This window comes from Streptomyces sp. NPDC001381 (assembly GCF_042895685.1).
Lineage (GTDB): Bacteria > Actinomycetota > Actinomycetes > Streptomycetales > Streptomycetaceae > Streptomyces.
This window is the reverse complement of the sequence record NZ_JBIAWO010000003.1, coordinates 1-230,686: the sequence shown is the minus strand read 5'-3', so window position 1 is coordinate 230,686 and position 230,686 is coordinate 1. Positions and strand designations below refer to the sequence as shown.

Here is a 230,686-nt window from a genome sequence, read left to right as displayed (position 1 = left end):
GATCTGGGGCGCGGTCCCCTTCGTGGTCATCACCCTCAGCGCCGGTCTCACCCAGGTCCCGGCCGAACTGGAGGAGGCCGCCCGCCTCGACGGCGCCGGCTCCTGGGGCGTCTTCCGGTACGTCACCCTGCCCATCCTCAAGCCGATCATCGTGATGCTCACGACCCTGTCGGTCATCTGGGACATGGGCGTCTTCCCCCAGGTCTTCGTGATGCGCGGCGGGCACCCGGAGCCCGAGTTCCAGCTCCTGACGACGTACTCCTACGACCGCGCCTTCGTCGTCAACGACTACGGGCAGGGCTCGGCGATCGCCCTGATCACCGTGCTGCTCCTGCTGGGAGTGGTCGCCGTCTACATGCGCCAGATGCTGAAGATCGGAGACGTCGAATGAGCAGCGTGAGCGGCGTGAGCGGTAAGGGCGCGCTCGCCGAGCCGCGCCGGAAGCCGAAGCTCGGCTGGAACCTCCTCGGCCTGCTCGTCTTCGCCGTCGCCGGTTTCCCCGTCTACTGGATGCTCAACACCGCGTTCAAACCGGCGAAGGACGCGATCGACCCGGACCCGAGCCTGCTGCCGACGGGCATCACGTTCTCCAACTTCAGCCGGGCGCTGGACATCGCCGACTTCTGGGGCCCGGTCGGCCGCAGCCTGATCGTCTCCCTGGCGGTCGTCACGATCGGCATCGTGGTCGGCATGCTGGCCGCCCTCGCCATCTCCCGGTTCGCCTTCCGCGGCCGCAAGATCGTGATCGTGGGCGTCCTCGCGGTCCAGATGGTCCCGCTGGTCGCCATGATCATCCCGGTCTTCCTGCTCCTGAACGACCTGGACCAGTACGACAGGCTCTCGGGCCTGATCATCACGTACCTGACCTTCATCCTGCCCTTCACGGTGTGGACCCTGCGCGGCTTCATCGTCAACATCCCGAAGGAACTGGAGGAGGCGGCGATGGTCGACGGCTGCAGCCGCACCGGCGCCTTCGTCCGGGTCGTCTTCCCGCTGCTGGCCCCCGGCATGGTCGCCACCTCGGTCTACGGCTTCATCCAGGCCTGGAACGAGTACCTGTACGCCCTGATGCTGCTCAGCCAGAAGAACCAGACCGCGACCGTGTGGCTCGGCAACTTCACCACCAAGCACGGCACCGAGTACGCCCCGATGATGGCCGGCGCCACCATGATGGCTCTCCCCATCGTCGCCCTCTTCCTCCTCGTCCAGCGCAGGATGGCCGCGGGTCTGACCGCGGGCGCCGTGAAGGGATGACGCCCCCGATGACGACAATCGCCCCCGGCACCGACACGCTGACCCGTGACGCGCTGACGGTCCTGCAGCCCGGCTTCACCGGCGTCACGGCCCCCGACTGGCTGCTGCGCCGCCTCGGTGAGGGCCTGGCCTCGGTCGGCCTCTTCGGCCGCAACATCACCTCCCCGGAACAGCTCTCGGCCCTGACCGCCCAGTTGCGCGCGGAACGGGACGACGTCCTGGTCGCCATCGACGAGGAGGGCGGGGACGTCACCCGCCTGGAGGTGCGCACCGGCTCCAGCTTCCCCGGCAACCACGCGCTGGGCGCGGTGGACGACGTGGAGCTCACCCGGGACGTGGCGTACGCACTGGGCCGCCGGCTCGCGGAGTGCGGGGTCAACCTGAACTGGGCCCCGTCGGCGGACGTCAACTCCAACCCGGCGAACCCGGTGATCGGCGTCCGCTCCTTCGGCGCCGACCCCCACCTGGTCGCACGGCACACCGCCGCCTACGTCACCGGCCTCCAGGCGGCGGGCGTGGCGGCCTGCACCAAGCACTTCCCGGGCCACGGCGACACGGCCGTCGACTCCCACCACGCGCTCCCGCGCATCGACGTGCCGGCCGAGGCCCTGGCGGAACGCGAACTGGTCCCCTTCCTCGCGGCCATCGGCGCCGGCACCCGGGCGATCATGAGCGCGCACATCCTGGTGCCCGCCCTGGACCCGGTCCGCCCGGCAACGTTGTCCCGCCCCGTCCTGACGGACCTCCTCCGCCGCGACCTCGGCTACGAGGGCCTGATCGTCACCGACGGCATGGAGATGCAGGCCGTCGCCGCGACGTACGGCATCGAGCGGGGCAGCGTCCTCGCGATCGCCGCCGGCGCCGACGCCATCTGCGTGGGCGGCGGACTGTCCGACGACGCGACGGTACGACGCCTGCGCGACGCGCTGATCACCGCCGTCCGCACGGGCGAGCTCCCCGAGGAACGACTGGCGGACGCGGCGCAGCGGGTGCGCGCCCTGGCCCGCTGGACCGGCTCGGCTCCCGGGAGCACCGCCGAGCCCCGGCCGGACGTGGGCCTGCTGGCCGCCCGCCGCGCCCTGCGGGTCACCGGCGCGGACCCCTTCACCCCCCTCACCGACCCCCCTTACGTCGCCGCCCTCACCCCGGTGGCCAACATCGCCGTCGGCGACGAGACGCCGTGGGGTGTGGCGGCGGAGCTGGCGCGGCTGCTGCCCGGGACGCGGACGGGCAGCTTCAGCGGCGCGGACGCGGGGCGGGCGGCGCTGCTCGCGGCGGGGGAGCGGCGGATCGTCGCCGTGGTCCGCGACGAGCACCGGCACCCCTGGATGGCGGCGGCCCTCGACACGCTCCTGGCGGCCCGCCCCGACACCCTCGTGGTCGAGATGGGCGTCCCCCGGGCGGTGCCACGCGGAGCCCTGCACATCGCGACGCAGGGCGCGGCCCGCGTGTGCGGCCGGGCGGCGGCGGAGGTCGTCGCGGGCAGGTAGCGCCCAGGACACGCAAGGCGCCGGCCCCTTTCCAAGGGGCCGGCGCCTTGCTGATGTTGAGGGGTGCGGGGCTGTACCGCTGTGCGGCTGCGCCGCGTGGGCGCGGCCGGCCCACCACGGCCCGCAGCCCGCGAAAGCCAGAACCCCGCAGACGAGACCGCTTAAATCCCCTGCCACGCCGGCTTGTTGGCGAACGTGTGCCGGAAGTAGTCCGCGAGCTTCAGCTTGGACGCCGCTCCCTCGTCGACCACGACCGTCGCATGCGGATGCAACTGCAGCGCCGAGGCGGGGCACACCGCCGCGACGGGCCCCTCCACGGTCGCCGCCACCGCGTCCGCCTTGCCCTCCCCGGTGGCGAGCAGCACCAGATGGCGCGCCTCCAGGATGGTCCCGATCCCCTGAGTGATGACGTGATGCGGCACCTGCTCGATGTCTCCGCCGAAGAACCGCGCGTTGTCCACCCGGGTCTGCTCGGTCAACGTCTTGATCCGGGTGCGCGAGCGCAGCGACGAGCACGGCTCGTTGAAGCCGATGTGCCCGTCGGTGCCGATCCCGAGCAGCTGGAGGTCCACCCCGCCGGCGGCGGCCAGCGCCGCGTCGTACGCCGCGCACGCCGCCTGGACGTCCTCGGCCGTGCCGTCGGGCCCGAGGAAGGCACCCATGCCGATGCCCAGCGGTTCGAGGACCTCGCGCCGCAGCACCGAGCGGTAGGACTCGGGGTGCTCGGCGGGCAGTCCCACGTACTCGTCGAGCTGGGCGATCCGCGCCCGCGAGGTGTCCGCCTCACCGGCGCGCACCTTGGCCGCGAGCGCCTGGTAGACGGGCAGCGGGGTGGAGCCGGTGGCCACACCGAGCAGGGCGTCGGGCTTGCGTCGCAGGAGTGCCGCCATGGCCTCGGCGATCAGTTCGCCGCCCGAGCTGGCGTCCGGAACGATGACAACTTCCACGCTGGCCTGCCGTTCTGAGCTGAGTGGTTTAGACCAATCTAGCAGAGCTCCCCGAAATTGCCCCCCGCATCTCGGTCCGTGGAGGAACTCGCACAGGCTAGGCTGCGTCATGGACGGTGGGGCATGGACACACCTAGTGGTCTAGTCCACAATGGACCGTGAGAGAACAGCACGCGAAATCTTCCGTCTTCCCCGCACAGGAAGGCGGACCGAGGGTCCGGAGCTCTCTGCCCTGACTGCCCCGGCTCCTCACCTTCGGTCGACGGGACCGCACACCCCGCGGCCGATACAGCTCCGGGCTGCGGTGCCGGGAGGGTTGAGGGTCCCTCCCAGGCGCCGCGGCCCGCGGGTGTTTTTCGGACACTTCCCGCACCCCGGGTACGCTCGCAGACGTGCCCTCCATGAACGAACTCGTACGCCAGCACACCGCCCTCGACGACTCCGACCTCGAGTGGCTCCACCTGCTGGTCTCGGAGTGGCAGCTGCTCTCCGACCTCTCCTTCGCCGACCTGGTCCTGTGGGTGCCCACCAGCGACGGCACCCGCTATGTCTCGGTGGCCCAGATGCGGCCCAACACCGGCCCGACCTCCTACCAGGACGACATGGTCGGCCACCTGGTGCCGCGCGGCCGCCGCCCCCTGCTCGACGCCGCGCTCGACGAGGGCCGGATCGTGCGCGAGGGCGATCCGGAATGGCGTGAAGAGGTCCCCGTACGCGTCGAGTCCATCCCCGTACGACGGGACGGCCGCGTCCTCGGAGTCATCGCCCGCAACACCAACCTGCTGACCGTGCGCACCCCGAGCCGCCTGGAGCTGACCTACCTCCAGAGCGCCTCCGACCTCGCGCAGATGATCGCGGCCGGCTCCTTCCCCTTCCCCAACCAGCAGATGGACATGGACGCCGCCCCGCGCGTGGGCGACGGCCTGATCCGGGTCGACGGCGACGGCATCGTCCAGTACGCCTCCCCGAACGCGCTCTCCGCCTACCACCGCCTCGGCCTCGCCTCCGACCTGGTCGGCCATCACCTCGGCGACACCACCGCCGAACTCGCCCCCACCCGGGGGCCGGTGGACGAGGCGCTGGCCAAGGTCGCCAGCGGCTGGGCGCCCCGTGAGTTCGAGATCGAGGCCAAGGACGGGGTCATCCAGTTCCGCACGATCCCGCTCAAGCCCAAGGGCACCCGCATCGGTTCGCTCGTCCTGCTCCGGGACGTCACCGAACTGCGCCGCCGCGAACGCGAATTGATCACCAAGGACGCCACCATCCGGGAGATCCACCACCGGGTGAAGAACAACCTCCAGACGGTCGCCGCCCTGCTGCGCCTGCAGGCCCGCCGCATCGAGTCCGAACGCGGCCGGGAGGCCCTGGAGGAGGCGGTCCGCCGGGTCGGCTCGATCGCCATCGTGCACGAGACGCTGTCCCAGAACCTCGACGAGCGCGTGGAGTTCGACGAGATCGCCGACCGGGTGCTCGCGATGGTCGCGGAGATCTCGCCGGGCAAGGTGACCGGCCGGCGCAGCGGGCGCTTCGGCATCCTGGACGCGGAGGTCGCCACCCCGCTGTCCATGGTGCTCACCGAGATCCTCCAGAACGCCCTGGAGCACGGCTTCCGCGAGGGCGACACCGGTACGGTCGAGGTCTCGGCCGTCCGTGGCGGTACGACGAAGGAGGCCCGCCTCCTGGTCACCGTCCAGGACGACGGCGTGGGCCTGCCCGAGGGCTTCGACCCGCACACCTCGGGCAACCTCGGCCTGCAGATCGTCCGGACGCTGGTGGAGGGCGAGTTGGGCGGCACCTTCGACATGGTCCCGGCGCCGGAGCGCGGTACGCAGGTGATCCTGGACATCCCGGTGCGGGCCCAGAAGTAGGGCGGCACCCTCCCCCGGGGCCCGCACAGCAAGAAGCCCCGGACCGGTCAGGGGTCCGGGGCTCTGATGCTCGTTGCCAGCGATTAGCTGCGCATCGGGGGTACTGCGCGCTGCGGCTCGGGGGCGGGAGATGCGTACTCGCTGTACGCGCCGCCAAGCTCAGGCTGTGTGCGGGGCGGGTGTTGTCAGGCGGAGGCCTGACGGGCCCGGTTGCGGGCGGCGCGACGCTTCATGGCACGGCGCTCGTCCTCGCTGAGACCACCCCAGACGCCGGAGTCCTGGCCGGACTCGAGCGCCCACTGCAGACACTGCTCCATAACCGGGCAGCGACGGCAGACGGCCTTGGCTTCCTCGATCTGCAGCAGCGCAGGACCGGTGTTGCCGATGGGGAAGAACAGCTCGGGGTCTTCCTCGCGGCAAACGGCGTTGTGACGCCAGTCCATGGCTGCTACCTCTCCTTGGTATTACGTGCAGGTTGCTTGTGAATGTGAACGCTTTCACGAATCCCTCAACAAGTGAAGGGCCAACCCGCCAGGTTCGCTGGCGTGGTCCTGTGGATTGAAGAGGGGTTCTGGTGATCAGTGGAGGCCGGTGTTGCGGGCCGTCCCGATCGCCACGTAGAGACTCGCAAACCTCAGCGGCGGATACAACCCCTTCCGGAAAGTTTTTTTTGATTCCTCGGTGTCGACTAGGTCACAGCCGTACTTCCATGGGGTGGATCCTGGCCTAAACGTTCGAGTGAAAGGACTTCAGCCCTTTCTGCTCACACAATCACACGCAGTGCACGGCGTACGCCTGTGAACGTCACGCTCGTTCGCAGCCCCAGGTGGTCGCCGTCCATCTGGAGGGGCAGAGGGACCTTCGAATGCAAGGTGAACCGGTCCAGGTCGTGGAATGAGTGGGCATGCCTGCCATGCGGTCCCCGCTCGGGGGACGAAGTGAGCAACTGGGTGCCATACCGGGCAACCGAGGCGGTGGACAGACGGCTGAGACCGAGTACGTCGAGCCCGGTATCGAACGAGGCCTTAGGTGACGCGTACACCGGGCGATTGCCCAGATAGGTCCACGGAGCCGTGTTGCAGACTATGGACAGCACCAAATCGGTCACCGGGTCGGCGTCCGGCTGCTCCAGTGTGATCGAACCGCGCCGGCGGTCCGGCTCGCCCAGCAGCTGACGCACGGCCTGCATGAGATAGAGGGCGTGGGTGGATTTCCTGCCCCGCTCGCGCTGCTGTTCGACCCGCCCCACGACCCCCGCGTCGAATCCGAGGCCGGCGTTGAAGGTGAACCAGCGCGAGGGCACCGCCTCGTCCTCCGTGCCCGGGGTGCCGGAGGCCATGCCCAGGCCCACCGTGCGCTCGCGCTCCTCGCGCAGCGCGTCCAGCAGGGCGCCGGTGGCCTCCACCGGATCGTTGGGCAGACCCAGGGCCCGGGCGAAGACATTGGTGGAGCCGCCGGGGACCACCGCGAGGCCGGGCAGCCGCTCCGGGTCGGGGCCCGCGTGCAGCAGGCCGTTGACCACCTCGTTGACCGTGCCGTCGCCGCCGAGGGCCACCACCAGGTCGGTGTTCCCGCTCTCCGCGGCCTGCCGGCCGAGGTCGCGTGCGTGCCCCCGGTACTCGGTGGTGACCGCCTCCAGCTTCATCTCGCTGGCGAGCGCGTGGATGAGGACGTCGCGCGTCCGTGCACTCGTAGTGGTTGCTGCCGGGTTGACCACGAGAAGTGCACGCATGGGTTGCAGCGTACCTACTGGGTGGTACCCGGGCACAGGCCGAGGTGGGGATCCGGTAAGAGAGCGCGGGTGAGCCTCGACACGAGCCCCCGCAGGTGCGGGGCTACCCTTCAGGGGTGAGCAGTGAGCAGAGCCCCCTCGCCCCGGAGACCGCCCCGGACACCGCTGGTCCGCGCCCGCGCCGGGTGACGTATGCCGCCGCGCTGGCCGGTCTGGAGGGGCTGGCGCTCGTGGCCGGCGGGGTGTGGATCCTCGTGCTGGGCCTCGCCGGTGACCCGGACGACCGTCAGCAGGCCGTCACCGGGGGCGTGACCCTGATCGTGCTCGCCCTGCTGCCGCTGCTCGCCGCGCGCGGTCTGCTCGGCCTGCGCAGCTGGAGCCGGGGTCCCGCCGTGATCACGCAGATCATGGCCTTGCCGGTGGCCTACAACCTGCTGCAGGCCGACAGCATGGCCATCCCGGCCGGCATCGCCCTCGCGGTGGTCGCCGTCGCCGCGCTCGTGCTGCTCGTCAACGGGGAGACGACCCGGGCCCTCGGGATCCGCGGGCCCGGCAACGAGGCGAAGTAGCCCGAGGGGTCACTCCTCGACCAGCAGCTTCTCCCGCAGCTGAGCCAGTGTCCGCGCCAGCAGCCGGGACACGTGCATCTGTGAGATGCCGACCTCCTGCGCGATCTGCGACTGGGTCATGTTGCCGAAGAACCGCAGCAGCAGGATCCGCTTCTCGCGCGGCGGGAGATCCTCCAGGAGCGGCTTGAGCGACTCCCGGTACTCGACGCCCTCCAGCGCCTCGTCCTCCGCGCCGAGGGTGTCGGCGACGGCCGGGGACTCGTCGTCGGTGTCGGGGACGTCCAGCGACAGGGTGGAGTACGCGTTGGCGGACTCCAGGCCCTCCAGGACCTCCTCCTCCGAGATGGCGAGCTTCTCGGCCAGCTCGTGGACGGTGGGGGAGCGGCCGTGCTGCTGCGACAGCTCCGCCGTCGCCGTGGTCAGCGCGAGGCGCAGCTCCTGGAGCCTGCGCGGGACGCGCACCGCCCAGCCCTTGTCGCGGAAGTGCCGCTTGATCTCGCCGACCACCGTCGGGGTCGCGTACGTCGAGAACTCCACGCCGCGGTCCGGGTCGAAGCGGTCGACCGACTTGATCAGGCCGATGGTGGCGACCTGGGTGAGGTCGTCCAGCGGCTCGCCGCGGTTGCGGAAGCGCCGCGCCAGGTGCTCGACGAGCGGCAGGTGCATACGGACCAGCTGATTGCGCAGCTCCGCGTACTCGGGGCTGCCGTCCTTCAGGCGGCGCAGCTCGACGAACATCGCCCGTGCCCCGCTGCGGTCCCCTTCGTCACGGGATCCGTGCTGGGTACGGGGTTCTTGCCGCGTGCCCGGCACGCCCTGTTCGTCGTCTCGCTCGTGCTCGCTCATCGTCCCGCCCGTCGCCCTCTGTCGAGCCCTGTCCTCAGCCCGGCCGGGGGAGCCCCCGATCCGCCCCTCGCGGGGCGGGTCCTGCACGGCACCCGGATCCCGGCGCCCGGTGTCGTCCTCCGGATGAGGCCGGGCCTGCTCGGGAATGCCGTCGATGCCGTCCGCCGTCATGCGTCGGGAACCGCCCGGAGAGACTGGATCGTTCTCGGCCGGCAGCTCCCGTGTGCCGCGCTCTTCGTCCCGCACCGGCCCGTCCCCGTTCCTCACGCCGGCCCGGGTCCCGCGCCGCGCTGTTTGTAGAGGCTGATCGAAACGGTCTTGTCCTCGTCGACGGCCGAGGAGACCTTGCCCGCCAGGGCGGACAGCACGGTCCAGGCGAAGGTGTCCCGCGAGGGGGCGTGGCCGTCGGTGGTCGGCGCCGAGACGGTGACCTCGAGCGAGTCGTCGACGAGCCGGAACACACAACTGAGCACCGAGCCGGGCACGGCCTGCTGAAGCAGGATCGCGCAGGCCTCGTCCACCGCGATGCGCAGGTCCTCGATCTCGTCCAGGGTGAAGTCCAAACGGGCCGCGAGGCCGGCCGTGGCCGTCCGCAGCACCGACAGGTAGGCACCCGCAGCCGGCAGCCGGACTTCCACGAAGTCCTGGGTCGCGGGCTCGCCTGCGATCTGGGACACCCTCACCTCCAAGGTGGTACAAGCTTTTCGGGGCCGAGGGTCGCCCCCCGGGGTAACGCGTGGGTGGTGCAGCGGTGACGCTATCGCGCTCCCAAGTTTCCTGTCCCCGGGACCCCAACCCCCTGGCGTCACTCACAGTAAACCTGTGAACACGCTCCGTGTCTAGGGGTCTGCGGACCCAAAAGGGAAGAGGGCGCGCCGGGTTGACGTACCCAGGCGTCAGATGGTCGAACCGTACCCGCCGGACGGCAGGACCGTCTCGGAAGTACAACGGCCGGACCTCCTCAGAAGTTCACCTCCTGACCGCCTCCGATGCTCAAACGAGGACATGATCGACGAAGCACCAGCGCCAGTTCTCCCCGGGCTCGAAGGTCCGCATCACGGGATGGCCGGTCTCCTTGTGGTGCTCCGACGCGTGCCGGCTGGGCGAGGAGTCGCAGCAGCCGACGTGGCCGCACGTCAGGCACAGCCTCAACTGCACCGGGTGGGTGCCGTCCCGCAGGCACTCCGGACACGTCTCGCCGAGCGGGACGGGTTCGGGGTGGGGCAGCGCGTCGGCGTGCGTGCACTGTTTCATGATTGCCAGATTACGACGCTCGCGCGGACGACCGCGCGGAAAAACGAGGCGGGCGAGACATGGACGTGATGCCACTGCTGTTGCTGGTGGCGGGCAGCGCGGCGGTCGCGGCGGCGGCCCGGCGCACCCCGGTGCCGGCGCCCCTGCTGCTGGTCGCGGTCGGACTGGCGGTGTCGTACGTGCCCGGGGTCCCGGACTACACCCTGGACCCGGACGTCGTCCTCCCGCTGCTCCTGCCCCCGCTGCTGTACACCTCGGCCACCGACAGCTCCTACCTCGACCTGCGCGCCCAGCTGCGGCCGGTGGCGCTGCTGTCGGTCGGATACGTGCTGTTCGCGACGGTCGCCGTCGGCTGGGCCGCCTACCTGCTCGTCCCCGGGCTGCCGCTGACCGCGGCGCTGGTGCTGGGCGCGGTCGTGGCGCCGCCGGACGCGGTCGCGGCGACGGCGGTGGCGCGCCGGGTCGGCCTGCCGTCGAGGATCACCACGATCCTCCAGGGCGAGTCCCTGCTGAACGACGCCACCGCCATCACCGCCTACAAGGTGGCCCTCGCGGTCGTGGTCGGCGAGGGCGCGTCCTGGGCGGGCGGCATCGAGGAGTTCCTGGTGGCGGCGTTGGGCGGAGTCGCCGCGGGGCTGATCCTCATGGCTCCGCTGCACTGGCTGCGCACCCACCTGAAGGAACCCCTCCTGCAGAACACGCTCTCCCTGCTCATCCCGTTCGTCGCGTACGCGTCCGCCGAGCAGTTCCACGCCTCCGGCGTCCTCGCCGTGGTCGTCGTCGCGCTCTACCTGGGTCACCGGGCCTGGGAGGTCGACTTCGCCACCCGCCTCCAGGAGGACGCGGTGTGGAAGATGGTCGCCTTCGTCCTGGAGTCGGCGGTCTTCGCGCTGATCGGCCTGCAGCTGCCGGTGGTCCTCAGGGGCCTCGGCTCGTACGAGGGCCTGGACGCCGCCTGGTACGCGTTCGCCCTGTTCCTCGTGGTCGTCGCGGCCCGCTTCCTGTGGGTCTACCCGGCCACCTTCCTGCCCCGGGCGCTCTCGGCACGCATCCGCGCACGGGAGGAGAACCCGACCTGGCGGGGCCCCTTCGTCATCGCCTGGGCCGGCATGCGGGGCGTGGTCTCGCTGGCCATCGCCTTCTCCATCCCCCTCACCGTGGAGCACGGCGAGTCCTTCCCGCACCGCAACCTGATCCTGTTCCTGACGTTCACCACGGTCATCGGCACCCTGGTGGTGCAGGGCCTGACCCTGCCCCCGCTGATCCGCGTGCTGAAGTTCCCCGCGCCCGACGCGCAGGCCGCCACGCTCGCCGAGGCCAACGCCCAGGCCCAGGCCTCCCGGGTCGCCGAGGAGCGCCTGGACGCCCTGCTCGCCGACGAGCGCAACGCCCTGCCCCCGCCGCTCGCCGACCGCCTGCGCGACGTCCTCGAGCGCCGCCGCAACGCCGTCTGGGAGCGCCTCGGCCAGGTCAACCCGGTCACCGGGGAGACCGTCGACGACACCTACCGGCGGCTGTCCCGCGAGATGATCAGCGCCGAGCGCGCGATGTTCGTACGGCTGCGCGACGGCCGCCACATCGACGACGAGATGCTGCGGACGCTGCTGCGCCGGCTGGACCTGGAGGAGGCGGCGGCCTACCGGGAGACGGCCTGACGGCGGTCACGGAAAGCCGCGGTCGCGGAACGCGGCGGTCATGGAAAGGGGCGTCCCGTGACGACCGCCGCCACCGTCGTCCCGCGCGGGAAGGCACCCTCCTCGGCGAGGGCGACGAGTCCGTAGAGCAATTTGGCGACATAGAGACGTTCGACCGGTACGCCGTGCCGTCGCTCGAAATCCTCCGCGAAGGCGTCGAGTTCCGGGGTGATCCGGCCGTAGCCGCCGAAGTGGAAGCGCTCGTCGAGCCGCCACGCGCCCGTGGGAGCGCCGAGGGCCTCGGTCTGCAGCGCCCGCACGGCGTCCCCCAGGAACCCGCCCTTGAGGACCGGTACGCCCAGGGCCCGCTGCCCCGGGCCGAGCCCCGCCGCCAGGCCCGCGAGGGTGCCGCCGGTGCCGCAGGCGAGGGCGGCCACGTCGACTCCGCCGTGGTCGCGCAGTTCCTCGCCGAGGGCCCGGCAGCCGCGGACCGCGAGCGCGTTGCTGCCGCCCTCCGGGACGACGTACGCGTCACCGGCGCCGGCCGCCGCCGAGAGCTCGCGCAGCACGTCCGGCTCGGCCTTGCGGCGGTAGGCGGAGCGGTCCACGAAGTGCAGGCGCATGCCGTCGGCGACGCACCGGGCGAGGGAGGGGTTCAGGGGGCGGCCGGCCAGCTCGTCCCCGCGCACCACGCCCACCGTGGCCAGCCCCAGGAGCCGGCCGGCCGCGGCCGTGGCGCGCAGGTGGTTGGAGTAGGCGCCGCCGAAGGTGAGGACCGTCCGCCCGGCCGCCGCCTCCAGGTTGGGCACCAGCTTGCGCCACTTGTTGCCGGTCAGCTCCGGGTGGATCAGGTCGTCCCGCTTCAGCAGCAGCCGTACGCCGTGCCGCTCGAACCGGTCGTCGGCCGCCTCCTGGAGAGGGGAGGGCAGGCGGGGGCGCAGGTCGTTCACCCGCCCATTGTCGAACACCGTTCCGGATGCGTCCCGCTTCCCAGGGCCACGATGATCCATTCCCGCTCTTTCGTGTAATAGCACGAGCACACACCGTGATGGAAGGCTGGTCCGCGTACCAGTGCACCGGCGGTTCGGCGCCCGTGCATGATTTGGGAGGGCATCACTCATGTCGGTAGGCGAAGAGGTCCGCACCGAGTCGGGCAAGCCGCAGCAGAGTCTCGGCACCGCGGCCGCGCGGAACCTGGCCACCACGACCAAGTCCGCACCGCAGATGCAGGAGATCAGCTCCCGCTGGCTGCTGCGGAACCTGCCCTGGGTGGACGTGCAGGGCGGTACGTACCGGGTCAACAGGCGGCTGACGTACGCGGTGGGCGACGGCCGCATCACGTTCGTCAAGACCGGCGACCGTGTCGAGGTGATCCCGGCCGAGCTGGGCGAACTGCCCGCGCTGCGCGGTTACGAGGACGAGGAGGTGCTGTCGGAGCTCGCCCAGCGCTGCCGGCAGCGGGAGTTCGGCCCCGGCCAGGTCATCGCCTCCTTCGGCAACCAGACCGACGAGGTCTACCTGCTGGCGCACGGCCGCGTCGAGAAGGTCGGCACCGGACCCTACGGCGACGACCAGGTGCTCGGCGTCCTCGCGGACGGCGCCTACTTCGGCGACCAGGCACTGCTCGACGCCGACGCCATCTGGGAGTACACCGCCCGCGCCGACACCACCTGCACCGTGCTGATCCTGGCCCGCCAGGACCTCGAACAGGTCGCGGAGCGGGCCGGCTCCCTGCGCGCCCACCTCCAGCGGCTGCGCGCGATCCCCGAGCAGCGCACCAACAAGTACGGCGAGAAGGCCGTCGACCTGGCCGCCGGCCACGCCGGTGAGCCGGACATCCCGCACACGTTCGTGGACTACGACGCCTCCCCGCGCGAGTACGAACTGAGCATCGCCCAGACCGTCCTGCGCATCCACACGCGTGTGGCCGACCTCTACAACCAGCCCATGAACCAGACCGAGCAGCAGTTGCGGCTGACGGTCGAGGCGATCAAGGAGCGCCAGGAGCACGAGCTGGTCAACAACCGCGAGTTCGGCCTGCTCCACAACTGCGAGTACGACCAGCGGCTCCAGCCGCACGACGGCGTGCCCGGCCCCGACGACCTGGACGAACTGCTCAGCAGGCGGCGCGGCACGAAGATGCTGCTCGCCCATCCGCGCGCGATCTCCGCGATCGGCCGCGAGCTGAACAAGCGCGGGCTGGTGCCCGAGACGATCGACGTCGGCGGCAACCGGATCCCCACCTGGCGCGGGGTGCCGATCTACCCCTGCAACAAGATCCCGGTCACGGAGGCCCGGACCAGCTCGATCATCGCGATGCGTCTCGGCGAGCAGGACCAGGGGGTCATCGGCCTGCGCCAGTCCGGCATCCCGGACGAGATCGAGCCGAGCCTGTCGGTGCGGTTCATGGGCATCAACGAACAGGCGATCATCAAGTACCTGGTGACGGCCTACTACTCGGCCGCGGTTCTGGTGCCGGACGCGCTGGGCGTGCTGGAGAACGTCGAGATCGGCCGCTGGCGGTGACCTCCGCCACCAGGCCGAACGGGACGCGCGAAGGGCGAAGGCCGATCGGGAGGCAGGCGGACAGCCCGCGGGAGAGCCTCGGGGAGAGCCCGGGGGAGAGCGGGGGGCGGACCGGGCCGGCGGCCTCCGACGAGCAGGAGGCGACGGCGATCCTGGAGCGGGCCAGGGCGGCGGTCGATCCGGAACTGCGCGCGGCCGTGGACTCGTTGCCCCGCTCGATGCGCCGGATCACCCGCTACCACTTCGGCTGGGAACACGCCGACGGCACCCCGGCCGCGGGGAACGCCGGCAAGGCGATCCGTCCCGCGCTCGTCCTCGCCGCGGCCGCCGCACTCGGCGGTCCGGCGGCCCGGGCGGCGGCCGTCCGGGCCGCCGCGGCGGTCGAACTGGTCCACAACTTCACGCTGTTGCACGACGACGTGATGGACCGGGACGCCACCCGCAGGCACCGCCCCACCGCCTGGACCGTGTTCGGTGACGCCGACGCGATCCTCGCCGGGGACGCCCTGCAGGCACGGGCCCTCGGCATGCTCGCCGAGGACCCGCACCCGGCGGCCGCGGCGGCCGCCGCCCGGCTCGCGGCCTGTGTGGTGGAGCTCTGTGAGGGCCAGCAGGCGGACACGGCCCTGGAGCGGCGCGGCCCCACCGAGGTCACCCTGGAGGAGGTGCTCGCCATGGCCGAGGCCAAGACGGGCGCGCTGATCGGGTGCGCCTGCGCGGTGGGCGCGCTGTACGCGGGGGCGGCGCGGGAGGACGTGGACGCGCTGGACGCGTTCGGCCGTGAGGCCGGGCTCGCCTTCCAGCTCATCGACGACGTCATCGGCATATGGGGCGATCCGCGGCACACCGGCAAGCCGGTCGGTGCGGATCTCGCCGCCCGCAAGAAGTCCCTGCCGGTGGTCGCCGCCCTGGTCTCGGGCACCCCGGCCGCCGGGGAACTGGCCGAGCTGTACGCGCGGCCCGCCCTGCCCGAGGACCTGGACCGCACCGCGCAGGCGGTGGAGCGGGCCGGCGGCCGCGCCTGGGCCCAGGAACAGGCGGCCGACCGGATGTCCCGCGCGATGGACGAACTGGCCCGGGCGATCCCGGACCCGGAGTCCGCGGGCGGCCTGCTGTCCCTGGCGGAGTTCGTGACCCGGCGCAGCGCCTAGTGCGGTGACCGGAAGGGTGCACCGGCTCGCGGCGCCCGCCACGGCACCTCGCCGCGTTGTCGCATCACCCCAGTACGTCCAGTACGCGGGCGATGCTCCGCCTCGCGATGCTCCTCCACAGCCCGAAAGGCGTGGGAGGTGCCCCCGGCACCGGACGCCGCGAGCTATCCGGCAGACCTTCTCCGGTCACAGCACCGGACGGCGCCGGTCCGGCGGATCACGCCGGAGACGCGCGGGGGCCCCGCCCGCCGCGCACCAGGAGACCCCGGTGGGCCCCGCACCTCCCCACGGCGTGCGGGGTCCACCGGTGTGCGAGAGCCGGCCGGTGGCGCCGTCAGGAATCCTCCGGCACCACCGTCGCCACGATCCGTTCCACCAGGCCCTCCGGGACCCCCACCCCCGGCAGCGCGCCGTCCAGGACGCCCGGCAGCGTCAGATGCTCCAGGATCAGGCCGAGCATGGCGAGGTACAGCACGACGACGGTCTCGTCGCCGCCGGGCAGCCCGGCCGCCCGGTGGAACTCCATGCCCTGGTCGAGGTCGCCGCGCACCGAGGTGGTGAACGACGCACGCAGCTCGGGCCGCCGGGTCGCTTCGAGGCGCATCTCCAGCAGGGCCAGATAGCCGGCCCGGTCGCCGGTCGCGCGGCTCATCAGGTCGTGCATGAACGCCGTGACCAGGGAGCGGTCGCGGGGCCTGCGCAACAGCGCGGCGAGCACCTCGGGGTCGGGGGCCAGCCGGACGTGCAGCCGGGCGTCGATCTGCCGCAGCAGGTCGTCGCGCCCGGTGAAGTAGTTGGAGGCGGTGCCCGTGGGCACGCCCGCCGCGGTGTCCACCGCCCGGAACGTCAGACCGCGCGCCCCCTCCCGGGCGAGCACCTCGATGCCCGCGTCCACCAGGGCCGCACGGCGCTCCGGATTGCCGGCCATGCGGAACCTCCTCTCCCACTTGTGCCTGTCTCCGGGCAGCGCCGGATATCCCCTTGCAACCACTACATCTGAAGTACTACAACTGGAGTGGTTCGGATCCCAGCCTACGGAAAGAGGCCCACGTGCGAAAGCTCACCTACTTCGTCGCCTGTTCGCTCGACGGCTTCATCGGGGACGAGTCCGGCGACGCCACCGCGCTCATGACGTACGTCGACGAGGAGCTCCTCGGCTTCCTCACCACGGAGTACCCGGAGACCCTGCCCACCCACGGCCGTCGGGCGCTCGGCCTCGGCGACCCGGAGAACCGGCGGTTCGACACGATCGTCCAGGGCCGGGCCAGCTACGACCTCGCGCTGAAGGAGGGCGTCACCAGTCCCTACGCCCATCTGCGCCAGTACGTCGCCTCGCGCACCCTCGCCGAGTCGCCGGACCCGGACGTCGAGATCATCGCGGACGGTCTGCTCGACAGGGTCCGCGCCCTGAAGGCGGAGGACGGCGAGTTCGGCATCTACCTGTGCGGCGGTTCCCGGCTCGCGGGCGAGCTGTTCGACGAGATCGACGAGCTCGTGATCAAGACGTACCCGATCGTCTACGGCAGCGGTATGCCCATGTTCGCCACCGGGGTCCCCGTCACCGGCTTCGGCCTGGAGTCCGTCCGCACCCTCACCAACGGAGTCCTCGTCCGCACCTACGCACGCAGGCGGTGACGGCCCTACCCTGAGGGCATGGACAGAGAACAACGCGTCTGTCCGGTCTGCGGGCAGCCCGTACAGTCCGTCGTCCGGCGGCACAAGACCCTGGGTGCCTGGGTCCCGCGCTGGGGACCCGGCCCGTGCCACAACCCCGAGTGCGAGGCGTACGTCGAGGAGGGCACCCACTTCCGTCACCCGGAGGAGGAGCCCGACGCCCCGGCCGAACAGACCGGCTAGCTTGACCCGTATGACCGAACCCGTTCCGTACGTCCTCCACCTCACCGAACGCGCGCTCTGGGCGGCGGCCCGCGCAGAGGGCGCCTACACGTGGTCCACCCGTGGCCGCACCCTCGCGGAGGAGGGCTTCATCCACTGCTCCACCCGCGCCCAGCTCCCCGCGGTCGCCGCCTTCCTCTACGGCTCCTACGACGGCCCCGACGAGCTGGTGGTGCTGGTCGTGGACCCGGCCCGACTGGACGTCCCGCTGAGGTACGAGGCCCCGGAACCCGGCGGTGAGGAGTTCCCGCACGTGTACGGGCCGATACCGGTGGACGCGGTGGTGGACGTGGAGCCGTGGACGTGACCGCGCCCGCCTGAGCGACGGCGTCCGGACACCCGGCCGCTCAGGAGGCGGCCGGCGGCAGACCGCCCGTCTCCGGGTCGCGGCCCGTCAGGCAGTACAGGCCGCCCGTCGGGTCGCGCATCACCGTCCAGTGGGACGCGGGAGCGACGAGCGAGGCGCCGAGCCGCTCGTGCCGGGCGCGTACGGCGTCGACGGCGGAGCCGCAGGCCAGGTCGAGATGGGCGGAGACGGGCCGTTCGGCTCCGAGGCGCTGGAGCAGGATGCGGACGGGCAGGCCCGCCGGGGGCGCGACCACATGGAACTCGGGGAGGGATCCCGGCCGGGACGACCAGTCGGGCAGCAGGGCGCTCCAGAACGCGACTTCGGCGTCGTAGGCGGACGGCGGGACGTCCACGCACACCTGGTCCAGACGGCTGCCCCCGAACGCCGGCGGCCGGACCGACTCACCCTGCCAGGGCACCGCGCAGAACAACTGCCCGGCCGGGGAGCGCAGTACGGCCCACCCGTCGTGCGCGGCGACCGTCCGCGCCCCGGACTCCAGCGCCGCCGCCACGAAGGCGGACACGTCCTCGACGGCGAAGTCGGGATGCGCGCCGCCGTCCCCGTCCGCGACCCCCTGGACCTTCACCCACGCGTCGCCGCCGCCGTTGGGCAGCAGGGTGGTGAACTCGTCCTGCTCACCGCGGAGTTCGGACGGCGAGGTGTCCGTGACGGCGGTCCAGAAGGCACAGGCCTCCGGAAACTGCTCGGCGGGCCGGTCGACGAAGACGTACGTCCAGCGAACCGGGGTGCGGGTACGGGAACTCATGCGGCGATCGTAGATCGGCCCCGCACGGCCCTGCCGGGATGTCCACAGTCACCGGGACGCACAGCAGACCGCACCCGAAGCCGTCGGGGACGCCGTGGTCGGCGGCCGACGGCCCGGGTGCGGCCATGGAGACGCTGCGACAGGAAAACGCAGGTCGGAAAGGCGTGATCGAGGATCAGGCCTTCTTGGTCTCCCAGAAGATCTTGTCGATCTCGGCGATCAGCTCCAGGGCCTTCTCACCGGTCTTCGGGTCCGTCGACGCCTTGGCGGCCGACAGGGCCTTCAGGGTGTCGTTGACCAGCGTGTGCAGCTGCGGGTACTTCTCGAAGTGCGGGGGCTTGAAGTAGTCGCTCCACAGCACGGAGACGTGGTGCTTCGCGAGCTCGGCACGCTGCTCCTTGATGACGGTGGCGCGCGCCTGGAAGTGCGGGTCGTCGTTGGCGGCCATCTTCTCCTGCACGGCCTTCACGGACTCCGCCTCGATGCGGGCCTGGGCCGGGTCGTACACGCCGCAGGGCAGGTCGCAGTGCGCGCTGACCTTGACCTTGGGGGCAAACAGGCGGGAAAGCATGGAGCGTTCCTTCCTCGTGATCGTCTTCTCAGGTGGGACATTACTCCCTGCAAGACGGGTTTTCGCGAGTGCCCCCATGGGCTTAGGACAAAAGTCCGGGGTGAGACTGAGACTGGTGGAGGAACGGACCGGGGAGGTGCCGGGGATGCCGGAACCGTCGCAGGAGACCGAGCGGGGGAGGGCGGCCGCGCCGCCCTTCGGGCTGGCCGAGGTGACCGGGCCCTCCATGGTGCCCACCCTGTACCACGGCGACCAGCTGGTGGTGCAGTACGGGGCGCGGGTGCGGGCCGGGGACGTGGTCGTGCTGCGGCATCCCTTCCAGCAGGACCTGCTCGTCGTGAAGCGGGCCGTCGAGCGGCGGGACGGCGGGTGGTGGGTGCTCGGGGACAACGCGTACGCCGGGGGCGACAGCACCGACTACGGGACCGTGCCGGACGAGCTGATCCTGGGCAAGGTGCGGCTGCGCTACCGGCCGCGGAAGCCGGATCAGCGCTCGCCGCTGGCGGTGGTGCGCTGGGCGCTGTCGGCGGCCAGGCCGGTGCTGGCGGTCCGGTCCGCCTCCAGGCGCTTGCGGGCGCGGTAGGCGGCCACGTTGGCGCGGGTCGCGCAGCGGTCGGAGCAGTAGCGGCGGGAGCGGTTGGTCGAGGTGTCGAGGTAGGCGTTGCGGCAGGGGGATGCCTCGCACAGGCCGAGCCGGTCGACGCCGTACTCGGTCAGGTGGAACGCCAGGCCCATCGCCGCGATGGCCGCGTAGCCCGCCGTCGCGTTCGACGGATGGTCCGCCAGATGCATGTGCCACAGCGGACGGCCGTCGTCGTCGCGGAAGTCGTGGCCGGAGATCTGCGGGCTCACCGGGAACTCCAGCAGCAGCGAGTTGAGCAGGTCGACGGCGAGGGTCTCGTCGCCGTGGTCGGCCGCCTCGAAGACCGCGCGCAGGCGGGCCCGGACCGAGCGGAAGCGGGTGACGTCCGCGTCGGTGGCGCGCCGGGCGGCCGACTGGTTGCCGCCGAAGAGATCGCGGACGGCCTCGACCGAGGTCAGGCTGTCCTTGCCCCGGGCCGGTTCCTCGCTGTTGACGAGACGCACGGCGTAGTCCGAGTAATAGGCCAGTTCCACTTGTAGTCCTTACAGAGGGGCTCTATGGTCGTGGGGTGCGGTCGGTAACGGCTGATCGTGCTTTCAGGGTATTACGCATCGGGTGACGAGGGGGCTTCCATGACCACCACCGGTACCGGAACCGACTGGCAGGCCTGGCAGAAGAGCTGGGACCGTCAGCAGGAGTGGTACATGCCCGACCGGGAGGACCGCTTCCGGATCATGCTCGACATGGTCGAGGCCTTCGTGGGGCGTGAGCCCCGGGTGCTCGACCTCGCCTGCGGCACCGGCACCATCACCGCGCGGCTGCTGGCCCGCTTCCCCGGCGCCACCAGCACCGGCGTGGACCTCGACCCGGCCCTCCTCACCATCGCCGAGGGCACCTTCGCGGGTGACGACCGGGTGACCCTGGTGACCGCCGACCTCAAGGACCCGGGCTGGCGGGCGCGGCTGCCGTACGACTCGTACGACGCCGTCCTGACCGCCACGGCCCTGCACTGGCTGCACAGCGAACCCCTCGCGGCCCTCTACGGTCAGGTCGCGGAACTCGTCCGCGACGGCGGTGTCTTCATGAACGCGGATCACATGATCGACGACACGACGCCCCGGATCAACGCGGCGGAGCGCGTGCTGCGCCACGCGCGCATGGACCGGGCCCGGACCGAGGGCGTCCTCGACTGGGCCGAGTGGTGGCGGCTCGCCGCGCAGGACCCGGTCCTGGCCGGACCCACCGCCCGCCGCTTCGAGATCTACGGCGAGCACGCCGACGGCGACATGCCCTCCAGCCGCCGGCACGCCCAGGAGTTGCTGGCGCGCGGCTTCGGCGAGGCGCGGGCGGTGTGGTGCTCGCCCTCGGACACGCTGTTGCTGGCGTTGAAGTGACCGTCCGGGGGCTGCTGTCCCCCGGGCCGCGCGTACGCGAAGGGGCGGTACGGAGATTCCGTACCGCCCCTTCGACGTCGTACCGGCTACAGCACCTTGGACAGGAACGCCTTCGTCCGCTCGTGCTGCGGGGAGGTCAGGACGTCGCGCGGGTTGCCGGACTCGACCACCACACCGCCGTCCATGAAGACCAGGCTGTCGCCGACCTCGCGGGCGAAGCCCATCTCGTGGGTGACGACGACCATCGTCATGCCGGACTCGGCCAGGTCGCGCATGACGTCGAGGACGTCACCGACCAGCTCCGGGTCCAGGGCCGAGGTCGGCTCGTCGAACAGCATCAGCTTCGGGTCCATGGCCAGCGCCCGGGCGATGGCCACACGCTGCTGCTGACCGCCGGAGAGCTGCGCGGGGTAGTTCCCGGCCTTGTCGGCCAGGCCCACGCGCTCCAGGAGCTGCATCGCTCGCTCCTTGGCCTGGGACTTGTTGACGCCCTTGACCTGGACCGGGGCCTCGATGACGTTCTCCACCGCCGTCATGTGCGGGAACAGGTTGAACCGCTGGAACACCATGCCGATGTCCCGGCGCTTCAGCGCGACCTCGCTGTCCTTGAGCTCGTACAGCTTGTCGCCCTTCTGGCGGTAGCCCACCAGCTCGCCGTCGACGTACAGACGGCCGGCGTTGATCTTCTCCAGGTGGTTGATGCACCTGAGGAACGTGCTCTTGCCGGAGCCGGAGGGGCCGATGAGGCAGAACACCTCACCGGTGTTGACCTCCAGGTCGATGCCTTTGAGGACCTCGACCAGGCCGAAGGACTTGTGGACGCCCTCCGCCTTCACCATCGCGGTCATGCCGCACTCCTTTCGCGGCCGATCGAGAGAAGGTTCGCCTTGATCTTCTGGAAGGGCGTCGCCGGCAGCTGACGCAGGGACCCGCGGGCGTAGTACCTCTCGAGGTAGTACTGGCCGACGCTGAAGATCGAGGTCAGCACCAGGTACCAGGCCGCGGCGAGGAACAGCATCTCGGCCGGGGCGCCGGAGGTCTGGCCGATGTCCTGGGCGACGCGGAGGAGTTCCGAGTACTGGACCACGGACACCAGCGAGGTCGTCTTCAGCATGTTGATGACCTCGTTGCCCGTGGGCGGCACGATCACGCGCATCGCCTGGGGGACGACGATCCGGCGCAGCGTCTTGCCGTGGCTCATGCCCAGCGCGTGGGATGCCTCGGTCTGGCCCTCGTCGACCGAGAGCAGGCCGGCCCGGCAGATTTCCGCCATGTACGCGGCCTCGTTGAGGCCGAGGCCGAGCAGGGCCGTCAGGAACGGGGTCATGAAGTCCGACCACTCGTTCTTGTAGATCGGCCCGAGGTTGATGTACTCGAAGACCAGGCCCAGGTTGAACCAGACGATGAGCTGGACCAGGACCGGGGTGCCGCGGAAGAACCAGATGTAGAACCAGGCGACGGACGAGGTGACCGGGTTCTTCGAGAGGCGCATCACCGCCAGCACGATGCCGCCGACCACGCCGATCAGCATGCACAGCACGGTGAGCAGGAGCGTCTTGCCCACACCGCTGAGGATGCGGTCGTTGAAGAAGTAGTCCGGGATCGCCCCCCAGTTGATCCTGCCCTGGGAGAAGGCGTAGACGATGCCGACCAGCACCGCGAGGGCGACCACGGCGGACACGTACCGCCCGTAGTGCCGGACGGGGATGGCCTTGATGGCCTGCGGGCCGGCCGGCGGGGTGTCCGCCGGGCCGTCCGTCTTGTCGATGTCAACAGTCACGGGTGTTGCCTTTCAGCGGCCGCAGCTCGCGCGGTCACTTGCCGCCGTTGATGGTGACTTCCTTGACGGCGCCGTCGGCGACGCCCCACTTCGAGATGATCTTCTCGTACTCGCCGTTCGCGATGATCGCTTCCAGCGCCGCCTGCAGGGCGTCCCGAAGCTGGGTGTCGTCCTTGGCGACCGCGATGCCGTACGGGGCGGCCTCGACCTGCTCGCCGACCAGCTGGAAGTCGTTGCCGCCGCCGGAGGTCTTCACGGCGTACGCGGCCACCGGGAAGTCGGAGGAGCCGGCGTCGGCGCCGCCCGCGCGCAGGCGGGTCTGGGCCTGCTGGTCGTTGTCGAAGGCCTGGATCGAGATCGTCTTGCCACCGGCGCACTTCTTGGCCTCGGCCTTGGCGAGGTCCTCGGAGACCGTACCGCGCTGCACGACGATCTTCTTGCCGCACAGGTCGGACCAGGTCTTGATGCCCTGGTCGTCACCCTTCTTGGTGTAGATCGAGACACCGGCGGTGAAGTAGTCCACGAAGTCGACGCCCTCGCCGACCTTCTTGCCGGTGTCGGAGTCGATGCCTTCCTGGCGGTCCTTGGTGTCGGTCATGGCGGACATGGCGATGTCGTACCGGTTGGAGCGCAGGCCGGTGATGAGGGTGTCGAAGGTGCCGTTCTGGAAGTCGAAGGTCACACCGAGCTGCTTGCCCATCGCGGCGGCGAGGTCCGGGTCGATACCCACGGTCTTGCCGGAGGAGTCCTTGAACTCGACCGGCGCGTAGGCGATGTCGGAGCCGACCTTGATGACGCCCGCGTCACGGATCGCCTTCGGCAGCTTGTCGGCCAGCGGGGCCGAACTCGTGGAGGCGGAGCCACTGCTCTGCGAGCCGCTGTTCTCGGTCTGGTCGCCACACGCGGTGAGCAGCAAGGCGCCGGCGACCGCGAGGGATCCGACCGCTGCCAGGCGGGTGCGCGCGGCGGTGGTACGTCGGGTGATGCTTGCGGTCATGGTGCGTTTCCTCCGGCGGATGGATGGAAGCCGATGGGGCGGCAGTGCCGACGAGTCGACAGTGCCGATGGGTCGACGAGAACACACACCTTCGGGTGTCGCGACCTCGTGTGATTACGGCATCTTGCCATTCGGACTGCGCCAATCAGGGGGCCAGCCATGTCAAAATCGGATAACGGGCGATCCCCGAAGCGCACAGTCCGGTCCATCACGGCCGGATGACGCCGGACCATCTGCGGGAATCCGCTCCTCCGGCCGGAGGATCTTCGGTTGATCTCAACATGTGATCGCCCACCGTGCGACCCGTACGTCGACTTGAGTCCGTGTCAAGGGTTCACCGGCGCTTGGCCGGTCTTCGCACATGACTCTCGTCACTCGTGATCGTCTCTGTCGAAGGTCCACAGGCCGAGGGATGTGAGCTTGCACGGATTGGACTCGTCGGCTGCGGTCTCCGTCCGGTAAGAAGGTTCTTTACACCCCTCATCCGGGGCTCAGGGCGCGTGTGCGGCGCGCCCGACGCGCAGGCGCCCGTACGCATCACCTCTGGGGCCGGCGCGATGCCCGCCCGCTCCTCACCCGGAGCGGCCACCCTCAAACCAGAACACCTAAGGGGTACAACACAGTGGCAGCGGAGATCGTCAATCCTCGCAGCGAGAGCGCGGACCAAACGGGCCAGGAGGGCGGTGCGGAACCCCTCGACTCGTTCGATCCGGTGTTCGCGCTGCACCGGGGCGGAAAGATGGCCGTGCAGGCCACCGTCCCGGTCCGCGACAAGGACGACCTGTCCCTCGCTTACACGCCCGGCGTCGCTCGCGTGTGCACCGCGATCGCGGAACAGCCGGACCTGGTGAACGACTACACGTGGAAGTCGTCCGTCGTCGCCGTCGTGACCGACGGCACGGCCGTTCTCGGCCTCGGCGACATCGGGCCGGAGGCCTCCCTCCCGGTCATGGAGGGCAAGGCCATCCTCTTCAAGCAGTTCGGCGGTGTGGACGCGGTTCCGATCGCGCTCGCCTGCACGGACGTCGACGAGATCGTCGAGACGGTGGTGCGCCTCGCTCCCTCGTTCGGCGGAGTGAACCTGGAGGACATCTCGGCGCCGCGGTGCTTCGAGATCGAGCGCCGCCTCCAGGACGCGCTCGACATCCCGGTCTTCCACGACGACCAGCACGGCACGGCGATCGTGACGCTGGCGGCGCTGCGCAACGCGGCGCGGCTGAGCGGACGGGCCGTCGGTGAGCTGCGGGCCGTCATCTCGGGCGCCGGCGCGGCCGGTGTCGCCATCGCGAAGATGCTGGTCGAGGCCGGTATCGGGGACGTCGCGGTCGCCGACCGCAAGGGCATCGTCTCCGCCGACCGGGCGGACCTCACCGACGTCAAGCGCGAGCTGGCGTCCTTCACCAACAAGGCCGGGCTCAGCGGCTCGCTGGAGGACGCGCTGAACGGCGCGGACGTCTTCATCGGCGTCTCCGGCGGCACGGTCGCGGAGGAGGCGGTGGCCTCCATGGCCGAGGGCGCGTTCGTCTTCGCCATGGCCAACCCGAACCCCGAGGTGCACCCCGAGGTCGCCCACAAGTACGCGGCGGTCGTCGCCACCGGGCGGTCGGACTTCCCGAACCAGATCAACAACGTGCTGGCGTTCCCCGGGATCTTCGCGGGGGCGCTGCAGGTGCGGGCCTCCCGGATCACCGAGGGCATGAAGCTCGCGGCGGCCGAGGCGCTGGCCGGAGTCGTCGGTGACGATCTCGCCGCCGACTACGTGATCCCGTCGCCGTTCGACGAGCGGGTCGCTCCCGCGGTGACCGCGGCGGTCGCCGCGGCCGCGCGGGCCGAGGGCGTCGCCCGCCGCTGAGGTACCCCGAATGGCTCCGTCCGTGCGGGCGGGGCCATTTCTTTGCCCGCTCGCCCGCCCGATCGGGTGGTCGTGCGGCGACCGTCCTCCTCAAACGCCGGACGGACCGATTGGCAAGAGGGCGTGTCTCACAGTGAGCCCCGGTTTCGCCGGTCCCTCCCGCCCCCTATCGTCAGGTGCATGTTCGCCGTCTACGCCGCCAGAATCGACCGCGACCAGCCGCTTTCCGGACTGGAGTCGGGGGAGCGACCGGCCCCCGAGGCCCGGCCCGGCTGGAGTACCGTCACCGTGCGGGCCGCCTCCCTCAACCACCACGACCTCTGGTCCCTGCGCGGCGTCGGCCTCGCCGAGGACAAGCTGCCGATGATCCTCGGCTGTGACGCCGCCGGTGTCGACGCGGACGGCAACGAGGTCGTCCTGCACTCCGTCATCGGCCAGTCCGGGCACGGCGTCGGACCGAAGGAGCCCCGCTCCATCCTCACCGAGCGCTACCAGGGCACCTTCGCCGAGCAGGTCGCCGTGCCGACCTGGAACATCCTGCCCAAGCCCAGGGAGCTGTCCTTCGAGGAGGCGGCCTGTCTGCCCACCGCCTGGCTGACGGCCTACCGGATGCTCTTCACCAACGCGGGCGTCCGGCCCGGCGACTCGGTGCTCGTCCAGGGTGCCGGCGGGGGTGTCGCCACCGCCGCGATCGTCCTCGGCAGGGCCGCGGGGCTGCGGGTCTTCGCGACCAGCCGGGACGAGGCCAAGCGGAAGCGGGCGCTGGAACTGGGCGCCGTCGAGGCGGTGGAGCCGGGTGCGCGGCTGCCGCAGCGCGTGGACGCCGTCATCGAGACCGTCGGCGCCGCCACCTGGTCCCACTCGGTGAAGTCGCTGCGGCCCGGCGGCACGCTCGTCATCTCCGGCGCGACGAGCGGCGACCGGCCCTCGCACGCCGAACTCACCCGGATCTTCTTCCTGGAGCTGAAGGTCGTGGGCTCCACCATGGGGACCAAGGACGAGCTGGAGGACCTGCTCTCCTTCTGCGCCGCCACCGGTGTCCGTCCCGTGATCGACGAGGTGCTCCCGCTGGACAGGGCCCGCGAGGGCTTCGAACGGCTCTCGTCCGGTGACCAGTTCGGCAAGATCGTGCTCACCAGCGGCTGAGCCGCCGTCGGCCGCTCCTGTGGCGGGTCCGGGGATCCCGGGCCCGCCTTTTGCGCACCGCGACTGTCAACTCGGGTTGACATGAGCGCGCATGTCAACTTAAGTTGACGTCATGACCGAAGCAACGGATCTCGCCGAGCGTGCCGGCGACCGCGATCCACGGGTCGGACTGCGCGCCGTCGCGGCACTGCGCCGGCTGCTGGAGCAGCTGGAGACGGTGCAGGTGCGCAGTGCGCGCAACCAGGGCTGGTCGTGGCAGGAGATCGCCGCGGAGCTCGGAGTCAGCAGGCAGGCCGTGCACAAGAAGTACGGGAGGCAGTGATGTTCGAGCGGTTCACGAAGGACGCCCGCGCCGTGGTGCGCGGAGCGGTCGAGCGCTGCGAGGGGGCGGGGGTCCGGACCGTCGGCGGCGAGCATCTGCTGCTCGCGCTGCTGGACCGGGAGGGGAGCCGTGCGTCCTTCGCGCTGGCCGCTCTCGGACTCGCCGAACGAAAGGACTCGGTACGGGAGGCGCTGGACGAGACGCGCAGGCGGGCCGGCCTGTCGCGCGCCGAGACCGACGCCCTCGCCGGGCTGGGCATCGACGTCTCGGAGATCGTCTCCCGGGTCGAGGAGGTGCACGGTGTCGGCGCGATGTCCGGCGACGGCGCGCCCGACGGGGCGAAGGGCGGGGACCGGCGGACGGGACGGCCGGCCTTCGGGCGGGGCGCCAAGCGGATCCTGGAGCAGTCCCTGCGCATGGCGCTGGCCCACCGCGACCGGCACATCGGCGACGAGCACATCCTGCTCGCCCTGACCGTCCACCCCGGCCCGGCCGCCGAGGTCCTCGCCGACCACGGCGTGACTCACACGTCCGTGACCCGGGTGCTGTACGGCGGGGGAGAGGCCAAGGCGGGCTGAGCCGGCCCCGTCTCTCCGGAGCCCTCTCCGCGCCCTCCGCTCCGCCCCCGCTGCCCGGGGCCTCAGACCTTCGGCACCCGCAGTATCGCCCCGATGTGTGCCGCCGCCGCCGACAGGTGGCGGCGGGTGTCGCGCAGCTGGTCGGCGGTGACGCCGTGGTCCCGGGCGGCGTCGCGGATGTCGTCCCGGAAGCGGTCGAGCAGGCGGTCCAGATCGCGGGCCGGGTCGCCGCTGGCGTCCTCGTGGGCCCAGGCCGGCTCGTAGCCGGCGGGGAAGTCCTCCGGGGTACGGGAGTACTCCGGGCGGGCGGTCGGCGTCGAGGGCGCCGCCGTCTCCGTACCGCCCGCGGGCCGGCCGAAACCGAGGTCCTTGCCGAACTCCTTACCGAAGTCCTTGCCGAACTCGCCGAACTCCCTGGCCAGTTCGGTCAGGCCCTCGCGGACGCCGGTCGGCCAGTCGCCGCGCGCGAAGTGGTCCTGGACCTGCTCCTGGACCCGCCGCGCGATGCGCTGCATCTCCTCCTGCGCCTGGGCCCGGGCGTGGTCCTGCGCCTCCTTGGCCTGGCGGCGGGCCCGCTGGGCCTCCTCACGGGCCCGGCGGCTCTCGTCCTTGGCCCGCCGCGCCTGTTCCTTCCACTCCTGCTTGACGCGGCGCATCTCCTCCTTGGCGAGGCGCCAGGACTCCTTGTCCCCGTACTCCGGCTCGGAGCCGGGAGCGGTCCGGTCGCCCTGCCGGGCCTCGGAGGCCGCCGCCCGCATCTCGCGCCGCAGATCGCCCGCCGCACCCCGCACATCGGCGCGGATCTCCGCGGCCAGTTCGGCGACCGACTCGCGGATCTCCAGCTCCAGGTCGGCCAGTTCACCGCTGCGGTCGGCCAGTTCGGCCCGGCCCGCGTCGGTGATCGCGTACACCTTGCGGCCGCCCTCGGTGGTGTGGGTGACCAGGCCCTCGGCCTCCAGCTTGGCCAGCCGCGGGTAGACGGTGCCCGCCGACGGCGCGTACAGCCCCTGGAAACGCTCCTCCAGGAGGCGGATCACCTCGTAGCCGTGGCGCGGGGCCTCGTCCAGCAGCTTCAGCAGGTAGAGACGGAGGCGGCCGTGAGCGAAGACGGGAGGCATGTCAGAGCACCTTCTTGTCGGTCGTGCTGTCGGCCGGGTCGTCGGAGGAGGGGGCGACGCCGGGGCCGGAGACGGCATTGTCTCCCGTGCCGGGGGCCGGGGCGTCCGGGGCCGGGTCGCCGGCGTCGCTCGCGGGCGGCTCGCCCGCGTCGCCCGTGGACGGTTCGTCCTCCGCCGGTGGGCGGCGCAGCAGGGCGATCGAGCCGGAGACCGTCGTCGCCTTCAGCCTGCCGTTGCCCGCGCCGAGGCGGCCGGTGATCCGCTTGGCGCCCCACTGGCCGCTGACCCGGAGGTCCTCGAAGGCGTTGGAGACCGAGCCGCTCGCGGTGTTCGCCTCCACCTCGGCGTCCGCCGGATGGGGCAGCCGGATCGCGATCTCGCCGGAGACGCTGGCCAGGCTGATGTCGGTCGGACGGCTCGTCGGATCCAGGTCGACGATCATCGACCCGCTCACCGCGTCGGCCTTCACGGAGGACCCCGCCTCGACCACGGTCAGGTCCCCGGACACGGAGTTGAACCGCAGGTCACCGGTGAGCGCCTGGGCCTCCACGCTCCCCGAGACGGTGTCCGCGCGGACCGGGCCCGCCAGGCCCACCAGCGCCGTCTCCCCGCTCACGCTCCTGACCTCGGCGCGGCCGTCGATCCCGGAGACCACCGCGCCGGCGCTCACCACGCCCACCTCCACGCGGGTGCCCGCCGGCACCGCCAGCGAGACCACGGCGTTGCGCCGCCACCCCTTGCGGTCGAGCCACTTGAGGAAGCCCTTCCAGGGGAGGTCCTCGTACGCCACCGTCAGCGTGCCGTCGCGATGGCTCACCGCGAGGGGTGGTCCGTCTATGCGGGACACCTCCAGCCGGGCGGGGCCCTCGTCCGTGCCCACGACGTTGACCGTGCCGCCGACGATGCGGACCTGCAGGTCGCTGACGGGCTCGTCGAAGGTGAGCTTCCCCGGCTCGGCGACGGACCATTCGGACATGGTGCGGACCTCCTCCACGACACGACACGCCATATCGCGTCTTCCTCGATTCACGATATATCGCGGCGAGGGAAAGTCAAGGCACCCGATACGGTGACCGGCCCTCCCCGGGGTGACGCACGCGGGCATGAAAAAGGGGCGCCCGAAGGCGCCCCGACGCGCGAACCGCCGTCCGCGGCTCTACTCGTCGTCCTCGTCGTCCAGCCGCGCCAGCCACGTCGCCAGCCGCTCCACCGGCACCTCGAAGTCCGGGTTCAGGTCGACGAAGGTCCGCAGCTGCTCGGCGAGCCACTCGAAGGTGACCTCCTCCTCGCCGCGCCGCTTCTCCAGCTCTTCGATGCCACGGTCCGTGAAGTACATGGCTCAAGGATAAGTGCGCGGAAACGGCCGGGCCGCACCCCCGGAAAGAGGGTGCGGCCCGGCCGCGTACGGCTGTGCGCGAGAGCGGTTACGCCTCGAACACCTCGCGCACCAGCTGCTCCTGCTCCGCCTGGTGGCGCTTGGCCGAGCCGACGGCCGGGGACGAGCTGTGCGGCCGCGAGATGCGGCGCAGGCGCTCGCCGTGCGGGACGTCGGCGCCGACCGCCAGGTCCAGGTGGTCGATCAGGTTCAGGGCGATGAACGGCCAGGCACCCTGGTTGGCCGGCTCCTCCTGGACCCACAGGTACTTCTCGGCGTTCGGGTACTTGTTGACCTCGGCCTGGACCTCGGCACCCGGCAGCGGGTACAGCCGCTCGAGGCGGATGATCGCCGTCTCCGTGTCACCGCGCTTCTGACGCTCGGCGTCCAGGTCGTAGTAGACCTTGCCGGCGCAGAAGACGACCTTCTTGACGGCGGCCGGGTCCGTGATCGACGCGTCGCCGATGACCGGGCGGAACTGGCCCGTGGTGAACTCCTCCGCCTTCGAGGCCGCGGCCTTCAGACGCAGCATCGACTTCGGCGTGAAGACGACCAGCGGCTTGTGGTGCGGGTTGTGCACCTGCCACCGCAGGAGGTGGAAGTAGTTCGACGGGAGGGTCGGCATCGCGACCGTCATGTTGTTCTGGGCGCAGATCTGCAGGAACCGCTCCGGGCGGGCGGACGAGTGGTCCGGTCCCTGGCCCTCGTAGCCGTGCGGGAGGAGCAGCACTACGCCGCTCGTCTGGCCCCACTTCTGCTCCGCGGACGAGATGAACTCGTCCACGACCGTCTGCGCGCCGTTGACGAAGTCGCCGAACTGCGCCTCCCACATCACCAGCGCGTCCGGGCGGGCCAGCGAGTAGCCGTACTCGAAGCCCATCGCCGCGTACTCGGAGAGCAGCGAGTTGTAGACGTTCAGCCGGGACTGGTCCTCGGAGAGGTACAGCAGCGGGGTGAAGTCCTCGCCCGTCTCACGGTCGATGATCACCGCGTGGCGCTGGCCGAACGTACCGCGCTGGGAGTCCTGGCCCGCCAGACGGACCGGGACGCCCTCCAGGAGCAGCGAGCCGACGGCGAGGGTCTCGCCCATGCCCCAGTCGATCGTGCCGTCCTCGACCATCGCCGCCCGGCGCTGCAGCTGCGGCAGCAGACGCGGGTGGACGGTGATGTGGTCGGGGATGTTGACCTGGGACTCGGCGATGCGCTTCACGACCTCCGTGGAGACCGCGGTCGCGACGGCGACCGGGAAGCCGTCCTGCGGCTCCTGGACGTCGCCGCCGACGGGCTGCGCGGTGGCCTCGCGGACCTCCGTGAAGACCTTCTCCAGCTGGCCCTGGTAGTCCTGCAGCGCCTGCTCGGCCTCTTCCAGGGTGATGTCGCCGCGACCGATCAGGGACTCGGTGTACAGCTTGCGCACCGAGCGCTTCTTGTCGATCAGGTCGTACATCAGCGGCTGGGTGAAGGCCGGGTTGTCCGACTCGTTGTGACCGCGGCGGCGGTAGCAGATGAGGTCGATCACCACGTCCTTGTTGAACGCCTGGCGGAACTCGAAGGCCAGCCGCGCCACGCGGACCACGGCCTCCGGGTCGTCGCCGTTCACGTGGAAGATCGGGGCCTCGATCATCCTCGCCACGTCCGTCGCGTACATCGACGAGCGCGAGGACTCGGGGGCCGCGGTGAAGCCGACCTGGTTGTTGATGACGATGTGGACCGTGCCGCCGGTGCGGTAGCCGCGCAGCTGCGACATGTTCAGGGTCTCGGCCACCACGCCCTGGCCCGCGAAGGCCGCGTCGCCGTGCAGGGCCACCGGCAGGACGGTGAAGTCCGTGCCGCCCTTGTTGATGATGTCCTGCTTGGCGCGCGCGACGCCCTCCAGGACCGGGTCCACGGCCTCCAGGTGCGAGGGGTTCGCGACCAGGCTGACCTTGATCTGCTCGCCGTCCAGGCCGGTGAAGGTGCCCTCGGCGCCCAGGTGGTACTTCACGTCGCCGGAGCCGTGCATCGACTTCGGGTCGAGGTTGCCCTCGAACTCGCGGAAGATCTGCGCGTACGACTTGCCGACGATGTTCGCCAGGACGTTCAGGCGGCCGCGGTGGGCCATGCCGATGACGACCTCGTCCAGGCGGGACTCGGCCGCGCTGTCCAGCACCGCGTCCAGCAGCGGGATGACGGACTCGCCGCCCTCCAGGGAGAAGCGCTTCTGGCCGACGTACTTCGTCTGCAGGAAGGTCTCGAAGGCCTCCGCGGCGTTCAGCCGGCGCAGGATGCGCAGCTGCTCCTCACGCTCCGGCTTGGTGTGCGGGCGCTCGATGCGGTCCTGGATCCACTTGCGCTGCTTGGGGTCCTGGATGTGCATGAACTCGACGCCGGTGGTGCGGCAGTACGAGTCGCGCAGCACGCCGAGGATGTCGCGCAGCTTCATCAGGGACTTGCCGGCGAAGCCGCCGACGGCGAACTCGCGCTCCAGGTCCCACAGGGTGAGGCCGTGCTCGGTGATGTCCAGGTCGGGGTGCTTGCGCTGGCGGTACTCCAGCGGGTCGGTGTCGGCCATGACGTGGCCGCGGACCCGGTAGGAGTGGATCAGCTCGAAGACCCGGGCGGCCTTGGTGACGTCGTCGTCGTGGCTGGCGTCGATGTCCTTGAGCCAGCGGACCGGCTCGTAGGGGATGCGCAGCGCCTCGAAGATGTCGTCGTAGAAGCCCTGCTCGCCGAGGAGGAGGTTCGCGACGATCCGCAGGAACTCGCCGGAGGCGGCGCCCTGGATGACCCGGTGGTCGTAGGTCGACGTGAGCGTCATGACCTTCGAGATGCCGAGCTTGTTCAGGGTGTCCTGGCTGGTGCCCTGGAACTCCGCCGGGTAGTCCATGGAGCCGACGCCCATGATCACCGACTGGCCGGGCATCAGGCGCGGCACGGAGTGGACGGTGCCCAGACCGCCGGGGTTGGTCAGGGAGACCGTGACACCGGTGAAGTCGTCCATCGTCAGCTTGCCGTCGCGGGCGCGGCGGACGATGTCCTCGTAGGCCTGCCAGAACTCGAAGAAGTTCAGCGTCTCGGCCTTCTTGATGCCGGCGACGACGAGCTGGCGGTCGCCGTTGGGCTTCACCAGGTCGATGGCCAGGCCGAAGTTGACGTGCGGCGGCTTGACGAGGGTGGGCTTCCCGTCCTTCTCCGCGTAGTGCCAGTTCATCGACGGCATGGCCTTGATGGCCTGCACCATCGCGAAGCCGATCAGGTGCGTGAAGGAGATCTTCCCGCCCCGGGCCCGCTTGAGGTGGTTGTTGATGACGATGCGGTTGTCGAACAGCAGCTTCACCGGGACCGCGCGGACCGAGGTGGCGGTCGGCAGCTCCAGGGAGGCGTTCATGTTCTTGGCGACCGCGGCGGCGGGACCGCGCAGCGTGATCAGCTCCGGGCCCTCGGGGGCCGCGGCGGCGGGCGCGGCCTTCGCGGCGGCGGCCGGCTTCGCGGGGGCCGGGGCGGCCTTCGCCGGAGCGGGAGCGGCCGGGGCGGGCGCGGCGGCCTTCGGGGCGGCGGCCGGGGCCGGGGCCGGTACGGAGGCGGCCGGGGCGGCGGGCGCCGGGCTCGTGGTGGTGGTCCCTGCGGCCCCCGCGGCCGCAGTACCCGCCGGAGCCGAGGGAGTGGCCGCCCCCGGCTTGTAGTCGGCGAAGAAGTCCCACCAGGCACGGTCTACGGAATTCGGGTCCTGGAGGTACTGCTGATAGATCTCGTCGACGAGCCACTCGTTCGGACCGAACGCGGCTGCGGGGTTCTTGCCCGCTTGGTCTGCGTCGGTCGAGATGCTCGAGTTACTGGGGGACTGTGGCGACACGGCGGCAACCGCCCTCTTCCGCTTCACAAGGTGATGGACAGCGGGAATAAAGGCTACGCCTCCAAGACCGTGAAGGTCAGGTCGGGCCGGTCCATCGTCGCGTAAGTCACATCGGAATGCGTGTTTCGGGGGTGGAAATGGCGGGAAACAAGCGCGGTTGCGCTCTGAAAAAGGGTGCGTTGACGCAGGTCGCGCACGCCTGGCGTGCGGACCCGTGCGAACCCGTGCCGACCTGCACCGGTCCCGTGCCTGATCACACGTGTCCGGCAGCGCGGACACCTGGTGGATCTTGTGGCTCCGGTTCGCACTTTACGTCAACTTGGCAGAGATGACTCTCCCGGAAGAGTGACAAGAATCCGGCAACCCCGCTCGGATTCGGCCACTCCGATCCGGCCGCCGTGCAGATCCACCGCCCAGCGGGCGATCGCCAGGCCCAGACCCGTACCGCCGTCGCTGCCCGGACCGTGCGGCCGGCGGACCGCTCCGCGGTTGAACCGCTCGAACACGCGGTGCCACTCCGAACGCGGAATGCCGGGGCCCTCGTCCAGGACCTCCAGCTCCAGCGACTCCGGCAGCGCGCCGCGCCGCGCCTTGACCGTCACCCGGCCGTGCGGCGGACTGTGCTTGACCGCGTTGTCGATCAGGTTCGCCACGACCTGGTGGATGCGCTCCGGGTCCGCGTGCGCGGTCAGCTCCGGCGGGGTGACGTCCAGATGCAGATGGACGTCCGTACGCGTGTGAGCGCCGCCCGAGCCCATCGTCGCGCGCGCCGAGGCGACCATGTTGGCCTCCTTCAGCACGCCCGACAGGTACGGCCACACCTCGAAACGGCGTTTGCGCAGCGGAACGACGCCGTTGTCGAGGCGGGACAGGTCCAGCAGCGTCTCCACCAGCCGCCCGAGCCGCTCCGTCTGCTTCAGCGCCGTACGCATCGTCTCGGGGTCGGCCTCGGCGATGCCGTCGACCACGTTCTCCAGGACGGCACGCAGGCCCGCGATGGGCGTGCGCAGCTCGTGCGAGACGTTCGCCACCAGCTCCTTGCGCTGACGGTCCTGCGCCTCCAGCTCGTCCGCCATGACGTTGATCGTCTGGGCCAGGTCGCCCAGCTCGTCACGACGGTTCTCGAGCACCCGGCGGGTGTAGTCGCCGTGCGAGATGGAACGGGCGACCGCGTTCATCTCGTCCAGCGGCGCGGTGAGCGAATGGGCCACGAACTGCGTGATCAGCAGTGTGGCGATCATCGAGAAGACCGTGATGAAGCGCAGCTCCGTCTTGGTGTGCACCGCGATCATCGAAAGACCCGTGGTGATCAGCACCGAGATGACGACGAGCGCACCCAGCTTGGTCTTGATCGAGAACGGGCGTACGCCGCCCCAGGGCTCCCCCTGTCCGGAGCCGGGGCTTCTCGGTCCGTCCGCGCCGCTCATGCCGTCGGGGTCTCCAGCGCGTAGCCCACGCCGTGCACCGTGCGGATCCGCTCGGCGCCGATCTTCCGGCGCAGCGCCTTGATGTGGCTGTCGACCGTGCGGGTGCCGGAGGCGTCCGCCCAGTCCCAGACCTCGGCGAGGAGCTGCTCGCGGGAGAGCACCGCGCGCGGCGTGTTCGCCAGGCAGACCAGCAGGTCGAACTCGGTGGGCGTGAGGTGCACGTCCTCCGAGCGCACCCGCACCCGGCGCTGCGCGTGGTCGATCTCCAGCTCGCCCAGGCGCAGGATCCCGCTGCGCGGCGTGGTGGCCGCGATCGCGGCCCGCTCCACCCGGCGCAGCAGCACGTGCACGCGTGCCGCGAGCTCCCGCATCGAGAACGGCTTGGTCATGTAGTCGTCGGCGCCCACGCCGAGCCCGACCAGCATGTCGGTCTCGTCGTCGCGCGCGGTGAGCATGAGCACCGGCACCGGACGGGCGGCCTGCACGCGGCGGCAGACCTCCAGACCGTCGAAGCCGGGCAGCATGATGTCGAGGATCAGCAGATCGGGCTGCCAGGCCTCGGCGGTGTCGACGGCCGCCGGACCGTCGCCCGCCGTTTGCACGAGGAATCCCTCGGCGCGCAGGCGGGCCGCGATGGCGTCGACGATGGTCGGGTCGTCCTCGACCACCAGAACGCGTCGCTGCGCGCCCGGGGTCGCCGTCGTCGTGCCGTTGTGCGAGGTGTGTGTCTGCTCCATCGCCCGCCCCTGAGTGTGCTTTCCGGAATCAGTGGGGTGATCCCTTGTCTGCGCATGACTGCGGTTGACGCGTAAATGATCGGCGTCAGGCATGCAACGTACCCGGAGTCACCTCGCCATTGCTATCCAGGTCCGACGGCGGGGCGGACGGCGAGGTGGACGACGTCCGGCACGCCTCGGGCAACGGGGATCTCTTCGGTACGCACCTGTTGGAACCCGGCATTCCCCAAGGTTCCCTCGAATTCCGGAGAGGGCTGCGCGGACCAGACGGCCAGGACGCCACCGGGTGTCAACACCCTTGCACAGCCCGCGAGTCCGGCCGGGGAGTACAGGCTGTCGTTGCCCTCGGTGACGGTCCAGCCGGGCCCGTTGTCGATGTCCAGGCACACCGCGTCGAACGTGTCGGATGTCTCATTGACGTAATCCAGCAGGTCCGCTTCCACGATCTTCGTGCGCGGATCGGCGAAAGCCCGCGCGGACACGGCGGACAACGGGCCGTCCCGGTGCCAGTCGACGACGGCCCGCTCGCGCTCCACGACGGTGACCGATCCCCAGCGCGGGTCGGCGGCGGCGTGTGCGAGCGAGAACCCGACACCCAGGCCGCCGAGCAGCAGGGCGGGTGCCGGACGGACGTCGTCCTCCTTCCCCAGCGCGGCCAGCGCGGCGTCCACGAGCAGCCGCTCCGAGCGGCCGTCGGAGGTGTCCATCAGGAAGCAGCCGTTGGCGATGATCTGGAGCAGCTCGCCGTGCCGGCGTAACACGATCTCGCCGTGCGGCCCCTCGCGACGGTCGAGCACTTCGGGCAGGTCGTTGATGTCGTACGAGGTGGACATCGGCCCATCCTGGCACTCCCCTGACGGTTCGTTGACGCATTCCGCGGACGGCCGGTCGGACGGGGGTGAGGGGCGGGTGTGACGCTGACGAACTCCTGTGCGCTGAACGTCGTGGAACCTCGGGAAGTCTCAGAGCTTCCTGTGAATCGGCTGCCACGTGGCGCCGGTCACAGACACGGCGCGGGCCGGGCACGAAGGGTGGGGTGAAACGGAAGGAGCGCCTCACAGTGGAACCCACGGTGGCCCGTACGAGCCCGCCCCTTCCCGGTGCCCGCGGACTCCTGGACGGCATCCCCGGCCAGCGCGCACCGCGACCGGCCGAGCCGCCCATCGCCGCCCCCGCCGATGTGCCCACCGGCCCTCCCGCCGGGGCGCCCGCTGACCCGCGCCCGGGCCTCCGGCACCGGCTCCCCCGCGTCCCCGTCCCCTTCACCCTGTCCTACGCCGCCGTCCTCGCCGTCACCTCCTACGTCACCGCCCACGCCGACCCCGCCCTCGTGCACGCCCTCCACCAGGGCTCCAGCACCGACGTGGCCCATCTGCTGCGCGCCCCGGTCCCGGTGCTGGTGGCCAGCGCGCTGTGGGTGGCCGGCGGTTTCGCCTCCCCCTTCACGCTCGGTTTCCTGGTCGTCCTCAGCGCGCTGGAACGACGTGTCGGCGGTGCCCGGACGGCCGTCGTCTTCCTGCTCGGCCACGTCCTGGCCACCCTCGCGACCGAGGCCCCCGTCGGCCTGGCCGTCCTGGTCGGCCATCTGCCCGACAGCTCGCTGCACCGCCTCGACTACGGCATCAGCTTCGGCGTCGCCGCGAGCGTGGGCGCCCTGGCCGGGCTGCTGCCGCCCTGGCTGCGGTGGCCGCTGCTCGCCGCGTTCGGCGGCATGCTGCTCCAGGACCTGATCGCCTTCAGCGACCCCCTGACCAACTGGGGCCATCTGATCGCCCTGGTGACAGGGGTGGGGACGTGGCCGTGGGTGCGGCGGTGGCGGCGCGAGGCGACCGGCCGCGGCGCAGCCGCAGCCGCCTGACGGCCGTCAGACCCCTCGCGCCGCCGCGAGCTCCCGGGCCAGCCCGGGGATCCCCCACCGCCGCTCCTGCGCCGCGGTCGCCCCGTGCAGCAGGTTGGCCAGCTGGTACGGATCCGCGCGCAGGTCGTAGTACTCGCGGAAGAGGACCTCGCCGGAACCCCGCGGGCGGCCGTCGGCGTCCAGGCGGCCCCGGTGGTACTCGGTGTACTGCTCGCTCTTGCCCACCCACGAGGCCCAGCTGTGGATCGGCACCTTGTCCTGCCGGTTCCACCACCACTCGGCGAGGACGTGGTGACGGTCGTTGCGGGGGTCGAGGAGGGAGTGGCCGTCGTGCGGGGTGTCGGGGGTGACGCCGGCCGCGGCCAGGAAGGTGGGCGCGATGTCGACGTGGCAGGTGAGGCGGTCGTCCGTGCCGCCCCCGGCCAGGCCGCCGGCCGGCCACGACATCAGGAACGGCACCTCCAGGCTCGGCCGGTACGGCACCGACTTGCGCAGCCAGCCGTGGTCGCCCCAGCACAGGCCGTGGTCGCTCGTGAACAGCACCAGCGTGTTCTCCAGCTGTCCCAGCTCACGCAGCTTGTCGCGGAAGTCGCGCATCGCGTCGTCCACGGAGAGCAGGGTGCGCATCTGGCGGGCGCGCAGGGCCCTGCCCTCGTCGAAGGAGTGGTGCGCGGCGCGCAGGAACGGGGGCTTGTCGGCCTTGTCGGCCCGGGCGGTCTCGAAGACCGAGGGGCGTCCGTCCCAGGCGGGCACGCGCGTGTGGGCGTACTTCCTGTCCGGGACGTTCACCTCGTGCGCCGCGCGCGGGGCGACGTACGCGAACCAGGGGCGTTCGTCCGTACGGGACTTCTCGATGAAGGCGAGGGCGCGGTCCTTGATGACGGTGGTGTCGTACCCGGGGATGGTCCGGACGGTGCCGCCGTCGTTGTAGTGGCCGTCGGTGTAGGCGACCGGTTCCTGGAGGAGCCACTCGTCGAAGTGGGGCGGGTCGTCGGCGGGACGCCAGTAGTTGAGGTACTTGCCGAACAGACCGGTGCGGTAGCCGGCCTCCCGCAACTGACGCTGGACGGTGGTGTGCTGGTCCAGGTGGGCGGGGTGGCGGGTGTCGAGGACCCCGTGGTGGTGGGCGTACCGCCCGGACATGATCGACGCCCTGGACGGCGCGCACAGCGGGGTGTTGGCGTGCGCGCGCTCGAAGGTGACGCCGTCGCGGCCCAGCCAGTCGAGGGTCTGCCGCAGCGCCCAGTCGGTGCCCTTGGGCTGGTCGTCGGTGAGGACGAAGAGGATGTTCGGACGGCGGTCGGAACGGGCGCGCGGGCCGGCGGTGGGCGTGGGGGAGGGGGAGGGCGCCGGGGTCGCGCTTCTGCGCACGGCCGGGGCGGGGGTGGCCGCGGCCCGGGCCGACACGTCGCCGGCGGAGCGGCTCTCGCGTACATCCAGGGTGGCGGTGACCGCCGCGGCCGCGATCGCGGTGGCTCCGGCGACGAGGGTGCGGCGCCTCGGCCGGCGCGCGTCGCCCGTCTCGGAAGTGTCGTTCATGTCGTCCCCCTGGCCCCGTTGTGCCCGTGTTCCGGGTGGCTTGCTCACTGTGAACCGGCTGGCAGTGTGCGTGAGTTGCCTGTGAATTCTGTTGCGGGGATGCGGCGGAGGCCTTGCGAGGGTATGGCGGCCCGGCGGGCGGTTCAGTCTTCGTGGCGGACGGTGCCGTCCTCGCGCAGGGTCGGGTGGATCTTCGTCGGGCCGTACTCGTCGACGTCCGACGGACGGGGCGGCTCGGGGCCGTCGGGGCCCATACGGACCATGCGCTCGACGCGGCAGACCCGGAACAGCCGGTCCTCCACCCTCGCCTCGTCGGCCCGGCCGGCCGCCCGGAACTCCTCGGCGGCGCGTGCGTAACGGGCCTTCTTCCGGGCGTCGTAGCGGTACAGCATCGCCCAGACCCGGGACATCCCGTCGTAGAGCGCGCGGCGCGCGTCGTGCGGGGTCGGGTGCAGGGAACCGCACGGCGTCCAGCCGGTGTCGCCGCGCTCGGCCACCGCGAAGCCGACGGGCAGCCGCACCACGTCCGGATGCGTGGCGACCGCCCGCGCGGAGTCCGCGAGCACGTCGGCGGGGAAGCGGGTGTCCGTGTACACGAAGTCGCGCAGCCCCAGGCGCAGGGCGCCCGCCATCGGGCCCTCGTCCCGGCCGGCATCCAGGGCGAAGCCCACGTCCGGGGACGGGACGACGGCCCGCTCCTCCCACAGCCCGGACACGGGCTCCGGATCGGTGGGCCGGGGCGGCTCCAGGCCGTCGTCGCCGGTCCGGGCGAACTCGTCCCCGCGTACGACGCGGTAGCGCACCCCCAGCGCCTCCACCTCGTCGGCCGGGGCGTGCTCCAGCACCGACACCGCCGCGAGCAGCGCGCGCCGAGCGGCCGGGTCGTCGGTGCCGTCCTTCGCCGTGAACCACAGGTGCGAGTTCAGCCCGTCCCTGGCCTGCTGGGGCATGCCGTCCACCACCGGCTTCAGCACCCGCCAGCGCGGGTCGGCGCCCGCGGGGTCCCGGACGGCGACACCGAAGACGGGCCCGCGCAGGGCGATGTGCGGGTAGCGCCGGGTGGCCTCCACGGCGTCCGCCTCCATCACCCAGGCGACGGGGTCGTCCCGGAGCACCAACTCCGCGTGCAGCGCGTCGAGTCGTCGCTTCCAGTCATCGGTCATACGCGCATTGTGGTCGCGGGGCGCAACCACTTCGGCCCGAATGCCGGAACTGAAAGACCCCCAAAAGGAAAGCCAGGAGCGAAGCAGGCGCACACCGCCCCGAACCCCCTTCGAACGCGCCCCCGAGCGCCCCACCCCCGCACCCGCCTCCCGACCGGCCGCGAACACCCCCGCCCCGCGCCCCGGCCGCTCACCCCGCCCCGGGCACCCCGCCCGGCCTGCACCGGCTGTCGCTGCCCCGGGCGCTCCGCCCGGTTTCCCGGGCCACGCCGGGACCTGGAACGCCTCCGTCCCGTGCCCCGGCCGTTCATCCCGCCCCGAGTGCCCCACCCTGCCTGCTCCCGCAGTGGCCGCCCCGATTGCTTCGGGGTCGGCCTGTTCGGGAGGCTGTCGCCCCGAGTGTTCCAGCCCGTAGACATCCTCGCTCGGGAGATCAGGCTCGCGCGTCCCCACTCCTCGCCCGAGTCGTCCCAGCCGCTCGCTCGGGCCGTCCGGCCGCCCTTCAGTGCCTGGCCCCGGACACCCGACCCGCGCCCCGGCCCGGGATGGCGACCGAGTGTTCCGCCCCGGCCCGCCTCCGTCCCGCGCCGGGAGTCCGGTGCCGCTCCGCTCACCTGCCCCGGGCTGCCCGCACCTGTCTTCCCCGGCGGCTCCCCGAGCCGCGCCCGCCCCCGTTGCGCCCGCCGCCTCTCAGTCCTCCGCCCCCATGAACCGCGCGCTCGTCAGAGGGGCCTCCGCCCGCCAGCCCAGGGACTCGTACAGGGTGCGTCCCTCCGGTGTGGCGCCCAGGATGCCGGTGCGGGCGCCCTGGGCGACGGCCGCTCGGTGCAGGGTGCGCATGACGAGGGTGCCGAGGCCGCGGCGGCGGTGGGCGGGGGACGTCTCGATCTGGTCGACGACCGCCGTCGCGCCGGTCGGTGCGATCTGCCCGCGCGCGGCCAGGGAGCCGTCCGGCGCGACGATCATCGTGCGGGTCACGCCACCGATCGACCAGGTGCGCTGCCGGTGGCCGGCCGGGAGAGGGCCCGGCGGGGTGTCCGTCAGCGTGGCGGTCATCAGGTGGCCCGGCTCGGGGTCGATCCACCAGCGCGCCCCCAGCCGGCCGCCGACGACCGCGGGGTCGGCGAACACCTTCATCCAGACCCCCGCGCCGGTCACGGCCCCGGCCACCTTCCGCACGGTCGCCTCCTCGACGGCGTCGTTCGTCGCGCCGAGGACGTGCCGGGTGACGTGATGCGTTCCCGTTCCCACGTCGACGGTCCAGCCCCACGGCTCGGTCACGGGCGGCGCCGCCCCGCGCGAGACGACCCAGCCGTCCACCCAAGCCTCGACGAAACGGTTCATTTCCACCTCTTGGTAATGGATGGGATAGCATCTCGGTTATTACAGAGGACCGTAAGCGACCCCACGCTTCCCGGCCGTCGTGATCGCCCACAGCGAACGGGCGGCGGTGCGGGGAACATTCCAAGGCTCATGTGCATTGAGTCGGCAAAGCTCAACTTGACTGCCGAAGGGGAGATCATGGCATCGACGTCCGCATCGCTCACCCTGCCCGTACTGCCGCTCGACGACGAGGTCGTGCTCCCCGGCATGGTGGTTCCGCTGGACCTCAACGACACCGACGTACGCGCCGCGGTGGAGGCCGCCCAGGCCGCCGCCCGCTCGGAGCCGGGGAAGCCGAAGGTGCTCCTCGTGCCCCGCATCGACGGGGCGTACGCGGGCACGGGTGTGCTGGGCACCGTCGAGCAGGTCGGCCGGCTGGCCGACGGCGACCCGGGCGCGCTGATCCGCGGCCGCGGCCGCGTGCGGATCGGCGCCGGCACCACCGGCCCCGGCGCCGCCCTGTGGGTCGAGGCCACGACGATCGACCAGAGCGTGCCCGAGCCCCTGCCCGGTCACGTCGCCGAGCTGGTCAAGGAGTACAAGGCGCTCGCCACCGCCTGGCTGCGCAAGCGCGGCGCCTGGCAGGTCGTCGACCGCGTCCAGGCCATCGACGACGTCTCCGCGCTCGCCGACAACTCCGGCTACTCGCCGTTCCTCACCACCGAGCAGAAGGTGGAGCTCCTGGAGACCACCGACCCGGTGGCCCGCCTGAAGCTCGCCACCCAGCAACTGCGCGACCACCTCGCCGAGCAGGAGGTCGCCGAGACCATCGCCAAGGACGTCCAGGAAGGCGTCGACAAGCAGCAGCGCGAGTTCCTGTTGCGCCGCCAGCTCGAAGCCGTCCGCAAGGAACTGCGCGAGCTCAACGGCGAGCAGGAGGGCGAGGAGTCCGACGACTACCGCGCCCGCGTCGAGGCCGCCGACCTGCCCGGGAAGGTCCGCGAGGCCGCCCTCAAGGAGGTCGACAAGCTGGAGCGGTCCAGCGACCAGTCGCCCGAGGGCTCATGGATCCGCACCTGGCTGGACACCGTCCTCGAACTGCCGTGGAACGAACGGACCGAGGACCGGTACGACATCCAGGGCGCCAAGGCCGTCCTCGACGCCGAGCACGCGGGCCTGGAGGACGTGAAGGAGCGCATCACCGAGTACCTGGCCGTGCGCAAGCGCCGCAGCGAGCGTGGCCTCGGTGTCGTCGGCGGCCGGCGCGGCGGTGCCGTCCTGGCGCTCGTCGGCCCGCCCGGCGTCGGCAAGACCAGCCTCGGCGAGTCCGTCGCGCACGCCATGGGCCGCAAGTTCGTCCGCGTCGCCCTCGGCGGCGTCCGCGACGAGGCCGAGATCCGCGGTCACCGCCGTACGTACGTCGGCGCGCTGCCCGGCCGGATCGTCCGCGCCATCAAGGAGGCCGGGTCCATGAACCCGGTGGTCCTGCTGGACGAGATCGACAAGGTGGGCTCCGACTTCCGGGGCGACCCGGCGGCCGCCCTGCTGGAGGTCCTCGACCCCGCGCAGAACCACACCTTCCGGGACCACTACCTGGAGGTGGAGCTGGACCTGTCGGACGTGGTCTTCCTGGCCACCGCCAACGTCCTGGAGGCCATCCCGGAGGCCCTGCTCGACCGTATGGAGCTGGTCCGCCTCGACGGCTACACCGAGGACGAGAAGGTCGTCATCGCCCGCGACCACCTGCTCCCGCGCCAGCTGGAGCGGGCGGGCCTGGCCGAGGACGAGGTCGTCCTCGACGAGAGCGCCCTGCGCAAGCTGGCCGGCGAGTACACCCGCGAGGCGGGCGTGCGCACCCTGGAGCGGACCGTCGCCCGGCTGCTGCGCAAGGTCGCCGCCCAGCACGAACTGGGCGAACGGGAGCTGCCCTTCACCATCACGGACGCCGACCTGCGCGCGCTGATCGGCCGGCCGCACCACGTGCCCGAGTCCGCCCAGGACCCGGCCGAGCGCCGCACGGCCGTGCCCGGCGTGGCGACGGGACTCGCGGTCACCGGCGCGGGCGGTGACGTCCTCTACGTCGAGGCCTCCCTGGCCGACCCGGAGACGGGCGCGGCGGGCCTGACCCTGACCGGTCAGCTCGGGGACGTGATGAAGGAGTCGGCGCAGATCGCGCTGAGCTTCCTGCGGTCGCACGGCGCCGAGCTGGAGCTGCCCGTCGGCGACCTCAAGGACCGGGGTGTGCACATCCACTTCCCGGCGGGCGCGGTCCCCAAGGACGGCCCGAGCGCCGGCATCACGATGACGACGGCCCTCGCGTCCCTGCTCTCAGGGCGGCTGGTCCGCACGGACGTGGCGATGACCGGCGAGGTCTCCCTGACCGGACGGGTCCTGCCGATCGGCGGCGTCAAGCAGAAGCTGCTCGCCGCCCACCGCGCGGGAGTGAAGACGGTCGTCATCCCCAAGCGCAACGAACCCGACCTGGACGACGTCCCGGCGGAGGTCCTGGACAAGCTCGACGTCCACGCCGTCACCGACGTCCGCCAGGTCCTGGAACTGGCGCTCGCGCCCGCCGCGAACGGCGCGACGCCGGAGGTTCCGGTCGCGGCGTGACGGACGTGACCGGATGAAGGCGAGGCCCGGGTTCTTCGTGAGGGAGATCCGGGCCTTCGCCGTCCCCCGGACGGCCCATGGAAGGCTACGCCCGTAGACACGCAGGTGGGGGTGTTCCCGGGAACCGCCATCGGTCCGTGCCTGCGAAATACTTGAAGAGCCGCGGCCATGACGGGAACCGGCGGAAACAGGAGTGTGCTGACGTGCACGAGGAAGCGAACGGCGACGCGTCGCCGCGCGGGGTGGACCAGGACGACCGGGAGTTCCTCTCCCTGGAGCGGGAGCTCACCGTGCTGTTCCGCCGCGCCCGCGCCAACCAGGGCGAGATGGCCCGCGAAGTCCACCCCGACCTGGAGTCCGCCGCGTACGGCCTCCTCGTCCGGCTGGAGGAGTGCGGCCGCCAGCGCGCCACCGAGCTGGCCGCCTACATCGGCGTCGGCAAGGCCACCATGTCCCGCCAGCTGCGCGCCCTGGAGCAGCTCGGTCTGATCGCCCGCGAACCCGACCCGGCGGACGGCCGCGCCTGGCTGGTCGACCTCACGGAGGAGGGCCGCAGCCGGGTGAGCAGGGTCCGCGAGGCCCGCCGCGAGCGGTACGTCAGCCACTTCTCGCACTGGGACCGGCGGGAGGTCGCGGAGCTGGCCCGCCTGCTCCACCAGCTGAACCGGGGCATGGAGAAATAGCCGACGGCCTCCCCCCTGCCCTGGCCAGCGCCCCGCCGGCCGGACCGTGCGACCGGAAGCAGCGCGACGACCGGGACCGGGACGCGGGAGAGCATCCCGGCGCCCCGCGTCCGGGCCGGGAGGAGCAGCCCGACGACCGGGACGCCCGTGGACCGGCGCTTCCGTCTACCGGCGCGTGGGAGAGCATCCCGGCGCCCCGTGTCCGGGCCTGGGGGAGCAGCCCGACGGCTGGGACGCCCGTGGACCGGCGCTTCCGTCTACCGGCGCGTGGGAAGGCAGCCGGTCGGCCCGCATCCGGGTCTGGAGAAGCCGCCGGTACGACCTGAATCGGCGCGTGGAAGAGCAGGCCGACGGCCGGGACCGGCGCGTGGGGAGAGCAGCCCGGCGCCCCACATCCGGGCCGGGGGAGCGGCTCGACGCCCGGGACGCCCGCGGACCGGCACCACCTCGCACCGGGCGCGGGGGAGAGCAGCCGAGGGTCGGAAGCGGGCAGGGAGAAGGGGACCGAGGGTCGGAAGCGGGCGCGGAGAAGGGGACCGAGGGTCGGAAGCGGGCAGGGAGAAGGGGATCGAGGGCTGGAACCGGGGCGCCATGAAGCAGGCGGCGGCTTCATGGCTCCACGAGCACCACCGTCGCGTCGTCGTGCGTCTTCGCGCGCCCCAGGAACAGCCGCTCGGCGCCGTCCGCCCGCTCCAGCTCCCGTACGCGGTCCACCAGCGCCCGCGCCCCCTTCCCCCGCACGAGGGTGAACAGGTCCGCCCAGTCACCCTCGCGGAAGGTCTCCGCCCAGCGGGCCGCCCCGTCCGACAGGGCGGCCAGGGCGCCGGCCGCGGCGCGCGGCACGCTTCCGGTCACCGCCCGCCCGGCCACGGCAGGGTCCGCGGCGGCCGTGAAGAAGCCGCCCTCCCGGTTGCGCAGCGTGCCGTCGACGAACTCCGCGCTCCTGAGCAGCTCGCGCGGCAGCCGGGCCAGCCGGTCGTCGAGGACCGGGGTGACCCCGCCGTCGGGGGAGGCCAGCAACAGCGTCGCGTCGGACAGCACCAGGTACTCCACTGACTCGGGTGACCAGCGCGCGAGGGCCACCGTCGCCTGCGGGGTACGCGGGTGAGAAAGGTCACAGGTTGCCGCGTGCGCCTCGGCGGTACGCGCAATCCCGAGGGAGAGGGCCTCGGCCAGCGGAACATCCGGGAGCGAAACGGTCAGTTCGGTCAGGGCTCCACCCAGCCGTGCCGTGAACCAGGGGACCGAATGCAGACAGCCCGCGCCACCCGGCGGCGGAGTCACTCCGTCCAGGACGACGAGCGAACCGCCCTGTCCGCAGGCGGAAAGTCCGACGCTCGCGAAGTCCTCGTTGGGGCGGGCCGGATCGCCGGGCTCCGACACAAGTTCCGTACGCATTCGGCCAGTCTGCACGACCCCTTCACACCCTCCCCGAAAGGCTTGCATCGCTCCCCGAACGGGCCTGGCACCGCAGGTCAGACGCCTGTTTTGGGAGGTAATGCTGGGGTCGGGGAAGGTGTGGCGGCGAATCCTGCCAAAGCGCGCCGCCCACGTCCAACCGGCCTGCCGCGCAAGGGCACTGCACACGCCAGCGGAACTTGCCCGCCAACTCCCCTCCGATGTTCACTCCTTCGGGTGGCGGGGTCGGCGATGCACGGCCCCCGCCCACCGGCACTGGGAGGGTCGGGGACCGAACCGGACGTACGCGCCAGTTGACGGAGCGTCATATCCGGCCCATGGGTACACGAGTCAGGAATGCGAGCACCGGTGCAGAAGACGCGGCCTCGGCGCACAGGCAGGCAGACGGCCTCCGAGGGGGGCGCGGAGCGCACCCCTGTCGGCAAGGGCCGTCCCACCCACGTACGCAACCGGCTGATCGTCGCCGTGGCCGTGGTGGCCGCCGCCATCGCCGGCGCGGGCGCCCCCGCCGTCCTCACCGCCTCCGGGCAGTTGAAGGACTCCCAGGACCTGGTCACCCTGGCCGAGCAGACCCAGGACGCCCTCGTTCTCGCCCAGGCCCTCGCGGACGAGCGCGACGAGGTCACCACGTACGTCGCGGCCGGCCGCCCCAGGTCCAAGGCGCCCTCCGCCGACAGCAGCGCCCGGGTGGACCGGCAGGCGCGCGAGCTGGAGCAGACGGAGATCTCCGCCTCGCTGCGCGCGGCCCTCGACTCCCTGGTGTCCGTGCGCCAGTCGGCGCTCACCGGCAAGAGCACGGCCCTGGCGGCGCACGAGGCGTACTCCGAGGTGATCACCGCGCTGCACGGCCTCGCCGACCGGCTCGCGGAGGACATGCCGCCCCGCGCGGGCTCCGGCGCCTACGCCCTCGCCGAACTCGACACCGCCGTACAGCAGGCCTCCGCCGCTCGCGGACTGCTGCTCGCCGCGCTGAACGTGCCGACGACGAGCCAGTCCGTCATCGACCCCACCACCGGCATCGCGACGACCGAGAAGGTCTCCTCCGAGGCCGACAGCAAGGTGCGCGACGCGCTCACCGCCGCCGCCCAGCAGGCCCGGGTGCGCTCCGACGCCGCCCTCGCCGACTTCCGCGAGGGCGCCCCCGAGGACGCGGTGGACTCCTACGACTCCACGGTCACCGGCGGCCAGGTCGACACCGCCGAGAAGTACCTCACCGACCTCACCGACCAGCCCGCGCTGGACGACGACGAACTCGGCACCAGCACCAAGAAGCTGGACGCCGCGCTCTCCGCCCGCGTCGACCTGATGCGCGGCGTCGAGTCCTCGTTCTACGACCACCGCACCAAGGACCTCGCCCAGCTCCGCGACGACGACGTCACCGCGCTGGAGATCCGCGTCGCCCTGATCGGCGCCCTGATGCTGCTGGCGGTCGTCGTCAGCACCGGCATGGCCCGCAGCCTCACCTTCCCGCTGTCCGTGCTGCGCCGCGGCTCGGCCCGGCTCGCCGAGTCCGAGAACCCCGCCGCGGAGGAGCCGGTCGCGTTCACCGGGCGCAACGACGAGTTCGCCCAGGTCGTCCGCTCGGTCAACGCCCTGCACGGGCACGCCGTCGCCCTCCACGAGCGCGTCGCCACCCTGGAGTCCGACCGCAAGCACCTCGTCGGACAGCGCCAGAAGATGGCCGACGCCCGCGAGGAGCTGCGCGCCGAACTCGCCGACTCCGCGGCCCAGCTGGAGCGGCTGCGCGGTGCCATCGGCGGCACCTTCGTCAACCTCGCCCTGCGCACCCTCGGCCTCGTCGAACGGCAGCTCGCCGTCATCGAGAGCCTGGAGGAGCGCGAGCACGACCCCGACCGGCTGTCGACCCTCTTCAAGCTCGACCACTTCGCCACCGTCATGCGCCGCCACAGCGAGAACCTCCTCGTCCTGGCCGGCACCGAGCACGTCCAGCAGCACGCGGGCCCGATCCCGCTGGTGGACGTCGTCCGGGCGGCGGTCAGCGAGATCGAGCGCTACGAGCGGGTCCGCATCGCCGCGCTGCCCCCGCACGCGCACGTGGCGGGCTTCGCCGCCGACGACCTGAGTCACCTGCTGGCCGAACTCATGGAGAACGCCACCGCGTTCTCCCCGCCGGACCTGCCCGTGGAGATCTCCGGCTGGCTGCTGGAGAACGGCGAGGTCATGCTCTCCGTCCAGGACGAGGGCATCGGCATGGACGGGGAGCGGCTCACCCGCCTCAACTCCCGCCTCGCCGAGTTCGACCCGGAGACGCCGTACGACCAGGAGGGCGAGGACGGTCTCGGCCTCGGGCTGTACGTCGTGGCCCGGCTCGCCCACCGCCACGGGGTGCGGGTGCAGTTGCGCGAGCAGAAGCAGGGCGGGACGGCGGCCGTCGTCGTCCTGCCGACCGCGCTGCTGGCCGCCGCGCCGGCCGCCGCCGTCCCCTCGGCCGCCCCGGCGTCGTCCGCCACCCAGGTCTTCTCCCTGCCGGGCGCGGACGCGGAGGCCAACTCCAACGTGCTGCCCGGCCGTTCCCAGGGCGCCGAGGACCCGCTGGTCGCACTGGCCGAGAAGGCCGTGGACCAGGCCGAGCGCGAACCGGCGGCGGAGTCCGCGCCCGAGCCCCTGACCGGCGCCGACCCCGCAACCGCCGCTCCGGCCACCGACGTTCCCGCCACCGCCGCTCCGGCGGGCGCCGATCCCGTCACCGAGACTCCCGCCACGGCCGCTCCGGTCACCGACGGTCCCACCCCCGCCACTCCGGCCCCCGAGAGGCAGGCGCCCCGGACCCCGGCCCCCGAGACCCCGGCCGAGACGACCATGGAGCTCCTGCTGCCGATCCCGCAGGGGGAGGCGGACGGCGAGCACGACACCGCGCCCGGACCCGACGGCGCCGACGACCACGGCGCGGAACACAGCCGGGTACCGGACGCCCCGGAAGAACTCGTCGCCGACGAAGAGCTCGTCACGGACAAGGGCCTGCCCAAGCGCACCCCCAAGATCACCACACCCGCACCCGCCCCGCGCCAGCGGACGGGCTCGGTCGACGCCGAGGCCCTCCGCCGCCGCCTGGGCGGCTTCCGCCGGGGGGCGGAGGCGGGCTACCGCGAGGTGGAAGCGGAGATCGCCGAGAAGACGGGCCAGAACAAGGTCCCGTCACCTCAAGAAGCACACGCACATGCCGAAGAAGACACGGGGGGCACAGTCGAGGAGGCAAGCAGTTGACCGCGCCCAGTACCTTCGGACTGAGCAGTGAAGCCCGTAACCTGCACTGGCTGTTGACCAACCTCGTGGAGGAAGTGCCCGGGATCCAGTCCGTCGCGGTCGTCTCCTCCGACGGCCTGCTCCTGCTCTCCTCCGACCCCGGCCGCAACGACGCCGCGCGGCAGTCCAGGGGAGACAAACCCACCGGCCCGCGCGGCTCCTCCGCCGACCTCGCCACCATCGTCTCCGGCATCGGCAGCCTCACCATCGGCGCCGCCAAGCTCATGGACTCCGGCGGGGTGAAGCACACCATGATCGCCATGGAGCAGGGCAGCCTCTTCGTGATGTCGATCAGCGACGGCTCGCTGCTCGGCGTCCACGGCTCCGCCGACTGCGACATGAGCGTGGTGGCCTACCACATGGCCCTCTTCGTGGGCCGCGCCGGCCATGTCCTGACCCCCGAACTGCGCAGCGAGCTAAGGCAGTCCCTGGAGTCGGCGGGGAGCGGCCGATGAGCACCGGCCCGGGCAACAGGAAGCTCCCCGTCCGCGGCGGCGACCGCAAGCCGGCCCGCGTCCGCCCCTACTCGCTCACCGGCGGCCGGACCCGCTTCGGCCACGTCCTGCTGGTGGAGACCTTCGTGGCGGCCCTGGAGGCGCCCGAAGAGCGCAAGGAACTGACGAACGGCTCACTCAAGTCCACGGTCATGCCGGAGCTTCGGGCCATCGTCGAACTGTGCCGCCGTATGCGCACGGTGGCCGAGATCGCCGCGCTGCTGAGGATGCCGCTCGGCGTGGTCCGGGTGCTGCTCAGCGACCTCGCGGACCAGGGAAAGATCCGTGTGTACGGCACCGGTACCGCTCACGGTACGGGCCGTCCCGACCGCGCTCTGCTGGAAAGGGTGCTGAGTGGACTCCGTCGTCTCTGACGCCTCCTCCTTTGGCGTCGCCCCGCTCGTCGAACCCGACGAGACCCTGCAGCCCTGGCAGACGGACCGCACCCGTGCCCCCATCGCCACGAAGATCGTGGTGGCGGGCGGCTTCGGCGTCGGCAAGACCACCCTCGTCGGCACCGTCTCGGAGATCGAGCCCCTCCAGACCGAGGCGCTGATGACCGAGGCCAGCGCCGGCACCGACGACCTGACCGGGACGCCCGAGAAGACCACCACCACGGTGGCCATGGACTACGGCCGCATCACGCTCGACGACGACCTGGTGCTCTACCTGTTCGGCACGCCGGGCCAGCAGCGGTTCTGGTTCATGTGGGACGACCTGGTGCGCGGCGCGATCGGCGCGGTCGTCCTCGCCGACACCCGCCGTCTGAAGGACTCCTTCCCCGCGCTGGACTACTTCGAGAGCTGCGGACTGCCGTACGTCGTCGCGGTGAACCACTTCGACGGCAGCGAGCTGTTCGAACCGGAGGACGTGCGGGAGGCGCTGACGATCCCGGCGCACATACCTGTCATGATCATGGATGCGCGGCGCCGGATCTCGGTGATCGAGACCCTCCTGGCCCTGGTGGGCCACGCGCTGGACGAAACCCCCGAGTAGGAGACGTTCCCCGCATGCGGAAGATACTCGTCGTCGGAGCCGGCCAGTCCGGTCTCCAGCTCGCCCTCGGCCTCCAGTCGCACGGGTACGAGGTCACCCTGATGTCGAACCGGACGGCGGACGAGATCCGCTCCGGCCGGGTCATGTCGACGCAGTGCATGTTCCACACGGCCCTGCAGCACGAGCGCGACCTCCAGCTGAACTTCTGGGAGTCCCAGGCCCCGAAGATCGCCGGACTCGGCGTCTCGGTCGCGGCGCCCGGCTCGCACGACCCGGGCCCGACCCAGCGCGCGATCGACTGGGTGGGCCGGCTGGACGGGTTCGCCCAGTCCGTGGACCAGCGGGTGAAGATGGCCGGCTGGATGGAGATCTTCGCCCAGCGCGGCGGTCAGCTCGTCATCCACGGCGCGGCCGTCTCCGACCTCGACTACTTCTCCCGCGCCTACGACCTCGTCCTGGTCTCGGCGGGCAAGGGCGAACTGGTGTCCATGTTCGCCCGGGACCCCGAGCGCTCCCCCTACGCCGAGCCGCAGCGTGCCCTCGCCGTCTCCTACGTCCACGGCGTGGGCCCCCGCCCCGAGCACCCGGACATGGAAGCGGTCCGCTGCAACCTGGTCCCCGGCGTCGGCGAGCTGTTCATCATGCCGACGTTCACCCTCTCGGGGCGTGCCGACATCCTCTTCTGGGAGGGCGTACCCGGCGGCCCGCTCGACGTGTTCAACGGCGTCAAGGACCCCGCGGAGCACCTCTCCCTGACCCTCGAACTCATGGAGAAGTTCACGCCCTGGGAGTACGCGCGGGCGACGAAGGTCGAGCTCACGGACGCGGGCGGCACACTGGCCGGCCGCTACGCGCCCACCGTCCGCAACCCCGTCGGCCGGCTCCCCGGCGGCGGCCTGGTCCTCGGCGTCGCGGACGTCGTCGTCGCCAACGACCCGATCACCGGCCAGGGCTCCAACTCCGCGTCCAAGTGCGCGGCGGCGTACCTCGCGTCGATCCTCGAGCACGGCGAGAAGGAGTTCGACGAGGAGTGGATGCAGGCCACCTTCGACCGGTACTGGGACACCGCCCAGCACGTCACCAAGTGGACCAACGCCATGCTGGCCCCGCCGCCGGAGCACATCGTCAACCTCCTGGGCGCAGCCGGCCAGCTCCAGCCGGTGGCCGATCGTTTCGCCAACGCCTTCAACGACCCGGCCGACTTCGAGAACTTCTTCTACGAGCCGGAGAAGACGGCGGCGTACCTGGCCTCGGTCACCGGAGCCTGAGAGCCCTTTGACCTGGGCTCCGGCCGTCGTCGTCTGTCGTTGTCGGTCAGCGTCGGCCGCCCTCGCACGGCCCACAGACGGCCCCGGAGACAGCCTCTCCGGGGCCGCTGGTGTTCTTGGCGTTGAGTCTGGTTGCCCGACGGCGGACACCTTCGGCCGGCCAAACCTCAGCCGACGACAGCCAGCCACGATGGCGGGTGCGCCGACCGAGGTACGCACGCGTATGCCTCGCCGCACCCCCACCGACCCCAGCCACGCTGCAATGCCGTCGACCAGAGCAAGTCACGACGGCCGGTCCGTGACCACGGTGTCGCAGCCCTCAGCTTGGGAAGCTGCGGGCATTTGGCGCGGGTAGGGCTGCTGAACTGGGCGTTTGCCTGACACCAGATCTCATTGCCCTTGATCGCTTTCACCGTGGTTCCCCGCGGTTCCCCGCTCTATCTGGTGCGCTTGTGGTGCGTCGGTCGTGTCCTGGCCTGGCGCCGTCGATTCGCTGGCTCCGCTGTGCAGGTTGGCGCGGAGACGCGCCTTGGCTGATTCGAGCCGCGGACGGTACTCGGGCATGAAGATCTCGCAAGGCATTGGTGGAAGTAACACAAGCTGGCCTTGCTGGGGCTGCCAGTGCCGTCCTCAACCCGGGGCCGCACTAGTGGTGCCCGGCAGCCCGGTGCGGAGAGCGTGCGGGAGGGCAGAATGACGTTCACAAGTCGCGAGCGAAGGAGCGTTGCGAAGTGAGGCCGGGAAAGCGGCAGGAGCTGGCCGAGGACACGGGTGAGGCGCATGCTGTGGACGGGGCACTCGCGAACAGCGGCGTCCTGAAGATCGCCGGGGATCTGGTCCTGGGGCAGGGCCGCCCCGTCTTGTCCTCGGGCTATCTGCATGAGGTCGCCCAGCTCGCGGCCGTCCGGTTCGAGGGTCGAGCCGCCGAATTGGCGGCCATGGCCGCGTTCTCCACCGCACCCGACGGTGTCCAGGAGGCCCAGGGAGGCGATGCGGGCACGGCCTACTGGCGGTGGCTGGCGCCAGCGTGGTCAGGAAAAACCGCGCTTATGGCGCAGTTTGCACTGCACCCTCCGCAGGGCGTGGACGTGCTGGCCTTCTTCATCACCGCACGTGCCGCCGGGCGCTCGGACCGGACCGCTTTCCTGGCCGCCCTGCAGGGGCAGTTGCGGGAGTTCCTGTGCGACGCCGACGTGGACTGCGCCTCCCAGGGCCAGTTCCTCGACGCCCTCGAACGTGCCGCAGACAGGGCCACGGCCGAAGGCCGAAGGCTGGTCCTGCTTGTCGACGGACTCGACGAGGACACCGGCGTCGAGTCGGCCAGCAGCGGTTACAGCATTGCCGCGCTACTGCCGCGCGTGCCGCCTCCGGGCCTGCGAATCGTCGTGGCCGGCCGCCCAAATCCGCCCATCCCCAGCGATGTACTAGAGAACCACCCGCTGCACAGTGCGCACGTTGACCACCTGCTGGCACCGTCACCCGCGGCTCAGGCGCTACGGAAGGCCGCGGAGCGCGACCTTCACGCCCTGCTGACGGGTGGTGGGTCCGGGCGGGAGGTGGCGTGCCTGATCGCCGCCGCCAACGGTGGCCTGAGCGCCCAAGACCTGGCCGACCTCATGGGCGAGGTGAGTGCCTGGGAGGTCGAAGAGGTCCTCGGCGGATCATTGGGCCGGTCCTTCCAACCCCGGCCCGCCCAATGGCAGGCCACAGGCCAACAACCGGAACAACTGTTCTCCTTCGCCCACGAAGAGCTGCAACAGGGCGCTCTGAAGCGGATCTCCACGGCGGCGCTTGAAGGTTATCGTGCGCGGGTGCACGCCTTCACCGACGCCTGGCGCCAGGCTGGCTGGCCAGCCGACACGCCGGAATATGCTCTTGTCGGCTACCCGCAGTTGTTACGCAATCTGGCGGACACCACTCGTCTCACCGTACTGGCGACCGATGCGGTGCGGCACGAGAGACTGTGGGAGACCACCGGCTCCGACACAGAGGCGCTGGCCGAGATCGCCGACGCCATCGGTCTCCACCGGGCCGCAAGCAATCCCAATCTGCGGGCGTGCGTGCGGCTGGCTGAGCGCCGCGACGAGATCCGCGGGCATGTCACCAGTATTCCTGACGATGTCATCGAGACTTGGGCGATCGTGGGGCACGTACGACGTGCCCTCACCCTGGCCCAGGTGGCGCACGGTTCGAGGCGGATACCCGACCTCGTCAGGCGGCTCCTCTTTGCGGGGAGAGCCGACCACAACACCGCGTCGCTCGTAGCGTCGGTGGCCCGTCAGCTCCTGAGCCCCGTCCAGGACGCCTGGGAACTACGGGACGTCGCCGATGCCCTCTGCGGCGCCGGGCACCCCCAACAAGCCGCCGACCTCGCCCGCAGCATCGCCAGGCCCGACCGGCGCGACGACGCCCTCGCCACTGTCGTCGGCGCGATGGCCAGGAGCGGAGACCCTCAACAGGCCGCCGAACTCGGCCGAGGCATCACCGACCCCGACCGGCAGGCTGGAGTTCTCGCCTCCGCTGCCAGGGCACTGGCCCGGTCGGGGCGTCAAGAGCAAGCCGTGGAGCTCGCCCGAAGCATCGCCGACCCCCAGCGGCGGAACGGAGTGCTGGGCTCGCTGTCCGCCGCTGCCTCCGAAGCCGCGGACGATGAGCCGGCCAGCGCATACCCCTCTTCTCCTTACGCGTTCGGCCGGCAAGCCCGGATCCCGGCCGAGCCCGTCGAGCACGCCAATTTCGCGAAGGACCAAGAGCGAGCAGCCGAACGTGCCCGCGGCATCTCCGACCCGGACCGACAGGCCAAGGCTCTGGGCGCCATAGCCAAGGAGTTGGCCCTGAGTGGATTCCACCGGCAGGCCACCGAACTCGCTGACGAAGCCGCTCGCCTCGCTCGCGGCATCGTTAACCAAGACGAACGGGACGGGGCGCTCACGGTCGCTGCTCGGGCCGTGGCCCGCAAGGGGCACCACGCCTTGGCCGCCGAACTCGCCCGCGCCGTGATCGACACCGACCGGCGCGCGGACACCCTGGCGGCTGTGGCCGTGCTCATTGCCCGCGCGGGTGCTCGTCAGCAGGCAGCCGAACTCGCGGACGAGGCGGCAGAGCTCGCCCGTGGCGGCACTGCCCTCGGGCCGAAGGCCGCGCTGCTGGCAGTGGTCGCCGAGGCCATGACACTCACGGGACGTCACGAGCAGGCAGCCGAACTCGCCCACATAGCAGCCAATCTCGCCCACGATGCCAAAGGGTCCGGTCGACGTGCGATGGCCCTCACGCTCGCCGCGAGGGCCATCGCACGTACCGGACGCCATCGACAAGCGATCGACATCGCACGAATGGTCACCGAGCCCGACTTGCTGGAGGGGGCGTACGGGGCCGTGGCCGTGGTTATCGCCCACGCGGGGCACCCCGGAGAAGCGATCGAACTCACACGAAGAATCGACGACCCCGACCGGAAGGCGAAGGCACTAGCAGCCGTCGCCACGGCCCTGGCTCACGCGGGACGTCACCGACAAGCGGCTGACCTCGCCTTGAGTATCAGCCGGCAGACCAGCCGGGTCAGGGCCCTGACCCTCATAATCAGGACAATGGTCCGAACAGGTCACCGACAAGAGGCCGTTGAACTCTCCCGGACAGCTGTCAACCTCGCCCACGAGGCCGGGGACGCGAACTGGCACGCCAGAACGTTGGCGACCGCCGCCGAAGTGCTGGCCCACGACGGGCACCACGAGCAGGCCGTCGGTTTCGCCCAAGCGGCTGCCAAGTTCGCCCGAACACTCAAGGACCCCGGCCGACGCGCGGCGGCACTTGCGGGCGCCGCCCGTGCCTTGACCAGCACGGGGTGTCGGGGACAGGCCGAAAGCGTAGGGCGACAGGCCGTCAATGCGGCCCGCACCATCAAGGACCCCGGGCAGCGGGTCAAGACGCTGACGTCCGTGGCGAAAAAGTGCCCGGATATTCTCAACGGGCGTGTGCTCCTGGCCGAGGCACTCGACATCGGCCCCTTGCAGCAGGTGGTCGAGTGCCTGCCCGACATCGCACCAGAGACCCTGGAACTGCTGGCTCGACTGATGACCACCAAACGTCCGGAGACAGACCATGGACGAACGGCCCGAGCGGGGACATCGGCAGGACACTTGCTCGGGTAGGACGACCAGGAAGGGATGGGCCGATGAGCGGACGGCAGCGAGCGGTGGCCGGGCTAACAGGGCTGGCGGTGGCGGTACTGGCCGGGGTCTTCTGCTTTCTGAGCTGGGACCGGGCCAACCAGGTCGCCGGGGTCGTCTCGGCGCTGGTGGGCGTCGTAGCCCTGGGGACTGGGGTCCTGGCCCTGATGTCGGGCCGTGACGGGTCGGTGCGGGTCGTGAATACTGGGCCGGCCACTGCGGTCGGTGCGGGCTCGCACGCCAACACCGGTCTGACCGCTCAGGGGGGCGTGCGCGGAGGCATGGAAGTCGACGGGACCGCAGAGGCACGAGCCGAGGACGGCGGCCGCTCGAACACTGGCTACGACCAACTCTGACGCGTCAGCGAACTGCGCCGACCGTCCGGGGAGAGGAAGAGGCGGGGCGGCAGCTGGCTTCGTTGCCGCCCCGTAGGTGAGACACCGGGCCCAGTGTCCAGCCCGCCCCTGTAACCGGTGCTGGACATCCGTGCTCCGCCAAGGACGGCGAGAAAGAAATGGATGGCTGCGCTGTCCTTTGACGGGATCCTGCATTCGCTCAGCGTCTTGTCCAGCGTTTCGGAGATCGCGTAGATCGGTGACCAGACGGCTCGGTCCTGCACGATCCCCTCAAGGTCCCCGGACTGGAACATGACTTGGTGGAGCCAGTCCGACAGCACGAACGCTTGATCGTGCGTGAGCCTAATGGTGATCGCTTCCTCGTCCACACCCTCAACCTAGCTCCATCGACTGGCGGTGTCGTAGGTACGAGCTCCCGTGGGGACCAACACGCTTTCCAACTGTGGTGGTGGGCTCGGGGGCATCGGACGGGACCGTTCACCTGCGTTCATGGGCGGCCGGTCGTGTGAGCTGCTTCCGAGCTCGGTCTCATATGAACGGCTGTGAACGGCGCTGAATGAGACGGAAACTGAGACGGCCCCGCCGTTGCCGAGCCGCCTCGTGGGTGGCGTGACCAGGGCGGCCAGGTCGTGGCCGTCGAACGCGGCGACAGGAATCCGCTTGTGCCAGCGTTCACTGGCCTACTCGTCAACACACCGGCGGCCGTAACGTGCGGCCGCCGAAACGATCAACGCCCTGACCAGGAATGCAGGCCGCGACGGCGCTCGCTCAACTGCTCAGGCCGAAGTCTTCGGGCGAGTCGCCACCCCGGGAGTGCGGCGGCCGCCAGGTCTTTCCGGCAGGCAGGTCGCCCCCAACATCGCGGCGGTAGTTCTCCTGGGCTTTCGCGCTGGCCTGACGATCGCCGATGTCTACTAGCGCCCCCCTTACCGAATGCGGCTCGAGGCCTCCGCGCTTCGGCTTCTCGTCTGCGGCGGGCTCGGGGGCGGGAAGCGGCGGGTCGATCTCGCTGCTCTCTTGGGCGGCCTCCTCCTCGTCGGCATGGAGGGCCAGAGCGGCCCATACGGCGAGGACCGCGCCGCCGACAACGAGCATCTTCGGCCCGTTCTTCTTGAAGAAGTCCTTCACCTTCCCGCCCACGGGAGAGGTCTGGCCGTCCTCGGGGGTGGCCTGGTCGTTGACCTCAGGGGTCTCGTCGGAGGCGTTCACCTGCACAGACCTACCGGACCCAACTCTCGGCTGTCAGGCGATTACCGACATCGCCCGGTCAAGTTCAGTAGCCTCCTCGGGGTCGAGGAGGTGCCATGGCACTGGTTCGCAAGGGATCGCGACGGATCGTCGTCGTCGGGACGGTGTACCGCTGGCGGCTGCGGGGCAGGCCGACGTACGACCAAGGCTTGGCCCAGTCGCGGTGCACGTTCGCGGTCGAGCACGCGGACACCCCTGGGACAACGCTTGTGGTCACCACCAACGAGCCGCATCCGAGCAACTGGTTCGGCCGTGCGGCTGAGCCGGTCCTCCGCTCCACAGTTGCCGCGGCTGTCCGGCTTGCCTTGTCTGAGGGGTGGGCTCCGAAGGCTCCGGGCTCCGCGTTCCACCTCGACCAGTCCGCCGGCTTCATGCCCTCGCCCTGAACGGAGCCGGCTAATCGTCGGTGCTCGTACCTCAGCCGAAGACAGTCCGCCACGATGGCGGGTGCGCCGACCGACCACGCACGCGTGTGCCTCGCCGCACCCCCACCGGCCTCAGCCACGCTGCTATGCCGTCGACCAGAGCAAGTCACGCCGTCGGAAGCGTGGTGGTGAGACCTTGGGTGAGGACCGCTTCGTCCCGAAGCAACTTAGGCGGGGGTGCTGCCTTGGGCTGATGTGCCTCTCACCTGCGCTGATGGTCCGCAGACGTTCGCGCTTGTCCGCCGTTGTTCGTGGGCGTTGTCACGCAGTTAGACACTCACTGGTGCTGCGTCCTGCTGGTGCCTGTGGCAGAAGACCACCTGGTCCGTAGATCTAACCCGATCGGTCAGCGACGGTCATACCGCCCGCTCCGAGGCACCGGAGGGACGCTACCGGACGGGGTCGGTCGTTGGGGTTGCGGTACGGAGTTGCTGTACAGCGACCGGGCAGGAAGCCTGTCCCGCCGGCTCCTTCATCGACCGCAAGCAGCCGCACCTTCCGGTCCGTCTGCGGCGCGCCGGGCCGTCACCAGATAGCCCACGAAGCTAACGTCCGGCCTGGCCTTCGCCCACCCGTCCGCCTCCTTGGCCGGAACCAGCACGGTCGTGCCCGGAACGGGGTGGTTCACATTATCCGTGGCGCCCGGAGGTACCTCGTAACGACAGTGCACCTCGGCGATCGACACCACCTCTACCGAGGTGGGTGCGTGCCCCTCCCCTTGGCCGTGATGCTCCTCGCGGAAGTCGATCTCATCCGCACGTTCGCTGCCAACGACGTCGGCGTAATCCTCCGGATCGATCTCCAGCAGTGTCCAGGAGACAACATCCCCTGGCGCGAAGCTCTGTCCGCAGCACTGGATCTGCCAGTCATCGACCCAAATAGTCAACGTCATGCCGCCATTGTCCGCCGAGCGACCGGGGCTCATCAGGGGCCTCGCCCATGATCTACGACACCCGCTTTAGGAGAGAGGCGGGGGGATCGTGCCGCTGAGCTGGGGTTTCAATACCTGGTCAGGCTGCCGGGAACTCGACCGCGAGACACCCCCGTTGACTGCGGCGGACCCCTGCATCTGGCACGGCAGTGGCACGAACCTCAGCCGACGACAGTCAGCCACGACGGCGGGTGCGCCGGCCGACCACGCACGCGTATGCCTCGCTGCACCCCCACCGGCCTCAACCACGCTACCGGCTTGTGCCGTCGACCAGAGCGAGCCAAGACGGCGGACGCGTGGTGACGAGAGCTTGAGGCCGTGACTTCTTCGTCCCGAAGCAACTTGGGTGTGAGCCCTGCCTTGGGAGGGTGTGCCCTTCACGTGCAGTGATGGTCCGCAGACGTCCGAGCTTGTCCGCCGTTGTTCGTCGGCGTTGTCACGCAGTTTGACACTCGCCCGGTGTGGCTCCCGGCGCGTGGGATCAGCGCACGTCAGCTCAGTTCTCCGGGTGCAGGCATAACCCTTCCAGTGTGGCAGATCAACAGCGGTTGCCCAGGCCAGAACGGGGTGGGGGTGGTCACCTGTGGGTGCCGACTGTCAGCGTTGGTCGGCTTCGGACGGCCCAGGGACGGCCCAAGAGACGCCCGGTTGCCGCCACCGCTAGTTAGATGGTGCCAGGGGGCGTCACCACTGTGACCGACTGAGGGGCGCACAGCGCCCGGGTGTGAACCGGAGGCAACAGCACGCGCGCCATACCTCGGAACTCGACGGCCCTTCGCCCAAACCGGGAGTAATCCACCATTCGCGACGAACTGGCGCGGCTTGTTGGTAACTAGCAGGAACGCCAGCCCGTCCCCGGCGACAGGGAGCAGCTCAAATTGGCACACGTCCAAAGGTTTGCTCCCCAGCGACACCAGAGCGAATCATCGGAACGGGACCAGTACATTTACACTTAGTAATTCCAAGCCTGAGGGTCGGCCTTCCGGCCCACTCGTCGAATATCCGCAGACAGCTTTTCGCTAGTGTCCGACCAGCGCCAAGGCAATCCGGAATCTTTCACCTTCGACCACTGCCTGTCGAGATAAAGGCGAAAATACTCGCTTCGAGTAACCCTCTCCGGCAAGGTATGGTCATCCTTAATTAGATTCCTGTACTGCTCGTCAACAATCGGCGTGTCAACGAGCATCGCGTCAACATACGCAAAATAGGCGAGGAGAACCCGAGTCGTGTATGCACCCACGGTAGTAATCCTATAGTGGAGTCGCGGAATTTCCCCCGAGTGGCGTGGAGCAGTGTCAAGAAGCCTTTTTTCCACTGCATAGTCGAGCGCGTTTGTCACTTGCTCAACATCAAAGCCTAGGTTCTGAGCGAACTCGAAGAGAGCCTCCGCCGAAACGTACCCTTCGTCTCCGACTCGCTCCCCCAAAATCTGAGTCTGACTAAGAATCAGCGGCAGCAGGAAGTGCTCTCGACCGTCCGGCCGCGTGATTCGGAAAAGATTCGCGATAGGGGAAGATTGCGGTTCGTAGTAGACTCCATCACCGAACAACAGGGCCCGAAGAAACTCATGCAGCGGTACGGTATACCGCCCGCTCTCTTGAAAAATTCGGATCATCTTGGCTGTGTCAATGTGCCCGCTTCCGATAAACCCTGTAACGAAGCTCAGCGCCATGCGCATATTGCCCCCAGCAAGATTATCGATAAGCGCAAGCAGGTTATCGTTCGATCGGAAATTCTCTGCGAGAATCTCAAGAAAGACTTCAAGGCTTTCGCTGTCGACAGTCACGTTTGCTGGAAACGAACCCAAGCGTCCCGTTGCACGCAGTTGCCCCAAAGCAAAATCGACTCGCCGTTGCAACATCACGTCTGCTCGCGGTGGAGCAATAGTGAAAACGCGCGCTTGATATCCAGAAAGAGTGCCGCTTCGACTCGAACGATAGAAAGTCTCTGGCCTCAACGTCACAAACACCGTGGCTGGCCACGTTTGCGCGAGCTCATTCGCGATGAGGAATACCTGCTCCTGATCCTCGCTGCTGCGCTGGTCGATATTATCCAAGAAGATTACCAGTTGTCTGCGCCAGTTGGATCGCAGGTGCTCCAGGCTGGCCTTCAAGTGCCCGGCACGATCCTCCACGGCCCGCCGCAGAAGATTGATCTTTTCCTTCTCGTAAGCGATAGGATCGATTTCCTTGAGGCGCCCAATTACACCTCGTTCGAACCGGTTCAACGCACCGTGGTGCACCGCTTCCACGAAAGATGCATCTTCGATGTCGGCATCATAGTTCTCGCGCAATTGCCGAATGGACTCTTCAACTACGTGCGAGTCAATCCGGGTGAGCGTTGTAGATGAGCCAAAATCGATGTAGAGACTGATGGCTTTGTCGAACAACTCCTCAGCATCGACATGCACTAGCCTTTGAATGAAGGTTGTCTTACCCACCCCAACATCACCCAGCAGCACGATCGGCCTCCGCGCCGCAGCGGCTGCCAGCATGTCTTGCGTCAGGTTCTGATTGAGACCCTTCTTACCCTCAATAGGAGATACATCTGGCCCGTCTTCTTCGCTCAGCAAGGCGTAACGCGTTCGGAGGATTTGCTTACTTACCTCAGCATACTGAGACAGTGCACCACTCGATGCGTAGCACTCCCGCAAGAAATCCTTGCGCAGCTCTTCGAGACGAGTGACATCTTCCAGGAAAAGTTCACCCAAAATGTCAAGCCCAGATTGCAGACTATTTCTCCGCTTCGATCCTGGGTAGTTGACCAAGTGCATAGAAAGAGGCTCGGGGGGAGGTGCTTCCAGCAAGCTCACTGTACTGTGAAGAACTTTTGCATCGACGCCACTGGCCGAAGCGTTATCCCACAAGAGCCGAAAATCTGCTCGCATATCGGCAAGGCTGGGGAACACCAAAGCTCTACCCTTTAGAGGTGGCACCCCATCCATCCGAACGGCGATAAACAGAACAAGCTGATGCCCATTGGTTACACCTGCAGGCGCTACACCATTGCGCGCGGCATACTGCGCAACCTGCGTCAGGGCCTCCTTGAGAGCCTTCCCTTTATCTCCAATGATGAGATTTTCGATCTTATGAATGCCAGTGCTGACCCCTGCTGGCAGGTCGAAATGAATCCCTTCGCGCTTGGCCTCGATAATAAGCTGTGTGGCCGGAGACCCTAGGGCATAGTCGATCCAACCTGTGCCAGCCTGCTCCTCTGCCTTGATACTGGCTCTTGACCAGCGTAGAACATCAATGAGGAGTTTGTCGATCAGGTGGAGCCGAGTGGTTGCCTCGTTGCGCTTATCGCCGACTGCATTAGCTTCAGCCCACTCAATGAGGTCATCAAGAGCAGATTTACCCGAATCATAAATGCTCGACAACTTTTACCGGCCCTGACTATGGAGGGATGGATGCTGGCTGTACAAGCCTATCGGTTGTCAAGGACGCCAACCACAACAGATCAGCTGATGAGAACGATCTTGAACCTGTTGCGAGGCCGACGCTGCTTGTGGCACCAACGAGGTCGGCGGAGCGGGGAGGTGGCTAAAGCCGTGGAGCCGACCGCCCCAGCCACAGAGGGTTCTCCCACTTCGTACCCGCAGCTCGCGAGCGCGCCGCCGGGCGCGGCCAGCCGGGGCGCAGACAGGAGGCAGGCCGCGCCGCAGAGGCGGCGCGCGCCCGCGCCGTGCGCGGGCCTTGATGAGGTAGGGAAACCTGTAACAGGTGATCATGATGGGGCGTCGTCGGATGGTCGTCGCCGTTCAGGCTTCTGGGCTCTGCTGTCCCGTGGTGTAGAACCCTCGTTATGGGGAGTGAGCGGCAAGATCGGATGAAGGTGCTTGGTGCGCGCCTTCGTGGGCTTCGTGCTGAGGCTGGTCTGACCGGTGCCGTGCTGGCGCAGCGGGCCGGGGTCGGTCAACCGACCGTGTCGAAAGTGGAGACTGGCCGGATGGTTCCCAGCGTCGACGTCTTGGGCCGGCTGTCTCGTGCTCTCGACCTCGACGAGTCGACCACTCAGGAAGTCCGTGAGCTCCTGGTCGCCGTGGAAGCCGCGCCGGTTGCTGTCGAGACCCCCAGGGCTGAGGCGCCCCTCGGGTCAAGCCTCGACGAGGTGGTGCGGTCCGCTCGGCTCGTCCGTTCCTTCCAATGTGTCGTCCTGCCGGCCATGCTCCAGAGCGCTGAGTACGCCCGGCATGTCTTCGAGAGTGCGCCGGACTCCACTCCTGAAGGTGTCGGTCGTGCGGTGGCCGCTCGTGTGGAGCGGCAGTCTCTCTTGTACGAGCCCGGGCGTGAGTCGGTGTTCGTGCTGACGGAGGGTGTCTTGCGCACCTGGCCGGGCAGTCCTGCGCTGATGCTCGCCCAGCTTGACCGGCTGCTGGCCGTCGAGAGCCTGAGCACGGTCCGACTCGGCGTCATCCCCTGGCGGCAAGCCGTACCCGTCGTGCCTGGTCACGGGTTCACCCTGTGCGATCGGACGGCGGTGGTCGTCGAGACCTTCCGCGGTGAGCGTGTGCTGGACGACTCCGCTGAAGTCGCCGCGTACGAGGACACGTTCAGCCGCTTCGAAGGAGCCGCGACCTTCGGCTCTGAGGTGCGGGAACTGCTTCTCCAAGTGATGAAGGACTTCCGAGAGCTGGACGGCTCCGCCACTCGATAGAGGAATAATTCCTCAAGATGCCTGGCTGGCCAGTCGGGCGTAGGAATACTCTGCTCATTGCATCGTCTAGCCCCCTAGACGCGGAGGAGTGTTCCCGCATGCCCAAAGAGTGGTCCCGCATCTTCCCCGGCCAAGCCTGGCAAGTCGCTGAAGCTCGTCACTTCGTCGCCGCCATGCTTGAGGGCGAGGCGTCAGGCCTCGTTGATGACGCCGTCCTGGTCGTCGGCGAACTGGCGGCCAACGCCGTACGGCACACGCGGAGCGGCTGGTACCGGGGATGGTTCCTGGTGGTCGTCGGCTTCACCGACGACTTCGTGCGGATTCAGGTCGTCGACCAGGGCGGCGACGACGAGCCCATGGTGCGGAGTGTGAACGCTCCGTTGGATCAGGGCGGCCGCGGGCTGATGCTCGTCTCGGCCTGCGCGAAAGACTGGGGCGTGAAGGACCGGCCCGCTGGTGGGCGCTGTGTCTGGGCGGACCTGGCGCGGGTGGGTGCGTGATGGTGAGCCGTGCGATAGCGGCCCGCGCCTGCCTCGCGGGCGGCAGAGGGTGAGCCCCAAGGGTGTGCCTCGACGTAGGGCCGCGTTCTACGTGATTGGTGTCCGATCGGGACGGCGTCTCGCGCCCGTTCTGTCTAGGGCCCTAGACTCCTGGGTACTGCTAGGAGGTGAAGTCATGTCGGACGAGTTGCAGCGCATCATGGCTATCGAAGATCCGTACCTGCTCCTGAGGGAGGTCACGACCCGTTTGGCCGACGCTCAGCAGGAGGTGACCGAACTCGCCCGGCTTCGTCGCCGAGTGGTTCAAGATCTCCATGCGCAAGGGCTGTCGTACGCGCAGATCGCTACGAAAGCTGGCCTGAGCCGCGGGCGAATCCACCAGATCCGCCACACCGGGCCGGCGCCGGAAGGTGCCTTCTTCGGGCGGGGTGCGGTCATCATCGCGACTCCGCTGCGGCGGGACGATGAGCGCGGGCGCACGGTCGTCGCCGTTGATGACGTCAGCTCCGGCAAGGGCCTGGAAGACCTCGCGCGGTCGTACGGTCTCGACGTCACCTCTGAGCACGTGCCGGTGAGCGGTGAGATCGACCTCAACCGTGACGGCCTGGTCGTCGTCTGCGGTCCGCGCATGTCTCAGCAGATGTGGGACACGTACGCCCAGGATCCCGTACTGCACTGGGAGCAGGCGGAAGACGGGCCCTGGACCCTTGCCGACCGGCGAACCGGCACCCTGTACCGGTCGGGACAGGACAGCGACCCGGCCCGGTCGTACGACGTCGGATACGTCGGTCGGCTGCCCCGACCCGATGGCAAGGGCTCGTTGCTTGCCATCGCCGGTATCCACACGCAAGGTTCGCTCGGCGTCGTGCAGTTGCTCGCCTCCGACCTGAACACGCTGTGGGGACAGGTGGGTGAGCATCGGTTCTCCACCCTGGTCGGCGTCGAGTACGACCCCGAGACCAGCGAGCCGCGATCCGTCGAACTGCTCACCCCCCTCTACCGGCACGACGAGGAGTCGACGGCGTGAGGGTCGCCCTCGACTCACAGCCCGCAGAACCGGGCCGGGAGAACGAGGACTTCGCCGCCGCCGCTCCCGGAGCCGCTGTGCTCTTGGACGGCGCGGGCGTGGCCGGCGGGGAAACCGGGTGCTCGCATGGCGTCGCCTGGTTCTCCTCAACGCTGGGCGGGTTGCTGCTGCGTGCGATCACAACGCATGCTGCCCGGCCCCTGCCTGAGTGCCTGGCCGAATCGATCCGCGCTGTTCGGTCTCTGCACGAGAACAGTTGCGACCTGGTCCACCGGGCTAGTCCAACCAGCACGGTCATCGCCGTACGCGCCCGTGGTGAAGCCTTGGAGTACCTCGTCCTCGGGGACTCGTCCCTCGTGCTGGTCGGCAAGGGGGAAGAAACCACCGTCGTCACTGATCAGCGGCTGGACGAGGTCGGCAAGCGGCTGCGCGGATCGGTCGACGCGTTGCCCACGGGCTCACCCGAACATGCTGCCGCGCTGGCCGAGTATCGCGACGCCCTGACGGAGCTCCGGAACCGGCCGGGCGGCTTCTGGATTGCCGGACCCGACCCGCGAGCCGCCGACCATGCCGATACGGGGACGGTGCCTATGGGCTCGCTGGCCTCCGTAACGCTGCTGAGCGACGGCGCAACGCGGCTCGTCGATCGCTTCGAACTCGCCACCTGGAAAGAGGCGTTGGCAGTCCTCAGCGCTTCTGGCCCTGCTGAGTTGATCCGCCGTGTGCGAGAAGCGGAGGCCGGCGACTTCGACGGGCGGCGCTGGCCTCGTGGCAAGGCGCGCGACGACGCCACTGTCCTCCACTGGACGCTGTCGTAGCTCGTTCCCGTCGCGAGACTCGCTCGTATACCCCCCTAGACAGTTGATGGGGCGTCGGTTTACTGTTGTCGTCAACCCCCCTAGACAGTTAGGGCGGGCCACTCCCTTTGCTGTCTAGGGGGGTATCCAATCGAGCGGGGCCCAGCAGGGTGCCGACAACAGTGAGGTTCAAGAAATGCGTGTCATCCCCGTAGACGTCTCGGCCGCAACGCTGCTCGTCACCAAGCTCCCCGAGGTCAAGGTGAAGGACCGTCAGACCGGTGAGGTTGCCGTGGACCCGGTGACCAACCAGCGGCTCATGGTCCTGGAGCTGGTGTTCATCGCTCAGGGCGGTTCGGACATGATCAAGGTCACCGTCCCGGAGGCGGGTATCGGTGAGGGCCTGGTGATGGGTGCGCCGGTCATCCTGTCCGGCCTCGTCGCCCGTCCCTGGGAGAGCGAGTTCGGCGGGCGGATGCGTCACGGCATCGCCTACCGGGCGGACGCCGTCATGGTCAACGCTCCCGCGCCGGTGAAGGGCTGAGCGCCATGACCGACACCGTTTGGATCCTGGCGTTGTGCCTGGTAGCGCTCGCCGCGCTGCTGGTGCTGCGTCGTCGTATGCCGGTCGCGTTCTGGTGGCTCGTCGGATACCCGCTGGTTGCGCTCCGCGTGGTCACCACCTACCGGGCCACGATGGATGCCTGCGGCCTGACGGTCCCTGCCTCCGCCGTCCGTCGGGCCACGGCTCGGCTCGTCGGGCGGGAAGCCGCTCCCGTACCGCCCCGTCGGTCGTTCCCGCGGCCGACCGGGTCCGGACTTGTCATGCGGCTGCGGATGGCCGCCGGGCAGGCTCCGGAGGACTTCATCGCCTCGGCCGACCGGTTGAGGCACGCGTGGGCAGCCCATGCGGTCCATATCCGCCCGACGAAGCCTGGATGGCTCGAACTGCAGCTGATCGGCTGGGATGTGCTCGCGGACGTGCGGCGGCCTCTGCGGCGGCTGAAGGGCGGGGGCCTGCTCACCCTGCCGCTGGCGCTGCGGGATGACGGGCGCTGGCACGTCCGGGACTTCCGCGCCGTGCCGCATGAACTCATCCTCGGCGCAACGCAGTCCGGCAAGTCCGTCTACCTGCGCAACCTGCTCTGCGGCCTCGCCCGGCAACCGGTCGTGCTCGTCGGAATCGACTGCAAGTGGGGTGTCGAACTCGCACCGTTCGCGCCTCGCCTGTCGGCGCTCGCTGACTCCCCGGACCGGGCGAACGAGCTCCTTGACGCCCTGCTGGAAGAGATGGAGGCACGGTTCCGGCTGATCGGCCTCAGCTCCACCGTCGGGCCGGACGCCGTCCTCACCTCGGACGTGTGGGGGCTGCCCGAGAAGGTACGGCCAGTGCCGGTCGTGGTCGTCGTAGACGAGGTGGCGGAACTCTTCCTCGCCGCGAGCCGGGAGGACGAGAAGCGGCGCGACGCAATGGTCACCAAGCTCATCCGAATCGCCCAGCTCGGCCGGGCGGCCGGCATCTACCTGGAGGTGTGCGGACAGCGCTTCGGCTCCGAGCTCGGCAAGGGCGCCACCATGCTCCGGGCCCAGCTCACCGGCCGTATCTGCCATCGAGTCAACGACGAGACGTCGGCGAACATGGCGCTCGGCGACATCTCTCCTGAAGCGGCGCTCGCCGCCACCTCCATCCCGGCCGAACGGCCCGGCGTCGCGATCGTCGGTGACTCCTCCGGCGGCTGGTCCCGCGCCCGGTCACCACACATCACCCTCGACGAAGCTGCGGCCGTCTGCCGCGCCACCTCCACGCTCGTTCCGGAACTTCCCCGCCTCGACGCCTTCCGGCCGGCCGTCGCTGTCGAGCCTGCCGGTCCGACATCTCTCGCCACCCCCGCGCCGACCGTGCGCCCGGTGACCGAGTAGCCACCTCCCCTTCCCACGGTCGGCGTGACCGCCTCGCGCCAAGTCCCTACCCCTCCCATGCCTCGAACCGGAAGGAAGACGAGCCGATGCGTGCCCACCTCGCCCGCGTGGACGCCGTGATCGTCCAAGCCGTCATCGCGGGTGCCCTGTCCTTCGCCCATCTGCACGACCTCGCGGAGGCGGCAGGACAGGGCGGCTGGAAGGCGTGGGCCTACCCGGTGAGCGTTGACCTGCTGCTGGTCGCCGCCTGGCGCCGGATGCGCGCACAGCAGAGTGCCGGACGACCGGCCGGGGGAGCGCGGTTGTGGTTCCTGGTCGCCTTGTCCGCGTCCCTCGGCGCCAACGTCGCCACGGCCGGCCTCCTCGACCTGGACCACGTACCCGCGTCGCTTCGCGTCGTGGTGGCCGGGTGGCCGGCCGTCGCCTTCTTCGGCGGAACGCTCCTCGCCCATGAGCCTCGAACCCCTGAGAAGTCTTCGGCCTCGGTGTCCCCGAACCTGGATGCCGAACGGCACTCAGCGTCGCCCGCGGTCGACGAGTCCCACCGTGACGCCCTCCCGGCCTCGCCACCCGATACCGCCCCCGACCTGGTCACCGCCTCGCCGCCTGCTCCTGTCGTTGCTCTGCCGCCCGCCCTCGTCGACCGTGTCCGGGCTCTCGCAGAAGAGCACCTGGTCGCCACCGGTCGCCCCGCCGACCCCGACGCCGTCCGCGCCCGGCTCGGTCTGCCTCTGTCCATGACGCCTGCCGTCGCCGCCCACCTCTGACAAGGGAGAGGAACGCCATGCGCCCCGCCATCCGCTCGGCCCTGGAGCACGCCGCAGAACTGACCCGCCGTAACCGGCTCGTCGATGCCTTCGCCCTCGGTGAAGCCGCGATCAACCAGGCCACCGACGAAGAACAGCCCGAGATCCGCCAGTGGCTCGCCGACCACGTCCGCGACTTCACCGGAGAGGACACCCACTGATGACCGGCCCCAGGTTCCGCAACGTCCGCCGTTTCGGCCCCGTACAGGTCGCCTCGTTCCTCGCCCGTGGCCGTCACCGCCACCTGGCCGCCTGCACCGCGCCCCGCTGCGACTTCTCCGCCGAGTACGACAGCCGCGCCGCTGCCGAACTCGCCGCCCGCATCCACCGCTGCAAGGCCTGACAGGAGGTCACCGCCATGGACGTCCCGCTCTGGTTCGCCGTGCTCGTCGTCGCCGTCCTCGGCGTCCAGCTCGCCCGCCCGCCGTGGTGGCTGGTCGCCCTGCTGCTCCTCGGGGGCTACCTCGTCGCGAACAGCGTCCTCGCCCCCGCCGTCGCCGCGCTCCTCGACTGACCGCCCGCAGAAGGGATCACCAACGTGTTCACCCCGAAGTACCCGCCGCAGGACACCGCTCCGGCGACTCCGACCGTCCACAGCCCGGTGCCCTACGTCCCTGCCCACACCCCGGTTTCGCCCGCCCCGTCCGCCAACCGGCCGACCGTTCAGCTCACCGCTGGAAGCACCCTCGCCCTGGTCACTGGCGGTGGCGCCGTAGTCCTGGTCGTGGGCGCGGTCCTGGTCTCCATGCTCCTCGCGGTCGCCATCACCGCCGCCTCTGTGGCGGTCTGCGCGGTCGTCATCCGCTCGATCCTCAAGGAGAACAAGGCGTGACCGACTCCGCCGTCATGGCGGGCCTGGACCCGGCCACCCTCGCCGACGTGCTGAGGCTGGCCGGGTCTCCCGGCTTCGACCGAGTGCAGGACCAGATTCGTCGTACGGGCGGTTGCTCCAACCCGATCCACCTTCAGGGCTCCACGGTCATCCGTGACCGAGCTTCCGGCCGGGTCCTGCACAGCTACAGCACCGACAGCGAGCCCGGAAGCCGTCTCCGCGTCGCCTGCGGTAACCGCCGTGCCTCCCGGTGCCCGGCCTGCGCCTGGACCTACGCGGGGGACACGTACCACCTGATCCGCGCGGGCCTGGTCGGTGATCCCGCCAAGGGCACCCCGGACACCGTTCGCGATCACCCTCGGGTGTTCGCGACCCTGACTGCCCCGTCGTTCGGGCCGGTCCACAACCGGCCGGGCAATCGGCCCTGCCGCTGCGGCGTCCGCCATGCCGAGGACGCGCGGGAGCTGGGCACCCCGCTCGACCCGGACACGTACGACTACGCGGGCTCTGTCCTGTGGAACAACCACGCTTCGGAGCTCTGGCGGTACTTCACGATCTACCTGCGTCGGGAGATCGCCAAGCGGGCCGGGCTCACGCAGAAAGAGGCCTACGCAACATCGCGCGTCGCCTTCGGAAAGGTCGCCGAGTACCAGAAGCGCGGGGCCGTGCACTTCCATGCCGTCATTCGGTTCGACGGACCCGACGGGCCGGACTCCCCGCCCCCGGCCTGGGCCACGCTCGACCTCCTCACCAACGCGATCAAGGCTGCGGCCGCCCGCGTCGCGTTCGACGTCGACCCGGCCGGTGACCAGCCCGCCCGCACACTGCGTTGGGGCACGCAGCTCGACGTACAGCGCATCGGAGCCTTCGGCCACGGCGAGGAGATCACCGAACAGGCCGTCGCCTCCTATGTCGCCAAGTACGCCACCAAAGCCGCCGAGACCACCGGCACCGTAGACCGCCGCGTCGGCAACAAAGAGGCCTTGGTCCTGCTCGACGTCCCCGAGCACGCTCGCCGACTGATTGAAGCCTGCCTCGACCTCCACGCGCTCTACCCGGACCGCAAGCTCCGGGACTGGGCTCACATGCTCGGCTTTCGCGGCCACTTCTCCACCAAGTCCCGGCGCTACTCCACCACTCTCGGCGCGCTGCGCCAGACCCGCGCCGACTACCGGGCGCAGCAGCAGCGCGAAGCCCTCGGCCTGCCGGATACCGACGACGAGGAAGCGACCACGCTCACCCTCGCCCACTGGACGTACGCCGGCCACGGCCACACCCCCGGCGAATCCTGGCTCGCCGCCAGCATCCGCCGCGACATCCAGCTGAACCGCGAAACCGCCCGCGAAGAGGTGCTCTACCTGCTCGCTGACGAGAAAGGAACTGTTAACCATGGCCTCAGAGCTGCCAAGCCGGTTCCTGACCCCTGAGGACCTGGTCGAGATGTTCGAGCTACCCAGCGTCGAGACGGTCTACCAGTGGCGCCGGAAGCGCACCGGCCCCCGCGGCTTCCGGGTCGGCCGGCACCTGCGCTTCGATCCGCGCGACGTGCGGGTCTGGGTGGACTCCCAGATGGCGGAGGTTGCCTGATGGCCGGGCACATCCAAGACCGCTGGTACAAGACCGAGACTGGGCCGAACGGCAGGCCTGTCAAGGTCAAGACCGAGCGCTACGGCACCGGCCTGCGCTACCGGGCTCGCTACGTCGGTCCCGACGGCACCGAAAAGTCGAAGAGCTTCCCCGATCGCAAGAAGCGGGAGGCTGAACGCTGGCTTGACCGCATCGAAGCGGACATGGCAACTGGTCACTACGTCGACCCGGGTGCGGCCAAGGTGACCTTCCAGGAGTACACGGAGAAGTGGCTCACGACCCTCGGGGCCGACCCGAACACGATCGAGTCCATGAACTCTCAACTGCGGCTTCACGCCTTCCCGTATATCGGGACGCGCCCGCTCGGATCGTTCAAGCCGGAACACATCCGGGAATGGGTGGCAACACTCGAAGCCAGCGTGCCCGGCTCGTACGGCCGCATCATCTACGCGAACGTGCGAGCGGCCCTGAGCGCTGCTGTTGATGACGGGTACCTGAGCCGCAACCCGGTCTCCGCTCGATCCGTTAAGCCGCCGGTGCTGGAGCCCAAGCGGGTGGTGCCCTGGTCGGTTGAGCGGGTGTTCGCTGTACAGGCAGCGATGCCGGAGCGGTACCGGGCCATGGTCGACCTGGGCGCGGGGTGCGGCATGCGCCAGGGGGAGATCCTGGGAATCGCAGTGGATGCGATCGACTTCGAGTCCGACACGCTGCACGTGGTGCAGCAGCTCAAGCTCAGTCGGAGTAAGCCCGTGTTCGCGCTGCCCAAGGGCGGCAAGACCAGGGACGTACCGCTTCCCGGTCCCGTGGCCGACGCGCTCAGGGCTCACACGAAGCAGTTCCCGCCGGTTGAGATCACGCTGCCCTGGAAGACACCGGACGGGCCGAAGGTGACACGGCGTCTCATCTTCATGGCGCCTGGGGGCAACCACGTGTGGCGCACCTCCCTGAACGAGGAGGCGTGGAAGCCTGCTCTCGTCGCGGCCGGCGTCATCCCGGAGCGGGAGACCAGGGCGGCCGGTTACGCGGCGGCGCGAGAGCACGGCATGCATGCGCTGAGGCACTTCTACGCGTCCGCGCTCCTGGACGGCGGGGAGAGCATCAAGGCGGTCAGCGAGTACCTCGGGCACAGCAACGCCGCCCTGACGCTACGGATCTACGCGCACCTCATGCCGAGCAGCCAGGAGCGAACCCGGACGGCAATCGCGACGGTCTATGCCAAGGCGCAATGTCCTGTCTGACGGCCCACAGACGGCCCACGGCCCCGTAAAGGCTGACCAGTTCGGTGGAAACCGCTGGTAGATGCCTTGCGGGGCCGTCGGCTTGTCTTCTCCGAGCCGGAGAAGACGGCGGCCTACCTGGCGGAGGTCACGGGGGCGTAGGACCTGGCCGGTGCGATCCGTCCGGCAGGCCTAGGTCGTGTCCGCAAAGTCCCGCCGTTCGCCCGCAGGGCGGGCCTCGCGGCGTCGTGGGGGCCCCTCCCGCGCGAGCGAAGCCGAGCGTGGGGGAGCGTGCTCTCGGCGTGCCGGGCGGAAGGCCTCGTACTGGGTGTACTCGGGCTTTCGCCCGGTGCGGCGAGAGCACGTGCCGGGCGTCGCGAGGCAGGCGGGACTTTGCGGACACGACCTAGAGGCTCGTGGGCGGCTGGTCGGGGCGGACGGCGCCGAGGATCGGGTGGGACGCGATCGGGGAGACCTTGACCTTCTCCCCGGTGCGCGGGGCCTGCACGACCATGCCGCCCCCGAGGTACATCGCCACGTGCGTGGCCTCGGGGAAGTAGATCACCAGGTCGCCGGGGCGCAGCTCCGCGAGGGGGATTCTCGGCAGCCGCGCCCACTGCTCCTGGCTGGTGCGCGGGATCGGCGTCCCGGCCTCGCCCCAGGCCTGGGACGTCAGGCCCGAGCAGTCGTACGACGCGGGGCCCTCGGCGCCCCACTCGTACGGCTTCCCGAGCTGCTGTACGGCGTACCGCACGGCCTTCTCACCCTCCTGAGACGGCTTGTGGTCGTCGCCCAGCGTGCCGGACGCCATGAGATCGTCCTGCGCCCGGGCGACCCCGTCCTTCTCCAGTTCGGTGATCGCGGCGAGCTGTGCGGCGGTGAGGGAGGCGAGGAGTCTCTCCACGTCGTCGAGGCGCCGCCGGACGGCGTCGCGTTCCTTCTTCTTCCGCTCGGTGAGGGTGAGCTGGGCGTCCAGGGCGGCGCGGGCCCTGCGGGCCAGGTCGCCGGCCCTGCGTTCGCTGCCCTCCAGGCGCCCCACCGTCTCGGCCCGCTCGCGCGCCAACTGGCCGATCACATGGTTCTGGTCGAGCGCGTGCTGCGGATCGCGGGCGAGCAGCAGCCGTACGTAGGGGGAGATGTCGGTGGTGTTCTGGTACTGCTGGCGGGCCAGCCGGCCGGCCGCGCCCCGGCTCTCGTGCAGGGTCAGCCGGGCCTCGGCCAGTTCGGCGTCCAGCCGGTCGGTCTCGGCCCGCCGTTTCCCGAGCGCCTCCTCGGTGGCGTTGTAGGCCTCGGTGGCCTTCTCGGCCTCCCGGTACAGCCGCTGAAGTTCCGTCAGCAGTTCGCCCACGGCCCGCTCGCCGGACGGCGCCGGGCTCACCGGCGCGGGAACCGCCCGTTCGCCGGGCGCGGGCGGCTCCGGTACGGCGACGGCGGTGCCGCCGGCCAGGACGGCCTGGGCGGCCAGGGCCGCCGTCGAGACCGCACAGGCCAGGCGCAGCAGCCTTCCTGACACGTCATCACCTCCGCTGCGGGGAGGCACCCGGGTGGCCCCTCCGTCCCGCAGGGCGAGCATGGGGCGCGCCGGTGGGGGCCGCGCGGCGAGCTGCTCGGTTCGGCGCAACGGGGTCACCCGTCGGCGTCGTCCCGGCGGGTGTCCGGCGTGGCGGGTTCCGGTTTCGACCAGGGCCACTTCAGGCGGCCGCCCGCGTCGCCCTGGGGGTCGTAGGCGTACTTCCACCCCTGCTGAAGCCCCAGCCTCCTGCTGTGTCCGAGCGGCACCCGCCGGTAGACCAGGACGGTCGGCGGGCCGCCCGCCGCGTCGGGGACGGGGATGCGGTACGTCTTCGGCGGGTGCCCGGTCATGCCCAGCAGGACGGGCAGCACCCGGCCGTCCATCGGGCCGCCCTCGAAGGGGGTGTCTTGGCTCTTCACGGCACCAGTGTCGATCAGGTCTCCGCGGCCAGCGCGCCCCGGACCAGTTCCGCGGTCTGCGGGTCGCGTCCCGCGGTCACCGTGAGGAGCGCGACGAACTGCTCGACCAGCCAGTCCCGCAGCTCCTCGGCGGGCGGCTCCTTGTCCTCGTCCAGCCAGATGAGCGAGGCCGCCTCGACCGCGGTGATCCACATCCGGACGGTCATCCGGAGCCGGGGGCCGGGGTCGTCGACCCCGAGATGGCTGTAGATGCGCTCGGCGGCGGACCGTCGTACGCCGTCCACGATCGCCGTCGTACGGGAGGTCTCCGCCACGCTGCCGCCCTGGAGCAGGGCGCTGAAGCCGGCGTCGTGGCGGCCGACGAAGCCGAGGTAGCGGTCCAGGGCGCGGGCCAGGCGGGGGAGGAGGGGGCCGTCGTGGGGTTCGTCGAAACAGTGCCGCAGCTCCTCGGCGGCGGAGCGCAGCGCGGCCTCGTACAACTGCTGCTTCCCGCCGGGGAAGTACCGGTACACCAGCGGCCGGGACACCCCGGCGGCCTCCGCCACGTCGTCCAGCGAGACGTCCTCGGGGAGCCGGTGCGCGAAGAGCGACAGCGCGGCGTCGAGGAGCTGACTGCGCCGCTCCTCGACACTGAGGCGACGGTAGGCGGGGGCGGCGGGCGTCATGAGTGCAGCGTAATCGCCGCAGGCCGCGGGACGCCGCCCGTCCGCCGGTCACGCGCGCTGCGAGCGGGCCTGTGGAGGCGTGGGTCCGTCGTCCGGGCGCGGGAGCGTCGTGGCCGGGCGCGCAGTTCCCCGCGCCCCCGGGGGCGGGCGGGCCGACCCGCCCCCCCCGCCCCGCCCGGCCCGGCACCTACGCCAGCAACCCCGACGACTTCCACAGCCGTCGGCCGACACCCCGCAGCACGCCGATGTCGTCCAGGAAGTCCGTCAGCCGCTTCGACCCGGTCTGCATGACCTCCCGGCGATGCCCGCTGGCCTTCACCTGCGCGAGCGCCTCCCGTTTGTCCAGGCCCACGTTCGTGTACACCTCGGGATTCACGAACGCCACCGAGAACACCCGGGCGAACTCCCCGGACGTGACCCGCGTGAACTCCTGCGACCACCTCGGCGCGGTCACCATCTGCCGCCGCAGCTCCTCGCGCGCGTACCGCACATGCCGCGCCTCCTCCACCACATGGATCCGCGTGACCCCCCGGACCAGCGGCTGGACCCGCTCGTCCGGGAAGGTCAGCCGCTGCATCCAGTCGAGCACCTCCTCGCCGAGCAGCGTCGCGGTGAAGGACCCGGGGGTGGTGGAGATCGTCTTGAACAGGCGCCCCAGGTTCTGGTGCGCCCGGCTCACCGGGTACCAGGGCGTCCCTCCGGCGGTGATCAGCCGGGCGAACATCTTCGAGTGCCGGCACTCGTCCTCGATCTCGGTGAGCGCGTACCGCACATGCGCGCTCGTCGCCGCCTTGTCGTAGATGTGCCGCACGAGCAGCTGCATCAGGATGATCTCGAACCAGATGCCCAGCGAGGCCAGCGCCGCCGCCTCGTGCTGGGACAGCAGCAGCCGCTGCTCCTCGCCCATCCGTTTCCACAGGGGCGTGTCGTACAGCGACACCAGCTCCGGCGGCCAGAACCACTTGCCCTCCTCGAAGGGCGTGTCCCAGTCGAGCTCCTTGTCGGGGTCGAAGGAGTGCTTGGCGGAGGACGCCAGCAGCCGCTCGGCCACCTGCTCCCGGTCCTTGAGCAAGCCCAGCGCGTCCCGCAGTCCGTCCAGCGCGTCGGCTTCCGTGAGGGTCGTCATGGCTCTTATGAGACTGCTTGTCAGCAAGGCCGTCAATCCCCCGGGCGTGACTTCTCCCTCCACTTGTTGACCCGCTGTCCACCCCGTGTGAGCCTGCGGGGCATGCCCACACATGACCTGTACGCCATGGATCCGGGCGACCGGCACTGGCAGGTGCCGGCGACCGGCGCCGCCCGCTTCACCTGGGAGTACGACGACGGGCGCGACCGTCTCCTGGCCCTCTACCAGAAGGGCAAGGACAAGCAGTGGGACGGGCTGACGCGCATCGATTGGGACCTGGAAGTCGATCCGCACGACCCCCTCGGCACCCCCGACGAGGCCATGTCCCTGTACGGCACCCGGCACTGGGCGAAGCTCACCGACAAGGACAAGGGCGAGCTGCGCCGGCACTACGCCTCGTGGCAGTTCAGCCAGTTCCTGCACGGCGAGCAGGGGGCGATGATCTGCGCCGCCCGGATCGTCGAGTCCGTGCCCGACCTGGACGCGAAGTTCTACTCGGCGACCCAGACCATGGACGAGGCCCGCCACGCCGAGATCTACGGCCGCTTCCTGCACGACAAGATCGGGATGCTCTACCCGATCAACGACAACCTCCGGTCCCTGCTCGACGACACCCTGAGCGACAGCCGCTGGGACATGCCGTACCTCGGGATGCAGGTGCTCATCGAGGGCCTGGCCCTGGCCGCCTTCGGCATGATCAGGGACACCACCGACAAGCCCCTCCCGAAGCAGATCCTGGCCTACGTCATGCAGGACGAGGCCCGGCACGTGGCCTTCGGCCGCATGGCGCTGCGGGACTACTACCGGCAGCTCACCGACGCCGAACTGCGCGAGCGCGAGGAGTTCGTCATCGAGGGCTGCTACCTGATGCGCGACCGGCTGCGCGGCACCGAGGTCCTGGAGAACTTCGGCATTCCCCGGGCGGAGGCACAGGAGTACAGCGAACGCTCCGAGTTCCTCGCTCTCTTCCGCAGACTGCTCTTCTCCCGGATCGTCCCCTGCGTCAAGGACATCGGCCTGTGGGGCCGTCGGCTCCAGGAGGCGTACGTCGACATGGGCGTCTTCGAGATGGGGGACGCCAACCTCGACCTCCTCATGACGCAGGACGAGGAGATCGCGGAGCGGCTGGACGCCGAACGGTTCGCGGCGGAGGAGCGGGAGCGGGTCGCGGAGGTGGCGGCGGCCGTCGAGGCGGGGGCCACCGGGGACTGAGGCCGTCACCCCCATGGAGTAGCGTGCTGACGTGTCCACGCCTCCGCCGCCGCAGAACCCCTACGGCCCGCCGGTCCCCCCGGGACCCCACGACAGCCCCCAGAACCCGTACGGCCGGCAGCCCGCGCAGCCCCCGCAGGGCCCGTACGCCGCCGGCCCCTACGGGCAGCCCGGGCCCCCGCCCCCGCAGCCGTACGGCCCGCAGCCCGGTCAGCAGCCGTACGGCGCCCCGTACCCTCCGCCGCCCTACGGGTGGGCCCCGCCGCCGCCGAAGAGCCGGACCGGGCTGATCCTCGGGATCGTGGGCGGCGTCGTCGGGCTGGTCGTGCTGGGGGTGGTGGGGCTCGTGCTGATCGGCGTGACGGTCGAGAACGGCTTCCCCGACGCCGAGTACCGGCTGAACCTGCCCAAGACCCTCCTCGACGGCCGCTACGAGCTCACCCAGGACCTCTCCGACACCGAGGGGCAGGAGATCGAGAACGCGATGGACGGCGCCTGGGACGCCAAGGTCACCGACTCCGCGGTCGGCGAGTACGGCCGGGGAGGCGACGACACCCAGGGCGCGCTGCTCGTGTCGGGCATGTACGGCCGGTTCCAGGACACGGACGACAACCGCGACGAGATGCTGAAGGGCGTCGGCGAGGCCGACGGCCTCACGGTGGTCGGCACGCCGAAGGACTTCCGCCCCGCCGGTTCGGACACCACGGTCACCTGCGAGGTGGTCACCCAGACGGAGGCCGGTACGACCCTGACGTATCCGGTCTGCGCCTGGGCGGACGGCAACACGGCGGCGGTGGTCGCCGAGATCACCGAGGAGAACATCGCACAGGACGCCTCCGACATCGACCTGGAGGCGGCCGCCGAGACCACCCTCAAGGTCCGCTCCGAGACCCGCGAACACCTTTAACCCTTCGGGTTGCTGGGCCGCCGGGTCGCCGGTCGCCGGGCTCCCGGGCTGCTGGGCTGCCGGGCTGCCGGGCTGCCGGGCTGCCGGGGTGCCGGGCTCCCGGGTCGCCGGTCGCCGGGCTCCCTCCCGGGTCGCCGGTCGCCGGTCGCCGGGCTCCCGGGCGGCTGGGCCGCTGGGCTGCCGGGGTGCCGGGCTGCTGGGGTCCCGGGTCGCTGGGTCGCCGGGCTCCCGGGTCGCCGGCCGCTGGGCTGCCGGGGTGCTGGGGTGCCGGGCTGCTGGGCTGCTGGGGCGCCGGGCTCCCGGGTCGCTGGGGCGCCGGGCTCCCGGGTCGCCGGGTCGCCGGGCTCCCGGGTCGCTGGGTCGCCGGGCTCCCGGATCGCCGTGCCCCGGGTTGCCGGGCCGCAGGCCCCCGGGGCGCCGGGCGCCAGGCCGCTGGGCCAACGGGCCGCTGCCTTCCGGGCCGCCGGGCCCCGCGGGGCCCGGTCCAGAGGCCAGGGGGCCGGGGGACGGTGTCCCGCTGGCCTGGGCCCGGTGTCCCGGGGACGGGCCCGGTGGGCAGGCGTGCCGGGCCGGGGCCCGGTGGGGCCGGTGTCTCAGGGGTGCGGCGGCCCGGAGGCCCGGGGTCCGCTCAGACCGAGCAGCCCAGACCCTCGGGCACCGCGAAGCTCACCGGTTCCGCGCCCTGCGCCGGGAACGACGTGCGCAGGGTGAAGGCGTACGGCGTCGGACCGTGGGCCCGCAGATGCAGCAGCCGGGCCTCCGCCTCCGCGACCGTGGGGCGGTGGCCCGCCGGAACCCACCACAGGGTCGTCATCGCCTCCCGCACCCGCTCGAACCACTCACGCCGGCGGGAGAGCATCTCGCGGTGACGGCCCTGGTACATGTACGCGGACAGGCTGTCGGTGTCCCGCCACACCGACATGTTGACGATCAGCCATGCGTCGCCGAAGACCTGGATGCCGGTCGCGTCGCCGTCGTCGTCCTGGAGGCGCCAGACGAAGCCGGCGGCCGCGTCCGCGTCCGCGTTCACGGGGTCGAGGGCGTCGACGAAGTCCTTCAGCTCCGGTGAGTCCAGCGGGAACCTGAGACGGGCGAGGTTGACCTGGGCGAGTTCGAAGGCGGCGGTTTCCGGGGTCGCTTCAGCGGCGGCGTCAGTCATGAGCGAACCGTAGGACGGACCTGTCCGGTACCGGAAGCCCCCGTCTCACGGACCGAGCACCGCCTCCATCACCGCCCGCGCGATCGGCGCCGCCATCCCGCCGCCGGTGATCTCCCCCCGGTCCGCCGACCCGTCCTCCACGACCACCGCCACCGCGACACTCGGCTCCATGTCCCGCTCGCCCTGCGCCCAGGACACGAACCAGGCGTACGGGATCCCGGCGTTGCCGATGCCGTGCTGCGCGGTGCCCGTCTTGCCGCCGACCCGCGCGCCCGGGATCGCCGCGTTCTTCCCGGTGCCCTCGCGCACCACGTCCATCATCAGCTTCCGCAGCCGTACGGCGGTCGCCGGGTACATCGCCTGCCGCACGGGACGCGGACCCGCCGTGGCCACCGTGGCCCCGCCCCGCCGCGTCGTCCGCTCCACCAGATACGGCTCGCGCACCAGGCCCCCGTTCGCCACCGCCGCCGACACCATCGCCATCTGCAGCGGAGTCGCCCGGGTGTTGTACTGCCCGATGGACGACAGCGCGAGCTGCGCCTTGTCCAGCGAGGTGTCGAAGGTGCTGGTGGCGACCGAGAACGGGATCCGCACGTCCGCGTCGTTGAAGCCGAACGCCTGAGCCGTGCGCGACATCCGCGCCAGCCCCACGTCCACGCCCAGCTTCGCGAACACCGTGTTGCACGACCACATGAACGCCTCCCGCAGCGGAGCGTCCTCGCAGCCGTCGCCCTCGTTCGTCAGGCTCGTCGTCGTCCCCGGCAGCCGGTACGGCACGGGGGAGTCGGTCGCCTCGTCCAGGTCCGTGACCACGCCCGCGTCCAGCGCCGCCGCCGCGGTCACCACCTTGAACGTCGACCCCGGCGGATACGTCTGGCGCACCGCCCGGTTCAGCATCGGCTTGTCGGGATCGCCGTTCAGCCGCGCCCAGGCGCGCTCGGCCCCCGCGTCGTTCCCGGACAGCTCCGAGGGGTCGTACGACGGACTCGACACCAGCGCGAGCACCCGGCCCGTCGCCGGCTCGACCGCCGCCACGGCGCCCTTGCGGCCGTCCAGCCCCTCGTACGCCGCCTGCTGGGCGCGGCGGTCGAGGGTGGTGACGACGTTCCCGCCGGGCGGGCGGCCGCGCGTCACGTCGTTCCACAGGGGGAACGGCGAGAGCATCGGGTCCACCCCGGACAGGAGGCCGTCCTCGGCGTGCTCCAGGAACGTCGTCCCGTACTCCTGCGAGGCGAAGCCGGTCACCGGCGCGTACAACGGCCCGTCGCGGTACGTCCGTTCGTAGCGCAACTGCTCGCCCGTGTCCCGGGAGCCGGTGACCGGCGCGCCGGCGACCAGGATGTCGCCGCGCGGCTGGCCGTAACGGGCGATGGCCCCCCGGCGGTTGGCCGGGTTGTCGTCGTAGGCGGCGGACCGGACCACCTGGACGCGCAGGGCGTTGGCCAGGAGCGCGGCCAGGAGCAGGGCGCAGAAGGCGGCGGCATGCCGGATGTGCCGGCTCACCGCGTCTCCTCACTGATCACGGTGCCGCCTTTCCGTCGTACTGCCGCCGCGCCGAGTCGCTCACCCGGATCAGCAGCGCCACGATCGCCCAGTTGGTGACCACCGACGAGCCGCCCTGCGCCAGGAACGGCATCGCCATGCCGGTCAGCGGGATCAGCCCGGTCACCCCGCCCGCGATCACGAACACCTGCAGCGCCACGATCGAGGCGAGACCGACGGCCAGGAGCCGCCCGAAGGGGTCGCGCAGGGCCAGTCCGGCCCGGTAGCCGCGCTGCACCAGCAGGCCGTAGAGGAGGAAGAGCGCCGACAGACCCGCCAGTCCCAGTTCCTCGCCCGCCGTCGCCAGGATGAAGTCAGACTTCGCGGCGAAGCCGATGAGGACGGAGTGGCCGAGACCCAGCCCGGTGCCGAGCACGCCCCCCGCGGCGAACGAGAAAAGGGACTGGGCCAGTTGGTTGGGCCCCAGGCCCGCCTCGATCGACGCGAACGGATGCAGCCAGTCCTCGATCCTGCTGTGGACGTGCGGCTCCAGCCGGCCGACGGCCACCGCGCCGACCGCCGCGAGCAGCAGCCCCACCGCGATCCAGCCGGTGCGGCCGGTGGCCACGTACAGCATGATCACGAAGAGGCCGAAGAACAGGAGGGACGTGCCGAGGTCCCGCTCCAGGACCAGCACGCCCACGCTCAGCAGCCAGATCGCGACGATCGGACCGAGCACCCGGCCGGTCGGCAGCTGTATGAACCAGATCTTGCGGCCCGCGAACGCCAGCGCCGTGCGGTTGGCCGCCAGATACGCGGCGAAGAACACGGCGAGCAGCACCTTCGCGAACTCGCCCGGCTGGATGGAGAAGCCGGCGATCCGGATCCAGATCCGGGCGCCGTTCACGGCGGGGAAGAAGATCGGCAGCGTCAGCAGGGCGAGCGCGGCGACCACGCTGACGTACGCGTACCGCTGGAGCACGCGATGGTCGCGCAGGGCGGCCACCACCACGATGAACAGACCGATGCCGAGGGTCGACCACACCAGCTGCGTGGGCGCCGCCCGGTCGCCCGGCGTCTCCAGGTCCAGCCGGTAGATCAGCACCAGTCCGATGCCGTTGAGCAGCACGCCGATCGGGAGCGGAAGCGGGTCGGCGTAGGGGGCGCGCAGGCGCACGGCGAGGTGCGCCAGCAGGGCGAGCACGCCGAGCCCGGCGCCGTAACCCGCGGCGCCGGGCGGCAGGGTGCCCTGCCGGGCGATGCCGACCGCGCAGTAGCCGTACACCGAGAGCAGGACGGCCACGACGATGAGGGCGAGTTCGATGCCGCGGCGCCGGGGGAGGCGTACGGCGGGGGCGGGTGCGTCGGCCGCGGCGATCGCGGTCGCGGCTCCGACTCCGGCTCTCGTCATGTCCGGAACCTACCCAAACAGGGCTCCTTGTGAGCCTTGGGTGCCGCTCGTGTCAGCACCAGCGCGGCGCCTCGCCGATGTTGTCGATGTAGCGCGCCGCGCCCCAGGCCCAGGTCCCGTCCGTGAGGAGGTACCAGAGGGGGTTGCCCTGGACGTTCTGGCCGGGGGTCTTGCAGAAGATCGAGACGATCTGTCCCCGGTGGACGGAGCGGATCACCTGGCTGGCCCGGGTGGGCTTGCTGCGCAGGAGAAGCCGGTTCGCGGTGACGCGGCCGCGGTACAGGCGCTGGGTGCCGTTGTGGCCGCCCTGGTTCCACTGGCCGCCGCCGTCACCGCCCTGGCCGCCGCCTTGGCTCCACTCGTTGCCGCCGCCGTCGCCGCCTTGGCCGCCGCCCTGGTTCCACTGGCCGGCGTTGCCGTTGCCGCCCTGTCCGCCGTCGCCGCCCTGCCCTCCCTGGTCCCAGCTGCCGGAGCCGGTGCCGCTGCCGGTGCCGCCGCCGTTCCAGTCGTCGTCGGCGGTGGCGGGGGTGACGGCGGCCGCGGTGACCAGTGCGCCGACGGCGGTCGCCAGGGCGAGGCGGGTGAGGGCTGAGCGGCGCAGGGACATGGCGATACCTCCACGAAGAGGGTGAAGCTGACTTATCGCCACATTAGGAGTGGTTCATGCGTGCCGCCCGTCACGCTGCGCCATCGGGGAGACCGGCTCCGCCGGGTGGCGTCTGAGGGAGCGTCAGCGTGGCCACCGCCCCGCCCTCCGGCGCGTTGGCGAAGGCCAGCACCGCCCCCAGGACCTCCGCCTGGCCGACCGCGATGGTCAGCCCCAGCCCGTGCCCCTTCGAGCCGCCCTCCGTACGGAAGCGCTGCGGCCCGTGCGCGACGAGGTACTCCGGATAGCCGTCCCCGTGGTCCCGCACGGTGACCACCGGCCCGTCCACGGTGAGGACGACGGGCGCCCGCCCGTGCCGGTGCGCGTTGGCGACCAGGTTGCCCAGCACCCGTTCGAGGCGCCGCCGGTCCGTCCACACCCGCGCGTCCCGTACGACCGTGATCCCGGTGTCGGTCCCCGACGCCCGCACGACCCGCCCGGCGAGCGCGCCCAGTTCCTCGGCGTCCAGCTCCAGCCGCTCGCGCCCGGTGTCGAGGCGGGAGATCTCCAGCAGGTCCTCGGTGAGCGTGCGCAGCGCGGCCACCCGGTCGCGCACCAGCTCCGTGGGCCGGCCCGGCGGCAGCAGCTCGGCCGCCGCGTGCAGCCCGGTCAGCGGGGTGCGCAGCTCGTGCGCCACGTCGGCGGTGAAGCGCTGCTCGCTCAGCAGCTTGCCCTGGAGGGTGGCAGCCATCGTGTCGAGCGCGGCGGCCACGGCGGCCACCTCGTCCTGCGGCCGGCCCGGCTCCTTGGTCCGGGGATCGTCGACCCGTGCGTCCAGATCGCCGGCGCTGATCCGACGGGCCACCTGCGCGGTGGTGTGCAGCCGCCGGGTCACCCGGGTCACCGCGAAGGCGCCGACCAGCAGCGTCGCCCCGATCGCCAGCCCCGACGACCACAGGATCGCGGAGTCGAGCCCCTCGATGGTGCGGGCGCTCTGCGCGTAGTCGACCCGGACGGCGAGAGCCCGCCGGCCGTCGGCGGGACCGGCCGCCCACATCGTGGGACGCCCCTGGAGGTCGGCGACCATGGTGCCGCGCTCCCCGGCCAGCGCCAGCGCGCGCAGCGAGGCGGGCAGACCCGGCGGGTCGACGCCCGCGCCCCAGCCGAGGGTGTCACCGGCCTCGAAGGCCGCCGTCGCGTCCTCCAGCCGGGTCAACGCCAGCTCACGGGCCTGACCGACGGTCTGGTTCGTCACCGACACATGCACGAGGACGCCGAGCAGGGCGGCCAGCGCACAGCACATCACCGTGATGAACACGGCGGCCTTCACGGCGAGCGTGCCGGCCCACCGGGGGAGCGCGCGCCTCATCGGCCGCTCGCGGAGGAGGAAGGGGCGGGACTGGAGGAAGGGGTGGGGCCCGGGGAGGTGCCGGGAGAGGCGCCGGGGCTTCGCCTCGGGCTGCCGGTGCGCAGCATCTCGTCATGGGTCAGCAGCATCGCGTGCTGCTGCTGGTCCCAGGTCCACTGCAGGCGGTACTCGTAGCCGGCGACCTCGGAGGGGGAGCGGATGATCACCGACCGGCCGGCCAGCTCGACCCCGCTGACGGCGTCCTCGTAGGCCATGACCTGCACGAGGCGGTGTCCGCGGACGGTGTACACGCGCACGGCCGTGAGGTTGCCGGGCAACTGCCGGAACCCGAGCGTCATGTCGTCGTGCCCGTCGCCGGTCAGATCGCGGTAGTACGCCTTCAGGACGGGGCACTCGCGCCCCGCCGCCCCGCTCCTGCCGCAGCCGGCCATCCGCCGGGCGGTCCCGTCGTACGCCCCGGCGCCGTAGTCGCCCGGGTTCGCGGCGATCTCCGCGCGGACGACGGCGACCGGATCGACGTCGTGGATGTCCCCGCCGGGCACGGTGACGCCCTTCACCGTGGTGGTGTCCACCTCGCCGATCTCGAAGGCGGGGCTGGAGGCGGGGGTCAGATCCGGCCAGAGCCGGTCCGGGCTGACCGCGGTCGGTGTGGCGCCGGCCCCCTGCAGCCCGCCGGCGTCACCGCAGGCCGCGGTGGCCGAGGCCAGCAGGACGGCTGCGGCGACGGCGAGGGCGGTGCGGGTGGGGCGGCTGGATGGCACGGGACTCCTGAGGTGCATGGTGATGCGAGGCCCCGTACACCTTATTCATGGGGAAGTCCTATTTGCGTACCGGGTGAGGGCGGGTGGTGCGGGGTGACACGGACGGCGCGGGTGACGAGGAGGGAGCGGAAACGATTGTGCATGGTCATTCGGCCAGCTCCTCCAGCAGCCTGGCCGTCGGCAGCCCCGCCCGCAGGTACTCCACGAACAGCTCGTTGTGCAGGGCCCACGGCGAGCGCCGCGACCGTATCAGCCGGATCGCCTCGTCGGCCGTGTGCCCCCGGCGCATCAGCGCGTGGGCGACGACCAGCCCCGAGCGGTTGTATCCGCTGTAACAGCGGACGAGGACACGCCGCCCGTCGTCCAGGGCCTCACCCGCGGCCTGCGCCAGCCGGATCACTCCCGCGAGCTGGGTGCCGTCCAGCGGACCGTCCGGAATCGGCCACACATGGTGGACGACGCCCGGGTCGGGCCCGTGCCCGGACCGGGCCGAGGTCAGCGTCTGCACGAGGTCGAACTCGTCGCGCACCACGGCGAGCGCGGGCTGCCCCGAGGGCGCCCGGTACTCGTGCCCTCCCATCCACAGCCCCGGCACGATCTCGTCCCACGGACGGTCCGGAGCCGGTACGTCGGGTTGCTTCCTGCGGGTCCGCAACGGCGCCTCCCCACGCGCGCTCCCTGAGCCCTATGACCTGCCCAACTCCTCTCCAAAGTAACCGCCTTCTTGCCCTCGCAGCACCCCGCCTGTTCCCATGGTCGTGGGGTGATGGTGCATGACCGGACTGCGCGTCGTACCGACCTGGCGGCACGGCCGGGAACGGCTCTACGTCTGTCTCACGGACGGCAGGAACATCGCCTGGTACGACCGTGAGGCAGCCAGGATCAACCTGCTCGCCGACGACCGCAGGGAGGACGTGCTCGAGGCCCTGGGCCCCTTCCTCACCGGCTCGGTCACCGTCGGGCCGCCCCCGGTGCCGACCCCGGCGGAACTGGCCCGCCTCACCCTCCATCCGGACGACGACCTCGCCCCCAACCGTCCCGGCGAGGCCCTCCTGATCGCCCTTGACCGCGACCCCGGCCCCGCCCACCGCCTGCGGCCCGACCCGCGCCGCCACGCGCTGACCGCCGAACAGACGGTGGGCGCGGCCCTGGACCGTCTCGACGGCGCCGGCTGGCACACCCTCCACTCGCTCACCCTCCCCGGCGGCGACCGCGTCCACCACCTGGCCATCGGCCCCGGCGGTCTGTTCTCGATCCACACCCTCCACGCCCGCAAGCAGCGGGTACGGATCGCCGACCCCCTCGTCACCCTGGGCCGGCGCGCCCCGGAACCGCTGCTCCGCCGCATCCGCGCCGACGCCGGCCGCGTCTCCCACGCTCTCACCGCCGAGGTCCGCCCCGTCCTGGCCCTCGTCGGCCCCACGGACGTGACCTTCACGACGGCACCCCGCGAGGTGCGCGTCCTCACGGACTCCGAGATCGAGGGCTTCGCCCGCCTCGGCGGCGTCCTGAAGCCGGCGGACGTGGAGGCCCTCCACGCGATGGCCCGCGACCGCAAAACCTGGACCCACCTCTGACCCACCCCGCTCGGGCGAGGGCCGAAGGGGGGCGGCGGCGCGAAAACCCACCCCCACCCACCCCCGCTCACGGCAGTGATCCCGCCCGCCCGGCATCGAAAAGCGGCGCCAGCAGATCCCCCCACTCCCGCACCCGCCCCACCACATCCTCCGCCCGCAGCGCCAACCGCTCAGCCACCCGGACCTCCACGACCTCCGCCACCTCCTCCCACCTCACCGGCGCCGACACGAACGGCTCCTCCCGGGCCCGCAGCGTGTACGGCGCCGCCGTCGTCTTCCGTGCCGCGTTCTGACTCCAGTCCACGAACACCTTCCCGGGCCGAAGACTCCGCGTCATCCGGTGCAGCACCCGTTCGGGCATCGCCCGCTCCGCCTCCACGGCCAGCCGTTTGGCGTACTCGCTGACCTGTTCGGAGGACGCACCCCGCACCGCCGCCAGCAGATGCAGCCCCTTGGACCCGGAGGTCTTCGCGAACGCCTCGATCCCGTCCGCCGCCAGCCGCTCCCGCAGCCACAACGCGACCTCGCAGCACTCGACCACACTCGCCGGCGCTCCCGGATCCAGGTCGAAGACCAGCCGGTCGGCCTGCTCGGGATCCTGGACCACCCACTGGGGCGTATGGAACTCGGTCACGAGATTCGCCGCCCACACCAGGCTCGCCAGATCCTGCACGACCACCATCCGGGCCGGCCCCTCCGACCGCGGAACCTGGGCGGTGGTGACCCACTCGGGCGTCCCCGGCGGCACGTTCTTGGCGAAGAACACCTGCCCGTCCGGCCCGTCCGGATAGCGCAGGAAGGACAGCGCCCGGTCGCGCAGATGGGGGAGCAGGGCGTCGGCGACCGTGACGTAGTAGTGCAGCATCTCGCCCTTGGTGAAGCCGGTGGCCGGATAGAGCACCTTCTCCAGATTGCTGAGCGCGAGCCTCCGCCCCTCCACCTCTGTGATCGGCGTCATACGATGAGAATCACATGAAATCGGCACAAAACGCCTACGCGTACATGCCGGCCATGAAGGTTCAGCCGACCACGAAGGTCCAGCCGGACACGAAGGTCCAGCCCGACAGGACGCTCCAGTCCGACACGACGGTTCAGGAGGACGCTGCCCGTGCGATCCATTTGGAACGGCGCCATCTCCTTCGGCCTCGTCAGCATCCCGATCAAGCTGGTGAACGCCACCGAGAGCCACTCGATCTCCTTCCGCCAGATCCACACCGAGGACGGCGGCCGCATCCGCTACCGCAAGGTGTGCGAGCTGGAGGACCGCGAGGTGAGCTCCGCGGAGATCGGGAAGGGGTACGAGGACGCGGACGGCACCATCATCCCGATCACCGACGAGGACCTGTCCCACCTGCCGATCCCGACCGCGAAGACGATCGAGATCGTCGCCTTCGTGCCGGGCGACCGGATCGACCCCCTCCAGATGGACGCCGCGTACTACCTCCAGGCGGGCGGCGCCCCCGCGGCGAAGCCGTACACCCTCCTGCGGGAGGCGCTGAAGCGCAGCAACAAGGTCGCCATCGCCAAGTACGCCCTCCGCGGCCGCGAACGCCTCGGCATGCTCCGCGTGGTCGGCGACGCCATCGCCATGCACGGCCTGCTCTGGCCGGACGAGGTCCGCGCCCCCGAGGGCGTCGCCCCGGACACCGACGTCACCGTCCGCGACAAGGAGCTCGATCTCGCGGACGCCTTGATGGACACCCTCGGCGAGGTCGACCTGGACGACCTGCACGACGAGTACCGCGAGGCCGTCGAGGAGGTGGTCGCCGCGAAGGCGGCCGGCGAGACACCCCCCGAGGCCCCCTCCGCACCGTCCGGCGGCAAGGTCCTGGACCTGATGGCGGCCCTGGAGAAGAGCGTGCGCGCGGCGAAGGAGTCGCGCGGCGAGGCGACGGAGGCCCCGGACGAGGCGGACGTCAGACCCCTCCCGGAGCGCAAGACGGCGGGTGCGTCCCCCAAACAGACGGGCGGCAAGAAGTCGACGTCCACGGCGAAGAAGGCGACGGCGGCGTCCGGCTCCGCGAGGAAGTCGACGGCGAAGACGGCGAAGACCGCGAAATCGGCCCAGACCGCGAAGAAGGCGACGCAGTCGCAGTCCAGGAGCACGGCGGCGAAGAAGACCACCACCACGAAGAAGACCGCCGCGAAGAAGACGGCGGCGAAGAAGACGACGGCCCGCAAACGCACGGCCTGACCCCTGGGGCCACCCAGGAGGCGGCGGACGCCGCAACCGCGCTCAACCCGACACCCCAAGGCCCCGCAGCCCCGGCTTCCCCCTCCACGCGAGCCCCCGGCCTTCCCTCACACAGCCCCTCTCCGCCCTCCCCGAAGCCCCTCCTTCCCCTCCCCAGCTCCCTGCCTCCCCTCAAGCGGCCTCCCCTCAAGCGGCCTCCTCCAAGACCCCCTGCACTCCGACCGCCCCACCCCCGTCCCTCCGCCGCGGAAACATCACCAGCCCCGTCCCCAGCGCCAGCCCCACCGCGGCGGCGAGCGGGAAGCGGCCCCCGTACGCGAAGCCGTGCCCGGCGAAGTAGGTCAACGCCCACACGCTCACCCCGATCCCGCCCCACAGCCGCCAGGCCGCCACTCCCCGGAGCCCGGCTTCGGGCCGCACCCGCGCTCCCAGCACCGCCAGCACCCGCTCCAGCGGCCGCAGCGCGGCCACGACGCACCCCAGAACGCCCCCGAGCACCAGCAGCCACGGCACCCGCAACCCCCACCACCCCGGCGAGCCGTACGCGGGCTGCGGCGCCAGGCCGGTCAGATAGAAGGCGGCGGCGACCACCAGCACCGGCAGCATGTGCCACAGATAGAGCGTCATGCTCGCGGCCCCCAGCCCCCGCACCCACCGCCACACCGCCGCGCCCTCCAGCATCCGCCGCACGCCCGGCGCGACGAGCAGGCACACCCCGACCTGCGCCACCGCCCACGCCAGCATGGCCACCGACGGCGGGTCGGTGTTGCTCGGATCCTGCCCGGTCACCAGGATCAGACTCACGGGAAAGGGCCCGAGCCCGACGAGCAGCGCGAACCCGGCCCCGCCCCCCACCGCCATGACGCCGGCCACCCGCCACGCGCCCCGCACGCCGCTCCCGCCCCTGACGCCCTCCACGCCGCTCCCGTCCCCCACGCCGCTCCCGCCCAGCAGCCCGTCCCGCCAGCAGAACCCGAGCTGGTAGACCACCCCCCACACCAGCAGGTAGTTCAGCGCCCCCAGAGCCTCGACGGCCCCCGCATACCGCCCGTCACCACCTCCGGCCACCGCCGCACCCACCGCGAGAGCCACCACCCCCATCGCCAAGGGAACCCGTGGCCCCCACCGCCGATGCAGTGCGTGCAGCGCCGGAGTCAGGGCGCTGAGCAGCAGGTACACCGGCAGGAACCAGAACTGCATCGCCATCGCCCACCCCACCAGCGCGAGCGTGCCCGGATCCACGCCGGCCGCCGAGCAGACACCCGCCGCCAGCAGCACGAGACAGCAGTACGCGGCCACGGGCAGCAGCAACCGCACCGCCCGCTGTCCCACCCACCCCGCAGCCGTCCCGCCGCCGGCCCGCGCCCGCACCCAGGAACCGCCCGCCGCATGTCCTCCGGCGAGGAAGAACAGCGGCATGATCTGGAAGCCCAGCGTCAGCCACTGCGTCCAGGGCACGGTCGCCAGCAGCTCCGGCGCCGTGATCCGCCCGTCCGGATGCCGGACCAGTCCCGTGATCAGCCAGTGCCCCAGCACGACCAGCACGATGGCCCACGCCCGCAGGAAATCGACGTACCGGTCCCGATCGCTGCCCATGCCCACACATGCTCCCGTCCCGCCAACTCCCGGACACCGCAGAACTCTTGTCGCAACCAACCCGTGCCCGGCCCGACACCACCGGCGGCCTCCCACACCACCGCGCCTGCCTCCCTGCACCACGGCGCCGGCCTCCCCGGCGCTACGCGTCGCGCGCCGAGCCCCGGGACCGAACGAAGCGGAGGACGGCCATCGGTTCACCGGGTTCCGGAGGCCGGGTCCAGGACCGGGTGGTGAGGGTGTACGCCCGCCCCCGGGTCAGGGCGAACCGGGGGAGTCCGACCCCGAACTCACCGGCGACGGCGTCCAGCAGCCCCGCCTCGCCCGTGCCGCCCCTCCCGAAGAAGCGGTCCGGATCGAGCGGCTCGGGTACGGCTCCGCGCCGCTCGGTCGTCTCCCCGCCCCGCACGGTGAAGGCGTACCGCTCCTCGCCGCCCCGCGCGACGGAGAGATGAAACACCCCCGGCCGCCCCGGACGCGCCGCGGGCGAACTCCACACCACCACCGCCCGACGCCCGCCCCTGCCGCCCGCAACGGCGCCCCCGCCCCCGACAGAGGCTGACCCCTCGTCAAAGGCGCCCCCGGAGGCGACCACAGCAGGCGACACGAACCGTTGCGCGTTGAACGGCTGCGGCCGCCCGTCGAACACGAAGCTCCAGCCCTCCCCGGCCAGACCGACCGCCGCCGCGACCGCCCGATCCTCCCAGTGGCCGGCCTCGGTGGCCTCGGACGCCTCAGCTGCCCCCGGCCCGGCCCCACGTCCCGCCCGGAAGAGCGCCTCGAACCGGCTCTGCGGCCCCCGCAGCCCGGACACACCCTCGGCCCCCAGGAGCTCGGGCAGCTCGTCCGGCCGAACGCCTTCGACGAGCACGAACCGGTAGCCCGCCCCCAGTTCGCCGTCGTCCGCGTCGGCCAGCCACGCCAGCCCCGGCGGATCGACGTCGGCCGCGGGCACGGGCACGTCCCCCGTCTCCCCGGCCCGCGGCGTGGCGAGCAACTCCCGCCCCCGCTCGGGGATGCCGCACACCTGACCGAGGAACGGATCGGCGAGCAGCCCCACCGGCGCCAGATGCTCCGGCCCCAGCGGCCGCCACAGCGGCAGCGCCGCCCGCAGAATGCGCCACGCCTCGTCCGTCCGTCCCCAGCGGGCCTGCTCCCGCGCCTCCTCCACGGCCCGCCCGAACGGCCCCTCGGCGGTGTACCGGTACGTACCGTCCCGCACCTGACCGAGCAGTGACCCACCCAGCTCCCGCACCGCCTCACCCGCGCCCCGGAAGAGTCCGGTCCAGGCCGCGTCGTCCTTCCAGCTGTCGCGCACATGGTCGGCCGCGAGTACGGCCAGCAACTCGGGCGCGTACACCGGATCGAAGGCGAGCCGATCGAAGTCGGCCGCGTAGGTGTGCCCCGTCAGCCGCCGGATCTGGTCGTACAGCCCCCTCGCCCGTGGTCTGCCGTACGCCAGGGCCTCCTCCAGCGCGGCCTCCGCCCGCTCGTACCGCCCGCTGAGCGCCGCCAGCCGGGCCTCCTCCACGGCGGCGTCCTGCTCCCGCGTCGTGTCGTTGACGAACGAAGCGCCCGAGCGGCCCGACTCCAGACAGTGGAACTCCCGGTGCATCGCCTCCATGAACTCCCGGAAGGACCCGTACCGCTCGGGCGGAGCCGCCCGCCAGCCCGCCCACACGTACACGGCCCACTCACCGGCCGCGTCGACGTCGTCCGGGCCCATCACCACATACGTCGCGTCCGACTCCACATCCAGCCGCAGGGCCCGCTCCCACACCGCCGCGGCGAGCACCTCCTCCCGAGGGGAGTCCTCGTCCAACTCCTCCCGCAACGCCTGCCCGAGTCCGGCCACGTCCTCGGACCAACGGATCTCCCCGGTCCCGGCCAGCACGGACACGAACCCCCCGGCATGCCGCCACCCGTCGCTGACCTCGAGGAACGCCCGGTACGAAGGCGGCAGCCGGCACCCGAGCCGCTCCTCGACGGCGGCCATCCGCGCTTCGTCCGCCCCGGGCGACCCCAACCACCGCTCCCGCAGCGCCTCCCGGTCCCGCTCCCCGGGCGACTGCTCCGGATCCCAGGCGTCGGCCCACTCCGCACTCCACCGCTCCAGAAAGCCCCGCCACGCCACCTCGCCCACGCGAACTCCCCCCGCGTCGAACCCACCCGTTCCGACCATGCCCCCATGCTGACAGCCACCACTGACAACGCCCCGTGACCAGCGGCCGGACGACTCGCCGGACGCGCGGAGCCCTCACCAACCACCCGCCGCGACCGACGCACACCACCTTGACGCGACCGATGTTACCGGTAACATCGACGCTCGTCCGGAGCATCACAGCCCTGCCCACACCGCCGTGGGCCGTCCGCCCCTGGAGCCCGCGTGACCGACCACTCCACGCAGCACCGGCCCACCCCACCGCAGACGGCCGGCCCGGACGCACCCACCTCTCCCGTCTTCACCACCCCGGCCGTCGCCGCCTCCTGCGCCGGCTTCGTCCTGATCGGCGCACTCCAGGCCTTCTACGGCCCCGCGATCCCCGCCCTCCGCGAGGAGTTCGCCCTCGCCCCCTCCCTCGCCGGACTGGCCCTGAGCGCCCACTTCGTCGGCGGCGTGGCCGGAGTCCTCCTCTTCGACCGCCTCTACGGCCGCACCGGCAACCGCCGGCTCCTGGGCGCCTCGTACCTCCTGATGGCCCTGGGCGCGGCGGCCTTCGCCCTCGCCCCGACCTGGCCCCTGGCCCTCACCGCCGCCCTCCTCGCAGGCCTCGGCTTCGGCGGCATCGACTACGGCCTCAACCAGCTCTTCGCCGTCGGCTTCGGCCACCGCTCCACCGCGATGCTCAACATCCTCAACGCCCACTTCGGCATCGGCGCGATCCTCGGCCCAGCCCTGATCGGCGCCGCGGGCGCCGACCACTACCCGACCGTCTTCCTGGCCTTCGCCCTGGCCACCCTCCCCCTCCTCCTCTGCCTACGAGGAGTACGCGAAAGAGCCCCCCACCCCACCCCCCACTCCGGCACCCCCACCACCCACACCGCCCTGCGCTCCGTACTGACGGTCTTCGTCACCCTCTACGTCCTGCACGTGGGCATCGAGGCCGGCGTCGGCGGCTGGGAACCCACCCACCTGGAGGCCGCCGGCTACGGCGCCGCCCTGGCCGCCACCGCCACCTCCGTCTACTGGCTGATGATGACCGTCGGCCGCTTCCTGGTGGCCCCCCTGGCCCTCCGCTTCTCCCCTCAAGCCATCATCACGGTCTCCTGCGCAGGCATGACGGCCTCCCTGCTCCTGGCGGCCCTGCCGCCCCTCGCCCCCTACGCCTACGCAGCCGTAGGCCTCTTCATCGCCCCGATCTTCCCCACCGGCCTCCCGTGGCTCCACCGGGCCGCCCCCCAGGCCCGCCGCGCCGGCGCCCTGGTCATAGCCGCCTCGATGGCCGGCGGCGTCGCGGCGGGCCCAGCCCTCGGCAAGGTCATCGAGTGGTCGGACGTCAACGCCGTACCCCTCCTCCTGGCGGCGGTCTCCGCCACATGCCTGACAGCCACCCTCTGGCTGACCCGCACGACAGCCCCCTGACGCCACGACACCACCAGGCCCGCGCACCGCCGCCCCCGCCTTCCCGCACCCGCCCGACGACGGGAGCGGGTCGTGGCGGTGCGGCGCAGCCCGTCGCTTACTTCGTCTCTGCCACGTCCCACTGGGGCAGCGGGCAGCAGTACGCCCGACTGCGACGGGCTCGCCGCACCGCCACGACCCCGACCCACCTCTGACGCGAGGCACCTCTGACGCGAGGCACCCCGACGCGAGGCACCCCGAAGCGAGTTACCCCCGACGCGAGGCACCTCAGACCCACCCCCCCCCCGACGCGAGGCCCCCCGGCGCCGAGCGCCCGCAAGACAACCCCGGCGCCACACACGCAAGACCTGGGCGCCAGCCGCTCGGCAGCCCCCGCCCCGCACCCCCCGGCGCCAGACCAAGAGACCCGCAAGCGACACACCCCAAGCCCCCGCAGAAGCCCCCAAGGAAGGGAAGACCCCATGCCGGCCCTCACCACCACCCCCCACGGCTTCCTCCTCCACGGCGAACCGTTCCGCATCCTCTCCGGCGCCCTCCACTACTTCCGCGTCCACCCCGACCAGTGGACCGACCGCCTCCGCAAGGCCCGCCTCATGGGCCTGAACACGGTGGAGACGTACATCCCCTGGAACCTCCACGAGCCCACCCCCGGCACCCTCGCCCTGGACGGCCTCCTCGACCTCCCCCGCTTCCTCCGCCTGGCCCAGGCGGAAGGACTCCACGTCCTCCTCCGCCCCGGCCCGTTCATCTGCGCCGAGTGGGACGGCGGCGGCCTCCCCTTCTGGCTGACCACCGACCCCGACATCCGCCTCCGCACCAGCGACCCCCGCTTCACCGACGCCGTCGACCGCTACCTCGACCTCCTCCTCCCCCCGCTCCTGCCGTACATGGCCGCGTCGGGCGGCCCGGTCATCGCCGTACAGGTGGAGAACGAGTACGGCGCCTACGGCGACGACACCGCCTACCTCAAGCATCTGGAGAGCAGCCTCCGCTCCCGCGGCATCGAGGAACTCCTCTTCACCTGCGACCAGGCCGACGGCGACCACCTCACCCGCGGCACCCTCCCCGGCGTCCTCGCCACCGCCACCTTCGGCAGCCGCGTCGACCACCACCTGGCCCGCCTCCGGGAGGCCCAGCCCGAGGGCCCCCTGATGTGCGCGGAGTTCTGGATCGGCTGGTTCGACCACTGGGGCGGCCCGCACCACGGCCGGGACGCGGCCGACGCCGCCGCGGACCTCGACCGGCTCCTCTCCGCGGGCGCCTCCGTCAACATCTACATGTTCCACGGCGGCACCAACTTCGGCTTCACCAACGGCGCCAACCACCACCACGCCTACGCCCCGACCATCACCTCGTACGACTACGACGCCCCCCTCACGGAGAGCGGCGACCCGGGCCCGAAGTACCACGCATTCCGCGAGGTGATAGCCCGGCACGCCCCGATGCCGTCCGACCCGGCCCCGTCCCCCGCACCCAAACTCCGCCCCACCACAGTGGAGTTGACGCACAAAGCCCCACTCCTGGCCCACCTCGGCCACCTTGCCCACCTCGGTCCCGCGGTCCACGCCCCCGACCCGCTCACCGCGGACGAGCTGGGCCACCGAGCCGGATACATCCACTACCGCACCACCGTCCCCCACCCCGGACCCGGCCTGCTGCACTTCGAGGGCGGGGTGGGCGACAGGGCGCAGGTCTTCCTGGACGGCGCCCCCGCAGGCGTCCTCGAACGCGAGCGCTTCGACGAGACGCTGCCCGTCCACGTCCCCCGCGCCGGCGCCGTCCTCGACGTACTCGTCGAGAACATGGGCCGGGTCAACTACGGCCCCCGTATCGGCGTCCCGAAGGGCCTGCTGGGCCCGGTCACCCTCGACGGCGAGCCCCTGCGCGGCTGGGACTGCCACCCGCTCCCCCTGAACGAGGCACCACTCCCCACAACCTTCGCCCCCACCCCCACCCCCACCTCCGCCGAACCGGCCTTCCACTACGGCACATTCGACATCTCCACCCCCGCCGACACCTTCCTCTCCCTCCCCGGATGGACCAAGGGCCAGGCCTGGATCAACGGCTTCCACCTCGGCCGCTACTGGAACCGCGGCCCCCAGCGCACCCTCTACGTCCCGGCCCCCGTCCTGCGCCCCGGCACCAACGACCTGGTCCTCCTGGAACTCCACGGCACCACGACCACAAGCGCCCACCTCACCGACGAGCCCGACCTCGGCCCGAAGCCCTCCTGACGCGTACGGCACAGCACTCCGCCCCGCCGCCCACCTCGCCCGGAGACCTCCTGATGCCGCACCACCACATCCGCGTCCCCACCCCCTCCGCACCCCCGCTCCGAGGCCACCTCCCGTTCTCCGGCCCCTCCACCGACCCAACCGCCGCGAGCGCCCCCAGCGGGACCTCCACCAGGCGCCCCGCCGCGAGCACCCCCACCGCCCCCATCGAGGTGACAAGCCGCTGGCTCACCCGCGGCGGCCGGCCGTGGTTCCCGGTCTCGGGCGAGTTCCACTACTCCCGCTACCCGGCCCGGGAATGGGAGGAGGAACTGCTGAAGATGAAGGCGGGCGGCGTGACGGCCGTCGCCTCCTACCTCATCTGGATCCACCACGAGGAGACCCAAGGCCACATCCGCTTCGACGACAACCGCGACCTGCGCCGCTTCGCGCACCTCTGCGCCCGCCACGGCCTGGACTTCATCCCGCGCATCGGCCCCTGGTCCCACGCGGAGGTCCGCAACGGCGGCCTCCCCGACTGGGTACTGGCCCGCACCACCGCCCCGCGTACGGACGACCCCGCCTACCTGACGGCCGTACGACCGTGGTTCGAGGCGATCGCCGGGCAACTCACCGGCCTGGACCGGGCGTCCGGCGGCCCGATCATCGCGATCCAGATCGAGAACGAGCTCTACGACCGCCCCGGCCACCTCCTGACCCTGAAGCGCATGGCCCAGGAAGCCGGTCTCGGCGCGCCCCTGTGGACCTCGACGGCCTGGGGCGGGGTCCAGCTCCCCGGCGACGAACTGCTCCCGCTCTACGGCGGCTACACCGAGGCGTTCTGGACGGAGGCCGACGGCGGCTGGCCCGACACCTGCCGCAAGCACTTCTTCTTCACCCACCAGCGCGACGACGAGGGCATCGGCGCCGACCTGCGCCCGACGACCGTACGCGGCACGGACCCGGCGGGGTACGCCGACCGGTTTCCCTGGGTCACCTGCGAACTGGGCGGCGGCATGGCGGTCGCCTACCACCGCCGCCCGCACGTCGACGCCGCCGACATCGGTGCCCTCGGCCTCACCAAGATCGGCTGCGGCTCGGTCTGGCAGGGCTACTACATGTTCCACGGCGGCACGAACCCCCCGGGTGAGCGCACGACCCTCCAGGAATCCCACGCCACCGCCTACCCCAACGACCTCCCGGTCCTCACGTACGACTTCCAGGCCCCGCTCGGTGAGTACGGCCAGTACCGCCCGTCGTACGACGAACTCCGCCTGCAGCACCTGCTGCTGGCGGACTTCGGGGAGACGATCGCCCCCATGGAGTCCGCGCTGCCTGCGGACGGCCCGCACGGCCAGCACGACCACGACAGCCTCCGCTGGGCGGTCCGCACCGACGGCCGCTCCTCCGGCTTCCTCTTCGTCAACAACCACCAGCCGCACGAGCCGTTGCCGGACCACCCGGGGACGACGTTCGAGGTGGAGTTCCCCGAGGGCGAGCCGCTGAGCCTGCCCGCCACCCCCGTCACCGTCCCCTCCGGCGCCTACTTCTGCTGGCCCCTGCGCCTGGAGGTGGCCGGCCTCCGCCTGGACTGGGCCACGGCCCAGCCGATCTGCACGGTCACCGACGACGACGGCCGTACGGTACTGGTCCTGGCGGCGACGGACGGCATCGAGCCCGAACTCGCCCTGGACGCAAGGACGGTCGGCAGGATCACCGGACCCGGACCCGGACTGGGTCCCGGCCCCGTACCCGGACCCGGCCCCGTACGCGGAACCGTGCACCGGACCGCGGACCGCGTCCTGATCACCGGCCTGCGCCCCGGTACCGACGCCCTTGTCGAGACGGAGACGGCCGACGGCGCCCGGGTGGCCCTGCTGGTCCTGGACGCGAGGACCGCCCGCACGGCCTACCGGGGCGAGGCATGGGGTGCCCCCCGTCTCATCCTGTGCACGGACGGCGTGGTCTTCGACGAGACGCGCAACGAGGTACGCCTCCACACCCGCACCCCCGCCTCCCCCTCCACCCCGCCGGCCTCCTTCGCGGTCCTGCCCGCCCCGCAGCACCCCCCGACCGTCTCCGGGGCCACGCTGCACCAGACCAGGGACGGAGCCCTGACCCGCTACACCTTCGTCCCGAACCCGAACCCGAACCCGAACCTGAACCCGAACCCGAACCCGGACCCGAACCCGGACCCGAACCCGAACCCGAACCTGAACCCGGACCCGATCCAGACCCCGATCCCGAACCAGACCCCGGACGCGGGCCGGAACCCGTCCTCCGAAACCACCCCACCCCTCGAAACGAGCACACCCCCCGAAGCCACCTTCCTCCCCGACCCCTCCCTCACTCTCCTCCGCCCGCCGGGCCCGCCACCCTCACCCCAGACCGGTGTCCTGGGCCGCGCGAGCGCCCCGGCCGACGAGCACTACGACGCCGTAGCGGCGGTGTACCGGGTGGACATCCCGCGCGAGCTCCCCGAGGGCACCCTGCTGCGCCTGCACTGGACGGGTGACGTGGCGCGTGCGTACGTGGGGGAGCGGCTGGTGGCCGACCAGTTCTTCGCCGGCCGCCCGTGGGACCTGGCCCCGGACCGGCTGCCGCCCGCGGAGCCCGTGTTCCTGAAGCTGCTGCCGCCGGCCGCGGGGGCGAAGGTGTACGCGCCGGGGGAGGCCCCGGTGGGCGTGGCGGAGGTGCGGCGCGCGGAGTGGGTGACGCGCCGCCGCTGGACGCTCCGACAGACCTGACCCGGGTCCGTCCACCCCGCCCGGCCTATCCTGTGGGTCAGCCGGGCGGGGCAGGCCCGGCGGATCCGCGGCCGTCACCCGGCACGCCCGCGGAGCAGCCCAGGCCGAAGGAAGCAGAGCACCCACCATGACGCCAAGCGCCGCCGACGGCCCGGCGACCAGGGGACGCAGCCGCCGCAACTTCGCCGGCGCGCGCCCCGTGATGGACGACGTGGCGAAACTGGCCGGTGTGTCCAAGCAGACGGTCTCGCGGGTGCTCAACGACAACCCGGCCGTACGCGCCGAGACCCGCGAGGCCGTGCGGGCGGCGATGCGCACCCTCGGTTACCGCCCCAGCCGCAGCGCCCGTTCGCTGGCCAGCGGCCGCACCCGCATGCTCGGCGTGATCTCCTTCGACGCCGCCCGCTACGGCCCCGCCTCCACCCTGACCGCGATCAACACGGCCGCGCAGGAGGCCGGTTACCTGGTGAGCTCGATCGCGCTGGACACGGCCGACAAGGCAACCGTGGTGCAGGCCGCGGACCGTCTCTCGGCGGAGGGCGCGGACGGCGTGATCGCGATCGCCCCCCAGCTGTGGGTGGCCCGAGCCCTGGCCGAGGCCCGCCTGGACACTCCTCTGGTGGTCATGGACAACGACCTGGGCGACGGCACCCCCATGGTCACCTCGGACGCCCGCACCGGCGCCCGCAAGGCCACCGAGCACCTGCTCGCGCTCGGCCACCCGACCGTCCGGCACGTGGCGGGCCCGACGGGCTGGACGTCGGCCGACCGCCGGGCGGACAGCTGGCGGGACACCCTGAAGGCGGCCGGCGCCGAGATCCACCCGCCCCTCATCGGCGACTGGAGCGCCGACTCCGGCTACGACCTGGGCCGCGAACTCGCCAGGGACCCGTCCGTCACCGCGATCTTCGTCTCGAACGACCAGATGGCCCTGGGCGTCCTGCGCGCCCTCCACGAGGCCGGCCGCCGCGTTCCCGAGGACGTCAGCGTGGTCGGCTACGACGACATCCCCGAGGCCGCCCACTTCCTCCCCCCGCTCACCACCATCCGCACGGACTTCACGGACATCGGCACCATCTCGCTGCGCATCCTCCTGACCCGCATCGACGCCTCCACCGCCCCGGACACCGCGGTGCCCCCTCTGACCCTCGTCCCCGTGGAACTGCGCGCCCGCGCCAGCACCCGCCGCGTCCCCGTCTGACGAGCGCGGCATCGTACGGAACCGCGAACGCCACGTCCGATGTCGTGTCAGATCGTGCACACAGCCAACCCGAGATCCGACTCCTGTCTCCCCTGGGCGGGCTCCGCGGTGTTCGGAGCCGCCACGGGCTACGCCGTCTGGTCGCTGACCGTCTGGGCACGCGCGTACTGCGACGCGGGCTACGACGCCGGCGGACGTCTCGAACTCAACGTCCTGCTCCCCCTGGTGGTGGGGGCCGAGGCGCTCCTCGCCCTCGCGGCGCTGGCCCTCGCCCGCCGCCTGTCCCGGCACGCGCCGACGGCGATCCGCGCCACACTCCCGACCCTCCTGGTCGTCGCCGTGACGATCGGGCCCGCATGGTGGCTCTTCGCCACCCGGGGAACCCTGGCCGGCTACCCCGGCGACTCCGGCCTCTGCCCCGTGAGCAACGTCCCCCCGCAGTGGCCCGACTGGATCCCCGTCTGATCCCTCGACGAGCTCGGCGATTCCAACGGCACCACGGACCTCGTCGGCCCCCTCACCACGCACGAAGCCCCCGGCCCACCACCGACTCGGCCGGGGGCGGCCAGAACAGACCTCCCCGGCGCCGCCGGTCCGCCCGCGCACCGGCCCCGGGAAGGCGGGCGGCCGACCGCCGACGGGACCGACCCAGCCGCCGAACCAGCCCGGCAGACCGCCGCCGAACCGGCCCGGCAGACCGCCGCCGAACCGGCCCGGCAGACCGCCGCCGAACCGGCCCGGCCGACTGCCGACGGGATCGACCCAGCCGCCGAAACCGGCCCGGCACATGGCCGAACTCACCCCCGGCGCAAGCGCGGTCTGCTGGGCCGTGCCGCACTTCCGCAGCGGCACCTCCGAACGGCGTACCCGGCATGCACGCCCGAGTCGCCCTTGGTGCAGGGCGTCCTTATGGTCGTGTCACAGCCAGATTGTCCCAGGCCTGCCGTGACGTGCGGAGGAGACGCGATGCACACCGGTCCCTCCCCGCACCCCGGCGATCCCGGCGAACCCGGCGATCCCGACGCCCGGAGCGGGACCGACACCACCCGTCCGGGACCGCTGGGCCGCCTCGGTGCGTGGGCCGCGACCCACTTCAGGCTGGTGGTGCTGGTGTGGGCCGTGGTGGTGATCGGGCTGGGTGCCTTCGCCCCGCAGGTCAACGCCGCGCTGTCCGGGGCCGGATGGCAGGCCGACGGCTCGGAGTCGGTCACCGTCCGGGAGATCGCCCAGAAGCACTTCGGCGGCAACGCCTCGTCCGCCCTGCAGGTGGTGGTCGCCGCGGACCGGCCCGTCACCGACCCGTCCGTCCAGAAGGTCATCGACCGGGCCACCGCCGTCCTCGAGGACGACGACCGCATCGACACGGTGATCCCGCCGCGGCCCGGCGCCACCATCAGCGCCGACGGGCGCACCGCCATCGTGCTCGGCGGCGCGGGAGCGGACACCAATGACATGGTCGAGGTCGCCGACGACCTGAAGGAGCGGCTGACCGATCTGTCCGGCGACGGTGTCACCGTGCACGCCACCGGCTCCTCGGTCCTGTGGAGCGACTTCAACATCGCCAACCACGACGCGATGATCCGCTCGGAGGTGCTGTCCTGGCCGGTGACGCTGGCCATCATGGTCCTGGCCTTCGGCTCGTTGGTCGCCGCCGGACTGCCGCTGCTGCTGACCCTGGCCGGACTGGTCGCCTCCGCCGGCACGCTGGTGCTGCTCACCGAGCTGACGCCGATCTCGATCTGGGCGATGAACTTCGCGCTGATGTTCGCCCTGGCCCTGGGCATCGATTACGCGCTCTTCCTGGTGATGCGCTTCCGCGGCGCCCGAGCCCGCGCGCACACCGTCGTGCAGGCCGTCACCGAGACCATGGACACCGCGGGCAAGGCCGTGCTGCTCTCCGGCGTCACCATGCTGGTCAGCCTCTCGGCGGTCATGCTCGTGCCGTCCCCGGCCTTCCGCTCCGTGACGGGCGGCATCATGCTCGCCGTCCTGTTCGTCCTGGCCGCCACACTCACCCTCCTGCCCGCCGTACTGGGCAGGCTGGGGCGGCGGGTCGACGCGGTCGCCCTGCCCTGGGCCCGCGTCGGAGAGCACCGCTCGCCCCGCTTCGCCGCGTGGGGTGAACGTCTGTGGCGCCGCCCCGTCCTGTACGGCGCCGCGGCGCTCGCCGTCCTGGTCGCCCTGGCCGTTCCCGTGATCGGACTGCGTACGGCGATGCCCTCCATCATCGTGCTGCCCGAGGACGCCTCCGCCCGTGTCGCCTACGGACTCGTACAGGACGCCTTCGGCCCCGGAGCCCCCGGCGCCCTGCAGATCGTCACCCCCACCGGACAGGCCGCCGCCGTCACCGCCGAGGTGCAGGACACCCGGGGCATCGCCGGCGTGCTGCCCGCCCAGCAGGCCGCCGACGGCTCGGGCTGGTCCCTGATCCAGGCCGTCCCCGACGTCGACCCCTCCGATCCCGCCCTGGGCGCCACCGTCAACCGGCTCCGTGCCGAACTGCCCGACGACGCCCTGGTCGGCGGCGCCGCCGCCGACAACCTCGACCTCCAGCGGCTGCTGACCGACAGGACCCCCCTGGTCATCGGCGTCGTCCTCGTCCTGGGACTGGTCCTGCTGCTGGTGGCACTCCAGGCTCCGCTGATCGCCGCCCTCGGGGTGCTCACCAGCCTGCTGTCCACGGGCGCCGCGTTCGGCGCGGGCCGCCTGATCTTCCAGGAGGGCCACGGAGCGGACCTGCTCGGATTCACCTCGCAGGGCTTCCTCGACGGCTGGGCCCCGGTGTTCTTCTTCGCGATGATCTTCGCCATCGCCATGGACTACACCGTCTTCCTGCTCTCCTCGGCCAAGGAACACTACGAACGCAGCGGTGACCCCCGCGAGGCACTCGTCGGCTCCCTGGCCCACTCCGGCCGGGTCATCTTCGCGGCCGCCGCCGTCATGGTCGCCGTGTTCTTCACCTTCGCCCTCTCCGGCCCCCTGCCACCCAAGGAGATGGGCATCATCCTCGGCATCGCCGTCCTGCTCGACGCCCTGCTGGTCCGCCTGGTGCTGCTGCCGGCCCTGCTGCGCCTGACCGGACACGCCGCCTGGTGGAGCCCGGCATGGCTGCGCCGCGTGCTGCCCGACGTCCGCTTCTCCCACGACTGAGGCCCACCGCCACCCGCGTCGACGGGAACCAAGGCATCTCCTCGCCGTCCACCGGAGTAGCCCCTCGGTCCGCAAGGAGTGCACCGACCCGGGGGAGACCGAATGCGGGAGTCGACCCCACGGAGGTCGCCGTGCGGGCCGGCAACCGCATCGAGGTCCTGCGCCTGCCGCCTGCTGCGACGGTCCGCACAGTCCGCTGTCGTCCACCGCCGCCCGCCGCCCGCCGCCCGCCGCCCGCCGCCCGCCGCCCGCCGCCCGCCGCCCGCCGCCTGCGTCGGCGTTGTCACGCAGTCGGCCAAGGCCTCACGGGTTCCAGCCGCAACCGCCGGGTCGGCCAGGGCGGTGGCTCGGCCGGACCGAACCAGACGCGGACGTCGTCTCCGGCACGGACGGGCAGGAGGGGGTAGTCGTTCTCAGCGTGCTCGGTGCGGTGCAGCGCGTGGCCCGGACCCAGATGCCGGGCGGCATAAGCGTCGAAGGCGGCGGCGTCGGCGGGGTGGCAGACGGTTGCGAGCACTTCACGGGCGCCGCGCGGAGGGGTGAAGCCCGGCCCGCGCAGCAGCAGGACGTCGTCGCTGTCGACCATGGTGGCGTTGGCCGCGTCGCGGTGCTTCCGCCAGACCGGACCGGTGTAGAACGCCTCCAACGCACGCCGGCGGTGCGCCATGTCGGGGAACGAGCGCAGCCAGACGAAGCGGTCCGGGTCGTCCAGGTCACGGAAGCGGCCGCCGACGGTGATGCCGACCGCCCGCTGACCGATCACGAACTCCCGCTCGAAGAGCTCGATCAGCGTCTCCCGGGTGCCGGGGTGCAGGCTGTACTGCCGGAGTTCGACGACGCTCATGCGCCGGCCTGCCCGGTGCGGGTGAGGTGCATGGTCCAGTTGAGCTCCCATGTGCGGCCTTCGTCCGCGGAGAACTCCTGCTCCCAGCGGGCGGTGTCCGGGCCGAGGCGGTACCAGGTGAAGTGCACGCGGATCGGGCGGCCGCCATGGATGTCCTGGCCGTGGAAGTCACCGCGGTCGCCGGTGAAGGCGCCGACCACCGGGGGATCCAGCCGGCCTGTCCGGCTGTCGGACCAGTAGATCGACCACTGCTTCGTCTCGTGGTCGAAGAGCCGCAGGGTCACGCCCTGACGGCCGAGGGTGGGGAAGGTGACCTCGTCGATGTTGCCCGCGCCCCCGAACAGCGGCCGGATCACCGAGTGGCCGGGAAACTCCACCCAGGTGTCGGGGCCCGAGGAGAGCGGTGTGGTGAGACGGCGATTGGCCACGTCCCAGAAGCCGTGCAGGAAGTCGAAGTCGTTCATGCGCCGCAGGCTAGGGGCGCTCCACTGACATCTCCTGTCAGTGGATACTGGGCGCCATGCGCGCCAGCCGACTGGTCACCCTGCTTCTGCTGCTCCAGAACCGGGGCCGGATGACGGCCTGCCGGCTGGCCGAGGAACTGGAGGTCTCCGTCCGTACGGTCTACCGGGACGTAGAGGCGCTCGCCGCCGCGGGGATCCCGCTGTACGGTCAGGCCGGACACGCGGGCGGCTACCAGCTGGTCGACGGCTATCGGACCCGGCTCACCGGACTGACCGCGGACGAGGCCCAGGCCGCGTTCCTGACGGCGCTCCCGGGCGCCGCCGCCCAGCTCGGCTTCGGCGACGCGCTCACCACCGCCCAGCTCAAACTGCGGGCCGCCCTGCCGGCGGAGCTGCGTGAGCAGGCCGAGCGGATCCGGACGAGCTTCCTGCTCGACGCCCCCGGCTGGTACGGCGAGGTCGACCGCGCGCCTCACCTGCCGGCGGTCGCCACCGCGATGTGGGCGCGGCGGGCGGTGGTCCTGCGATACCTGCGCTGGCGGGCACCTGAGGAGATCGAGCGGCGGGTGGAGCCGTACGGACTCGTACTCAAGGCCGGCCGCTGGTACCTGGTCGCCGGCGGGCCGTCCGGGATCCGCACCTACCGGGTCGACCAGATCCTCGAAGTCCACACGCTGGACGAGGAGTTCGTCATCCCGGACGGATTCGACCTGGCCGCCCACTGGAGCGGCTACCTGGTCGACTTCCGGTCCCGGCTGCACACCGGGGAGGCCCTGGTACGTCTCACCCCGGAGGGCGCCCGCCGCCTCGGTGTGACACCCGCGGGTGACGGATGGACCCAGACCCGGGTGCCCATCGAATCGATCGACCAGGCCCACCAGGAGTTTCTACGGCTCGGCACCGACGTCGAGGTCATGGCACCGGCCGAACTCCGCGACCGCATCGCCGAGACGGTACGAACGCTCGCCACCCGCTACGAAGGGCGACCCCGGACAGAGGTTTCCCCGGACCTGGCCACCGGCCACCCACACCCGGGCAACGCCCCCGACAGCCGCACACGCGTGGAGGACCCGCCATGAGTCTTCACCTGAGATGTGCAGCCTGCCGGGGACGACAAGAGTCCGGACAAGTCGCACCGATCCAGGTGACCCGCACTCTCACGCCTTTGATCCCATGCCAGACGGTCACGCTCACCAGGTGAGAAGCTCATCCTGTCGACGACGGACTGATCGCGAGTTCCGCTGACCCCGCGCCGCCCAAGGACGGCCCGGACGCACGTTGCACCGGACCGTCACCAGGAGTCACTCATGCGGCCGCAGCCGGCACTTTGACCACTCACAGGCGTGTTCAGCACCCCAGCCCCTTTCACGCCCCCGATGACGTAGACGTTCTGCGCGTGACCGGGGAGAGTCACTGCGGCAAGCGGCGGAGGGACAAAGAGGTTCTGGCCGTTAAAGATCAGTGAATCTCACGGCCTCGCGGAGCGAAGCGGCTGCACCGTCCAGGTCGGCCAACCGGGCCGCGAGTGTTGCTTCGGCAAGACGCGGTGGGAGGGCTGCATTGAACTTCAGTCCGGCCAGCGCACGGGGGTCCACCGCCGGGAGGCACAGGTGGCGGACGGCGTCCGCGGTTGCCTTCTTCCATTCTTGGGACGTGATGTCCTCGCGCAGCCGCACGTAGGTGTCGGTGGGGCGCTGAAGCGGATCGGCGATGGTGGAGAGGGTGGCGGCCAGGGTGGCGTTGGTGCGATAGCCGGCCCAGGTCCACCACCGCACATTCGTGTCGCGGCCTCCCCGCATGATGACGGTGCCGTCGCGGTACACGAACTCGGCGCTCTCGTCGCGCACGCGAACGAGGGCACTTTCGGCACGGCGGGTGAGCCTGACCGGAGGGGTCGCGCCGAGCAGGATGTCGCGGGCCGCCCGTGTCAGCTCGTACGACGAGGTACGGGTCAGGCCGACGCCTCCCCATCGAGCCCGCCCGCCACTTTCCACGGGCTCGACGAAGCAGCGGCGGCGCGACCAGTCGATGTACGTCACCTGCCAGCTGCGCCCGGCGAGCAGAAGTCGGCGAGGGCCGACGACCTCGTCCGTGAGCAGCACGGGATCTGTGGTGCCGATCTCGGTGCGGCCCGACAGTACAGTGAACTCGGGGGCGGCGGTGAAGACCGCGGTGAGATCCATGAAGTGCCGGTAGCCGAACCGCTTTTCGGCCTCTGGGCCGATGAACAACAGTTCGCCGTCCCGGTCCAGGTAGCCCTCCTCGACCAGGTGGCGCACGATCGGCTCGGCGGAAGGGCCGAACGGACCGAGGCCTCCCCACCACTCCTGCCACAGCCGGTCACCGACCCGGTGCTCCTGGAGGCAGAGCGCCAGCACCTGTTGCGCGGCGATGTGCCGGGGCTCCGCAGGAGCGATGACCGGCTCCACCCAGCCGCGCGACCAGAGCAGCAGAAGTGCCGCCGCGGACAGGAGGCCGGCGTCGTCGGTGGCGAGGAACAGGCAGTTGCGGCTGGATCCGGGCCGTCGACCGGTGCGGCCCAGCCGCTGCAGGAACGAGGCCACGGTGCTCGGCGCATCGATCTGGACGACCCGGTCGAGGTCGCCGACATCGATGCCCAGTTCCAGAGTGCTGGTGGAGACGATCACGCAGTCGCGAGCCTCCGCGAAGGCTTCCTCAGCCCGACGCCGCTCGTCTGCGGACAGCGACGCATGGGACAGGAATGTGGTCAGGCCCTTCGCCCGCAGTGCCGCGCCGAGTTCCTCGACCTGCTTGCGCGACTCGCAGAAGACCAGTCGCTTCTCGCCCCGGTGCAGTGCCGCGATCACTGTCGCCGCATTGGCCAAGGACCCCACATAGTCGAGCTGGACATCCCCGGTCGGGGGCAGTTTCTGTACCTTCTCCTTCAGGTGCGGGGCGACGACCTGTGCCGTGCGTCGCCCGGCCCTTGCTCCCTGCAACCAGGTGAGCAGCTCCTCCGGGTTACCCACGGTCGCGGACAGGCCGACCCTCTGCACCGGGCGCCCGGCCACCCGCTCCAGACGTTCCAGCACAGCCAGTAGATGCCACCCCCGGTCGTCGCCCGCGAAAGCGTGCACCTCGTCGACGACGATCGCCCGCAGCCCGGAGAAGAACGCCCGGTGGTCGACGTTGGCGCTGACCAGCATGGCCTCCAGGGACTCGGGAGTGGTCAGCAGCACATCCGGCCGTTCGCGCAGGATGCGCTTGCGGCGGGAGTGTGTGACATCGCCGTGCCAGAGCGCGGCTGTGCGCCCCAGCCAGGAGGTGTACGTCTCCAGCCGGGGCAGCAGGTTGTTGAGCAGCGCCTTCAGCGGACATACGTAGAGGACCGAGGTGCCGTCCCATTTCTCCTGCGCCATCCGTGACAGCAACGGGAAGCATGCGGCCTCGGTCTTCCCGCCTGCGGTGGGGGCGATCAGCACGGCGTCCGCCCCGTCCGTCAGAGGGGTGATCGACTCCTCCTGGAGGGTCCGCAGACGGGGCCAGCCCAGGGTGTTCACGACATGGTGGACCAGCCCCGGGTGAAGCAGGTCCATCGGGTCGGGCGCCACGTCGCTCACGGGAGGTCCAGTTCGACATCGTCGGCGCTGTCGACCGCCGCGGCGTTGCGCTCGACCTCGGTCAGCTCAGAGGCGTTCACCGTGAGCGCGTAGTGTTTGCGCGGATCGAAATCCTCGAACTGGTCCACACGGTCGAGGACGTCGCCGACGAGCTTCTTGAGGAACAGGCGAGGCGCTACCCCCACCTTGCCCCCCAGCGCCCCGCCGACGGCCTCGGCCAGGTCGGCGACATACGTGTCGTCTGCGATCTCCTTGACTCGCTCAGCTGCCGATGACCCGGATGCATACAGGTCCCGGATGGTCAGCCCTAGACCGATCAGTGACTCCAGGGTGAAGCCCGGAAGCCTGAGCTGCACGGCACGCGGGTTGTCGAAGCGCGGATCGGTGGTGAAGTCGGTGGCCAGCCGCTGGGCCAGCGGAGCCAGACGCTGCACGCCCTGTCGGCCGTCGTAGAACGCCGGCGTGCCGGTGATCAGCAGATAGAGACCGGGGAAGCGTCCGGAGTGCACCTCGTCGATGAGCTGGCGCAGCGCGTTCAGCGCCTTGTCACGGGCATCGGAGCGGACCCGCTGCAGGGTCTCCACCTCGTCCAGCACGACGAACAGGCCCGCGTGCCCGGAGTCGCGCAGCACGGTGAGCAGCCCCTGCAGGAACCCCAGGGCGCCGAAATGGTCGAGGTCGCCGCGCACCCCGGCCGACCTGCGGGCTGCCGCGGCCACGTGTGGTTGTCCGCCCAGCCACGCCATGACGGCCGAGGCGGTGGCCTCGTCGCCCGACTCGAGCGCCGTACGGTAACCCCGCAACGCCGTCGCGAACGACGGGGCGTGCCGGGACACCTCGGTGAGCCGGGCGGTCATCAGCCGTTCCACCTCTGCGGGCAAGTCTTCCTCGGACGCACCTGCGGCGAGGGCGTCCTCTTCAAGGGCGTAGAACCAGGCGTCCACGACCGGCCGGAGCGCGCTCGGCGGGAATCCCGGCGTGGCCAGCCGCTCGGTGAGGCGGCGGTAGACGGTCTCCAGCTTGTGCAGCGGGGTCTCGGTCTCCGAGACCTGGATCTCGGTGACGGCGAAGTTGCGCCGCTTGGCCCGCTCCCCGAGCCACCTCGCGAAGAAGGTCTTGCCTGACCCGTACTCGCCGCGTACGGCCTTGAACACCGATGCACCTGACGCCACGGCGTCGAGCTCGGCGTCCAGGGCACTCTGGAACCGGTCCAGGCCGGTGGCCAGCAGGTCGAGCCCGCTCTCCGGAACGGCCCCCCTGCGCAGCGCGTCGATCACGTCACGGCGCCGGGCGGCGCTGACGGGTCCGTTTCGGCCAGGGCTGTCTGTACTCACGCCGACAGTCTCCCATCGACCGGAGATCGGGTGGTGGCACAGCGAAGCGGACGGCCCCGGAGCAGGCGTACCCCGGCAGCGCAGACAGACCGTCGGCCGACCCGGGTGCTCGGTACCGGCGCATCATACCGGCACCCGTGAACGCCCTTGACTGCCGCCAACTGCATTGATGCAATGGCATGTTCACCGCTGTGAAGGGCGGTGACGCAGCGTTCGGTCCGAGACGGAAAGACACAGCGTGGCACTCGACAGTCTGAAACTCAGCGACGCCCTTGCGGACGTCGCATCCGGCGCCTTACAGCTCCCGGACTTCCAGCGTGAGTGGAAGTGGGACGACGAGCGCATCAGGGCGCTCATCGCGACCGTGACACTCGACTATCCGCTCGGGGTGGTGATGGCGCTGCAGACCAATGGCACCTCACTGTTCCGCACCCGGACACTCAAGGGCGCCGAGGACGCGGAGGGCCGGGTGCCCGACCTCCTGCTCCTCGACGGCCAGCAAAGGTTGACCTCCCTCTTCCAGGCCCTGCACCGGGATCGCCCGGTGGAGACGGTGGATGCTCGCGGCAAGGAGTTGAGGCGCTGGTACTACGTCGACATCGCCAAGGCCATCGGGCCACCGGCCGAACGCGACGAGGCCATCGTGTCCGTGCCTGAGGACAAGATCCTCAAGACTGGCTTCAACCGCAGGGACCTCATCGACCTGAGCACCGTCGAAGGTGAGTGCGCGGCCGGTTACTTCCCGCTCCACTTCGTGTTCGACACCGAGCGAGTGAATGCCTGGCACCAGGAGTACGTGAAGGTCGACGTCACGAACTGGGGGTATTGGGGCCAGTTCCAGATGCACGTGCTCAACCGCATGCAGTCGTTCCAGGTCCCGATGATCAAGCTCGCGGCCTCCACAACCATGGACGCGGTCTGTGCCGTGTTCGAGCGGGTGAACACCGGTGGTGTGCCGCTCAACGTTTTCGAGCTGCTGACGGCCACCTACGCGGGCAACCAGGAGTACGTGGCCGAGCACGGCGACTACTACAAGCTCCCCGACGTCTGGCTGGACATCAAGAAGGGGCTGACCGCGTCATACCCCGTGTTCGGGCGCATGGAGGCCGGCGTCGAGGACGGGCTCAGCAGCAGTGATTTCCTCCAGGCCGTGGCGCTCGTCCGAACCTGGGAGCGCAAGCGCCAGGAGCCGCGTGCCGCGGTCTCCTGCAAGCGCCGTGACCTGCTGGAACTGCCGCTCGCCGACTTCAGCCTGCTCGCCCCGCGGGTAGCGGAGGCCTTCGAGTGGGTGGGGTCTTTCCTGGAGCAGCAGTGCATCGTGCGCGCTCCCGACCTGCCGTACCGAACCCAGCTCGTACCGCTGGCCGCCGTACGGACGATTCTCGGCGAGGAGACCGAGACGGCGGCGGCCGACGAACTGCTCACTCAGTGGTACTGGTGCGGTGTGCTCGGCGAGATGTACGGCGGTTCGACGGAAAGCCGCTTCACCCGTGACGTGGAACAACTCGTCGAACGACTCCGGGGCAACACGGAACTGGTCCCCGACACCATCGCCGAGGCGGCCTTCCTGGACGACCGGCTGGACACCCTCAGCACACGCAACAGCGCTGCGTACAAGGGGGTTTACGCCCTTCTGGTCAAGCAGGGCGCGGTGGACTGGTACTTCACCGAAGCACCCCTGAACGCCGCTCGCCTGGCCGAGTACAGCGTTGAGGTGCGCCAGATCTTCCCGAAGGCGTGGATCGACAAGAACCACCGGGCCTACAGCAACAGGGCGAACTCGATCATCAACAAGACACCCCTGTCGCTGCGGGCCAGCAAAAGCATGACCGGATCACCCGCCGGCTACCTCAAGACGCTCGCGCTCGAATCGGGAATGCGCCCCGAGTGGTTCGACGACGTCATCGGCACCCACCTCATCGACCCCGCCGCGCTGCGCGCGGGAGATTTCGAGCAGTTCTACGAGAACAGATCCAAGCAGCTGCTGGAGCTGGTCATGTCGGCCATGGGCAAACGCACCGTCTTCCGCGACGCGAAGGCCGGGTGACGCGGCCATGCTCCGGACACCCTCCGACGAAGAACTGCTGGCGCTCAAGGGCCGGCGCATACCTCTCGTTGAGCTCCTGACCTGTTTCAACACCCGGTTCCGCAACGACCAGGCCATCCTGCACATCGAGCAGAAGCTGAAGGACGTCGGTCTCGCGACCCTGCCGTACTTCGCCACCTGCAGCAGCCAGTCCGAGATCCACATCGTTGCCCAGGGCTCCGCAGCGACGGGCGACGGGAACGACGCGGACGAGGAGCAGGAGGACGAGGCCGGGCTGCTGCCCGGTGCGCTGCCGCAGCAGCCCTTTCGCATCGGTGACCTTCCGAGTGCCCACGCCGGGGTCGACTCGGTCACCTCTGCCTCGGATCTCACCGAGGCGACCTACATCATGCACACGAAGAATTACTCCCAGGTCCCGGTCCTGGAGGACCAGTACACGGTGACGGGCGTCGTCACCTGGCGCTCGGTGGCCAAGATGTACGGCACAGGGGCGACCGTGGCGTTGGCCAACGCGATTGTGGAGGACCCGCCGGTCGCGCATGCCCACGACGACTTCTTCGCCATGCTCCCCAATGTCTGCGAGCACGGATATGTGCTGGTCAGAGCCAACAATGGGCGAATCAGCGGCATCGTCACGGCTACGGACATCACTCAGCGCTTCGACGCCACGGCGTGGCCGTTCTTCGTCGTGGGCGAGATCGAACTCCGGTTGCGTAAGTGCCTTGGCGCGAAGATGAGCGAGGACGCCATCCGTGGGGTCCAGCGGAATGACAAGAAAACAGGGAAAATCGCAGACCTCACATTCGGCCAGTACGTGATGCTGCTCGACGGCGACCAGCGGAACAAGCAGGGACAGCGGCTGGAAGCTAAGTGCGCTGCGGCGGACCAGAACTGGCAGACTCTCGGCTGGTCCGGGGTGAACCAGGTCCAGTTCGTGCACCAGCTCAACCGGGTGCGCAACATTCGCAACCAGATCGCGCACTTCGACGCGGAGCCGCTGTCGCCACAGCGGAGCGAGGAGTTGCGTCAGTTCGTGGGACTGCTGCGCCAGCTCACCTGACGAACGGTGAGCCGGTCCTGGGCGGTACCTCCAGGACCGGTTCACGGTCCTCGGCTCAGCTCAACTCGAACTGGTCCCGAAGCAGTCCGGTGTGCAGCCGCAAGGTCCGCCCGTCCGGAAGCGTCTCCAGTACCTGGACACCGTCGTGGTTGAGCAACTGCCGGAGCACGGCCGCGAAGCCGTCGGCCGGCCGGTTCGCGGGCAGCCCGACGCGCTGTGCCAGAGCGGTCATCGGCAGCGTGCCGCCGGCGTCCAGCAGGGCATGTACGGCCTTCTCCACCCGCGCGAGATCCGGTTTGCGGGCAAGCAACTGCACCTGTGCCGTGAAGACCTCGGACTGGAGGAGGGCATCGACCAGTGCATCACTTGGGGACACGGGAGCCGCGGAGAGCAAGGCTCCGCCCTCGGACTCCGCGGGGACGAGGGCCACATCGAACAGAGCCTCATGGCTCCTGGCGAGTTCCGCCTCGTTCTTGCTCCGCTTGGCGGGCTTCTTCGGTGCCGGTGCCGGAATTGCGGCTGCCTGAGCACGCGGCGGCTGCTCCTGTGCCTGCGGGGTCAGCGACCACCAGCTCGGCTGCTGGTTCCCCAGCTCCCGCCAGCCGCTCGGCGGCTTCGCACCGAAGGGCAGGAAAGCCAGTACCGGGATGGCGAACTCGGCCAGGGACGCGCCGCCGTGATAGCCGGCCTTGCGAGACGTGTAGCGGGTGTCGGCGTCCCAGAGGGCGACGATCTCGCTCTCCGGTGCCGGGTCGAGAACCCGGGGGCCCGTCAGCGCGATTTCCTGCTCGACGAGCGGACCTCCGGGGCCGCGGTGCCGCGCGGACCGCACATCCTCGGCGTCCACCCGCGCCGACCGTCGATCGACGACATGGCCGTGGTCGCTGGTGAGGATCACCGCCCGGCCCTGGTCCGCGGCAGCCCGAAGCAGCGCTCGCAGCCCTCCTATGTCGGACAGTCGCCAGGCACCGTCACCGAGTTTCTGTTCGGAGGCCAGCCGGTCGTCCACCGTGTTGAGGACCACCGCCACATGCGTACGGTCGCCGACGAGCGCCTCGTGCAGTTCGGGCCCGAACGGCTCACCACTGGTCTCGGCGCGCAGGTCGTCCTTGTGGAAGACCGCCACGTCCTCCCCGCCCCAGAAGCGGTGAGCGGGGAACAGCCTCTTCTCGTCGGCCTGCGTGCCCTTCATCAGCCGTGCTGCGAAGAGCGAGGTCCGCGACACAGAGGTGACCGTGGGGAGCGCGGCCGCCATCGCGCGGCGCCGCGGAGTGTCCTTCGCTCCGGGCAGCGGGTCGTACTCGGCCCAGTGGTCGCGCAGTTGCTCGCCGAGCTCGGCGGCGATCGCTGCGCTCATCCCGTCGAGCACGAGGAGCAGCACTCTGCGCTCTCCGGCCTTCACGACCGGGGCGACGACCTCGGGGAGGAACGTCTCCACGGCCGGCATCGAGCCGGGACCGCGGTCGGTCGCCGCCCGGGCGGCGAGCACCTGGGCGAAGTGCCGGTCGATCTCGCGTCGGCGGTCGCGCGCCGAGGCGCACAGAGCGTCGTACGCGGACCGGAGCGCCGGATCGGGATCGCCCCCGGACTCGATGTGCTCCAGCGCCAGGTCCACCCAGCCCGTCTCGGTGACGTGACGGGCGATGGCATCCGCCACCGTGCGGGTCTCTACCGGCGGGTCGGTCGCGAGCCAACGTGCCAGCCGCTGCGCCATGCGCGCCCGCTCGATACGGACGCTGTAGTCGGGATCCCGGGCGAGCCGGTGTCGGCTGAGGGCCTTCACCGCGGCTGTGATCCGTTCGGTGCCGCCGCTCGACAGTGCCTCGCCGACAGCGGTGAAGCGTGCTTCAAGTCCTGCCGCCAGTATGGGACTTGTCCCTGCCGCCCGTTCCGCCCCGAACTGGCGCGCAAGGGCGGCCGCCCGGTCGAGAACGAACCCGGTCAGCCGCCGGGCCTCCGCCGCCGTTTCGTCACTGTCCGACCGTCCCGTCAGCAGCAGGGCGGAGACGAACTCCTCGCAGGACCGTCCGAAGGCCGCAGCGAGGGCGTCCAGATGCTCACCCTCGGCGGGCGGCTCCTCTCCGAACCAGCGCTCGGCCCGCCCCCGGGCCCGGTAGTCCTCCGCGTCCGCCACGGCGTCGGCGGGCCCCCACAGCGCCGCGCAGACCAGCCCGAACGCGACGGCGTCCGGCCCGTGTTCGGCCGTCACGAGGGCGAGCAGGGCCTGTCCCGCGCGCCCGGCCTGCTCCTCTTCGCCGAGGAACTGTACGAGCCCGGCTCGCTCGGGCGCTCGCAGCGCCAGGAGCCGTTCCGGGCCGCCAGGTACGAGAGACCATCGCAGCAGGGTGTGGATGTCCAGTTCGTCACCGGCTCCCGCCGCGGAGCGGGAGATTTCGGCGTCCGGGTCGTAGCGGCCGATTCCCAGCCGGCGCAGGGCGAGCGAGGTCAGTGCCTCGCGCCGCGACAGGACACCGCCCGCCAGTTTCGGCCATCCGCCGTGCGGCGGAGCGGCGTCCAGGAGTGCCTCGGCAGCCCAGTTCTCCTCGAACAGCCGGTGGTCGGAGGCGCCGGCACCGAAAGCCTCCCGTACGACGTCCCAGGTGTCGACGGCGTTGACCCGCTGCCGGTGCACCTTGGCCAGCAGGTCGGGCCCGAGTTCCGCCTCCTCGCGGTCGGTGAGTATCACCAGCACGTCGGGCCCGGTGGCCGACGGCTTCTGGTGTACCAGGAGCAGCTCGTACACGCCGAGGGGAGAGGGCGCCGCCGCGACCGTGGCCCGCCGCTGCTCACCCCACGGCAGCTCGTCGGGGCCGTCCCAGGAGGGCGCGGCCCGCAGCAGCACGACCCTGCGCTTGTCCGGCTTGAGGCCGGGCTGCGACGCCAGGTACTGGGTGATGGTCGCGGCGTTGAGCCGTACCGCGCTGGTGGTGGTCACGGCCGCCGTACTCACTGTTGCCACACCCTCTCCGCCTGCTGCCTTCCGCTCATTCCACAACCCGCCAGCTGATCTCGATCTCCGCGTCCGGCTCGGCAGCCGCCAGTTCGGCCAGTTCGGCCTTCAACTCGGCCAGCGCACGGGAGGCCGTGGTCCGGCCCCCGCCCGAGCGGCGTCCCGCACGTCGTCCGCCGTCGGTGCCAGGGTGGGTGGAGGGCACAGGCGGCCGGCTGGCGTCGGTGCTCAGGCTGATCGCGTCGGGCTTGGTGAGAGGTTCGGCCGGCGCGGGCGCGGCGTAGGCCCTACGCGGGTCGGCGGTGGGTGCCTGGCTGCGCTCGATGACGGCGACGATGGCGCGCCGTGCCTCCCGCAGCGCCTCCTTGAGGTCCTTGGTGCGCTGATCGACACGGGCCGCGCCGCGCAACTCCTCCAGCACCGCCTCACCCTGCGGCCCGTAGTTGGGCGCGAGCTTGAGCATGTCCCAGGCCGCGGTGGCCAAGGCAGCCGCGACGGGCTCGGCCTGCTTGATCGACGCACCGTACCGGCTCGTCGGCACGTCACCGAGATCGAAGCCGGCGAAGGCGGAGATGACCTGCTTCGCGGCCGCGGAGCCGCCGCCCGCCCCCTGATCCAGCCCGCGCAGCTCGTCCAGCAGGTCCCGGGCCCGCCGGGCGATCGCCAGTCGGCCGGCCTCGTCGGTGCCGTCCAGACCCAGCAGCGTCGCGTGCTTCTCCAACTGCGCCACCAGATCGGCCGCGTGCGGCTGGTACGTGCGGGCCCGCTCAGTGATCCGCCGGGCGAACTGCCCGACCATCCGGCCCCGGCGCAGCCTGGGCGGCTCCTCGCCGAAGATCTCCCAGTAGCGGCGCCCCGCCTCCTCCCAGACGTGCTCCTCCGGCAGCGGCTGGGAACGCAGCGCGTCCTGCGGCTTGATCGCCGACAGCTCGGGCGAAGGGTCGAGCAGCGCACCGGCCCGTACCCAGACCCGGTCGTCCATCTCCGCGTACGACGCGATGACCAGATGGGCGAGGAACGGCTCCAGACCCATCGGCGAGGGACGGTCGATCCACTCGGTGAGCTGCACGACGCTGAGGTCACCCGGACCGGCCTCGCCGCGCGCCTGGAGGGCGAAGTGCTCCGGCCAGCGAGTGGAGAGCCGGAAGTACGCCTCCTTCTGCTGGCCGAGCCCCAGCGGCGCGGCGATGCGCCGCATGATCGGACGTTCCTTGGCCGGGATCTCGGCCTGCCGGTCACCGGCCTCCGCGGCGGCGCGGATGTGCCCGAACACGGTCCGTGCGTCGGCGAGTTTGACGACGGTACCCGTGCCTTCGGGATCGAAGTCCGGATGCGCGGGGAACTGGTGGGCCAGCAGCTTGCCCGCCACGTGCCGGGCCGCGTCGTGCAGGGACTGCCCGATGGAGACGCGCAGCTCCGGCACGTCGGGCAGCGGCTCCAGGTGCTCGTTGAAGTCCGGGTTGACGTCGCCGGGCTTCTTGGCCGCAAGGCCGTAGGCCTGTTTGAAGGCCGCCTTCACCGTCTTGGTGAGCGTCTCGCGCTGGTCTTCCAGCAGCGCCTTGGCGCGGGCCCGGTTGTCGGCGTTCAGATGCTGCGCGTAGCTGGTGTCGAAGCGCCGCTGGTCGGCGAGGGCGTAGTGGATGACGACCAGCCGCTGGAAGTCCTGGAAGCGGGCAGCGGACAGGTGGGTGGGAATCCACCCCACGGTCCGTGGCCGGTTCCCGGGAAGCCGGCGGAGCTCGGCCATGCGGTTGGCGTCCTCGCGCGGCCCGTACTCGCCCTCGTCGTACGGCAGATCGATGATCATTCGCCACAGCCCGTCCTGGCTGGGCGCGAAGTCGTGGTCCTGCAGGTCGTCGTGGTCGGCGATGTTGCCGAAGATGACCTCCACCGTGCGGTTCGAGCCGCGCCAGACGAACTTCAGCTCGTCCGCGGTGAGCCGTTCCTGGAGGTCGATGCCCAGCTCTTCGGCGAGGAGTCGCTTGGCGAGGGATCGGCGGTTGGCCCGGTTGTTGTTGACGTTGGCGTTGGCGATGACGGAGTCCACGTCCACGCCGGCCAGCTCGAGTCGTACGCCAGGGTTGGCCTTGGTGCCGGTGGGCTTGATCTCCGCGAAGCGTGCCGCCCACTCGTCGACCTTCGACTGGATCGCGCCGACCTCCGCTCCCGGGATGGGGGAGATGACGGAGCCGTGGTTGAGGGACGCGAGCCGCCGGATCGTCAGGTCCCGCAGTGCGGGCACACTGGGCGCCAGTGCGGACAGCAGGAGCGTGCACATCAGCCGGTCGTCGCCCACGAACGCTTTGCACCGCTGGACGAGCCCCTGGTCGGTGACGGTCTCGCGGCGGTGGCGGTAGCGCTCGATGTCCTCCTCGGTGACGTCGTACATCGCGAGGAGGTAGGGCCGCAGCTTGGTGCGGTACAGCTTGTCGGCGGCCTGGAACTCCACCTTCAGACTGTCGACGAACGGCCGGTCGCCGCCGTCGGCGATGACCGGGTAGAGGTCGCCGAGTGGGATGAGCTGCTCCAGCGTCGCGTCGTCGCGATGGTCGGCCAGCAGCTGGCCCATCAGCTTCAGACCGGTGCGGGAGCGCTGCAGCGCGGAGGAGATGTGGACCAGGGTGTCCATGAACGAAGGGGAGAAGGGATACGTCAGCCGGAACGACGCCTCGTCGGCACCGGTCGTCCCCTCGTCGGAGCCCAGCAGCACGTCCCACACCTGCGGACCGACCCGCTTGATCTTCGCGAACGCCGCGTCGAGCTTGGCGGCGGCCTCCGCGTCCTTGGGCCTCAGGAGACGGGCGTGGGCGATCTGCGGGAGGTTGCGGTCCTCCAGCGTGATCTTGTCGAAGCGTCCGGACGCCAGGTTGAGACTGTCCTGGATGGCGGTCTCGGCCGCCCCGGAGACCTCCTGGCCGACCAGCTCCCGCAGGTCGCGCTGCCGTGCGATGAACGACACGATCGGGATGGCGCGGCGAGAGTCCGCGCCCTCCACGAAGTTGGTGATCTTGTCGGCTTCACGGGAGACGAACTTCTGGTCGTGGATGCGGTTGGCGAGCCAGAGGATCAACTCGTCCATGAACAGGATCAGCCCGTCGTACTTCAGCGACTTCGCATGCTCGGCGATGACGGCGAGGCCGGCGTCGAGCGAGATGAAGCCGTGCTCGTCCTCGGCGGCGTTCTTGGCGAAGCCGGGGAACCAGCTGGTGCTCGCGTCGTGCACCAGCTTGGCGCGCAGCTCGGCCGGGGTGGTCGGGTTGACCAGGTTGAGGTTGACCTCGGCGCCGTCCAGTTCCTCGGCGGTGAGGGCGGTGTCGAGGAGTGCCGGGGTCCAGGCGAAGGAGTCGCCCCACTCGTCGTCGGCATCGACGGTGTCCCCGTCGGACGCGGCCCCGGCGAGCCCTTCGATGAACTTGTCGTCGCCCATACGATCCCTCAGCGCGCGGATGTCCGCGAAGAGGGAGTCGGTCCGGTAGACCTGCGGAGTGGGCGCCGTGGGATGCAGTGCCTTGACGTGGCTGACGTACCCGCCGAGCACCCGCTGCTCCAGGGACTTGGCCCCGAGCATGTGGTACGGCACGAGCAGGAACTTCTTCCCGTCGGTGCTCAGCCATTCGTGCTTGGCCAGCACCGGATCGAAATCGGTCCGGGCGCGCACGGCCTCGTCGCCCCGGAGCAGGGCGTGCAGCACGGCCATGAAGTGCGACTTACCGGAACCGAACGAGCCGTGCAGATAGGCGGCCTTCGACGTCTGTCCGTCCAGCGCGGTCTTGATCAGACTCAGCGCCTCGTCGAAGTTCTCGAGAAGGCGCTCGGTGACGACGTAGTCCCGCAGCGCCCGTTCAGCGCCCTCCGGGGTGACGGCCTCGGCCAGCTTCAGAACGAAGTCCGACGTGGAGATGGACGTCTTGATGTCGATGACATCGCGGAGGAGGGGGGCCGTGGCGGCGGTCGGGGCCATCTCTGTCTCGCGTCTCCTGTTTTCCGTGTACTGCGTCTACGTCCACCGGGCAGCGCGGCGCGTCCCCCCGTCGACCGGAACGGCGTGCGATGCCCGCACCGCACGCTGCTCCGGAAGCACCGTCCGCCACGGTTCACCCATGTGGGGACGGTCTCCGATCGTATCGGGCGTCTCTGACATGGGGGAGGGAGCTCACGCAGCGGAAGCCCAGGCCTCCATCAGCTGCTCGGGCCCGTACGTGGCCGCCAGCCCGTCCACCGAGAACCCGGAGCGGGACACCGCGACCAGCGGAGTGTCCTCGTCGGCACCGGGTACGACGAGAGCGTCCCGGGCCAGCGCGGCCAGGGCACGACGGTCGAAGGTGCCGCGCTCGTGCCACTTGATCGAGCCGACGAACCCGATCTCGCGCGCCGGCGACCGGTCCGCCCCCACGAGGTCGACCTCGGGGTTGTTGGTACGGGGCCACCAGCCGCCCACTTCTCTCACCCGCGGCCACGTGTCGTCGGGCAGCAGTCGGGCCAGGGACTCCCGTACGACGGGTTCGATCGCCCGTCCGCGCCACGAGGTCCAACCGCGTTCGACCGCCTCGACCACGATCCGGCTGCGCCCGCGCTCGATCTCCGGGATCCCCTGCTCCAGGAAGGCGAGCCAGAAACGGAGGTAGGGGTCGGCGACGCGGTAGCGGCGGTCGCGGTCTCCGGGGTGGGTGGAGAGAGGGGTGTCGACGGCGATGAGCCGCTTGTCCGCGAGGGTGCGCAGGGCCGGGTTGAGCGAGCCGGGCGGGAGCGGTCGGTCGGCGGCCCCGGCTTTCGCGGCGATGGTCCCGAAGGTCCTCTCACCGCTGCCGATCACGGAGAGCACGTGCCTGGCCTGGAGGGCGGTCGGGAACTCGGCGGCCAGTGCCCGCTCCGCCGATACGAGGAGGGGGGAGGTGGGGTCGTCGAGGGCGCGGGAGAGGAAGTCGGTGCGGCTCTCGCCTTCATGCCACTCCTGGCAGATGAGGGGCAGGCCGCCGGTGATCAGGTGGGCGTCGAAGGCGTCGGCGGCGGGGAGCCCGGTCATGGCCATGACTTCGGAGGGGGAGAGGGGCGCGAGGACCATCTCGACCCCTCGCTGATGGAAGGGACGGCCGTAGGCGGAGAGCTGCTCCATCATGGCGAGATCGCTGCCGATGAGGATGAGCAGTACCGGCTTCCGGCTCAGCACACGGTCCCAGACGGTCTGCAGGGTGCCTTCCAGGACCGGGTCGCCTTCGAGCATCCACGGCAGCTCGTCGAGTACGACGATGCTGGGAGCGTCGTCCGGGAGTACGGCTGCGAGCTGGCGCAGGGCGGTGTCCCACTCGGCGACGGTCGTGACGCCGGCGAGGAGGGCGGTGTCGGGCAGCGAGGAGTGCCGGACCTCGGCGAGGAAGCGGGCCCGTTCCCTTTGGGCGTCTTCGCCTCGGGTTGCCTGGTGGACGACGTAGGGCACCTGGGCGCGCTCACAGAAGAGGTCGACGAGCCGCGACTTCCCGACGCGACGTCGGCCGCGGAGGAGCAGGGCACGGCCGCGCTGGTCGCCTCGGCCGTCGCGCACCCAGGCGAGGTGGCGGTTCAGGGTGGCCAGCTCGGATGTGCGGCCTACGAAGCCTGGCATGGGTCACCTTTCGAGTTTGCTCGTGTTGAACATACTCAAGTGAACCATAGTATGGAGAATCCGAGTATTGAGCTGATAGCTGTGAGTGAGGGGTGTGTGTCGGAAGGCAGTGAAGGGTCGACTGGCCTTGAGGTGGTTGGGTTCAGCTCAGGTGGGAGACGAATGTGCGCCAAACGTTGGGGGTGAAGGTGATCACGGGCCCGGCGGGGCGCTTGCTGTCGCGGACGGGGATGAGGGTGGGGATGTTGTCGGCGACTTCGACGCACTCGCCTTGTCCGCCGCTGTAGCTGCTGACGCGCCATATCGCTTCCGCGAGGACGGGCGAGGGGAGGTGGTGCTGGCTCATGGTGTGTGCTCCTTGGCGATGCGGCGGATCAGCCTGAGCGATTCCGTTGGTGGCAGCGCCGACGTACGAGCGTCGTCGAAGAGTTCGCGGTAGTGGGCCACCTCGGACTCCTGCTCCATCCAGATGTTGCCGATCGGGGTCTCTGTCAGGACGAGGTCCAGCGCTGACACCCGCGGGAAGCTCAGCAGTAGGTATGGGCCGAACATACCTGAGTGCGCACCGCGCGAGAACGGCAGTACCTGGACGGTGATGTTGGGTCGTTCAGCCATGGTCGCCAGGTGTTCAAGCTGTTCGCGCATCACGGTGGGCCCCCCAACTTGCTGGCGGAGAACGCCTTCGGCGAGCACGGCCCAGAGCTCCAACGGCGCCTCGCCGACGAGCCGTTCCTGCCGGGCGATCCGCACTTGCACGAACTGGTCGATCTCTTCCGCTGTCTTCCATGCGCGAGAGGCCACCGTGACCGCCCGTCCATATGCCGGTGTTTGGAGGAGCCCTGGGATCAGCTGAGCCTGGAACGTCTTGATGCCGTCGCAGATGTTCTCCATCTCGATGTAGTCCCGGTACGTGTCAGCGAGGACGTCACCGTACTGATGCCACCAGCCTTCGCGGCGGCGCCGGTTGGCTCTGCGGGCGAGGGAGCCGAGGCGTTCGCGTGTCTCTGTGTCCTCCACTCCATACGTCTGCATGAGGGCGACCAGGTCTGGGGTGCGCACGGGCACATGCCCGTTCTCGATGCGGCTGATCTTCCCCTTGGTGCAGTCGAGCGCATCAGCTGCTTGCGTGGTGGTCAGGCCTGCGGCTTCACGCAAGCGCCTCAGCTCATCGCCCAGTTGGCGCCCAAGCACGGTGGATGGTTTGACATTTGGCATACGTAACTCCCTACCAGGGCTGTTGCCGAGCTGCCCGCAGGTTACTCGAAAGGGTGAATTGAAGTCTGGCTCTCCCTTCAACGTTGCGCCGTATCGACGTTTCGCGGCACTCTCGTCGTGGCGGGAGTCGGAACTTCCCTCGGCTCACGGGGACTTGATCATCAGCTATCGACCCTCAGGGAGTGTCATGACAGAGAGCGTGGGCTCGAACGAAGTCACGTTCCGGCTGTCCCGTTGCCGTCGAAGTGTGCCGAGATCGAGGGCGGCGTTACATGCAGTGCTCGGCGACTGGGGCGTAGCCCAAGATGTCCTGGACTCGGCGGAGTTGGTGCTCTCAGAGCTGGTGACCAACGCGCTGCGTGTACGCGTGCCGAGCGATCGGCAGGTGGGCGTACGAATCGCGCGATCCCTGGAGGACGGGCTGCTGCGGCTGGAAGTCAGCGACGCGGGCGCAGGCAGGCCTGAAGTGCAGGCGCCTGGTGGCGACGAGACGGGCGGGCGCGGGCTGTTGCTCGTGGAGGCGTTGGCTCACCGCTGGGGAGTCGAGGAGCGCACGGGCGGGATCGGGAAGACCGTGTGGGCAGAGCTGAAAGCGCCGGACATCGTGGCTGAACCCGCCGGGCGGGAGGTCGCGGCTGTCATGGTGCGGCCTGGCCAGCTAGTGCGAGTGTGGGGTGAGTGGCGCACTGTCCGTACGGTGCGCACTGAGTCGTACGCGGCTGGTGGACTCGCCGTTGTGCTCGGGCTGGACGAGGGCCCGGCGCTACGGGTACACGCGGCTGAACCGTTGACCGTGCGGGACAGTGGCGTGCCCTCCATGCGGGAGAGAGGGGAGGGCACGCCGGGCTGATCAGCCCTTGGTCGGCTTCCCGGGACGCCACGCGCGCAGGTCGTCGTCGGTTAGACCGTGTTCACCCTGCTTGGTCGCCCGGTAGCCCGCGAAGAAGGCTGCGGGGGAGCCGCCGTACAGGGGGTCGAACTCGTCGTGCCACTGGGTGAGCCAGGGCTGAAGTTCGAGGAGGCCGGCGAGCAGCGGGGTCATCTGCTCGTCGGACAGCTCGTCGTGGTTCGTGAAGTACGTGCTGAGGGCCTGGGCCTGCTCACGGTGGTCCCAGCCCGCCCAGCCGAACAGGTCCGGGGTGCCGGAGATCGCCCCGGTGGCGTAGGAGATGAACCGCTCCTTCGGCACGTCCAGCTTCCCGCGGGCGCGCCAGTAGGACGGCTTGAGGAAGTCGGCCGAGGTGTACTTCGGCGGTACGGGGATGGAGTTCCGGATCCTCCGCTTGGAGGGCTCGTCCGGGGCGGCGTCTTCCTGACGCTGGAGATCCCAGACGTGCTCCCAGTCGGCGCGCTTCTTCAGGCCGGTGGGCTTGTATCGCATGGCGGCGAGGAAGGGGACGTGCTCGTTGGCGAGGAGATCCGCGACGACGGTCGCCAACTCCTTGCGGGGGGCGTATAGCTCAGCGACGGAGACGAAGTCCTCGTCGAGGGAGAGGGCGGAGGTGAGTTGAGCACGGGTGAGGATGGTCGGCTGGCCATCCTGGAACCAGAGTTCGCGGTTCTCGATGCGGTCGAGAAGCCACGAGCGCAGGGCCTTCTCTTGGAGCGCGTCCCAACCCTCGGTCGCCCAGCGACGCTTGTACTCGGGGCGCTCAATCATGCCGATGGCGCGGGACGACTCGATGACGTCGATGCGCTTCTGGACCGTGGTCTTGTACGCGTCCGACCAGTGGTCGGGGAGCGTGGTGATGGGGGTGGACTCGTGCCGCTTGAACCACTCGTCGGATGCCTCACCCTTCTCGACCCGCCGAGCAAGCACGATCTCGAAGGTCCGCTCACCGAGAGCGAGTTCCGGGACCTCAGACTCGGGAGCGCGAAGATCTTCGAAGTGAAGATTATAGAGGGAATAGACCTGCCAGTCGAGCTCTTCCTGAAGGGCGATCATCTGAGCGCGGATGGAGTGCCACTTGTCGCGAGCTTCACGGAGGCCGGAAGCGCTGGGTGTGTGTTTCTTGAAAACGGTTGAGGGTGTGGTGGCGGCAAGTTGCTGAGCAAGGTTATCGAGGGTGATGGCGACGGGCGTGGGATAGTGGGAAGGTAGGGGGAACTGGTGAAGTTTGGTGCCCGTGAACTCGTAGAACTGTTCCCAGAGTTCGGTCTTGATCCCGGATTGGTGACCTTCGGTCCCCTTGCTGTGGCTCACCATCTTGAGCCAGAAACAGGCGGTGGAGCTATTCAGTAGCCCGAGGAGCTCTAGGTAATCTTCTTCGCCTGCGCTCTCAGGCAACTTGATAAGAGGGGCAGACTGCTTGAATACCTTTCCGCCCCGGTCAAGTGCAAAATGATTGTGAGTTGCAACGAACCCAAAGGTGATCGAATGTGACGTTTTCAGTTTCTCGCGGTATAGTTCTCCGTATTCGTACCACGTGATCGTCGGGATCGTCTCGATGAATTTACCGAAACGCTTGCGGCGTTGTAGAATACGCCGGTTAGGCCACATCACTCGCATGGTTGCTGAGAGTGAATCGCTGTGCATGGCCTTGAGCTGGGAATCGTACGGCCAAATGCTGGCAATTTCAGGTGCGATGGAATAATCGCGGACTGTGTCCCCAGTGACCATGGGAATTGTCTGTTCAATCCGCTGACGTCGGGCGGATGACGCACTGGGGAAGAAAAATGCGTCATCCTCGGCGGTGATCCCGCCGAACCCGATGTCCAAAGCCAGCGATTGGCGCAGGCGCATCGCCTTGTGCTCTTCGATCTGCTCCACCAGCTCAAGGCCGCCGGCTGTCAGAACCCAGGGCTGCTTATCAAAGTACCGCTTGCGCTCAAGATCGTCCACTGATACCCACGAGCTCAATGAACCTGGCTGGTCGATCTGGTTGACGATCGCCGTCCAGACCAGGCCATCCGCCGGGTTGGCGGGGGCTGATGGCTCGCCTTGAATGCTGCGGACGGTGCGAATCGTATCCGTGCGGCCGCTGCCAGACCGTCGCCGCCCCACAAGGATCACGGTCGGGGTACCGTGTCCTGGGATGAAAGCGCCGGAGGTGTCGATCACCTCGGTAAGTTCGATCTTGTGCGCGAAGTATTCCTCAATCAGCTTCACTCCGAACTCTCTCTTCATGAAGGAGTTTGCAGTGATCTGGCCGACCATGCCATATCCCCGGCCATCAGGCTCTCCAACCTTCGCAAGTTGGAAGAAGCGCTCAGCAAAGGGGACAGACAAGGCGTACTTGCCGGAGCAGGATGCGTACAGCTCTCGATACAGGGAGTTGAGGTTCTTATCCTTCACTGTGATGTAAGGGGGATTCCCCACCACCACGTCATATCGTCCCTGCTCCAGAATCCCCGGATGCTCGTGCAAGTCTTCCGTTGCATACGAGAAATCTGCCAATGGATCTCCGGACTGTTCGCTGCCTAGAGTCAATTCAAGCTGCCGAGCCTTGATCAGCGAGTCGCCCACCGCCAGATGAATAGGCCAGTCGAACCGCCCCGCCTCCGCCAGCGTCCGCACCCCCGACACTGCCATCGCCGCCACCAACAACCGGAACCGCGCGATAGCCACCGCAAACGGATTAATGTCCACGCCGTGCACGGAGTTCAAAGCATCCCGCACCCGCTCATGCACATCCCGCCCAGGCTCCCGCTCCGCCCAAAGCCGCACCATCCTCCGGAACGCACCCAGCACGAAGTGCCCCGACCCACACGTAGGGTCGATCATCTTCAGCTCGCCGAACCGCCCGCCCAGCTCCCGTACCACCGGATTCATCGTCCGGTCGAGGATGAACTCCTCCACGAACTCCGGGGTCTGAAGCAGCGCATACGTCTTCCGGGCCGCCTCCGACAGATCCTGGTACAGGTCACCCAGGAACCGCGTGTCCCACCCCTTCGTCCCGTCCTCGTTCAGCGGGTCGGTGAAGTCGTGGACCAGCTTGTCGTCCTCCCGCCGCTCCCGCCAGAACTCCACCAGCGCCCGCGCCCCGTCGTGCGAGACCGGGACCTGATACAGCGGGTTGCGCCGCTTGTCGAACAGCAGCTTGCCGGCCTGCCCGGAGCCCAGCTCCGCGAACGCCCGCTCCAGCCAGCCTCGGTACGTCGGGTCCTGCTCCTCCTCGACGTACTGCCTGTACCGAGCCTCTGCCAGATCCCGCCGCTCGGCGTCCGGGCCCGTGAGGTACGGCTCCGGGATCAGCCGGTTGTCCTCGCAGAAGCGCACGAACACCGTGCCCAGAACCCACGCCACCGCGACCTGCGTTACCCGCTCGTCCAGCCACGCGCCCCAAGTCGCCCCCGTACGACCGAGCTTGAACGCCTGGTCGTACTCAGCCCGCAGCCTCCCAGCGACGGCCTCCGCCGCCCGTACCAGCTCGGCACGCTCCTCCGGCAGCTCAGCCAGCCGCTCCTCCAGCCAGTCCTCCCACTTGGGGCTCCCCTTGGGATCGGCCTTCTGCAGCTTCCCGTACTCCGTGCGCAGCGGTTTCAGGACGGTTTCGCCGTCCCGGACCTGCTGGCCGAGGTCGACCTCGACCGCCTTCACCTGCTTGATCAGGTCCGTCAGCAGTGCCTTGGACTTGCGGTCGATCACCTGGTCACGTCTCCTGTCGTCGTCCCCACCCACACGCGAACCGCTCCGAGTACGGCACGCGCGCTCAGCGCATCATCCCCGTGGCCCGCCGACCCCGGCCTTCTCCGGCTTCGCACGGTGCGCGTTCTGCACCCAGGACTCATTCAGCATGATCCACTCACCGAGCCCCGACTGATACGGCACCGCCACCGTCCCCAGCCGCGGCGGCCGGGCCGGGTCACTCTGCGGGCACAGCAGCCACAGCGCGCGGCCACCACCCCGCGAGCGCTCCGCCAGCCGCTCCAGTACGCCCATCGCGTCGTACCGGGCGAAGACCCCGGCGTCCGTCAGTAGCAACGGAGCAGCCGACCCGCCTCCGCCGCCGTTCCTAGAACCCGTGCCTCCCGGCACCAGCAGCTCCCCGATCCGAGGCTCCACCAGTCCCCACGCCGTCCCCGCGTACTCGGCGAACTTCATCGCACCCGGCGTCCCGGCCTTCGCCACATCCGCACGCAGGATCGTCTCCCACGTGGGCTTGGGCCGAGGGTCGACCAGCTCGTGCAGCGCCCGCACGAACAACTCGGCCACCGACACCACCACGGCCCCGCCCGCGAAGTCGTCGCGCCCAAGTTCGTCGATCGCATCCCGCGCCCACTCCGTCGGCACGGTCAGTACGCGGAAGCCGTCCCGCCGTGCCGAGGCCTTCAGCCGGTCCTCGGCCGTGCCCGCCGCCGCGAGCTCCGGGTCGTCGGAGTAGCGGTGCGCGGAGACGGTGCCCGTCGGCTGTCGCCGCGCGTCCGACGACAGATACGCAGACACTCCGTCCGGACTGCTCGGCAGATAGCGCAGCGTCCCCGTGCTCTTGCGCGTCGACAGCACCAGGTCGAAGCCGGCCTCACGCAGAGCCCTCGTCAGCGGGCCGCCCGTGGGCAGCGCATGGCCACCCCGCTCGTTCAGCAGCTCCGGGAAGCGGGCCCGTACCCGCTCGTGGACGTCCTCCCCCGTCAGGCCCGGCTGCTCGGCCTCCGCCATCCCCGGGATGAGCGGTACCAGGCCGGCCTGGGTGAGGCGCAGCGCGCGCACCAGCGGCAGCTTGCGCGGATAGATCTCCAGGCGGGGCGTCGCGGCGGCATGGCGGGAGGCGGCCACCGCGATCTCCACCATGCGCCGGTCGTCCCACTGCACCGCCGCACTCGGCGGGGGTACGGCACCCAGCTCGGCCACCACGGTCGCCGCGGTCGGCAGGGTGTCGAGTTCCGACATGGTGTCGGCGATACGGCCGAGTCGCTGGGCGTAGTGGAGCAGGCCCGGCGCGGACGGCGTGTCCGGCGCGTCGTCCGCGCCCACCTCCAGCGCCAGCAGCCCCGCGCCCATGCTCTCGTCGGCCGCGTCGCGGTTCGGGGCGTGCTGGAACTCGGCCTCGTCCGGCACGAGTTGCTCCACCTCCACCACGGCCCGAACGGCGGCCAGCGCCAGCGCCCGGCGCTGCTCGCGCTCCTGTAGCTGGGTGCCGCGCCGCACGGTCAGCGCGTCCGCGATCTCCGCTGCCGATGCGACCCGGCCCAGGTCGTGCAGGAGGTCCAGGACCTCGGCGCGCAGCGCCCGTACCGCCGGGTGCTTCTTCCAGCGGGTCCGCTGGTTCTTCAGCATCTGAGGGATGCGGCCCCGCGACAGCCCGAGCGCGTGCGCGACCTCCGTCTGCGTCGGCCAGACCCCGACCTCCGACGGCAGGACGCCGTGCTCGTTGGGTAGGCGCAGCAGCAGCCGTACCATCTCGCACTCGTTGTGGTTCGAGCCGTCCTTGCGCAGCGGCGGTACGAACACCGTGGCGAGGGTGTCGAGGCTGACGCTGCGCAGCGCGCGCTCCGGCAGCGAACCCGCACCGGCGCCGCCGCTCGCCGCCACCGCGTCGGCCGCCGCGGCCTCGGCGGCCGACAGCTCCTCCTTCGCGGCCTTGCGACCCTCGGGAGTGAGCGGCGCGGCGGGCTTCTCCGCGAGCTTGAGCCGCCACTGCTTGATGCGGCGCAACACCTCCTTGCGGGTCTTGGCGCCGAGGCCGGGGGCGTTGACGAGCTGGCGCTGGCTGTAGTCGAGCAACTCACCGACCGTGTTGACGCCGAGGCCGTACACGAACGACTCCGCGGCCGGGCTCAGACCGGACGACGAGACGAGTGTGTCCCGGTCGACGCGCTCCGCCAGCCGTTCGCGCTGCTGCTCGGCGCTCTCCTCCTCGGCCTCCGGGATGGCGGCGTCCGGGGCGGGCTGCGCCGCCTCGCCCTGCGCGGGCGGTGCCGCGTGCCGTGACGGGCGGCGGGACGAGGGCTTCGCCTCGTCCATGGCGAGGAAGATCTTCTTCCAGGCGTCCCGCATCGGCTTGAGGTCGGGGAAGCGGTGGGAGGCGTCCCGGTGCAGTGCCCTCTGGAAGAACGCGACCAGGCCGTCCCGTACCGCCGGGTCGAAGGCGTCGGCGGCAATCCTCGGGTACGGCTCCTTCTCCGGGTCGGTCTGCCGCGGCGAGACCTTGCCGTCGCCCCACACCGGGAGCTCTCGGGACGCCATCTCGTGCAGGGTGACGGCCAGGGCATAGCGCTCGGCGTGGGCGTCGTAGACCGAGCGGTCGGTGAGCGTGCCGATGAACGGGTCGAGGTAGCCGTCCGTGCCCGCCGCGGTCTCGTTCACCGGGTAGCCCGCGAGCGAGAAGTCGATCAGCACGAGTTCGCGGGTGCGGTTCGGTCGGATGCGGATCGCGATGTTGTCCGGCTTGATGTCGCGGTGCCACACGCCCTCGCCCTCGAGGAAGTCCACCGCGCCGAAGAGGTAGTCGCCGTACGCCTCGAGCTGGTCCACGGACAGGCGGCCGAACTCGCGCAGCTGCCGGGCGACCGTCTCCTCCCGGCGTCGGCGCTTCGTACCCGGTGCGGACGGCTCGCCGCTCTCCTCGCGCTCGTCGCCGACGTACTCCATGACCAGGACCGTGCGCGGGCCGATGCGCTGCGGCTCCGGCTCGACCAGGCGGATCACGCGGGAGTCGGGGCGGAGCCGGCCCAGCACCTCGGCCTCGCGGCGCAGCACCTCGCCGCGGCTGTCCGACGTCGCGACCTTCAGCACCGCCAGGGACTTCGAGAAGCGCACATCCGGGCCGGCGGTCAGGTCCCGCACCAGGAACGCGCGGCTCGTCGAACCCGTACCGAGGCGGCGCCTGACCTCCCAGCGGCCTGCCAGCACGTCGCCGGCGACCGCGTCCAGGGGGTCCTTCTCGGGTTCGGCCGGGCGCGGGGCCTCGGCCGTCGGAGGTTCGGTCAGGTCCGCCTCGACGACCTCCAGCATCTCCAGGAAGTCGTCCACCGACGACAGCCGGGCGGAGACGTCGTAGGCGGTGGCCGCCTGCACCAGCTCGTCGATGTACGGGGAGAGGCCGTCCACCACGGAGCTGGGGCGCAGGCCCTCGCCCGCCTCGTACCGGGCCACCAGTTCGGCCTGGCTGGCGGCCGGCGGCCTGCCGGTGGCCAGCAGATAGGTGAGCACTCCGAGTCCGTACACGTCCAGGGCGACCGGATCGGGCCTGAGCGCGGTCAGCTCCGGGGCCAGATAAGGGTCCGCGCCCTCGGCGAGATGCGCGCCCGCGCGCGAGAAGGTCGTGGGGGCGAACCGCTCGCCGTTGCCGGTCACGCCGTGCTCGGAGCTGCGCTGGACGGCGACCTGCCAGTCGGAGATCTGCAGGTGCGGGCTGGACCAGGCGCCGGTCTCGCTCTCGGAGTCGCTCCGGCGGCCACGGCCGCGCGGGATGACGTGGACCGCGCGGGCCGCCAGGGTGCGGTGGAAGATCCGTCGGCCGTGCGCCGAGCGCACCGTCTCGGCGAGCTGCCGTACCAGCGCCATCCGGCTGAGGATGTCCAGCTTCTCGCCGTACTGGATCAGGTACTCGTCCAGACGCAGCGTCCGCGGATCGAAGTCGAAGATCAGCGCGGGGCCCGCCGAGTGCCCGGACGGGTCGTACTGCTTGAGCTGGACGACACCAGGGTGCCGGAAGTAGCGCAGCACCGCGGCCTCGCGGCGCGCCGCGCGCTCCACGGATGCCCGCAGCTCGGCGTCGGAGCCGCGCTCGCGCAGATAGACACGGACGCGGGCGGCCTCCGGCAGCTCACTGTGCTGGGCCAGATAGTCGGCCCAGGTCGGGCCCGAGTCGAACGCCTTGCGGCTCAGCAGGTACGGGCCGACCTTGTACTCGGCGTCGCTGCGCGCGATGCCGATGCGCTCCAGGGCCGCCTTGATCCGGCGCGACCGCGCGGCGTCGATCCGGCGGTACTCGTCCTTCGGCGGCTCCTTCAGCATCTCGGTGAGCCGGTGCACCGTGAAGACGCCGTTGCGGTCGTGGGCGGGCAGCCGGTTGCGCAGCGAGGAGTCGGTGAAGCAGACGGCCTCCGAGACCCACACCTTCTCGCCGTTCTGCTGGAGCAGCGCGGCCAGCTCCTTGGCCTTTTTGTTGGCCAGGTGCAGCGGATTGCCGTGGGGGATCTGCCGGCCGCTGGGCTGGGTCTGCAGCCAGGTGCCGTTGCGGGACTCGACGGAGCCGTGCCAGTCCTTCAGCTCGATCAGGTGCACGCCGCCCGGGGCGATGACCAGCAGGTCCACTTCCCGGACGTGGCCGGTGTGGGCGGTGAAGGTGAAGTTCGACCAGGCCCGCCACGGGTCGTTGTCCGGGAGCTTCTCGCGGATGGCCTCCAGGCCCCGGTGTTCATGCTGGAACTCGGAGTCGGTGACCGCAGTCCACCGGCCGTCCCGCATGTGCCATCCCCGCTTCGCTGTTGTTCTTGCCGATCGCTGCTGCTCAGGCTGTAAAAAGCCCCGCACCGATCGTAGCGGGGCGGGGAACTGGGACGAAGGGGCATGGGTGGGGTGACTGTCAGAGCTCCCAGCTTGGGAGTGGATTCACCAAATCAACTTCGAGCTTTGGAAGTGGCATTTTAATGTCGAGTGAATCACCAAACCGACTGCTGGAGCTTTACCAAACCGACTGCTGCAGTGCGCTACTGTGGTGTGTAGGTCGACAGGGGGGTGTTGCACCTCGCCTGTTTGTTGTGCTTTGTAGGCATGCGTGGTGAAGGGAGAGCACGGGTGGGTGGGACGCGCGGCATGAAGGTGACGCTCGCGATAGCGGTGGCGATGATCTCTGCGCTGCTGGTCGCCTTCTGGCGCCTGGCGCGCACAGGCAACCTGGATCAGGCCGTCATGACCGGCGGGGGCGTGTTCGTAGCGGTGTTCACCATGGCCTTCATGGTCATGACCTATCTGAGCGGCGACTGAGCCGGGCCAGGCATGATGGGCGCACCAGAAGCCGGTCGTCCGGCCGAACGCGTGCGCAGACGGGAGACAAGGTGGAGCGAGCGTCGAAGGGGATGTCACTGGGGAGGGTGCTGGATGCCCTGCGCGGGGCACTGGCACCTCAGGACGCTCTACTCCTCGTCATGGCAGTGATCCTGCTGCGCCACGAGGCAGATTCGGACCGCGACGATGGGCGAGGCGATTACACGCTGGCCTGCGAAGGCTGGCGTGAGCTTTCACGTGGAGGTCTCCGACACGACGGGGGGCACGGCCTGGCTCGCGCGCTCCATCGTGGACTAAGCGCGCGGGAGAGGGAATTTCCGGTGCTGCTGGACCTGCCGAATCTGGATGGATTGCGAGGTCACCAAGTAGCGCCCTTGATCGACTGGGTGGCCGCAGCGCCCGACCTGACAGAGATCTTCGAAGCCTGTCTGGACCGTACGCAGACGACAAGCAAGGGCGGCGACTACTACACGCCGTCGGATGTCGCTCGCCTTCTGGCCGGTGTGATGGAGCCTAGGGAGGGCGACGCCGTCTATGACCCTGTCTGTGGTTCCGGCGGCCTCCTCCTGCGGGCTCGCGAGTACCTCGAAGCGAGCGGTGGCCATGCCGATGAGCTGGCGTTGTACGGCCAGGACGCGAGTCGGATCGCGCTGCAGACCGCTGCGATGAACGTCTCCGTACATGGGGCTGCAGCACACCTGGAGGGCCCGGAATCCACATGGGTCAACGATCGGTTCCGGGACCATACCTTTGACGTGGTTGTCGCCAACCCGCCTTTCAACCAGTCCGGTTGGGACGAGGATGGCTACCTCCGCCACAGCCTTCCTTGGCCGTACGGGGTCCCGCCGGCCGGAAACGCCAACTTCGCCTGGGCACAACATGTCGTGAAAAAGATGAGGCCGACGGGGCGGGGTGCACTCCTGCTGCCCACAGGCGCTGCCACCACGGCGAAGGCCGGCGAAGGCCGGATCCGCGCCCGTCTGGTCGATGACGACGTCCTGAGTTGTGTGGTCGAACTGCCTGCCGGCCTGATTCCACATGTGCGCAACCCGGTGAGTCTGTGGCTCTTCACCAAGAGCAAAAAACCTCGCGACAACTGGGGGCGCAGTGACCGGTCGGGACAGTTCCTGCTGATCGACGCTAGTGACACCGCCGCGAGCGTGACGCGCGGACGGCGAGTCATGCCGGAGGCAGCGACGAAGCGCATCACCAAGACCTTCGCTGCCTGGAGGGGAGCGCGGGGCAGCCAGCCGTACGAGGACGTACCCGCCTGGTGTACATCGGTCTCCCGGGACAAGATCGCGGCGAAGGAGTACGACGTACTGCCCTCCCATCATGTTGCCGCGCCGGCTGTTGAATCCGTGCCCGTAGATGCCCACGAGCGTGCTGCCGACCTGACCGACGAACTGCTCGGGCTGTTCGAGACGTCTCGCCGCCTCGAAGCCGAGTTGCGTGACCTGCTGGGGCAGCTGTGACGCAGGAGAGCCTGGAGAGCGAACTGCAGCGACTGCCCAGGGATTGGGGCGTGGGACGGCTGGGTGATCTGCCAACCGTACAGGTCATTGGGTATGGCATCACTCGCCCCGGGGCGCACACCGATGACGGTGTGCCCATGATTAGGGCTGCCGACATCCAGGACGGACGACTGCGCAGCGACGAACCGAGGCGGATCGCCTCCTGGGTGCACGAAACCAACCTACGCAGCCAACTGGAGGTTGGCGACGTCGTTGTGGTCTTGGTCGGCCGCGTGGGTGAAGCGGCAGTCGTCAGCGGAGATTTCCGTCACTGGAACGCGTCTCGGACCGTCGCCATCATCCGAGCGAGCGAGCCCGACGAGGCGGCCTGGCTGAGTCTGTGGCTCGGATCGCAGGCGGTGCGAGACTGGTGCGAGCGGCAGGCCACTGGTTCCACGCTGCAACGCACGCTCAGTCTGGCGGCGCTGCGAAGCCTCCCTGTGCCGACGCCGCCACCAGGGCCGAGGGCCGCCCTGCTGCGGGCGACGCGGCTTCTGGCGGCGAAGACAGCGACGAACGTGCGTATCGCCGAGTGCGCCACGGAGTTGAGCGATGCGCTATTCGCATGCGAGGCGCGTAACAGCGAGTCCTGGCCGGAACAGCCCATCGCAGGCCTGGTTCACCTCACAGCCGGGATCGCACCACGCCCGCGCCCGGACGACGACGGAACGCATACCGAGGGCGGTACCGCTTTCGTTGCTCCTGCGGACATCCTGCAGAGCGACCTGCCCCACCTGTACAGCACCGAGCGGCGGCTGCCCAAGGGCAAGGAGTGTCGCGTGTGTGCCCCGGGCTCCCTTCTTATCGCCTCCAGGGAAGACGGCGTGCGCGCCGTGATGAACCAGGTACCTGTCGCCATCGGGCGCGGCGTACTGGTGCTGGGGCTCGACTCGTCCTCCGATGCGCACTGGTTGCTGCACGAGATCCGCTCACGCGGAGCCGAACTCGCGGCCGCCGCACATGGATCCGCAGGACGTGAACTCAGCCGTAGCGCTTTCGGAGCCATCACGGTTCGGTGGCCCCCGAGTGACGTGCGTGAGCGCTTCGCCCGGCTCGTCGAACACCTCCATGAACGGGCGCGCATCGCGCAAGTGGAGGACGACAAACTGCGCGACCTGCGAGGGCGGATCCTTGACAGCTTCCTGACCGGAGCCTTTCCCGGGAAGTCAGCTTCCTGACCGGGGCCGACGTCGGGCCCCACGAGGAGCCATGAGGTGAGACCAGCTTGAAGCGGGGCGAGGAACCGGTGAACTTCCTCAGTGCGGCTATTACCAAAAGGCCTTACCGCAGGCCCTTGTTCGTATGAAAATCTGATCACCATGGCGAATGAGCATGGTGGCCGCCTGATCTTCGGGACTGGCGCGGCAACGGATAAAAGGGACAGTACGGACCCTGCCAGGGAAGCCGAAGCCTTGGTGCAGTGGCTGCTGCAGCCCAGGGGCGGGCCGCAGCTTCGCGGGCCTCAGAACTTCGACCGCTCGATACGGAAGGGCATCCGGCTCTCGGAGTACGAGCACGTCCTGGGCGAGCATGCGGAGCAACTCAACGAAACCTTTCCCGACGGAGTGGCCCGGCTCTGGGGAGCGACGCCCGTCAAGAAGGAAACCCACCCCAAAGGCACCGCACTGCGGGGGCAGAAGGTCGGCGACGAGGTGCTGTTCTACGCCGAGAAGTCGTTCATCGCCAAAGCCCGCGTGCTCGGGCTGCTCCGCAATCCCGAGTTGGCCAGGGCGATCTGGGGAGAGCTCGAGGACGGGCGGACCTGGGAACACATCATGGCGCTCGGCGACATCTCCGAGTTCAGGATCCCGGCGGCTCCGATCCTGAGCGCATTGAAACTGCACAAGGAGGTGCGCTACCTCACGCTGGTGCGGGCCGCGGAGCGGCGGCGTCAGCTGGGGCTGCTGAACGAACTGCTGAGCGGGCAGGAACCGGTCGGAGGCTCAGCCTCAGGCGGTGATCGGCCTGCATCCCCGACGAAGATGGGACGCGAGGAGCTCCTACGTGCCCTCGGCACCTTGGATGCCGATGCCCCGGGGGAAGGCTATACACGCTACGAATCACTCACGCTGTTGTGGGCCATCGGCCGCCTGGTCTCGGAGCAGAGCCGACTTGTGCCCCCGGACGTCTTTAGCCGTGAGGTCGGGCCCCTCCTGCTGGATTTCGGAGATCGCAACGCTGGGGTGACGCCTGAAATTGCCTTCCGACACATGGAAAGGAGCCGAGCGTGGGAGATCGAAGGCATAGCGGATGAAGGGGTAGGCCGAGCGTCGGCGGAAGACATCGCCAAGCCCGGAGCCGCAGCCGGACTGACGCCCGAGGCGGCGAAACTCCTGCAGCAGCCGCTCACCCGTGCCGAAGCGATCGGTCTGCTGTGCACCTCTTATCTCCCGGACGTCGACCAGGACGCGCTGCTGACACGCGTCGGTCTCGCCGGCTACGCGAGCGCCAGTGGAGCGGTGGGTTCCGATATTGAGGACGAAGGCAGCGGTGATGAGTCCTCCGGAGGTGGACGACGTCGTCGTGTGAACTCAACACGCGCTGAGCGGGATCCACGTCTGGTCGAGAAGATCAAGTTGCTGTATCAGCAGAAGTGCCAGGTTTGTGGTCTTCAGTTGGAGACGCGGTTCAGCCACTACAGCGAGGCAGCGCACATCCAAGGGCTTGGAGCCCCGCACGAAGGACCGGACAAAATATCCAATTTGCTATGCCTTTGCCCCAATCATCACGTCCAGTTCGACAAGCTGTTCCTCTTCATCGATGAGGACTGGAACGTGCGACGAAGCCGCGATGGGGAACTGATCGGCACTCTGATACGCCATCCCGAGCATGCCATCGATGAAGAGTGCATCGAGTACCACAGAGGGCTGTGCGGCCACGGCCGCTACAGCCACGACTCGGACTGACTCTTCGAACTGAAGAGGTGGCCCGGGGGCATGGAGGGCTCCCGAACGGCGACGTGCGGATCCGGCGTTCGGAGTACGAGCGCTGGCTCACGGAGCTGGAGGACGCTGCGTGAGCACCGAGAACGACACCTCGGCCGAGCGCCCCCGCAGGTCCGCCCGGCTGGGCTACTCCTTCGACGTCAAGCTGTGGAAGGTGTCCCAGACCGGTCGCAAGTCCCGCCCATGGCGGCTCCGGTGGGTGGTCGCCGGACAGGTGCACAGCGCCACGTTCACCACGGCCGCGCTCGCGGAGAGCCGGCCGTCAGAGTTGTGGCAGGCGATGAACCGGCGCGGTGAGGCGTTCGAGATCGCATCGGGTCTGCCGGAGTCCGAGGTACGAGCGGCGGAGGAAGCGGTCGAAGCGTGCGCAGGCCGAACCGCCGTTGCGGTGGTTCGAGTTCTGCCGGCAGTACGTGGCCGGGCGGTGGCGTACGAGCGCGGCCAAGAGCCGGGAGGGCGTAGCGGACGGGCTCGCCGCCGTGACCCTCGCCATGGTCAAGCGTGGGAAGGACACTCCCTCAGATGAGCACCTACGGCTGGCGTTCCGGTGGGGGATCGTGCCCGCGAACGACGAGGAGGACCCGCCGGCCGAACTCAAGACCGCGTACGACTCGCTCACCACGGAGGACCGGCCGGTCGTCGACATACTCAACACCGACGTCTTCGAAGACGTGCTTTACCGCCTCAGCTACAAGCTGGACGGTATTTCCGTGGCGGGCGACACCTACAAGCGGCGCCGCCGCGCTCTGAACACCGCCCTCGAACACGCTGTGGTGGTCGGGGTGCTCCCGGAGAACCCGCTACAGCGCGTCCGCCGGAGACACGTCGGCTCCAACGAGGTCGTGGATCGGCGTGTCCTCGTGAACGCCACGCAGGCCCGGCAGCTGCTCGCTGCCGTCTCATACATCGGGTCGTGGAATCGCTGCCGCGGGCGGCGCCTGGTGGCCTTCTACGCGGTCCTGTACTACGGGGGGCTCCGGCCGGCCGAAGCGGTAGGACTCCGATGGTCGGACTGTCACCTGCCGGAGACGGGTTGGGGAGCGCTGACGCTGCGGGAGACTCGTCCCGTCTCTGGCAAGCAGTGGACCGACTCTGGTGAGCGACACGACCGCCGGGGTCTGAAGGCACGGGCGGCCACCACCGACCGACCGGTCCCGATCCCGCCCGTCCTCGTCGCGATCCTTCAGAGCCACCTGAAGGCGTTCGGGACGGCGAAGGAGGGGCGGGTTTTCGGCAACGAGCGTGGAGGAGTGGTCGGCTCATCCACGTACTGGCGGGTGTGGGAGGAAGCGCGGATCTACGCACTCCCTCCGGAACGTGTCGCCTCGCCATTGGCCGGGCGCCCGTACGACCTGCGGCACGCGTGCATCACCCGGTGGCTAAACGCTGGGGTGCCCATCGCTGAGGTCGCCCGGCGAGTAGGCAACTCCCCGGAGGTGATCCACCGCCGGTACCACGGGTGCATCGACGGTCATGAAGAAGCCGCCAACGCCAAGATATCGAAATCTCTGGAGGACGGCGGCGACACGGCATAACACTGAATCGCCCTTCCAGTGGGCGGCCTGGAGCTCCACTGGCCGCCCACTTCACCGGAGTCGGATCCGCTGACGTGCGGCCTCAGGCGGCCTCAGCGGTCGACGCCCGATCGAGCCCTCCCATTGCGGCCGGAGACAGAAGCCGAAAGGGTCGCTCCGAAGGTCTAGCAATAGGAGCGCTTCAGCACTCCAAATGGTGCGCTTGTAGCGCCAGCGATCGAGGAGGCCCCATGAATCCCACTTCCGAAGCCAGGGTTCCCCGTAGCCTCTGGGGATACTTGGATCGTCAAGTAAAACCTGCGATGGAGGACCTATATGCGTACGGAAGGGAGTCCTTCAACGTATTGGTGTTGGATCTTGAAATCGAATTTAAGGATCCAGATGCGGCGAACGTCGGGCGCCTGCTGGACTACCTCGACTTCATGTTTCGATGGGCTGAATCGATTACTGAGACGCTAGCGCGAATCTGTCTGATGGCACCGCAGTCGGCTGGGCGGACGTCAGGACGGGGGACATCACGGTGTTGAACGCTGAGTATCGCGACGACGTGATCGCCGTGCTGACACACCACTTACGGAACAACCCCGAGCCGGTTCTGCCGCAGAGGGGACCCGAGTCTGAAGCGCGCCCGAAGCTGCCGCCTTTGACGCCGGCCGACGACCTGGCCGCCAACCGTCCCGGTGAGGCCCTTCGCGACCTGCTCGATAATTCCGGCCCAGGTCTGATCGAGCGAGTCGTGTCACAGTTCCTGCGGCGCCGCACAGAGTGGGACTCTTGGCGGAAGGGATTGGCGGGGGAGAGGAGAGTCGGAGCCGAGCTGAACCGCTTGGCGCACCACGGCTGGCGGGTCCTGCACTCCATCCCCCTGGCCGACAAGGTGGATGTCGATCACTTGCTGATCGGGCCCGGCGGCGTGTTCAGCATCAATACAAAGCACCACCACAAAAAGGCCGTATGGGTCGGCGACGATTCCGTGAAGGTCGATCACGGAAAACCGGTGCCCTACGCACGCAAGAGTCGGGCGGAGGCCAAGCGAGTGGTCCAAGTGCTTGAGCGCTATTGCGGCTTTCCCGTACCTGTGGAGCCAGTGCTCGTCTTCGTCGGCGTGACTGATCTAAAAGTGGTCGCCACACAGCTCAGCGTGCGCGTGTACCAGGAGCGTCAGTTAGCGGCACTGGCGCCGCTCTCGGGGGTGCTGACAGCTGAGCAGGTTGAGCGGGTGTACGGCGTCGCTCGCCATCGCCAGGCTTGGAGTCTGGCCTGAGTCGGTGCGTCTCAGCGAGCTGCGGGCTTTCCCTGCGGGGCCTGTGGGTGGTTTCCAGGGTGTGACCGTCGTCGGGGCGGGGTGCCCTGTCAGTGCCGTCTCTTACGCTCCGCTCTTGAACAAGCAGTTCGAGTGGAGAGGGGACGTGGATGGGTGGCAACGCATGGACGCACACGGGCCCGTATCAGCGTGATCTGGCGGCCGCGTTCCGGCAGGAGCAGGAAAAGGAACTGGCGCGGGACAACCACGGCTTCGAGGGACGGTCCGTCGAGCAACTCTGGCGCGACCCGGAGTGGCATGAGTACATCTTCACCGGCGGCACGGGCTCCGTGTTGGACTTCCCTCTCATGATCGAGGCCGCGGACACCGATGACGGTCCGTTCATGCGGCCGCTGACCGATGACGAGGTGCGAGCGTGGGCTCCTCACGGCCGGCCCACCTACGAGGAGTGGGACGCCGCGCTCGACTCCGAGCAGTTGGACTTCCCAGGCCGCGCCCGGGGGAACTGCACAGTGCTCTACCGCGACGGTAGGCCCGCGCAGATCGCCTACTGGGGGGTCACCGCCGACTAGGGGAGTCGGTACCGCCTTGCGCTGTGGCCCCACACCTGTCCCGGGTCCGGGCCACATCGCTTTGCGGGCTCACCTGGGAGAACGCTCCAAGATCCCGTCCACGCCTCGTCCACAGACCCCGACATACGGCCGCTCCGGACGGCATCCGCCTGCACATACGCGAAGACCCCGGCCTCAGCGTTTCCGCTGGTGACGGGGTCTTTGGGCACCTCATGCTGGGTGCCCCCGGCAGGATTCGAACCTGCGCACACGGCTCCGGAGGCCGTTGCTCTATCCCCTGAGCTACGGGGGCGTGTCGGGCGGGAGCTGTTTGCTCGCGGCGACGGGTAGAACACTACCAGCTCCCTCGGGGTGTTCATGAACGGGTTTACGGGGGTGGGGAGGGGGTGGGTCGCCCGCACGGGGTGGAAGTGGGGAAAACCCGGACGCGGTGGCCGGTCCCGACCTACTCTCGAGTTGTGCCAGGCGCGTCTGGTCGGGTGCTTGTTGTGGACGACAACAAGGTCATCCGGCAGCTGATCAGGGTCAACCTCGAGCTTGAGGGTCTCGAGGTCGTGACCGCGTCCGATGGTGCCGAGTGTCTGGATGTCGTTCATCAGGTGCGGCCCGATCTCGTGACCCTCGATGTCGTCATGCCCCGGCTGGACGGTCTGCGGACCGCCGCCCGGCTGCGGTCCGATCCGCTGACGCGTGATCTTCCTCTCGCGATCATCAGTGCGTGCACCCAGTACGAGGTCGAGGCCGGCCTCGAAGTCGGCGTCGACGCCTTCCTCGCCAAGCCCTTCGAACCCGACGAACTCGTCTCCCTCGTACGGCGATTGCTGGAGGGGGAAGGGCGGGAGAGCGGCGGTCGTGGTGCGGGCAAAGGAGTCGGCGGCCCTCTGGGGGTCGGGCTGGGGCTCGGGGCTGGGGGAGGCGGCGGCGTGGGGGCCGGGCAGGGGAGCGGGGGGACTGCCGGCGAGTAGCGGGGGCGGCGGGGGTGAATGGCTTGGCTCTCGTGTGCCGTTACGGGCTGTTCGTGTGTGCTTGCGGCCTTCGGCGTCCACATCCCGGACCCTCCCCAAACCGGCTCGCCTACCCACCCCCCTCCTCCCCTACGCTTGTCCCGTGACCCCCGTCGAGCTCTCCCGCACCGTGCTGCACGCGGTGCGCCGTGCTGTCGACGCCGGAGAGCTGAGCGTGGCCGTTCCGGCGCGGGCGGTGGTCACCCCGCCCGGGCCGGGAGGGGCCGGGGACTACGCGACGAACATCGCCCTTCAGCTGGCCCGTCCGGCCGGGCAGCCGCCCCTGCGGGTCGCCGAGGTGCTGCGGCCGTATCTCGCCGGCGCGGCGGGTGTCACCGGCGTCGAGATCACCGGGCCCGGCTTCCTCAACATCAGCCTCGATCACCTCGCCTCCGCCACCGGCCTCGTGCAGCGGATCCGCCGGGAAGGGCTCCGGTACGGGCACACCGACACCCTCGCCGGTCACGTCCTCGAGCTGCGCGTGCCGTTCGAGGTCCGGGCCGAGGTCCTCGCCGACGCCCTCGCACGGATCGTCGCTTCCCAGGGCGGGCGCGTCGCCACTCACCATCGTCCGCCCGGCCCCCTGGACGAGGGCGGCCGCGCCGAGCCCGCCGGCATCTCCCGGCACCGCGCGCCCCTCGACCTCCGTCCGCAGCCCGCCCCCGAGGACCCCACCCCCCTCGGACTCGACGCCGCGTGCTGGGCGCTGCTTCACCCCGCCCCCCACGACCGCCCGCGCATCACCGCCGATCACCTGGTCCAGCGCGAGAGCAACCCCCTCTTCCGGGTCCGCTACGCCCACGCCCGCACCCGTGCCCTCACCCGCAACGCCGCCGACCTCGGCTTCACCGCGGAGCCCGGCCCCGTAGACCTGCCGGGTGGAGCGTCCGTAGACCTGCCGCGTGTGCGTGAAGACCCGTTGGGTGGAGTGCGTGGAGGGGATGTGGCGGCGGCACAGGATGCCGCGCACCCTGCCGGTTCCGTCCCGTCCACCCCGTCCGCCCCGTCCATCTCGTCCGTCCCGCCACAGCCCCCGGACACCCCCCTGGCGGTCACCCCGCCCGCAGCCCCTCTGGCGGTCCCCCCGCCCACCACCGCGTCGGCGGCCACTCCGCCCTCCGCCGCCCCTGCGGTCACCCCACCCGCAGCACCCCCGGTGGCCACCCCGCCCCCCGCCCCGCCCGCGGCGCCCCCGTCCTCCACCCCCACCCCCACGCCCCAAGCCACCCCCCTCGCCACCCCCCTCCTCACCCTCCTCGCCGACTACCCCCGCATCCTCGCCACCGTCACCACCCTCCCCCGACCGGACGGCGTGGCCGCGCCCTCGCGGCTTGCGCGGTATCTCGTCGGGCTTGCGGACGCCACCCTTGTCCTGCTGCCCGTCGTTCTCCCGGTCGGTGAGGAGAAACCCTCGGCCGCCCACCGTGCCCGGCTCGCGCTTGCCGAAGCCGCCGGGACGGTGCTGGCCGGCGGCCTGTCCCTGCTCGGCATCGACGCACCCGACCACCTCTGAATCACTTCTGAGAGAGCACGCCCACGATGAGCCGTTCCGCCCACCCCGCCGGGCCCCGTCACGCCGATGTCCTCCCCGAGGGCCACTACTCCGCGCCGCCCACCGACCTCAACGCCCTCGACCCGAAGGTGTGGGCGCAGACCGTGCACCGCGACGCGGACGGTGTCGTCACCGTCGGCGGTGTCGACGTCAAGGCGCTCGCCGAGGAGCACGGGACGCCGGCCTACATCCTCGACGAGACCGACTTCCGGGAGCGGGCCCGCGCCTGGCGTACCGCCTTCGGGACCGACGCCGACGTGTTCTACGCCGGGAAGGCGTTCCTCTCGCGGGCCGTCGTGCGGTGGCTGCACGAGGAGGGGCTCAACCTCGACGTGTGCTCCGGTGGGGAGCTGGCGACCGCCCTGTCGGCCGGCATGCCCGCCGACCGCATCGCCTTCCACGGCAACAACAAGTCGAAGGCGGAGATCGAGCGGGCCATCCGCGCGGGGGTCGGGCGGATCGTGCTCGACTCCTTCCAGGAGATCGTCCGGGTCGCCCACATCGCCGAGTCCCTCGGCAAGCGGCAGCGGGTGCAGATCCGTATCACCGTCGGGGTGGAGGCGCACACCCACGAGTTCATCGCCACCGCCCACGAGGACCAGAAGTTCGGGATCCCGCTGGCCGGCGGGCAGGCCGCCGAGGCCGTGCGGCGCGCTCTGCAGCTCGACGGGATCGAGCTCATCGGGATCCACTCGCACATCGGGTCGCAGATCTTCGACATGTCGGGCTTCGAGGTGGCCGCCCACCGGGTCGTGGGGCTGCTGAAGGACATCCGTGACGAGCACGGGGTGGAGCTGCCCGAGATCGACCTCGGGGGCGGGCTCGGGATCGCGTACACCAGCGACGACGACCCCCGCGAGCCGCACGAGATCGCCAAGGCCCTCACCGAGATCGTCACGCGTGAGTGCGAGGCCGCCCGGCTCGGCACCCCCCGTATCTCCGTCGAGCCGGGGCGCGCCATCGTCGGGCCGACCGCCTTCACGCTGTACGAGGTCGGCACCATCAAGCCCCTCGACGGGCTGCGGACCTACGTCTCCGTCGACGGCGGCATGTCGGACAACATCCGCACGGCGCTGTACGACGCCGAATACAGCGTGGCGCTCGTCTCCCGCACCTCCGACGCCCCGCCGATGCTGGCCCGGGTCGTGGGCAAGCACTGCGAGAGCGGGGACATCGTGGTCAAGGACGCGTTCCTGCCGTCCGACCTGGCGCCGGGCGACCTGATCGCCGTACCGGCCACGGGTGCGTACTGCCGGTCCATGGCCAGCAACTACAACCATGTGCTGCGGCCCCCGGTCGTCGCCGTGTCCGACGGCGCGTCGCGGGTCATCGTCCGGCGGGAGACGGAGGAGGACCTCCTGCGGCTCGATGTCGGGTGAGGGAAAAGCCGAAGAGAAACGAAAAAGGGGGGCGGGAGAATCTTCTGTCTGCCGCCCCTGTGAAAATGAAATCAATGTCTCACGATCCGGACCGGGGATAGAAACTGCGGTCCGGTGAAGGAGACTGGTCCAACCGTAGACGGTATGAGGAAACGAGGTCGGATGATGCGTACGCGTCCGCTGAAGGTGGCGCTGCTGGGCTGTGGAGTGGTCGGCTCAGAGGTGGCGCGCATCATGACGACGCACGCCGACGACCTCGCGGCGCGGATCGGTGCCCCGGTGGAGCTCGCGGGCGTGGCCGTGCGGCGGCCCTCGAAGGTGCGCGACGGCATCGACCCGGCCCTCGTCACCACCGACGCGACCGCCCTCGTCAAGCGCGGCGACATCGACGTCGTGGTCGAGGTCATCGGCGGGATCGAGCCCGCCCGCACCCTCATCACCACCGCCTTCGAGCACGGCGCCTCGGTCGTCTCCGCCAACAAGGCCCTCCTCGCCCAGGACGGCGCCGCCCTGCACGCCGCCGCCGACGAGCACGACAAGGACCTCTACTACGAGGCCGCCGTCGCCGGTGCCATCCCGCTGATCCGGCCGCTGCGCGAGTCCCTCGCCGGCGACAAGATCAACCGGGTGATGGGCATCGTCAACGGGACGACCAACTTCATCCTCGACAAGATGGACTCGACGGGGGCCGGCTATCAGGAGGCCCTCGATGAGGCGACCGCCCTCGGGTACGCCGAGGCCGATCCCACGGCCGACGTGGAGGGCTTCGACGCCGCCGCCAAGGCCGCCATCCTCGCCGGGATCGCCTTCCACACGCGCGTGCGCCTCGACGACGTCTACCGCGAGGGCATGACCGAGGTCACCGCGGCCGACTTCGCCTCCGCCAAGGAGATGGGCTGCACCATCAAGCTGCTCGCCATCTGTGAGCGGGCGGCCGACGGCGGGTCCGTGACCGCGCGGGTGCACCCCGCCATGATTCCGCTGAGCCACCCGCTGGCCTCGGTGCGCGGTGCCTACAACGCCGTGTTCGTCGAGTCGGACGCGGCCGGTCAGCTGATGTTCTACGGTCCTGGCGCCGGCGGTGCTCCCACCGCCTCCGCCGTGCTCGGCGACCTCGTCGCCGTCTGCCGCAACCGGCTCAGCGGGGCAACGGGGCCCGGCGAGTCGGCGTATGCCGCCCTGCGCGTGTCTCCGATGGGTGACGTCGTCACGCGTTACCACATCAGCCTGGACGTGGCCGACAAGCCGGGCGTTCTCGCCCAGGTGGCCACCGTCTTCGCGGAGCACGGCGTATCGATCGACACGGTGCGCCAGCAGGGCAAGGACGGCGAGGCCTCCCTCGTCGTCGTCACCCACCGCGCGTCCGACGCCTCCCTCACCGGGACCGTCGAGGCGTTGCGTCAGCTCGACACCGTGCGGGGTGTCGCCAGCATCATGCGGGTTGAAGGAGAGTAACCAGCAATGACCCACCAGTGGCGCGGAATCATCGAGGAGTACCGGGACCGGCTGCCGGTATCCGACACCACGCCGGTCGTGACGCTCCGTGAGGGCGGCACGCCCCTCGTGCCCGCGCAGGTGCTCTCCGAGCGCACGGGCTGCGAGGTCCACCTCAAGGTGGAGGGCGCCAACCCGACGGGGTCCTTCAAGGACCGCGGTATGACCATGGCGATCAGCAAGGCCAAGGAGGAGGGGGCGAAGGCGGTCATCTGCGCCTCCACCGGAAACACCTCCGCCTCCGCGGCCGCCTACGCGGTCCGGGCCGGCATGGTGTCCGCCGTGCTGGTGCCGCAGGGCAAGATCGCGCTCGGCAAGATGGGGCAGGCCCTCGTCCACGGCGCGCAGATCCTCCAGGTCGACGGCAACTTCGACGACTGCCTCACCCTCGCCCGGGCGCTCAGCGACAACTACCCCGTCGCCCTGGTCAATTCGGTCAATCCGGTACGTATCGAGGGTCAGAAGACGGCCGCGTTCGAGATCGTGGACATGCTGGGCGACGCCCCGGACATCCATGTCCTGCCGGTCGGCAACGCGGGCAACATCACCGCGTACTGGAAGGGCTACAAGGAGTACGCCGGGGACGGGATCGCCGCCCGGACGCCCCGCATGTGGGGTTTCCAGGCGTCCGGCTCCGCACCCATCGTGCGCGGCGAGATCGTCAAGGACCCGTCGACCCTCGCCACCGCGATCCGCATCGGCAACCCGGCGTCCTGGCAGTTCGCGCTGGCCGCGCGGGACGAGTCCGGCGGTCTCATCGACGAGGTGACGGACCGTGAGATCCTGCGCGCCTACCGGCTGTTGGCCGCACAGGAGGGCGTGTTCGTGGAGCCCGCGTCCGCCGCGTCGGTGGCCGGTCTGCTGAAGGCCGCCGAGCAGGGCAAGGTCGACCCGGGGCAGCGGATCGTCTGCACGGTCACCGGCAACGGTCTGAAGGACCCGGGCTGGGCCACCGAGGGTGCCCCGCGCCCCCTCGTCGTCCCGGTCGACGCGGCGGCGGCCGCCGCCCGCCTCGGCCTCGCCTGACGCTCCGCGGCAGGGTCGGTCCTGCGGCGGAAGCGAGGTCTGCCGCGTGATGTCCGGCACGTTCTTCCCCTGCCCCGCAGGGGAGGTACCGCCGTCGGCGCGCCGCCCGCGAGCCCGAGTGCGTCCCGTACGCGGGCTTCCGGGCGGCACGCCGAGGGCACGCTCCCCGCGCCCGGCTCGGCCGGGCTCGCGCGGGAAGGGCCCCACGGCTCCGTGCGGCCGCCCCGCGGGCGACGCCGCCATGCCGTACCAGGCTCTAACCTGGGAACGGGTGCACAAGGGGCTTACGACACGCATCGTGCGCCTCCTGTGCGCCCTATGTCGCCGCGGAAGCATCCTTCGCTAGGCTGTACCGAACCCGCCCGCCGCATATGCCGCAGCGCCGCGTCACCCTCGCGGCCCCGGGGTTCTCAGCCACGTATCGAATATCAGTGTCGAACGCCGAGTCGCATGTCGTTCGACAGTCACGCAGCTCAAGGAGAGTCATCGAGAGATGGCCGGTCCCGCCTTCCGCGCCGCCCCCGTCCGGGTGCGCGTTCCCGCCACCAGCGCCAACCTCGGCCCGGGCTTCGACGCCTTCGGCCTCTCGCTGGGGCTCTACGACGACGTGGTCGTCCGGGTGGCCGACTCCGGGCTGCACATCGACATCGCCGGCGAGGGCAGTGAGACCCTGCCGCGTGACGAGAAGCACCTCCTCGTCCGTTCCCTGCGCACCGCCTTCGACGTCCTGGGCGGCCAGCCGCGCGGCCTGGAGATCGTCTGCGCCAACCGCATCCCGCACGGCCGCGGCCTCGGCTCCTCCTCCGCCGCGATCTGCGCCGGCATCGTCGCCGCGCGCGCGGTGACCATAGGCGGCGAGTCCAAGCTCGACGACACCGCGCTGCTCGAGCTCGCGACCGAGATCGAGGGGCACCCGGACAACGTCGCCGCCTGTCTGCTCGGCGGATTCACCCTGTCCTGGATGGAGGCGGGCGCCGCACGCGCGATCCGGATGGAACCCGCCGATTCCATCGTTCCGGTGGTTTTCGTCCCCGGAAAGCCGGTTCTGACCGAAACGGCGCGCGGTCTGCTCCCGCGCTCCGTGCCGCACGTCGACGCCGCCGCCAACGCGGGCCGTGCCGCCCTGCTCGTCGAGGCCCTCACCAGACGCCCCGAGCTGCTGCTGCCCGCCACCGAGGACCGTCTGCACCAGGAGTACCGCGCCCCCGCCATGCCGGAGAGCGCCGCCCTGGTGGAGCGGCTGCGCGCCGACGGGATCCCCGCGGTGATCTCCGGCGCCGGCCCCACCGTGATGGCGCTGGCCGACGCCGGTACGGCCGACAAGGTCGAGGCCCTGGCGGGCGCGGACTGGGCCGCGAACCGGCTGGCGCTGGATCTGCAGGGTGCGAGCGTCCTGCCGCTGGCACCGGCTGGTGACACGCACTCCGGCGACATTTAGTGCACGGTTGCCGGATTTCGAGAGGGGGAATGTTTGTTGGATCCGGTAGTGTTAACCTCAAGTCTGCACCCGACCCCACCATGGCGAGGTGCTTCGTGTCCCCGTCCGGGACAGACATTCTTCCGGGAGCTCCCCAAGCCGCACTGCGTTCCGTACGTCGTATCTGGGCAGTACGCCGTACACCGACGCTGAGCGGTCCGCAGGGCACGCTCCGGAATCGGTGCTACCACGCAACGTGACACTGGGTGTCACGGAACGTCGGGGAAGCGCCATCACCAGCAAATCTCTCTTCCGCCTTTGCGGCGGACCACCGCCCCGGCTTCGCCACAGCAAGGACCGAAGTCGGACAGCACAACCGGTCGCCGAGCCAGACAGGCCGACGTCCGCTCCAGGGAAGGACCCTTCGTGAGCGACACCACCGATCTGATGGGCGCACGTGTCGAGGAGACCGCTGCCGCGCCCGCCACGGACGCCTCCGCGCCTGCCACCGGTGCCGGCTCCCGGCGGCGCCGCGGTACCGGCCTCGAGGGCATGGTGCTGGCCGAGCTGCAGCAGGTCGCATCCGGCCTCGGCATCAGGGGCACCGCGCGGATGCGCAAGAGCCAGCTGATCGAGGTCATCAAGGAGGCGCAGGCCGGAGGCGGCGCCGCCCCGGCGAAGGCCGAGGCCTCCGCCGCCGAGACCAAGCCCAAGCGCCGCGCCACCTCCAAGGCCCGCACCGGCGACGACGTCGCCGAGAAGAAGGCGGATGCCGCCCCGAAGGCCGAGGCTGCCGCCGAGAAGGCCGTGGCCCAGCAGCAGATCGAGATCCCCGGCCAGCCGGCCGGCGCCGACGCCCCCGTCGAGCGCCGCCGTCGCCGCGCCACCGCCGAGGCGGGCAGCCCCGAGACGGTCGTCGCCGAGGCCAAGAGCGAGTCCAAGGCCGAGACGCCCGCGCAGCCGCAGGCCGAGACCAGGTCCGCCGACGCCGGTGAGGCCGAGGGCCGCCGCCGCGACCGCCGTGAGCGCGGCCGGGACCGGGACCGTGACGGTCGCCGCGGCAAGGGCGACGAGCAGCAGGGCGGCCAGCAGCAGCGTGGCCAGCAGACCCAGCAGCAGAGCCGCCAGGACCGTAACGCCGGTCCGCAGGACGACGACGACTTCGAGGGCGGCCGCCGTGGCCGCCGCGGCCGCTACCGCGACCGCCGTGGCCGCCGTGGGCGTGACGAGATCGGCGCCGCCGAGCCGCAGCTCGCCGAGGACGACGTCCTGATCCCCGTCGCGGGCATCCTGGACATCCTCGACAACTACGCCTTCATCCGGACCTCCGGCTACCTGCCGGGCCCGAACGACGTGTACGTCTCCCTCGCCCAGGTCCGCAAGAACGGCCTGCGCAAGGGTGACCACATCACCGGCGCGGTCCGTCAGCCCAAGGAAGGCGAGCGGCGCGAGAAGTTCAACGCGCTGGTCCGCCTGGACTCCGTCAACGGCATGGCGCCCGAACACGGCCGTGGCCGCCCGGAGTTCAACAAGCTGACCCCGCTGTACCCGCAGGACCGCCTCCGTCTGGAGACCGACCCGGGCGTCCTCACCACGCGGATCATCGACCTCGTGTCGCCCATCGGCAAGGGCCAGCGCGGTCTGATCGTGGCCCCGCCGAAGACCGGCAAGACCATGATCATGCAGGCGATCGCCAACGCGATCACCCACAACAACCCCGAGTGCCACCTGATGGTCGTCCTCGTCGACGAGCGTCCGGAAGAGGTCACCGACATGCAGCGGTCGGTCAAGGGCGAGGTCATCTCCTCGACCTTCGACCGCCCGGCCGAGGACCACACCACCGTCGCCGAGCTCGCCATCGAGCGCGCCAAGCGACTGGTGGAGCTGGGCCACGACGTCGTCGTGCTGCTCGACTCGATCACGCGTCTGGGCCGTGCGTACAACCTCGCCGCCCCGGCCTCCGGCCGCATCCTCTCCGGTGGTGTCGACTCGACGGCCCTGTACCCGCCGAAGCGCTTCTTCGGTGCGGCCCGCAACATCGAGGACGGCGGCTCGCTGACCATCCTCGCCACCGCCCTGGTGGACACCGGGTCCCGCATGGACGAGGTGATCTTCGAGGAGTTCAAGGGCACCGGCAACATGGAGCTCAAGCTCGACCGGAAGCTCGCCGACAAGCGCATCTTCCCGGCGGTGGACGTCGACGCGTCCGGCACCCGCAAGGAGGAGATCCTGCTCGGCGCCGAGGAGCTCGGCATCGTGTGGAAGCTGCGCCGGGTGCTGCACGCGCTCGACCAGCAGCAGGCGATCGAGCTGCTCCTCGACAAGATGAAGCAGACCAAGTCGAACGCCGAGTTCCTGATGCAGATCCAGAAGACGACGCCGTCGCCGGGCAACGGCGACTGAGCAACAGCGTCCTCAAGGGCCGCCCCCCGTCACTCCTGTGACGGGGGGCGGCCCTTTGGCGCAGAGAGGGATGGGTGCGGCACGCACCCCTTCACTCATCTCTCCATGGGGGACCTCTTTGCGCACGCCCTTGTCCGTGAGCGGCCGGCACAGACGCCGGATACGGATCGCCCTGCCCGTCGCCGCGGCCGCCCTGGCCGCCGCGGTCGCCGGCGCGCTCGTGACGACGTCCGCGGGGGCGGCCACGGCGGCGCCGACGCCGGCCCAGAGCGCGCCGTCGAACGCCGAGCTCACCGAACGCCTCGCGACCGCCCTCGCCGGCGACGACACCGCGGGGGAGACGTCCTCGAAGACGTCCCTGAGCGCGAGCACCGGCTCCGGCTCCACGACGGTCGACCCGAAGATCATCGGCGGCCAGACGACGACCATCTCCAGCGCGCCCTGGATGGCCCAGCTCTGGTACGGCGACGACCGGGGCACCGCCACCACCGGCGACGACATCGGCTTCTTCTGCGGCGGCGCGGTCATCGCCCCCACGAAGATCCTCACCGCCGCCCACTGCGCCTACGGCTACGACTGGAAGGCGCACGGCACCGTCATCACCGGCACCTCCCAGCTGCTGTCCCTGGACGCCGGCGGCAACCTCGACCCGCACGGGGGCACCCTGTCCGGTGTCTGGCGGCAGTGGGTCTACCCGTCGTACGACGAGGCGGCCATCGACGGCGACCTCGCCGTCCTGACGCTTCCGGACCCCGTCGACGTGACGCCGATCCCGATGACGACGGCCGGTGACACCACCTCGTACGCGGCCGGCACCGTCGCGAAGGTCTACGGCTGGGGGCGCACCAGCTCCACCAGCGACGACATCTCCGACACCCTGAAGACGGCCGACCTGCCGATCCAGTCCAACGCCACCTGCTCGGGCTACTACGACAGCTGGTTCGTCGCGGGCCACATGGTGTGCGCGGGCGAGCCCGCCACCGGCTCCGACACCGGCACCACCTCCGCCTGCAACGGCGACTCCGGAGGCCCGCTGGTCGTCGGCGACAAGGTCGTGGGTGTCGTGTCGTGGGGCGTGAAGGACTGCGTCGAGGCCGGCGCCTACAGCGTCTTCACGAAGCTGACCACGTACGTCCCCGCCGCCTGTCCGCGCGTCGACGACGCCAACCTCAGCGGCGACCACAAGGCCGACCTGCTGGTCCGCGACTCCTCCACGAAGACCGGCTACGAGCTGGACTCCAAGGGCACCTCGCTGGCCACCCGCAAGAGCCTGGGCTCCTTCAGCGCCTGGAACCTGGTGCTGCAGAGCGACCTGGACCGGGACGGCTACCAGGACCTCATCCGCCGCCGCGCCTCCGACGGGGACGTCTACTGGCGGCACTGGGTGCCCTCCAGCGGCACGTACGTCAGCAACCTGATCGGCGACAACTGGAACAGCCGCCTGGCCATCGTCGCCCCCGGTGACGTCACCGGCGACAACCTGCCGGACGTGCTGACCGTGGACTCCGCGGGCGTGCTGTGGATCCACCCGGGCCAGGGCGACGGCAAGCTCGGCACGCCGGTGAAGGTCTCCTCCGGCTGGAACCAGTACAACGTCGTGCGCGGCCACGGCGACTTCAGCAACGACGGCAGGGCCGACCTGCTCGCCCGGGACAAGAGCACCGGCGCGGTCTACCTCTACAAGGGCACCGGCAAGGCCGGCACGGGCGCCTTCGCGACCCGGGTCAAGGTGCGGACGTGGAGCACCACCACGTACAACGCCTTCGACGCCGTCGGAGACGTCGACGGCGACGGCAAGGCCGACCTCCTGGCGCGGACGCCGGCCGGCACGCTCTACCTCTACAAGGGCACCGGAAAGGCCACCAGCGAGATCTTTGCCACAAGGGTGTCGCTCGGTACCACTTTCAAGCAGTACGACCTGTTCGGCTGAGTTGGGCCGAACACGCAGGTGAGCGGGGGCGCGCCCCGCTCGGCTCCACACGCTCCGTGTCCGGTCTGCCACTGATCGGACACAGAGCGTCGTGCAACCCTGTTCCGAGTTTCCCCGTCTGACCGGGCGGAGTGACGATGGTGAGGTCGCACGAGAACAGAGGAGCACATGTCCGCCGAGAGCACGCCGGAGCCCGGCATACCGGGTGAGGCCGGCACGACGGGTGGCGACGACAGGGGTCCGCGGCGCCGCCACCGCAAGCAGCGGAGCCGGCGCAAGGGCCTGCTGGTGACGGCATGGACGGCCGCGGGTGTCGTCGTCCTGGGCGGCACCGGGGCGGGCTACCTGTACTTCAAGCTCAACGGCAACATCAAGAGCGTCGACATCGACCAGGCGCTGGGCACCGACCGGCCCACGAAGATCGACAACGGCTCCGAGAACATCCTCGTCCTCGGCTCGGACAGCCGCTCCGGCTCCAACAAGAAGCTCGGCGGCGGCACCGACGACGGCAGCGCCCGCTCCGACACGGCGATGATCATCCACGTGTACGAGGGCCACAAGCGGGCCAGCGTGGTCTCCCTCCCGCGCGACACCCTCATCGACCGGCCGGCCTGCACCGACACCCAGGGCGTCGAGCACGACGCGGCGAACGGCGTGATGTTCAACTCGGCGTACACGACGGGCGGCGCGGCCTGTGCCGTGAAGACGGTCGAGTCGATCAGCGGCATCCGCATGGACCACTACCTCGAGGTCGACTTCGCCGGCTTCGAGAAGCTGATCGACGAGCTGGGCGGCGTCGAGGTCACCACCACGAAGGCCATCGACGACCCCGACAGCCACCTGAAGCTCGAGGCCGGCACCCACACGCTCAACGGCGAGCAGGCCCTCGGTCTGGTCCGCACCCGGCACGGCGTCGGCGACGGCTCCGACCTCGGCCGCATCCAGCTCCAGCAGGCCTTCATCAAGGCCCTGGTCACCCAGGTCGAGCACGTCGGGATCTTCACCAGCCCGAAGAAGCTCTACAACCTCGCCGACACCGCGACCAAGGCCGTCACCACCGACTCCGACCTCGGCACGGTCAACTCCCTGATGTCCTTCGCGAACGGTCTCAAGGGCATCGGCGCGTCCAAGATGCACATGGTCACCATGCCGGTCCGGTACGACCCCGCGAACCCCAACCGCGTCGTCGTCCTGAAGTCCAAGGCCGAGCAGGTCTGGACGGCCCTGAGGAACGACCGCCCGATCCCGGCGTCGGCCACGACGGGCACGGCGACCGGGGAGGCCAAGGGCGTCGTGACGTCGTCCTGAGGGTGCGGGGAGCCGCACGACGAGCCACCACCGGCCCGCGGGGAATAGAACGCGGCAACCCCCGGTTTTGGGGGATGGCGCCAGTCCTGGCAGACTGGTACGTCGGCTCCGGTTCACGCTTCCGTATCCCGCGGACGGCGACCCGGCGCCCTCCCGAAACTAGGAGACACCTTGAAGCGCGACATCCACCCCGAGTACGTCGAGACGCAGGTCAGCTGCACCTGTGGCGCGTCGTTCACCACCCGCAGCACGATCGAGAGCGGCACCATCCGCGCCGACGTCTGCTCCGAGTGCCACCCGTTCTACACGGGCAAGCAGAAGATCCTCGACACCGGTGGCCGTGTGGCCCGCTTCGAGGCCCGCTTCGGCAAGGCCGCCGGCTCCAAGAAGTAGCGAGCCCTCTTTCGCCGGTCCACGGTCGCGCCCCCGCCCCGGGGTGCGCCCGGGACCGGCGTTTTTGGTCGTTCGCCTTCATCCACGCAACGCATTTCAGGAGCCCACCATGTTCGAGGCCGTCGAGGAGTTGGTCGGAGAGCACGCCGACCTCGAGAAGAAGCTCGCCGACCCGTCGGTGTTCGCCGACCAGGCCAACGCGCGCAAGCTGAACAAGCGCTACGCCGAGCTCACCCCGATCGTCGCCACGTACCGCTCCTGGAAGCAGACCGGCGACGACATCGAGACCGCGCGCGAGTTCGCCGCCGACGACCCGGACTTCGCCGCCGAGGTCAAGGTCCTGGAGAAGCAGCGCGAGGAGCTCACGGAGAAGCTGCGGCTGCTGCTGGTCCCGCGCGACCCGAGTGACGACAAGGACGTCATCCTGGAGATCAAGGCGGGCGCCGGCGGCGACGAGTCGGCCCTCTTCGCGGGCGACCTCCTGCGCATGTATCTCCGGTACGCCGAGCGCGTCGGCTGGAAGACCGAGATCATCGACGCCACCGAGTCCGAACTGGGCGGCTACAAGGACGTCCAGGTCGCGGTCAAGACCAAGGGCGGCCAGGGTGCCACCGAGCCCGGGCAGGGCGTCTGGGCGCGGCTGAAGTACGAGGGCGGCGTGCACCGTGTGCAGCGCGTCCCGGCGACCGAGTCGCAGGGGCGGATCCACACCTCCGCCGCCGGCGTCCTCGTCACCCCCGAGGCGGAGGAGGTCGACGTCGAGATCAACCCGAACGACCTGCGGATCGACGTCTACCGCTCCTCCGGGCCCGGCGGGCAGTCCGTGAACACCACCGACTCCGCCGTGCGCATCACGCACCTGCCGACCGGGGTCGTCGCCTCCTGCCAGAACGAGAAGAGCCAGCTGCAGAACAAGGAGCAGGCGATGCGTATCCTGCGCTCCAGGCTGCTCGCGGCGGCTCAGGAGGAGGCGGAGCGCGAGGCCGCCGACGCCCGCCGCAGCCAGGTCCGCACCGTCGACCGCTCCGAGAAGATCCGCACGTACAACTTCCCGGAGAACCGCATCTCGGACCACCGCGTCGGCTTCAAGGCGTACAACCTGGACCAGGTCCTGGACGGCGACCTCGACGCGGTGATCCAGGCCTGCGTCGACGCGGACTCCGCGGCGAAGCTCGCGGCCGCCTAAGAGGCACGTACGCACGACCCAGTACGACACGGAGGACTTGCGTGAACCTGCTGCTCTCGGAGGTGGCCCAGGCCACCCAGCGGCTGGCCGACGCCGGCGTGCCCTCGCCGCGCAACGACGCGGAGGAGCTCGCCGCGTTCGTGCACGGCGTGAAGCGCGGCGAACTCCACTCCGTGCGGGACTCCGACTTCGACGCCCGCTACTGGGAGGTCATCGCCCGGCGTGAGCAGCGCGAGCCGCTGCAGCACATCACCGGGCTGGCCTACTTCCGCTACCTGGAGCTCCAGGTCGGCCCGGGCGTCTTCGTCCCGCGTCCCGAGACCGAGTCGGTCGTCGGGTGGGCCATAGACGCCGTACGCGCCATGGACGTCGTCGAGCCCCGCATCGTCGATCTGTGCACGGGCTCCGGCGCCATCGCGCTCGCCCTCGCCCAGGAGGTCCCGCGCTCCCGCGTGCACGCCGTGGAGCTGTCCGAGGACGCCCTGGTGTGGACCCGCAAGAACATGGAGGGGTCCAGGGTCGACCTGCGTCAGGGCAACGCCCTGGACGCCTTCCGCGACCTCGACGGGCACGTCGACCTGGTCATCTCCAACCCGCCGTACATCCCGCTGACGGAATGGGAGTACGTCGCTCCCGAGGCGCGGGACTACGACCCCGACATGGCCCTGTTCTCCGGCGAGGACGGCCTCGATCTCATCCGCGGCCTGGAACGGACCGCACACCGGCTCCTGCGTCCGGGCGGTGTCGTCGTCATCGAGCACGCCGACACCCAGGGCGGCCAGGTGCCGTGGATCTTCACCGAGGAGCGGGGCTGGGCCGACGCGGCCGACCACCCCGACCTCAACAACCGCCCCCGCTTCGCGACCGCCCGCAGGGCGATGCCGTGAACACCACCCCGACCCACCACCCGCAGCAGTACGTGCACGAGGAGGCCCGCTAGACATGGCTCGGCGATACGACACCAACGACGCGACCGACCGTGTGACCGGTCTGCGCGAGGCCGCGTCCGCCGTCCGCCGTGGCGAGCTCGTGGTCCTTCCGACCGACACGGTGTACGGCATCGGCGCGGACGCGTTCTCCAAGGAGGCCGTCGGCGATCTGCTCGAGGCCAAGGGCCGGGGCCGCAACATGCCCACCCCCGTCCTCATCGGCTCCCCGAACACCCTGCACGGCCTGGTCACGGACTTCTCCGAGCTGGCCTGGGAGCTGGTCGACGCGTTCTGGCCGGGCGCGCTCACGCTCGTCGCCAAGCACCAGCCGTCCCTGCAGTGGGACCTGGGCGACACCCGCGGCACGGTCGCGGTGCGCATGCCGCTGCACCCGGTCGCCATCGAGCTGCTGACCGAGGTCGGCCCCATGGCGGTGTCCTCCGCGAACCTCACCGGCCACCCGGCGCCGGAGAACTGCGACTACGCCCAGGAGATGCTCGGCGACTCCGTCTCCGTCTACCTCGACGGCGGCCCGACCCCCGGCAACGTCCCGTCCTCCATCGTCGACGTCAGCCGCGAGGTGCCGCTGCTGCTGCGCGAGGGGGCGATCTCCGCGGACGAACTGCGGAAGGTCGTACCCGACCTCGAGGTGGCGAATTGACGGCCCCTGACGCGGGGCGTGGCATAGGCAACGGGGAAAGCGCCGCGGAGATCACGACGACCTTCGTCGGACTGCCGCGCGACACCTTCCGCATCCTCCACGTCAGCACCGGCAACGTCTGCCGCTCGCCGATCACCGAGCGGCTGACCCGGCATTTCGTGTCGCAGCGGCTCGGGGTGCTGGGCGGTGGGCTGATCGTGGAGAGCGCGGGCACCTGGGGCCACGAGGGCGCGCCGATGGAGGCCAACGCGGAGACCGTGCTGGCCGACTTCGGCGCGGACGCGACCGGCTTCGTCGGCCGTGAGCTCCTCGACGAGCACGTCATCATGGCGGACCTGGTCCTGACGGCCACCCGCGATCACCGCGCCCAGGTCATCTCCATGGGCCACTCGGCGGGCCTGCGCACCTTCACCCTCAAGGAGTTCACCCGCCTGGTGAACGCGATAGACCCCGCCACGCTGCCTCCGCTGGAGGAGGGTCTGGTGTTGCGGGCTCGTGCGCTGGTGCGTGCGGCGGCGGCGTTGCGGGGGTGGTTGCTGGCTCCGACGGCGGAGGCGGACGAGGTGTACGACCCGTACGGGGCGCCGTTGCCGTTCTTCCGGTCGATCGGCGACGAGATACACCAGGCCCTGGACCCGGTGGTGACGGCCCTGACGGGTGTGGCGGCCCGGGCCTGAGGCGGTTCGGGGTGAGCCGGCGGGCGGAGTCCGCCGCAGCGGCCCGCTGCCCGTCAGGCCCGTCAGGGCCGAGCGGTGCGAGGGGCGCGTCGGGGAATGGGCCCCGCCACGCTGCCTCCGCTGGAGGAGGGTCTGGTGTTGCGGGCTCGTGCGCTGGTGCGTGCGGCGGCGGCGTTGCGGGGGTGGTTGCTGGCTCCGACGGCGGAGGCGGACGAGGTGTACGACCCGTACGGGGCGCCGTTGCCGTTCTTCCGGTCGATCGGCGACGAGATACACCAGGCCCTGGACCCGGTGGTGACGGCCCTGACGGGTGTGGCGGCCCGGGCCTGAGGCGTCCGGGGCGGGGGCGGAGAATCGGCGGGCGGGTCTTGCGGGCCGGGCCTACATTGGACGTACGTCACCGTCGACGCCCCGGAGTTCGTCATGTCGGTCACCCATGCCCCCGTCGCGGCCGATGTCCTGCGCCGTCAGGATCCCGAGATGGCGGAGATCGTGTTCGGGGAGGGGGAGCGGCAGGCATCGACGCTGCAGCTGATCGCCGCCGAGAACTTCTGCTCGCCGGCCGTGCTGGCCGCGCTCGGCTCGCCGCTCGTCAACAAGTACGCGGAAGGGTATCCGGGGCACCGGCACCACGGGGGCTGCGAGATCGTCGACGTGGCCGAGCGCCTCGCCGTGGACCGGGCGAAGCGGCTGTTCGGGGCCGAGCACGCCAATGTGCAGCCCCACTCCGGTTCGTCCGCCGTGCTGGCCGCGTACGCCGCCCTGCTGCGCCCGGGGGACACCGTCCTCGCGCTGGGGCTGCCCTACGGCGGTCATCTCACCCACGGCTCGCCGGCCAACTTCTCCGGGCGCTGGTTCGACTTCGTGCCGTACGGGGTGGACGCGGAGACCGGGCTCATCGATCACGAGCAGGTGCGGACGCTGGCCCGCAGCCATCGGCCCAAGGCGATCGTGTGCGGTTCCATCGCCTACCCGCGCCACATCGACTACGCGTTCTTCCGGGCCGTGGCCGACGAGGTCGGTGCCTTCCTGATCGCCGACGCCGCCCATCCCATCGGGCTCGTCGCCGGGGGAGCGGCGCCCAGTCCGGTGCCGTACGCCGACATCGTCTGCGCCACCACCCACAAGGTGCTGCGGGGCCCGCGCGGCGGGATGATCCTGTGCGGCGGCGAGCTGGCGGAGCGGGTCGACCGGGCCGTCTTCCCGTTCACCCAGGCCGGTGCCCAGATGCACACCATCGCGGCGAAGGCGGTCGCGTTCGGCGAGGCGGCGACGCCGGCGTTCGCGGCGTACGCGCACCAGGTGATCGCCAACGCCCGGGTGCTCGCGGCCCGGCTGGAGAAGGAGGGGCTGGCCGTGACGACGGGCGGCACCGACACGCACCTGATCACCGCCGATCCCGCGCCCCTCGGTGTGGACGGCCGCTCCGCGCGCGGGCTGCTCGCGGCCGCCGGGATCGTCCTGGACTGCTGTGCGCTGCCGCACGCCGATCTGCGCGGGCTGCGGCTCGGCACGGCCGCGGTGACCACACAGGGGATGCGCGAGGAGGAGATGGCGGGCATCGGGTCCTTGATGGCGGGCGTGCTGCGCCGGCAGGTGGACGCCAAGCGGGCCCGCGAGGAGGTGCGGGAACTGGCCCTGGCCTTCCCGCCGTACCCGGGGTGACGGAACACACACCCCCGGGCAACTCCGCACCACCGTAACGGTGTTACCGACCGGTAGTGGAAAGGCCCGGCGGCCCGGACCGACGGGCGTATCCCGGGCCGCAGGGGGTAGGCGCGCAGGCGTACGCGCCCCCGTGCACCCACGCTCACAGCCACACGTGCAACCATCGTCGCTACCCGGAAGTCCTCACACATATGCGCCGCGTGTGAGTCGATCGCTAGGGTGTGGGGCTGAGATGGCCAGCGAGACCTGTGGGGAAGCCCGTGCGTGAATACCTGCTGACGCTCTGCATCACGGCCGCGGTGACGTATCTGCTGACAGGGCCGGTACGGAAGTTCGCGATCGTGGCCGGAGCGATGCCGGAGATCAGGGCCCGTGACGTGCACCGGGAACCCACTCCGCGGCTCGGCGGGATCGCCATGTTCTTCGGGCTGTGCGCGGGTCTGCTGGTCGCCGACCACCTGACCAACCTCAACGAGGTCTTCGAGAAGTCGAACGAGCCGCGCGCCCTGCTCTCCGGCGCCGCGCTGATCTGGCTGATCGGCGTCCTGGACGACAAGTTCGAGATCGACGCGCTGATCAAACTGGGCGGCCAGATGATCGCCGCGGGCGTGATGGTCATGCAGGGCCTGACGATCCTGTGGCTGCCCATCCCGACCGTCGGCACGGTCGCGCTGACCCAGTGGCAGGGCACCCTGCTGACGGTGGCGCTGGTCGTGATCACCATCAACGCGGTCAACTTCGTGGACGGCCTCGACGGTCTCGCCGCCGGCATGGTGTGCATCGCCTCGGCCGCGTTCTTCATGTACACGTACCGCATCTGGTACTCGTACGGCATCGAGGCCGCCGCCCCGGCGACGCTGTTCGCGGCCATCCTGATGGGCATGTGCCTGGGCTTCCTGCCGCACAACATGCACCCCGCGCGGATCTTCATGGGCGACTCGGGCTCGATGCTGATCGGGCTGGTGCTGGCCGCCGGCGCGATCTCCGTCACGGGCAACGTCGACCCCGAAAGCCTCTTCGGCGGCTCCGAGCGGTCCACCGTGCACCAGATGGTGCCGGTCTACATCCCGCTGCTGATGCCGCTCACGATCATCGCGATCCCGGCCGCGGACCTGATCCTGGCGATCGTGCGCCGCACCTGGCGCGGTCAGTCGCCGTTCGCCGCGGACCGCGGGCATCTGCACCACCGGCTCCTGGAGATCGGCCACTCGCACAGCCGCGCGGTGCTGATCATGTACTTCTGGTCGGCGCTGATCGCGTTCGGGGCGCTCGCCTACTCCGTCAACGCGGCGTCGATGTGGATCGTCCTCGGTGTCGTGTTCCTCAGCGCGCTGGGCCTGGTGCTGCTTCTGCTGCCGCGCTACACGCCGCGCACCCCGCGCTGGGCCGAGGCGTTCGTGCCGCCGCGCTACCGTCGCGGGCGCCGGCCTTCCGACGTCGCGGCGGAGGCCTCGCCCGTCGCCGCCGACGGATCCGAACCGGAGGCGCGTACGCCTGTGGCGGTCGGTGTCTCCGGGGTCAACGGGGCGACCGCCGTGGGCCCTCGTTCGCGGTCGGCAAGGTAAGAATCTGACTAGAGCATTGCCAAGTCGTGGGAGAAGCCCGCAGGGGCAAAGCTCCCCAATACCAGACAAGTCGGCGCTGTTTCTGCACAGACGCGCACAGTCACTCTCATGTGTGACAGCAAGCACACCATCCAGGTAAAGACCTCATCAAATAGTTTGTGATACGGTTCACGAGAACCCCGGAGAGAGCCGAAGGACCGTAGTGCGACGGTCTCTTGGCCCGAGGTCGGCGTGAGGTCATTCGCCCCTCGAACCGGGACTACGCTCGTCCATGACGACACCCCTGCCCCCTTTGAAAGCGGAGTTGCCGCCATGCCGTCCAACGACGTCCGGATCCTGGCCCAGGCCGCCGTGCCCACAGCTGCCGTCGGCGCGATCGCCGCCGTTGTCAGCGGCGTGGTCGCGGGCGGCAAGGGAGCCATCGGGGCCGTTGTCGGCACGGTGATCGTGATCGCGTTCATGGGGATCGGCCTCTACGTCCTGCAGCGCACCGCCAAATCGCTTCCGCAGCTGTTCCAGGCCATGGGCCTGATGCTCTACGCGGCGCAGATCCTGCTGCTGTTCATCTTCATGGCCGCGTTCAAGAACACGACGCTGTTCAACCCCCGGGCCTTCGCCGTCACGCTCGTCGTCGCCACGATCGCGTGGATCGCCGCCCAGACGCGAGCGCACATGAAGGCCAAGATCCTTTACGTCGAACCCGATTCGGGCTCTTCCGCGACTTCGTCGAAGGGCGAGAAGCCCGAAAAATCGGGGCTTTCGTCGTGAGGGATAGGGCCGGGATAAAGACGCCTGAGAGATCCTGCTATCGTCCGGTGCCAACTGCGGCATCGCGGGCGCGGGCATCCGAGCTGACGCCTGCTCAATCGCGAGGCGAGATGCCCCCAAGCCGCCCCCACATCCGAAACACCAGTCCCGTGCCGAAACGCGGCCGTGCGCCGCGCCGACACAACGAGGTTGCCGTACCTATGCGCCACGACGAAGGAGCCCGCGGTGAGTGCTGACCCGACGCAGGTGCTCGCTTTCGAGACCGACTGCCACCTGTTCGACGGTTGTGGCTTCCCGGCTCCGGGCCTGCACTCGTTCCTGTTCGAACCGCTCTTCGGCGACGCGGACGGCAACTCGTACTTCAACAAGACGATGCTGCTGGCGCTGCTCGGCTCGATCATCATCGTCGGCTTCTTCTGGGCCGCCTTCGCCCGCCCGAAGGTCGTCCCCGGCAAGCTCCAGATGGTCGCCGAGGCCGGCTACGACTTCGTCCGCCGCGGCGTGGTCTACGAGACCATCGGCAAGAAGGAAGGCGAGAAGTACGTCCCGCTCGTCGTCTCGCTCTTCTTCTTCGTCTGGATGATGAACCTCTGGTCGATCATCCCGGTCGCCCAGTTCCCGGTCACCGCGATCATCTCCTACCCCGCGGTCCTCGCCGGCATCGTCTACGTCCTGTGGGTCGCCCTGACCTTCAAGCGCCACGGCTTCGTCGGCGCCTTCAAGAACTTCACCGGCTACGACAAGTCCCTCGGCGCGGTCCTCCCGCTGTCGATGACGATCGAGCTGTTCTCGAACCTCCTCGTGCGGCCCTTCACCCATGCCGTCCGACTCTTCGCGAACATGTTCGCCGGTCACACCCTCCTGCTGCTCTTCACGATCGCCAGCTGGTACATGCTCAACGGCATCGGCATCGCCTACTCCGGTGTCTCGTTCGTGATGGTCATCGTGATGACGGCCTTCGAGCTCTTCATCCAGGCGGTCCAGGCGTACGTCTTCGTCCTGCTGACCTGCAGCTACATCCAGGGCGCGCTCGCCGAGCACCACTGAGCCAGCCCGACTCCCATCCAGACATCCGGTGGCCAACCCCCACCGGTCATTGAAAGAGAAGGAAGAACCGGCATGTCCGCTCTCCAGACCCTTGCCGCCGGCGTCGAGATCAAGGGCAACCTCGGCTCGATCGGTTACGGCCTCGCCGCGATCGGCCCGGGCGTCGGCGTCGGCATCATCTTCGGTAACGGCACCCAGGCGCTCGCCCGCCAGCCCGAGGCGGCCGGCCTGATCCGCGCCAACCAGATCCTCGGCTTCGCCTTCTGTGAGGCGCTGGCCCTGATCGGTCTGGTCATGCCGTTCGTCTACCCGACCTCCTGACCTGATCCGTCGGACCGCACCTTTCGACGAAAGGCACTGATATGAGCCCCCTGGTTCAGCTGGCGGCTGAGGAAGCGGAAAACCCGCTCATCCCGCCGATTCCGGAGCTCGTGATCGGCCTGATCGCCTTCGTCATCGTCTTCGGCTTCCTCGCCAAGAAGCTCCTCCCGAACATCAACAAGGTTCTGGAAGAGCGCCGCGAGGCGATCGAGGGCGGTATCGAGAAGGCCGAGGCCGCTCAGACCGAGGCCCAGAGCGTGCTCGAGCAGTACAAGGCTCAGCTCGCCGAGGCCCGCCACGAGGCCGCGCGCCTGCGCCAGGAGGCTCAGGAGCAGGGCGCCACGCTCATCGCCGAGATGCGCGCGGAAGGCCAGCGGCAGCGTGAGGAGATCGTCGCCGCCGGTCACGCCCAGATCGAGGCCGACCGCAAGGCCGCCGCGTCCGCGCTGCGCCAGGACGTCGGCAAGCTCGCCACCGAACTGGCCGGCAAGCTCGTCGGCGAGTCCCTCGAGGACCACGCCCGCCAGAGCCGCGTCATCGACCGCTTCCTCGACGAGCTCGAGGAGAAGGCCGAGGCGTCGCGATGAACGGAGCGAGCCGCGAGGCCCTGGCAGCCGCACGTGAGCGTCTCGACGCGCTGACGGACTCCACGTCCGTGGACGCCGCTCGGCTCGCCGGCGAGCTGGCGGCCGTCACCGCGCTGCTCGACCGCGAGGTGTCGCTGCGTCGGGTCCTCACCGACCCGGCGCAGGACGGCGAGGCCAAGGCCGGGCTGGCCCAGCGTCTGCTCGGCTCCCAGGTCAGCGGCACGACCGCCGACCTGGTGTCCGGCCTGGTGCGTTCCCGCTGGTCGCAGTCGCGCGACCTGGTGGACGCGCTGGAGCAGCTGGCGGACACCGCCGACCTCACCGCCGCGCAGAAGGCGGGCGCGCTCGACGACGTCGAGGACGAGCTGTTCCGCTTCGGGCGGATCGTCTCCTCGAGCACCGAGCTGCGTGCCGCGCTGACCGACCGGAAGGCCACCGCCTCGGCCAAGGGCGAGCTGCTGCGCAGCCTGCTCGGCGGCCGTGCCGACGCGGCCACCGTTCGTCTGGTGACGCGCCTTGTGACCACTCCGCGGGGACGTAGCCTGGAAGCGGGACTCGAGTCCCTGTCCAAGCTCGCCGCCGAGCGCCGCGACCGTGTCGTGGCCGTCGTCACCTCGGCCGTGCCCCTGAGCGACACGCAGAAGCGACGTCTCGGCGCCGCCCTCGCGAAGCTCTACGGCCGCCAGATGCACCTCAACCTCGACGTGGACCCCGAGGTCCTCGGCGGGATCCGGGTGCAGGTCGGCGACGAGGTCATCAACGGCTCCCTCGCGGACCGCATCGAGGACGCCGCCCGTCGCATGGCGAGCTAGCAGCAACTCAATACGCAGTACGTACGCAAGCGGCCCTGGTTGGGCCGTGCAGAGGATTCACCTCGTTCAGGGGGGAGTCCCCATCCCCCCAAGTGAAACTTCGGGCCCAACAAGGAGAGCAGGGAACCCAGATGGCGGAGCTCACGATCCGGCCGGAGGAGATCCGGGACGCGCTGGAGAACTTCGTCCAGTCGTACAAGCCGGACGCGGCCTCGCGCGAGGAGGTCGGTACGGTCACCCTTGCCGGCGACGGCATCGCGAAGGTCGAGGGTCTGCCCTCGGCCATGGCCAACGAACTGCTGAAGTTCGAGGACGGCACCCTCGGCCTCGCCCTCAACCTCGAGGAGCGCGAGATCGGTGCCATCGTCCTCGGTGAGTTCAGCGGCATCGAGGAGGGTCAGCCGGTCACCCGTACCGGCGAGGTGCTCTCCGTGGCCGTCGGCGAGGGATACCTCGGCCGCGTCGTCGACCCGCTCGGCAACCCGATCGACGGCCTCGGCGAGATCGAGACGTCCGGCCGCCGCGCCCTCGAGCTGCAGGCCCCCACGGTCATGCAGCGCAAGTCGGTGCACGAGCCGATGGAGACCGGCTACAAGGCCGTCGACGCGATGACCCCGATCGGCCGTGGTCAGCGTCAGCTGATCATCGGTGACCGCCAGACCGGCAAGACCGCCCTGGCCGTCGACACGATCATCAACCAGCGTGACAACTGGCGCTCGGGCGACCCGGAGAAGCAGGTCCGCTGCATCTACGTCGCCATCGGCCAGAAGGGCTCCACCATCGCGTCGGTCCGCCGCGCGCTGGAGGAGAACGGCGCGCTGGAGTACACGACCATCGTCGCCGCCCCGGCGTCCGACCCGGCCGGCTTCAAGTACCTCGCGCCGTACACCGGCTCGGCCATCGGCCAGCAGTGGATGTACGAGGGCAAGCACGTCCTGATCATCTTCGACGACCTGTCGAAGCAGGCCGACGCCTACCGCGCCGTGTCGCTGCTGCTGCGCCGCCCGCCGGGCCGCGAGGCCTACCCGGGTGACGTCTTCTACCTGCACTCCCGTCTGCTGGAGCGCTGCGCGAAGCTCTCGGACGAGATGGGCAAGGGCTCGATGACGGGTCTGCCGATCGTCGAGACCAAGGCCAACGACGTCTCGGCGTTCATCCCGACCAACGTCATCTCCATCACCGACGGCCAGTGCTTCCTGGAGTCGGACCTGTTCAACGCCGGTCAGCGCCCCGCGCTGAACGTCGGTATCTCCGTCTCCCGAGTCGGTGGTTCCGCGCAGCACAAGGCGATGAAGCAGGTCTCCGGCCGTCTGCGTGTCGACCTGGCCCAGTTCCGTGAGCTGGAGGCGTTCGCCGCCTTCGGTTCCGACCTGGACTCCGCGTCGAAGGCGCAGCTGGAGCGCGGCCAGCGCATGGTCGAGCTGCTGAAGCAGGCCCAGTACCAGCCGATGTCGACCGAGGACCAGGTCGTCTCGGTGTGGGCCGGCACCACCGGCAAGATGGACGACGTCCCGGTCGCCGACATCCGCCGCTTCGAGAAGGAGCTGCTGGAGTACCTGCACCGCCAGGAGCAGGGCCTCATGACCTCCATCCGTGAGGGCGGCAAGCTGTCCGACGACACGCTGACGGCCGTGGCCGACGCGATCGCCGACTTCAAGAAGCAGTTCGAGACCTCGGACGGCAGGCTGCTCGGCGAAGAAGCGCCCGTCAGCGTCTCGAAGTGACGTAAAGGAAGGGACCTGACTCATGGGAGCACAGCTCCGGGTCTACAAGCGTCGCATCCGATCCGTCACCGCGACCAAGAAGATCACGAAGGCGATGGAGATGATCGCCGCCTCGCGCGTCGTCAAGGCGCAGCGCAAGGTGGCGGCCTCCACGCCCTACGCGGCCGAGCTCACCCGCGCGGTCACTGCGGTCGGTACCGGCTCGAACACCAAGCACCCGCTGACCACGCAGGCCGAGACGGTCACGCGGTCCGCGGTGCTGCTCCTGACGAGCGACCGTGGTCTCGCCGGCGCCTTCAACTCCAACGCCATCAAGGCCGCGGAGCAGCTGACGGCGCGCCTCGAGGCCGAGGGCAAGCAGGTCGACACGTACATCGTCGGCCGGCGCGGTGTCGCCCACTACAACTTCCGTGAGCGCAAGATCGCGGAGTCGTGGACGGGCTTCACCGACGAGCCCACGTACGCGGACGCCAAGAAGGTCGCGGCTCCGCTGATCGAGGCCATCGAGAAGGACACGGCCGAGGGCGGCGTGGACGAGATCCACATCGTCTTCACCGAGTTCGTCTCGATGATGACGCAGACGGCCCTCGACGACCGTCTGCTGCCGCTCAGCCTCGACGAGGTGGCCAAGGAGGCGAAGCCGCAGGGCGAGATCCTCCCGCTGTTCGACTTCGAGCCGTCGGCGGAGGACGTCCTCGACGCCCTGCTGCCGCGCTATGTGGAGAGCCGCGTGTACAACGCGCTTCTCCAGTCGGCGGCCTCGAAGCACGCCGCCACGCGGCGCGCGATGAAGTCGGCCACCGACAACGCCGGTGAGCTCATCGAGAGCCTCTCCCGGCTTGCCAACGCGGCCCGCCAGGCCGAAATCACCCAGGAAATCAGCGAGATCGTCGGTGGCGCGAGCGCCCTGGCCGACGCGACCGCGGGGAGTGACCGCTAATGACCACCACTGTTGAGACCGCGACGGCCACGGGCCGCGTCGCCCGGGTCATCGGCCCGGTCGTCGACGTGGAGTTCCCCGTCGACGCGATGCCGGAGATCTACAACGCGCTGCACGTCGAGGTCGCCGACCCGGCCAACGCGGGCGAGAAGAAGATCCTGACCCTGGAGGTCGCCCAGCACCTGGGTGACGGCCTGGTCCGCACCATCTCCATGCAGCCCACCGACGGTCTGGTCCGCCAGGCCGCGGTCACCGACACCGGCACGGGCATCACCGTCCCGGTCGGCGACTTCACCAAGGGCAAGGTGTTCAACACCCTCGGTGAGGTGCTGAACGTCGACGAGAAGTACGACGGCGAGCGCTGGTCCATCCACCGCAAGGCCCCGAACTTCGACGAGCTCGAGTCGAAGACCGAGATGTTCGAGACCGGCGTCAAGGTCATCGACCTGCTGACCCCGTACGTCAAGGGCGGCAAGATCGGTCTGTTCGGCGGCGCCGGCGTCGGCAAGACGGTGCTCATCCAGGAGATGATCTACCGCGTCGCCAACAACCACGACGGTGTCTCCGTGTTCGCCGGCGTCGGTGAGCGCACCCGTGAGGGCAACGACCTCATCGAGGAGATGTCCGACTCGGGCGTCATCGACAAGACCGCGCTGGTCTTCGGCCAGATGGACGAGCCCCCGGGCACCCGTCTGCGCGTGGCCCTCGCGGGTCTGACGATGGCGGAGTACTTCCGTGACGTCCAGAAGCAGGACGTGCTGTTCTTCATCGACAACATCTTCCGCTTCACGCAGGCCGGTTCCGAGGTGTCGACCCTGCTCGGCCGTATGCCCTCCGCGGTGGGCTACCAGCCGAACCTGGCCGACGAGATGGGTCTCCTCCAGGAGCGCATCACCTCGACCCGCGGTCACTCGATCACCTCGATGCAGGCGATCTACGTCCCCGCCGACGACCTGACCGACCCGGCCCCGGCCACCACCTTCGCCCACCTCGACGCGACGACGGTTCTCTCCCGTCCGATCTCCGAGAAGGGCATCTACCCGGCCGTGGACCCGCTGGACTCCACGTCCCGCATCCTGGACCCGCGTTACATCGCGCAGGACCACTACGACGCCGCCATGCGCGTCAAGACGATCCTGCAGAAGTACAAGGACCTCCAGGACATCATCGCGATCCTCGGTATCGACGAGCTCGGCGAGGAGGACAAGCTCGTCGTCCACCGTGCCCGTCGCGTGGAGCGCTTCCTGTCCCAGAACACCCACGTCGCCAAGCAGTTCACCGGCGTCGACGGGTCGGACGTCCCGCTGGACGAGTCGATCGCGGCCTTCAACGCGATCTGCGACGGCGAGTACGACCACTTCCCGGAGCAGGCGTTCTTCATGTGCGGTGGCCTCGAGGACCTCAAGGCCAACGCCAAGGAGCTGGGCGTCTCCTGAACCCGGACCTCCGGGTTCGGAGCTCTGAGTTCGTGTGAGGGGGCGGGCGCGTCCCGCCCCCTCTCTCACGCCCACTAGACTTGTAACCAACACCCGGCAGAACCGCCGGGTGGTGACCCGAGGAGCCACCTTGGCTGCTGAGCTGCACGTCGCGCTGGTCGCGGCCGACCGAGAGGTCTGGTCCGGCGAGGCCACCCTGGTCGTCGCGCGCACCACGTCCGGCGACATCGGCGTCATGCCCGGTCACCAGCCGCTGCTCGGTGTGCTGGAGTCGGGCCCGGTGACCATCCGTACGAGTGATGGTGGGACGGTCGTCGCCGCGGTGCACGGCGGTTTCATCTCGTTCGCGGACAACAAGCTGTCGCTGCTGGCCGAGATCGTCGAGCTGTCGGACGAGATCGACGTCCAGCGCGCCGAGCGAGCGCTGGAGCGGGCGAAGTCGGACGCCGACGCCGCCGCCCAGCGTCGCGCGGACGTACGCCTGCGAGCGGCGGCCACGCGCTGAAGCCGGAGGCCCGTCCCAGGCCCCTGAGGTCTGGAGAGCGGAGCTGTGACGTCACTCAGCCGCGGTCGGCACCGGAGCAATCCGGAGCCGGTCGCGGCTGAGGCAGATATGGATGTTTTTTCCGTTCCGTTACCTATATTTCGGTACCTAGGAGACGAGGAGGTCGGTGTCGATGGTCCTCGCTCTGACTGTGTGCGGAATCGTCGTGGCCCTGGTGGTGCTGGGGCTGTTCGTCTTCGGTCTGCGCCGCAGACTCATCCAGCGTTCCGGCGGCACCTTCGACTGTTCCCTGCGCTGGGACATCCCCGAGAAACCGGACACGAGCGGAAAGGGCTGGAGCTACGGCGTCGCCCGCTACAACGGCGACCGCATCGAGTGGTACCGCGTCTTCTCCTACGCCTACCGTCCCCGCCGCGTCCTGGAGCGTGCCTCGATCGAGGTGGCCGGCCGCCGGCTGCCCGAGGGCGAGGAGGAGCTGGCGCTCCTGTCCGACGCGGTCGTCCTCGCCTGCACCCATCGCGGGACGCGTCTCGAGCTCGCGATGAGCGAGGACGCGCTGACCGGGTTCCTCGCCTGGCTGGAGGCGGCTCCGCCCGGGCAGCGGGTCAACGTGGCCTGAGGGCCGGATCCTTCCAGGCCCGCTAGAGAGGGCACTCCGGCCGTACCTGGCCGGCGTCCGGCTGCGTCAGGCCGCTGTCCCGGCTGACGACGACCGGGCCGGTCTGCGGGTTGAGCGTCACCGTGACGGTGACGGGACAGGTGGCCGCCAGCAGGGCGGCCGCGGTGGTTCCGGCGAAGACCCCGAGGGTTCCCGCCCTGGGCCGTGCCAGGCCCCTGAGCCCGCTGGGGCGTGGCTTGTTCCTGCCGGGCCTGCGCTTCATGATCTCCCCCGAGTGAGATGTTCCGATCACCGTTCTGAGATCTACAGTGTCCCCGGCGCGCGGGCCCGCTCCACCGGTCGAGGGGCCCACCGGCGCAGGGCCGAAGGTCCCTGCGAGGCGTGCGCCCAGGGGCGCGCGAACGGACGGTGCGCGCCGCCGGCGAACCCGGAGGTCCGCCCGCGACGCGCACGCGGGGAGCGGGGGAGGGGTCAGCCCAGTCCGCCGCTGATGGCGCTCACCAGCTCTCCGTTGCCGGTGTCACCGCTGAACTCCCAGAAGAACGCGCCGCCCAGACCCTGGGTCTTGGCCCACGCCATCTTCGTGCCGATCGTGGCGGGAGTGTCGTAGGACCACCAATTGCTGCCGCACTTCGCGTAGGCCGTGCCCGCGACGGTGCCGGTGGCGGGGCAGGACGTCTTGAGGACCTTGTAGTCCTCGATGCCCTGCTCGTAGGTGCCGGCCGCCGGGCCCGTGGCGGTGCCGCCGGGGGCGTCCTGGGTGACGCCGGTCCAGCCGCGGCCGTAGAAGCCGATGCCGATGAGCAGCTTGCTCGCGGGGACGCCCTTCGCCTTGAACTTGGCCATCGCGTCGGCCGTGGTGAAGCCGGCCGTCGGGATGCCGCTGTAGGAGGTGAGCGGGGAGTGCGGGGCGGTCGGGCCCTGGGCGGCCCAGGCGCCGAAGAAGTCGTACGTCATCACGTTGTACCAGTCGACGTAGCTCGCGGCGCCCGCGTAGTCGGCGGCGTCGATCTTGCCGCCGGAGGAGCCGTCGGCCGTGGTGGCCGCCGTGACCAGGTAGTTCGCGCCGAACTTGGCGCGCAGCGCGGACATCAGGTTCTTGAAGGCCGCGGCGCCCGAGGTGTCGCAGGACAGACCGCAGGCGTTCGGGTACTCCCAGTCGATGTCGATGCCGTCGAAGACGTCGGCCCAGCGCGGGTCCTCGACCAGGTCGTAGCAGGACTGGGCGAAGGCGGCCGGGTTCGCCGCGGCCTGGCCGAAGCCGCCGGACCAGGTCCAGCCGCCGAAGGACCACAGCACCTTGATGTTCGGGTACTTGGCCTTCAGCTGGCGCAGCTGGTTGAAGTTGCCGCGCAGCGGCTGGTCCCAGGTGTCGGCGACGCCGCTGACGGACTGGTCGGCGGTGAACGCCTTGTCGTAGTCGGCGTAGGAGTCGCCGATCGCGCACTTGCCGCCGGTGACGTTGCCGAAGGCGTAGTTGATGTGCGTGATCTTCGCGGCGGAGCCGGACGTCACCAGGTTCTTGACGTTGTAGTTGCGGCCGTAGATGCCCCACTCGGTGAAGTAGCCGAGCTTGACCTTGGAGCCGGTGGTCGGGGGAGGGGTGGTGCCGCCCGTGGTGTGCACGGCGACCGCGCCGCTGACCGGTCCGGTCTGGTCGGCGGTGTCGCGGGCCTGGACGGTGTAGGAGTAGTCGGTGCCGGCGGTCAGACCGGTGTCGGTGTACGAGGTGGCCGTCACGGTGGCGACCTTGGCGCCGTCGCGCAGGACGTCGTAGTTCTTGACGCCCTTGTCGTCGGTGGCGGCGGACCAGGCCAGCTTCACCGAGGTGTCCGTGATGCCGGAGGCGGTGGGGGTGCCCGGCGCGGACGGGGAGGCGTCACCCGGCACCGTCGTGCCGTCGCAACTGTCGCCGTTGAGCTTGCAGTTGGCGGGGGAGCCGGAGCCCGCGCCGTTGAAGCCGAAGGAGACCGAGGCGCCGGGGGCGAGGGAGCCGTTGTAGGACTTGTTCTTGGCGGTCCAGTGGGTGCCAGAGGAGGTGACGTCGGCCTCCCAGGCGGAGGTGACGGACGTGCCGGAGGGGAAGTCCCACTCGACCGTCCAGGAGCTGATGGCCGTGGTGCCGGTGTTCTTCACGGTCCACTTGCCCTCGAAGCCGGTGCCCCAGTCCTGGGTCTTGGCGTAGGTGGCCGTCGCGGTCGTCGCGGCCTGTGCGGGGCCCGCGAGGCCGACCAGTCCGGCCAGCGGGAGCAGCAGGGTCGCGACCCCGGCCGCTGCTCTGTGTCCGAAGCGCATTCTGCGCCTCCTATGGGGAGTTGGGGGGCGCGACTGAGCCTTCGCACCCACAGTGCCGCGAGAATAGAAAGGTCTGGACCATGGGTCAATAGGTCTGGACCACTCTCGTATACGGCTGTCAGACCCCCCACTCCTGGGCGAGTACGGCCGCCTGGACCCGACTGCGCAGCTCCAGTTTCCCCAGCAACCGGCTGACGTGCGTCTTGACCGTCGCCTCCGCCATGTCCAGCCGCCCGGCGATCGCGGCGTTGGACAGGCCCTCCCCGAGACAGGCCAGCACCTCGCGCTCGCGCCGGGTGAGGGCGTCGAGGGCGGCGGGGTCGACGGTGGGCCGCCGTACCGGCCTGGCGGCGAACTCGGCGATCAGGCGCCGGGTGACGGCCGGGGCGATCAGCCCCTCACCGGCGGCCACGGTACGGACCGCCGTCAGCAGATCCCGTGCCTCCGTGTTCTTCAGCAGAAACCCGGCCGCGCCCGCCCGCAACGCCCCGAACACATACTCGTCGAGGTCGAAGGTGGTCAGCACGAGGACGTCCGCGAGCCCTTCCTCGACCACCTGCCGGGTCGCCGCCACCCCGTCGAGCCGCGGCATCTGAACGTCCATCAGCACCAGATCGGGCCGCAGCTCCCGGGCCAGCGTCACCGCCCGCTCCCCGTCCGCCGCCTCCCCGACCACCTCGATGTCGGGCGCGCTGCGCAGGATCAGGACGAGCCCCGCACGGACGGCGGACTGGTCCTCGGCGACGAGGACACGGATGGCACGGCTCATGAACGGTGGTCTCCTTCGATGAGGGGGAGCGCGGCGCGTACGGTCCACAGGGCGCCCTCCGGCCCGGCCTCGAACGTGCCGCCCAGCAGCGCCGCCCGCTCCCGCATCCCGACGAGACCGGCCCCGGAACCGGGGGCGCGCGGACCGTCCACGGGACCGTACGGGCTGCTCACCCGGACGTCGAGCACACCGTCTCGCCGGGCGAGGCACACCGTGACCCGGCCGGGGCGGGCGTGCTTGAGGGCGTTGGTCAGCGCCTCCTGGACGATGCGGTAGGCGGCGAGTTCCACGGGGGAGGGGACCTCGCCGGGCCGGCTGTCGAGCGTGACGTCCAGGCCGTTGGCGCGGGCGCCGTCGACCAGGGCCGCCACGCCGTCGAGCGTGGGCGCCGCGGCCGGCTCGCGGTCCCCGCTGCCGTCGCGCAGGATCCCGATCAGCCGCCGCATCTCCGCGAGCCCGTCGACGCTGTTCTCCCGGATGACGGTCAGCGCCTGCCGGGAGGTCTCCGGTTCGTCGAGGGACAGCGCGGCCGTGGAGTGGATGGCGATCGCCGAGAGGTGGTTGGCGACCATGTCGTGCAACTCCCGCGCCATGCGCGCCCGCTCGGCCGTGACTGCCTGGACGCGGTCCGTCTCGGCCAGCAGCGCGGTCTGTTCGGCCCGCAGCCGGGCGGCCTCGGCGGCGTCGCGGTGGTCGCGCACGATCCAGCCGGTGGAGGCGGGGGCGTAGGCGACGACGCCGACGACCACGCCGATCAGCAGCGCCTGCGGCACCCGCCACACCGCGAACGGCACGACCGTCCCGGCCACGGTGAGCAGCCCGGTGATCCACTGGATGCGGCGGGCCGAGGCGAGCGGGCCGTACAGGACGGCCGCGTACATGACGTCGGTGAACATCAGCACGGTGGACAGGTTGCCCTGGGTCACCAGGTCCGCGGTGACGGCGACGCTGCCGACGATCAGGGCCGTGCGCGGGGCCGTCCGGCGCAGCAGTTCGCAGCCGGCCGTCACGGTCAGCGGCAGCAGGGGCGGCCAGCGGCCGTCGAAGAGGGTGAGGGGGTCGTCGGCCGGCCGGGTGTTCAGGCCGATGATCGCCAGCAGCAGCCCGCCGAGGAGCCCCCCGACCGCGATCCACACGTCGAAACGGTGCGGGCGGGGCAGTCGTCGTACGGCCATGGCCTCCATCCAACACGCCCCGCGCACTGCCCGCCTGCTCCCGGGGGACGGTCCCGTCTGCATCTTTCGATGTACTCCGAGTTCGTCGCCGGCGACGACGAAGCCGGCCGCGCGCGGCGGGAGCCTGGAGAGGCGACCGAGAGGAGCCAACCGTGATCGTCGCACTGATCATCGCCTGCGAGGTGGCCTTCTGGGTGCTGCTGGCCGCCGGACTGGCCTGCCGGTACGTGTTCCGGATGCCGAGGCTGGGACTGGTCCTGCTGTGCTGCGAACCGCTGCTGGAGGCCGTGCTGTTCGCAGTGAGCGCCGTCGACCTCAGGAACGGAGCCGAGCCCGACTGGCGGCACGGCCTCGCCGCCGTCTACATCGGCTTCACCGTGGGCCTCGGCCACTCGACGATCCGGTGGGCCGACGCCCGGGTCGCCCACCGCTTCGCCGGCGGCCCGCCGCCCGCGCGGCCCCCGAAGTACGGAACGGCCCGCGCCCTCCACGAATGGAAGGTCGCGGGCCGCTGGATCCTCGCCGCGCTGGTCGCCGCGGCCCTGTTGCAGGCGGCCGTCTGGTACGTCGGCGGCGACGGCGAGACCGGCTCGCTGCGGGCGTGGCAGCAGCGGATGCTGTTCGTCGTCGGCATCAACCTGGTCATCGCCGCGAGTTACACCGTCTTCCCGAAGCGGCGGCCGCGGGGCGAAGCGGAGCGTGAGCCGGCCGGCCTGCGCTAGCGCTCCCCGCCCGGCACCCACAGCACGTCGCCGGTGTCCTTGTTGGCCGTCCGGGCCAGGATGAACAGCAGGTCCGACAGGCGGTTGAGGTAGGTCGCGGTGAGCGGGTTCATGACCTCGCCGTGGACCTCCAGGGCGGCCCAGGTGGAGCGTTCGGCGCGGCGTACGACCGTGCAGGCCTGGTGGAGCAGGGCCGCGCCCGGGGTGCCGCCGGGGAGGATGAACGAGCGGAGCTTCTCCAGCCGCTCGTTGAAGCGGTCGCAGTCCGCCTCCAGCCGGTCGACGTAGTGCTGCTCGACCCGCAGCGGAGGGAACTCCGGGTTCTCCACCACCGGCGTCGACAGGTCCGCGCCCACGTCGAACAGGTCGTTCTGGACCCGGGTGAGGACCCCGACGACGTCCTCGGCGAGGCCGCCCAGCGCGATCGCCGTACCGATGACCGCGTTCGCCTCGTTGGCGTCGGCGTACGCGGCGATCCTGAGATCGGTCTTGGCGACCCGGCTCATGTCGCCGAGGTTGGTGGTGCCCTTGTCGCCGGTCTTCGTGTAGATGCGCGTCAGGTTGACCATGCGGCCAATCTAGACCGTCCCCGCCGATCCGCTCCGTTCGGTGTGTCACGGCAGGTCAGTACGGGTGCAATCGGCGGGAATAGGCCTGTATCGGACAGGAATTGACGACGTGACCGGCGTCTCACGCCGTGAGACGTGAGACGCGTTACTAACCGGTCACGCAGCGCCTCACGACCGCTAGTCTCCGGCCGAGAGCCATACGGCCGATGCGCCGGATGGTTGACGCCGGTGACATCGGACGCGAGAGCGGGCAGGGCTAACTACAAGCACTGAAACCGCACAGGCCTCAGGGGTCTCACCCCTGCGGGTGAATTCGGTATCGGATCGCTCACAGACGGCAACCTCCGACCGCTTCGCGCAGTCAGAGCATGCAACACCGGACATCACACCGCGGAGCACGAGACGCACGCTTAGGGGAGCGCTATGCACATCAGGGGCGACCACGTCGAGCTGGTCGTCGGGGGCCGCCTCGACGTGCGCAGCGCGGCGGACGCCCGCACGGCCCTGCACACGGCCGTGGACGACGGCGTCGGCGACCTGGTGCTCGACCTGTCCGAACTGGACTCCTGGGACGCCACCGGACTCGGCGTCATCATGGGCGTCCACCGGCGGGCCGGCCGCTGCGGCCGGCGCCTGGTGCTGCGCGGCGTACCGCCGCAGATGCAGCGCCTGCTGGTGGCCACCCGGCTGCACAGGATCCTGGCGATCGAGGGCGGTATCGGGGTGGAGTCCCTGCCCCGGGTGTGACAAACCGGAAGAGCCGGGTCCGTCGTGCACAGGCCGGGTGGCCTGCGGCGGAATCACCCGGCGGCGCAATCCTCACCGGACTGTGACGTCTCGGACGGCCCGGCACCCCGGACTGTCGTGGATACTGGGCCAAGGTTTACGGTTCGTCTGCCCGCCGCCCGCAGCCCTCGAGCGGGCACCGGACCAGAAGCGACAGCGCAGTGTGCAGCAAGGCCGGGAGGGGCTACCGCCACACGACGCTTTTTGGGGGGCTTGGACCCATGGACCCGACCACCCGGGGACCCGAGGAGTACGGCCAGGACGACGGCGCCGCCTCCCGGTCGAACGCATTCGAGACCGGGAGCGGCCAGACGCCGCGCCCCCGCCCGTCCAGGGACCCCCTCACACCCGACTTCGGCCAGCACACCCCGGGCCGCGCCCGCACGGTGCGCGTGGTCGCCGGCGAACACCTGCTCACCGTCAACCCGGTGGACGGCAGCGAGATCGAACTCTGCCCGCCCACGGAGCGGCCCGAGCGCCCCGCGAAGCGCACCCCCGAGCAGCGCGCCGAGTTCGAGCACACCGCCCGGCCGCCCGCCCCCGCCGGACCCACCCCGCCCACGCAGCCGCTGCTCGGCCGCCAGGACGAGCGCGAACAACTGGTCCGCCTCCTCGCCCGCGGCCGCTCCGTCCGCCTCGTCGGACCGGCCGGCTCCGGCCGCACCAGCCTCCTCGACCTCGTCGCCGAGGACTGCGAGGACCTCGCCCCCGACGGCGTCGTCCTCCTCTCCGGCTTCGGCCGCACCCCGGCCGCACTGCTCCACGACCTCTTCCACACGGTCTACGACGCCGACCGCCACCGTCCCGACGACGAGGAACTGCGCGCCCTCGTCGGGGAGATCGGCGCGGTCGTCGTCGTGGACGACCTGGACTTCGGCGGCGCGCTCCTCGACGAACTCCTGGACGCCACGCCCGAGTGCGCCTTCCTGTTCGGCGCCACCCCCGACACCCCGCCGCCCTCCGCCGGCTCCGCCGTCGAGGAGGTCGTCCTCAGCGGCCTGGACCGCGCGGGCGGCGTCGAGGTCATCGAGCGCGCCGTCGGCCGCACCCTCACCGAGGAGGAGGCCAACTGGGCGGGCGACCTCTGGTTCGAGTCCGAGGGCCTGCCGCTGCGCTTCGTCCAGGCCGGCGCCCTGCTGCGGCAGCGCGACCAACTGCGCGCCAACGTCGACGCGGTGGACGCGTTCGGCGTCTTCGAGGACGCCCGCCCGCTCACCGCGCCCGTCGACACCGGGGCCGGCGAGGCCGAGGAGATACCCCTCCCTTCACTCGGCGAGGCCGCCGCCCCCGCCCCGCTGCTCGCCGCCCGCCTCAGCTCCTCCGCCCGCGCCGCCCTGCGCTTCGCAGTTGCCCTCGGCGGCGAGGTCCCGCACCAGGCCCACCTGCCCGCCCTGGTCGGCGACACCCACGCCGACGCGGCCCTCGGCGAACTGGTCGCCTGCGGACTCGTCTCCCCGGTCGGCACCCGCTACCGGCTCGCCGCCGGCGTCCAGACCCAGCTGGAGGCCGCCGGATACGACGACGACACCGAGACCCGCGCCGGGACCGCCGCCCAGCACTACGCCTGGTGGGCCGCCCACCCGTCCGTCACCCCCGAGCGGGTCTGCGCCGAGGCGGACGCCGTCCTCGCCGCCCTCGCCCTCGTGGTGCCCACGACGAACCCGCCCGCCGAGGGCGAGGAGGCCACCGCCGTCCGGCTCGCCCGCGCCGCGGCGCCCGCGTTCGCCGCGGGACTGCACTGGAACGCCTGGGAGAGCGCCCTGCACGAGGGCGCCGAGGCGGCCCGGCTCGCCGGGGAGTCCGCCGACCGCGCCTACTTCCACCACGAACTCGGCGTCCTCGCGCTCTGCGCCGGGGACCTCGACCGGGCCCGCTCCGAGCTGGAGGCCTCGCTCGGCCTGCGCGGCGCCCTCACCGACAAGCGCGGTACCGTCGCCGGCCGCCGCGCGCTCGCCCTCGTCGCCGACCGCTCGGGGGACATCCCCGGCCTGGCCCTGGCGACGGCCGGCGAGGACATGCCCGACGCCCGCCACGAGGAGCCGGCGTCCCCGCCGCGCGGCATCCAGGCGGCACCGCCCACCTACCCGCCCGAGGCCGAGACCGTCGTCCACCGGCCGGTGACCCCGCCGGCCCCGGCGCACCGCGACCGGGGCGGTCTCAGGGGCCTGGCCAGGCGCAACCTGGTCGCGGCCGGTGCCGGCGCGCTGCTCGTCGCCGTGCTCGGCACCGTCGTCACGCTCGGCGCGACCTCCGGCAACGACGCCCACGACCCCACCGACCGGGGCGGAGTGAACCCCTCCGCCAGCACCGGCCTCGGCGACGGCGGCGTCGACCAGGACACTCCGGGCGCCGGCACCGGCACCGGAGACACGGGCACGGCCACCAGCAGGCCCACGGATCCCGGACCGGACGGGACGATGGGGACCTCGGACGATCCCACGCCGACGGAGACGGCCACCACACCGGCGCCGGGCAGCACGCAGGGGGCTGGCGGCGGGTCCTCGCCGTCCCCCACCAGGTCCTCGTCGTCGGGGTCCCCGAGGCCCTCGCACTCCGCGTCGCCGAGTCCGTCGTCGTCGGGTTCCGGCGGCAGCTCGTCCTCGCCCTCGCCGTCCCAGTCCCCGTCGGCCTCCTCCACCCCGAGCACCCCGCCGTCCACCGGCACCTCGGCCGGCGGCACGACCTCCAGCGCGCCGGTCTCACCCTGCAGCGCGTCCTCGTCGTCCTCCTCGCTCTCGTCGGACCCGGTGATCTGAGACACCCCCGGGCAGCACGAAGGCCGGGTTCCTCTCCCGGGAACCCGGCCCTTCGCCGTCGTACGGGGAACGCGACCGCCGTTCAGAACAGCCGCAGCTTGTCGTCCTCGATCCCCCGCAGGGCGTCGTAGTCCAGGACCTGGCAGCCGATGCCGCGGTCGGCGGCGAGGACGCGGGCCTGCGGCTTGATCTCCTGGGCGGCGAAGATGCCGCGGACCGGGGCGAGATGGGGGTCGCGGTTCAGCAGCTCCAGATAGCGGGTGAGCTGCTCGACGCCGTCGATCTCGCCGCGCCGCTTGATCTCGACCGCGACCGTCCGCCCCTCCGCGTCCCGGCACAGGATGTCGACCGGGCCGATGGCCGTCATGTACTCGCGGCGGATGAGGGTGTAGCCCTCGCCGAGGGTGTCGATGCGGTCGGCGAGCAGTTCCTGGAGGTGCGCCTCCACGCCGTCCTTGATCAGGCCGGGGTCGACGCCCAGTTCGTGCGAGGAGTCGTGGAGGATTTCCTCCATGGTGATGATGAGCTTCTCGCCCGCCTTGTTGACGACGGTCCAGACGCCTTCCTCGTCGCCGGTCCCCTCCTTCAGCGTGCAGGGCGGCGACATCCAGTTCAGGGGCTTGTAGGCCCGGTCGTCCGCGTGGATCGAGACGCTGCCGTCCGCCTTGACCAGGATGAGACGGGGGGCTGAGGGGAGATGGGCGGTGAGCCGGCCGGCGTAGTCGACGGAGCACCGGGCGATGACGAGACGCATGGTCGGCAACGCTATCCGACACCTCGCGCCCCACGCGATTCGCCCGCCCGTCTCCCGCCACCGCCGTCCTCGTGGCCCCTCGGGGCACGCCCCTTTTCATCTGGAAAACGATCATTCGGACCGCGGCCGACTCTGGCCGATTGTGTGCCCCGTGGGAACCGCCTATGTGCCCATTCTCCTGGTGCCGTCACGGTCAGTTGCCTACCGTATAAACGGGAGGTCGCGATGCGTGTACTCAGCGTTGCGGTGTTTCGGCATGGCGAACTCCCGTGCCCTGTCCGGCAACCCCTGCGCTCTCGGGGGTGCGAGAGGAGAACCCATGTCGCTCGACGTCTCACCGGCCCTACTCGAACAGGCCGAGCGAGGCGAGGTCGACGAAGCTGAATTCGTCGACTGCGTCCGGACCTCCCTGCCCTACGCATGGGAGATGATCAGCTCCCTGGTGGCCCAGCTGAAGGTGGACGGCGGAGACTTCGCCGACAACCAGACGCCCCCGCCGGACGAGCAGGCGCGCGGGCAATTGCTGCGCGCGCTCGCGAGTGACGCCATACGCGGCGCCCTGCAGCGGCACTTCGGTGTACGGCTGGCCTTCCAGAACTGCCACCGGGTGGCGGTGTTCCCGCTGGACCAGGCTGTCGACGAGAAGCTCGTCCGCTTCACCTCGGTGCGCAGCCAGGTGCTGAACCAGTCGCCGGAATTCCGGGACTGCTGAGGCATCAGTGTGAGCCTGTCGCTTGCCGCTCCTCACGTGGGAGGTGCCATCAGTACCGGAGCGGCAAGCTCCCGGCCCCACCGGGCCGTTCGGCAGGGGTGTCAGCGGAGGTGGGGGAGTACCTCCGAGCCCAGCCGCCGTACGTTCTCCTCCGTGGCCGCCAGGTCGCCCGAGCCCTCCACCAGCAGGGCGAAGCGCGAGATGCCGGTCCGCTCGCTGGTCGCCGCGAGGCGGTCGACGCACAGCCGCGGCGTGCCCACCGGGTGCAGTCCGCAGAGCAGTTCGGTGTACGCCACCGGGTCCCGCATCGAGCGGGCGCGGCCGTCCACCGTCACATGTGCGTCGAGTCCCTCCCGCAGCCAGCCCGGCATCGCCTTCACCAGCGTCTCCACCGCGTCCGTACGCCGGTCCGCGAGCTGGCAGACACCGGCCGAGACATGGGCCGCGGCCCGGATCTCGTCCCCGGACCGGCCCGCCGCGCGCGCGTGCTGCCGCCACAGGGCGACCATCTCGGCCTTCTCCTCGTCCCCGACGTGCATCCCGAGCAGCATCGGAAGTCCGCGCTCGGCGGCCAGCCGCACACTCGCCGGCGAGGTGCACGCGACGACGACCTCAGGCCCCTCGGTGTCCGTCAGGGCCTCCGACGGGCGTGGTACGACGGGGACTTCACGGAACCGGAAGCGCTCCCCGTCGGCGCCCACGGACGGTTCGCGCAGCCAGCGCACCAGCAGATCGAGTGATTCCGGGAACCCTTTCTCGTACGCCTCCAGGCCCGACCCGAACACCTCCAGGTCCACCCACGGCCCGCCGCGGCCCACGCCCAGCGAGAACCGGCCGCCGCTCGTCAGATGCAGCAGTGCGGCCTGTTCGCCGAGGGCGACGGGGTGGGCGGTGGGCAGCACGCTCACCGCCGTACCGACCCGGATGCGCCGGGTGCGGCCCAGCAGCAGAGCGGCCAGGGTGACCGCCGACGGGCATGTGCCGTACGGCACGAAGTGGTGCTCGGCCAGCCAGACCGAGTCAAGACCCGACTCCTCGGCGACCTCGGCGGAGCGGACCGCGCGGTGCAGCGCCTCCCCCTGGCCCTGCCCGGGGAACTGGGCACCCAACACGAAACTACCAACGCGCATGGACTTTCCTGCTTCCTTGGCTCCGACACGGAGCTCCCCCACCCGGCATAACCGTCTGACACGTGCCGAGGACACGGCCTGGCGGGGAGATTTGCCGATTGTCTGCAGAATGGGGCGTCAGGGAGGGGGACTTGTGGGGATCGGTCCGCTACGGGTACCCCTGCCGGTGCCGCGTAGGCTGGACAGGAACACTGCTTCCTGTATAGCCCCGTGAGGTGTCCCGTGTCCCCGCGTCGCAACCGCCCCAAGGGTGAGGGCTCGTCCGGCCGGAGCGCCGAGGACGACCGCGCGAGCCGTTACGGCGGCTGGCAGTCCTCGGTGAGCTGGCTGGGCGAGGAGTGGAGCGTGCGGCATGTGGCAGGGGCGAGCGCGCAGGGCAAGACGTACCGCTGCCCGGGCTGCGACCAGATGATCCCAGGGGGCGTCCCGCACGTCGTCGCCTGGCCCGAGCACTCGGGCGTCGACGAACGCCGGCACTGGCACAAGGCCTGCTGGAACGCGCGGGACCGCCGCACCCCGGGGGTGCAGCGGTCCCGTAACGCGCCTCGCTTCTGAGGAAGCCGTCCCGTCCTACACGTCCCGCTTCTCCAGCAGGGCGAAGGCGGCGGCGAACGCGGCGGCCGTGACGCCGAGCGCGATCCACAGCGGGTCCCAGCCGGACGGGCCGCTGTCGCTGAGCGAGGCCGAGTACCAGACGCCCAGCTGGCTGGGGATCGAGTACTCGAACAGCGCCTGGCGGACGTTGTCCAGGGACTCCGAGAACATGAAGATCGCGATGACCAGCGGGGCCAGCAGCAGGCCGATCATGATGGTGATGGCGCCCGCCGAGTGCCGGATGACCGAGCCGACGGCGAGCGACAGCAGGCCGAGCAGCGCGATGTAGAAGGACACGCCCACGGTCGCCTTCAGCCACTCGCTGCCGGACGGCTCCCGCGCGCCGGTGAACAGGGACGCGTCCACCATGGCGACGAAGCCGGTCGACACCAGGGTCACGACGAACGCGATCGTGAAGAACACGATGCCCTTCGCGGCGAGGACCCGGCCGCGCGAGGGGCACGCGACCATCGTGGTGCGGATCATGCCGGTGCCGTACTCGGAGGCGGTGGTGAGGACGCCGAGCGTGATGATCGGCATGCTGCCCAGGAGCACGCCGAAGAAGCCGAACGACAGCGGGTTCTCTCCGGAGAGGTCGCCCTCCGAGGCGTTCGCGTCGACGATCAGCGCGACCATCATCCCGATGCCGACGACGAGCAGGACGAAGACCCCCAGCGTCCACATCGTGGAGCGCACCGACCGGATCTTGGTCCATTCGGAGGCGATGGCGTGCCCGAGGTGCGTCCGCACGACCGGGATCGGCGAGGTGTAGCCGGACAGACCGCCGGGCCCGGCGGCGTACGAGGGACCGGCCGCTCCCTGCCAGACGGGCGCGGCGGCCTGCGGGGAGGGGTGCTGCGGGGTACTCATCGGGCGTCCTCGGGCTGGGTCGTCGGGGCGGCGTCGGAGGCGGGGGCAGGGGCGGGGGCGGGGGCCGCCTTGGTGAGCGAGGCGGGCGCGGCCGGCGCCTGGTCCTGCGGGGCGGCGGCCGCGGGGGCGGGAGCCGGGCTTGCCGCCGGGGCGGCGGGCGGGGCCGGGGTGGCGCTCGCGGGTGCCGTTCCCGCCGGGGAGGCCGGCGGCTGCGTCGGGGCCGCGGGGGCGGGTGCGGCGGGCTGCACGGGCGCGGCGCCGGCCGGGGCGGCGGCGGGCTGCGCGTACGGGTTGGCGCCGTGGGGGGCGGGCGCGGCGTACGGGGCGGGGGCGCCGTGGCTCACCTGGGCCGGCTGCGGCGGGGCGTACCCGTGCTGCGGCGGGGGCGGGGCGTACCAGCCGGGCTGGCCCTGGCCGGGGACCGGCACGGGGGGTGTGGCGCCGGGAGGCAGGGGCTGCTGGAGGCCGGCCTTCTGGTCGGTGGTCGAGCGGTAGTCGACGGCCCCCTGCGTCATCCGCATGTACGCCTCCTCCAGGGAGGCCTGGTGCGGCGACAGCTCCCACAGACGTACGTCGGTGTCGTGGGCGATGTCACTGATCCGCGGCAGCGCCAGTCCCATCACCCGCAGGGCGCCGTCCTGCTCGGGGAGGACGTGGCCGCCCGCCTCCGTCAGCGCCGAGGCGAGCTTCTCGCGGAGCTGCGGCTCGGTGTGCGGGGTGCGCACGCGGGCGAAGTCCGCGGAGTTCGCCGAGATGAAGTCCCGCACGCTCATGTCGGAGAGCAGCTGGCCCCGACCGATGACGATCAGGTGGTCGGCCGTGAGCGCCATCTCGCTCATCAGGTGGGAGGAGACGAAGACCGTACGGCCCTCCGCCGCCAGTGACTTCATCAGGTTGCGGACCCAGAGGATGCCCTCGGGGTCGAGGCCGTTGACCGGCTCGTCGAACAGCAGCACCTGCGGGTCGCCGAGCAGCGCCGCCGCGATGCCGAGCCGCTGGCCCATGCCCAGGGAGAAGCCCTTGGACCGCCGCTTCGCCACGTCCTGGAGGCCGACCACCCCGAGCACCTCGTCCACCCGGCGGGCCGGGATGCCGGACAGCTGCGCCAGGCACAGCAGGTGGTTGCGGGCGTGCCGGCCGCCGTGCACGGCCTTGGCGTCGAGCAGGGCACCGACCTGGCGGGGCGCGTTCGGCAGCTTGCGGTACGGGTAGCCGCCGATCGTCACCGTCCCCGACGTGGGGTTGTCCAGGCCGAGGATCATCCTCATGGTCGTCGACTTGCCGGAGCCGTTGGGCCCGAGGAAGCCGGTGACGGCACCCGGCCGCACCTGGAAGGAAAGGTTGTACACAGCGGTCTTGTCGCCGTAGCGCTTGGTCAGGCCGACTGCCTCGATCATGCTCCGCACCCATCGACAGGTTCAGGACAGCGGGGCACACGCCCCCGTAAGGGTTAGGAGCTTATCGAGGCGCTGACGGTTCCGCTCAAATCAAAGCAAAGCCCAAAGCTTCACGCGTCGCGCTTCTTCAGCAGCACGTACCCGCCGACGAGCGCCGCGGCCACCCACGCCACCATGATCGCGAGCCCGCCCCAGGGCCCGTACGGAGGGCTGTCGTCGACCGGGGCGACCACCTGCATGATCCGGCTGCCCGCCTGGTCGGGCAGATAGCGGCCGACCTTCTTCGTGGCCGGCACATTGCCCAGGATGTTGGAGATCAGGAAGAAGAACGGCATCAGGATGCCCAGCGAGAGCATCGGGGAGCGCAGCATCGCGGCCACACCCATCGAGAACACCGCGATGAGCGTCATGTAGAGGCCGCCGCCGACCACCGCCCGCAGCACGCCCGGGTCCCCGAGCTCCGCGCGGTGCGGGCCGAGCATCGCCTGGCCCAGGGCGAAGGTGACGAAGCTCGTCGCCAGCCCCACGGCCAGGGCCAGCCCGGCCGCCACCGCGATCTTGCTGAAGAGGAAGGTGCCGCGCCGGGGCACCGCGGACAGCGAGGTGCGGATCATGCCGGTGCTGTACTCGTTGGAGACCACCAGCACGCCGAACACGATCATCGCGAGCTGGCCCAGACTCATCCCGGCGAAGCTGATGTACGTCGGGTCGAAGGAGAGCCGGCGGCCGGCGCCCATGGTGTCGTACTCGTGCCGGGACAGCGCCGAGATCAGCATGCCGAGGGCGACGGTGACGACCACGGCGAGGGAGAGTGTCCAGACGGTGGACGCCACCGACCGGATCTTGGTCCACTCGGACCGCACGACCTGGATCGCCGCCATGCTCAGCCCCTCCCCGTCCAGTCGTCGCCCCACTGCGGGCCAGGGGGTTCGCCGGTGTGCGCGTGGTACTCCACGGTCTCCGCGGTGAGCTGCATGAACGCCTCCTCCAAGGAGGCCTGCTGAGGACTCAGCTCGTGCAGCACGACGCCGTGCCGGGCGGCCAGCTCCCCGATCCGCTCGGCCTTGCCGCCGTCCACCTCCAGCACCCCCTCGCCGCTCTCGACCACCGTCACCCCGGCGTCGTGCAGCACGTCCAGCAGCCGCTCGCGCTGCGGGGTGCGGACGCGGACGTACGCCCTGGAGTTGCGGGCGATGAAGTCCGCCATGGAGGTGTCCGCGAGCAGCCTGCCCTGCCCGATGACCACGAGGTGATCGGCGGTCAGCGCCATCTCGCTCATCAGGTGGGACGACACGAACACCGTCCGGCCCTGCGCGGCCAGCGATTTCATCAGGGTGCGGATCCAGTGGATGCCCTCGGGGTCCAGGCCGTTCACCGGCTCGTCGAACATCAGGATCCGGGGATCGCCGAGCAGCGCGCCCGCGATGCCGAGCCGCTGTCCCATGCCCAGCGAGAACCCCTTGGCCTTCTTCCTCGCCACGGCCGTCAGACCCACCGTGTCCAGCACCTCGTGCACCCGGCTCCTGGGGATGCCGTTGCTCTGCGCCAGACACAGCAGATGGCTGAAGGCGCTGCGCCCGCCGTGCACGGCCTTCGCGTCCAGCAGGGCGCCGATGCGGGTGAGGGGGTCATCGAGGCGGTCGTAGTGCCGGCCGTCGATCCGGACGTCCCCGGCGGTCGGCCGGTCCAGGCCCAGGATCATCCGCATGGTGGTGGACTTGCCGGCGCCGTTGGGGCCGAGGAAGCCCGTGACGACACCCGGTCTCACGGTGAAGGTCAGGTTGTTCACCGCGACCTTCTCGCCGTACCGCTTCGTCAGGCCCACCAGCTCGATCATGCGGCCACGCTAGGTCCGGTGCCGGGCGGCTGCCACCGGGGCGGGGCCACGGGGGGACACGGCGAGGGCCCGCACCCCCGAAGAGGGTGCGGGCCCCGGACCGCGGGAAACCTACCGGGACTGCTGCGCCGGCACCCCACGGGAGATCGGCTCGTCGTCCGTGGACGGCGTGCCGGCGGCGGCCACCGCGGCGCCGGTCAGCGTGGCGAGCATCTCGCGGACGTTCGTCAGCTGGGCGTTGATGCTGTCGCGGCGGTTGGTGAGGGCCGCCAGCTCGCGCTCGGATTCCGAACGGATCCGGTCCGCCTTGGCGTTCGCGTCGGCCACGATGTCCTCGGCCTGGCGCTGCGCCGTCTCGACGGTCTGGCGGGCGCGGCGCTCGGCGTCCGTGCGCAGCTTCTCCGCCTCCAGGCGCAGCTGCTCCGCGCGGTGCTCGATCTCCGCGAGACGCTTCTCCGCCTTCTGCTGACGGGACGCCAGGTCGCGCTCGGACTGCTCCCGGCGCTTGGCCAGGTTGGTCTCGAAGTCGGCGGCGGCCTGCGCGGCCTTGGCGCGGGTCTCCTCGAAGAGGGCGTCGGCCTCCTCACGCTTCGACTGCGCGTCCTTCTGGGCCTCCTGGCGCAGCTGGGACGCGTCGCTCTTGGCCTTCTCGACGATCCGGACGCCCTCGTCCTCGGCCTTGGCCTTGCGCTCCGCGGCGAACGACTCCGCGTCGTTGCGAACCTGCTGGGCCGCCGACTCGGCGAGCTCGCGGTGCTGCTCGGCCGCGCGACGGGCCTCCTCGCGCAGATCCTTGGCCTCTTCCTCGGCGAGGCGGAGGATCTTCTCGACACGCGCGCCGAGACCGGCGTACGACGGCTCGGCGTCGCTTACCTGGGCCTGGGCGTTCTGCGTCTCGAGGTGGAGCTCCTCGATGCGCTTTTCCAGAGCGGTGATGCGGGCGAGAGCGCTGTCACGGTCGGAGACGAGCTTGGAGATCCGTTCGTCCACCTGAGCGCGGTCGTACCCACGCCGCACAAGCTCGAAGCCGTAGGGGGAAGTGTCGCTCATGGGGTTCCTGTCGAATGAGACCGGTGAGGTGATAGGTGGAATCCTAGGGGCCGGAGCGCTGTGTCATCGAGCGTATGCGTGTTTGATCTGAGGAATGACACCCCTTTTGGGTGGCTGCACGGCGCACCGCTTGCCAAAAACTCAGTCAAAGGGCCCAGACTTTAACGCAATCCACACATTCCGCTAGCCGTCCGAGGCTTTCCCACCCGATCGGGGCGCTCCGATGCTGGCGCCGGCCTTGACGCCGCCGTCCTTGTTCACGGACGGGACCTCGAAGGACTCCAGCGCCTCCAGGACGTCCTGGACCCGGGAGATCTCGGCGTTGATGTCCTCACGCCGGCGCACCAGGACCTCCAGCTCGCGCTTGCCCTCCTCGACCGTGCGCCGCGCCTCGCGGATCGCCTCGCCCTTGAGCTCCTCGGCCTCCTTGATCAGCGCCGCCTTCTTCTGCTCGGCCTCCTTCAGCAGGCCCTCCGCCTTCTTCACGGCGGCGATGCGGACCTTCCCGGCCTCGGAGTTCGCCTCCGACACCAGCTCCTTCGCCTTGGCCTGCGCCTTGGCGAGCTGCTCCTCGGCGGCCTTGATGAGCGCGTCGCAGCGGTCGCCGGTCGACTTCATCGTCTCGGCGGCCTCGCGGCGGGCCCGCTCGTGCAGCGCCTCGATCTCGGAGGTGATGCGGTCGCGCAGCTCCTCCGCCCGCTCCCTGATCGCGGTGGCGTCCCGGCGGGCCCCGACGAGCAGCTCGTCCGCGTCCGTTCGGGCCTTCTCCACCCGGGCGTTGCCCTCGCGTGTCGCCTCGGAGACCAGCCGCTCGGCCTCGCTGCGGGCCGCGCCGACCATCGTGTCGGCCTGCGACTCGGCGTCCGCGGTGGTCTGCAGGGCCTGCTCCTGCGCCTCCGTGAGCAGCTTGTCGACCTCGGCCGTGGTCTCGGTGATGAGCGTGTCGACCTGCTCGGCCGCCTCGGAGCGCCGCTTGTTGGCCTCCTTGCGGGCCGCGTCCAGCGTCTCGTCCGCCTCGTCGCGGGCCACGCTCAGCATGCGGTCGGCCTCCGCCGCCGCCTGCGCCTTGACCCGCTCCGACTCGGCGCGGATCCGCTCCGCGGCCTGCTGCGCGGAGGCCACCGTCTCGGCGGCCTCGGCACGCAGGCGCTCCGCGTCCCCGGCGGCGTCCTGGATCAGCTTCTCCGCCTTGGCGACGGACTCGGCGCGCACCCGCTCGGCCTCCGCGGCCGTCTCGGTCTGGAGCCGCTCCGCCTCGGCGATGGTCTCCGTCTGGAGGCGTTCGGCCTCGTTGCGAGCCTCGGTGATGAGCGTGTCGGCCTGCGTCGCCGCGTCGGAGCGGATGCGGTTGGCGTCCTCGCGGGCGTCGGCCCGGGTGCGGGCCGCGGCCTGGTCGGCCTCGGCGAGCGCGTCCGACGCCTCCGTGCGCACCCGCTGGGCGTACGCGGACGACTCGGCCCGCAGCCGCTCGGCCTCCGCGATCGCCTCGCCGACGGTCCGCTCGGCGAGTTCCTTCGCGGCCTCGGCCGCGTCGTTCGCCTCGCGGCGGACACGGCCGGCGTCCTCGCTGGCCCGCTCGCGTTCGGCGTAGGCGTCGGCGCGGACCCGGTCCGCCTCCTCCTCGGCCTCCCGCCGGGTGCGGTCCGCCGCGTGCTCGGCGGCCGAGCGCAGCCCGGTGATCTCCTCCTGGGCCTGCTCGTGCAGCCCGGCGACGGAGTCCCGTACCTGCTGGGCGTGCTGTTCGGCCGCGGCGACCATCTCGGTGGCGCGCCGGTCCGCCTCCTCGACCAGCCGGAGCGCCTCGGCCTCGGCGTCCTCCACGCGCCTGCGCGCCGACGCCAGCAGCTCCTCGGACTGCTCGCGGGCCCGCTCGCGCTCCTGGTCGGCCTCCTGGCGGGCGGAGCCGACGAGTTCCTCGGCCTCGCGGCGCCGGCGGGCGGCCTCCTCCTGGGCGGCGGCCAGCGTCTCGGACGCCTCGGTGGCCAGGCGCTCGGCGGCGGCCTGTGCCTCCGCGCGCACCCGGTCCGCGGTCTCCTGCGCCTCGCTCTTGAGCCGTTCGGCCTCGGCGGCGGCCTCCGACCGCAGCCGTACGGCGACGGCCTCGCCCTCGGCCCGCGAGGCGGACGCGTCGGCGGCGGCCTCGGTGCGCAGCCGCTCGGCCTCGTCGGCGGCCTGCTGCTGGAGCGTACGGATCCGGTCGGCGGCCTCGGCCCGCAGCCGGTCGGTGTCCTCGGCGGCCTCGCGGCGGATCCGCGCGGCCTCCTCCCGGGCGTCCGTGAGGGCCTGCTCGGCGGACGCCAGCCGCGCCTCCGCCTCCGTGTGCAGCCGGGTCAGCTCGTCGGCGGCCTCCGCCTGCCGGGCCTCGACCGCCCGCTCGGTCTCCTCGCGCAGCTCGCTCGCGGCCCGCTCGGCGTTCGCGGTGATGGTCTCGGCGAGCTCCACCGCCTCCTCGCGGGAACGCTCGGCCTCCGTGCGGGTGCGCTCCAGCACCTCCTCGGCCTGGCGGCGCAGCGTGGTGGCGCGCTCGATGGCCTCGGTGCGGACCTTCTCGCTGTCCGTCGTCGCCTTCTGGCGCAGCTCGTCCGCGTCGGCCTTCGCCTTGGACAGCAGCTCCTCGGCGGACCGGGCGGCCTCCTCGATCTGCTGGACGGCCTCCTTGCGGGCCTCCGCGCGGATCTTCTCGCCCTCGGCGACCGCGTCGGCGCGCAGCTGCTCGGCCTCGCCGCGCAGCCGGCGGGCCTCCTCCTGCAGCTCGACCGTCTTGGCGCGGTACTCCTTGGTGTCGTCCTTCGCGGAGCCCTTGAGCTGCTCGGCGATGTCGTGCGCCTCGGCGCGCAGCCGGTCGGCCTCGGCCTCCGCCTCCCGGCGGATCCGCTCGGCCTCCTCGGCCGCCGCCCGGGTGGTCTTCTGCGCGTCCTCCTGCGCCTTGTTGAGGACGTCCTCGGCGGTCTTGGCCGCCTTCGACAGCTGGGTCGCGCTCTCCTCGGCGGTGATCGTCCGGGCCTTCTCGGCGGCCTCCGCGACGATCTTCTCGGCCTCGGCGCGCGCGTCGGCGACGGCCTGCTCGGCGTCCGCCCGGGTGGCCTCGGCCTCCTTCGTGGCCTCGCTGACCAGCCGGGCGACCTGCTCCTTCGCCGTGCGGGTGCGCTGTTCGTTGGCCGACTCGGCACTCGAGAGCGCCTTCTCGGCGGCCGCCTTGGCCTCGGCGAGCAGCTTGTCGGCCTCGGACTGCGCCTTGCGCAGCGCGTCCTCCGCCTCGGCCATCCGCTGCTCGGCGGCGCGGCTGAGCTCGCCGGCCTGGCGGCGGGCCGCGTCCGACTCGTTCACCGTGGAGCTGCGCAGCGCCTCGGCGTGCTCGGTGGCCTCCTGGGCCTGGGTGGAGGCGGCGTTCAGCATCCGCTCGGCGTCCGTGCGGGCGCGCAGCAGCAGCTGCTCGGCCTCCGCGCGGGCCGCCTCGGCGTCGGCCTGGAGCCGCTGGCGGGCCTCCGCGGCCACCCGTTCGGCCTCGGCGCGGGCGGTGGCCAGGGCCTGCTCGGCCTCGGCCCGCGACTCCTCCAGCAGCCGGCGGGCCTGGGCCTCGGTACGGGCGCGCAGCTGCTCCGCCCAGGCCACGTTCTCGTTGACGTGCGACTCGACGGTCTGCCGGCGTTCCGCCAGCTCCTGGTCCAGCTGCTGACGTCGGGTGACCGCCTCCTGGTGCAGCTCGGCCTGGAGCCGGGCGGCCTGCTCGGCGTGCTCCTGGAGGATGCGCTGTGTCTGCGCCCGCACCTGGCTGAGCTCGCGCTCGGCGTCCTGGCGCAGCTGGTCGGCCTGCATCTGCGCGTTGCGCAGCAGCTGTTCGGCCTGGTACCCGATGTCGCCGCCGTCGAAGGCGGGCCGGGACATGATGGTGCGGCGCGCCTCGTGCAACTTGGCGCGCAGCACCTCGACCTGGTAGCCGAGGTCCTCGGCGTGCTGAATCGCCTTTTCCCGCTCGGTCTTCAGCCGCTTCATCTCGGCTTCGAACCGAGTGAGGTGGTCGACGTCAGCCGCCGGCTCCCGCTCCTGGCTCTCGTAGCCCCGCACTGCGCGGTCCCATCCGTCCCTGGTCGCAAGCTTCCCGAACGAGCTCCGTCCATCCGCCGAACGGGGCCCCCGGGGAATGGTGTCAGATCAACGACGGAGCATGGGCTGCTGCCCCGACGCTCGTCCCCCGAAACCCGGACCCCGGCAACGTCCTGCCGTCCAAGGCAGCAGGACCGGCCGCCCTTGCTGAGCGACGACCGCCCCCAACCCTACCGGCCCATATGTACGAGGGTCAGTGCTCAGGTGACTCAACAGGCGCCGAAGTGACCAGTTCTGTCAGTACTCCGTGGCAATCCTTGGGGTGCAGGAAGGTGATTCGTGACCCCATGGAGCCGCGTCGCGGCTCTTCGTACAGAACGCGTACGCCCTTGGAGCGGATGTCCTCGGCGTCCCCGTCCACATCCGCCGTACCGAAAGCGATGTGGTGGACGCCCTCCCCGTTCTTGTCGAGCCACTTGGCGACGGTCGAGTCCGGCCGGGTCGGCTCGAGAAGCTGCAGGTAGGAGGCGCCGCCGTCGGAGGTTTCGTTGATCTTGAGCATGGCCTCGCGGACGCCCTGCTCCTCGTTGACCTCGGAGTGGAACACCTCGAAGCCGTACGTGGAGCGGTAGAACTCGACAGTGGCGTCGAGGTCGTGACAGGCGATCCCGATGTGGTCGATTCGCGTCAGCATGTTGTTAGTGGAGCGCGACCGTGATGGTTACGCAACGTGCGCGCGATCACACTGACGGCCCGATGACGGCACGGAGTGCCACTCAGTACATTCGAAGTAAACCCTCGTTCACTCCTCGGCCCGTGCAGGCCGGTAAGGGGAATCGCAGCTCATGACTGGATCGACTGGAACGAACAGCACGACCTCGGTGATCGTCGCGGGCGCGCGTACGCCCATGGGACGGCTGCTGGGCTCGCTGAAGTCCTTCTCGGGAGCCGACCTCGGCGGCTTCGCGATCAAGGCGGCGCTGGACCGCGCGGGGATCGGCGGCGACCAGGTGCAGTACGTGATCATGGGCCAGGTGCTCCAGGCCGGCGCGGGCCAGATCCCGGCCCGCCAGGCCGCCGTCAAGGCCGGCATCCCGATGAGCGTCCCGGCGCTCACCATCAACAAGGTGTGTCTGTCCGGCCTCGACGCGATCGCGCTGGCCGACCAGCTGATCCGCGCGGGTGAGTTCGACGTGGTCGTCGCGGGCGGCCAGGAGTCCATGACCAACGCCCCCCACCTGCTGCCGAAGTCCCGTGAGGGCTTCAAGTACGGTGCGATCGAGATGCTCGACGCGATGGCGTACGACGGTCTCACCGACTCCTTCGAGGGCATCGCCATGGGCGAGTCCACGGAGAAGCACAACACGCGCCTGGGCATCGCGCGCCCCGAGCAGGACGAGATCGCGGCCCTGTCCCACCAGCGCGCCGCGGCCGCGCAGAAGAACGGCGTCTTCGAGGCCGAGATCACCCCGGTCGAGATCCCGCAGCGCAAGGGCGAGCCGGTCGTCTTCAGCAAGGACGAGGGCATCCGCGGCGACACCACCGCGGAGTCCCTGGGCAAGCTCCGTCCCGCCTTCGCCAAGGACGGCACGATCACCGCGGGCACGTCCTCGCAGATCTCCGACGGCGCCGCCGCGGTCGTCGTCATGAGCAAGGCCAAGGCCGAGGAGCTGGGCCTGGAGTGGATCGCCGAGATCGGCGCCCACGGCAATGTGGCGGGGCCGGACAACTCGCTCCAGTCGCAGCCCTCCAACGCCATCGCGCACGCCCTGAAGAAGGAGGGCCTGGGCGTCGAGGACCTCGACCTCATCGAGATCAACGAGGCCTTCGCCGCCGTCGCGGTCCAGTCAATGAAGGACCTCGGGGTGTCCACGGAAAAGGTGAACGTCAACGGTGGCGCGATCGCCCTCGGTCACCCGATCGGCATGTCCGGCGCCCGGCTCGTCCTGCACCTGGCCCTGGAGCTCAAGCGGCGCGGCGGCGGTGTCGGCGCGGCCGCGCTGTGCGGCGGCGGCGGCCAGGGCGACGCGCTGATCGTCCGGGTGCCCAAGGCCTGACACCGTCGTACGTCGTCACCGGCGCACCTCGCGGTGACCGGAACCGAACGGATCTGATCGGAGCTGTGATGCAGGACGTCTCCTCGCTGGTCACCCAGGCCAGGGAAGGCCGGCCGCGGGCCGTGGCCCGGCTGATCTCCCTGGTGGAGGGGGCGTCCCCGCAGCTGCGGGAGGTCATGGCGGCCCTGGCTCCGCTCACGGGCAACGCGTACGTCGTCGGCCTCACCGGCTCCCCCGGCGTCGGCAAGTCGACCTCCACGTCCGCGCTGGTGACGGCGTACCGCAAGCAGGGCAGGAGGGTCGGGGTGCTCGCCGTCGACCCCTCGTCCCCGTTCTCCGGCGGCGCCCTGCTCGGCGACCGGGTGCGGATGTCCGAGCACGCCTCCGACCCCGGCGTCTACATCCGCTCGATGGCCACCCGCGGGCACCTCGGCGGCCTCGCCTGGGCCGCCCCGCAGGCGATCCGCGTGCTCGACGCGGCGGGCTGCGACGTGATCCTGGTCGAGACCGTCGGCGTCGGCCAGTCGGAGGTCGAGATCGCCGCGCAGGCGGACACCAGCGTGGTGCTGCTCGCGCCGGGCATGGGCGACGGCATCCAGGCCGCCAAGGCCGGAATCCTGGAGATCGGCGACGTGTACGTCGTCAACAAGGCCGACCGGGACGGCGCCGACGCCACCGCCCGCGAGCTGAACCACATGCTGGGCCTCGGCGAGTCCCGCGCCCCCGGGGACTGGCGCCCGCCCATCGTCAAGACGGTCGCGGCCCGCGCCGAGGGCGTCGAGGAGGTCCTGGAGGCGCTGGAGAAGCACCGCGCGTGGATGGAGGAGCGCGGCGTCCTCGCCGAGCGCCGCCGCTCCCGCGCCGCCCGCGAGGTCGAGACGATCGCCGTCACCGCCCTGCGCGAACGCATCGGCGACCTGCACGGCGACCGCCGTCTCGACGCGCTGGCCGAGCGGATCGTCGCGGGGGAGCTGGACCCCTACCGCGCGGCGGACGAACTCGTCGCCGGGCTCACCGAGGGCTGACCACCCACCCGGACCGTCCGTTTCGTGTACGGCCGTCCTGCGCCTTCCGCCCGCCCGCCGCACCGTCGCCGCCGGACTCGTCGGCCGGCTGTCCTGCGGGATCGTCCCGCTGTCCGTGATGCTCGCCGTGACCCGGGCCTCCGGCTTGTACACGGTCGCGGGCACCGTGATGGCCCTGTTCGGCGGCACCGCCGTCTTCCTGTCGCCCGCCCGGGCGGCCCTCGTCGACCGGTACGGGCCGCGCCGCGCGCCGATGCCGATGACCGCCGCCTGCCTCGTCCTGCTCGTCCTGCTGACCCCGGCGGTGGCCCGGGCCTCCGCGGACCCGCCCGCCGCGCCGGCCGTCATCGCGGGGACCGCCGGGGCCTGTGCGCCCGCCGCTGGGACCGGCCGTGCGGGCCGTGTGGGGACGCGTCCGCCCCGGACCGGGAGCTGCTGCGGCGCGCCCACGGCCTCGACGGCGTCGCCGAGGACCTGCTCTCCGTCACCGGCCCGCTGCCGGCCGGCGTACTCGTCGGCCTCGTCCCGCCGGCCACCGGGATCCTCCTGGGCGCCGACGAGACCGCCGCGGACGGGGCCCGGGTGCGCGCCGGGGCCTGGGCCGACACGGCGATCAACGGGGCGGCACGGCCGGTACGGCGGTCGCGGGCGCGCCGGCCGGGCGGCTGCCGGTGGCGGTGGCGGTGTGCTTCGCGGCGACCGGGGCGGTGGCGACGGCGACGGCGGCCGTCACCCGGACGCCCCGGACGGCGAAACGGGCACGAACGGCCTCGCCCGACGGGCCCGCCGGTGGTCCGGTGCCGGACACGGGGGAGGGGCCGGCGGCGGATGCACGAGCCGGCGCCGCGGCGCCGGAACGGACGGTGGCGGGCGGCCGACCTGCGTGAGCGTGGCCGCGGAGGCCGGGAAGGTGGCCGGATCGCGGGGGCGGTGGGGTCGAGTGCCGGCCAACCTGCCCGACGACGCCCGATGTGCCCGTCCGGTGGGCGGTGACGGGTGCCGGGTGACGGTGCGGCGGGAGACAACCCGACGGGAGAGAAGGCACGCGGCCTCGCGGTCCGCGCGGTCGGCGACGGCGGGGCACGGGACGCAGGGGCGACCGGGAGGGGCTTCGAGCGGTCCGTACGGCTCGGGACGCGGCGGGGGCGAGGGCGGCGCCGGGACGGCGGCGGTGCGCCCGGGGCCGGAGACGCCCGCAGGCGGAGCCCTCGCCGGGCTCCGCCTGCCGGTCCTTCGGAGAGCGCTCAGAGGGCGTCTACGGGCGTCCTCGCTGGCCGCGCAGGTGTTCCGCGATCGGCTTCAGCGACTTGTCGAGGTCCCTGAGGGCCTCGGGGGAGAGGAGGTCGATGAAGTGCCGCCGCACGGACGCCACATGATGCGGCGCCACCTTCATCATGGTCTCCATGCCGTGCTCGGTCAGGACGGCGTAGAGACCGCGGCGGTCGGACTCGCAGTTCTCGCGGCGCACCAGGTTCGCGTTCTCCATGCGGGTGATCTGGTGCGAGAGACGGCTCTTGGACTGGAGGGTGGCGGATGCGAGGTCGCTCATGCGCATCCGGACGTCCTCCGACTCGGAGAGGTTCACCAGGATCTCGTAGTCGTTCATGGTCAGGCCGAACGGCTGCAGGTCCTTCTCGAGCTGGTACGTCAACAGCCTGTTGACCTCCAGGTGGGTGCGCCAGGCGCACTGCTCCGCATCGGTCAGCCAGCGCGTGGCCGTTTCGGTCTCCATAAGTGAAGTCTACCTAAAATGTTGAAAGGCGAACTAGTGAGGGTGGTGTGACGGTGCGCACGCGTTCGATGTCACACTCCGCAGACTACCGCTCACAGCCCGAAGCGACGCTGGAGGTCCCCCAGCTGTCCGGGAAGGCGCGGTACCCCGCTCTGTCCGCCGTGCCCGCCCGGAACGCCGGGAATCCCGCCCCCGCCGGGCACCCCCGGCTCGTGCGGAACCGCCCCCGTGGCCTGCTCGGCCATGAGGGTCTCGGTCGACTGCAGCAGCACCGTGCCGGCGCCGACGAACTCGAACTGGTGCTCCTCCCCGGAGGCCCCGCCAAGGCCCGTCAGTGCACGTAGACCGCCCATGACACCCGTCATGTACCCGTGGTCGTAGTGATGGCACGGGGACGGGCAGTCGGCCCAGCCGACGAGGGCCTGAGGGTCCACGCGGATCGGAGGTTCCATGAACACCACCGGGCCGTTAGATGCGGCGACGAACTTTCCGGTTCCGATCAGCGTGAGAAATCCCGGCACGATCGACTGCTTGAGCGACAGGCTTGGCTGAAAAGCGAGCAGATTGCCCGAGCGAATGGTCAGATTGCCGTCGTCGAGGTCGTACGAATTCACGTCGAAGGCCCGGTCGGCGAGGAGCATCTTGCCCGAACCCTCCGCCACGACCCAGTCGCTCGCGTGCAGAGGCGAATGGAACGAGGTGCGGACCAGACGGTCCAGCCGGCCGTGCCCGATGCCGTTGAAGTCGATCGAGCCGTAGTAGGCGATCATCTTCCCCTTCTGCAGGAACCACTGGCTCCCCTTGAGCTCCACGCAGAAGGTGTAGTTGTTGACGTTGTCGTCGACCGGCAGGGTCATGGGGTCGTAGACCGTCGGGCCGCCGCCCGGAGCCCCGTACATGCTCACAGCTTCTCCTCCGACGCCTGGACGAACACCACACCGCTGCCGCTGAGCTCGAGCTGGAAGGCCTCGCCGGAGCCGCGCCCCACCATGTCCCGCCAGCCGAGCGCGGTGGACAGCTTGTTGCGGACGTCGCCGTGGTGGGCGACGTAGGCCTGCGGGTCGACGTGGACCGGGCGCTGCGGGGTGATCGGGATCTCGAAGACACCGCCGTGGGCCATCACGGCGACGGCGCCGTGCCCCTTCAGGGTGGTGGTGAACAGGCCCTGGCCGCTGATCTGGCCCCGGACCATGCCCATGACCCCGCCCTGGGAGCCCAGGAACATCGTGCCCTGCTGGAGGGTGCCCTCGAAGGCGAGGAGGCGGTCCGCCTCGACGTACAGGGTGTCGCCGGTGAGCTGGATCACCTGGATGTGGTGGCCCCCGTGTCCGAAGAGGACGGTGCCGCTGCCCTCGACCGTCATCAGCGGGGTGTCCTCGTTGGCCAGCCGCCGTCCGATCATGGACATCACGCCGCCCTGCCCGCCCTGCATGTTGGGCGTGAAGGAGACGTCGCCGCGGTAGGCGAGCATGGCGCCGCGCTGGCTGAAGAGCCGTTGCCCGGGGACGACGGTCGCCTCGACCATCTTGGAGTTGATCTCGCGGAAGGTCATGTCAGACGTCCCCCGCGATCGTGTTGCGCTCGCTCGGCTGGACGTACACCAGGCCGTCCCCCTCGAACCGGATCTGGAAGGCCTCGCCGCCGCCCTCACCCAGGAGCGTGCGGAACGTCACTCCGGACTGGAAGGACTGGCGGACGTCGCCCTGGTGCGCGATGTACGCGCCGGGGTCGACGGTCAGGGGGTACTGCGGGCTGACCCGCAGCACGACGGCCGGCCCGTCCGAGGTGATCGCCGCCTGGCCGTGGCCCTCGACGGTCGTCGTGAACAGTCCGTTGCCCTGGGAGGCGCCGCGCAGGCCGGTGAAACTGGTGCCCGTCCGCAGCCCCGCGTCCGTCGCGAGCAGATTGCTCGACTCGACGTACAGCTTGTCCCCCTGGAGACTGACCAGGTTGATCTCGGAGGCCCGGTCGGCGAACCAGCACGTCCCCTGGCCTCTCACCTCCATCACGGTCATCTGTTCGCCGGTGAGCCGCCGGGTCACCATCCCCCGGATCCCCTCCCCGCCGCCACTGAGCTTCTTGAAGGCCATCTGCCCGTCGTACGCGACCATCGAGCCGTTCTTCGCCTTCACGGCGTCCCCGGTCATGTCGACGGCGAGCACCTTGCTGCCTTGCAGTCGGAACATCGCCACGCTGCGAAAGGTAGCGGCCGGACGGGTGCGCCGAACAGCACCTGTGGGTGGAGAACGACCCTGAGCGCACCCCTAGGGGGAGCGTTTGCCACAATGGGCCGGGGCTTGTGCGCGCGTTCACAAGCCGCGCGGATCAATGCATCAAGATCATCGCCGAACCCGCCGTTTCTCCCGAAGGTGACCCGTGGACCTGAAGACAGCCTCCGCCCTCCGCCGCCTGCGCCTGGTCTCCGCGCCCGAGGCCATCTCCTTCCTGCTGCTGCTCGTCTGCTCGGTGCTGAAGCGGACGACGGACTTCGACGCGGTTCCCGTGATGGGCTGGGTCCACGCCGCGCTGTTCCTCCTGTACGTGCTCTTCTGGGCGGACGCCTGGAACCGCGCGAAGTGGCCGCTCGGCACCGCCGCGCTCTACTTCGTCCTCTCCGTCCTGCCGACCGGCGGCTTCTTCGCCGAGCGCAGGCTGCGCCGTGAGGCCGAGGACGCGGTGATCGCCTCCCGCGCCCGCAAGGAAGGGGTCGTGAACGCGTGATCGTCGCCTTCTCCGTCACCCCGCTCGGCGTCGGTGAGGACGTCGGGGAGTACGTGGCCGAGGCCGTCCGCGTGGTCCGCGAGTCCGGCCTGCCGAACCGCACCGACGCGATGTTCACCTCGATCGAGGGCGAATGGGACGAGGTCATGGACGTCGTCCGGCGCGCCGTGGCCGCCGTGGAGGCCCGCGCCCCCCGCGTCTCCCTGGTCCTCAAGGCGGACATCCGCCCCGGCGTGACCGACGCCCTGACGACAAAAGTGGAGACGGTGGAACGGCACCTGGCGGGCTGAGGGGGAGCGGCCCGCGGCCGTCGACTCCCGCGCGGGGACGTCAGCGGCGGGCGGAGGCGCGGCGCAGGCGCCTGCGGATCGCCTGCCGGGCCGCCGGGTCCAGTTCCCCGAGGGCGGCGACCAGGGCGCCCAGGTGTTCCAGGGCGTTCAGCGCGGCCGTGGCGCCGGGTGCGTCGGCCCCTTCGTACAGCTCGATGCCGACGAAGGCCGCCGCCATGGCCCGGGCGAGGCCCGGCGGGTCGGTGAACTCGCCGCACGGGGTGCCCGGCAGGACGCGGTCGAGGACCTTCTCGATCTCGGTGATCCACAGATCGAGGGCCGCGGCTGCGGCCGGTCCGAGCGCCGCGTGGGTCCGGGCACCGGCCAGCAGCTGGCCGAGCAGAGCGACGTGGCCGCCGGCGCGCTCCCGGTGGTGGATCTCGCGGCCCAGCGCGAGGAGTTCGGCCAGGGAGGTGACCGCGGCGAAGCGGGGGCGGTGGCGCGCCACGGCGCGCTCGGCGCCGTACCGGCAGGCTGCCGCGAGCAGGAGCTCCACCGAGCCGAAGTGGTAGAAGACCAGGGCCTGGTTGACGCCCGCGGCCGCCGCGACCGTACGGGCCGAGGTCCTGGCGACGCCCTGTTCGGCGAGCGTGCGCAGAGTGCCCTCCAGCAGCCTGGTCCTCGTGTCCTGCGCCGGCTTCGGGTCGGGGGTCACGCGTGCGCCTCCTTCGGGGCGAAGGAGTCCACCGTACGGACCGGCGGTCCGGGAACGGCAGCGCGCGTGCGGCGCAACGGAAGCGCCGCGGCTTCCCCGGCGCGCGTGGGAAACGCTCCCCCCGTGCGCGCGGAAGATGGTCGATCCGGGTGAAACCCGAGCCCCACCGCTGGTGCTCTGACGGGTCCTGTGCCCGGGCCCTGACCTCGTCGAGGGCGGCCCGGAGCGCGGGTCTCCGAGGGCGGTCTCCGGCGAATCCGCAGGTCGGAGCCGTGTTTGAGCGGTCGCTCAACCACCCCGAGGGGGACGGCACGCCCGTTTGAGCAGTCGCTCCATCAGGCGACCGGGTGAAGGGTTTCGTCCGGCCGGGCCCTGGCTAATCTCTCCCGGTGTCGATCAAGTCCTGTGTGATGAACCGTTGTTCGACTGCCGCGCTGCTGGTGGCCTCGCTCGCCCTCCTGACGTCCGGGGCCGACGCCCCCGTGCGGGCGGAGCGCGGCGCCCCCGCCTGTGTGCTCGCCCCGGGCGAGCTGACCGTCGACGACCTGCCCGCCGGCTCCTCCGCGACCCGCTGCGGCGCCGTGGGCCGCCTGGTCACCCATGGCGGGGCCGGCCTCACGGTCCCCGAACCCGGCACGAAGGTCAGCGTCGACGCCCTCACCACGGACGGCTCCACCCACGGCTTCAGCCTGGAGGTCGCCACCGACGGCACGGTGTCCTACGCCTACGACGACGACACGCACACGGCGACGGGAGACGACTCCCGCCCGGCGGGCAACCGCTCCGACGCCCCCGCGCCCTGCGCCGACGCCGCCTACGCCGTCGCCGACCGCAAGGAGTACGGCATCTACCAGTGGTTCATCGGCGACGGCCCCCAGCCGGGCGACCTGCCCCGGCGCGAGGTCCGCCGCGCCTTCGAGGAGGGCATCCTCGCCATCATCCGCGGCCGCAACGACTGCGGACTGGACGACACCATCAAGGCGAGGGCGAGGTTCCTGGCCGGCACCGGCCACGAGGCCGGCATCGACCACCGGGCCCACTGCACCGCGCGGGACGGCCTGAACGTCTGGGACGCCGGCGACCTCAGCGCCGACAGCGTCGCCACGACCTGCTCGTGGAGCCGCACGGTCCGCCACGGCCCGGACCGGCTGCTCGAGGCCGACGTCCGCTTCAACATCCACGACTACCGATTCACCAACAGCCCCTCGGGGGCCTGCGACGGCGCCTACGACATCCGCAGCGTGGCCACCCACGAGGCCGGTCACGTCTTCGGCCTGGGACACGCCGGACCCGGCCACGAGAACCTCACCATGTACCCGAGCTCGTTCGCCTGCTCCACCACCGCCCGCACCCTCGGCAGGGGCGACGTGCTGGGCCTGCGCAGCCTCTACTGAACCCCGCGGCCGCCGGGCCGGCCCGCTCCGCCACCGGCCGACCGAAGGCCGAGACAGAGCTGACCGGGATATGACCGACGGGTAGGGTCTGATGCCGTGCCGAAGCCGCTCAGTCTCCCCTTCGATCCCATCGCCCGCGCCGACGAGCTCTGGAAGCAGCGGTGGGGCAATGCGCCGTCCATGGCCGCGATCACCTCGATCATGCGTGCGCACCAGATCCTGCTCGCCGAGGTCGACGCCGTGGTCAAGCCGTACGGGCTGACGTTCGCCCGCTACGAGGCACTCGTGCTGCTCACCTTCTCCAAGGAGGGCGAGCTGACCATGTCGAAGATCGGCGAGCGGCTCCAGGTGCACCCCACGTCGGTGACGAACACCGTCGACCGCCTGGTGAAGTCGGGACTGGTCGCCAGGCGCCCCAACCCCAACGACGGCCGGGGCACGCTCGCCGTCATCACCGACAAGGGCCGCGAGGTCGTCGAGGCGGCCACCCGCGACCTGATGGCGATGGACTTCGGTCTCGGGGTGTACGACGCGGAGGAGTGCGCCGAGATCTTCGCGATGCTGCGGCCGCTGCGGGTGGCGGCGCACGACTTCGACGAGGACTGACCCGGTCCAAGATCTGCCGGAACGGGCGGTTACGCTCGACGGCATGAAGAAGAGCGTGCTGACCCGCTACCGCGTCATGGCCTACGTCACCGGTGTGCTGCTGGTCCTGCTGACCCTGGGCGTCATCGCCAAGTACGTGCTCGACCTGGACGGCGCGGACAGCTTCACGCGCGCGGTCGGCATCGCGCACGGCTGGCTGTACGTCGTCTACCTCGTCTTCGCCTTCGACCTGGGCTCCAAGGCGAAGTGGCCGGTCGCCAAGCAGCTGTGGGTCCTGCTGGCCGGGACCATTCCGACGGCCGCCTTCTTCGTCGAGCGCAGGATCACCCACGAGCTCGAGGGCCGGGTCGCCGACGGCGCGCCGGACGTGGTCAAGGCATAGCGCCCGCCCCGGTCCGCCTTCCGCCACCAGCGGTCCCCGGCGCGGGCCCTGGCGGCGCGCGGGGCGGAAAGCCGGACGACGCGCGGGTGCGGGCGATGCTGGACGCCGCCCGCGACGGCTCGGACATGCGCCGCCCATGCCGGACGCCGTAGGGACCGAGGGAACGCGGGGCGAGCGCCGGAGCGGCCGTACGGAGCTCTACGCGCCCTGTGACAGCGGCCGTTCGCTCACACCGCGCCCGCCAGCCCCAGCAGAAGCACGCGGGTGAAGCTGCGCACCCATTCCTCGTCCGCCGGTTCCGCGCTCACCAGCGTGCGGTGCACCACCGCGCCCGCCACGATGTCGAAGATGAGGTCGGCCGTGCGGGCGGCCTCCTCGGAGCCGGTCTCCGGGGGGAGTTCGCCGCGGACCTGGGCGCGTGTGCGGCCCTCCAGGACGAGGTGCTTCTGCGGTTCGACGATGGAGGCGCGGATCCGTTCGCGCAGGGCGTCGTCGCGGGTGGACTCCGCGACCACCGCCATCAGCCCGCTCCGCGCCTCCGGGAGCTCCAGGATCGCCGCGAACTGCAGCACCACGCCCTCGATGTCGGCGGCCAGGCTGCCCCGGTCGGGGAGTTCCAGTTCGGCGAAGAGCTCGGCCACCGCGTCGACGACGAGTTCGTTCTTGCCGGCCCAGCGGCGGTAGAGGGTCGTCTTCGCGACCCCGGCGCGCGTCGCCACGTCTCCCAGGGTGAGTTTCGACCAGCCCAGCTCGACCAGCGCCTCGCGCGTCGCGGCCAGGATCGCGGCGTCCGCGGCGGCGCTGCGCGGGCGGCCGGTACGGGCGGCCCCGGTGCGGCAAACGGGCGTGCGGCTCTGCATTCCCCGACCATAACCGCCGGTTTGCGCCCTGCCGGAGAGCCGGTCGCCGTGAGGGAGATCACCTGGGGGTGGTGTTGCGGAGGCACTCGGTGCCATTACGCTACGACTCGTAGCGAAAGCGTGCGACGCCCCTCGACACCGCCCGTGACGGACGTACCGCGGGTTGTGGACGACGGTGTGGGGTGGGGACCCCGGCGCCTGGGCAGGAACGCTTTCGGAACGCTTTTCGTGTACGCGCGCGGACGGGGGAGGATAGACGCATGCAGCCACGGAACATGTCCATGAGCGGAGTCGTCGACCTCGCCGCGGTGAAGGCGGCCCAGGAGGCCAAGGCGAAGGCGGAGCAGGCGCGCGCCGAAGCGGCCCGGCAGGGCGGCGCGGGCGCCGTCTCGCCGGCCGATCTCGTCATCGACGTAGACGAGGCGGGTTTCGAGCGCGATGTCCTGCAGCGTTCCGCCGAGGTACCGGTCGTCATCGACTTCTGGGCCGAATGGTGCCAGCCCTGCAAGCAGCTGAGCCCGGTCCTGGAGCGGCTCGCCGTCGAGTACGACGGCCGCTTCCTGCTCGCCAAGATCGACGTCGACGCCAACCAGATGCTGATGCAGCAGTTCGGGGTGCAGGGCATCCCGGCCGTGTTCGCCGTCGTCGCGGGGCAGGCGCTGCCGCTCTTCCAGGGAGCCGCGGGCGAGGCCCAGATCCGGCAGACGCTGGACCAGCTGGTGCAGGTCGCCGAGCAGCGGTTCGGGCTCACCGGCCTGACCGTCGACCCCGACGCCGAGCCCGGGGGCGGGGAGCCGGCCGCCGCGGTGCCGGCCGGTCCGTACGACGGGCTCCTCGAAGCCGCCGTACAGGCGCTGGACGCGGGCGACTTCGGCGGCGCGGTGCAGGCGTACAGGAACGTGCTCGCCGATGACCCGGCGAACACGGAGGCGAAACTCGGGCTGGCGCAGGCCGAGTTGCTGCAGCGGGTGAGCGGCATGGACCCGCAGCAGGTGCGCAAGGACGCGGCCGGGAACCCGGGTGACGTCCAGGCGCAGATCGCCGCCGCCGACCTGGATCTGGTGGGGGGTCATGTCGAGGACGCGTTCGGGCGGCTCATCGAGACCGTGCGGCGCACGGCCGGGGACGACCGGGACGCCGTACGGCTGCGGCTGCTCGAACTGTTCGAGGTGGTCGGGCCCGACGACCCGCGGGTGGCGGCGGCCCGACGGGCGCTGGCGCGCGCCCTGTTCTGAGCGGGTGGCCGGTCCTGGCGCGGCCCGGGGCTGACCAGTCGCTAAACGTCGGGGGCTGTGGTTCCCGAGTGAAAGTTCTGCCGAGAACGTTCCCCAGCGGCCGCGCTTTACCAAATCTTGGTAATCGCGGCCGCTGTTACTGGAAGTAAGCCAAGGCCGTTGGTCTGTCGGGTTCTGTCCATCGATCAACTGTTTTGTTCTGGGCCCCGATGCCACCCTGTGTCGCCACCCGAGACCTCCGGGTCGTTGTTCGGTTATCCGGCCGTTACTAGCGAGTAACGAACCCCCTTGTGCGGGCGGCGAGAATGGACCACGATCGGCCACGCTCGGTCCATTCCCGTACCCCGACAGCCGGTTGGGTCAACGGGTTTTCCTGGGTCCCCACCGAGCAGGGCCGGCGGCACATGGCGCCGGCTCTTGGACAGGGGGGTCTTCGCCGCTCGGTGAAGCCTGTCCAGCAAGGTTGTGCGTGATGCGTGTCAGGCGCGACCAGTGGTTGTCGCTCGGGGGTGATCGCCGGTGATCGGTGCGCGGTACGCGCCTCCGAAACGGGCGCTCCCCTTCCCGAGGACGTAGCACTTCTCCCATCCCTGCCCGGTGGAGCCGCCGCATACGTGGGGCCAGTCGGGGCCAGGAGATGTACGTCCGAGAAGGAGGAAATATGGAGTCCCAGGTGCGTGGCGGGACCAGATGGAAGCGCTTCGCTGTGGTCATGGTGCCCAGCGTCGCCGCCGCAGCGTGTGTCGGTGTCGGTCTGGCGCAGGGTGCCCTCGCGGCGTCCTTCAGCGTCTCCGGCCAGCAGTTCAAGGTTTCGGCCGGGCATCTGCACGGTGAGGGATTCGCCCAGTACGGCGGCATCGACACCGGTTACACGACGGTCGAGGGCAAAGAGAAGACGATCCACCCGGTCGCCATCTCGTCCTTCGACAGCGCGACCATCACCAAGATGTGTCAGTCGGTCAAGACGACGATCCCCGTCCTCAACAAGACGTTCTACCTGCGTCTCGACGCGGGTACGGACGCGAAGAAGCCGGTAGAGGCGACCAACCTCTACATCGACGTCGCGCAGCTCGACGCCGACGCCGAGTTCGAGAACATCGACATCGGCGTCGCGCTCAAGGACAAGACCCGCGGTCCCGCCGTGAGGTCCGGCGACAGCGTCCTGCCGGGCGGCTTCGCCCAGCAGGCCAAGTCGGCCGACCTCTACGGCGTCAAGCAGACGGCGTGGGCGACCACGGCCGGCACGTTCAAGCTGAGCGGCCTGTCGATGAAGCTCGGTGCCGACCCCGAGATGGAGTGCTACTGACGGCTCCCGTCACCGGGGTGACCTGGGACGGCTGAGCTGACCCAGGGGGCTGTGCCAGGGGCGGGGAAGCCTGTGCTTCTCCGCCCCCCGAGCTCCGCCCGACCGTGCGTCGGGCACCTTCACAGACTTATACCTTCCGGCTTCTTCACGCCTACGGCCGAGCCGGTACGTACTTCCACCGGACCCAGGGAGCTGTTTTCCATGAGTGCCGAGACTCCGGGCCAGAGCGCCGGGACCTTCACCCGGCTGCGTCTGCGATTCCGTGGCTGGCGGGGCAGCCGACCGTTCTGGGCGGGCCTGTTCACCTTGCTCGGCGGGCTGCCGATCGCCTACTTCCCATACGCGACACTCAAGTTGGGCACCATGTCGGTCACCATGTCGACCACCGCGGGTGCCGGGTCGCTGATCATCGGCGTGCTGCTGATGACGCTGGGGCTCACCATGTGGTTCCAGCCGGCCACGCGTGTCTTCGCGGGTGTCGCGGCCATCCTCCTCGCCCTGGTGTCGCTGGTGATCTCCAACATCGGCGGCTTCATCATGGGCTTCCTGCTGGCGCTGATCGGCGGCGCCCTCGCCGCCGCCTGGGCGCCGGGCGACCCCGCGGCCCAGGGCGGCGGGAAGCGGGGCGCCCAGGGCGCTCCCACGGAGGACGGCGCCCCGGAACCCGCCGCCGAGGCCCCCGCCGACGCCCCGGGCCTGCCGGCGCCCCGCCACGCGCAGGCCGAGGACGGCGTGGAGCACACCGCCGAGGCCGACGAGGCGAACGGGGTGCACCGTGTCGGCTGACGAGGTCCGCGCAGGCAGCTCGGCCTCCCCGGACCGGCCGGGAACGGGACCGCGCCACGCGGCCCCGAAGAAGCCGCTGTTCACCCGGCTGCCGGCCGGCAAGGCGATAGCGATGGCCGCGATGCCCACGGCCGTCCTCATGGGCATGGGGTTCACCCCGACGCTCGCCGTCGCCGACGACGCGCCGACGTCCAACAGCAAGCTGGCCGACGAGTACAAGGACTGCGTGGCGGCCCTGGACGGCGCCGACGCCTCCGCCTCCGCGTCGGCCTCGCCGTCGCCGTCGGCCTCCGAGAGCACGAGCGGCTCCACGAGCGGCTCCTCGGACGACGGGTCGGGCTCCCAGGACTCCCAGAACTCGTCGGGCGGCTCCTCCTCGTCGGATTCAGGTTCCGACGACACGGCGGAGCCCTCCCCCTCGGCGTCCTCCGAGGCCGCCTCCTCGGCGGACAAGTCGTCGTCCCCGGATGACACCGCGACGCCGAGCCCCTCGGCCTCCGAGACGGACAAGAACGTCCTGGAGACCATCGGCGATGCCATCACGGACCTCTTCGACGGCAACGGCTCCGGCGACGCGACCGCCACCGCCTCGCCGTCCGCGTCCGCGACCGCCTCGCCCACCACCGGCACCGGGGGCTCGGGCTCCGCGGACTCGGGCTCCTCGGACTCCTCCTCCGGCAAGGACGACTCCGCCGGCGGCACGGTCAAGGACACCACCGACGCGGTCACCGACACGGTGAAGGACACCGCCGGGGACGCCACCGAGGCGGCCGGTGACGCGGCGGACGACGCCACCGCGGCCGCCGACGAGGCCACCGCCTCGCCCAGCCCCTCCGCGAGCTCCACCACCGACGCGGAGAACTGCCTCGCCGCCACGGACGACGAGGGCGGCGTCGACAACAAGATCCTGGTGGCGGACGACCCGTGGTACCTGCAGGCCAGTGGGCTGCTGCTCAAGGGCGCGGACTACCAGGGCATCGTCGAGGTGAAGACCGCGAGCGGCAGCAAGAAGAAGGTGCTGAAGTACGTCATCTCCGGCGGCACCGACATCGACGACCTGCACCAGACGGTGAAGGACAAGAAGTCCGGCAAGACGTACCACGTCCAGGCGGGCAAGGGCACGAAGTCCACGATCACCGACGGCGACACGGTCATGTACACCGAGAGCATCTCGGGCAACCTGTTCGGCCTGATCCCGATCACGTTCAGCCCGGACAACCCGCCGCCGCTGAACATCCCGCTGATCTACTTCAGCAACGTGAAGGTCACCCAGGCCGGCCAGTTCGGCGGAACCCTGCACGTGCCCGGCATGCAGGTGTACACGACGGACAGCTGAGAGACACACCCCCCGGGCGGCCGGGCCCCGGCCCCCGCACGGACACACACGAAAGGGCGCCCCCCGTCGCGGGGGGCGCCCTCAGTGGCGTCCGGGGCCCCTTCACGGGGCGGTCGTTCAGTCGGCGGAGCCGCCGACGTGGTGGACGCGGAGCATGTTGGTGGTGCCGGGGACGCCGGGGGGCGAGCCGGCGGTGATGATGACGGTCTCGCCCGGGCTGAAGCGGTTGATCTTGGCGAGTTCCTGGTCGACCATGTCCACCATTTCGTCCGTGCTGTTCACGAGCGGCACGACGTGCGACTCCACACCCCAGCTGAGCGTCAGCTGGTTGCGGGTGTCCTCGTCGGTGGTGAAGGCGATGATCGGCTGCTGCGCGCGGTAGCGGGACAGCCGGCGGGCGGTGTCACCGGACTGCGTGAAGGCCACCAGGCCGCGGCCGCCGAGGAAGTCGGCGATCTCGCACGCGGCACGCGCCACCGAACCGCCCTGGGTGCGCGGCTTCTTGCCCGGCACGAGCGGCTGCAGGCCCTTGCCCAGCAGCTCCTGCTCGGCGGCGGTGACGATCTTCGACATCGTCTTCACGGTCTCGATCGGGTACGCGCCCACGCTCGACTCCGCGGACAGCATGACCGCGTCCGCGCCGTCCAGGATCGCGTTGGCCACGTCGGAGGCCTCGGCGCGGGTCGGACGGGAGTTGGTGATCATCGACTCCATCATCTGGGTCGCCACGATCACCGGCTTGGCGTTGCGCCGGCACAGCTCGATCAGACGCTTCTGCACCATGGGGACCCGCTCCAGCGGGTACTCGACGGCGAGGTCGCCGCGGGCGACCATCACACCGTCGAACGCCATCACGACGTCCTCCATGTTCTCCACCGCCTGCGGCTTCTCCACCTTGGCGATGACGGGGACCCGGCGGCCCTCCTCGTCCATGACCCGGTGGACGTCGGCGACGTCCTTGGCGTCCCGGACGAAGGACAGCGCGACCAGGTCGGCACCCATGCGCAGCGCGAACCGCAGGTCCTCGACGTCCTTCTCGCTCAGCGCGGGCACGTTGACGGCCGCGCCGGGCAGGTTGATGCCCTTGTGGTCGGAGATGACGCCGCCCTCGATGACGATCGTCTTCACCCGCGGGCCCTCGACGTCCACGACCTTCAGCTCGACGTTGCCGTCGTTGATCAGGATCTGGTCGCCCCGGTCGACGTCACCGGGCAGCCCCTTGTACGTCGTCCCGCAGATCGTCTTGTCGCCGGGGACGTCCTCGGCGGTGATGGTGAACTCGTCACCGCGCACCAGCTCCACCGGACCCTCGGCGAAGGTCTCCAGCCGGATCTTCGGGCCCTGCAGGTCGGCGAGGACACCGACGGCCCGGCCGGTCTCCTTGGCGGCGGCACGGACGCGGTCGTACCGCCCCTGGTGCTCGGCGTGGGTGCCGTGGCTGAAGTTGAAGCGGGCCACGTTCATGCCGGCTTCGATCAGGGACACGAGCATCTCGTGGGAATCGACCGCGGGGCCGAGAGTACAGACGATTTTCGAACGGCGCATGAGGCGATCCTATCGGTTTGTTTCGCTACGGAATATTCCGTCTGGCGGAAGATACAAATGGGCGGGTTCGCGCTCAGTTGCTTTCCTGCTCGGTCACCTCCCGGCGGAGCCGCACATCAATACCGCCCGACCAATGCGTAGGTCTGTGTCGCGATCTCGAGTTCCTCGTCCGTCGGCACCACGGCGACCGCCACCCGGGCGTCCGCGGGCGAGATCAGCCGGGGCTCGTCGCCGCGTACGGCGTTCAGCCCGCCGTCCACCGCAAGGCCCAGGGTCTCCAGGCCCGCGACGGCCGCCGCGCGCACCTCGGCCGCGTTCTCGCCGACTCCCGCGGTGAACGCGACCGCGTCCACCCGCCCGAGTACGGCGTAATAGGCGCCGATGTACTTCTTCAGACGGTGAATGTAGATGTCGAAGGCGAGCTTCGCCCGCGCGTCCCCCTCGTCGATCCGGCGCCGGATCTCCCGCATGTCGTTGTCACCGCACAGCCCGACGAGCCCGCTCTTCTTGTTGAGGAGAGTGTCGATTTCGTCGATGGACATTCCCCCAACGCGCGCCAAATGGAAGATGACGGCCGGATCGGTGTCTCCGGACCGCGTACCCATCACGAGCCCCTCCAAGGGGGTCAGCCCCATCGAGGTGTCCACGCACCGGCCGCCGCGCACGGCCGAGGCGGAGGCCCCGTTGCCGAGGTGCAGCACGATGACGTTCACCTCTTCGGGTGCCCTGCCCAGCAGCTTCGCCGTCGCCCGGGAGACGTACGCGTGCGAGGTCCCGTGGAACCCGTACCGCCGGACCCGGTGCGCGTCCGCGGTCTCGACGTCGATCGCGTAGCGGGCGGCGGACTCCGGCATCGTCGTGTGGAAGGCGGTGTCGAACACGGCGACCTGGGGCAGGTCGGGCCGCAGCGCCCGGGCGGTGCGGATCCCGGTGAGGTTGGCCGGGTTGTGCAGCGGCGCGACCGGGATCAGCCGCTCGATCTCGGCGAGCACGGTGTCGTCGATGACGGTCGGCGCGGTGAAGTGCTTACCGCCGTGCACGACGCGGTGTCCGACGGCGGCGAGTTCGGGGGAGTCCAGCCCGAGCCCGTCCTGGGCGAGTTCGGCCGCCACGGCCTTCAGCGCGGCGTCGTGGTCGGCGATCGCCCCGGTCCACTCCCGGGCCGGGCCGCCCGTGGCCAGCGGCGTGTGCTTCAGCCGCGAGGACTGCTCACCGATGCGCTCGACGAGCCCCGAGGCCAGCCGGCTGCTGTCGCGCATGTCGAGCAGCTGGTACTTCACCGACGAGGAGCCGGAGTTGAGGACGAGGACGCGGGTGGCGGTCACTGGGCGGTTGCCTTCTCGATCGGGGTCTGGGCCTGGATGGCGGTGATGGCGACGGTGTTCACGATGTCCTGGACGAGGGCGCCCCGGGACAGGTCGTTGACCGGCTTGCGCAGGCCCTGCAGCACCGGCCCGACGGCGATCGCGCCCGCGGAACGCTGCACGGCCTTGTAGGTGTTGTTGCCGGTGTTGAGGTCCGGGAAGATCAACACGCTGGCCTGGCCCGCGACTTCGGAGCCCGGCAGCTTGGTGGCGGCGACGGTCGGCTCGACGGCGGCGTCGTACTGGATGGGCCCCTCGATCTTGAGATCGGGGCGGCTTCGCCGTACCAGCTCGGTGGCCTCCCGCACCTTGTCGACGTCGGCGCCCGAGCCGGACGTGCCGGTCGAGTACGACAGCATCGCGATCCGCGGCTCCACGCCGAACCGGGCGGCGGTGGCGGCCGACTGGACGGCGATGTCGGCGAGCTGCTCGGCGTTCGGGTCGGGGTTCACGGCGCAGTCGCCGTAGACGAGGACCTTGTCGGCGAGGCACATGAAGAACACGGACGACACGATCGAGGCGTCCGGCTTGGTCTTGATGATCTCGAAGGCCGGCCGGATGGTGGCGGCCGTGGAGTGCACGGACCCGGAGACCATGCCGTCGGCGAGCCCCTCCTCGACCATGAGCGTGCCGAAGTAGTTCACGTCGGAGACGACGTCGTACGCCAGCTCGACGGTGACGCCCTTGTGGGCGCGGAAGCGGGCGTACTTCTCGGCGAACGCGTCGCGCAGTTCGCTGGTCGCCGGGTCGATCAGCTGGCAGTCGCCCAGGTCGATGCCGAGATCGGCGGCCTTCTTGCGGATCTGGTCGACCGGGCCGAGGAGGGTGAGGTCGCAGACCCCCCGGCGGAGCAGGACCTCGGCGGCGTGCAGGACCCGCTCCTCGGTCCCCTCGGGGAGGACGACCCGGCGCTTGTCGGCGCGGGCCTGTTCCAGCAGCTTGTGCTCGAACATCATCGGTGTGAGGCGGTCGCTGCTGGGCGCGGAGACCCGGCGGAGCAGCTCGGCGGTGTCGACATGCCGCTCGAACAGACCGAGCGCCGTCTCGGCCTTGCGCGGGGTGGCCGCGTTGAGCTTGCCCTCCAGGGCGAACAGCTGCTCGGCCGTGGGGAAGCTGAGGCCCGGCACCGAGATGACCGGCGTGCCCGGGGCGAGCCGGGCGGCCAGGGTGAGGATCTCGTCGCTGGGGACCTCGTTCAGGGTGAGCACCACGCCGGCGATCGGCGGGGTGCCCGCGCTGTGCGCGGCGAGCGAGCCGATGACCAGGTCGGCCCGGTCGCCCGGGGTGACGACCAGACAGCCGGGGGTCAGCGCGTTGAGGAAGTTCGGCATCATCGCGCCGCCGAAGACGAAGCCGAGCGCGTCCCGGGCGAGCCCCGAGTCGTCGCCGAGCAGCACCTTCGCGCCGAGGGCGTGGCTGACCTGCGAGACGGTGGGGGCGGACAGGGCGGGCTCGTCGGGAAGGACGTAGCAGGGGACGGGCAGGCGCGTGGCGAGCCGCTCGGCGATCTCCTCCCGGTCCTCGCGGGCGACCCGGTTGATGATCATGGCGAGGACGTCGCAGCCCAGGCCCTCGTAGGCGCGGTAGGCGTTGCGGGTCTCGGCGCGCACGGACGCCGCGGTCTGCTTGCGGCCGCCGACGACGGGGATCACGGAGGCGCCGAACTCGTTGGCGAGGCGCGCGTTGAGCGCCAGCTCGTCCGGGAACTGCGTGTCCGCGTAGTCGGTCCCGAGGACGAGGACGACGTCGTAGTCCCGCGCCACCTGGTGGAACCGCTCGACGAGGGTGGAGACCAGTTCGTCCGCGCCCCGCTCGGCCTGGAGTGCGGACGCCTCGTGGTAGTCCATGCCGTAGACGGTCGCCGGGTCCTGCGCCAGCCGGTAGCGGGCCCGCAGCAGTTCGAACAGCCGGTCGGGGCCGTCATGGACGAGCGGGCGGAAGACGCCCACCCGGTCGACCTGTCGGGTCAGAAGCTCCATGACGCCCAGCTCGACGACCTGGCGGCCGTCGCCGCGGTCGATACCGGTCACGTACACGCTGCGGGTCACGCGAGCACTCCGTTTCGTGTGGGTCGTTCGTTCGGGGGCACTGCCGGATCACTGCTGAGGTCATTCTGGGCTCATAAAAATCGCCCACCTAGGTGAGCAGAACCCCCTTGACAATACCCCTGCGCGCGGATAAGGCGCCCGTCAAGAGACAGTGCCCTGGGCGTCGTGAAACAATCGGACCTGGCTCACCGGCATCCACAGCGAGCAGGAGACACAGCACGATGCGCATCGGAGTTCTCACCGCAGGCGGCGACTGCCCCGGCCTGAACGCAGTGATCCGGTCGGTGGTGCACCGCGCGGTCGACAACTACGGGGACGAGGTCATCGGCTTCGTCGACGGCTACGCGGGTCTCCTGGACGGCCGTTACCGTGCCCTCGACCTCAACGCGGTGAGCGGGATCCTGGCCCGCGGCGGCACGATCCTCGGCTCGTCGCGACTGGAGCGGGACCGGCTGCGCGAGGCCTGCGAGAGTGCCTCGGACATGATCCACGACTTCGGCATCGACGCGCTGATCCCCATCGGCGGCGAGGGCACCCTGACCGCGGCGCGGATGCTGTCGGACGCCGGGCTGCCCGTGGTCGGCGTCCCGAAGACGATCGACAACGACATCTCGTCGACGGACCGCACGTTCGGCTTCGACACGGCGGTGGGCGTCGCGACCGAGGCCATGGACCGTCTGAAGACCACGGCCGAGTCGCACCAGCGGGTCATGGTCGTGGAGGTCATGGGCCGGCACGCGGGCTGGATCGCGCTGGAGAGCGGGATGGCGGCGGGCGCGCACGGCATCTGCCTCCCCGAGCGGCCCTTCGACCCCGCCGACCTGGTGAAGATGGTCGAGGAGCGCTTCGCGCGCGGCAAGAAGTTCGCGGTGATCTGCGTGGCGGAGGGCGCCCACCCCGCCGACGGGACGATGGACTACGGCAAGGGCGCGATCGACAAGTTCGGCCACGAGCGCTTCCAGGGCATCGGTACGGCCCTCGCGTACGAGCTGGAGAAGCGGCTCGGCAAGGAGGCCCGGCCGGTCATCCTCGGGCATGTGCAGCGCGGTGGCGTGCCGACCGCGTACGACCGTGTCCTGGCCACCCGGTTCGGCTGGCACGCGGTGGAGGCGGCGCACCGGGGCGAGTTCGGGATGATGACCGCGCTGCGCGGCACCGAGGTGCAGATGGTGCCCCTGGCGGACGCGGTGACCGAACTGAAGACGGTGCCCAAGGACCGGATGGACGAGGCGGAGTCGGTCTTCTAGACCGGTCTTTCCGAGGCCCGTGGCGCCTGGCCCGTGGCGCGTGACGAGTGGTCCGTGGCGCGCGGCCCGTGGCCCGTGGGTCCGTGGCGCGGGGCGCGTGACTCGTGGGTCCGTGGTCCGTTGCGGGTGGTCCGTTGCGCGGGGCGCGTGGCCCGAAGCCCGGTGCCTCGTGGTTCGGTCCGTACACACGCCGGTCTCCCGTGTGCTTGCGGAGAGAGTGTCCGGGGCGGGCGGTGCGGTTCGTGGGGATCCGTCACCGCCCCTTCCCCGCGGCCCCCTTCACCCACCGGTAGACCAGCTCCGGCCGGCCCACCTGTCCGTACAGCGGCTTGCGCTCGGCCCGTCCCGCCTCCACCAGGTGTTCCAGATACCGCCGGGCGGTGATCCGGGAGATCCCCACCGCCTCGGCCACCCCCGCCGCGGTCAGCCCCTCCGCGGCCTCCCGCACGGCCTCCGTCACCCGTTCCAGGGTCGGCGCGCTCAGCCCCTTGGGCAGCGCCGCGGGCCCCGGGGCGCGCAGCGCCGCCAGCGCCCGGTCGACCTCGTCCTGGCCGCTCGCCTCACCGGCCGCCCCCCGGAACTCCGCGTACCGCACCAGCCGGTCCCGCAGCGTCGCGAAGGTGAACGGTTTCAGCACGTACTGCACGACCCCCAGCGACACGCCCTCCCGGACCACCGTCAGATCGCGGGCCGACGTCACGGCGATGACGTCCGCGTGATAGCCCGCCGCCCGCAGGGACCGGGCCAGTTGAAGCCCGTGCGCGTCCGGCAGGTGCAGGTCCAGCAGGAGCAGGTCCACCGGCGTACGGTCCAGCAGCCGCCGTGCCTCCGCACCCGTGTGCGCCTTCCCGACCGCGACGAAACCCGGCACCCGGCCGACGTACATGACATGCGCGTCCGCGGCCACCGGATCGTCCTCGACGACCAGCACTCTGATGGGCGTACCGCCCGGCTCTTGCGACACTTCCGTCATCCCTCGCCTCCTGGGGCCGCCGTCACCCGCCGCAACGGCAGCCGCACCACGAACTCCGCCCCGCCCCCTTCCGCCTCCGCCACCGACAGCGTCCCCTCGTGCCGGTGCACGGCCTGCCGGACCAGGGCCAGACCAAGACCACGCCCTCCGGGACCCGACGGCTTCGTCGAGAAGCCGCGCTCGAAGACCAGGGAGGCGTGGGCAGGATCCACCCCCGCGCCCGTGTCCGCCACCCTCAGGAGCAACTCGTCCCCCTGCGTGCACGCGGTCACCGTGACCCGCGCCCGTACGGCCCCCTGCGCCGCGTCCACCGCGTTGTCGATGAGGTTGCCGAGGATGGTGACCAGGTCCCGGGCCGGCAACGACCGCGGGAGCAGGCCGTCGTCCAGGCCGCTCTCCTCCGAGACGACCAGCTCCACGCCCCGCTCGTTCGCCTGGGCCGTCTTGCCCAGCAGCAGGGCCGCCAGCACGGGCTCGCTCACCGCCGCCACCACCTGGTCGGTCAGCGCCTGGGCCAGTTCCAGCTCCGCGGTGGCGAAGTCGACGGCCTCGTCCGCGCGGCCCAGCTCGATCAGCGACACCACGGTGTGCAGGCGGTTGGCCGCCTCGTGCGCCTGCGACCGCAGCGCCTGGGTGAAACCCCGCTCCGAGTCCAACTCACCCATCAGCGACTGGAGTTCGGTCACGTCGCGGAGGGTCACGACGGTGCCGCGGCGCTCGCCGCCGGACACCGGCGAGGTGTTCACCACCAGCACCCGGTCCGCCGTCAGGTGCACCTCGTCCACCCGGGGCTCGGAGGCCAGCAGCGCACCCGTCAGCGGCGCCGGGAGGCCCAGCTCCGCCACCGACGTCCCCACGACCTCCCCGGACACCCCCAGCAGCTCCCGCCCGCCGTCGTTGATCAGTGCCACCCGGTACTGCCCGTCGAGCATCAGCAGTCCCTCGCGCACCGCGTGCAGTGCCGCCTGGTGGTAGTCGTGCATGCGGCTCAGCTCGGTCGCGTTCATGCCGTGGGTGTGGCGGCGCAGCCGCGCGTTGACGACGTAGGTGCCCACGGCGCCCAGGGCGAGCGCGCCGGCCGCCACCCCCAGCAGGGCCGTGACCTGGTCCTGCACCCGCTTGCTGATCGCCTCGACCTTGATGCCGGCGCTGACCAGGCCGATGATCCGGTCCTTCTCGTCCTCGATCGGGGTGACCGCGCGGACCGACGGGCCGAGGGTGCCGGTGTACGTCTCGGTGAAGGACTCGCCCTTCAGCGCACGGGCGATGTGACCGCGGAACCTCTGGCCTATCTCCGACTCCACGGGGTGGGTCCAGCGGATGCCGTCGGGGTTCATGATCGTGACGAAGTCGACCTCGGTGTCCCGCATGACGCGCAGGGCGTACGGCTGGAGCTCGGCCGTGGGGTCCGCGGTGCCGATCGCCTCGCGGACGGACGGGGAGTCGGCCACCGAGCGGGCCACCGCGGTGGCCTGGCGGCTCGCCGCCTCCTCGGCCTGGCTGCGGTCGCTGACGTAGGTGAACAGCGCGTATCCGGCGACGACGACCGCGATCAGCACGGCCTGCATGGCGAACAGCTGGCCGGCCAGGCTGCGGGGTCTCGGCACACGGACGGGGAGGCGCATGTCGTCAGTGTGCCTCCCGGGTTAAGCGCGAACTAAATGAACACAAGGGTGACCGCCCTCACAGCCCGGGAGATAGTCACCGCATTCCCCATATCTCCCCGGACGTGAGCCGCACGCCGGTGATGCCGACGAAGACGTCAAGGAGGGCAGCCGTGGCCACCAGCAGCACCCCGAATACGGCACCTGCCGCACCCGCTGGGAAGCGGGACCGCACCCACTATCTCTACATCGCCGTCATCGCCGCGGTGGCGCTCGGCATCGCCGTCGGTCTGATCTGGCCCGACCTCGGCGTCGAGCTCAAGCCGCTGGGCACCGGCTTCGTCAACCTGATCAAGATGATGATCTCGCCGATCATCTTCTGCACGATCGTGCTCGGGATCGGCTCCGTGCGAAAGGCCGCCAAGGTCGGCGCCGTGGGCGGTATCGCGCTCGGCTACTTCCTGGTGATGTCGCTGGTCGCGCTGAGCATCGGCCTCGTCGTCGGCAACATCCTGCACCCCGGTGACGGACTGCACCTGACCGACGCGATCAAGGCCACCGGCCACGACCAGGTCTCCGACGAGGCGCTGCCGCCGGTCGAGTTCGTCCTGTCGATCATCCCGACGACCTTCCTCTCCGCCTTCACCGAGGGCCAGGTCCTGCAGACCCTCCTGGTCGCCCTGCTCGCCGGCTTCGCCCTGCAGGCCATGGGCAGCGTCGGCCAGCCGGTGCTGCGCGGCATCGAGCACATCCAGCGGCTCGTCTTCCGCATCCTCGCCATGGTGATGTGGGCCGCCCCGATCGGTGCCTTCGGCGCCATCGCCGCGGTGGTCGGCTCGGCCGGACTGGACGCGCTCAAGAGCCTCGCGGTGCTGATGCTCGGCTTCTACGTGACCTGCTTCCTGTTCGTCTTCATCGTGCTCGCCGCGCTGCTGCGCATCGTGGCCGGGCTGAACATCCTCACGCTCTTCAAGTACCTGGGCCGTGAGTTCCTGCTGATCCTGTCCACCTCCTCCTCCGAGTCCGCGCTGCCGCGCCTCATCGCGAAGATGGAGCACCTGGGTGTCAGCAAGCCCGTCGTCGGCATCACCGTCCCGACCGGCTACTCCTTCAACCTCGACGGCACCATGATCTACATGACCATGGCGTCCCTCTACATCGCCGACGCCCTCGGTACCCCGATGTCGATCGGTGAGCAGATCCCGCTGCTGCTCTTCCTGCTGCTGGCCTCCAAGGGCGCGGCGGGCGTCAGCGGCGCCGGTCTGGCCACGCTGGCCGGCGGTCTGCAGTCCCACAAGCCCGCCCTGGTGGACGGCGTCGGCCTCATCGTCGGCATCGACCGCTTCATGAGCGAGGCCCGCGCCCTGACGAACTTCGCGGGCAACGCGGTCGCCACCGTCCTGGTGGGCACCTGGACCAAGGAGATCGACCGGGCCCGCGTCCGGCAGGTGCTGGCGGGCGAGCTGCCCTTCGACGAGAAGACGCTGCTCGACGAGGGCGAGCCCGTCACCGGCGGCGAGGTGCCCGAGCCGCGCGAGGAGGGCGAGAAGGAACTCGCCAAGGCCTGACCTCCCCGGCACCGAGAGACCCCGGGTGCCCGGCCCCGCCTGAACCGGGGCCGGACACCCGGCCAGGGATCCGGGCGGCTGAGTGCTCCCCCGTAGCTCAGCCGCCCGGTCTCTTCTTGTTTTCCGCCCTCACCCGCGACGTGCCCGCTCCTCCCGGGCCGCCGCCTCCAGCCGCCGCAGCTCGTCGCCGTCCAGGATCAGGCCGGCCGCCGCGGCCGAGTCCCGCGCCGTCTCCGGCCGGCTGGCGCCAGGGATGGGGATCACGGTGGGGGAGAGGGCCAGCAGCCAGGCGAGACAGACCTGCTGCGGGCTGACGCCCCGCTCCCGCGCGACCTCGTGGAACGCGCCGAGGCGCCGCTCGTCCGGCACCCCCGGCCGGGCCGGCCCGTCCAGCGCGCTGAGGGCCACACCCCCGAGCGGGCTCCACGGCAGGAACGCCAGCCCCAGCTCGGCCGCCAGCCGCACCTCGGGCTCGCTGTCGCCGACGGCCGGGGAGTAGCGGTTCTGCACGCTGACCAGCCGGTCGCCGAGGACGGCCCGGGCCCGGTGGATCTGGCCGGCGTCCACGTTGGAGACACCGGCCAGCCGGATCTTCCCCTCGTCCAGCAGGTCCCGCAGCGCGCCCACCGAGTCCTCGAAGGGGACCGCCGGGTCCGGCTTGTGCAACTGGTAGAGGCCGATCGCCTCGACACCGAGCCGCCGCAGGGAGGCCTCCGCCGCCGCCTTCAGGTGCCGGGGGTCGCCGTTCACCGTCCAGTCGGTCCCGGCAGGTCTGCTCTGAAGGGGGAACCATGGGAGTTCGGGCAGGCGTACCGAAAGAACCTCGGCATCTGCGCGCCGCAACCGGTGAAACGTCGGTGAGCTTCGACGCGCTGGACCGGCAGATCCTCCAGCTCCTGCAGACCGACGGCCGGATCAAACTCAGCGAGCTGGGGCGCAGGGTCCGGCTCAGCCCGGCGGCCGTCACCGAACGGGTGCGCCGGCTGGAGGCGGCGGGCGTCGTCACCGGGTACGGCGCCCAGGTCTCCCCGTCCCGCCTCGGCTACGGCATCCAGGCCTTCGTCCGGGTCAATCCGCACGGCGGATACAGCCTGAAGCACCCGAGGGCCCTGGAGCTGATGGAGCGCCCCGAGATCACCGAGGTGCACCACGTGGTCGGTGAGGACTGCTGGATCCTCAAGACCGCCGTCCGGGACACCGTCCACCTGGAGGAGGTCCTCGAAGCGATCTCCGCCCTGGGGCGCACGACGACCTCCATCGTGCTCACCTCACCCGTGGAGCGGAAACCGCTCTTGCCTTGACGTCGGCGTCAAGCCGTACGTTCGTACGCATGCGAATCGGCGAGCTGGCCGCACGGGCCGGGACCACCACGCGGACGCTGCGGTACTACGAGTCGCGCGGGCTGCTGCCCGCGCGGCGCGGTGAGAACGGGTACCGGACGTACGACGAGGACGATCTGAAGCTGCTGCGTCAGATCAGGACGCTGCAGGACTTCGGGTTCGACCTGGAGGAGACGCGGCCGTTCCTGGAGTGTCTGCGGGCCGGTCACCCCGAGGGCGACTCGTGCCCGGCGTCGCTCGCGGTCTACCGGCGCAAGCTGGACGAGCTGGACGCGCTCATCGGGCAGCTGCGGGCGGTGCGGGAGCAGGTCGCCGGGCAACTGGTGCGGGCCGAGCTGGCCGCCGAGGCGCTGGTTCCGGGGAGCCCGGAACCCGGATGTGAGCTGGGAGGGCAGGAGCGGTGATCAAGGCGGACGGGGTGACCGAGGTGACGGACGCGGACTTCGGGGCGGAGGTGCTCGGGGCGGAGCTGCCGGTGCTGGTGGAGTTCACCGCCGACTGGTGCCCGCCGTGCCGGCAGATGGGGCCGGTGCTGAGCGCGCTCGCCGCCGAGGAGAGCGGGCGGCTCAAGGTGGTCCAGCTCGACGTGGACACCAATCCGGAGACGACCAACGCCTACAAGGTGCTGTCGATGCCGACGTTCATGGTGTTCCGGGCCGGTGAGCCGGTGAAGGCGATGGTGGGGGCCCGGCCCCGGCGGCGGCTCCTGGAGGAGCTGTCCGACGTGCTGTGATCCCTGCCGAACAGAAGAAATCCCCCGGGCAATTGCGCCCGGGGGATTTCTTTGCGTATATTCGATGATTCGCGACTTCGAGAAACGGGGTCGCAAATAAGTTCAGTGAGCAGAGTATATCCGGGCGGGAGTGGAATTGTCAAACACCGACTTTCCAGACAGTGAATTGCGGAGCGAGCAGGAATTCATCGACGACCTGTACGCCCGGGTCGACCGTCTGCGCGGCGACACCGAGACCTCCGTCACGGACGCGCTCGCCCAGGGCCACACGCCCCGGCAGGCCCGTCTGGAGCGGGACATCCTCGTCGCCGAGCGCTCGGGCCTGCTGGCCGCGCTGAACGCCGTGGACGGCTCCCTCTGCTTCGGCCGGATCGACCTCACCACCGGCGTCAGCCACCACATCGGCCGGATCGGGCTGCGCACCGACGACGCCGACCGCACCCCGGTCCTCATCGACTGGCGGGCCGACGTGGCCCGGCCCTTCTACCTGGCCACCGGCCACACCCCGCTGGGCCTGCGCCGCCGCCGGCACCTGACCACCGAGGGCCGCAGGGTCACCGCCCTGCACGACGAGATCCTCGACCTCGGGGACAAGGAGAGGACCGGTCACGAGGACCCGACCGGCGACGCCGTCCTGCTCGCCGCGCTCACCTCCGCGCGCACCGGCCGCATGAACGACATCGTGCAGACCATCCAGGCCGAGCAGGACGAGATCATCCGCGCGCCCCACCGGGGCGTGCTGGTCGTGGAGGGCGGGCCCGGCACCGGCAAGACCGCCGTCGCCCTGCACCGCGCCGCCTACCTCCTCTACGAACACCGCGAGCTCCTCGCCAAACGCGCCGTCCTCATCGTCGGCCCCAACCCCGCCTTCCTCGGCTACATCGGCGAGGTGCTGCCCTCGCTCGGCGAGACCGGCGTGCTCCTCGCGACGGTCGGCGAGCTCTACCCCGGCGTGCGGGCGACGGCCAGGGACACCCCCGAGGCGGCCGCCGTCAAGGGCCGTGCCGACATGGCCGACGTCCTCGCCGCCGTCGTACGCGACCGGCAGGCGCTGCCCGACCCGGTGATCGCCGTCGAGCACGACCGCGAGATCCTCATGCTCGACGACGGTCTCGTCGGCGTCGCCCGCGAGCGCACCCGGGCCGCGAAACTGCCGCACAACGCGGCCCGCGAGCACTTCGAGGGCCATATCCTCAACACCCTCACCGAGCTGTACGCCGAACGCGTCGGCACCGACCCCTACGACGGCTCCAGCCTCCTCGACCCGAGCGACATCACCCAGATCCGCGACGAACTCGCCGAGAACCCCGAAGTCTGGTCCGCCGTCGACCGGCTGTGGCCGAGGATCACCCCGCAGCGCCTGGTCGCCGACTTCCTCTCCGGCCCCGAGGGCTACGTCGGCGACGAGGACGCGGCCGCCATCCGCCGCCCGGTGACCCGGGCGTGGACCGTGGCGGACGTCCCGCTGCTCGACGAGGCCGCCGAACTCCTCGGCGAGGACGACCGGGTGGCGCGGGTCCGGGCGGAGCGGGAACGGGAGACCCGGATCGCCTACGCGCAGGGCGTGCTGGACGTCTCCTACGCCTCGCGCACCTACGAGTTCGAGGACAAGGAGGACGGCGACCCCGACGCCAGCGAGGTGCTGTCCGCGCACGACATCATCGACGCCGAGCGGTTCGCCGAGCGCCACGAGGCGGACGACCACCGCAGCGCCGCCGAGCGCGCGGCCGCCGACCGGACCTGGGCGTTCGGCCACATCATCGTCGACGAGGCGCAGGAGCTGTCCCCGATGGCGTGGCGGCTGCTGATGCGGCGCAGCCCGACCCGCTCGATGACCCTGGTCGGCGACCCGGCCCAGACGGCGGAGGCGGCCGGGGTCGGATCGTGGGCGGAGATCCTCCGGCCGTACGTGGAGGACCGCTGGGAACACACCCGCCTCGGCGTCAACTACCGCACCCCGGCCGAGATCATGGAGGTCGCGGCGGCGGTCGTGCGCGCGGAGGACCCCGGTTTCGAGCCGCCGGCCTCGGTCCGTTCCACCGGGGTACGGCCCTGGGCCCGCGCCACCGACGACCTGCCGTCGGCCGTCGCCGAGGCCGTGGCGGACCTCACCCCCGCCGAGGGCCGGCTGGCGGTGATCGCCCCGCGCGAGCTGCACCGCGGGATCGCCGCCCGGCTGGACGGCGTGACGGCGGGCGCGGAGCCGGACCTGACCCGCACGGTCGTCCTGCTGGACCCGCGTCAGGCCAAGGGGCTGGAGTTCGACTCCGTGCTCGTGGTGGAGCCCGCCGGGTACGGCACCAGCGACCTGTACGTCGCCCTCACCCGGGCCACCCAGCGGCTCGGTGTGGTCCATACCAAGGAGCTGCCGAAGGCGCTGGTGACGGCGCTGGCGTAACGCGGGATCACCAAGACGTAACAGTTCGTGCCGTGATCACTGCGCGTGCACGGCCGGTGCGGTAAGCGTTGCCGTATGGAAGCGCAGCCCCACGCCCTCGCACCGGCCGACAGCCCCGACCTCGGCTCGCTGCCCGTCCAGCCGCTGCTCACCGCGGAGTTCGACGCCGACCCCGGCGCGGTGTACCGGAGGCTGCGCGCCACCTACGGTCCGGTGGCGCCCGTCGGCCTCATGGGCGTACCGGTGTGGCTCGTCCTGGACTACCGGGAGGTGCTGGAGGTCCTGAAGAACGAGAGCCAGTGGCGGCGGGACGTACGGCACTGGCGGGCCCGGGCCCAGGGCGGACTGCCGCCCGACTGGCCGCTGCTCGCGGGCTACGAGGTCCGCCAGACGATGTTCATGGACGACGAGGAGCACCGGGCCGCCCGCCGCACCCACCACACCGCCCTGCGCCCCTTCCAGGACGCCAGGAGCCCCGAGGGCTGGGAACTGCGCTCGGCCGTCGCCCGCTACGCCGACGAACTGGTGGCCCTGCTCGCCGCCGAGTCGGGCCGCACCGGCTTCGCCGACCTCGGCGCGCAGTACACCCGGCCGCTGCTGCTGATGGTCACCACCAAGCTGTTCGGCTGCCCGGTCGAACTCGGCGACGAACTGGTCATGGACCTGTGGCGGATGCTGGACGGCGGCCCCGACGCGGGCCCCGCCACGGGCCGGGCGCTGGCCGCCTTCACTCGCCTGGCCGCCCACCGGCGGGCCCGCCCCGGCGACGACCTCACCTCGTACCTGCTGCTGGCCGACCCCGACCTCACCGACGACCAGCTCGGCCGGGAGCTGTTCATGAACGCCGTCTACCTCAACGACATCACCGGCAACATGGTCCTCAACACCCTGCTCGAGGTGCTGCGCGGCAACGCCACGGTCCGCCGCAGCCTCTCGGCGGGTCAGCTCGGCGAGACGGTCAACCGGGCCGCCCTCGCCAACCCTCCCGTCGCCAACATGTGCTTCCGGTTCGCCGCGCGGGACGTACGGCTGGGCCGGTTCTGGATCCGCGCGGGCGACATCGTCTCCCCCTCCTGCGCCGCCGCCCACCAGGACCTGCTGGCCATCGGCTCCTCCCACATGGTCGGCTCCGCCGTCTCCACCCGGGCCCACCTCGGCTGGGGCGCCGGCCCCCACCAGTGCCCGAGCGCGGCCCGGGAACTCGGCTCCCTGATCGTCTCCACCGCCGTCGGCCGTGTCTTCGACCACTTCGCGCAGGCGGAACTCACCCTCCCGCCCGACCAGTTGCCCTGGCGCTCCGGCCCGGTGGTGCGCGGCCTGCGGGTCCTTCCGGTGCGCTACGAACTGAGCCACGACGCCCCGGCCCTCCAGCGCCCCGACCCCCGCCCGCTCCCGGCCGTCCCCCCGGGGGAGGGACAGACCAGAGGCCTCCTGGCGGCACTGCGGCGGCTGATGTCCGGGGGGAAGAAGGACGGTTAGGCCGGCCGCAACCACACCGTCGCGAGCGGGGGCAGGGTCAGACGGATGCTCGCCGGGCGGCCGTGCCACCCCTGCGGTTCCGGTTTGACCGGGTCGGGGGCGCCGACGCCGCTGCCGCCGTAGCGCTCGGCGTCGGTGTTGAGGACCTCGTGCCAGGCCGGTACGTCATCGGGGACGCCGAGGCGGTAGTCGTGGCGGACGACCGGGGAGAGGTGGGAGACGGCCAGGAGCGGGGTGCCCTCGGCGTCGTACCGGAGGAAGGCGAAGACGTTGTCGTCGGTGGCGTCCCCGACCACCCACTGGAAGCCCGCCGGGTCGGTGTCCCGCTGCCAGAGCGCGGGGGACGAGCGGTAGTGGGTGTTGAGGTCGCGCACCAGGTCGCGGACGCCCCGGTGGTCGGCCTCGGCGCCGTACGCCGGGTCCAGCAGCCACCAGTCGGGCCCGTGCGCCTCCGACCACTCGGCGCCCTGCGCGAACTCCTGCCCCATGAAGAGCAGCTGCTTGCCCGGGTGGGCCCACATGAACCCGAGATAGGCCCGCAGGTTGGCGCGCTGCTGCCACCAGTCGCCGGGCATCTTCGACACCAGTGAGCGCTTGCCGTGCACCACCTCGTCGTGGGAGATGGGCAGGACGTAGTTCTCGCTGTACGCGTACACCATCGAGAAGGTCATCTCGTGGTGGTGGTACTTGCGGTGCACCGGCTCGTGGCTCATGTACTCCAGCGAGTCGTGCATCCAGCCCATGTTCCACTTCAGCCCGAAACCGAGCCCGCCGAAGCCGCTCGGGCCGCGGTGGTGGGTGGCCCGGGTGACGCCGTCCCAGGCGGTCGACTCCTCCGCGACCGTCACGACCCCCGGATTGCGCCGGTACACGGTCGCGTTCATCTCCTGCAGGAACGCCACCGCGTCCAGGTTCTCCCGTCCGCCGTGCTCGTTCGGGGTCCACTGGCCCGGCTCGCGCGAGTAGTCGAGGTAGAGCATCGAGGCGACCGCGTCCACCCGCAGCCCGTCGATGTGGAACTCCTCGCACCAGTAGGTGGCGTTGGCGACGAGGAAGTTGCGCACCTCGCGCCGCCCGAAGTCGAACTCCAGCGTCCCCCAGTCGGGGTGCGCGGCCCGCAACGGGTCCGCGTGCTCGTACAGCGGCCGTCCGTCGAACTCGGCCAGCGCCCACTCGTCCCGCGGGAAGTGCGCCGGCACCCAGTCCATGAGGACACCGATGCCCGCCCGGTGCAGCGCGTCGACCAGGAACTTGAAGTCGTCCGGGGTGCCGAGCCGGGCCGTGGGCGCGTAGAAGCCGGTGACCTGGTAGCCCCAGGACCCCCCGAAGGGGTGCTCGGCGACCGGCATCAGCTCGACGTGCGTGAAGCCGAGGTCCCTGACGTACGCGGGCAGCTGCTCGGCGAGCTGGCGGTACGTCAGGCCGGGGCGCCAGGACGGCAGATGGACCTCGTAGACCGAGAACGGCGCCTCGTGCGCGGGTGTCCCGGCCCGCCGGGCCAGCCACTCCTCGTCGCCCCACTCGTACCGCGAGGCGTGCACGATCGACGAGGTCGCCGGGGGGACCTCCGTGCGCCGGGCCAGCGGGTCGGCGCGCAGGGTGTGCGAGCCGTCGGCGCGGGCGATGTCGAACTTGTACAGCTCGCCCTCGCCGACACCGGGCACGAACAGCTCCCACACCCCGGACGAGCCGAGCGACCGCATCGGACACCCGGTGCCGTCCCAGAAGTTGAAGGACCCGGCCACCCGCACTCCGCGCGCGTTCGGCGCCCACACCGAGAACCGGGTGCCGGACACGCCCTGGTGGGTCGTCGGGTGCGCGCCGAGCACCGTCCACAGCTGTTCGTGCCGGCCCTCGCCGATCAGGTGCAGGTCCAGTTCGCCCAGGGTGGGCAGGAAGCCGTAGGCGTCCTCGGTCTCCAGGGTCGTGTCCTCGTACGCCACCAGGAGCCGGTAGGCCGGGACCTCCGTCAGGGGCAGCAGCCCGGAGAAGAAGCCGTCCCCGTCGTCGTGCAGGGCCGCCCGCAGCTCGCCCGCGACGACCGTGACCGACCGCGCGTACGGGCGCAGGGCGCGGAAGACGACACCGCCGGGCACCGGGTGCGCGCCGAGCACGGAGTGCGGGTCGTGATGGGTGCCGTGCAGAAGCCGCTCGCGGTCGGCGGCGTCGGGGGCGGGGGAGAAGGGCAGGTCCGGCGGGGCGGCGGAAGGCTCCCCGGCCGCGGCCTTCCCGGTCGTCGCCGTCGCCTTCGCCTTTCCGGCCGCGGCCTTCTCGGCCGGTGTCTTCTTGACCACGGCCTTCTCGGCCGCCGCCTTCTCGGCCGCCGCCTGCTTGGCCGCCGCGGTCTTCTTCGCCGCCGTCTTCTTCACCGCAGCCTTCTTCTTGGCCGCCGCCTCCTCGGCTGCCGCTTTCCTGTCGGTGGCCTTCTTCTTCGGGGGAGTCACGTGCGGGGCCTCCTCAAGGCAGGTCGGGGGCTGCGAGGCGGTGTATCGCGGACAACGGGACGGGCAGCCAGTCGGGGCGGTGCCGGGCCTCGTAGACGACCTCGTAGACCGCCTTGTCCGTCTCGAAGGCCCGCAGCAGGACGGGATCGGTGCGCGGATCACGGCCCGCCACCTCGGCGTAGCCCGAGCAGAACGCCGCCCGGCAGGCATGGGCCCAGCCGGGGTCCGGCGAGTCGGCCGAGTGGGCCGCGTAGTCGAAGGACCGCAGCATCCCCGCCACGTCCCGCACGGCCGGCTGCGGCATCCTGCGCTCGGCCGGCGGCCGGGCCGGCTCGCCCTCGAAGTCGATCAGCGACCACTCCCCGGACGGCGCCCGCAGGCACTGCCCGAGATGCAGATCGCCGTGGATGCGCTGCGCGGTCCAGGTGTGCCCCTCGCCCGCCAGATCGGCGAGCGCGGTGAAGGCGGTCCGCAGTGCCGGCGCGTACGGCCGCAGCGCCGGAACCGCCTGCGCCGCCGCGTCGAGGCGTACGACCATGCCGTCGACCATCGGCTGTATCTGCGCCGGTCCCAGCGTCGCCGTGGGCAGCGCCCGGGCCAGTGCCCCGTGCACCTCGGCGGTGGCCCGCCCCAGCGCCCGCGCCTCGGCGCTGAAGTCCTCCCCCTTGGCCAGCTCCCGCAGCGCCAGTTCCCAGCCGTCGGCCGCGCCCTGGACGTAGGGCTGGAGCACGCCGAGGACATACGCGTCCTCGTCGCCCTCCTCCAGGTACGTCTCCATCCAGGCCGTCGGGGCGGGCACCCGGGGGCAGCCCTCGCGGGCCAGCGCCAGCGGGAGCTCCAGGTCGGGATTGACCCCGGGCGCGACCCGGCGGAACAGCTTGAGGATGAACGTATCTCCATAGACGACGGAGGAGTTCGACTGCTCGGCGGTCATCAGGCGCGGCACCAGCCCCGGCCGGATCTCCTGGGCCGGGTCCCGTTCGCAGCGCAGGGCGCCGATCCGGGCCCGGCTGCGCAGCGCCTCCAGGAGCAGCTCGGCGGGCCGGGTGTCGTACAGGGCGTCGTACACGGTCCGTCCGGTCAGCGGTCCGTCCGTCACATGGCCGATCAGCGCGGGCGCCAGCCGGGGCGGCAGCGCCTCACGCACACCGATCAGCAGCTGGTAGCAGTCGCCGGGGGTCTCCGGCTGGTGCGCGCGCAGCAGGAGGTGGTAGAGGCCGATCCGGGCGCCGGCCGGCAGCAGCTCGGTGGCCGCGACCAGCGAGAACCCGGTGACCGGCCGCCCCTTGCCGGCGAACCACCGCTGCCGGGGCAGCCACTCCCGCAGCAGCGGGTCCAGTGACGCGAGGAGGCCGGGGCTGGTCGTGCCGGAGCTGCCGGAACGTGTGACAGTCTTCGCCATGGCGTCACATTCCTTTCCCCGAGGGGTCGGGGTGCTACTGATGCGTGCCCCGGGCGGGGCGGGGGAAACCGCCCCGCCACCGGAGTTCTAGGCGGCTTCCCTGCGGAGCCGGAACCAGTAGAAGCCGTGCCCGGCCAGGGTGAGCAGATAGGGCAGCTCACCGACGGCCGGAAAGCGCACCCCGCCGAACAGCTCGACCGGGTAGCGCCCGTTGAACCGGCTCAGATCCAGTTCCGTGGGCTGGGCGAATCGCGAGAAGTTGTGCACGCACAGCACCAGGTCGTCCTCGTACTCGCGCAGGAACGCGAGGACGGCCGGGTTGGAGGACGGCAGTTCGGTGAACGAGCCGAGGCCGAAAGCGGGGTTCTGCTTGCGGATCTCGATCATCCGGCGGGTCCAGTGCAGCAGCGACGAGGGCGACGACATCGACGCCTCGACGTTGGTGACCTGGTAGCCGTAGACGGGGTCCATGATGGTCGGCAGGAAGAGCCGCCCGGGGTCACAGGAGGAAAAACCCGCGTTGCGATCAGGTGTCCACTGCATCGGGGTGCGGACGGCGTCGCGGTCGCCGAGCCAGATGTTGTCGCCCATGCCGATCTCGTCGCCGTAGTAGAGGATCGGCGAGCCGGGCAGGGACAGCAGCAGGGCGGTGAACAGCTCGATCTGGTTGCGGTCGTTGTCGAGGAGGGGTGCGAGGCGGCGGCGGATGCCGATGTTGGCGCGCATCCGCGGGTCCTTCGCGTATTCCGCGTACATGTAGTCGCGTTCCTCGTCGGTGACCATTTCGAGGGTCAGCTCGTCGTGGTTGCGCAGGAAGATGCCCCACTGGCAGGTGGCGGGAATGGCGGGGGTCTTGGCGAGGATCTCCGAGACGGGGTAGCGGGATTCGCGGCGGACGGCCATGAAGATGCGGGGCATGACGGGGAAGTGGAAGGCCATGTGGCACTCGTCGCCGCCGGAGGCGTAGTCGCCGAAGTAGTCGACGACGTCCTCGGGCCACTGGTTGGCCTCCGCCAGGATCACCGTGTCCGGGTAGTGCGCGTCGATCTCCTTGCGGACCCGCTTGAGGAACTCGTGCGTCGCCGGGAGGTTCTCGCAGTTGGTGCCCTCCTGCGCGTACAGGTACGGCACCGCGTCCAGCCGGAACCCGTCGATGCCGAGGTCCAGCCAGAACCGCAGCGCGGAGATCATCTCCTCCTGCACGGCCGGGTTCTCGTAGTTGAGGTCGGGCTGGTGGGAGAAGAAGCGGTGGAAGAAGTACTGCTTGCGCACCGGGTCGAAGGTCCAGTTGGAGACCTCGGTGTCGACGAAGATGATGCGGGCGTCGGCGTACTGCTTGTCGTCGTCGGCCCACATGTAGTAATCGCCGTACGGCCCGTCGGGGTCCTTTCTCGACTCCTGGAACCACGGGTGCTGGTCGCTGGTGTGGTTCATGACGAAGTCGATGATCACGCGCATGCCGCGCTGGTGCGCGGCGTCGACGAACTCCACGAAGTCGGCGAGGTCGCCGAACTCCGGGAGGACGGAGGTGTAGTCGGAGACGTCGTATCCGCCGTCGCGGAGCGGTGACTTGAAGAAGGGGGGGAGCCAGAGGCAGTCGACGCCCAGCCACTGCAGGTAGTCGAGCTTGGCGGTGATGCCCTTGAGGTCGCCGACGCCGTCGCCGTTGCTGTCCTGGAAGGAGCGGACGAGGACCTCGTAGAAGACGGCCCGTTTGAACCACTCCGGGTCGCGGTCCTTGGCGGGGGTGTCCTCGAACGTGTCCTGAACGGGTTCGTTGACGATCATCGTGTGGGTGACCCTCCGGTCTGCGGGGTGGACGGTCGCAGGACGGTGAGGACGTGCGCGGGCCGGGTGCCCGGTTCGAGACGCACGTAGTTGGCCCTGCCCCAGTGGTAGGTCTCGCCGGTGAGCTCGTCCCGCACCGGCACCGACTCGTGCCAGTCCAGGCCGAGTTGCGGCATGTCCAACGAGACCGTGGCCTCCTGGGTGTGGTGCGGGTCGAGGTTGACGACCACCAGAACCGTGTTCGAACCGCTCCTCTTCGAGTAGGCGATCACCGCTTCCTTGTCGGCGTGGTGGAAGCGCAGATTGCGCAGGGCGCGCAGCGCCGGGTTCGTCCGGCGGACCTCGTTGAGCCGGGTGATCAGCGGGGCGAGGGTGCGGCCCGCGCGCTCGGCCGCCTCCCAGTCACGGGGTTTGAGCTGGTACTTCTCGGAGTCGAGGTACTCCTCGCCGCCGGGCCGGAGCGGGGTGTTCTCGTAGAGCTCGTAGCCGCTGTAGATGCCCCAGGCGGGGGAGAGGGTGGCGGCCAGGACGGCCCGGACCGCGAAGGCCGGCGGGCCGCCGCTCTGGAGGTACTCGTGCAGGATGTCCGGGGTGTTGGCGAAGAAGTTGGGCCGCATGTAGGAGGCGGCGTCCCCCGAGAGTTCGGTGAGGTACTCCGTCAGTTCCTGCTTGGTGGTGCGCCAGGTGAAGTAGGTGTAGGACTGCTGGAAGCCGATCTGGGCGAGGGTGTGCATCATCGCGGGGCGGGTGAA

The 230,686-nt window shown here is 70.7% G+C and carries 194 protein-coding genes, 1 tRNA gene and 4 pseudogenes (1 of these 199 cut by a window edge); 114 read left to right on the top strand and 85 right to left on the bottom strand.

Translation table 11 applies throughout. From position 1 onward, the window contains the following. The 3 genes in view from ACFY2L_RS14640 to ACFY2L_RS14630 are tightly spaced (at most 8 nt apart) and all read left to right on the top strand, a layout consistent with a single transcriptional unit that may run on beyond the window. Positions 1–391, top strand: partial view of a carbohydrate ABC transporter permease gene (locus tag ACFY2L_RS14640; RefSeq protein WP_390661115.1) — the 3' portion only. 593 nt of this gene lie to the left of the window's left edge; the window shows 391 of its 984 coding nt (coding positions 594–984); its start codon lies off the left edge, out of view; the stop codon is at positions 389–391. Beyond that, complete coding sequence (locus tag ACFY2L_RS14635) at positions 388–1,254, top strand: carbohydrate ABC transporter permease (RefSeq protein ID WP_390661114.1); 867 nt, start codon at positions 388–390, stop codon at positions 1,252–1,254. Before ACFY2L_RS14640 ends, ACFY2L_RS14635 begins: the two co-directional genes overlap by 4 nt. An 8-nt stretch (positions 1,255–1,262) precedes the next feature. Then, entirely contained in the window at positions 1,263–2,744 is a 1,482-nt protein-coding gene (locus ACFY2L_RS14630; protein WP_390661113.1) for a glycoside hydrolase family 3 protein, read from the top strand. A gap of 161 nt (positions 2,745–2,905) precedes the next feature. Here the strand turns inward: ACFY2L_RS14630 and nagB are convergent, their stop codons facing one another. Then, positions 2,906–3,691: a glucosamine-6-phosphate deaminase gene (nagB, locus tag ACFY2L_RS14625; protein ID WP_390661112.1), complete on the bottom strand. Its 786-nt coding sequence runs from the start codon at positions 3,689–3,691 to the stop codon at positions 2,906–2,908. Between the two features lie 392 nt (positions 3,692–4,083). Between nagB and ACFY2L_RS14620 the strand changes: the two genes are divergently transcribed. Continuing rightward, positions 4,084–5,559 carry a sensor histidine kinase gene (locus ACFY2L_RS14620; protein ID WP_390661110.1) on the top strand — a complete coding sequence of 492 codons (1,476 nt, stop codon included), beginning with the start codon at positions 4,084–4,086 and terminating at the stop codon, positions 5,557–5,559. A 185-nt stretch (positions 5,560–5,744) separates the two neighbouring features. On the opposite strand, the gene ACFY2L_RS14615 is transcribed toward ACFY2L_RS14620, so the two are convergent. Both ACFY2L_RS14615 and ACFY2L_RS14610 read right to left on the bottom strand, forming a co-directional pair. Next, on the bottom strand, positions 5,745–6,002 hold the full coding sequence (locus ACFY2L_RS14615) for a WhiB family transcriptional regulator (RefSeq protein WP_016639615.1): 258 nt from the start codon (positions 6,000–6,002) through the stop codon (positions 5,745–5,747). Between the two features lie 320 nt (positions 6,003–6,322). Next, entirely contained in the window at positions 6,323–7,291 is a 969-nt protein-coding gene (locus ACFY2L_RS14610) for a diacylglycerol/lipid kinase family protein (RefSeq protein ID WP_390661109.1), read from the bottom strand. A 116-nt stretch (positions 7,292–7,407) separates the two neighbouring features. Here ACFY2L_RS14610 and ACFY2L_RS14605 point away from each other — a divergent pair, with 116 nt between their 5' ends. After that, complete coding sequence (locus ACFY2L_RS14605) at positions 7,408–7,860, top strand: hypothetical protein (protein WP_390661108.1); 453 nt, start codon at positions 7,408–7,410, stop codon at positions 7,858–7,860. Between the two features lie 9 nt (positions 7,861–7,869). On the opposite strand, the gene ACFY2L_RS14600 is transcribed toward ACFY2L_RS14605, so the two are convergent. The 3 genes from ACFY2L_RS14600 to ACFY2L_RS14590 all read right to left on the bottom strand — a co-directional run bounded on the left by ACFY2L_RS14600 (position 7,870) and on the right by ACFY2L_RS14590 (position 9,960). Beyond that, positions 7,870–8,952 (bottom strand): RNA polymerase sigma factor SigF, encoded by a 1,083-nt coding sequence (locus ACFY2L_RS14600; RefSeq protein ID WP_390661107.1) that lies wholly within the window; start codon positions 8,950–8,952, stop codon positions 7,870–7,872. A 17-nt stretch (positions 8,953–8,969) separates the two neighbouring features. Next, a complete protein-coding gene (locus tag ACFY2L_RS14595) occupies positions 8,970–9,383 on the bottom strand; it encodes an anti-sigma regulatory factor (RefSeq protein WP_004925829.1) in 414 nt (137 codons plus the stop codon). A gap of 316 nt (positions 9,384–9,699) precedes the next feature. Continuing rightward, positions 9,700–9,960 carry a UBP-type zinc finger domain-containing protein gene (locus tag ACFY2L_RS14590; RefSeq protein WP_390661106.1) on the bottom strand — a complete coding sequence of 87 codons (261 nt, stop codon included), beginning with the start codon at positions 9,958–9,960 and terminating at the stop codon, positions 9,700–9,702. Positions 9,961–10,019: 59 nt separating this feature from the next. Between ACFY2L_RS14590 and ACFY2L_RS14585 the strand changes: the two genes are divergently transcribed. Beyond that, positions 10,020–11,615, top strand: coding sequence for a Na+/H+ antiporter (locus ACFY2L_RS14585; protein ID WP_390822504.1), 1,596 nt, complete (start codon positions 10,020–10,022; stop codon positions 11,613–11,615). 38 nt (positions 11,616–11,653) lie between these two features. On the opposite strand, the gene ACFY2L_RS14580 is transcribed toward ACFY2L_RS14585, so the two are convergent. Continuing rightward, a complete protein-coding gene (locus ACFY2L_RS14580; protein WP_390661104.1) occupies positions 11,654–12,604 on the bottom strand; it encodes a 1-aminocyclopropane-1-carboxylate deaminase/D-cysteine desulfhydrase in 951 nt (316 codons plus the stop codon). Positions 12,605–12,713: 109 nt separating this feature from the next. Between ACFY2L_RS14580 and ACFY2L_RS14575 the strand changes: the two genes are divergently transcribed. Together ACFY2L_RS14575 and ACFY2L_RS14570 are read left to right on the top strand one after the other, a co-directional pair. After that, positions 12,714–14,120, top strand: coding sequence for a family 2B encapsulin nanocompartment shell protein (locus ACFY2L_RS14575; protein WP_390661103.1), 1,407 nt, complete (start codon positions 12,714–12,716; stop codon positions 14,118–14,120). Beyond that, positions 14,117–15,271 (top strand): family 2 encapsulin nanocompartment cargo protein polyprenyl transferase, encoded by a 1,155-nt coding sequence (locus tag ACFY2L_RS14570; protein WP_390822503.1) that lies wholly within the window; start codon positions 14,117–14,119, stop codon positions 15,269–15,271. Before ACFY2L_RS14575 ends, ACFY2L_RS14570 begins: the two co-directional genes overlap by 4 nt. Before the next feature lie 334 nt (positions 15,272–15,605). Here the strand turns inward: ACFY2L_RS14570 and ACFY2L_RS14565 are convergent, their stop codons facing one another. Further along, a complete protein-coding gene (locus tag ACFY2L_RS14565) occupies positions 15,606–16,199 on the bottom strand; it encodes a TetR/AcrR family transcriptional regulator (RefSeq protein ID WP_390661101.1) in 594 nt (197 codons plus the stop codon). 122 nt (positions 16,200–16,321) lie between these two features. Here ACFY2L_RS14565 and ACFY2L_RS14560 point away from each other — a divergent pair, with 122 nt between their 5' ends. From ACFY2L_RS14560 to ACFY2L_RS14550, 3 genes are read left to right on the top strand one after another with little or no spacing between them, the layout of a single operon-like run. After that, positions 16,322–16,906: a dihydrofolate reductase family protein gene (locus ACFY2L_RS14560; RefSeq protein ID WP_390661100.1), complete on the top strand. Its 585-nt coding sequence runs from the start codon at positions 16,322–16,324 to the stop codon at positions 16,904–16,906. 18 nt (positions 16,907–16,924) lie between these two features. Further along, positions 16,925–17,128: a hypothetical protein gene (locus tag ACFY2L_RS14555; protein WP_390661099.1), complete on the top strand. Its 204-nt coding sequence runs from the start codon at positions 16,925–16,927 to the stop codon at positions 17,126–17,128. Positions 17,129–17,138: 10 nt separating this feature from the next. Next, a complete protein-coding gene (locus ACFY2L_RS14550; protein WP_390822502.1) occupies positions 17,139–17,474 on the top strand; it encodes a DUF952 domain-containing protein in 336 nt (111 codons plus the stop codon). A 40-nt stretch (positions 17,475–17,514) separates the two neighbouring features. Here the strand turns inward: ACFY2L_RS14550 and ACFY2L_RS14545 are convergent, their stop codons facing one another. Both ACFY2L_RS14545 and sodN read right to left on the bottom strand, forming a co-directional pair. Continuing rightward, the gene (locus tag ACFY2L_RS14545) at positions 17,515–18,282 is read right to left on the bottom strand and encodes a VOC family protein (RefSeq protein ID WP_390822501.1); all 768 of its coding nucleotides are present in this window, start codon (positions 18,280–18,282) and stop codon (positions 17,515–17,517) included. 175 nt (positions 18,283–18,457) lie between these two features. Further along, complete coding sequence (sodN, locus tag ACFY2L_RS14540; protein ID WP_390822500.1) at positions 18,458–18,853, bottom strand: superoxide dismutase, Ni; 396 nt, start codon at positions 18,851–18,853, stop codon at positions 18,458–18,460. Positions 18,854–18,998: 145 nt separating this feature from the next. Between sodN and sodX the strand changes: the two genes are divergently transcribed. Beyond that, positions 18,999–19,436 (top strand): nickel-type superoxide dismutase maturation protease, encoded by a 438-nt coding sequence (sodX, locus tag ACFY2L_RS14535; protein ID WP_390661095.1) that lies wholly within the window; start codon positions 18,999–19,001, stop codon positions 19,434–19,436. Here the strand turns inward: sodX and ACFY2L_RS14530 are convergent. Then, entirely contained in the window at positions 19,340–19,969 is a 630-nt protein-coding gene (locus ACFY2L_RS14530; RefSeq protein ID WP_390661094.1) for a CGNR zinc finger domain-containing protein, read from the bottom strand. The two genes, sodX and ACFY2L_RS14530, sit on opposite strands and share 97 nt — an antisense overlap. A 99-nt stretch (positions 19,970–20,068) precedes the next feature. On the opposite strand from ACFY2L_RS14530, the gene ACFY2L_RS14525 reads away from it, so the two are divergent. After that, on the top strand, positions 20,069–20,830 hold the full coding sequence (locus ACFY2L_RS14525; protein WP_390822499.1) for a class I SAM-dependent methyltransferase: 762 nt from the start codon (positions 20,069–20,071) through the stop codon (positions 20,828–20,830). An 86-nt stretch (positions 20,831–20,916) separates the two neighbouring features. Here the strand turns inward: ACFY2L_RS14525 and ACFY2L_RS14520 are convergent, their stop codons facing one another. From ACFY2L_RS14520 to ACFY2L_RS14510, 3 genes are read right to left on the bottom strand one after another with little or no spacing between them, the layout of a single operon-like run. Beyond that, positions 20,917–21,678 (bottom strand): amino acid ABC transporter ATP-binding protein, encoded by a 762-nt coding sequence (locus ACFY2L_RS14520; RefSeq protein ID WP_390822498.1) that lies wholly within the window; start codon positions 21,676–21,678, stop codon positions 20,917–20,919. Next, positions 21,675–22,610, bottom strand: a complete 936-nt coding sequence (locus tag ACFY2L_RS14515; protein ID WP_390661091.1) for an amino acid ABC transporter permease — start codon at positions 22,608–22,610, stop codon at positions 21,675–21,677. Before ACFY2L_RS14515 ends, ACFY2L_RS14520 begins: the two co-directional genes overlap by 4 nt. Before the next feature lie 34 nt (positions 22,611–22,644). Further along, on the bottom strand, positions 22,645–23,607 hold the full coding sequence (locus ACFY2L_RS14510) for an ABC transporter substrate-binding protein (RefSeq protein WP_390661090.1): 963 nt from the start codon (positions 23,605–23,607) through the stop codon (positions 22,645–22,647). Between the two features lie 622 nt (positions 23,608–24,229). On the opposite strand from ACFY2L_RS14510, the gene ACFY2L_RS14505 reads away from it, so the two are divergent. The 4 genes from ACFY2L_RS14505 to ACFY2L_RS14490 all read left to right on the top strand — a co-directional run bounded on the left by ACFY2L_RS14505 (position 24,230) and on the right by ACFY2L_RS14490 (position 27,505). Continuing rightward, a complete protein-coding gene (locus ACFY2L_RS14505; protein WP_390661089.1) occupies positions 24,230–25,459 on the top strand; it encodes an NADP-dependent malic enzyme in 1,230 nt (409 codons plus the stop codon). Between the two features lie 180 nt (positions 25,460–25,639). Beyond that, positions 25,640–26,605 (top strand): zinc-binding dehydrogenase, encoded by a 966-nt coding sequence (locus ACFY2L_RS14500; RefSeq protein ID WP_390661088.1) that lies wholly within the window; start codon positions 25,640–25,642, stop codon positions 26,603–26,605. 112 nt (positions 26,606–26,717) lie between these two features. Then, positions 26,718–26,927 carry a helix-turn-helix domain-containing protein gene (locus tag ACFY2L_RS14495; RefSeq protein WP_390661087.1) on the top strand — a complete coding sequence of 70 codons (210 nt, stop codon included), beginning with the start codon at positions 26,718–26,720 and terminating at the stop codon, positions 26,925–26,927. Continuing rightward, a complete protein-coding gene (locus ACFY2L_RS14490) occupies positions 26,927–27,505 on the top strand; it encodes a Clp protease N-terminal domain-containing protein (RefSeq protein ID WP_390661086.1) in 579 nt (192 codons plus the stop codon). The genes ACFY2L_RS14495 and ACFY2L_RS14490 overlap by 1 nt, the downstream gene beginning before the upstream one ends. A gap of 62 nt (positions 27,506–27,567) precedes the next feature. Here the strand turns inward: ACFY2L_RS14490 and ACFY2L_RS14485 are convergent, their stop codons facing one another. The 7 genes from ACFY2L_RS14485 to ACFY2L_RS14455 all read right to left on the bottom strand — a co-directional run bounded on the left by ACFY2L_RS14485 (position 27,568) and on the right by ACFY2L_RS14455 (position 36,827). After that, positions 27,568–28,623, bottom strand: coding sequence for a helix-turn-helix transcriptional regulator (locus ACFY2L_RS14485; protein ID WP_390661085.1), 1,056 nt, complete (start codon positions 28,621–28,623; stop codon positions 27,568–27,570). Between the two features lies 1 nt (position 28,624). After that, positions 28,625–29,599, bottom strand: a complete 975-nt coding sequence (locus ACFY2L_RS14480; RefSeq protein WP_390822497.1) for a DUF4097 domain-containing protein — start codon at positions 29,597–29,599, stop codon at positions 28,625–28,627. Positions 29,600–29,779: 180 nt separating this feature from the next. After that, complete coding sequence (locus ACFY2L_RS14475) at positions 29,780–29,959, bottom strand: DUF6104 family protein (protein ID WP_003992906.1); 180 nt, start codon at positions 29,957–29,959, stop codon at positions 29,780–29,782. An 88-nt stretch (positions 29,960–30,047) separates the two neighbouring features. Then, positions 30,048–33,830 carry a multifunctional oxoglutarate decarboxylase/oxoglutarate dehydrogenase thiamine pyrophosphate-binding subunit/dihydrolipoyllysine-residue succinyltransferase subunit gene (locus ACFY2L_RS14470; protein WP_390661083.1) on the bottom strand — a complete coding sequence of 1,261 codons (3,783 nt, stop codon included), beginning with the start codon at positions 33,828–33,830 and terminating at the stop codon, positions 30,048–30,050. 314 nt (positions 33,831–34,144) lie between these two features. Then, positions 34,145–35,257 carry a sensor histidine kinase gene (locus ACFY2L_RS14465; RefSeq protein ID WP_390661082.1) on the bottom strand — a complete coding sequence of 371 codons (1,113 nt, stop codon included), beginning with the start codon at positions 35,255–35,257 and terminating at the stop codon, positions 34,145–34,147. Then, positions 35,254–35,994: a response regulator transcription factor gene (locus ACFY2L_RS14460; protein WP_390661081.1), complete on the bottom strand. Its 741-nt coding sequence runs from the start codon at positions 35,992–35,994 to the stop codon at positions 35,254–35,256. Before ACFY2L_RS14460 ends, ACFY2L_RS14465 begins: the two co-directional genes overlap by 4 nt. A 122-nt stretch (positions 35,995–36,116) precedes the next feature. After that, the gene (locus ACFY2L_RS14455; RefSeq protein WP_390661080.1) at positions 36,117–36,827 is read right to left on the bottom strand and encodes a spermidine synthase; all 711 of its coding nucleotides are present in this window, start codon (positions 36,825–36,827) and stop codon (positions 36,117–36,119) included. Positions 36,828–37,054: 227 nt separating this feature from the next. Here ACFY2L_RS14455 and ACFY2L_RS14450 point away from each other — a divergent pair, with 227 nt between their 5' ends. Further along, complete coding sequence (locus tag ACFY2L_RS14450; protein ID WP_390661079.1) at positions 37,055–37,852, top strand: rhomboid-like protein; 798 nt, start codon at positions 37,055–37,057, stop codon at positions 37,850–37,852. 6 nt (positions 37,853–37,858) lie between these two features. On the opposite strand, the gene ACFY2L_RS14445 is transcribed toward ACFY2L_RS14450, so the two are convergent. The 3 genes from ACFY2L_RS14445 to ACFY2L_RS14435 form a co-directional block, all read right to left on the bottom strand. Beyond that, positions 37,859–39,391 carry a sulfatase gene (locus tag ACFY2L_RS14445; RefSeq protein WP_390822496.1) on the bottom strand — a complete coding sequence of 511 codons (1,533 nt, stop codon included), beginning with the start codon at positions 39,389–39,391 and terminating at the stop codon, positions 37,859–37,861. A 143-nt stretch (positions 39,392–39,534) separates the two neighbouring features. After that, positions 39,535–40,554, bottom strand: a complete 1,020-nt coding sequence (locus ACFY2L_RS14440) for a DUF5954 family protein (protein WP_390661077.1) — start codon at positions 40,552–40,554, stop codon at positions 39,535–39,537. A 690-nt stretch (positions 40,555–41,244) separates the two neighbouring features. Further along, entirely contained in the window at positions 41,245–41,898 is a 654-nt protein-coding gene (locus ACFY2L_RS14435) for a GNAT family N-acetyltransferase (RefSeq protein WP_390661076.1), read from the bottom strand. Between the two features lie 177 nt (positions 41,899–42,075). On the opposite strand from ACFY2L_RS14435, the gene lon reads away from it, so the two are divergent. After that, positions 42,076–44,490 (top strand): endopeptidase La, encoded by a 2,415-nt coding sequence (gene lon, locus ACFY2L_RS14430; protein WP_390661075.1) that lies wholly within the window; start codon positions 42,076–42,078, stop codon positions 44,488–44,490. Positions 44,491–44,693: 203 nt separating this feature from the next. Continuing rightward, the gene (locus ACFY2L_RS14425) at positions 44,694–45,173 is read left to right on the top strand and encodes a MarR family winged helix-turn-helix transcriptional regulator (RefSeq protein WP_390661074.1); all 480 of its coding nucleotides are present in this window, start codon (positions 44,694–44,696) and stop codon (positions 45,171–45,173) included. A 609-nt stretch (positions 45,174–45,782) separates the two neighbouring features. On the opposite strand, the gene ACFY2L_RS14420 is transcribed toward ACFY2L_RS14425, so the two are convergent. After that, the gene (locus ACFY2L_RS14420; RefSeq protein ID WP_390822495.1) at positions 45,783–46,571 is read right to left on the bottom strand and encodes a hypothetical protein; all 789 of its coding nucleotides are present in this window, start codon (positions 46,569–46,571) and stop codon (positions 45,783–45,785) included. A gap of 357 nt (positions 46,572–46,928) precedes the next feature. Here ACFY2L_RS14420 and ACFY2L_RS14415 point away from each other — a divergent pair, with 357 nt between their 5' ends. From ACFY2L_RS14415 to ACFY2L_RS14385, 7 genes are all read left to right on the top strand, one after another. Continuing rightward, positions 46,929–49,817: a nitrate- and nitrite sensing domain-containing protein gene (locus tag ACFY2L_RS14415; protein WP_390822494.1), complete on the top strand. Its 2,889-nt coding sequence runs from the start codon at positions 46,929–46,931 to the stop codon at positions 49,815–49,817. Next, on the top strand, positions 49,814–50,311 hold the full coding sequence (locus ACFY2L_RS14410) for a roadblock/LC7 domain-containing protein (RefSeq protein ID WP_390661071.1): 498 nt from the start codon (positions 49,814–49,816) through the stop codon (positions 50,309–50,311). Before ACFY2L_RS14415 ends, ACFY2L_RS14410 begins: the two co-directional genes overlap by 4 nt. Beyond that, positions 50,308–50,724 carry a DUF742 domain-containing protein gene (locus ACFY2L_RS14405; RefSeq protein WP_390661070.1) on the top strand — a complete coding sequence of 139 codons (417 nt, stop codon included), beginning with the start codon at positions 50,308–50,310 and terminating at the stop codon, positions 50,722–50,724. The genes ACFY2L_RS14410 and ACFY2L_RS14405 overlap by 4 nt, the downstream gene beginning before the upstream one ends. Further along, on the top strand, positions 50,705–51,346 hold the full coding sequence (locus ACFY2L_RS14400) for an ATP/GTP-binding protein (RefSeq protein ID WP_390661069.1): 642 nt from the start codon (positions 50,705–50,707) through the stop codon (positions 51,344–51,346). Before ACFY2L_RS14405 ends, ACFY2L_RS14400 begins: the two co-directional genes overlap by 20 nt. 14 nt (positions 51,347–51,360) lie before the next feature. Then, the gene (locus ACFY2L_RS14395) at positions 51,361–52,614 is read left to right on the top strand and encodes a styrene monooxygenase/indole monooxygenase family protein (protein WP_390822493.1); all 1,254 of its coding nucleotides are present in this window, start codon (positions 51,361–51,363) and stop codon (positions 52,612–52,614) included. A 731-nt stretch (positions 52,615–53,345) separates the two neighbouring features. Beyond that, positions 53,346–56,759, top strand: a complete 3,414-nt coding sequence (locus ACFY2L_RS14390) for a hypothetical protein (protein ID WP_390822492.1) — start codon at positions 53,346–53,348, stop codon at positions 56,757–56,759. 23 nt (positions 56,760–56,782) lie between these two features. Continuing rightward, complete coding sequence (locus tag ACFY2L_RS14385) at positions 56,783–57,133, top strand: hypothetical protein (protein WP_390822491.1); 351 nt, start codon at positions 56,783–56,785, stop codon at positions 57,131–57,133. Here ACFY2L_RS14385 and ACFY2L_RS14380 read toward each other — a convergent pair. Then, on the bottom strand, positions 57,118–57,501 hold the full coding sequence (locus ACFY2L_RS14380) for a hypothetical protein (protein WP_390822490.1): 384 nt from the start codon (positions 57,499–57,501) through the stop codon (positions 57,118–57,120). The two genes, ACFY2L_RS14385 and ACFY2L_RS14380, sit on opposite strands and share 16 nt — an antisense overlap. A gap of 400 nt (positions 57,502–57,901) precedes the next feature. Next, a complete protein-coding gene (locus tag ACFY2L_RS14375) occupies positions 57,902–58,342 on the bottom strand; it encodes a hypothetical protein (RefSeq protein WP_390822489.1) in 441 nt (146 codons plus the stop codon). 95 nt (positions 58,343–58,437) lie between these two features. Here ACFY2L_RS14375 and ACFY2L_RS14370 point away from each other — a divergent pair, with 95 nt between their 5' ends. Continuing rightward, positions 58,438–58,767, top strand: coding sequence for a hypothetical protein (locus ACFY2L_RS14370; RefSeq protein WP_390822488.1), 330 nt, complete (start codon positions 58,438–58,440; stop codon positions 58,765–58,767). Positions 58,768–59,278: 511 nt separating this feature from the next. Here the strand turns inward: ACFY2L_RS14370 and ACFY2L_RS14365 are convergent. Next, positions 59,279–59,698, bottom strand: a complete 420-nt coding sequence (locus ACFY2L_RS14365) for a DUF6578 domain-containing protein (RefSeq protein WP_390822487.1) — start codon at positions 59,696–59,698, stop codon at positions 59,279–59,281. A gap of 991 nt (positions 59,699–60,689) precedes the next feature. Next, positions 60,690–63,116: a hypothetical protein gene (locus tag ACFY2L_RS14360; RefSeq protein WP_390822486.1), complete on the bottom strand. Its 2,427-nt coding sequence runs from the start codon at positions 63,114–63,116 to the stop codon at positions 60,690–60,692. Positions 63,117–63,541: 425 nt separating this feature from the next. Between ACFY2L_RS14360 and ACFY2L_RS14355 the strand changes: the two genes are divergently transcribed. The 14 genes from ACFY2L_RS14355 to ACFY2L_RS14290 all read left to right on the top strand — a co-directional run bounded on the left by ACFY2L_RS14355 (position 63,542) and on the right by ACFY2L_RS14290 (position 73,100). After that, complete coding sequence (locus tag ACFY2L_RS14355) at positions 63,542–64,393, top strand: helix-turn-helix domain-containing protein (RefSeq protein ID WP_390822485.1); 852 nt, start codon at positions 63,542–63,544, stop codon at positions 64,391–64,393. Positions 64,394–64,491: 98 nt separating this feature from the next. Next, entirely contained in the window at positions 64,492–64,893 is a 402-nt protein-coding gene (locus tag ACFY2L_RS14350; RefSeq protein WP_390822484.1) for an ATP-binding protein, read from the top strand. A gap of 175 nt (positions 64,894–65,068) precedes the next feature. Beyond that, positions 65,069–65,920, top strand: coding sequence for a sigma-70 family RNA polymerase sigma factor (locus tag ACFY2L_RS14345; RefSeq protein ID WP_390822483.1), 852 nt, complete (start codon positions 65,069–65,071; stop codon positions 65,918–65,920). Then, entirely contained in the window at positions 65,917–66,738 is an 822-nt protein-coding gene (locus tag ACFY2L_RS14340) for an integrase (protein ID WP_390822482.1), read from the top strand. Before ACFY2L_RS14345 ends, ACFY2L_RS14340 begins: the two co-directional genes overlap by 4 nt. 175 nt (positions 66,739–66,913) lie before the next feature. After that, a complete protein-coding gene (locus ACFY2L_RS14335; protein ID WP_366062107.1) occupies positions 66,914–67,261 on the top strand; it encodes a hypothetical protein in 348 nt (115 codons plus the stop codon). A 5-nt stretch (positions 67,262–67,266) separates the two neighbouring features. Continuing rightward, on the top strand, positions 67,267–68,637 hold the full coding sequence (locus ACFY2L_RS14330; RefSeq protein WP_390822481.1) for an FtsK/SpoIIIE domain-containing protein: 1,371 nt from the start codon (positions 67,267–67,269) through the stop codon (positions 68,635–68,637). 86 nt (positions 68,638–68,723) lie between these two features. Further along, complete coding sequence (locus tag ACFY2L_RS14325) at positions 68,724–69,404, top strand: DUF2637 domain-containing protein (protein WP_390822480.1); 681 nt, start codon at positions 68,724–68,726, stop codon at positions 69,402–69,404. Positions 69,405–69,421: 17 nt separating this feature from the next. Further along, on the top strand, positions 69,422–69,604 hold the full coding sequence (locus ACFY2L_RS14320) for a hypothetical protein (protein ID WP_390822479.1): 183 nt from the start codon (positions 69,422–69,424) through the stop codon (positions 69,602–69,604). Beyond that, positions 69,604–69,786 carry a mobile element transfer protein gene (locus tag ACFY2L_RS14315; protein ID WP_390822478.1) on the top strand — a complete coding sequence of 61 codons (183 nt, stop codon included), beginning with the start codon at positions 69,604–69,606 and terminating at the stop codon, positions 69,784–69,786. The genes ACFY2L_RS14320 and ACFY2L_RS14315 overlap by 1 nt, the downstream gene beginning before the upstream one ends. 15 nt (positions 69,787–69,801) lie before the next feature. Continuing rightward, positions 69,802–69,957, top strand: a complete 156-nt coding sequence (locus ACFY2L_RS14310) for a hypothetical protein (RefSeq protein WP_389519018.1) — start codon at positions 69,802–69,804, stop codon at positions 69,955–69,957. A 24-nt stretch (positions 69,958–69,981) separates the two neighbouring features. Further along, entirely contained in the window at positions 69,982–70,275 is a 294-nt protein-coding gene (locus ACFY2L_RS14305; RefSeq protein WP_390822477.1) for a SpdD protein, read from the top strand. After that, positions 70,272–71,702: a replication initiator protein RepSA gene (gene repSA, locus ACFY2L_RS14300; RefSeq protein WP_390822476.1), complete on the top strand. Its 1,431-nt coding sequence runs from the start codon at positions 70,272–70,274 to the stop codon at positions 71,700–71,702. The genes ACFY2L_RS14305 and repSA overlap by 4 nt, the downstream gene beginning before the upstream one ends. After that, the gene (locus ACFY2L_RS14295; RefSeq protein WP_390822475.1) at positions 71,665–71,862 is read left to right on the top strand and encodes a helix-turn-helix transcriptional regulator; all 198 of its coding nucleotides are present in this window, start codon (positions 71,665–71,667) and stop codon (positions 71,860–71,862) included. Before repSA ends, ACFY2L_RS14295 begins: the two co-directional genes overlap by 38 nt. Then, positions 71,862–73,100, top strand: coding sequence for a tyrosine-type recombinase/integrase (locus tag ACFY2L_RS14290; RefSeq protein WP_390822474.1), 1,239 nt, complete (start codon positions 71,862–71,864; stop codon positions 73,098–73,100). Before ACFY2L_RS14295 ends, ACFY2L_RS14290 begins: the two co-directional genes overlap by 1 nt. 385 nt (positions 73,101–73,485) lie before the next feature. On the opposite strand, the gene ACFY2L_RS14285 is transcribed toward ACFY2L_RS14290, so the two are convergent. The 4 genes from ACFY2L_RS14285 to ACFY2L_RS14270 all read right to left on the bottom strand — a co-directional run bounded on the left by ACFY2L_RS14285 (position 73,486) and on the right by ACFY2L_RS14270 (position 76,802). Beyond that, a complete protein-coding gene (locus tag ACFY2L_RS14285) occupies positions 73,486–74,592 on the bottom strand; it encodes an NlpC/P60 family protein (protein ID WP_390661067.1) in 1,107 nt (368 codons plus the stop codon). A gap of 113 nt (positions 74,593–74,705) precedes the next feature. Further along, complete coding sequence (locus ACFY2L_RS14280; protein WP_390661066.1) at positions 74,706–75,011, bottom strand: hypothetical protein; 306 nt, start codon at positions 75,009–75,011, stop codon at positions 74,706–74,708. A gap of 14 nt (positions 75,012–75,025) precedes the next feature. Continuing rightward, positions 75,026–75,676 carry a TetR/AcrR family transcriptional regulator gene (locus tag ACFY2L_RS14275; protein ID WP_390661065.1) on the bottom strand — a complete coding sequence of 217 codons (651 nt, stop codon included), beginning with the start codon at positions 75,674–75,676 and terminating at the stop codon, positions 75,026–75,028. A gap of 187 nt (positions 75,677–75,863) precedes the next feature. Continuing rightward, positions 75,864–76,802 (bottom strand): diiron oxygenase, encoded by a 939-nt coding sequence (locus tag ACFY2L_RS14270; protein WP_390661064.1) that lies wholly within the window; start codon positions 76,800–76,802, stop codon positions 75,864–75,866. A 102-nt stretch (positions 76,803–76,904) separates the two neighbouring features. Here ACFY2L_RS14270 and ACFY2L_RS14265 point away from each other — a divergent pair, with 102 nt between their 5' ends. Both ACFY2L_RS14265 and ACFY2L_RS14260 read left to right on the top strand, forming a co-directional pair. Beyond that, on the top strand, positions 76,905–78,014 hold the full coding sequence (locus ACFY2L_RS14265; RefSeq protein ID WP_390661063.1) for a ferritin-like domain-containing protein: 1,110 nt from the start codon (positions 76,905–76,907) through the stop codon (positions 78,012–78,014). Between the two features lie 31 nt (positions 78,015–78,045). Continuing rightward, positions 78,046–78,921, top strand: coding sequence for a hypothetical protein (locus tag ACFY2L_RS14260; protein WP_390822473.1), 876 nt, complete (start codon positions 78,046–78,048; stop codon positions 78,919–78,921). Positions 78,922–79,549: 628 nt separating this feature from the next. Here the strand turns inward: ACFY2L_RS14260 and ACFY2L_RS14255 are convergent. The 7 genes from ACFY2L_RS14255 to ACFY2L_RS14225 form a co-directional block, all read right to left on the bottom strand. After that, positions 79,550–80,080, bottom strand: coding sequence for a DUF3291 domain-containing protein (locus ACFY2L_RS14255; protein ID WP_390661061.1), 531 nt, complete (start codon positions 80,078–80,080; stop codon positions 79,550–79,552). 45 nt (positions 80,081–80,125) lie between these two features. Then, positions 80,126–81,583 carry a peptidoglycan D,D-transpeptidase FtsI family protein gene (locus ACFY2L_RS14250; protein WP_390822472.1) on the bottom strand — a complete coding sequence of 486 codons (1,458 nt, stop codon included), beginning with the start codon at positions 81,581–81,583 and terminating at the stop codon, positions 80,126–80,128. Positions 81,584–81,599: 16 nt separating this feature from the next. Beyond that, positions 81,600–82,973 (bottom strand): FtsW/RodA/SpoVE family cell cycle protein, encoded by a 1,374-nt coding sequence (locus tag ACFY2L_RS14245; RefSeq protein WP_390661059.1) that lies wholly within the window; start codon positions 82,971–82,973, stop codon positions 81,600–81,602. A 52-nt stretch (positions 82,974–83,025) separates the two neighbouring features. Continuing rightward, on the bottom strand, positions 83,026–83,580 hold the full coding sequence (locus tag ACFY2L_RS14240; RefSeq protein ID WP_390661058.1) for an SH3 domain-containing protein: 555 nt from the start codon (positions 83,578–83,580) through the stop codon (positions 83,026–83,028). A 70-nt stretch (positions 83,581–83,650) separates the two neighbouring features. After that, positions 83,651–84,928 carry an ATP-binding protein gene (locus ACFY2L_RS14235; protein ID WP_390661057.1) on the bottom strand — a complete coding sequence of 426 codons (1,278 nt, stop codon included), beginning with the start codon at positions 84,926–84,928 and terminating at the stop codon, positions 83,651–83,653. After that, entirely contained in the window at positions 84,925–85,707 is a 783-nt protein-coding gene (locus ACFY2L_RS14230) for a hypothetical protein (protein WP_390822471.1), read from the bottom strand. Before ACFY2L_RS14230 ends, ACFY2L_RS14235 begins: the two co-directional genes overlap by 4 nt. A gap of 127 nt (positions 85,708–85,834) precedes the next feature. Continuing rightward, positions 85,835–86,344: a dual specificity protein phosphatase family protein gene (locus ACFY2L_RS14225; protein ID WP_390661055.1), complete on the bottom strand. Its 510-nt coding sequence runs from the start codon at positions 86,342–86,344 to the stop codon at positions 85,835–85,837. A 118-nt stretch (positions 86,345–86,462) separates the two neighbouring features. Between ACFY2L_RS14225 and ACFY2L_RS14220 the strand changes: the two genes are divergently transcribed. Further along, positions 86,463–87,266: a nuclease-related domain-containing protein gene (locus ACFY2L_RS14220; RefSeq protein ID WP_390822470.1), complete on the top strand. Its 804-nt coding sequence runs from the start codon at positions 86,463–86,465 to the stop codon at positions 87,264–87,266. Between the two features lie 67 nt (positions 87,267–87,333). On the opposite strand, the gene ligD is transcribed toward ACFY2L_RS14220, so the two are convergent. Then, positions 87,334–88,224: a non-homologous end-joining DNA ligase gene (gene ligD / locus ACFY2L_RS14215; protein WP_390661053.1), complete on the bottom strand. Its 891-nt coding sequence runs from the start codon at positions 88,222–88,224 to the stop codon at positions 87,334–87,336. 150 nt (positions 88,225–88,374) lie between these two features. Between ligD and ACFY2L_RS14210 the strand changes: the two genes are divergently transcribed. Continuing rightward, positions 88,375–89,460: a Ku protein gene (locus tag ACFY2L_RS14210; protein WP_390822469.1), complete on the top strand. Its 1,086-nt coding sequence runs from the start codon at positions 88,375–88,377 to the stop codon at positions 89,458–89,460. 186 nt (positions 89,461–89,646) lie between these two features. Here ACFY2L_RS14210 and ACFY2L_RS14205 read toward each other — a convergent pair whose 3' ends face one another. Together ACFY2L_RS14205 and ACFY2L_RS14200 are read right to left on the bottom strand one after the other, a co-directional pair. Next, positions 89,647–91,056, bottom strand: coding sequence for an acyltransferase (locus tag ACFY2L_RS14205; protein WP_390822468.1), 1,410 nt, complete (start codon positions 91,054–91,056; stop codon positions 89,647–89,649). Positions 91,057–91,198: 142 nt separating this feature from the next. Beyond that, complete coding sequence (locus ACFY2L_RS14200) at positions 91,199–93,199, bottom strand: SMI1/KNR4 family protein (protein ID WP_390822467.1); 2,001 nt, start codon at positions 93,197–93,199, stop codon at positions 91,199–91,201. Between the two features lie 243 nt (positions 93,200–93,442). On the opposite strand from ACFY2L_RS14200, the gene ACFY2L_RS14195 reads away from it, so the two are divergent. From ACFY2L_RS14195 to ACFY2L_RS14170, 6 genes are all read left to right on the top strand, one after another. Next, positions 93,443–94,639: an MFS transporter gene (locus tag ACFY2L_RS14195; protein ID WP_390822466.1), complete on the top strand. Its 1,197-nt coding sequence runs from the start codon at positions 93,443–93,445 to the stop codon at positions 94,637–94,639. Positions 94,640–95,100: 461 nt separating this feature from the next. Continuing rightward, a complete protein-coding gene (locus tag ACFY2L_RS14190; RefSeq protein WP_390822465.1) occupies positions 95,101–96,873 on the top strand; it encodes a beta-galactosidase family protein in 1,773 nt (590 codons plus the stop codon). A 53-nt stretch (positions 96,874–96,926) separates the two neighbouring features. Next, entirely contained in the window at positions 96,927–99,599 is a 2,673-nt protein-coding gene (locus ACFY2L_RS14185) for a beta-galactosidase (RefSeq protein WP_390822464.1), read from the top strand. Between the two features lie 127 nt (positions 99,600–99,726). Beyond that, on the top strand, positions 99,727–100,800 hold the full coding sequence (locus ACFY2L_RS14180) for a LacI family DNA-binding transcriptional regulator (protein WP_390822463.1): 1,074 nt from the start codon (positions 99,727–99,729) through the stop codon (positions 100,798–100,800). A 54-nt stretch (positions 100,801–100,854) separates the two neighbouring features. After that, positions 100,855–101,265 (top strand): hypothetical protein, encoded by a 411-nt coding sequence (locus tag ACFY2L_RS14175; RefSeq protein ID WP_390822462.1) that lies wholly within the window; start codon positions 100,855–100,857, stop codon positions 101,263–101,265. 501 nt (positions 101,266–101,766) lie between these two features. Beyond that, positions 101,767–103,950: an MMPL family transporter gene (locus ACFY2L_RS14170; protein WP_390822461.1), complete on the top strand. Its 2,184-nt coding sequence runs from the start codon at positions 101,767–101,769 to the stop codon at positions 103,948–103,950. A 283-nt stretch (positions 103,951–104,233) separates the two neighbouring features. On the opposite strand, the gene ACFY2L_RS14165 is transcribed toward ACFY2L_RS14170, so the two are convergent. Both ACFY2L_RS14165 and ACFY2L_RS14160 read right to left on the bottom strand, forming a co-directional pair. Beyond that, positions 104,234–104,794, bottom strand: coding sequence for an NIPSNAP family protein (locus ACFY2L_RS14165; RefSeq protein WP_390822460.1), 561 nt, complete (start codon positions 104,792–104,794; stop codon positions 104,234–104,236). Beyond that, positions 104,791–105,258: a hypothetical protein gene (locus ACFY2L_RS14160; RefSeq protein WP_390661042.1), complete on the bottom strand. Its 468-nt coding sequence runs from the start codon at positions 105,256–105,258 to the stop codon at positions 104,791–104,793. The genes ACFY2L_RS14165 and ACFY2L_RS14160 overlap by 4 nt, the downstream gene beginning before the upstream one ends. A 56-nt stretch (positions 105,259–105,314) precedes the next feature. Here ACFY2L_RS14160 and ACFY2L_RS14155 point away from each other — a divergent pair, with 56 nt between their 5' ends. Further along, complete coding sequence (locus ACFY2L_RS14155) at positions 105,315–106,337, top strand: helix-turn-helix transcriptional regulator (protein WP_390822459.1); 1,023 nt, start codon at positions 105,315–105,317, stop codon at positions 106,335–106,337. A 372-nt stretch (positions 106,338–106,709) separates the two neighbouring features. On the opposite strand, the gene ACFY2L_RS14150 is transcribed toward ACFY2L_RS14155, so the two are convergent. Beyond that, positions 106,710–108,815, bottom strand: coding sequence for a DEAD/DEAH box helicase (locus ACFY2L_RS14150; protein ID WP_390822812.1), 2,106 nt, complete (start codon positions 108,813–108,815; stop codon positions 106,710–106,712). 20 nt (positions 108,816–108,835) lie between these two features. Then, positions 108,836–110,173, bottom strand: a complete 1,338-nt coding sequence (gene brxD, locus ACFY2L_RS14145) for a BREX system ATP-binding protein BrxD (RefSeq protein WP_390822458.1) — start codon at positions 110,171–110,173, stop codon at positions 108,836–108,838. A 238-nt stretch (positions 110,174–110,411) separates the two neighbouring features. Between brxD and ACFY2L_RS14140 the strand changes: the two genes are divergently transcribed. Next, the gene (locus ACFY2L_RS14140; protein WP_390822457.1) at positions 110,412–112,220 is read left to right on the top strand and encodes a DUF262 domain-containing protein; all 1,809 of its coding nucleotides are present in this window, start codon (positions 110,412–110,414) and stop codon (positions 112,218–112,220) included. 7 nt (positions 112,221–112,227) lie between these two features. Next, entirely contained in the window at positions 112,228–113,280 is a 1,053-nt protein-coding gene (locus ACFY2L_RS14135) for a CBS domain-containing protein (protein WP_390822456.1), read from the top strand. Positions 113,281–113,335: 55 nt separating this feature from the next. Here ACFY2L_RS14135 and pglZ read toward each other — a convergent pair whose 3' ends face one another. From pglZ to ACFY2L_RS14110, 5 genes are all read right to left on the bottom strand, one after another. Beyond that, complete coding sequence (gene pglZ, locus ACFY2L_RS14130; RefSeq protein ID WP_390822811.1) at positions 113,336–116,230, bottom strand: BREX-2 system phosphatase PglZ; 2,895 nt, start codon at positions 116,228–116,230, stop codon at positions 113,336–113,338. Positions 116,231–116,264: 34 nt separating this feature from the next. After that, positions 116,265–120,191 (bottom strand): phage resistance protein, encoded by a 3,927-nt coding sequence (locus ACFY2L_RS14125; protein WP_390822455.1) that lies wholly within the window; start codon positions 120,189–120,191, stop codon positions 116,265–116,267. Positions 120,192–120,383: 192 nt separating this feature from the next. Continuing rightward, positions 120,384–121,829 carry an ATP-binding protein gene (locus tag ACFY2L_RS14120; protein ID WP_390822454.1) on the bottom strand — a complete coding sequence of 482 codons (1,446 nt, stop codon included), beginning with the start codon at positions 121,827–121,829 and terminating at the stop codon, positions 120,384–120,386. Between the two features lie 142 nt (positions 121,830–121,971). Next, positions 121,972–122,175, bottom strand: coding sequence for a DUF397 domain-containing protein (locus ACFY2L_RS14115; RefSeq protein ID WP_390822453.1), 204 nt, complete (start codon positions 122,173–122,175; stop codon positions 121,972–121,974). Further along, positions 122,172–123,044: a helix-turn-helix transcriptional regulator gene (locus ACFY2L_RS14110; protein ID WP_359812873.1), complete on the bottom strand. Its 873-nt coding sequence runs from the start codon at positions 123,042–123,044 to the stop codon at positions 122,172–122,174. Before ACFY2L_RS14110 ends, ACFY2L_RS14115 begins: the two co-directional genes overlap by 4 nt. Positions 123,045–123,231: 187 nt before the next feature. Between ACFY2L_RS14110 and ACFY2L_RS14105 the strand changes: the two genes are divergently transcribed. After that, on the top strand, positions 123,232–123,894 hold the full coding sequence (locus ACFY2L_RS14105) for an ATP-binding protein (RefSeq protein ID WP_390822452.1): 663 nt from the start codon (positions 123,232–123,234) through the stop codon (positions 123,892–123,894). Here the strand turns inward: ACFY2L_RS14105 and pglX are convergent, their stop codons facing one another. Both pglX and pglW read right to left on the bottom strand, forming a co-directional pair. Next, positions 123,895–127,632: a BREX-2 system adenine-specific DNA-methyltransferase PglX gene (pglX, locus tag ACFY2L_RS14100; RefSeq protein ID WP_390822451.1), complete on the bottom strand. Its 3,738-nt coding sequence runs from the start codon at positions 127,630–127,632 to the stop codon at positions 123,895–123,897. It abuts the gene before it with no gap. Between the two features lie 72 nt (positions 127,633–127,704). Beyond that, complete coding sequence (gene pglW, locus ACFY2L_RS14095) at positions 127,705–132,396, bottom strand: BREX system serine/threonine kinase PglW (RefSeq protein WP_390822450.1); 4,692 nt, start codon at positions 132,394–132,396, stop codon at positions 127,705–127,707. A 348-nt stretch (positions 132,397–132,744) separates the two neighbouring features. Between pglW and ACFY2L_RS14090 the strand changes: the two genes are divergently transcribed. The 7 genes from ACFY2L_RS14090 (at position 132,745) to ACFY2L_RS14060 (ending at position 140,766) form a co-directional block, all read left to right on the top strand. Continuing rightward, entirely contained in the window at positions 132,745–132,915 is a 171-nt protein-coding gene (locus ACFY2L_RS14090) for a hypothetical protein (protein ID WP_316783763.1), read from the top strand. 161 nt (positions 132,916–133,076) lie between these two features. Then, a complete protein-coding gene (locus ACFY2L_RS14085) occupies positions 133,077–134,411 on the top strand; it encodes an N-6 DNA methylase (protein WP_390822449.1) in 1,335 nt (444 codons plus the stop codon). After that, positions 134,408–135,628 (top strand): hypothetical protein, encoded by a 1,221-nt coding sequence (locus ACFY2L_RS14080; protein WP_390822448.1) that lies wholly within the window; start codon positions 134,408–134,410, stop codon positions 135,626–135,628. The genes ACFY2L_RS14085 and ACFY2L_RS14080 overlap by 4 nt, the downstream gene beginning before the upstream one ends. 141 nt (positions 135,629–135,769) lie before the next feature. Then, the gene (locus tag ACFY2L_RS14075; RefSeq protein WP_390822447.1) at positions 135,770–137,356 is read left to right on the top strand and encodes an HNH endonuclease; all 1,587 of its coding nucleotides are present in this window, start codon (positions 135,770–135,772) and stop codon (positions 137,354–137,356) included. A gap of 518 nt (positions 137,357–137,874) precedes the next feature. Beyond that, positions 137,875–138,930, top strand: a complete 1,056-nt coding sequence (locus tag ACFY2L_RS14070; RefSeq protein WP_390822446.1) for a tyrosine-type recombinase/integrase — start codon at positions 137,875–137,877, stop codon at positions 138,928–138,930. A 466-nt stretch (positions 138,931–139,396) separates the two neighbouring features. Then, complete coding sequence (locus tag ACFY2L_RS14065) at positions 139,397–140,194, top strand: nuclease-related domain-containing protein (protein ID WP_390822810.1); 798 nt, start codon at positions 139,397–139,399, stop codon at positions 140,192–140,194. A gap of 149 nt (positions 140,195–140,343) precedes the next feature. After that, positions 140,344–140,766 carry a hypothetical protein gene (locus ACFY2L_RS14060; protein ID WP_390822445.1) on the top strand — a complete coding sequence of 141 codons (423 nt, stop codon included), beginning with the start codon at positions 140,344–140,346 and terminating at the stop codon, positions 140,764–140,766. A gap of 220 nt (positions 140,767–140,986) precedes the next feature. On the opposite strand, the gene ACFY2L_RS14055 is transcribed toward ACFY2L_RS14060, so the two are convergent. After that, positions 140,987–141,058: transfer RNA gene (locus ACFY2L_RS14055), tRNA-Arg, on the bottom strand. 196 nt (positions 141,059–141,254) lie between these two features. Between ACFY2L_RS14055 and ACFY2L_RS14050 the strand changes: the two genes are divergently transcribed. From ACFY2L_RS14050 to ACFY2L_RS13915, 28 genes and pseudogenes are all read left to right on the top strand, one after another. After that, entirely contained in the window at positions 141,255–141,731 is a 477-nt protein-coding gene (locus tag ACFY2L_RS14050; RefSeq protein ID WP_390661018.1) for a response regulator, read from the top strand. Between the two features lie 142 nt (positions 141,732–141,873). Then, positions 141,874–142,650 (top strand): annotated as a pseudogene (locus ACFY2L_RS14045) (arginine--tRNA ligase); the annotation flags it as partial. Positions 142,651–142,674: 24 nt separating this feature from the next. After that, positions 142,675–143,283: a DALR anticodon-binding domain-containing protein gene (locus ACFY2L_RS14040; protein ID WP_390822809.1), complete on the top strand. Its 609-nt coding sequence runs from the start codon at positions 142,675–142,677 to the stop codon at positions 143,281–143,283. Between the two features lie 26 nt (positions 143,284–143,309). Next, positions 143,310–144,701 (top strand): diaminopimelate decarboxylase, encoded by a 1,392-nt coding sequence (gene lysA, locus ACFY2L_RS14035; protein ID WP_390661017.1) that lies wholly within the window; start codon positions 143,310–143,312, stop codon positions 144,699–144,701. Between the two features lie 162 nt (positions 144,702–144,863). Then, positions 144,864–146,156 (top strand): homoserine dehydrogenase, encoded by a 1,293-nt coding sequence (locus ACFY2L_RS14030; RefSeq protein ID WP_390661016.1) that lies wholly within the window; start codon positions 144,864–144,866, stop codon positions 146,154–146,156. A 6-nt stretch (positions 146,157–146,162) separates the two neighbouring features. Then, complete coding sequence (gene thrC, locus ACFY2L_RS14025; protein ID WP_390661015.1) at positions 146,163–147,221, top strand: threonine synthase; 1,059 nt, start codon at positions 146,163–146,165, stop codon at positions 147,219–147,221. A gap of 493 nt (positions 147,222–147,714) precedes the next feature. Further along, entirely contained in the window at positions 147,715–148,659 is a 945-nt protein-coding gene (gene thrB, locus ACFY2L_RS14020) for a homoserine kinase (RefSeq protein ID WP_390661014.1), read from the top strand. Between the two features lie 405 nt (positions 148,660–149,064). Then, positions 149,065–151,041 carry a transcription termination factor Rho gene (gene rho, locus ACFY2L_RS14015; RefSeq protein ID WP_390661013.1) on the top strand — a complete coding sequence of 659 codons (1,977 nt, stop codon included), beginning with the start codon at positions 149,065–149,067 and terminating at the stop codon, positions 151,039–151,041. Between the two features lie 70 nt (positions 151,042–151,111). Beyond that, positions 151,112–152,971 (top strand): trypsin-like serine protease, encoded by a 1,860-nt coding sequence (locus ACFY2L_RS14010; RefSeq protein WP_390822444.1) that lies wholly within the window; start codon positions 151,112–151,114, stop codon positions 152,969–152,971. Between the two features lie 168 nt (positions 152,972–153,139). Next, a complete protein-coding gene (locus ACFY2L_RS14005; RefSeq protein WP_390822443.1) occupies positions 153,140–154,279 on the top strand; it encodes an LCP family protein in 1,140 nt (379 codons plus the stop codon). A 171-nt stretch (positions 154,280–154,450) separates the two neighbouring features. After that, positions 154,451–154,672, top strand: a complete 222-nt coding sequence (gene rpmE / locus ACFY2L_RS14000) for a 50S ribosomal protein L31 (protein ID WP_003992975.1) — start codon at positions 154,451–154,453, stop codon at positions 154,670–154,672. A gap of 109 nt (positions 154,673–154,781) precedes the next feature. Further along, positions 154,782–155,858: a peptide chain release factor 1 gene (prfA, locus tag ACFY2L_RS13995; RefSeq protein WP_390661010.1), complete on the top strand. Its 1,077-nt coding sequence runs from the start codon at positions 154,782–154,784 to the stop codon at positions 155,856–155,858. A gap of 41 nt (positions 155,859–155,899) precedes the next feature. Beyond that, entirely contained in the window at positions 155,900–156,745 is an 846-nt protein-coding gene (gene prmC, locus ACFY2L_RS13990; RefSeq protein ID WP_390661009.1) for a peptide chain release factor N(5)-glutamine methyltransferase, read from the top strand. A gap of 55 nt (positions 156,746–156,800) precedes the next feature. After that, positions 156,801–157,448 (top strand): L-threonylcarbamoyladenylate synthase, encoded by a 648-nt coding sequence (locus ACFY2L_RS13985; RefSeq protein ID WP_264935002.1) that lies wholly within the window; start codon positions 156,801–156,803, stop codon positions 157,446–157,448. Next, positions 157,445–158,125, top strand: a complete 681-nt coding sequence (locus ACFY2L_RS13980) for a protein-tyrosine-phosphatase (protein WP_390661008.1) — start codon at positions 157,445–157,447, stop codon at positions 158,123–158,125. Before ACFY2L_RS13985 ends, ACFY2L_RS13980 begins: the two co-directional genes overlap by 4 nt. Before the next feature lie 141 nt (positions 158,126–158,266). After that, positions 158,267–158,455, top strand: a pseudogene (locus tag ACFY2L_RS13975) (protein-tyrosine-phosphatase); the annotation flags it as partial. A gap of 93 nt (positions 158,456–158,548) precedes the next feature. Beyond that, positions 158,549–159,790: a serine hydroxymethyltransferase gene (gene glyA, locus ACFY2L_RS13970; protein WP_390661007.1), complete on the top strand. Its 1,242-nt coding sequence runs from the start codon at positions 158,549–158,551 to the stop codon at positions 159,788–159,790. Positions 159,791–160,053: 263 nt separating this feature from the next. Next, positions 160,054–161,358 carry an MraY family glycosyltransferase gene (locus ACFY2L_RS13965; RefSeq protein ID WP_390661006.1) on the top strand — a complete coding sequence of 435 codons (1,305 nt, stop codon included), beginning with the start codon at positions 160,054–160,056 and terminating at the stop codon, positions 161,356–161,358. A 312-nt stretch (positions 161,359–161,670) separates the two neighbouring features. After that, positions 161,671–162,126 (top strand): hypothetical protein, encoded by a 456-nt coding sequence (locus ACFY2L_RS13960; RefSeq protein ID WP_390661005.1) that lies wholly within the window; start codon positions 161,671–161,673, stop codon positions 162,124–162,126. A gap of 225 nt (positions 162,127–162,351) precedes the next feature. Next, on the top strand, positions 162,352–163,173 hold the full coding sequence (gene atpB / locus ACFY2L_RS13955) for a F0F1 ATP synthase subunit A (protein WP_390661004.1): 822 nt from the start codon (positions 162,352–162,354) through the stop codon (positions 163,171–163,173). Between the two features lie 72 nt (positions 163,174–163,245). Next, positions 163,246–163,494 carry an ATP synthase subunit C gene (locus ACFY2L_RS13950; RefSeq protein WP_030008695.1) on the top strand — a complete coding sequence of 83 codons (249 nt, stop codon included), beginning with the start codon at positions 163,246–163,248 and terminating at the stop codon, positions 163,492–163,494. Positions 163,495–163,535: 41 nt separating this feature from the next. Continuing rightward, the gene (locus ACFY2L_RS13945; protein WP_390661003.1) at positions 163,536–164,081 is read left to right on the top strand and encodes a F0F1 ATP synthase subunit B; all 546 of its coding nucleotides are present in this window, start codon (positions 163,536–163,538) and stop codon (positions 164,079–164,081) included. After that, positions 164,078–164,893, top strand: coding sequence for a F0F1 ATP synthase subunit delta (locus ACFY2L_RS13940; protein WP_390822442.1), 816 nt, complete (start codon positions 164,078–164,080; stop codon positions 164,891–164,893). The genes ACFY2L_RS13945 and ACFY2L_RS13940 overlap by 4 nt, the downstream gene beginning before the upstream one ends. A 131-nt stretch (positions 164,894–165,024) precedes the next feature. After that, positions 165,025–166,617, top strand: coding sequence for a F0F1 ATP synthase subunit alpha (gene atpA, locus ACFY2L_RS13935; RefSeq protein ID WP_390661001.1), 1,593 nt, complete (start codon positions 165,025–165,027; stop codon positions 166,615–166,617). Between the two features lie 22 nt (positions 166,618–166,639). After that, entirely contained in the window at positions 166,640–167,557 is a 918-nt protein-coding gene (locus ACFY2L_RS13930) for a F0F1 ATP synthase subunit gamma (RefSeq protein WP_390661000.1), read from the top strand. Beyond that, positions 167,557–168,993 (top strand): F0F1 ATP synthase subunit beta, encoded by a 1,437-nt coding sequence (gene atpD, locus ACFY2L_RS13925; protein WP_390660999.1) that lies wholly within the window; start codon positions 167,557–167,559, stop codon positions 168,991–168,993. Before ACFY2L_RS13930 ends, atpD begins: the two co-directional genes overlap by 1 nt. 130 nt (positions 168,994–169,123) lie before the next feature. Next, positions 169,124–169,498, top strand: a complete 375-nt coding sequence (locus ACFY2L_RS13920) for a F0F1 ATP synthase subunit epsilon (RefSeq protein ID WP_390660998.1) — start codon at positions 169,124–169,126, stop codon at positions 169,496–169,498. 172 nt (positions 169,499–169,670) lie between these two features. Then, positions 169,671–170,117 carry a DUF2550 domain-containing protein gene (locus ACFY2L_RS13915; RefSeq protein ID WP_390660997.1) on the top strand — a complete coding sequence of 149 codons (447 nt, stop codon included), beginning with the start codon at positions 169,671–169,673 and terminating at the stop codon, positions 170,115–170,117. 22 nt (positions 170,118–170,139) lie between these two features. On the opposite strand, the gene ACFY2L_RS13910 is transcribed toward ACFY2L_RS13915, so the two are convergent. The 4 genes from ACFY2L_RS13910 to ACFY2L_RS13895 form a co-directional block, all read right to left on the bottom strand. After that, complete coding sequence (locus tag ACFY2L_RS13910) at positions 170,140–170,379, bottom strand: hypothetical protein (RefSeq protein WP_390660996.1); 240 nt, start codon at positions 170,377–170,379, stop codon at positions 170,140–170,142. Between the two features lie 209 nt (positions 170,380–170,588). Further along, entirely contained in the window at positions 170,589–172,412 is a 1,824-nt protein-coding gene (locus tag ACFY2L_RS13905; RefSeq protein ID WP_390660995.1) for a glycosyl hydrolase family 18 protein, read from the bottom strand. A gap of 118 nt (positions 172,413–172,530) precedes the next feature. Then, positions 172,531–173,181 carry a response regulator gene (locus ACFY2L_RS13900; RefSeq protein ID WP_390660994.1) on the bottom strand — a complete coding sequence of 217 codons (651 nt, stop codon included), beginning with the start codon at positions 173,179–173,181 and terminating at the stop codon, positions 172,531–172,533. Further along, complete coding sequence (locus ACFY2L_RS13895) at positions 173,178–174,356, bottom strand: sensor histidine kinase (RefSeq protein ID WP_390822441.1); 1,179 nt, start codon at positions 174,354–174,356, stop codon at positions 173,178–173,180. The genes ACFY2L_RS13900 and ACFY2L_RS13895 overlap by 4 nt, the downstream gene beginning before the upstream one ends. A 152-nt stretch (positions 174,357–174,508) precedes the next feature. Here ACFY2L_RS13895 and ACFY2L_RS13890 point away from each other — a divergent pair, with 152 nt between their 5' ends. Further along, a complete protein-coding gene (locus tag ACFY2L_RS13890) occupies positions 174,509–175,078 on the top strand; it encodes a hypothetical protein (protein WP_390660992.1) in 570 nt (189 codons plus the stop codon). Here ACFY2L_RS13890 and ACFY2L_RS13885 read toward each other — a convergent pair. Next, positions 175,075–175,647 (bottom strand): cob(I)yrinic acid a,c-diamide adenosyltransferase, encoded by a 573-nt coding sequence (locus ACFY2L_RS13885; protein ID WP_390660991.1) that lies wholly within the window; start codon positions 175,645–175,647, stop codon positions 175,075–175,077. The two genes, ACFY2L_RS13890 and ACFY2L_RS13885, sit on opposite strands and share 4 nt — an antisense overlap. Before the next feature lie 423 nt (positions 175,648–176,070). Between ACFY2L_RS13885 and ACFY2L_RS13880 the strand changes: the two genes are divergently transcribed. Both ACFY2L_RS13880 and ACFY2L_RS13875 read left to right on the top strand, forming a co-directional pair. Further along, positions 176,071–176,394, top strand: coding sequence for an STAS domain-containing protein (locus ACFY2L_RS13880; RefSeq protein ID WP_020131168.1), 324 nt, complete (start codon positions 176,071–176,073; stop codon positions 176,392–176,394). 260 nt (positions 176,395–176,654) lie between these two features. Next, positions 176,655–179,189: an ATP-binding protein gene (locus tag ACFY2L_RS13875; RefSeq protein ID WP_390822440.1), complete on the top strand. Its 2,535-nt coding sequence runs from the start codon at positions 176,655–176,657 to the stop codon at positions 179,187–179,189. An 82-nt stretch (positions 179,190–179,271) separates the two neighbouring features. On the opposite strand, the gene nucS is transcribed toward ACFY2L_RS13875, so the two are convergent. Next, positions 179,272–179,943 carry an endonuclease NucS gene (gene nucS, locus ACFY2L_RS13870; protein WP_390660989.1) on the bottom strand — a complete coding sequence of 224 codons (672 nt, stop codon included), beginning with the start codon at positions 179,941–179,943 and terminating at the stop codon, positions 179,272–179,274. Positions 179,944–180,262: 319 nt separating this feature from the next. On the opposite strand from nucS, the gene ACFY2L_RS13865 reads away from it, so the two are divergent. Beyond that, on the top strand, positions 180,263–180,655 hold the full coding sequence (locus tag ACFY2L_RS13865; RefSeq protein WP_390660988.1) for an SCO5389 family protein: 393 nt from the start codon (positions 180,263–180,265) through the stop codon (positions 180,653–180,655). Between the two features lie 101 nt (positions 180,656–180,756). On the opposite strand, the gene ACFY2L_RS13860 is transcribed toward ACFY2L_RS13865, so the two are convergent. After that, the gene (locus ACFY2L_RS13860; protein WP_390660987.1) at positions 180,757–181,785 is read right to left on the bottom strand and encodes an LLM class flavin-dependent oxidoreductase; all 1,029 of its coding nucleotides are present in this window, start codon (positions 181,783–181,785) and stop codon (positions 180,757–180,759) included. Positions 181,786–182,007: 222 nt separating this feature from the next. Here ACFY2L_RS13860 and ACFY2L_RS13855 point away from each other — a divergent pair, with 222 nt between their 5' ends. After that, positions 182,008–182,340: an ATP/GTP-binding protein gene (locus tag ACFY2L_RS13855; RefSeq protein WP_390660986.1), complete on the top strand. Its 333-nt coding sequence runs from the start codon at positions 182,008–182,010 to the stop codon at positions 182,338–182,340. A gap of 15 nt (positions 182,341–182,355) precedes the next feature. Here the strand turns inward: ACFY2L_RS13855 and ACFY2L_RS13850 are convergent, their stop codons facing one another. The 7 genes from ACFY2L_RS13850 to mce form a co-directional block, all read right to left on the bottom strand. After that, the gene (locus ACFY2L_RS13850) at positions 182,356–183,249 is read right to left on the bottom strand and encodes an ABC transporter permease (RefSeq protein WP_390660985.1); all 894 of its coding nucleotides are present in this window, start codon (positions 183,247–183,249) and stop codon (positions 182,356–182,358) included. Further along, positions 183,246–184,646 (bottom strand): ABC transporter ATP-binding protein, encoded by a 1,401-nt coding sequence (locus ACFY2L_RS13845; RefSeq protein WP_390822439.1) that lies wholly within the window; start codon positions 184,644–184,646, stop codon positions 183,246–183,248. Before ACFY2L_RS13845 ends, ACFY2L_RS13850 begins: the two co-directional genes overlap by 4 nt. 110 nt (positions 184,647–184,756) lie before the next feature. Next, entirely contained in the window at positions 184,757–185,527 is a 771-nt protein-coding gene (locus tag ACFY2L_RS13840; RefSeq protein ID WP_390822438.1) for an ABC transporter permease, read from the bottom strand. Positions 185,528–185,529: 2 nt separating this feature from the next. Beyond that, positions 185,530–186,483 (bottom strand): ABC transporter ATP-binding protein, encoded by a 954-nt coding sequence (locus ACFY2L_RS13835; RefSeq protein ID WP_390822437.1) that lies wholly within the window; start codon positions 186,481–186,483, stop codon positions 185,530–185,532. Positions 186,484–186,594: 111 nt separating this feature from the next. Next, positions 186,595–187,533, bottom strand: a complete 939-nt coding sequence (locus ACFY2L_RS13830; protein ID WP_390660981.1) for a cellulose-binding protein — start codon at positions 187,531–187,533, stop codon at positions 186,595–186,597. 183 nt (positions 187,534–187,716) lie between these two features. Beyond that, the gene (gene scy / locus ACFY2L_RS13825; protein ID WP_390822436.1) at positions 187,717–191,598 is read right to left on the bottom strand and encodes a polarized growth protein Scy; all 3,882 of its coding nucleotides are present in this window, start codon (positions 191,596–191,598) and stop codon (positions 187,717–187,719) included. A gap of 232 nt (positions 191,599–191,830) precedes the next feature. Further along, positions 191,831–192,271 (bottom strand): methylmalonyl-CoA epimerase, encoded by a 441-nt coding sequence (gene mce, locus ACFY2L_RS13820; RefSeq protein WP_390660979.1) that lies wholly within the window; start codon positions 192,269–192,271, stop codon positions 191,831–191,833. Between the two features lie 151 nt (positions 192,272–192,422). Here mce and ACFY2L_RS13815 point away from each other — a divergent pair, with 151 nt between their 5' ends. Further along, positions 192,423–193,634, top strand: a complete 1,212-nt coding sequence (locus ACFY2L_RS13815) for an acetyl-CoA C-acetyltransferase (RefSeq protein WP_390660978.1) — start codon at positions 192,423–192,425, stop codon at positions 193,632–193,634. Positions 193,635–193,702: 68 nt separating this feature from the next. After that, positions 193,703–194,659, top strand: coding sequence for a methylmalonyl Co-A mutase-associated GTPase MeaB (gene meaB / locus ACFY2L_RS13810; protein WP_390660977.1), 957 nt, complete (start codon positions 193,703–193,705; stop codon positions 194,657–194,659). Between the two features lie 1,255 nt (positions 194,660–195,914). On the opposite strand, the gene ACFY2L_RS13805 is transcribed toward meaB, so the two are convergent. The 4 genes from ACFY2L_RS13805 to ACFY2L_RS13790 form a co-directional block, all read right to left on the bottom strand. Next, positions 195,915–196,391 (bottom strand): MarR family winged helix-turn-helix transcriptional regulator, encoded by a 477-nt coding sequence (locus ACFY2L_RS13805; RefSeq protein ID WP_390660976.1) that lies wholly within the window; start codon positions 196,389–196,391, stop codon positions 195,915–195,917. Between the two features lie 92 nt (positions 196,392–196,483). Continuing rightward, positions 196,484–197,290, bottom strand: coding sequence for an AIM24 family protein (locus tag ACFY2L_RS13800; RefSeq protein ID WP_390661217.1), 807 nt, complete (start codon positions 197,288–197,290; stop codon positions 196,484–196,486). A gap of 2 nt (positions 197,291–197,292) precedes the next feature. Continuing rightward, positions 197,293–197,943, bottom strand: a complete 651-nt coding sequence (locus ACFY2L_RS13795) for an AIM24 family protein (protein ID WP_390660975.1) — start codon at positions 197,941–197,943, stop codon at positions 197,293–197,295. Position 197,944: 1 nt separating this feature from the next. Further along, entirely contained in the window at positions 197,945–198,577 is a 633-nt protein-coding gene (locus tag ACFY2L_RS13790) for an AIM24 family protein (protein WP_390661216.1), read from the bottom strand. Positions 198,578–198,767: 190 nt separating this feature from the next. Between ACFY2L_RS13790 and ACFY2L_RS13785 the strand changes: the two genes are divergently transcribed. Together ACFY2L_RS13785 and ACFY2L_RS13780 are read left to right on the top strand one after the other, a co-directional pair. Further along, positions 198,768–199,112, top strand: a complete 345-nt coding sequence (locus ACFY2L_RS13785) for a DUF3817 domain-containing protein (protein WP_390660974.1) — start codon at positions 198,768–198,770, stop codon at positions 199,110–199,112. After that, positions 199,109–199,402 (top strand): MTH1187 family thiamine-binding protein, encoded by a 294-nt coding sequence (locus tag ACFY2L_RS13780; RefSeq protein ID WP_390660973.1) that lies wholly within the window; start codon positions 199,109–199,111, stop codon positions 199,400–199,402. Before ACFY2L_RS13785 ends, ACFY2L_RS13780 begins: the two co-directional genes overlap by 4 nt. 40 nt (positions 199,403–199,442) lie before the next feature. Here ACFY2L_RS13780 and ACFY2L_RS13775 read toward each other — a convergent pair whose 3' ends face one another. Continuing rightward, positions 199,443–200,096 carry a TetR/AcrR family transcriptional regulator gene (locus ACFY2L_RS13775; RefSeq protein WP_390660972.1) on the bottom strand — a complete coding sequence of 218 codons (654 nt, stop codon included), beginning with the start codon at positions 200,094–200,096 and terminating at the stop codon, positions 199,443–199,445. A 389-nt stretch (positions 200,097–200,485) separates the two neighbouring features. Between ACFY2L_RS13775 and ACFY2L_RS13770 the strand changes: the two genes are divergently transcribed. The 3 genes from ACFY2L_RS13770 to ACFY2L_RS13760 all read left to right on the top strand — a co-directional run bounded on the left by ACFY2L_RS13770 (position 200,486) and on the right by ACFY2L_RS13760 (position 202,478). Next, on the top strand, positions 200,486–201,490 hold the full coding sequence (locus tag ACFY2L_RS13770; RefSeq protein WP_390660971.1) for a matrixin family metalloprotease: 1,005 nt from the start codon (positions 200,486–200,488) through the stop codon (positions 201,488–201,490). A 96-nt stretch (positions 201,491–201,586) separates the two neighbouring features. Beyond that, complete coding sequence (locus ACFY2L_RS13765; protein ID WP_390660970.1) at positions 201,587–202,096, top strand: MarR family winged helix-turn-helix transcriptional regulator; 510 nt, start codon at positions 201,587–201,589, stop codon at positions 202,094–202,096. A 43-nt stretch (positions 202,097–202,139) separates the two neighbouring features. After that, positions 202,140–202,478: a DUF3817 domain-containing protein gene (locus ACFY2L_RS13760; protein WP_390660969.1), complete on the top strand. Its 339-nt coding sequence runs from the start codon at positions 202,140–202,142 to the stop codon at positions 202,476–202,478. A 227-nt stretch (positions 202,479–202,705) separates the two neighbouring features. Here ACFY2L_RS13760 and ACFY2L_RS13755 read toward each other — a convergent pair whose 3' ends face one another. Continuing rightward, the gene (locus ACFY2L_RS13755) at positions 202,706–203,338 is read right to left on the bottom strand and encodes a TetR/AcrR family transcriptional regulator (protein WP_390660968.1); all 633 of its coding nucleotides are present in this window, start codon (positions 203,336–203,338) and stop codon (positions 202,706–202,708) included. A gap of 260 nt (positions 203,339–203,598) precedes the next feature. On the opposite strand from ACFY2L_RS13755, the gene ACFY2L_RS13750 reads away from it, so the two are divergent. The 4 genes from ACFY2L_RS13750 (at position 203,599) to ACFY2L_RS13735 (ending at position 208,001) form a co-directional block, all read left to right on the top strand. Further along, positions 203,599–204,573 (top strand): tetratricopeptide repeat protein, encoded by a 975-nt coding sequence (locus ACFY2L_RS13750; RefSeq protein WP_390660967.1) that lies wholly within the window; start codon positions 203,599–203,601, stop codon positions 204,571–204,573. A gap of 661 nt (positions 204,574–205,234) precedes the next feature. Beyond that, positions 205,235–205,879 (top strand): DUF6230 family protein, encoded by a 645-nt coding sequence (locus ACFY2L_RS13745; RefSeq protein WP_390660966.1) that lies wholly within the window; start codon positions 205,235–205,237, stop codon positions 205,877–205,879. A 201-nt stretch (positions 205,880–206,080) separates the two neighbouring features. Continuing rightward, positions 206,081–206,665 carry a DUF6114 domain-containing protein gene (locus ACFY2L_RS13740; protein ID WP_390822435.1) on the top strand — a complete coding sequence of 195 codons (585 nt, stop codon included), beginning with the start codon at positions 206,081–206,083 and terminating at the stop codon, positions 206,663–206,665. Then, positions 206,655–208,001 carry a hypothetical protein gene (locus tag ACFY2L_RS13735; RefSeq protein WP_390822434.1) on the top strand — a complete coding sequence of 449 codons (1,347 nt, stop codon included), beginning with the start codon at positions 206,655–206,657 and terminating at the stop codon, positions 207,999–208,001. The genes ACFY2L_RS13740 and ACFY2L_RS13735 overlap by 11 nt, the downstream gene beginning before the upstream one ends. Positions 208,002–208,118: 117 nt before the next feature. Here ACFY2L_RS13735 and pyk read toward each other — a convergent pair whose 3' ends face one another. The 3 genes from pyk to pta form a co-directional block, all read right to left on the bottom strand. Further along, complete coding sequence (pyk, locus tag ACFY2L_RS13730) at positions 208,119–209,546, bottom strand: pyruvate kinase (protein ID WP_390660963.1); 1,428 nt, start codon at positions 209,544–209,546, stop codon at positions 208,119–208,121. Between the two features lie 116 nt (positions 209,547–209,662). Continuing rightward, the gene (locus tag ACFY2L_RS13725; RefSeq protein WP_390822433.1) at positions 209,663–210,871 is read right to left on the bottom strand and encodes an acetate kinase; all 1,209 of its coding nucleotides are present in this window, start codon (positions 210,869–210,871) and stop codon (positions 209,663–209,665) included. Next, entirely contained in the window at positions 210,868–212,958 is a 2,091-nt protein-coding gene (pta, locus tag ACFY2L_RS13720) for a phosphate acetyltransferase (protein WP_390822432.1), read from the bottom strand. Before pta ends, ACFY2L_RS13725 begins: the two co-directional genes overlap by 4 nt. A gap of 221 nt (positions 212,959–213,179) precedes the next feature. On the opposite strand from pta, the gene ACFY2L_RS13715 reads away from it, so the two are divergent. After that, positions 213,180–214,205 (top strand): ATP-dependent 6-phosphofructokinase, encoded by a 1,026-nt coding sequence (locus tag ACFY2L_RS13715; protein WP_390660960.1) that lies wholly within the window; start codon positions 213,180–213,182, stop codon positions 214,203–214,205. Between the two features lie 253 nt (positions 214,206–214,458). Here the strand turns inward: ACFY2L_RS13715 and ACFY2L_RS13710 are convergent, their stop codons facing one another. Together ACFY2L_RS13710 and ACFY2L_RS13705 are read right to left on the bottom strand one after the other, a co-directional pair. Then, the gene (locus tag ACFY2L_RS13710) at positions 214,459–215,178 is read right to left on the bottom strand and encodes a response regulator (protein WP_390822431.1); all 720 of its coding nucleotides are present in this window, start codon (positions 215,176–215,178) and stop codon (positions 214,459–214,461) included. Beyond that, a complete protein-coding gene (locus ACFY2L_RS13705; protein WP_390822430.1) occupies positions 215,175–216,803 on the bottom strand; it encodes an ATP-binding protein in 1,629 nt (542 codons plus the stop codon). The genes ACFY2L_RS13710 and ACFY2L_RS13705 overlap by 4 nt, the downstream gene beginning before the upstream one ends. 122 nt (positions 216,804–216,925) lie before the next feature. On the opposite strand from ACFY2L_RS13705, the gene ACFY2L_RS13700 reads away from it, so the two are divergent. After that, the gene (locus tag ACFY2L_RS13700) at positions 216,926–218,350 is read left to right on the top strand and encodes a cation:dicarboxylate symporter family transporter (protein WP_390661215.1); all 1,425 of its coding nucleotides are present in this window, start codon (positions 216,926–216,928) and stop codon (positions 218,348–218,350) included. Positions 218,351–218,479: 129 nt separating this feature from the next. On the opposite strand, the pseudogene ACFY2L_RS13695 reads toward ACFY2L_RS13700, so the two are convergent. After that, positions 218,480–219,130 (bottom strand): annotated as a pseudogene (locus ACFY2L_RS13695) (aldo/keto reductase); the annotation flags it as partial. A gap of 77 nt (positions 219,131–219,207) precedes the next feature. On the opposite strand from ACFY2L_RS13695, the gene ACFY2L_RS13690 reads away from it, so the two are divergent. The 5 genes from ACFY2L_RS13690 (at position 219,208) to ACFY2L_RS13670 (ending at position 224,300) form a co-directional block, all read left to right on the top strand. Beyond that, positions 219,208–219,651 (top strand): Lrp/AsnC family transcriptional regulator, encoded by a 444-nt coding sequence (locus ACFY2L_RS13690; RefSeq protein WP_390660955.1) that lies wholly within the window; start codon positions 219,208–219,210, stop codon positions 219,649–219,651. A gap of 29 nt (positions 219,652–219,680) precedes the next feature. After that, a complete protein-coding gene (locus tag ACFY2L_RS13685) occupies positions 219,681–220,094 on the top strand; it encodes a MerR family transcriptional regulator (protein ID WP_390660954.1) in 414 nt (137 codons plus the stop codon). After that, a complete protein-coding gene (locus tag ACFY2L_RS13680) occupies positions 220,091–220,423 on the top strand; it encodes a thioredoxin family protein (protein ID WP_390660953.1) in 333 nt (110 codons plus the stop codon). The genes ACFY2L_RS13685 and ACFY2L_RS13680 overlap by 4 nt, the downstream gene beginning before the upstream one ends. 166 nt (positions 220,424–220,589) lie before the next feature. After that, a complete protein-coding gene (locus ACFY2L_RS13675) occupies positions 220,590–222,821 on the top strand; it encodes a HelD family protein (protein ID WP_390822429.1) in 2,232 nt (743 codons plus the stop codon). Between the two features lie 75 nt (positions 222,822–222,896). Beyond that, complete coding sequence (locus ACFY2L_RS13670; protein WP_390660951.1) at positions 222,897–224,300, top strand: cytochrome; 1,404 nt, start codon at positions 222,897–222,899, stop codon at positions 224,298–224,300. Here ACFY2L_RS13670 and glgB read toward each other — a convergent pair. The 4 genes and pseudogenes from glgB to ACFY2L_RS13650 all read right to left on the bottom strand — a co-directional run. Further along, the gene (glgB, locus tag ACFY2L_RS13665; protein WP_390822428.1) at positions 224,297–226,744 is read right to left on the bottom strand and encodes a 1,4-alpha-glucan branching enzyme; all 2,448 of its coding nucleotides are present in this window, start codon (positions 226,742–226,744) and stop codon (positions 224,297–224,299) included. The genes ACFY2L_RS13670 and glgB overlap by 4 nt on opposite strands. Positions 226,745–226,757: 13 nt before the next feature. Beyond that, positions 226,758–228,146 carry a maltokinase gene (locus ACFY2L_RS13660; RefSeq protein WP_390822426.1) on the bottom strand — a complete coding sequence of 463 codons (1,389 nt, stop codon included), beginning with the start codon at positions 228,144–228,146 and terminating at the stop codon, positions 226,758–226,760. Positions 228,147–228,233: 87 nt separating this feature from the next. Further along, positions 228,234–229,934, bottom strand: coding sequence for a maltose alpha-D-glucosyltransferase (gene treS, locus ACFY2L_RS13655; protein WP_390822425.1), 1,701 nt, complete (start codon positions 229,932–229,934; stop codon positions 228,234–228,236). Beyond that, a pseudogene (locus ACFY2L_RS13650) lies at positions 229,931–230,686 on the bottom strand (alpha-1,4-glucan--maltose-1-phosphate maltosyltransferase); the annotation flags it as partial. The gene treS and the pseudogene ACFY2L_RS13650, both read right to left, overlap by 4 nt.

Bases quoted from the DNA above. Each gene is read 5' to 3' on its own strand.
- ACFY2L_RS14635 (WP_390661114.1), top strand. From the start codon at position 388: ATGAGCAGCGTGAGCGGCGTGAGCGGTAAGGGCGCGCTCGCCGAGCCG.
- ACFY2L_RS14630 (WP_390661113.1), top strand. From the start codon at position 1,263: ATGACGACAATCGCCCCCGGCACCGACACGCTGACCCGTGACGCGCTG.
- ACFY2L_RS14615 (WP_016639615.1), bottom strand. From the start codon at position 6,002: ATGGACTGGCGTCACAACGCCGTTTGCCGCGAGGAAGACCCCGAGCTG.
- ACFY2L_RS14610 (WP_390661109.1), bottom strand. From the start codon at position 7,291: ATGCGTGCACTTCTCGTGGTCAACCCGGCAGCAACCACTACGAGTGCA.
- ACFY2L_RS14590 (WP_390661106.1), bottom strand. From the start codon at position 9,960: ATGAAACAGTGCACGCACGCCGACGCGCTGCCCCACCCCGAACCCGTC.
- ACFY2L_RS14585 (WP_390822504.1), top strand. From the start codon at position 10,020: ATGGACGTGATGCCACTGCTGTTGCTGGTGGCGGGCAGCGCGGCGGTC.
- ACFY2L_RS14580 (WP_390661104.1), bottom strand. From the start codon at position 12,604: ATGGATCATCGTGGCCCTGGGAAGCGGGACGCATCCGGAACGGTGTTC.
- ACFY2L_RS14575 (WP_390661103.1), top strand. From the start codon at position 12,714: ATGTCGGTAGGCGAAGAGGTCCGCACCGAGTCGGGCAAGCCGCAGCAG.
- ACFY2L_RS14565 (WP_390661101.1), bottom strand. From the start codon at position 16,199: ATGGCCGGCAATCCGGAGCGCCGTGCGGCCCTGGTGGACGCGGGCATC.
- ACFY2L_RS14555 (WP_390661099.1), top strand. From the start codon at position 16,925: ATGGACAGAGAACAACGCGTCTGTCCGGTCTGCGGGCAGCCCGTACAG.
- ACFY2L_RS14550 (WP_390822502.1), top strand. From the start codon at position 17,139: ATGACCGAACCCGTTCCGTACGTCCTCCACCTCACCGAACGCGCGCTC.
- ACFY2L_RS14545 (WP_390822501.1), bottom strand. From the start codon at position 18,282: ATGAGTTCCCGTACCCGCACCCCGGTTCGCTGGACGTACGTCTTCGTC.
- sodN (WP_390822500.1), bottom strand. From the start codon at position 18,853: ATGCTTTCCCGCCTGTTTGCCCCCAAGGTCAAGGTCAGCGCGCACTGC.
- sodX (WP_390661095.1), top strand. From the start codon at position 18,999: ATGCCGGAACCGTCGCAGGAGACCGAGCGGGGGAGGGCGGCCGCGCCG.
- ACFY2L_RS14525 (WP_390822499.1), top strand. From the start codon at position 20,069: ATGACCACCACCGGTACCGGAACCGACTGGCAGGCCTGGCAGAAGAGC.
- ACFY2L_RS14520 (WP_390822498.1), bottom strand. From the start codon at position 21,678: ATGACCGCGATGGTGAAGGCGGAGGGCGTCCACAAGTCCTTCGGCCTG.
- ACFY2L_RS14510 (WP_390661090.1), bottom strand. From the start codon at position 23,607: ATGACCGCAAGCATCACCCGACGTACCACCGCCGCGCGCACCCGCCTG.
- ACFY2L_RS14500 (WP_390661088.1), top strand. From the start codon at position 25,640: ATGTTCGCCGTCTACGCCGCCAGAATCGACCGCGACCAGCCGCTTTCC.
- ACFY2L_RS14495 (WP_390661087.1), top strand. From the start codon at position 26,718: ATGACCGAAGCAACGGATCTCGCCGAGCGTGCCGGCGACCGCGATCCA.
- ACFY2L_RS14490 (WP_390661086.1), top strand. From the start codon at position 26,927: ATGTTCGAGCGGTTCACGAAGGACGCCCGCGCCGTGGTGCGCGGAGCG.
- ACFY2L_RS14485 (WP_390661085.1), bottom strand. From the start codon at position 28,623: ATGCCTCCCGTCTTCGCTCACGGCCGCCTCCGTCTCTACCTGCTGAAG.
- ACFY2L_RS14480 (WP_390822497.1), bottom strand. From the start codon at position 29,599: ATGTCCGAATGGTCCGTCGCCGAGCCGGGGAAGCTCACCTTCGACGAG.
- ACFY2L_RS14475 (WP_003992906.1), bottom strand. From the start codon at position 29,959: ATGTACTTCACGGACCGTGGCATCGAAGAGCTGGAGAAGCGGCGCGGC.
- ACFY2L_RS14465 (WP_390661082.1), bottom strand. From the start codon at position 35,257: ATGAGCGGCGCGGACGGACCGAGAAGCCCCGGCTCCGGACAGGGGGAG.
- ACFY2L_RS14460 (WP_390661081.1), bottom strand. From the start codon at position 35,994: ATGGAGCAGACACACACCTCGCACAACGGCACGACGACGGCGACCCCG.
- ACFY2L_RS14455 (WP_390661080.1), bottom strand. From the start codon at position 36,827: ATGTCCACCTCGTACGACATCAACGACCTGCCCGAAGTGCTCGACCGT.
- ACFY2L_RS14445 (WP_390822496.1), bottom strand. From the start codon at position 39,391: ATGAACGACACTTCCGAGACGGGCGACGCGCGCCGGCCGAGGCGCCGC.
- ACFY2L_RS14440 (WP_390661077.1), bottom strand. From the start codon at position 40,554: ATGACCGATGACTGGAAGCGACGACTCGACGCGCTGCACGCGGAGTTG.
- ACFY2L_RS14435 (WP_390661076.1), bottom strand. From the start codon at position 41,898: ATGAACCGTTTCGTCGAGGCTTGGGTGGACGGCTGGGTCGTCTCGCGC.
- lon (WP_390661075.1), top strand. From the start codon at position 42,076: ATGGCATCGACGTCCGCATCGCTCACCCTGCCCGTACTGCCGCTCGAC.
- ACFY2L_RS14420 (WP_390822495.1), bottom strand. From the start codon at position 46,571: ATGCGTACGGAACTTGTGTCGGAGCCCGGCGATCCGGCCCGCCCCAAC.
- ACFY2L_RS14415 (WP_390822494.1), top strand. From the start codon at position 46,929: ATGCGAGCACCGGTGCAGAAGACGCGGCCTCGGCGCACAGGCAGGCAG.
- ACFY2L_RS14405 (WP_390661070.1), top strand. From the start codon at position 50,308: ATGAGCACCGGCCCGGGCAACAGGAAGCTCCCCGTCCGCGGCGGCGAC.
- ACFY2L_RS14395 (WP_390822493.1), top strand. From the start codon at position 51,361: ATGCGGAAGATACTCGTCGTCGGAGCCGGCCAGTCCGGTCTCCAGCTC.
- ACFY2L_RS14385 (WP_390822491.1), top strand. From the start codon at position 56,783: ATGAGCGGACGGCAGCGAGCGGTGGCCGGGCTAACAGGGCTGGCGGTG.
- ACFY2L_RS14370 (WP_390822488.1), top strand. From the start codon at position 58,438: ATGGCACTGGTTCGCAAGGGATCGCGACGGATCGTCGTCGTCGGGACG.
- ACFY2L_RS14365 (WP_390822487.1), bottom strand. From the start codon at position 59,698: ATGACGTTGACTATTTGGGTCGATGACTGGCAGATCCAGTGCTGCGGA.
- ACFY2L_RS14355 (WP_390822485.1), top strand. From the start codon at position 63,542: ATGGGGAGTGAGCGGCAAGATCGGATGAAGGTGCTTGGTGCGCGCCTT.
- ACFY2L_RS14350 (WP_390822484.1), top strand. From the start codon at position 64,492: ATGCCCAAAGAGTGGTCCCGCATCTTCCCCGGCCAAGCCTGGCAAGTC.
- ACFY2L_RS14345 (WP_390822483.1), top strand. From the start codon at position 65,069: ATGTCGGACGAGTTGCAGCGCATCATGGCTATCGAAGATCCGTACCTG.
- ACFY2L_RS14335 (WP_366062107.1), top strand. From the start codon at position 66,914: ATGCGTGTCATCCCCGTAGACGTCTCGGCCGCAACGCTGCTCGTCACC.
- ACFY2L_RS14330 (WP_390822481.1), top strand. From the start codon at position 67,267: ATGACCGACACCGTTTGGATCCTGGCGTTGTGCCTGGTAGCGCTCGCC.
- ACFY2L_RS14325 (WP_390822480.1), top strand. From the start codon at position 68,724: ATGCGTGCCCACCTCGCCCGCGTGGACGCCGTGATCGTCCAAGCCGTC.
- ACFY2L_RS14320 (WP_390822479.1), top strand. From the start codon at position 69,422: ATGCGCCCCGCCATCCGCTCGGCCCTGGAGCACGCCGCAGAACTGACC.
- ACFY2L_RS14315 (WP_390822478.1), top strand. From the start codon at position 69,604: ATGACCGGCCCCAGGTTCCGCAACGTCCGCCGTTTCGGCCCCGTACAG.
- ACFY2L_RS14310 (WP_389519018.1), top strand. From the start codon at position 69,802: ATGGACGTCCCGCTCTGGTTCGCCGTGCTCGTCGTCGCCGTCCTCGGC.
- ACFY2L_RS14295 (WP_390822475.1), top strand. From the start codon at position 71,665: ATGGCCTCAGAGCTGCCAAGCCGGTTCCTGACCCCTGAGGACCTGGTC.
- ACFY2L_RS14290 (WP_390822474.1), top strand. From the start codon at position 71,862: ATGGCCGGGCACATCCAAGACCGCTGGTACAAGACCGAGACTGGGCCG.
- ACFY2L_RS14275 (WP_390661065.1), bottom strand. From the start codon at position 75,676: ATGACGCCCGCCGCCCCCGCCTACCGTCGCCTCAGTGTCGAGGAGCGG.
- ACFY2L_RS14270 (WP_390661064.1), bottom strand. From the start codon at position 76,802: ATGACGACCCTCACGGAAGCCGACGCGCTGGACGGACTGCGGGACGCG.
- ACFY2L_RS14265 (WP_390661063.1), top strand. From the start codon at position 76,905: ATGCCCACACATGACCTGTACGCCATGGATCCGGGCGACCGGCACTGG.
- ACFY2L_RS14255 (WP_390661061.1), bottom strand. From the start codon at position 80,080: ATGACTGACGCCGCCGCTGAAGCGACCCCGGAAACCGCCGCCTTCGAA.
- ACFY2L_RS14245 (WP_390661059.1), bottom strand. From the start codon at position 82,973: ATGACGAGAGCCGGAGTCGGAGCCGCGACCGCGATCGCCGCGGCCGAC.
- ACFY2L_RS14240 (WP_390661058.1), bottom strand. From the start codon at position 83,580: ATGTCCCTGCGCCGCTCAGCCCTCACCCGCCTCGCCCTGGCGACCGCC.
- ACFY2L_RS14235 (WP_390661057.1), bottom strand. From the start codon at position 84,928: ATGAGGCGCGCGCTCCCCCGGTGGGCCGGCACGCTCGCCGTGAAGGCC.
- ACFY2L_RS14230 (WP_390822471.1), bottom strand. From the start codon at position 85,707: ATGCACCTCAGGAGTCCCGTGCCATCCAGCCGCCCCACCCGCACCGCC.
- ACFY2L_RS14220 (WP_390822470.1), top strand. From the start codon at position 86,463: ATGACCGGACTGCGCGTCGTACCGACCTGGCGGCACGGCCGGGAACGG.
- ligD (WP_390661053.1), bottom strand. From the start codon at position 88,224: ATGACGCCGATCACAGAGGTGGAGGGGCGGAGGCTCGCGCTCAGCAAT.
- ACFY2L_RS14205 (WP_390822468.1), bottom strand. From the start codon at position 91,056: ATGGGCAGCGATCGGGACCGGTACGTCGATTTCCTGCGGGCGTGGGCC.
- ACFY2L_RS14190 (WP_390822465.1), top strand. From the start codon at position 95,101: ATGCCGGCCCTCACCACCACCCCCCACGGCTTCCTCCTCCACGGCGAA.
- ACFY2L_RS14185 (WP_390822464.1), top strand. From the start codon at position 96,927: ATGCCGCACCACCACATCCGCGTCCCCACCCCCTCCGCACCCCCGCTC.
- ACFY2L_RS14180 (WP_390822463.1), top strand. From the start codon at position 99,727: ATGACGCCAAGCGCCGCCGACGGCCCGGCGACCAGGGGACGCAGCCGC.
- ACFY2L_RS14170 (WP_390822461.1), top strand. From the start codon at position 101,767: ATGCACACCGGTCCCTCCCCGCACCCCGGCGATCCCGGCGAACCCGGC.
- ACFY2L_RS14165 (WP_390822460.1), bottom strand. From the start codon at position 104,794: ATGAGCGTCGTCGAACTCCGGCAGTACAGCCTGCACCCCGGCACCCGG.
- ACFY2L_RS14160 (WP_390661042.1), bottom strand. From the start codon at position 105,258: ATGAACGACTTCGACTTCCTGCACGGCTTCTGGGACGTGGCCAATCGC.
- ACFY2L_RS14155 (WP_390822459.1), top strand. From the start codon at position 105,315: ATGCGCGCCAGCCGACTGGTCACCCTGCTTCTGCTGCTCCAGAACCGG.
- ACFY2L_RS14150 (WP_390822812.1), bottom strand. From the start codon at position 108,815: ATGGACCTGCTTCACCCGGGGCTGGTCCACCATGTCGTGAACACCCTG.
- ACFY2L_RS14135 (WP_390822456.1), top strand. From the start codon at position 112,228: ATGCTCCGGACACCCTCCGACGAAGAACTGCTGGCGCTCAAGGGCCGG.
- ACFY2L_RS14125 (WP_390822455.1), bottom strand. From the start codon at position 120,191: ATGGCCCCGACCGCCGCCACGGCCCCCCTCCTCCGCGATGTCATCGAC.
- ACFY2L_RS14120 (WP_390822454.1), bottom strand. From the start codon at position 121,829: ATGCCAGGCTTCGTAGGCCGCACATCCGAGCTGGCCACCCTGAACCGC.
- ACFY2L_RS14115 (WP_390822453.1), bottom strand. From the start codon at position 122,175: ATGAGCCAGCACCACCTCCCCTCGCCCGTCCTCGCGGAAGCGATATGG.
- ACFY2L_RS14110 (WP_359812873.1), bottom strand. From the start codon at position 123,044: ATGCCAAATGTCAAACCATCCACCGTGCTTGGGCGCCAACTGGGCGAT.
- ACFY2L_RS14105 (WP_390822452.1), top strand. From the start codon at position 123,232: ATGACAGAGAGCGTGGGCTCGAACGAAGTCACGTTCCGGCTGTCCCGT.
- pglW (WP_390822450.1), bottom strand. From the start codon at position 132,396: ATGCGGGACGGCCGGTGGACTGCGGTCACCGACTCCGAGTTCCAGCAT.
- ACFY2L_RS14090 (WP_316783763.1), top strand. From the start codon at position 132,745: ATGAAGGTGACGCTCGCGATAGCGGTGGCGATGATCTCTGCGCTGCTG.
- ACFY2L_RS14085 (WP_390822449.1), top strand. From the start codon at position 133,077: ATGGCAGTGATCCTGCTGCGCCACGAGGCAGATTCGGACCGCGACGAT.
- ACFY2L_RS14075 (WP_390822447.1), top strand. From the start codon at position 135,770: ATGGCGAATGAGCATGGTGGCCGCCTGATCTTCGGGACTGGCGCGGCA.
- ACFY2L_RS14060 (WP_390822445.1), top strand. From the start codon at position 140,344: ATGGGTGGCAACGCATGGACGCACACGGGCCCGTATCAGCGTGATCTG.
- lysA (WP_390661017.1), top strand. From the start codon at position 143,310: ATGAGCCGTTCCGCCCACCCCGCCGGGCCCCGTCACGCCGATGTCCTC.
- ACFY2L_RS14030 (WP_390661016.1), top strand. From the start codon at position 144,864: ATGATGCGTACGCGTCCGCTGAAGGTGGCGCTGCTGGGCTGTGGAGTG.
- thrC (WP_390661015.1), top strand. From the start codon at position 146,163: ATGACCCACCAGTGGCGCGGAATCATCGAGGAGTACCGGGACCGGCTG.
- thrB (WP_390661014.1), top strand. From the start codon at position 147,715: ATGGCCGGTCCCGCCTTCCGCGCCGCCCCCGTCCGGGTGCGCGTTCCC.
- ACFY2L_RS14010 (WP_390822444.1), top strand. From the start codon at position 151,112: ATGGGTGCGGCACGCACCCCTTCACTCATCTCTCCATGGGGGACCTCT.
- ACFY2L_RS14005 (WP_390822443.1), top strand. From the start codon at position 153,140: ATGTCCGCCGAGAGCACGCCGGAGCCCGGCATACCGGGTGAGGCCGGC.
- prfA (WP_390661010.1), top strand. From the start codon at position 154,782: ATGTTCGAGGCCGTCGAGGAGTTGGTCGGAGAGCACGCCGACCTCGAG.
- ACFY2L_RS13985 (WP_264935002.1), top strand. From the start codon at position 156,801: ATGGCTCGGCGATACGACACCAACGACGCGACCGACCGTGTGACCGGT.
- glyA (WP_390661007.1), top strand. From the start codon at position 158,549: ATGTCGGTCACCCATGCCCCCGTCGCGGCCGATGTCCTGCGCCGTCAG.
- ACFY2L_RS13960 (WP_390661005.1), top strand. From the start codon at position 161,671: ATGCCGTCCAACGACGTCCGGATCCTGGCCCAGGCCGCCGTGCCCACA.
- ACFY2L_RS13950 (WP_030008695.1), top strand. From the start codon at position 163,246: ATGTCCGCTCTCCAGACCCTTGCCGCCGGCGTCGAGATCAAGGGCAAC.
- ACFY2L_RS13945 (WP_390661003.1), top strand. From the start codon at position 163,536: ATGAGCCCCCTGGTTCAGCTGGCGGCTGAGGAAGCGGAAAACCCGCTC.
- ACFY2L_RS13940 (WP_390822442.1), top strand. From the start codon at position 164,078: ATGAACGGAGCGAGCCGCGAGGCCCTGGCAGCCGCACGTGAGCGTCTC.
- atpA (WP_390661001.1), top strand. From the start codon at position 165,025: ATGGCGGAGCTCACGATCCGGCCGGAGGAGATCCGGGACGCGCTGGAG.
- ACFY2L_RS13930 (WP_390661000.1), top strand. From the start codon at position 166,640: ATGGGAGCACAGCTCCGGGTCTACAAGCGTCGCATCCGATCCGTCACC.
- atpD (WP_390660999.1), top strand. From the start codon at position 167,557: ATGACCACCACTGTTGAGACCGCGACGGCCACGGGCCGCGTCGCCCGG.
- ACFY2L_RS13915 (WP_390660997.1), top strand. From the start codon at position 169,671: ATGGTCCTCGCTCTGACTGTGTGCGGAATCGTCGTGGCCCTGGTGGTG.
- ACFY2L_RS13910 (WP_390660996.1), bottom strand. From the start codon at position 170,379: ATGAAGCGCAGGCCCGGCAGGAACAAGCCACGCCCCAGCGGGCTCAGG.
- ACFY2L_RS13905 (WP_390660995.1), bottom strand. From the start codon at position 172,412: ATGCGCTTCGGACACAGAGCAGCGGCCGGGGTCGCGACCCTGCTGCTC.
- ACFY2L_RS13900 (WP_390660994.1), bottom strand. From the start codon at position 173,181: ATGAGCCGTGCCATCCGTGTCCTCGTCGCCGAGGACCAGTCCGCCGTC.
- ACFY2L_RS13895 (WP_390822441.1), bottom strand. From the start codon at position 174,356: ATGGCCGTACGACGACTGCCCCGCCCGCACCGTTTCGACGTGTGGATC.
- ACFY2L_RS13885 (WP_390660991.1), bottom strand. From the start codon at position 175,647: ATGGTCAACCTGACGCGCATCTACACGAAGACCGGCGACAAGGGCACC.
- ACFY2L_RS13880 (WP_020131168.1), top strand. From the start codon at position 176,071: ATGCACATCAGGGGCGACCACGTCGAGCTGGTCGTCGGGGGCCGCCTC.
- ACFY2L_RS13875 (WP_390822440.1), top strand. From the start codon at position 176,655: ATGGACCCGACCACCCGGGGACCCGAGGAGTACGGCCAGGACGACGGC.
- nucS (WP_390660989.1), bottom strand. From the start codon at position 179,943: ATGCGTCTCGTCATCGCCCGGTGCTCCGTCGACTACGCCGGCCGGCTC.
- ACFY2L_RS13865 (WP_390660988.1), top strand. From the start codon at position 180,263: ATGTCGCTCGACGTCTCACCGGCCCTACTCGAACAGGCCGAGCGAGGC.
- ACFY2L_RS13860 (WP_390660987.1), bottom strand. From the start codon at position 181,785: ATGCGCGTTGGTAGTTTCGTGTTGGGTGCCCAGTTCCCCGGGCAGGGC.
- ACFY2L_RS13850 (WP_390660985.1), bottom strand. From the start codon at position 183,249: ATGAGTACCCCGCAGCACCCCTCCCCGCAGGCCGCCGCGCCCGTCTGG.
- ACFY2L_RS13845 (WP_390822439.1), bottom strand. From the start codon at position 184,646: ATGATCGAGGCAGTCGGCCTGACCAAGCGCTACGGCGACAAGACCGCT.
- ACFY2L_RS13840 (WP_390822438.1), bottom strand. From the start codon at position 185,527: ATGGCGGCGATCCAGGTCGTGCGGTCCGAGTGGACCAAGATCCGGTCG.
- ACFY2L_RS13835 (WP_390822437.1), bottom strand. From the start codon at position 186,483: ATGATCGAGCTGGTGGGCCTGACGAAGCGGTACGGCGAGAAGGTCGCG.
- ACFY2L_RS13830 (WP_390660981.1), bottom strand. From the start codon at position 187,533: ATGAGCGACACTTCCCCCTACGGCTTCGAGCTTGTGCGGCGTGGGTAC.
- mce (WP_390660979.1), bottom strand. From the start codon at position 192,271: ATGCTGACGCGAATCGACCACATCGGGATCGCCTGTCACGACCTCGAC.
- ACFY2L_RS13815 (WP_390660978.1), top strand. From the start codon at position 192,423: ATGACTGGATCGACTGGAACGAACAGCACGACCTCGGTGATCGTCGCG.
- meaB (WP_390660977.1), top strand. From the start codon at position 193,703: ATGCAGGACGTCTCCTCGCTGGTCACCCAGGCCAGGGAAGGCCGGCCG.
- ACFY2L_RS13805 (WP_390660976.1), bottom strand. From the start codon at position 196,391: ATGGAGACCGAAACGGCCACGCGCTGGCTGACCGATGCGGAGCAGTGC.
- ACFY2L_RS13800 (WP_390661217.1), bottom strand. From the start codon at position 197,290: ATGTACGGGGCTCCGGGCGGCGGCCCGACGGTCTACGACCCCATGACC.
- ACFY2L_RS13795 (WP_390660975.1), bottom strand. From the start codon at position 197,943: ATGACCTTCCGCGAGATCAACTCCAAGATGGTCGAGGCGACCGTCGTC.
- ACFY2L_RS13790 (WP_390661216.1), bottom strand. From the start codon at position 198,577: ATGTTCCGACTGCAAGGCAGCAAGGTGCTCGCCGTCGACATGACCGGG.
- ACFY2L_RS13760 (WP_390660969.1), top strand. From the start codon at position 202,140: ATGAAGAAGAGCGTGCTGACCCGCTACCGCGTCATGGCCTACGTCACC.
- ACFY2L_RS13755 (WP_390660968.1), bottom strand. From the start codon at position 203,338: ATGCAGAGCCGCACGCCCGTTTGCCGCACCGGGGCCGCCCGTACCGGC.
- ACFY2L_RS13750 (WP_390660967.1), top strand. From the start codon at position 203,599: ATGCAGCCACGGAACATGTCCATGAGCGGAGTCGTCGACCTCGCCGCG.
- ACFY2L_RS13745 (WP_390660966.1), top strand. From the start codon at position 205,235: ATGGAGTCCCAGGTGCGTGGCGGGACCAGATGGAAGCGCTTCGCTGTG.
- ACFY2L_RS13740 (WP_390822435.1), top strand. From the start codon at position 206,081: ATGAGTGCCGAGACTCCGGGCCAGAGCGCCGGGACCTTCACCCGGCTG.
- pyk (WP_390660963.1), bottom strand. From the start codon at position 209,546: ATGCGCCGTTCGAAAATCGTCTGTACTCTCGGCCCCGCGGTCGATTCC.
- ACFY2L_RS13715 (WP_390660960.1), top strand. From the start codon at position 213,180: ATGCGCATCGGAGTTCTCACCGCAGGCGGCGACTGCCCCGGCCTGAAC.
- ACFY2L_RS13710 (WP_390822431.1), bottom strand. From the start codon at position 215,178: ATGACGGAAGTGTCGCAAGAGCCGGGCGGTACGCCCATCAGAGTGCTG.
- ACFY2L_RS13705 (WP_390822430.1), bottom strand. From the start codon at position 216,803: ATGCGCCTCCCCGTCCGTGTGCCGAGACCCCGCAGCCTGGCCGGCCAG.
- ACFY2L_RS13700 (WP_390661215.1), top strand. From the start codon at position 216,926: ATGCCGACGAAGACGTCAAGGAGGGCAGCCGTGGCCACCAGCAGCACC.
- ACFY2L_RS13685 (WP_390660954.1), top strand. From the start codon at position 219,681: ATGCGAATCGGCGAGCTGGCCGCACGGGCCGGGACCACCACGCGGACG.
- ACFY2L_RS13670 (WP_390660951.1), top strand. From the start codon at position 222,897: ATGGAAGCGCAGCCCCACGCCCTCGCACCGGCCGACAGCCCCGACCTC.
- ACFY2L_RS13660 (WP_390822426.1), bottom strand. From the start codon at position 228,146: ATGGCGAAGACTGTCACACGTTCCGGCAGCTCCGGCACGACCAGCCCC.
- treS (WP_390822425.1), bottom strand. From the start codon at position 229,934: ATGATCGTCAACGAACCCGTTCAGGACACGTTCGAGGACACCCCCGCC.